Source organism: Spiroplasma tabanidicola, from assembly GCF_009730595.1.
Classification (GTDB): Bacteria; Bacillota_I; Bacilli_A; order Mycoplasmatales; family Mycoplasmataceae; genus Spiroplasma_A; species Spiroplasma_A tabanidicola.
Genome location: NZ_CP046276.1, coordinates 519044 through 749729, shown reverse-complemented (window position 1 = coordinate 749729; position 230686 = coordinate 519044). Strand labels below are relative to the sequence as shown.

The window sequence follows — 230686 nt, the reverse complement described above, 5'->3', positions numbered from 1 at the left end:
ATTAATGCAATTTTAAAATCAATTTATAAAGACTTTAATTTCTTAAGTTTACAAACAGCTGAAATAAAAGTTAATGTTTATCAAAATATGTTTAATAATTTAATAGCAAATTTTAATCAGTTTGTAGCAATTATTAAATCAGTTTTAGATGCGATTAGAGTTAAGAAAAATACTTATTTACAAGATCACAGCAATGTTTTAGAAAAAACTAATATGATTATAAAATTTGTAAAAGAAAATGATATTTTTGAAGAAAATAACTTACAAGAATATAATCAAAAAATTGTTGATAGTATTAATTTTTATTTAGAATTATTAGAAAATCAAGATTTTATTGTTCTTAAAGAAGAAGAATCTGATCAATTAATAGATGAAATTGAAATAGATATTTCATTTGCTAATAAATTATTGGTTATTTTAAAAGATTTTAATAACTTTGCTAACTTAGAATTAGCACCGTTTGAAGAAGAAAATGAACAATTAAATGAAAAGTTAAAAGCTATTAAAAAAATAAATTGAGAAAAAATTAAACGTAAAATTGAAATGATAGTTGAGTTAAATAAAGATAAAGACTTTATTATTAATAAGCGATTAAAATCTACCAGAATAAGAGAAAGTCGTATTAAATATGGAATGCATAAAAAAATTATGTTAAATTCTGAAGAAGAGTCTAGAGAAAAAGGAAAGTTTGGTAAAAAACCAAGTTTTAATAAAAAAGGTTTTAAAAGACCAGAAGGTGATAAAAAAGAATTTAAAAAGTTTGATGGAGAGAGAAAAGAATTCAATCGATTCGATAAAGACAAAAAAGATTATAAAAAATCAGATTACCCAAGAAAAGATTACAAGAAATTTGATGGCGAGAGAAAAGAATTCAATCGATTCGATAAAGACAAAAAAGATTATAAAAAATCAGATCACCCAAGAAAAGATTACAAGAAATTTGATGGCGAGAGAAAAGAATTCAATCGATTCGATAAAGACAAAAAAGATTATAAAAAATCAGATCACCCAAGAAAAGATTACAAGAAATTTGATGGCGAAAGAAAAGAATTCAATAGATTCGACAAAGACAAAAAAGATTATAAAAAATCAGATAGAGATAATAAAGGTGGTTTTGAAAAAAGATCATTTAATAAATCCAACTTTAAATCTAAACCAAATAAATTTGAAAAAAGATAAAAAATTTTTGATTATGAAAATTTTTTTTTTGCTTTTTTATATAATATATATATGTTATAAAAAAGATAATTCTTCTTTTGTAACATAAAACTTTTATGGCGTTAAGCTTGTACAAAAGAAATTAACTTTCATATATTTAAAGCATGTCTTTAAATTTAATTTGATTAGTTAGATATAAATATAAAAAAAAGATACTAAATAATAATAGTTGTATAAAGTAAAATTTAAAACTATATTAAAACCTTATTATTGATATTTTATTAATTTATTGCTGTTTTTATAATAAAATATCAATATTTTTTTGTGAGAAGTAATGAATAAAAAGGAGAGATATTATGAAATTTATATTAGCTTTTTTAACTAGTGTTTCAGTTAGTGCACCAAATGTAGGGCAAGTGATCTATAAAGAAATGAATAAGTTAGAAGAAGGGCAAGTTGATATACCATATAATGAAGTTGATACAAATAATAAAATAGAATATCCAAGTTTGACTAATGCTGATGCATATAAAGATACTATGAATTATTTGACTGATAATGCAGATATTTCAAATGGTTATGGAAATAATGAAGGTCAAAAAAAAATTATGAAAAATTCCTTTTTTTTGAACTCAAATTATGGTGCGAATATTGATAATGATATAAAATCATTAAATTTAAATAATGATGAAAAAAAAGAACAAATAAAAATAGAATCAAATTTCAGTTTAAACACAACTGACATCAACAACAATACAAAATTATTTATTTCTGACAGAAATACTAGAGGTTTATATGAAGTAGATTATTCAACTGGTAAAGAAAAATTTAATTTTATAAAAGGAACAGAAAAAAAATTTTATGCTCCTGATGTTTCTGATAGTTATGAATATTCATCGATTGCATCAAATATGGGATTCACATTAAATGGTAATGCGTATAGAAGACAAATAGTGAGTTTAGCCGTTAGAGATGATGATGAATCTACATTAAATTCTTGAAATAGTACACAAGAACTTACAACAGGTGATATAAATAATAATAAGTTTGTAATTTTTGATTCAGTAAGTTATGCTTCTAATATTTTTGAGGTACCAAATAATATAAGCGGAGTAAATCTAAAAAGTTTAAAAATAAGAGGTATTTACTCACCAATTAGAAGCAAAAATCAAGGAATAATTTATATAGCAGTTTCTTATGGTGAAGAAAGCGATAACATGGCTATTATTTCAGCAGATTTTAATGAATTAATAATCAAGGATACAAATGATTTAAGCAATTATGGGAATATAAATTTTGATAATACAAATAAAATTAAATATAAAATTTTAAGCAATTTTATATCTATAGGTAATCTTTATCAATCTGCATTTTTTTCTATAAATGATGATATTGGATTATTTGTTAGAACATCTTCTGGATATAAGATATTTTCTTCAAAGACTAATTTTTCAAATTATAAAGTTTTTAATGATGATACATATGTTGATAAAATCTTTTCAAGAATAACAACTACTCAACACAATTATAATATTGATAGCGAAAATCAAACGCTTGAAAAAGATTATATTATTTTTGCAATTTATGATGGAACAAGTTCATATCAAAATGGTGGAATTTATTATTTGGAATCTACCGATATTTTTAACAGCAGTAATGAAAAATTAAAACTAAATTTTTTATTTAAACTAAATACTAAGAAAGATAAAATAGAAGGTGCAGCGCTTGGTAGTGCAGGAACACCAACTTTAGAGGTAGAAGTAACAAAAAATTTGATATCTTTTTATGATATCTTTAATGAAGAATTTGTTATAGCGGTTACAACTAACTTAGGAATATATAAATACATTTATAATAATGTTAATGATTTTGCTTCACATAATAGTTTTGTTGACAAAGTAATTAAACTAAATAGTGTAAACACATTATATTTAAATCCAGATCAAAATTTAACTTTTGATATTATTCCTAATTCACTAAATTTTATAAATGGCGAACTTGTTTTTATAACAAGAAAAGCATCACCTGATAAATATGGAACACCAGCTGTAACAGGAACTTATAAATCTGAAGCTATATATTCTTTATCAAAAGTATATAAAAAATTTAATTTAAAAAATGTAAAAAGTTTTCCTGACTTAATAGATATAAATTTATCTTCTGAACAAATAAATCTTTCACAAAATGAAAAGATTAATTTAATAAAAGAAAAAATAATAAATGAATATAAAAATATGACTCCAGTTAATAATATTAAATATAATGAACTATTTAAAAAAGCAATTAGTTATGATGAAGCACAATTAAATGCAAATGATTTAGTTTATGATGATAATGTTTTCTTTAATAAAGATGAATATTTAATTCAAAAAAACATAGAAACAAAAAAATATGATTATATAATAGAAATAAATAATGACAACATAAAAAAATTTTTTCCTGAAAATACATACGGTGACTTAAAAACTTCAGGAGATGTAGATTTTTTAGCAAATGATAATTGATTCTCTAAATTTACAAACGAAAATACTCAAAAAATTTCTTTTAATTATAAAAATTCCTTCGATTTAATTGAAGTTGCTAGATATTTTTTTAATAAATATACAAAAAATAATTTTGTATTAGATACATATGATAAAGTAAATGATATTGTTGGTCATATATATAATGAAATTGAAGATAATTTAAGTAGTTGTTTTAATTTATCTAATGAATATAAAGGTGTTTTCCAAAAGCAACAAACTTTGTGAGAAATTAATGATTGAATTGGGGGAAAAGAAAACTACCCAAACTTACTTGATTGAGGATTCAACAAAGAAAATAATACCAGATTTGATCAATTAACAAATAGATATAAATCTAAATTAGATAACATTTTTATAAAAATTGGAAAAAATAATGATTATTATAATCTTTTAAAACTAGGAGAAGCTACCGAAGAAGAAAAAAATAACACACTGATCGATTATAAAAATAATTTATATATAAAATTACCACCTATTACAGTTTCTTATAAGGAAAAAGTGCTTAAAGATAGAAATGATTATAAAAATAGTGAAAATAAAGAAGGACAATTAGACATAAAGTCTCAATTAAATAAAATAGAAAGTATGCAATTCAATGGAAAAGGTTTTTCTATTGATTCAAGTGCAATGAATATAGAATGAATATTAAATAGTGATAGAAGATTAGCTCTTGGAATAGGTTTTGCAGTTAGTGAAGAACAAATTAAAAATAAATTAAAACCATTAGATACAATAGTAGAAGTTTATGTTTATGATAGATTATTTAATAACCCTGTTCATGATTCTGGTAATAATATATTAGAAAATGGAAACTTTTATAAGGTTAAAGTTAGAATTTTAGGATTATCAGGAAAAATTGAAAATAATAAATGATTAGTTCCTTTAGTATCTTCTTTATCGGTTCTTATGCTATTAACAGTTTCTCTATCAATATGATTTTTTGTAATAAGAAAAAAAAGAAAATAATTTAATTTTAAAAGGAGATGTTTGAAAATGAAAAAGTATTTAACTGTATTAATTGTTGTAATTTGTACAATATTTACTGCGTTTAATTTTCAATCATTTTATGAGAAAAAAAATTTTTTAAAAGAAAATTTTATCCAAAATTATATTCAAAAAGATTATGATATTTCGTATAAATATAATATTAAAAAAAATAAATTAAGTTATTTTTTACCTACAACTTTTTATAATGACACAACAAACCAAAAACAAAATGTTATTTTTTTTGGCGAACAATATACTTTTTCAAGTAAAATTTCTATTATTTTATATAATGAATTTAGTAATATTTGAGAAACTTACAATATTATAGATTTTGAAAAAGAAAATATTAAAGAAGTAATAAAAAATGTTTACCTATATAAAGATGAAATATATGCTTGAACCGACAAATCATTTATCAGACTAAATGTTAAAAAATTACTAAATGAAATTTATAAAGACATTTCAAATGGGAATGAAATAATGACTTTAAATTATTCTAAATTATTGGATTTTAAAGAATTAGATAAAATATTTGCTAACAATGCAAACTATTTATTTGATGCTTATAATAAAGTTTTCTTGCAATATAACGGAAAATATATATATAAGTTTAACGTTCCAGATTTTGAAACTTTTAATAAAAGATTATTAAATCCTGAACCTGTCAATTTGCCTAAAATAATTAATGCTTCAAGCGTTAAAAGTATTTATTGTGTAAAACAAGCGAATACAAAAGATTATGTTTTAGTTTGAGAAGATTTTGATGGTGTTATTCATTACTATTTAAATGAAAGTAGTGCAGATGGGATAATAGTTGGTAATAATAATAAAAAATTATGATTACTACCTAGTAATAACACATTAAATGTTGCATCAAGTGATTTTATTTACAGTTTAGATAAATTAAAAGATCTTTCAAACTATGATGTGGCTAGAAATAAAACGGAAAAAGCAAATTATTTTTTTAATGTCGATAAAAGCTCAAATAACATAAAAAAAATAAGTATTTCTGCTAATAATGAAAAAATTCAATCTATAGGTATATATGAAAAAAATACAGAAGTATCGATTAATTATGTTTTAAAAAATGATGCAAATTCAAATAATTCAAATGATGGATTATACACAGTAACTAAAAATTCAAATGAAGACTTAATTAATTGATTTTTGACAAACAATAACTTTGATAACGGAAATAAAATTTCTAATTATTCTTTTAATACTAATAAAAATAATAATGAATACATATATAAATTAAATGATGATAATTATTTAACTTCTTTTTTTAATATAGATGGTATAGATAATGTTGAAATAAGAAAAAATTTAGATTTCTCATTTTTAAAAAATCTTAAAGTGGATTTAGATAATGAATTAATTAAAAATTATTATCAAACTAGTGAGATAAGTAAAAAAAATAAATTAAGATATCAGACATATCAAAATATTTATAAAAAAATTTCATTAACTAATGGATTTGAAAATATTAAAAGCTCTTTACATGAAGAAGACCTACCAAATTTAATAAATGTTACAAAAATTTTAGATAATTCAAATAGATATTTTATGACAGAGTCTAAAATAAATAATTGATTAAAAGGAAAAGAATATACTTTAGGTCAAGATACTGATGCAAAATTTATCTATACAAATGGAGAACAAATTGGACCTAAATTATATTTTTCAACACATAGCAATTTAAATTGAACAAGTAATTACATTTTTGAATACAAAGAAAGTATAGAAGCGAAAAACTATGTAGGTGATGATTTAAAAAATCTTATAAAAAATATAAATAGTCAAATTTTAAAAGAAGATCAATATTTACAAATTGATGAATCAAAAATCTTTACTTGAGAAATTTCAAATCAAAATCATTTAATTTCAGATGTAGATGTTATTCCTAATTCAAAAGCTAAAAGTTATTTAACCGAAGATCAGATTAATCAATTAGTAGGAAAAATTAAAATTGATTTTAAAAATATTATAAAATCTTCAACAATTGATTTAGAAGAAGTAGAAAAAATCTTAAAAGAAAATAGTGATGTAAATCAAAAATTAAGTTTAGGAGATATAAACGAAGATATAATCAATTGAATAAAAAATATTTTAAAAGATTATCCTGACTTAGATAAATTAGATTTTGAAATTACAAATATTACATGAAATGATCACCAAAAAAGTGCTAATGTAAAAGTTAAAGTATCGCAAAAAAATTCATCTAACTCAAGAGAATTTGAATATACTTTAACAAATTTTGCTAATAGAAAATATGTAATCGATGGTAAATGATTAGATAATTTTGATCCTGATAAAATGATTGAAAATGGTTATTCAGGAATTTATCAAATAAATAACTTTGATGATTTAGAAGATGTTAGTGTTGTATCAAATGATCTAAACATTGCGACTGTGAGTTTAGAAAATAAAAATGTAAAAGTTGTTTCAAAAACAGCTGGAAATACTTCATTTACAATAAGTGCAAGTAATGCAAAACAAAGTTTAACTATCAATTTATCTGTTTATAAAGAGAGTTTAGATTTTGGAGATATAGATATTTCTGATATTAAAATCAAACAAAATAAAAAACAAATTATAGAATTAAAAAATTATGTTGTATTTGAAGAAGTAACAATTATTTCAAGTAATGAGAGTTATTTAAAAGCTAACATTGAAGAAGGAAAAATTATTTTAGAAGCAATAAAATATATCGAAAATGAAAATACATATCAAGTGAATGTCAAAGGAACTAATATTAAAAATGAAGTTAAAACAGATACATTTAGTGTAACTATTTTACCTCCAGCTCCAGCGTTGCCATTTTGAGCAATATTATTACTAGCAATATTTGGGGCATTATTAGCTTTAGGATTAATTATTTGATTAAGTTGATTCTTATTTATAAAATATGGAGTAACAAAATCAAGAAGAAAAGTTTCTTCTTCAACAAGTGTGTATAATATTTTAACTTCTAAAAATGTTAATAAAAATCCAAAAAGTAAAAATCATATGTCTGCTAAATCATATTTTGATGATGGTTTTTCAAGAAGTGGTGTATTTAAAAAAGACTTAAAAAGTAGTGTGAGTAAAATGAATGAAAAAAATTATCAAAAAAAATATGTTTGATCTGGTCAAAAAGATTTAGAAGATGCTTCACCAGCTGTGAATTATTGATCAACACATAAAGAACAAACAAAACGTGAAATAAAAACTAAAACTTATGTAAATAAAACAAATATACAAAGAAGTGCTACAAAAAATAACAAGAAAAAATAAAAAACTCTGTAAATAGAATCTACTATTTACAGAGTTTTTTATTATAGTGTATATATTTCCTATATCTTGCTATAATCAATAAAAGAATAACTATTTTATAGAACTTTAAAGGAGATGAAAATTATGAAAACAGTAATAGTATTAGCAAATCCTAATAAAAAGAGTTTCAATCATGAAATAGCTAATGTTATTATTAAAAATTTAAAAGCAAATAATAAGGATTATGAATTATGGGATTTATATGCTGAAAAATTTGATCCAGTAATAACTCAAGAAGAAATAGAGTCATTTGGTTTTGGAACATTTGAAAAAAGTCCATATAAAGACAAAATCTTAACTCTTAGAGACGAAACGGATAAATTAATTGTAATCTATCCCTTGTATTTTATAGATTTTCCAGCAATTTTAAAGGGTTTTTTTGATAGGGTATTTGTTGGGACTATTATTAATAATGAAGATAAACCATTCGAATGGAAATCTGTTATTGATATTGATAAAACATATATAATACAAACAAGTTTAAGTAGAGAATGATCATTAGGAAAATCAATTGCAAAAGCAGAATATGATAAAATGAAAAAAACCATCTTAGACAGATTTGGATTATTTAATACAGAAGTTATTTTATATGATCATTTATCAAATTCTTCAATTGAAGATAGAATTAAATTTTTAGAAAAAGTATCTACAAAGGTAAGCGGATAAAAAATACAAGGAGATAAATTACTTGTATTTTTTTACCATTAATTCTTATTTATAATGATAAAATCATTTTTAGATAAAAGGTAAAATATGCAAAATCGAGATTATGTTTTAATAATTTTTATATCTATTTGACTTTGTGCTTTATTAGTAAGTGGTCTTTTAGCATTATTTTATTCAATTAGAATAAAAGGTTATAAAACAATTAATAATGAGTATTTAAAAAAATTTCAAGAAAAACAAAAAGATTTTAAACTAGAAAAAGTAAATATAAACTATAAATTACCAGATACTGAAGTTTGTTATTTTAATCAAAATGCAATTAAAATATATTATCGAAAAAGAAAAAAAGAAAAAGCCGATAATAAACTAAGAATAAGTGATTATAAGTATTATTATAATGATAATAAACTAACATCTGAATTTGCAAACTTGTTTTTAACTAATAAACATTTAGTTATTGAGTTTAAACAAAAATATTTAAAAGTTGAATTAAAAAATATAGTTTCATTAATTTGTTATACTTTTTATATTGGAGATTGAATAAAAGGGATTGAATTAGTTCTTGCAAATAAGCGATATTTATTCGATTTAGAAGATGTAAATTTAGTTTTAAGTTTTAATGAATTAATAAAGGAGCAAGAAAATGGCAAATAAAATGCTAATAGGTATCATTTTTATAACATTAGTAAGTTTATTATTTTTTGGATCTGTAGTATGAATAAACTTAAAAATGAAAGCATTAAAAAAACTAGAAAACAAAAGAGTTTATTATAGTAAAAAAATATTATATTGATTTTATGCAATTACATATTGTGTTTTTCCTATAATTTTAGGTCTTATGATTGGTCTAATAGTGTATTTAAATATTTATAAAAAAGATGAAATTACTGGATTAAATTCATATTTATTTACTGGTTCTTATTTAGCTTATATAGTTTTTATATTTGTTTTAATAATAGTTGGAACTAAATTATATAAGGCAATGCTAATTGTAGAAGCAAATGAAAGCTATTATTTTTTAGATAATACAATTATCAAAAAAAAGACAATTATTGCTATTTCGAACACTTTAAAAAGAAATTATTTAGTTATTTCATACAGTAGTGAATCTAATTTAAGAGAAGTTTATCAAGTTAAATATTCATGACAATTGAAAGATTTTTTTGATGAAAAATAGTATATATATTTTCTAATAATCTTATAAAAAATAAGAATATTTATTTTCTCATAAGACCTAGATAAATAGGGGTTATATTAAATAGTTTATTTGGTTTTTTTGTTGTTTTAAACTATAATCATTATGAAAAATAAAGGAGTGAGTTTTTATGTTAGAAAAGTTCTTGAATAAAGAAGAAAAAAAAATTTTTTCTAAAAAAAACCTAAAGAAAATCAAAAAAGATGACTTTTTTTCTTACCTAGAAATGGAGCAATCTCTTTTAGAGTCTTTAATAGAAAAATATCAAAAAGATGACATTAGAAACTCAATTATTGAAGAAGAAATAGAAAAACAACGCGATTTTGTTAATAAATTGAATAGATATTACTATGAAGTAGTGCTTTTAGAACCAGATACTAGTACTGAAGAAGAAAAAATTTTTGAAAAAGAGTATCAAAAATTAATAAAGCCAATTAAAAGGATACAAAAAAAAGTCTCAAAATGATAAAACAAGCTAAGTTTATGAAATCTGGTGCTGCAAAAAAAGATTGAATCGAAGATAATGTACCAGAAATATGTTTTGTTGGAAGAAGTAATGTTGGAAAATCGACCTTTATTAATGCAATATGTAATCAAAATAAATTAGCAAAAACTAGTTCAACACCTGGAAAAACAAGATTGTTGAACTTTTTTGATATTAATAACTCAGCATATCGCATTGTTGATGCGCCAGGTTATGGTTATGCAAGAGTCAGTTTTTCTCAAAAAGAAGCTTTCGGTATAATGATGGAAGAATATCTTTTAAATCGAAGTAATTTAAAAGGAGTATGTCAATTAGTTGATTTAAGACATAAACCAACCAATGATGATATAAGTTTATATCAATTTTTTAAAACAAATAATATTAGAGTTTTAATAATCGCTACAAAAAAAGATAAATGTAAAAAAAATGATATTATAAAAAACGAAAAATTAGTAAAATCAACCTTAGATTTAGATAAAAATGATATATTTTTATCAATCTCATCGGTTGATAAAGCTAATTTAGATAAAGCGATTGATTTAATTGAACAAATTGTTTTAAATTAAAATATGATATATTATATTTAAGTTGAGAGGTATTCATGTCAAGTTTTAAAAAAATAGTTTGTTCAGATTTGGATGGAACTATTATTACAAAAGAAAATGAACTTTTAAAAGAAACAAAAAAAGATATTCAAGCATTTATGATAGAAACTAATAATGCATTTAGTGTCGTAACAGGAAGACAATTTTTTTCATCAAAAAATCATATTAAAGATATTGGTGTAACTTTACCTGTTATTACAATTAATGGATCATCATTAATTGATCCGGTTAGCGAAACATTAATAGATTCATTACATTTTAATAAAGAAGAATATTTTAAAATATTAGATATTATGTTAAAACATAATATTAGATTTAGTGTAGTAAATGACTTTCAAATATTTTGTTTAAAAACTTCAATTTGAAATAAACACTTTAGAAGAGATAAGTTTAAAAATAGTAATATTGATGAAAATATTTATCATTTGTATGATGATTTTAATGAACTATATCAAGGAATCAAAAAAGATTGTAAATATTATAATTCAGTGTTTATTGAGTATGAAACAAAACAAGAGTTTGATGAAATTGAAAAATTATTTGAAAGTTATAACTTTAGTAAATTAACTTTTGCTTATTTTGATCAACCAACAATTGAATACTTTAAACCAAATGTAAATAAATTAAGTGGTTTAAAAATGCTTGCAAATTATTTAAAAGTTGATTTACAAGATATTTATGTATTTGGTGACCAAGTAAATGATATTCCAATGTTTAAGGGTTTAAAAAATAATTTTGCAGTAGGAAATGCTGTTCCTGAAATTATAAGTATTGCAAATGAAATAATAGATAATATTAATAATAATGGAGTAGGAAAAAAATTAATAGAGTTAAAAGAAAAAAACATTTTTTAATAAATGTTTTTTTCTTTTATTGATAAAAATAGGTTTAAAATAATAAAAGATAAAAAAGGAAATATGAATATGAGTAAATTTAAAAAAGTTGCAGCTTCAGATCTTGATGGAACAATCGTAAAAGAAGGAAACATTTTAACAAATTCTAATAAACAATTAATTAAAGAGTTTATGCAAAAAACTAATAATGCATTTACAATTGTAACTGGAAGAAATTATTTTTCAGCACTTCAACATGCAATTGATTTAGATGTATCTTTACCAATTATTACAACAAATGGAACAAGTTTAATTGATCCAAAAACACATCAATATATTGCTCAACATCATTTTACAAATCAAGAAGGTAATGAAATATTAGATGTTTTATATGAAAATGGATTTGATTTTTATTTATTAAATGATATAAAAATATATGCTTTAGAAACAATTCATTTTGCTGATAAAGATCATCAAGAAAAACATAATTTTGTAAATTCTTTAGATGACTTAACTCATTTTTATAAAACAAGAGATGAATTATATCATGCAATCAAAGAAAATGTAAAAGGTTCATTTACTTCGTTAAATGTAAGTTGTTATAGCGAAGAAGAATATAATAGCGCAATGAAAACTTTAAGTAAATTTGAATTAGCAACTTTAAAATTTGATTATAAAGATTTAATTACAATTGAAATTTATAAAAAAGGTGCAGGAAAAGATTGAGGATTAAAAGCTTTAGCAAAATATTTGGAAATAAGTGAAGATAATATTTATGTTTTTGGTGACGAATTTAACGATTATCCAATGTTTAGAAATTTTAAAAATACTTATGCAGTAGGAAATGCGATTCCTGGTATAAAAGAATTGGCAAAAGAAGTTATTTTACCAATTGATCAAGATGGTGTTGGTAAAAAACTTTTAGAATTAGTCGAAGAATTTAAAAAATAAGATAGATTTATACTAATAAAATTTTGTATAATTATACAAGACTTAATTGGAGGTCAAATAATGAAAAAGTTGCTTTTGTTTTTAAGTGTTGGTAGTTTAATTGGTGTGAATGTTCAACCGATTATTGCTTGTAAAAAAGCTTCTAGAAGTTTATCAATTGCAGAAAATACTGTTATAGATGAAATAGAAAAAGAAATAAAATATAAAAAATATATTTCTGGTGATTATGCATTAATTAGAGCCAACAAAGTAATGGATAAATTAAAAGAAGAAAAAAATTTTAAATGATCTAACACTATGAAAAATGAACCAACTTTTGAAAAAGAAGTATATGTTAATTTTACAAATGAAGAAATTAGTTCAACTATTTCTAATTATAATAATTACGAAACAAATGATAAGATACCAGAATTAAACTTAATTGTAAAAACTGCAAATGCTATAAAGCAAAAAGATAAATTAGTTTGATCTGATGTTGTTGAAACAAAAATAGCATATCAAGCAATGTATGGTAATAATACAATCCCGATTGATGATTTGCAAAAAAAACTAGATATATATAGTTTGGATATAACTAGTCAAAATTATAATGCAATTCTTAATGATAAAGATAAATATAATAATTTAATTGCTGATATCATTTCAATTATGACAGCAATTTATAGTGATAAAACTCATAAAATAACAAAATTTTTAGACGAATATAAAATAGATTTTATGGATTTAGTAAATCAAAAATTTAAGTTTGATTCTATTAATGAAGTAAAAAATAATGATGGAATAGATAACCACATTCATTTAAAAGCAACCATGTATGGAGATCCTCCAGAATCATTATTTAGCGGATCTGCAGAAATAGATTTATTTGTTAAAAAAATAAAAAGTTAATACTTTTTATTTTTTTGTTCTAAAATATTTAGTGAATGGAGGAAAAAAATGAGCATTCTAAAAAAAGATATAAAATTCAACAATGGATTGAATATTCCACAAATGGGTCTTGGAACTTATCAGTTAAAAGAAAAAGATGAAATCTTTGAAGCTGTGCAAGCGGCAATTGAAGCAGGGTATCGTCATATTGATACAGCAATGATTTATAAAAACCAAAAAGCAGTAGGGGAAGCTATCAAAAGTACAAGAGTAAAAAGAGAAGACATCTTTATTACTTCAAAAATTTGAAATAGCTCACATGCTTATGAAGATACTAAAAAAGAAATTGATGTAATCTTAAATGAATTAGGTATTGAATATATTGATTTATTATTAATTCATTGACCAACACCAAAAAGACTAGAGTGTTGAAAAGCTTTAGAAGAAGCTGTAATAGAAGGAAAGGTAAAATCAATTGGAGTAAGTAACTTTTTAGTTGAACATTTAGAAGAATTATTGAAAGTTGCAAAAATTAAACCAGTTATTAATCAATTTGAATTGCATCCAGCTTTAACTTGTAAAGAACTTGTAGATTATTGTAAAAAACATGAAATTGTTGTTGAATCATGAGGAACTCTAATTAGAGGAAAATGTTTTGAGGTTGAACAATTAAATCAATTAGCAAAAAAATATAACAAATCAGAAGCACAAATATGTTTAAAGTGAGCTGAATTAAATGATTATGTTATTATTCCAAAATCTTCAAAAAAACAAAGAGTTATAGAAAATGCAAATATTGATGACTTTACTCTTACAAAAGAAGACTTAGATTTGATTGCAACAATCAAAGAACAAAGAGATGGACCAGATCCAAGTAATTTTAACTTTTAGATATTTAAAAAAGCGCAACCATGCGCTTTTTTAAATGTTATTTAAGATAAAATTAAGAATTTTTAAATCACAATTTCCAGATATAAAAAATATATTAAGCATTTTTACAACTTCAGATTCACAAATTTCATCCATTTGTAATCCAACTCCAGCATTATTATAACTTCTTGTAAAATTATTAATTTGATTTTTCATACTACTGCTTTCAATTTCGTTTGCTACTTTTGTTGCTGTAAGTGTTACATTGATATCTTCTTGATCTGGAAAAATTTGAATTGCTTTTCAAAATGCAATTAATGCACGATTTGTTATTATATTAAATTTATTTTCTAAATTTATTCTTGTAGTTTCTATTAATATTTCTTTTGCTTTAACTGTGATTTGATGTTTAAAATAATTAATTGCTTGTTCAATTTGGTTTTTATACATTTTAAACCTCCTTGTATATTTAATAATTTTACAATATTTTTTGTATATTTATTTTCTATTTGATATAATTTTACTAGATTTTTAAGAAATAAAGGGGAATTAAACAAACGTGGATGATTATCTTTCGAAAAGTATAAAAGATATAGCAAATAATTTAAACTCAGATATTAAAAAAGGATTGAATGATATACAAGTTGAAAACAATTTAACTAAATATGGTAAAAATGAACTACCTCAAGGTAAAGTTACACCATGATATTTAGTTTTTTTACATTCCTTATTTGAACCTATTCAAATAATATTAATGGTAGCTGCAATAATTAGTGTTGTTGCTCCTTTAATTGGTACAACTTGAAAAGTGAACTTAGAAGACTTTATCGATTTTATTGTCATTTTTATGATTGTTATTATTGATGCGATTTTAGAAACATTTCAAACATTAAAAGCCAGAAAGTCAATGGATGCTTTAAAAAGTTTGTCAAAACCAAAAGCAATTGTAATAAGAAATGGAAATCAACAAGAAGTTGAAGCATCAAGTTTGGTAGTTGGAGATATTGTTGTTTTAGAAGCGGGAAAATATATTCCTGCAGAAATTAGAATAATTGAAGCGAACGGACTGATGATTGATGAATCAATTTTAACTGGAGAATCAGTTCCTGTTGAAAAAACTTCAAAAGAAATTATAAGTACAAGTATTTTAGCGGAAATGAAAAATATTGGATTTATGTCAACGTTTACAACAGCAGGAAGAGCAATTGGTATTGTTATTAAAGTTGGAGTTGACACTGAAATAGGAAAAATTGCAACTTCAATTAATGAAAATGATGAAGAAGCAACGCCATTAGAAAAAAAATTAGGATTTTTTACAATGATTATTGCATTGTTAAGCTTTTCATTAGGTGTAATCATTTTTATTGCATTATTCTTCTCTGGAGACAGAACTGCATGATCAAACTACTTAATGGTTGCAATTACACTTGCAATTGGAGTTATCCCAGAATGTTTAGCAGCAATTATTTCAGTAACTTTAAGTTTAAGCGCTAGAAGAATGGCTGATGAAAATGTTATTGTCAAAAAACTTAAAGCAGTTGAAACTCTTGGAAGTGTTAATGTAATTTGTACAGATAAAACTGGAACCTTAACTCAAAATAAAATGACAGTAACTAAATTAGTTATGGATAATAAAATATCTGAAGCAAAAGATTATTTAAAACATAAAAAAGATCGTCATTTGGATTTATTTTTAAAAGCCTTAGTTTTATGTAATGACTCAGTTACTGAAGGCGATGAAAGAATTGGGGATCCTACTGAATTAGCATTAGTTGATTTTGCAGAAGTAACCGGTTTAGATGAACAAAAAGCAAGAGAACTTTATTCAAGAGTAAATGAATTACCTTTTGATAGTGAAAGAAAAATGATGACAACTGTCAATAATATTGATGATAAATATAATGTATTTACAAAAGGAGCAATTGATCAATTAATCAAATGTTGTTCAAAAATTATGATTGATAATGTTATTAGAGACATCACAGAAGAAGATAAAGTGGAATTATTAAATATTGCTAAAAAACTTTCAAGAGATGCTTTAAGAGTTTTGGCATTCGCTTATAAAACAATTGATAATCAAAATGAAGATTTAGAATCTGATTTAACTTTATTAGGTGCTGTTGCAATGATTGACCCTGTTAGAGAATCTGCAGTTTCTGCTGTTCGTCAAGCAAAACAAGCTGGTGTTAGAGTTGTTATGATTACAGGAGATCATGCTGTAACTGCTCTTGCAATTGCAAGAGATTTAGAATTAGCACAAGACGAAACTGAAGTTATGAGTTCTGAAAAACTAAATGAAATGGATGATGAACAATTATTTGACATTATTGAACAAATTCGTGTTTTTGCAAGAGTTAATCCAGAACATAAAGTAAGAATAGTTAATGCTTTACAAAAAAGAGGAAACATTACCAGTATGACTGGGGATGGGGTAAATGATGCACCATCACTGGCAAAAGCAGATATTGGTGTTGCAATGGGAATTACAGGAACTGATGTTGCAAAACAAGCAGCTGATGTTATTTTAATTGATGATAACTTTGAAACAATTATTAAAGGTGTAAATGAAGGTAGAAACGTTTATGCAAAAATCAAAAGAGCTATTACTTTTATTCTAGGAGTTAACTTAGCAAACGTTTTATCAATATTTATTCTTTCAACAATAAATACCGTTTCTCCTTTAGAAGCTACAAATATCTTATGAATGAATTTAATAGTTGAATCATGTATTGCTTTAGCGGTTGGTATGGGAAATAATGATCCAAGTTTAATGAAAGTCAAACCAATTAAAGGTAAAAACTCCTTATTTAAAGGAATATGGTTTTCAATGATGAAAATTATCTTCTTTTTAACAATTTGTTCAATAGCTGCATTTTACTTTGGAATGTCGTTTGTTGATGAAAATCATTTAAAAAAAATACTAGATACATTTAAAAATGATCCAGATAATATTGCAAAATATGCAGATTTGGATACTGCGACTTTAGCGAAAGAAGGTTGATTCCAAGTTTATCGAAATCACCCTGAAATACCAATGGGATTAAAAATTGAAATTGGAGATTATGGAAGAACTTCAATTTTTATGACAATCACATGTGCTCCTTGTTTGTTTGCGAATTTTATTAAATTAAGTCAATGACAAACAAGTAAAAAAATCAATTTTGTAACAAATAAACCATTAATTATAGCTTCATTTATTGCAGCAGCATTAAATGCTATTGCTTTATTTGTACCGGGAATTAATAATAATATTTTAAATTTATTAAATACTCAAGAATACTTTGATCATTGATATATGCTTCCAGTTATCTTTGGGTTGGTAATATTACCAACAGTTGGTATCTTGCTTGTTGATGGGGTTGTATTTGTCAGTTATCACTATTTCCCAGATCCTTGAAGAAGAAATCAAAAAATAGTAAAAGAATTTATAGAAGTAGATAAAGCTATTGCTGCAGCTGAAAAAGAAAAAGCAAAATTAAAAAAACAAAAACAACAACAAAAATAATAAAAAATCTGCATAAATAAAATGCAGTTTTTTTATTCTATTAGCAAGTAATTAAAATAAATTTATAATAACACTTCTTTGCACTATACTATATTTAATATTAAATTTATTTATCAAAAATACGAGAGACAAAATTAGTTATATTTATTTCATTTGGATTTATTAGTTTATTGGCAATATTATTATTTGGACGAAACTTAGCTATCATTATTCCTTCTGTAATTGTAGGGTTATTAACGATAACAACTTCAATGTTAAATACTTATTTTATTTAGTAAAGTTTGAAAATCAAAAATGTCCTTAATATTATTGTTTGTTTTACAACTATTGTTATTATTTTGTTTATTGTTTATCCAATAATTGTACCTTTTACAAAAGATACAATTTATATTTATATATCATTTTTGATATTTTCAATATTATATTATGTAACATTATCATTTTCAACTTCTATGAAAGAATAAAAGTAATTCAGTATTAATTGCTTTTATTCTTTATATGGAAATTAGATTTAAAACACTGCTTTTTATATTTATGATATAATAAAAAAAATTTAAAAAAGGATTAATTTATGAATAAAATATACTATAAAAGTAAAATTTGATATTGTTATTTATTTCTAGCATTGTTTTTTTTAAGTTTTCTAATTTGAGGAGTATATGAGTGTTGTTTTCACGAATATTGATACTATGATCAGCCAAAATCTAGAAACTTTGAAGACTTAATGAGCTATATGTCAGTTCATGTTAATATAATGACAATTGTTTGATTATTTTTTCAAATATTTTCATATAATAAAAAACCAGTTGGAGTTACTTCAGAAGGTTTCAAATTTTCTTTAATGAACTGAAATATGATTGTATTTTTAGTTTTTTGAGCAGGTATTATTTATTCTTTAGTTTCTGAAGAAAACATGTTAAGTGCTTATTCAAAAAGTCAAATCGCATGTACAATTGTAACTCACTTTATATGTCCATTAATTTTGTTTATAATATTTCCAATAACATCATGTAAACAAAAATTAAGTTACATAAAATGAATTAAACAAAGAGATATTTATATATCGTGTTTATATCCTGTATGTTATTTATTTTATATTTATATTAGAGGTTTAATTTATTTGCAAGATGATATTCATCTATGGCCTTATGAGTTTTTAGATTTTGAAAAAGAAGATTTATTTTTAACTAATTCTGTACCTTTATATATTTTTATAGTTATAGTGGTTTTTGGAACATGGATTGTTCTACAACATCTTTTATTAATATCTGTTAATAATTTAGGATTTTATCTAAAAAATAAATATCGAGATAGATATGAAGAATTTACAAAAAAAATTTCTACTAAAGTTAAAAATTTAACAAAATCTAAAAGTGCTAAAAAACGACAAGAAATGTAGTATATTTAGAGTTTTTATAGATAAAATTTATTTATAGTATTGATATCATTAATGACAATATTGTATAATATAAAAAAGGAATGATTATAAAGTGGAATTAAAAGTTGACAAATATAAAAAATCCGTTTTAAAAATATTCATAGTTTCAATTTTTCTTTTTATATTATTTTTTATATCAGGAGCAGTCGTGCTTATGTTAAATTGAAAAAACTTTTCTAGTTGGAAGACAGGAATAATAGCGTTATTACTAGTAATTGATATAATGTTATTAATTTCTTCAGTTTGCGGGGCATTGTTTTTAACTAAAAATAAAAACATAAAAGATATAGAGCATTTTAAAGTAAAAAAAGCTCTTGATTTTGGATTGTTTTATTTTAGAGTGTCTTTAAAAATCGATAAAACTATTGAAAATCTATCTAAAATGAATAAATTTGAACAAGAAAATATTAATTAATAAAATATTAATAAACATATATTATTAAAACTATTTAAAAATATGGTCATTATTTTACTAGGGGGATTTATGAAAGTAGCTTTATTGAATAATCAAAAAAAATTTATAAAAAATATTTTAGTATTCAAACCAATAAAATTTGCTTATTTTATTATTGATCAAATATTATTGTTATTAACTGTTTCTTTATTTATTTATGCAATTGCAAAAGGAGTAGCTATAGAAAAAGGAGCAAAATCATGAGAAAGTATAATAATATTAGTTTTAACTTTTTATTTAGTTATAAAGTTTGTTATTATAAATTGATTTGGACTAAATGTATACTTTAAATATATAAAAGTTTTTGAATATTCTTTAAAAGTAGATAAAAATAAAATTAAAGTTGGAAGAGAAGTGGATTACCAACCACTTTGATTCATGACTTGAACAATATGTTCGGTAATCATTACTGCAATCATATGTTTTTATGAAACTCAAAAAATTGGAACGAATACTGATACAGATACATTAATAATGTCAATAATTAATATAGTTTTAAATATTTTATTAGTACCATCATTTATCAACACATTAAGCGCTATTACTACAAGCAAAAAAAATATTCAAAATAACTATTCAAAATTAGTTAAAGATCAATATTATTCAAATGAAAGTTTATTTGAAAATATCGAATGAGGAGATAAACAACTTAATTTAACTTGTAAAAATGTAGAATTAAGCTCAAAAAATGGTATTTTTGTAACTTTAAATAGTGATGATTTAAATTTACAAGAATCAAAAGATATTGGTGAATTAAACAAAAAAATATTAAATTCTTACAAAGATATATGAACAAGTTACTATAATTTATTACAAGAGAGATTAAAAAATAAATTTTCTAAAAGAGCTAGCAAGCAATTGTATTATATTGAAAGAGTATATGATCAAATTTTTTTAGATTTTTATGCAATTTAATAAAAACTAGCATTTAATAGGTATATATAGTAAAATAATTATAATTATGTAGAGAGTGAATATATGAAAGTCTTAAAACAAACGAAATTAAAACTTAAGAATTACTTTAAAAGATATATAAACTTTTTTATATGTTTTTTAATGTTTGTTGTGACACCAGTTTTTGACTTTTTAATAAAAACAAGAACGGACTACTATATCTCTACAGTTTTAAAATTAGTAATTGGTATAACTTTAGCAATATACTTTATTTCTAAATATATTTCTCTTTTAATGCGTTTAGTTGATAAGTTTTTAATTGATCAAAATATTGTAAAATCTTATCTTTGAATTTTTAAAAAAGATAATATGAAAATATTATTTAAAATGGCTTGCTGTTTAGTTCCTTTTTTAGCATTAAGTTCATTTTATATATTTAATATTTCAAGTTATTTCAATAAAAACTTTAATATGAACTTTAGCTACTTTTTCCGCTTTGATAACTGATTAGACTTTAATCAAGGAATAAAAGATAGTTTTATTTCAGATATTTTCCCAGGAATAAAATATTTATTTTCAAATGAGTTTCATTTAACAATTATAGTTATTTCGTTTTTAATATTAATTTCAATATTATTTACATCAATTTTTTGATTTTGTTTAAAAATTTCTATTTTAAGAATTTCTGAAAGAGTTACAAGAAGATTTTTAAAAAATATCAAAATTAAAAAGAATTTATATGAAAATAACGCAAAAGCTTATGCATTATTAATAAATTATAGTCATAATGAAGACTTAATCAAAAATTATCTTGATCAACAAAAAGATGAAGATATAGCTATTGCTAACTATAAAAAATCTATTTTACTAACTACTTTTAAAAAGAGTTCAGAACCACCATATGCACTTGAATTTATCCAAAATACAAGTGTGATTTAATATATTAATTTTTAAGTTTTATTTTTAAATTTAAAAATAATCTTTTAAAATAAAATAAAATTTTAATATACTTAATGTACTTTTATATAATTAAACTCTACAAAGGAGAAAAAAAGAGTGGGAAAACTTAAGATAGGTTTTTTGTTTGTTGGCTTTACTGGCTGTTTAATTGTCGGGATTATTTTAGCTATTTTGTCACATCTAAAATCTATTCATATTTATAAAGGATTTTTATGAGTTCAATTAGGTTTTATAGTCTTTATTTTTCTATTATCTAACTTTGTAATGATCGAACAAATACGTAAAAACAATACTAAAATGGTTACTATCGGGATAATATTTTGTATTGTTCAAGCATTAATAACATATATTATAATTGCGATATGGATTATGTTATTTTACTTTTTTAAAATTAATTCACAAAACTTACTCATTCATACAATATCAAACGTCATTTCATCATTCATATCTATAATAGGGAATGTGTTTGCATTCTTTATAATACCTATATTGTTATGTGATTATTAAAAAGTGTATAATAACATTGCTGTTAAAAATTGTAAGGAGTAAAAATAATTAGTTTTTACAGAGAGTTAGTGGTTGGTGTGAACTAATAAAACTATATTTTGAAGGTTATACAATTCTAAACTTAATACTAATTAAGCGGGTCTATTTAATAGACTAATTAGGATGGTATCGCGGATATTTATTCGTTCCTATTTATTTTTAATAAATAAATAGGAACTTTTTTTATGAAAGGAATCTAGTTTATGAAAAAAGAACTTGATAAAAAATATAATCATTTAATCGTTGAAAAAGATAAGTACAAGTTTTGACTAGAGAATGATTATTTTAAAGCAAATATTCACTCAAAAAAACCACCATATTCAATCGTTATTCCTCCGCCAAATGTAACAGGAAAATTACATCTTGGTCATGCTTGAGACGGAACTTTACAAGATGCTTTGATTAGATATAAAAAATTATCTGGATTTGACACTTTATATCTACCAGGTATGGATCATGCCGGAATAGCAACCCAAGTAAAAGTTGAACAAAGACTAAAAGAACAAAAAATTAGTCGTTTTGAAATTGGAAGAGATGCTTTCGTAAAAAAAGTTTGAGAGTGAAAAGATGAGTATGCTCAAACAATTAGAAATCAATGAGAAAAATTAGGTTTAAGTTTAGATTACAGCTTGGAAAAGTTTACTTATTCTCCTGAGATGAATAAATTAGTAAATAAAGTTTTTGTTGAAATGTATAATAAAGGTTTAATTTATAAAGATAAAAGAATTGTTAATTGAGATCCAGTTCAAAAAACAGCAATCTCAAATATTGAAGTAATTTACAAAGAAACTAAAGGTGGAATGTATCATTTTAAATACTTTTTTGAAAATGATAAACAAAATTATTTAATAATTGCAACCACAAGACCTGAAACTATGTTTGGAGATGCTTGTGTTGTTGTTAATCCAAATGACAAAAGATATCAAAACTATATAGGTAAAAAAGTTATTAACCCAGTAAATAATCAACTTATTCCAATTATAGCTGATGAGTATGTTGATGTTGAGTTTGGAACAGGAGTTATGAAATGTACTCCGGCACATGACCCAAACGATTATATTATTGGAAAAAAGTATAATTTAGACCAAATTATTTGTATGAATATTGATGGAACTATGAATGAAAAATCTTTAGAATTCAAAGGTTTAGATAGATTTGAAGCAAGAAAACAACTTGTTGAAAAAATGCAAAAACTTGATTTATTAATAAAAAAAGAAGAAATAGATCATCAAGTGGGATATTCTGAAAGAAGTAATGCCGTTGTTGAACCATATTTATCAGAGCAATGATTTGTGAAAATGGATACATTAGCAAAACAAGTTTTAGATTTACAAAAAAGTGATAATAAAATCAACTTTTATCCAAAAAGATTTGATGATGTTTTAAATAAATGAATGGAAAATATTAATGATTGAACAATTTCTAGACAATTATGATGAGGACATCAAATTCCTGCATGATATAACAAAAACACTAATGAAATTTATGTGGGAGAACAAGCTCCAAAAGATATTGAAAATTGATTTCAAGATGAAGATGTTTTAGATACATGATTTTCATCAGCGTTATGACCATTTGCAACACTAAATTGAAACGGAAAAAATAATTCAAAATTATTTGAAAGATATTTTCCGACTAATGTTCTGGTAACTGGATATGATATTATTTTCTTTTGAGTTGCAAGAATGGTATTTAGTTCTTTAGAATTTACTAAAAATAAACCCTTTGAAGATTGTTTGTTACATGGTTTAATTAGAGATGAACAAGGAAGAAAAATGTCAAAATCATTAGGAAATGGTGTTGATCCGATGCAAGTTGTACAAGACTTTGGAGCAGATTCTATGCGTTACTTTTTATTGACAAATTCTTCTCCTGGGCAAGATTTAAGATATAGTGAAGAAAAATTAAGAGCCAGTTGAAACTTTGTAAATAAAATTTGAAATGCATCAAGATTTGTTATGCTAAATATTGATAAAGTCCCTGATAAAAAAGAGTTAGATAAAATCATATCAAACTTACAAGAAAGTAACAATATCGCTGATAAATGAATTTTAAATAAACTTTCAATAACTCAAAAAGAATTTTTTATTGCTTTTGATAAATATGAGTTCACACTTGCTGGAAAAATACTTTATAATTTTATTTGAGATGATTTTTGTAATTGATATTTAGAATTATCAAAAGCAGAAATAAACTCAAATGATATAAATGCCAAAAACATTACACTAGCAGTTTTGGGATTTACTTTAAAACAAATATTACTACTTTTACATCCTTTAATGCCGTTTGTTAGTGAAGAAATATATCAATTACTAGATCTAAAAACATCAATTTTAGAAGAATATTATGAAATAAATGAATTTAATTATGAAATTGAAGGTTTTGAAAGTCTAGTTATAGAATCTATTAAAAAAATTAGAGAATTTAGATTAAATCAAGAATTAAAAAATGAATTACATTTAACATTTAACTTAAATTATCATAATTCAAAATATAAAAATATAGCAAAATCAATGATAAATGATTTGAATAAATTTTTAAAAACGCTTGTTAATTCCGCAATAGAATTAAAAGAAATAGGCGAAGAATTTACTAGTGTTCCAATTGGAGATTGTTTTTTAGAAATTGCAAATGCTGATTTTATTGATAATGAAAAACAAATAATTAAATTAGAAGAAACTAAAGTTAAGTTAGAAAAAGAGATTGAAAGATCTGAAAAAATTTTAATTAATAAAAACTTTCTAGAAAAAGCTGATGTTAAAAAAATAGAATTAGAAAAACATAAAGCAAAAGATTATAAAACTCAATATAATTTAATTATAGAAAAACTTAATAAGTTAAAAAACTAAAAAAAGAGGGAATTAAATGCTAAAAAAAATAATCTGGTTATCATCATTTACTTTGATATGTTCAACTTCTTTTTTAACAACTTCATGTCAGTTAGGTATGTTTGTAGGATATGATATTCCTTTACAACCAAAAGATGAAGATGAAGTGAAAGCTAAATTGAACGATATACAAAATGAAAAAGAAAAACTAGAAAATCTAACAGAAGTTCATGATTTTGCAAATTTCGTTCAAGCTATATCAGAACAAGAAAATGAAAATGATAAAGAAGTAGAAAAGAATTTTAGATTGAACGATGATGTTCAAAGTTATATTAAAAATACTTTTTTAAGTTTTGCATATAATATTAAGTTAGTTATTTTTAAAGATTATAACGGAATTCAACCAAAAGATATTAAAGAAGTGAACAGCTCTTATGTAGGAAAATATTTAAATTATTATGAAGCATTAAATAAAAAAAATAAAGAAGACACTGATAAAACTATTGTAAAATGAATTAATTGCATGCATCAATTATCAATAAGTTTTGCAAAAGATCTTTATAATAAATTTGTTATAACACCTATTAAAGAATAAAAAACTATATTTCAATAAAGTAAATATAATTAGAATGACCAAACCTAAGTAGACCATTAATTTTACAATAAATGGTCTACTTAGGTTCTTCTTTTTTAAAAGAAATAAAAAATGATTATTTAAATTTAAAAAATAATAATAAGGACCCTGATAAAAGAAGTTTCTCTTTATTTTATGCATCAATTAATAATGTTTACAACAAATATGACCGAAAATAAAAAAACGTTTAAATATTAGTAAAGAGAAGTTTTTAACAGATTAATATTTCCAAAAGCAAATAAAGAAAAATTTATAAATGAATTTAATAATTACATTGAATTAAACGTCTAGCATATCACACTATGCTTGCAAACTATATAGGTTTGAATAACCAAGGTAAGTAGAACTCATACATTTAGTTAAATTAAATCAATTTGATAAAAAAATTTGAAATATACTATATAAATATTTATAAGCATTTGAAGAAAGTATAAGAGCACTTATCGGAAATACTTTCAATGATTATTTAAATAATTTTAAAAAAGCAAGAACTAATAAAATAAATAAAAAAATTACAAAAAAGTTAAATGAACATAAAGGTAGTTTATCTCGCGGTATAGAAAATTTATTTTTCTCAGAATTAATAGATTTAGTTATTCTATTAGATAATAAATTAAAAAATGATCTATTTGAAAATTTAAAAATATTTATATAAAAACTTAGAAGATATTAAAAGTTTAAGAAATGCTTTAAGTCATCATAGACTATTATTTATTTATGATGATTATTAAAATTTTATATTGGAGATAAAATTTTTAAAGCAACGTTGACTAATAATAAAATAAATTTATCTAAATTAATAAATATCTTTTATAGATAATATCTAATTACGAAATCAATTTAAGCTATAAAGATTTGAAATGTAAATATTGCAATAAAATATTTGTTATAAATATAAATGCACAAGGGAAAAACACTGAGTAAAGAAGACAATTATTAAAATATAGTATTTTTATTATATAAACCAAGGTAAAAATAATAAAAAAATTACAAGTTACCAATTTTTTTTATATCTATGACAATGATGATAAAGATTTAGATGAATACACTATTTTGAATTACATAAAAAAATTAATGAATTATAATAAGACTTATTGAGAATATATTACGCATATAACGCAAACCCTTATAGAACAAAAGTTAAAAGTTAATATTTAAAAATAAAGCAAGAATATGTTTGAAAGTTTCTTGTTATAGTTCTTGTTCATAATTGGAACTCAAAAAATTATTGAGAACAAGTGAATAATTGAATTGACTCTCTACATATTCAATTGAGAAATAATTTAATATTAGCATCACAATTAGAGATAAGTCTAATAATTATAAAATAATAAACTATAATTAGTTTTGTTCTGTTGCACTACTCTATTTAAATCGTTTGGTGGTGAGTTGCTTTATAAAAATGTAGTAGATAAAGCTGTTATAATTTTTATTTGATCATTAAAGATCATCCTTTTTTGATGGCAATAATAGAACAGCATTACTTACATGTATCTCTTTTTTAAAATCTTGAGGTTTTGACCTTTTAAAGATAAATAAGTTTGAAACTATAAAAAGATTTAAAAACGTTATGGTTAATGTAGCATAGTAAAACCAGAAGATAAAAAAAATTTTAAAAACAATTCATAAGTTTATTTATGAAAATATTATAATTAATGTTGAATTTCAAGCCTGGATGTTAGAATAATATAACATTGAGATTTTGAAACTATGTTGACTAATTTAAGAAAATAATATATACACATTTTATAGAGGTAAAAATAAATATAAAAAAAAAAAAAAAATAATGTTTTTATTGAAGATTTGGATAAAAACATCGAAACTTGATGTGATATTACTTAAAAAATAAATTTTAATAAATATTTTTAATAAAGTTTTTTATGTTTCTAAGACTTATTTAGATCAAAAGTCAGTGTTTTAGGGAAACAAATTTTATAAACACCCCATATAAGAGAAATTATTAAAGTTTTATCAAAGCAATAAAACAATTTATGAAAAATTCAGTCCAAGCCTATAAATAAGCTTGGACTGAATTTTTTTAATCATAAATATAGTCCTTTATTTATATAATATTTGTTTTTTGTAAGCAAGTTTATAATAAAAATACAATATGTTAACATATATTTGTTATATTTTCTTATTACGCAAACATCAATTACTATATTTTTAATTATAATTTGTCAAGTATGCAAAAATTTTTTATAAGAATACTTCAAAATTATTTGAATTTTTTCTATATAGAATAAAACGATATGAGCATATTCTTAAAAAACTGCACCAAAATTTGTTATTTTCTTTAGATTGGGTTAGAGAGTTTTAATAATGGAATTTTATTTTAATTATAACTAATGAGTCTAAGTTATTTTTAAACTGTTTTTTTTAGTTTTTTTTGCTCATACTAATTACTAACTTTTAATTTTCTTTCATTATATTTCTTAATGAAGAATAGCTGATTGTATCTTTTTAACGACTTTTTCAATAATCTAACATTCTAAAATTATAATATTTTAATTTATAAATTTTGATTTTTTATAATTTTTAACTTTTGTATACATGTCTTTTTGCACTTGTGTTTATGAATTTTAGATTATTTAATAAACCTTTTATAACTTCTATTTTTTTTTTTTTTTTAATTATATCTATTGCAATTTCTCAAACAGTTTACGTGCCAGTATATTTTATTTTGACATAATGACTTGTTATTCATAATTTTGATAACAGTATTTGTAAAGTGAAAGTACTTTCTTTTAAATTGAAAATATAATAAATGCATATTAAAAATACTAGAAAAGAGGAGATAACAAATGAAAAAAATATTATACTTATTGTCTACTATAACTTTAACAGCATCAATTGTATCTTATGTTGTTGCTTGTTCTAAAAAAAGTTCACAAAAGGAAAACGATCAAGATAGCGAAAAACTTCCAGAATTGCTAAATTATGATATAGCTCTTGTGGATTATTTAAAAGAAGTAAGTGAAATTATTAATTCTGAAATTAAACGTGCAAGTGAAAATTGATTTCAAGAAGTAAATTATGACTCTAGTTATTTATTTATTAAACCTAAAGTAATTAAAATGATAGATGGTATTAATGAAGAGTCAACAACATCATTAAAAACTATTTTTGAAAATCCTAAAAACAATGATAAAAAAGTTGAGTTTTTAAGTGATTTTAAAAGTTTAATTAATTATCAAAGAATAGTTGAAAGTATTATAAAATTAAAAGGAAAAGAAAAATATAGTATATTGTTAAATAATGTTAATGATAACGAATTATTTTCAATTGATGAAGATAAATTATTAACAAATGAAGAGGGCGGAATTAAATTTTTTGAAACAGATCAAGGAAGCTCAAATAATTTTAAAAAAAGAAATGAGTCTAAAGAATCATACATTAGTATAAATGTAAAGTTTAATTTTATAATAAGATATTCTGAAAATAATAAAACACAGTCAATTAAAGAAGATAGAACTTTTAAAGACTTTGATTTTAATTTTATTTCTACTTCAAATAAAGCGCTTACTTATTTAATAAACAATAAAGTAAAGGAATTAAAATATGCATTTTTAGGTGCTGATAAATTTAACACTTTAATTAAGAAAACAAATTTTGTTGATGATGATAAATTTATAACAAATAATAAAGATGAAGTAAAAAGTTTAATAGAAGAAAAGTTTAGTGAGAAAGGATTTAAAAAAGCAATTTCTGATAAAATTAAAGAAACTACAAATTTAAATGAAAATATAAATATTGATTTTAGCAATGATCCAAATCAAAAAATTTTTGAATTAAATGATAAAAATTTAAATGCTGATGGTGAGTATTGAGATTACTCATTAAAAGCTACAACTAATAGTAAATTCAAATGAAAAAACAATGATAATTATTCAATAACTCCAAATTTGATAAAAAATGAAGAGTTGTATAATTATATTTTCAAAAATATTTCTATAGAAAAAACAAAAGATAATTATGATAAATCTTTATATGATTATGTAAAAAATAATTACAAAACTTGATTAGCTGATTACTATGCTAGTGTTTCGAATGATGAAGAATCAAAAGACATAAAGGCTTTAAAAAAATCTACAAACATGGGATTATTTAATATTAAAGGATTAAAACTAAAAATTAATAATTTTTCAGTTGACTTAAATGAATTTTATATTGCAGTAGGATATCAAGTTAGTGATGAAGAAATTACAAGTCCTGATTTGAATGAAAATTCTGTAATTTTTAAATCAATTATTGCAAACTTACAAAAAGGAATAGAATCTTATCATAAAACTTTTGGAATTGAAAATACATCAGATGAATATAAAATAGCTGCTTTTAGTGGTGAAATATATGATAAAAACCTATGAGATAGTTTTGATCAAAATTATATTTCTGGTTTATATAGTGGTGAATATAAAGGCGTTGCTATGATGCATTGACAACTTACTTTAAAAAGATTTAGTAAAGTTTTATCACTTGATGTTTCAAATAGAAGTGATAATGGACTTGAAATTCAAGATACAGCAAGAAAATTTTTATTAAAAGAAGGCAACCAAACAATATATAATTGAGAATTTTTAACAGAAACATTAATAGGTTTTATATTAAAAAATGAGATTAATGGTGATCCTGATACAAATGGATTTTATATGTGCAAAATTTATAAGTTAGGTGATGAAACATCAGATATAAGATTTAAGTTAAACTTTGTCGATGTTACATTTACTACTGATAAAATTTGAAAATTACATGGAAGTGCGTCAGAGATGTATAGAGATAAATCATTTATTGAAAATACAAGAAAAAAATAATTATATTTTTATAAAATATTAGAGCAATTTTTAATTATGTCTTAAATAATAGACTTAAAAAAGATTGTTTTTTATTTTAATTTAATTATATAAATTGCTTAAAAAAATTAATATTACATCTTTGTAATATTAATAATAGCACTAAGCAGTCTAGTTTTATTAAGATCACAAACTAAATATACATTAATAAATTAATTACAAAAAAACATTTGTAATTAATTATTAATATGTTAAATATTATCTCGATTAATTGGTGATCACAACTATACATTTTGTTTTAGAATTATTAATTGTTATTATGGCAATTAAACATAAATTAAAGCTATTATTTGAATGTTTACAAGAAGATCTCACAAACTTTCTGTCTAAAAATTTTTACTTATATGATTTATTTTGCTTGCAATTTATAAGCTAAGGTATCAAAATTTTAACTGTAAGCGATTATGTCAGAAACAATATATTAATAAATACTTTTTATATTTTTTGTTGTTATTTAATATTTATGATTTTAAATATTTTTTTTAATTGTTTCTTCATTACCATAAAGTTTATGATGACTACTTATATTAAATTATAAATATCATTGTCAATTAAACAATAATATATTTTAGCTTAAATTTTTATAGCAATAATATTTGTATTTTTGGTTTAAATATAGATGTTCATAACTTGAACAAAAAAATTTTTTAATTCAAATTCTTTTTAGCAATTTTCTTTGCAGGGTGCAAGAGTTCTATCAACTAAAAAATTTTTAGGGTATAGAGGTAATTTTTATAATATTTTCAACAATTGAAAAATAAATTGCAATTGAGTACGCACCCTTCAAAGTCTATATTTATTTTTTAGATACACATTTTAGAATATCAGTTAAGTGTTTGTGAAATTCAATATGTAAAAGGTTTTTTCTAATTATAATATTGACTCTATTTTGTGTATTGTTTACAAAAATAACTTGCTGATTTTTTTGTGGATTTTATCAATTATAACGTGTGTGATTTTTAATCAACAAATAATATTCTTTTGGATTTATGTTGTTAAGTTTGTTTGATCAATATTTTATAACTTATAATTTTGTGTCAAATCCAATTTTTCTAAAACTTTTACTTCGAAGAATATTTTCTTTACAGCTTAATTACTTGATGTTTAGAAAATAATCTAATAATTCAACCAAACTTTGGTAATTTAATCATAATTTTCAATATAATATAAATAGATAAACAAATTAGTTTTTCATGCTAACTGATTAACTTAAACTAACATATTCTTTTGTTTAGTCTATATTTTATGCATTAAAAATAAATAAAAATAGCAATAAACTCATATGTAAAAGAAGGTAATCACATGAATCTCAGAGAAAAACTTATTTTAGTTTTAAAAGAAACTCATAATCAATTAAAAATAGTTATAATAAATAATTTATTAGAGTGTTTTGATAAAAATATTTTTCTTCCAATTCAAACAATTTCAAATAATTGTTTTGTTAGTAAATCTGCAATATCTAAGTTTTGTAATAAACTTGGTTTTACAGGTTATAGAGAATTAGTAAGTAGACTTAAATTTGAAAGAGAAAATTATTTAAATATTCTAGATAATAAAATGGAAATTAAATCATATGATGATACAAAAAACTATTTTATAAATTGTATCAATTTTTTTGATAATTATAAAGAAAAACTACTCACAATTGCTGAACTTATTAAAAATGATACTTATATTGTTGCTTCTAATCAATTAATTAATCAAGCAAAAATACTTTATTTTTATTTAAATAAAAAAGGTTATAAAGTATTTTTTACAGAAATGCTTGTTGCTAACTACAATTTAGATATAAATTTAAAAAACTCTACAGTTTTATTTTTAGTAGGAGGAATGGAAGTTGGGGGTATATTTAATGTTTATCACAAAATAAAATACAACAATAATATTATTTTCCTTACAAGTACTGCTTTAAGTACCAGAATTGATAAATGTGAAGTCAAAATAATTTTTGATTTGAATAATTCATCAACTAGTTATTATTTAAGAAGTATATTAGTAGGTTATTTAATAGCTCAAATAATAAATATTGTCAACTAGTTTCTTTTTTAGAAACTAGTTTTTGATTTAATTGGTTTTATAGAATAAATTTCTAGATTTTGTAATTATATACTCGTAGGAGGATGAATGAAAAAAGTAGAAATATATGCACCAATTTCAGGTTATTTAAAAAACATCGCAGAGTCTAGTGATAATACATTCAGATCTAAAATGTTGGGTGAAGGTTTTTTAATAATTCCTGATGGGACCGAATTGCATAGCGTATTTAATGAGTCAAGTATAGAGATGATTTTTGATACTAAACATGCATTTTTTGTTAAATCAGTTTATGGTCCAAAAGCTTTAATTCATATCGGAATTGATACGGTTAAATTAAAGGGAAAACCCTTTCATTTTTTAAAAAATGAACACGACTTTATCAATTTAAATGAAGTTATTTTAAAAATAGACTATGATAAAATAAAAAACAATAACTTATCTAATGAAACCATTGTTGTATTTGAAAATATAAAAAAAGTTATTTTACAAAAAAGTGGAGTGGTAAAACAAGGTGAATTAATAGGTTATATAGTTATAGAAGATGATATTGTAAAAACTAAATTTGAACAAAACGAAACAAAGTTTTTAAAAGCAGCAAAAGAAATATTAAATTTAATAGGGGGTAAAAGTAATTTTTTAACCCATTATAATTGCATGACAAGACTTAGATTTTCAATAAATAATAAAAATTTAGTTGAAGAAGATAAAATTAAAAAATTAGTAATTGTTAAAGGGATTAACTGAAGTGGACAAGAATTGCAAATTATCATTGGAGGAGAGGTTTATAAAGTTAAAGAAGAAATCGATAAACTAAACAATGAAGATATCAAAATAGAAATTAAAAATACAAAAAAAAGTTTTAAAGATAAAACATTAGGTTTTATAAGTGGAGTAGTAGTCCCAACTATACCAATTATTTTAGCAGCAGGTATATTAATGGCTATAAAATCATTATTAATACAGTTTAATGTCATTGATGATATTAAAAATTATGAACAAATGAAGAATGCAAAAATATTTTCAGCTTTTATATACATAATATCAGAAGTTGGTATTGGAATGTTAGGTATATTTTTATGCATTAGTACTGTTAAATATCTTAAAGGAAATATTATTGTTGGAGCATTAATTGGAGTTGCAATCGCTAGTCCTTATTTAATGTGAGGGGTTAACTATACTTTATTTGAATGAGGATTTTTAAAAATTAAATTAGGAGGTTATTATAATTCTATAATTCCACAAGTTGTTGCAGGATCATTATATGTATATATTGACAAATGAGTAAAATCATGAATGCCACCTTCTATAGATATATGTTTTAGAACTGCAATATCATTTAGTACAGTAATGCTACTAGTTATGTTTGTATTAGGACCAATTCTTGGAATTATAGAAGGTTTTGTTGGTGTTAGTGTTAATTGACTTGGAAATATCCCTTATGGAATAGGTACTATGTTGTTTGCACTTTTATGACAACCACTTGTACTTACAGGTGTTCATGTACCTGTTATAGTGACTGTGATTCAAAATTTACCAAGTCCATTATATGCAGCAACAGTCTTTGGGGTCTTTGGACAATTAGGTGCTGTTATTTGTATAGGTAATTGAACAACAAATTATAAAACAAAAGAAATTGCATATTCTACAATTCCTTCTGCACTTGTTGGAATTACCGAACCAATTATCTATGGAATTACTTTACCAAGATTAACACCTTTTATTTCAGGTTGTTTAGGTGCTGGTTTTGCAGGTTTAGTTACAGGATTATTAAAAATAAATGCTTCGGTAGCTGGAGGAATGGGGTTTTTAGGTGTAACAAGATTTTTACCGGGAGGAGCTTATCAAATAGGAATATTCTTTTTAGGGTCATTTATTTCTATTGGAGCCTCATATATTTTCACATTTTTGATGTACAAAGAAAGACTTGAAGAAAATCATTCAATTAAAAAAGTTAACAAAATTTTTGTAAAATTTATTAAATTAAATAAAATCATAATTAATGATAAAAATAATCAATTATTAAATGATTTAAACAAAGAGTTTAAGTTTACAAAACAAGATAAAATGTTGATTAAAAGTATAGAAAAAAAATTATCAAAATACTCTAGAATGGATTCTAAGATTAATATTTTAACAGATAAGCAAAACGAAGATATTATTAAATTAGAAAACAAAAAAGATTTTGCAATTAATAACTTAATTAAAGTAAATAATTTACAAATAAAAATTAATAAGATTAAAAATGATGCAAAACTTGAAAGTTATTTAAATATTAAGCAAAAATTTTTAAATAGTTATCAAGAAGCTTTAAAAACATTAAGCAACTTACAAGTTTTAATGATTAGTAAAATAAAAAAAACGTTGAATAAATACTTTATTAAAAATGAAAATCTTGAAAATATTATGAACAATTACTTTAATTCAATTCACTCTCTAGATATACATTTTAATTTAACTGAGTGTAAAAATAATTTATTAACTTTGAATAGAAAGAAGGTTAAAGAACATGTTTCCTAAAAACTTTTTAATTGGAGGTGGTGTTTCTGCGCCACAAGTTGAAGGTGCTTATAATATTAATGGAAAATCTTTAACTGTAGCTGATTTAAAATATTTTGAAGATGTAAAAAATCGAAAAGATATAACAAATCTAAAAATAACTAGTTCAAAAAAAATAGACTATGCTTTAAAAAATGAGTCAGATTTATACTTTCCCAAAAGAGAAGGAATAGATTTTTATCATAGATATAAGGAAGATATTAAGTTAATTGCAGATATGGGAATGAATGCTTTTAGATTTTCAATTTCTTGATCAAGAATAATTCCAAATATTGATGATGGCAAGGTATGTCAAAAGGGAATAAAATTTTATAAGAATATTATAAAAGAATGTAAAAAATTTAATCTAGAACCCATTGTTACAATTTCTCATTTTGATTTACCGTATAAAATTGTTCAAAAATATGGAGGATGAAAAAACAAAAAAGTTATTAATTTATTTACTGGATATGCAAGTGTAGTATTAAATGAGTTTAAAGATTTTGTAAAATATTGAATACCATTTAACGAAATCAATGCTACTATTTTTACTACTTTTGTAAGTGCAGGAATAATTGCAGACAAGGAAGATAATTTATTAGAAAGTTGTTATCAAGCTTTACATAATCAATTTGTTGCAAACGCAAAAACTATTAAAATAGCAAAAAAAATTAACAAAGATTTTCAAATGGGTTGTATGTTAGCTCAAGCAACTTGTTATTCACTAGATTGTAAACCTGAAAATGTTTTATATAATTTAAAAGAGCAAGAAAAAAAAGTTTATTTTTATTATGATTTAATGGTTAAGGGTGAGTACCCAACTTATATGTTAAAATATTTTATTGATAATAATATTAAAATTGCTTTTGATGAGTCCGAACTTGAATTGATTAAAGAAAATAAAATTGATTTTATAGCATTTAGTTATTATATGAGTGGAGTTAATTCTTTAAATAAAAATTTAACATCAGAAGCTAATCTTTTTAAACTTGAAAAAAATCCATATTTAAATGAAAGTGAATGAGGATGACAAATAGATTCAATTGGGTTAAGAATAACATTAAATGATTTGTGAGATAGATACAAACTACCTTTGTTTATAGCAGAAAATGGAATAGGTATAAATGATAAGCTTGAAAAAGATTTAACAATAAAAGATGATAGAAGAATTAACTATTTAGAATTACATTTAAAAGAATTAAAAAATGCAATTAATGATGGAGTTAACGTGTTTGGATACATAACTTGAACACCAATCGATGTTGTTTCATCTGCAAGTAATGAAATGTCAAAAAGATATGGATTGATATATGTTGATCAAGATGATAATGGTAATGGTTCAAAAAAAAGATATAAAAAAAATAGCTATTATTGATTTCAAAAGTATTTAAAAAACCATTTACAATAATCTATCAAACAAAATTGATTTGTAATTAAAAATTTATAGATTTATAAAAATATTAATTTAAAATTTACTTCCAAATATTGATAAGTTAAAAAAATATTATTAAAAAATTGAAGGATAAATTTATGAATATATATGAAAAAATTGATGAAATGTCAAAAGATGAAAAAAATACAATAAAACATATTATAAGTAAAAAATTATTAAATATGTTTTTAATCGGAGAATTTAAAAGCGAAAAAGATTTTTCAAAAGAATGTTTTGTTTCAGAAGCAACAGTTACTCGTTTTGCAAAAGAAACTGGATGTAGTGGTTATCGTGAACTTATTTTTAAATTAAAACTTGAATATGAAAAAACAATATTAAAAGCAAAAGAAGAAATTAAAAAGAACAAAATCAATAAAGAATTAGAAACTATTAAAAGTATGAATAATTGAGTTATTCAAAGTAAAAGTTTTTTAGATTCATTAATAAAAAATATTTTATTACAAAAAAAAATAAAGATTTTATCTTCTTGACAAAATTTAGACTCAGTAAGTTATTTTCAAAAAGTATTACAAGAGCAAAATATCTCCAGTCAAGTAATTAAAATAGAGTTAGATTATTTAGACTTAGAATCCTACTTTGATGATAATAAATGTATAAAATTAATAATTATATCTGAAAGTGATTTTAAAAATTTGGCTTCTTTGTATATTAAAAAAATAATAAATAAAAAAACTAAAAATACTTATTTAATAACAACTTACTTTAAGTTTAATAAAATTTATGATAATGATTATCAAAATAAACATTTATTAAGTTTTAATTATGACGACTCACACCATGTTCTAAGACATTTTGCTCTAATAAATTTATTCTTTTATCTTAATTTAAAAATTAATAAAAAAATATATAAATAATTTTATTAGAAAAAAAACCTAAGTAGACCAGTTAAAAAACTGGTCTTTTATATTAGAAAGGAAAAAAAATACTTTCTCTTTTTTAAATTTTAATAATAAATTTTATTTTTATGTTTTTTATAAAAAATACTTTTGACATATAATTTTATGTCTTTACTATAAATTATTTAATTACTATAAAAATTTTGAAATCAAGCATATTTTGAATGTACGTAATTGCTTGCTATCAATAATTTTCAATATATGGATAGGTTTAATTTTTTTTATTTAACCATAAACTTTGATAAATTTAAAAATGAAAAATTTAAAAGATGACAACAGAAGAAACAAAAAAAGAGATTATTGAATGATTAAAAGCTAATTATCAAGTTTTTATTGAGGATTCTGATTTAAGTGACTTAATTATTTCTATATCAAATGACGGAATGACTATGAAGAACCTTGCCCAGTATTTATTAACTTAAAATCTTAAGAAGAAAAAATAAATGAACACATAGTAGAAGTATATAACAGATTAAATTTAATGAATTATGGGTTATATATTATTTGTAATAATAATTGAGAAAACTATAAAAAAAATATAACTTGAAATAGATCTAGAAATACAAGAATTATCAAATAAATACTCTAAATCTCAAAGTAAAGAAGATTATTATAAATTAGGTTGTTATCATACTTTAAATAAGTCAAATTTATTAAAATTTTTAAACTTGTTAGATTTTTACAAAAAAGCTAATTAAATAAATATATTTAAAAAAAAGAGCAGTACTTATTATAAAAAAAGAATTACAAAATCTTATAAAAAAATCAATTGTAATAAAAGAGCATTTTGTGCTTTTTAATTACTTATTTTTTTCAAAAGATAAATTTCTAACTCTTTTATATAGATTTGATAGCAATTCTTCATCTAAGTCTAAAAGTGGTTCATACATAAAAGAGTTAATGTGAATATGATCATTAATAACTCTTAACGAACTTGTTATAACATCTTTAAATTCAGAAGGTAATTCCTTATTATTCGCTTTATATTTATTTTTTAAATTACTATATATCTCACCTGTTTCGTTGGCAAATATTTTTTTCTTTTCACTTTTCTCATCAGAATTATTACTTGTTAATTTATACATATATTTTTCTAAAAGTAACCTTATTGTTATCGAAAGTGTTAATTTTTTAAGTAAACTATCATAGATATCATCTCTTTCATTTTTAACTAATTCATCAGATACTTCGACAGCAACAGTTTCTATATTTTGATTATAATACGCTTTGTCAATTTCTAACTTGATATCATCGAAAATATCTATTAAATTTTCTCATTTTATTTTTGAAAAACTGGTATCTCCATAATAATGTAGAGCTTTTATTATTGAAGAATTATCATTTTTTATTTTTATACTATTTATATTTCTTAATACTGGCAATAATGCAATTAATATTTCATTATACTCAGTTGATTGTTTATCAACTATATTTCTAGCTTTATCTATTCAACCTTTAAATAACTTTAAACCATCATCCACATTTTTCAAAGTACTATAACCTTTAAAAAAATTCTTTAAAACAATATTTTTATTATCTTTATTTTTAACTGCCATATAAGTGTTACTTTTAGCTTTAAACTGAGATTGACAGTTTCTAATAAAATCAAAGTTGTGAGAAAAAATTATTAATTTTATTTTATTTTTAACATTTGGTACTTCTTTATATATTAACTCATTAAGATAAGATAATATAGCGTATTTATTTTTATAATCAAATGATTCAATTACATCATCTAATATAATAACCATTTCATATTCTTTATTATTTTTTTTAGCAATTTCAATCTTATAGAGTAGTTTTAAAAAATATAAAGCTTTTTTTTCTCCTGAACTAAGAGTTTCTAAAACCTTATCCTCATTATGATTGACTACTTTCTCATCTTCATAAACAAATTCAAATATGGGTACTTCTTTTAAAAGAAGAGCGTTTTTTTTATTTGTAATTTTTATTTTAAAAGGTAAGTCAATTATACTAGAAAATTTATCTAATATTTTTTCTCATACGGTCGAATATTGTTTATCATTTACTATATTTTCATTAAATTCTTCTATATCTTTAACATTTGAACTTATATTATTAAAAATATTTATAATATCTTCAAAAAAAGCTTCACACATACTTCTAAAACAGCTTTTTACTAAATCTTTATTTTGTGTTTTATCTCATAATCAAGGGTTTTGCAAAAATAATTCACTAGATTCTCTATTAGTTTTATTATTAAAAAAAAACTTTTTTACTTCTTTTACTTTCTTTAAAACATCTTCACTTCCATATATTGTAAGAACTTCTTTGTCATAATATTCTTTAAGTTCATCAACTGAAGTTATAGTTATATTCTCATTGGAATTAGTTTTTAAAATAATTTCTCCTAATGAAAAGAAATTTTTTACTTTATTTTTAAAAAATTCCTTTAAATCATTGAAATCCTCCATAGTAAAAATGTCATTTGTAAAAATACCTCTTTTCATAGTTTTTATAGTTTTAAAAAGTTCTATTCCGGGTTTTGAATTATTTAGATTGTCTAAAAAATCTTTTTTTAATGATAATAAATCCTTAGTAGTTAATGATTTAGCTTCTATTAATACATCTACATCAGTATTTACTAATGTTTTAATTAGTTCAATTTCATAGTTATCACTCAAACCATAAACTTGTTGACCTATATTTTTTAATGTAGAATTATTAGAATCAAGTTTGTTTTCAAATAACTTTTTTATTTCCTTAATAACATTTTCATTTTTTGTGAGTAATTCATTATATTTTTTAGTTAATTCATCACTTTGCAATAAGGATACAATTTGATTAATTTCAGTTAACTTTTCTTGATAATTGTTATTTTCCATACAAATTACTCGATCATCTTTGCCAACAATTTTCCCATTAGTGTAGTTTTTATTTAAAATCGTAATATCATATTCTGGATTATTACCATAAATTCTTTCTATTGGAAATTTTCCTGAAACTATATCTTTGATTCCTTTTACAAAAGAAGATTTCATCAATCCGTTTTTAGAATAAATTAATGTTACACTTTTAGTAAAGGTAGTATTCGCATCTTCAAATTTAATTTCTTTAATTCCGTATATATTTTTAAATTTATTTATTATCATTTTATTATCCTTTCAACTTATAAGTTGATTATATAAGATAAAATACACTTAAATTTGTTAAAATAAAGATGGTATATTTATTTAATAACAAATAATTATATATTTTAAATAGTTTTACCAAAATATAAATAGTGATAAAATTAGAAAGGTGACTTAAATAAATAAAAAATCTAAAAGTAATATCAATAATTATTTAATTAATGTAGAAATACAAAATTATTACTTACTAATTTTTAAAAATATTAGTTAAATAAATTATATTAGTAGTTATTAATAATATTTAAATATTTTAAATTAAATATAATTCTCTAAGTATACATTATGTTAAAAAAAACATAAAATTATACAAGGAGAATTTTTTATATGGCAAATTTAAAAGGAAACAAATCAAATATTCTAGATTTTGATACTAAAAAAGAATTAATAAATAAATACTTTAAGCAAAATTTATCTTTTAGAGATTTATCAAAAACTTACAACATATCATATTCAACAGTTAGAAGAATGTGTTTAGATTGAGAAGTTTATGGTGATGAATCACTTATTTCAAAAACTGGAAAACATAACAAACATAATGGAAAAATTAGAACCAATTCAAAAGATCCGAAAGACAAAAAAATTGCTGAACTAAACAAAAAAATAAAATGATTAGAAATGGAGAATGAGGTTTTAAAAAAGTTCAATGAACTAATGGATGATTCAGAAAAAGAATAATTAATTATTACAAAACAATAGATAAATATAAAAATAAATATACAATTATTTTTTTATGTAAATTATCAAATATAACTAGAACTAGTTATTATCGATGATGTAAAAAAATAAGCCAGAATTTAACTTAAAAGTAGATTTGAATTTAGCTTCTAAAATAAAAGAGATTTTTATGAAAAATAATGAAATTTATGGGGCGCCAAGAATAAAAATAGTTTTAAATAATATTGGAATTGTGGCAAGTTAAACTAAGATAGCTAGAATTATGAAAATTTTTAAATTATATTCAGTTATAAGAATTAAAAAAACGAATAGAAAGCCTAAAGAAGTCAAAAAAATTACACACGGCCTAATCATGTTAATAGAAATTGAACTTTATACTCAAAAAATGAGTTATGAGTTACAGATGTTACTTATATATCGTTTAATAAAAAGTTTGCATATTTAAGTGTTATAAAAGATGCAAATACTGAGTTTATAGTCGGTCATGAAGTATCTTTAAAAAACGATATTGATATTTATAAAAATCACTAGAAAAAGCTTCGCTACATAGAAAAGATATATCTAAAAAACTAATTATTAATTTTGATAATGGAATTCAGTACACATCTGTATTTTCAAGACGATATGTTAAAAAAAATAACATGATAATATCATTATCTAGACCTGGTAATTCTATTGATAATGCAATGTGTGAAACTTTTTTTCTTCATTAAAAGAAGAATGAAAAACTAAATTAAAACAAAATAGATTTATTAATTTAAAAAAGGTAATAGATAATTATGTAGAGTTTATAACCATAAAAGAATAATTATTAAACATAATGGACCGCCGGCATATGCTTATATTAGTTTTACTCCAAACAAAAAGAATACTTCAAATAATTTTGAAGTATTCTTATAAATAACTTTTTGTATACTTGACAAAGTATATTTAAAAAACTATTTCTCTCTTTTTTTATTATATTTTTTAACTGAATGAATAAAAGTAGGTGGGGGTTAATAAAAATCTAAATATTGCTAATGAAAATATTAATGCTGATAAAGTAAAATCGTTAAAATAAAATTTATTAAAATTAACATTATTCTGAATAAGTAAGTGGTAATTTTATTTCTTCCTCTGTATATTTAATATAGTCTGAATCTTTTTGGAATAAAACAAAAACACCTGTAATTATTTTATAACCTTCCTCAAAATCTCAATCTTTATCTTCGTACCTATATATAAAATCAATTTTATTTTTAAAAACAAAATCTTTAAAAAATATTTTTTCTAATGAATCTTCTAAACTTTTAAAAAACTCATCACTATTTTTTGGTTCATATTCAAGAGTAAAGTTAAAATTGCTATCGTTTTTTGTTTTAAAAACACTATCAGATCTCAAAGGGTCATACGCTATAACATCTCATTTAAAACTTCCTTGAAGTACTTTTGAACTATCAACTGCATTTACATATATTTTTTGTCCTATTTTTATACTTTTAGAATCGTTTTCTGGATAATTTATCTTATAATCAACATTTAAATCGATTTTTATTTTTTCATTTTCAAGTTCAATTATTTCCTTAATTTTTTTTAAATAAAAATCAATTTTATACCCAGCTTCTGTATTCATATTGTTAAACTTTGAAATATCCATTTTATCAATATTTATAGATTTTTGATTTGTTAAAAATTTACTAGATTCGTTTGCTTTAACAATAATTGTTGTCTGTCCATAAATAACATCCAAATCTGTATACATTATTTCTTTATTTAAATCATCACTATTAAAAAACTGAATACGAAAATCTTTATTGATGTCTACAAAATATTTATTAAATAATCATACAGCATCATTTAAACTTTTTATAATTAGTTCTTCAATTTCTTGTCTTTTCAAACCTTGTTTGATAGTTTGTAAAATTGTTTTATCAATATCTCATTTTTTTTGAGATTCATTTTGATTCTTACTATTTGTAAAACAAGCTGCTAAACTTGACACACTTAAAAGAGATATTCCAATACTATTTATAAAAAGTAATAACTTTTTCATTTACTTAACTTCCTTTTTTAAAAATACTTTAATAATATTTTATATTTAGTTTAAATTCATTTTGCGTTTGCTTAATGTATTTTGATGTTTCTACTATTTTTACAAAAACACCTGTGATAATTTTAAGATCTAGATAATTTTCGCTCGAGCTTTTATATTCAAATCTATATGATAAATCTTCTTTGTCTTTAAAAACAAATCAACTAAAAATTTCTTTTTCAAAAATACTTTTTAAATAATCATAGTGCTCTTTTTCCTTTTTTAAAGAAAATTTTTGAGTGTAGCTAAAATTATATTTTTCTATAAAAACACTATTTTCATCTTCGGAATCATAAGATACTACATTAATTTCAAATTCACCTGATAGTATTTTTGACTTTTTTATAGCTGATACTTTAATTGAACTTCCGCTTTCAAAACTTTCATTATTTGTTCATTGATTAATTATTTTATAATCTACATTTAAAATAGGATTAATATTGCTATTTTCATTATAAAATATTGCTTTTATTTTTTCTTCATAAAAATTCATTTTATAACCAGCATCTAACTGAGTATTTTTTAACTTTTCTAAGTTTAATTTATCTATTTTTATTGTTTTTTGTCCTTTTAAAACTTCAGTTGTATCTGATGCTGTAATAATAATTGTTGTGTCACCATAAATATTATCATTATCAGTATATTTAATTTCATTATATAAATTGTTTTTATTATAAAATTTCACATAAAAATCTTTGTTAATTGATGCCGAATAATTATTTATTTTATTAGAAATTTCTCTTAAATTTGTTTCAATTATAATCTCTATAGAACTTTTTTTAAGACCTTGTTTAATTAATTCGAATTTAGTATCGCTTAATTCTCATTTTACATAGTTAGTCTTAGGATAGTTAGACTTTGGATCACAAGCAGATAAAGTTAAAGCGCCAAGAGAAGATAATAATAGAGTATTTATAGTTATTAATAATTTTTTCATAATTTTTTCTCCGCTTTTTAAATATACATTTATTAGTGCTATTTATAATGTACTAATAAATGTTATAAATTTGAATTTTTTAATAGTATAAAAACTAATATATTTTAAATATTATCTTGCTATAATATAGTTTATATTGAGTTTAAATTTAAACTATTTTATATTTAAAACTTGACCTTTTTACATAAAGTGTATTATTTTATTTTTATATAAATTAAATAACTAGTTACGAATAATTGATAATGCAATAAAAACTGTTTTAAAAACTTACAAATTTTATATTTTTATTTTATTATTTAAATTTATAAAAAATAATTTATTGATTAATAAATTATTCACTCGTTAAAATGATATAATAATTGATAAAAATCTTATTGCGATATTATTTTTTTGAAATATTAATAACAAAACCCTTCAAAATAAGTAAATAATTTTATATAGATTTAAATATTTTAGATATACAAAATTAGGCTCAAAAAACTTTTATTAATAAAAACATATTTTTTAACAAAAGAGTAAAATGAAATTGAATGATAAAAAATAATTTTAACAATTTATTATTGTACTTTTATAAAAAGTAGTTTTATTAATATAATTAATAAAGATTTAAAAAGTTTTTAAATATAATTCTCTAAGTATACATTGTGTTAAAAAAACATAAAATTATACAAGGAGAATTTTTTATATGGCAAATTTAAAAGGAAACAAATCAAATATTCTAGATTTTTATACTAAAAAAGAATTAATAAATAAATACTTTAAGCAAAATTTATCTTTTAGAGATTTATCAAAAACTTACAACATATCATATTCAACAGTTAGAAGAATGTGTTTAGATTGAGAAGTTTATGGTGATGAATCACTTATTTCAAAAACAGGAAAACACAACAAACATAACGAAAAAATTAGAACTAATTCAAAAGATCCGAAAGACAAAAAAATTGCTGAACTTAACAAAAACTAAAATGATTAGAAAATTAGAATAAGGTTTTAAAAAAGTTCAAGGAACTAATGGAGGATTCAGAAAAAGAATAATTAATTATTTTAAAAAATAGATAAATATAAAAATAAATATACAATTTTTTCTTTATGTAAATTATTAAATATAATCAGTGCTAGTTATTATATCTGTTGAAAAAGAATAAGTCATAATTTAACTTAAAAGTAGATATGAATTTAGATTCTAAAATAAAAGATATTTTTATAAAAAATAATGAAATTTATGGGACGCCAAGAATAAAAATAGTTTTAAATAATAATGGAATTGTGGCAAGTTGAACTAAGATAGCTAGAATTATAAAAATTTTTAAATTATATTCAGTTATAAGAATTAAAAAAATGAATAGAAAGCCTAAAGAAGTCAAAAAAATTACACACGGCCCTAATCAAGTTAATAGAAATTGATCTTTATACTCAAAAAATGAGTTATGAGTTAGAGATGTAACTTATATACCGTTTAATAAAAAGTATACGTATTTAAGTGTTATAAAAGATGCAAATACTGGGCTTATAGTCGGTTATGAAGTATCTTTCAAAACGATATAGATATTTATAAAAAATAACTGGAAAAAGCTTCGCTACATAGAAAAGATATATCTAAAAAACTAATTATTCATTCTGATAATGGAATTAAGTAAACATCTGTATTTGTAAGGCGATATGCTAAAAAAAATAACATAATAATATCATTATCTAGACCTGGCAATTCTATTGATAATGCAATGTGTGAAACTTTTTTTTCATTAAAAGAAGAATGAAAAAATAAATTAAAACAAAATAGTTTTATCAATCTAAAAAAGGTAATAGATAATTATGTAGAGTTTTATAACTATACAAGAATAATGTTTAAACATAATGAACCTCCAGCATATGCTTATATTGTTTTTATTACAAATAAAAAGAATACTTCAAATAATTTTGAAGTATTCTTATAAAAAACATTTTGTGTACTTGACAAAGTATATTTATTGGTCTAAATTCTTTATATTTTTTTAACTTTTTCTATGTTTGTCTTTTTCGATTTTCCAAGTGTTTCTAAACTTGTGATTAAATAGGTTGGTTTATTTGATAAATTTTTATATTTTTAATTTTATTTATTTAATTATGCATAATTCAATTACTTCGTAATTTTACTTCCAAGTATATTTTACCTGTTACATAATTGCTTATTATTCATATAAATAAATATGTATATTCATATTAGTTATCTATTCTATATAAATTGCAATATAATATTAAAGAGGATATAAAAATGGAGAAATACGAAATATTCTCTAAATATTTTTCAAAAGACTATTTAGAGAACTCAGAAATGGAAAAAACTTATTTAGATTTGAATGAAAGAATAAGTTCAAGTAAAAATCTTGTGTTTTTATTTGGTAATGGAATATCAATAAATAGTGTTTTAAAAAAATAAATAATAAATTATTTACTAACTGAATAAGTAGTTTGTTTAATTCCTTAGATGAAAATAAGGATTTAAAAAATAAAGATTTTTAAAAGAATCTATTGATCATTTTGCCTTAGAAAACGAAGTAAATATAGAAGAACAACTAAATTATTTTATGAAATTTTTAACTTTTCTTGAAATTAAAGATAATGATGCCTATAAATTTATTTATAATAAATTTTCTGAAGATAATGACTCTTTTATTAAACAGTTTTTAAGAGCGGCTATCGGAAATATTGATTATGACTATACAGTTAATATAGATATAATTATTTTTTTAAATAGTATTTTTAATAAACTTAAAAATAATAAAACTATAACTATTTTTTCCTTAAATTATGATGTTTTGTTAGAAAAGATGGCTGATTTTTTTGATTTTAATATTAATAATGGTTTTTCAGGCGTTTTGACAAGAACTTTTAAAATTTCTCAATATGATACTATAAAGTATACAAATAGTTTTCAAAATCAAAGAATAAAAATGGATCATATTAATCTTGTAAAACTACATGGTTTAATAGGTTGAGAAAAGGAAAATAATAACATAATTGAAAAACAAATCGATTTTTATAGAGATGCTGTTGTTAATAAATTATTGATTAAAAATTTAGAAAATAGTTCTCATTTTATTTTACATACATCTAATAAATTTAATGAATCAAACTTATCTATATATTCTGATTTATTTAGATATTTTAAAAACGTTTTATCTATTCAAAAAACTAATATTGTTGTTTGTAGTTATTCATTAAATGACACCCATGTTAATTCGTTATTATTTGATTCACTTTATAGTAATTCTAGTCTTGAGGCTTATATATTTGTGTATGATTATTACGATAAAAATAACAAAAGACACGAAGATTTTGTAAAATTATTTAATAGAGGTCATAACTTAAATATTTTTTTTTTTTTTTTGGAAAAGAATTTTCTGATTTCAGTTTAATTTCTAAAAAAATAATATCAAACGAAAGGTATGATAATGGTAAAAATATAAATAATTTATTAAAAAACTTGTTGTGAAACAACAAAAGATTAGTAGAATATGAAGATTTAGAAGAAAATGAAGAAATTTGAGAAAATGAATAATTTTGTTGGATATATTAGTTCTATAACACAAGATAAAATAATTATCAAAGTCCCGTTTGATAACATTGATCAAAATTTTTGCATTAATAAAGATTTTTATATTAATAGTTTTTTAGAAACAAATATAACTAATAATTTTTCAATAATTTTGAAAGTAAATTCAATAAATGATAATTATGACAATAATTTTAATGTCATTGAATGAAAGAGAAGTAAAGTAACTGTTTGTTCGACTATTATAGGAACTTATAATAAGATAGAAAATAGCTTTAGTGATAAGTTAGAAAAATATCCAAAAATTAATAATGAAGTTTATCTATTAGAAGAAAAAGTGTTGAAAACTATTTGTAGTGTTGATTCAAAATATTTATCTATTAAAGTTGGAAATCTTATAAATAATAAAAATATTGAAATATCTTCTAATTTTAATAATTTATTCGGAAAACACTTAGGCATATTTGGTAAAACAGGTTCTGGAAAGTCAAGAACCATCGCCCATTTAATTAGAAGTACATTAAATAAGGAGCTTTATAAAAATGATAAAAAAATAGAATTTTCAAGATATTTTAATCCTAAAATAATAATTTTTGATTATAATGGGGAATATACAAATATTGTCAATGAAAATTATATACAAAGATATGACTTGTTAAGTAATGATGAAACATTATGACCACTTATAAATTTTAATATAGGTAGTTATGAAAGTTTAGATTTATATGAATATATTGAAATTTTTGGTTTCACAGAAACAATGAGTAATCATTTAATAGGACGTATCAGTGAAATAGATAATTTAAAAAAACTAATGGATGTAGCAAAAGAAAAAGAAGATTATAAAACAAAATATGATTTACCAAGAATAAATAAGTTTATTAAGAATCCATTTTTTGTTAAAAATTTAAAAGTCTTTGAAAGTGAAAAACCAGAATTAAATTTTTTATATGATTTTATGAATAATAAATTTAAGCACGTAATGATAATAAAAATGAATTATAAAAATCCAATTGACAAGTTAATATTTACATTAATAACAAAATTGATTCACAACTCTTCTATGACTAATAATAGGCATATATTAATTGTTATGGATGAAAGTCACAGGTTATTTAAAGATGATAATCAAATATTCCATAAGTATTTAGAACTTCTTGTCAGAGAAGGAAGAAAATTTAATTTTAGTTTATGATTGTCGACTCAATCACTATCAGATATTCCTGAATTATATATAAGTCAATGCTCTAATTTTATTGTACACACTTTAAATAACTATAAAGATATTATGCAAGTGCAAAATTGTTGCGACTTCAGATTAAAATTATTTGAGTTTTTATCCACAATTGGAGTTCAAAATGCAATAGTTTTTGGAGAAGCATTCTCAACCTTTTTTAGCATTAAAATAAAAAGTACTAAAAAGTTAAGTGTTGTAAATAGTGATGTATTCGATAATTGAAATAAACAACTATAAAAATTTCAAAGATAATTATATTTTATTGAATTATCTTTGAAATTTTTATTAAGATAAAAAAACAAGTAAAAAAATAATATTAATAAAAATAACTGATCAAAAAGTAAGTTTAATTTTATATACATAGACATACTTAATATGAATAATTTTATAAAAACAAAAAATCTAAAATATCGTAACAAGTTTATAAAATTTACAAGTAAAACAGAAATAAAATCTCAAAGCGTACACAATATTATTGTGTTAGTTCGTTTAAAATTCATATTAATATATACTATGAAAAAAATATTTATAAGTAAAAAATAATTATTAATGATATATCTAAGATTTTAAGAAACAAACCTAATTAAATTAGTTAAAACATATTTTTTACACTAAATAGGAAAAATATCTATAAAACACAAAAAAAAAAAAAAAATAGCTTTAGATATATATTAATGGAATGCTATTTACCAAATAGAATTTGATCAAAATATTAAATCAGTTAGCAATTTAACCAGAATATTTGTTAAGAAAGATAAATTTTATTATTCTAATAGTTTAAGTGAATTTCATATTTTTGTTGATAAAATGAGTAAAAAACTAAAAAAAGAACTTATTTTAAATAAACTTAAAAGTAAATGTAAAAAAATTGACCTATAAACATTTTATAATTTGCTAATTTTGTATTTTTATTAAAAATATAAAATTGGTATAAATTAATTAATTAAGTGTTTTCAAAACAACATAATAAGTTTATAAAATATAATTTTTATGCAAAAATAATTAAAAGTTTAAGTTTTAACTGATTTTAGGATTTCTAAATGTGATATAGATATTGGTTAAATTAAAGAATATATTATCAAAAATAATAATTTAGCATGAGATTCTGACTTTAATAGAAATAATTTTTGCAAATAAAAATACTATAGTTTATATAAAATTAATTAAAAAACAATAAGAAAAGAAATTAAAAGTATCTAAAAAAAGTAAATAAAATATTTAAAACTTTTATCAAATGAATATAAGAAGCATAATCGATATCTTAAAAATTATTTAATTAAAAAATGTTATAAAAACAACTATTTTTACAGGTATTCATGAACTAATTTAAGACACTTTCAAATAACTCAAGATATTTAATAAGCTAAACACTTTAATGGTTTATGATTGATTATGATGTAATTATTAATTATAAAATAAATAATACTATAACTACTTTATTTATAATAAAAAATAAACAATTTTAATATGCAAAAAAATTTAAAAATATAATAATTATTTGAAGAAGTTTAAAATATAATTAATAAATTTACAAAATCATTAAATGTATTTTTAGAAAACTTTTATGAGTAATTATTGTAATTTTTATACTAATAAAATAAATTATTTTTTATTAGTATAAAATGTAATTATTTAAATCATATTAATAAAGAAAAATAAATAAGTGAAAAAAACACTAGATATAGTCATATAAAATTTGTATAAATCAATATAGTAAAAATTACGAAAAAAAATTTAAATAATAACGTTCGCTATTGCCAACGTTAGTATTTAAAACTATAAAATTTAATTTTATTAACTAATTTTTTTTAAGTGTATTATTATTTAAATCTTCTAATTCATAAAAAATGTTGTTGTAATTTCCGTTATACAAATCTTTTGAACTTTCTTCTGCTTTTATGTAGAAATATTCATAGTCATATACTTTTTCAGGTTTTAAATCTCATAAATATCATGATTTATATACTCTTATTTCAATATATTTAAATTCTTTATAATTTTGAAAGCTTTTATTATCAAGCATAGCATATACTATAGATTTATCATTTAAAACTGGTTGATCATTTTTATCATAAGAATGGTGTAAAGACATAAACAAATCATCAAAAATTGTTCCAACTTTATAAGGATTTTCACTTAACTTATAATACATATTTTTTGAGAATTGATTGTTGTTTTTATCTATAAAATCTTTATTTATTTCTTCGTTATTTAATAATTGATTTTTAATTCTTTCTCCAAAGTTTCTTACGTAACTAGTGTTTACGTAACGAATAGAATTAAATTGTCCATTTACAGTATTGCTAAAAAATTCATCATATTGTTTTTCTTCTGATATTCCACTGTAATCTTTTCAAAATAAATGGTATCAATTGTCAATTCTTCCGTTTTCATTTTTCATTTGTGCTTTCATAAAATCAATAAAACTACTAAATTTTGATACTTCATGGTTTTCTTCAGGTTTAGTTTCCTCTGTCTTATTTTCATTTCCGTTATAACATGATGTAGCTTGAACTGAAGAACTAGTTATTATGAATATAGAAATTAAATGTATTAATAATTTTTTCATTATTTCCTCCTAATTACTAATTTATAGTAACATTTTATTTAAAAATATACAATTATTTTGTTATAGTAAATAATACAAATATGTCAATAACATATGATATTTTCCTTATATATAACAAATTAAAATTTCCCAAACTATAATTATTTTTTGGGAGGTTTAAAATGAGGAGATATTTAAAAATGAATGAAAAAAAGAGAATGTAAATTATCAAAGACGTTATAGATCAAAAAAACAAAAGAGTCAGCTTCTATAAAGTTATGTCAAACAATTAGAAATGTAAATATATTAATTAATAAATATAAAAAAATGGTTACATAACTTTTATTCATAAGAACACTGGCAGATTGTCTTGCAGAAGAATTAGCAGTGATATTAGTCAAAAAATAATTAAATTATATATAGATGAATTTTTTGACTATAATTACAAACACTTTCAAGAAAAGTTGCTAGAAAATTATAATATAAAAGTTTCGTATACATATTTACTTAGTTTATTAAAGGAAAATAACATGTATTTTCCAAGAATACATAGAGTAACTAAAAAAATAATTAAACAAAAAATAGCTAACAGTTTAAAAAATCAAAATATAAAAAATATAGAAAAAAAAGAGTATTTCAATACTTAATAAAGTATTGAAAATAGTCATCCGATGCAACATAGAAAAACTGAGTTTGGAGAAAGGTTGCGAACAGATGCTTCTGTACATTACTGAATTAAAGAAGAAAAATGATATCTACATGGTTTTATTGATGATGCTACTGGCAAAATATTGGCTTTATATTTTGACACTAAAGAAACTCTTATGGGTTATTACAATATCATAAAGAAAGTTTTGCTTAACTATGGGGTTCCTAAAGAATTATTGACAGACAAAAGAACGGTATTTTGAAGTCCAAAAGAAAAGGAGTCAGATCTACATTCTGACACCTTAACACAATACAAATTTTTGCGTCACAACTTAGGAATAAAATTAACAACATCTAGCGTTCCACAAACTAAAGGCCGTATTGAAAGGTTGTGAAATACACTTCAAGATCGCCTACCAAAGGAACTTAAAGAAAATAATATATCAACTATAAACTAAGCTAATTTGTTTTTAGATGAATATATAGATAAATATAATTCACAGTTTTCCCTTCAATAGGGAATATCACTAATTCTTTTAGATTTTTTGAAGAAACTAAAAATATAGATTTTTATTTATCTAGAAGATTTGAAAGAACAGTAAATAAGGGTTCAACTATAAAATACCAAAATAAGTACTATATTCCACATTCAAATGGAGAACCAGTTTTTTATAAAAATAAAACAAAAATAATGGTTGTTGAGACATTTGACGGAAAACTATATTCAAACTCATATAGTGAATGAATGCCTTTATTAGAAGTATTACAAAATTCTACTTATAAAGAGGTGTATGAAGATAAAAACCCGGCTGAGATAAATAAAATTTATAATCCAATAAAAACAAGCAGTCCTTGAAAGTATACTAATTGAATATTTTATAAAAACTCAAAAAATAAAGTTTTAGGAAATATTAATTAGTTATTGACATTATTTTGTTATAGTAAATAATACAAATATAAATCAATCATTTCAAAAGAATTAAGTAATAACTTTTTATAATATTTATTTTTTTCATTTTCAATATTATTATGTTTTGTATTATAGTTATAATATTCAATTTCTACTTTAATTCTTGTAGCTAATTCTTTAAATCCTTCATATCCATATTTTTTTGAAAAAGCAGTTATAACTGATTCAGAACAAAATGCTTTTTTAGAACACTCATTTATTTTGGGTGTTTTTTTATTTTCGATACATTCTAATAAATAGTTTGCTATTAAAATATGAGTTTGATTTTCCAAATTATTTTTAATTAAAGTTAGCTTTTCTTTTATACTTTTAAACATAAATTTACCTCTTATTTATATTAACAAAAAACTTCTTAATTTATGAAAAATTTCTCTATTATGATATTTTAATTGTAAAAAAAATTCTAATAGTTAGTATCAAATTAGGAGGAATAATATATGATTATATTTAAAAAAGATTTTCAAATTGGAGCTTCTATGAGTTCTATGCAAACAGAAGGAAAGGGTATTACAAAAATTGGGGATTTAACTTTTGATAAATACTTTCAAGAACATCCAGAGTTATTTTATGATCGTGTTGGACCAGAAATAACTTGTGACATTACTAGACATTATAAAAATGATATAAAAATGTTTAAAGAAATTGGATTTGATTCATTAAGAACTGGTTTTTCATGAGCGAGACTATTTCCTGATGGTAAAAACCTTAACCATGAAGCTGTAAATTTTTATCATGATTATATTAACGAGTATAAAAAAAATAACATCAAAATATTTATGACATTATTTCATTTTGATATGCCTTTATGAGCACATCAAAAGGGTGGATGAGAATCACGTGAAGTGATTAATAGTTTTGTAAACTACTGTAACTTTGTTTTTCAAGAATTTAATGACGAAGTTGATTATTATGTTACATTTAACGAACCTTTAGTTCCAGTTTATGAAGGTTATTTAAATGATAAACATTATCCTGCATTAAATGATCCAAAACAAGCTGTTAACCAAGCATTTGGAATATTTTTAGTACATTCAAAAGTTTTATTAGAATACAAAAAACATAATTTAAAAGCAAAAATTGGAGTTGTATTTAATTGAAACTATACTTATGCTTATTCACAAAGTAAAGAAGATATTGATGCAGCAAGAATTTATGATGCATATGTAAATAAAGGACCTTTAAAAATTATGTATAATGGACAAATTGATCCTATTTTAATAGAAACTTTAAAAGAATATGATATGTTACCAGCTCACTCCCAAGAAGAAATTGATATTATTAAACAAACTAAAATAGACTTTTTAGGGATAAATTATTATTTTCCTTGTCGAGTTAAATGTAAAGAAAATAATTTAAATAGATGAGTTATGGATAAATTTGAAATAAAAATACCAGAAAATGCAAAAATTAATCCTCATAGAGGTTGAGAAATATATCCTGAAGCATTATATGAAATTGGAATGGAAATAAAAAATGATTTTAATAACATTCCTTGATATATTGCAGAGAATGGAATGGGAGTTGAAAATGAAGAACGCTATAGAAATCAACAAGGTATGATTGAAGATGACTATCGAATTGAATTTTTAACAGATCATTTACTACAAATTAAAAAAGCAATTAATGATGGATCAAATTGCTTTGGATATCATTTATGAGCAGCACTTGATTGTTGAAGTTTTAGAAATGCTTTTAAAAATCGTTATGGTTTAATTGAAGTTGATTTAAAAGATCAAAGTCGTAAATTTAAAAAATCAGCATATTGATATAAACAAATGATTGAAGCTAAGAAAGGATAGAGTAATGATTAAAAAAGATTATATTAACAGTGCTCAAGAATTATTTAATAGTCTTGGTGGTTATGAAAACATCATTTCATTTATGCACTGTATGACTAGAATGAGATTTCAACTTAAAAATTGAGACATAGTAAATGAAGAAGAGATAAAAAAAGCAAGTTATTCAACTGGTATTAAAAAAAATGTTGGAGGAAATGAATATCAAGTCATAATTGGGATGGATGTTAAAAATTTCTATGAAACATTTTGTAAGATTAATAACTATGATATTGATGGAAAAACTATAATTGATAACAACATAAAAGTCTCAAGTGATGATATAAATTTTGTTACTAAACAAAACGATGAAATATCAAAAATGAAAGGTAAATTTCGAGTAAAAGGAATTACTAATAAGTGTTTATCTTTTATAAGTAAAGTTTTTTCTCCAATAGTTTATCCCTTAATTGGATATGGACTTTTATTAACAATTTGATCGTTATTAACTGTAGAATGAAATGGAACTAATACTTCAGCTGGAGATAGTGTTCATTTTTTAGGACAATTTGCAGATATCTTAAATGTATTAACTAGTACTTTTTCATTATTTATAACAATTGCTGTAGGTTATACTGTTTTTAAAGCAATGAGATGTACTCCAATTTACGGAATATTAATTGCAGTTGTATTAACTGCTCCGGGTTTAATTAATATGGGAGATGTAAAACCTGAAGAAGGTCAAACAATTCTTGGTCAATATCCTGGTTGAACTTTATTTGGAGAAGGAACTACTTATCCTTTTAAAATCAACTTTAATGGTTTAATGGTTCCAATGATTATAGTTGCAATTTTTGGAGCTTATATGGAAAGATGAACTTCTAAAATAAAAAATGTTACTGCTAGAAACATTTTAAGTCTAGTATTAATAATTGCAGTTACATTCTTATTTTCAGTATTTATTATTGCTCCAATTGGAATGTTATTTACAAACTATTTATCAATTTCAGTGAATTGATTAAGTACAAATTACATTGCAAAATATATAGCAGTTCCTTTAATTGGAGCATTATATGGTCCTTTAGTAATTACTGGATTACACCATTCATTAACACCAATTATTTTACAAGGTCAAGCAATGTATGGAGCAACAATCATTCAAGGATTATGTACACTTTCAAATGTTTCGCAAGGAGTAGCAACAATTGCTTTTGTAGTTTTAAATAGAAAAGTTAAACAGTTAAAAGAATTAGGAATATCAAATGGTGTATCTTCAATAATAGGAGGTATAACTGAACCTTCATTATTTACTGTTAATTTAAAACATTTATATCCTTTAATTGCTTGTTCAATTGGTGTATTTTGTGGAAGTCTTGTATTAGTTGCTTCTAACACTTATGCTTTACAAGGAGCAAGTTCTATATTTGGTTATTTGATGTTCCAACATAAAGCACCAGATGCTACTGGAGTATCAACTTGATTTGGTGGAGGATTTTTATGAGGAGCAATATCAATTTTAGTAAGTTGTTGTGTAACGTTTTTAATGACAATAATTTTAGGCAAAGTTAAATATTTTTCTCAAAGAACAAGAAATTTACTTTTAGAAGATTTTAATGAAGATATATTTGAATTAAAAAAAACTTATAAAGAAAATAAAAAAATAAAAACTAATAAAGTAAAACAAACCAAATAAAAAAATGTTTCTTATAAATTATTTAAGAAACATTTTTTTTAGATATTTTTTACAAAAGTATTTGTATAAAAACTATTAATATAGTTGTTAAAATCCAAATAATCAATATTATAACTTATTTTTGGTACAGCACTTATTACAACTTTTCTTTGTTTAAAATAACTTCTAAATAAAGTATAAGAAGAATAGGCAATAACAAAAACACTTAATCATTTGAAAACATCTGTTATTAAAGTTTGATCAATTTTTAATAAAGTAATTAAACCTAAAAATACAATCGTATAAGAAGTTAAAACTCCAATTATGCCTCCTATTGTCATAAAAAAGCTTGTTTTTGGCATATAGTTATTTTTAAAATAGAATTTATAACCATTTATATGCATTGTTAATCCTGCACTACAAGTCATTATTGGAAATACTACTAAGAAGTTAATTCCTAAAAATGAAATAACTGCCATTGCTGGAGCATATAGACCAACTCCAAAACTCATCATTATTCCTAAAAATACAAAAGCAAGACATCCTAAGAATAATTTTCATCAAACATCTGAAACTCCCATAGCACTTCCTGATGGAAATACTTCAATTCCTTTGACTGTTAAAAGCATTAGAATTGAAGTAATTGCAAGAACTACTCCCATTATAATAGCGATTAGTTTTTTATTAATTTTATTAACAATACTACTTCCAATTAAAGAACCAATAATTGCAGATAATACAAATGTAATTAAAGTTGTTAAATCAACACTAACACTTGTCATAAATAATACACCAGAAAATAGGTTCGGAATTGCCATACCAATATTCAATGTTCCTGGTAATTTTTTATCATCTTTTAAACTTTTTGTTGCTTTTAAAAGACCAGTGTTAGTTGCAAATGAACCAATTCCTAATGTATCAAAAAAGCTTGCTGTAAATCCAATGCTTGCACAAATATAAGATTTATTCTTGTAATCTAAAACTGATTTTTTAGTTGAAAATATGATTATAAAAACTAAAAATATTAAACAAACTACTAAAATTAGCATTGATAAACTAAATGCAATTATAGAGTTTTGATTAGTTAGATTAATTTTGTTTACACATAAATAACTTATACACAAAGCTAATAACATCATTAATGGAACTAAACTTATTCCTAATATCTTCATTCCTTTAACAGGTATTTTCTTTTTTAAAGGTTTTTTATCTTTATTGTAAGTATCAACGTATTGATTATATTGTTGATTTAAATCTATAAGGTTATCTTTACTTTTTTTATCAAAAATCTTTAAATATTGTTTATAACTTTCTTTTAAAGTGCTTAAGCACTTAACTTTTTGATTATCATCAATATTTTTATCTTTTCAATCTTGAATTATGCTTTTTTTAATTTCTTTAGTTGTTTTTTTAAAACTAATTAAATTATTTGAAATTTCATAAACTTTTTCAATGTCTTTTTCAATTTCAATCAAATACTCATCAATATTTTTAATCAATTATATTTTCCTCCTATAAATATTTTACAACTTTACAAGAACAACAATTTTTTAACTTTATTTTTGTATAAAAAAATATTATTTTTATGTTTATACATAAATAAGTGTATAATAAAAATTAAAAATATTTAATTTTTAAAAAAATATTTTTTTTATGTCTTTTAGGGGGTATTTATATGTTTTTAACTAAATTACAAAATCAACTTAACCTAATAAGAAATACCAAAAATTCTATTGCTTATTTATCTACTTTGAAAAAAACTTAGATCTTTTTTCTAAAAATTTAAGTTTTTATCCTGTTGACTTATTAAAAGAAATTGTTGATGAAGCCTGAGAAGAAAATAACAAATTATTTATTCTTAACTTTTTAAACTACTTAGATATAAGAGGAGGAAAAGGAGAAAGAAGAGTAGCAAAAAGCATGATTAATTTTTTAAGTAATAAAGTTGATCGTCAAGTTTTATTTGATGTTATTTTAAAATTAGGTAAATATGATTATGCAATTAATCTTGCAATTAATCCAACAGATTTGCGTTTAATCGAGTTAATTTATTCAACTTTAATTAGCGAAGTTAATCAAAGTGATAAAAGTATTTCATAAATTTCAAAATGAATGCCTTCAATCAACGTTTCTAATCATAAACAAATAACTTTAGCTAAAAAATTTGTTAACTTAGTTAAACTAAATTTTGATATAAACTTTTATTACAAAGTATATCATAAAATACTTACAAGTTTAAAAGCTAAATTAAACCTTGTTGAAAATAACTTAAGAATCAAAGATTATCAAAGTATAAATTATAGTAATTTATCAGGTAAATCTTTAAAAAAATATGCAAATGCTTTTAGTAGAAATGATTTTGATAAATATAATGATTTTTTAAATAAATCAATTAGTTATTCAAATAATTTAAATGCTAATAACTTTTTTTGCATATGAAATTATCGAACATGCTTTTTATGATATAAATGAAGCTGCTGCATATTGAAATAATATGAAAAAAATTGCAGTTCCAAAAAACACAAATATTTTACCAGTGTGTGATTTTAGTGGTTCCATAGAAGTGTTGTCTTTATACAATTCAATGGGCTTAGAAATGTTTTTAGAACATCAAAATCAAGGTGTATTTAAAAATGTTTTATTTGAATTTGAAAATTAACCTAAATTTATTAAATTAAAAGGTAATTTTATTAATGATATTAATATTTTAAAAACTCTTAATGCAGTTGGTACAACAAATATTGATCTAGTATTTAAAAAAAATATTATTAGCTATGAAAAATAATATTAATTTTTCTGATAATCCAAAATATATTTTAATTATTAGTTATATGGAGTTTGACCAAGCTACGTCAAATAATCAAGATAGTAACTTTAAACATTGAAAAAATAAATTTAAAAGTTATAATCTTGAGTTACCAAAAATTATTTTTTGAAATGTTGATTTTTATATTGATCAAAGTTTTCAGTGGTTAAAAATGAAAAAAAATGTAATTTTAATTAGTAATTTTCAACATTTATTTTAAAAGATTTATTTAACTTAGAAAGTATAAATGAGTTTACACCAGAAGTATTTATGATTGAAACATTTAAAAAATATAAAAACTATTTGAGTTTATTTGATATATAATGATTATATTAAAGGTTCATACAGAAAAAAAACACAAATAATTGTTGAGACTGAATTTTATTCTGTAAAAGCGAGTTATTGAACCTTGTTATATTATTAATAAATCGTTAAAAAAAAAACAACTCTTAAGAGTTGTTTTTTGTTTTTAACTTGAATATAAGATAAGTTTATAGTTAAATATTTAAGAATAAAAGGAGTAATGGTATGAAAAAAGTAAATGTAGGATTAGATATAGGTATAGCTTCAGTTGGATGATCAATATATGATATAGAAAATAAAAAAATCATAAATGCAGGATCACGTTTATTTAGTGAAGCAAATGCTGGAGGTCAAAAAACTTCTACTACTTCTGATAGAAGAATGCAAAGAACAAGAAGAAGAAATCTAAGAAGAAAAGTTTTAAGAAAAAGAGATTTACTAAATATATTTGTAAAGTTTGATTTTTTAAATAGTTATGAAGATTTTTATAAACTTGATTTTAATATCGACTATTTAGAAGTGAGAAAAAAATCACTTGAAAATAAGATAAGTTTACAAGAATTAATGTTAATACTTTATAATTACACTAAAAAAAGAGGAAGTTTTAATTATAAAGACGATTTAATGGAATTAAAAAAAGAAAAAAAAGAAGATGTTAGTTTAGATGAAATTAATGCAAAACAAGATAAACTTCCTGTTGATATTCAAGCAAACAATTTTAAAACATTTGGTAAGTATCGAGGATTAAAAGCAGAAGATGCATTAATTGCTCATGATTGATATAAAAAAGAAGTTGAAAAAATATTAGATACACAAATAGCTAATGGTTTAATAAATGAAGAATTTAAAGAAAGTTTTATAAAATTATACGAAAGAAAAAGACAATATTTTGATGGTCCTGGATGAACTACTAGTTCAAAAACAACTAAAAGTGAGTATGGCTGAAAAGATGAATCAGAATTTTTTGAACGTCTTTCTGGTTATGATACATATAACAGTAAAGAAAAAAGAGCACCAAAACATTCGATGACTTCATACTTATTTAATATTTTAAATGATTTATGTAATTTAAAGATTAATGATGTTGAAAACGGTTTAACTTATGATCAAAAGTATGAAGTAATTGAATCTGTAATAAATCATGATGGTACTAAAAGTAAAAATATTACTTTAAAAATTATTGCAAAGTTATTAAAAGTAAAAGAAAGTGATATTACTGGTTATCGAATCGATAAAAAGGAAAAACCAAATTTCACAAAATTTGAATCTATTAATAAAATTAGAAGTATTTTAATAAGTTCAAATTTAAAGTATGATTTTATAAGTTTAAAAAATATTGATTTATTAGATAAAATTGTAGAAATACTAACTGTTTTTCAAAGTTCAGATTCTAGAAAAGAACAACTTTTAAAAATAAATAGCAATTTATTAGATGATAAACAAATTGAAGCAATTAGTTTAATAAGTTTAACAGGTACTCATAGTCTAAGTGCAAAAACTATGAATATTGCTATTGAAGAAATGTGATATGAAAATAAAAATCACATGCAAATTTTTTCTGAAAAAAATATAAAACCAGATTACAACATCAAAATTGATAGAAAATTTACAAAAATGCCTGTTTTAAGACAAAAAATTTCAGAGATGTATATATCTCCAGTTGTTAAAAGATCTTTAATTGAAAGTTTAAAAATCATTAAAGAAATTGAAAATATGTCTGATATTGAAATTAAAGATATTGTAATTGAATTAGCAAGAGAATCAAATTCAGAAGATAGAAAAAAATATATTAATGAAATTCAAAAGAAAAATGAAAAAGAAAGAACTGAAATTGAAAAAAAATATAATCAAAACACTAAAAGAATTGATTTTAAAACAAGATTAAAATTAACTTTATTAAATGAACAAGATGGTAAATGTGTGTACTCTGGTAAAACAATAGATATAACTAGACTTTTTAATGATCCAAATTATTGTGAAATTGATCATATTATTCCTTTTTCAGTATCATTAGACGATTCTAGAACCAATAAAGTATTGGTATTACAAAATGAAAATCAACAAAAGGGTAAAAAAACACCATATGAATATTTTAGAGAAATACATCGTGATTGAGAGCAATTTAAATCATTAATGTATATAAATTATGTTGGAAGTAAAAAATTTGGAAAGTATGGTTATAATAAGTATCAAAATTTAATATTTGAACAAGATATAAATGACACAGAAGTTAAAAAAAGTTTTATTAATAGAAACTTAAATGATACTAGATATGCAACTTTAGAAGTAAAAAACTATTTAACTTTTTTTAAAAAAGAATTAAAAAAACCTTATTCAATTAAAACAATTAATGGGGGATTTACAAATTATATAAGAAGTAACTTCTTATATTTACCTAAAAAAGATCGTGATGATTTTAAACATCATGCAGTTGATGCAACAATTTGTGCATTAGCTCCAATTATTGATATTTATGATGGAAGAACTATGAATAAAATAATTGGAGAATTAGATGAAAAAGAAATTATTAAAAGAGAAGAAATAAACTTAATTGTTAATGACATTAATAGTTTTGATTATAAATTTACTAAAAAGATAGAAAAAAGTTCAAACAAAATGATGTTTAATGAAACTATTTATAGTTGCAAAGTAATTGACAATAATCTATATAAAATTGAAAAAATAGATTTATTATCAAAAGATTCAGAAAAAATAAAAAAAATTAATAAGTTATTTACCATAGATTATAAAGATTTATTAGTTTATGAGTCAGATTCAAAAACATTTAATCATTTAAAAAAAATATATGATACTTATATAAATGATGTTGATAAAGATAATAAACCAGTTAAAAACCCATTTCATCATTTTGTTTATGAACTAAATGAAAAAATTATAAAACAATCTAATGAAAAAAATCCACCAAACATAAGATATTTAAAATACAATAATGGAGTTGTTAATCAATATACAAAAATTACTCATAAATTTAAAAATGTTAAAAAAGGTAAAGAAATTGTTATGACAGGATCAAATACTTTAGGTTGAGATTTATTTTATTCACAACAGTATAATTTGTATAAAGTTTTACCAATTACTCATAAAGTAGCATATTTTGTAAGTAATAAAAATAACTCAAATATTAATTTTAAAACAAAAGAATATGAGCAAGAAAAATTATTATATAAAATTGATGAAACATATAAGAAAAAATTCACATTATTTAAAAATAATGAATTGATTTTTGAATATGATGGTGAGATTTTAAATTATATCGTTGTAGGATTTGACAAAAATGCTGAAAGATTTGAATTTAAATATTTAAATAAAAGTGTAGAAAATGAAAAAAGAATTTTCAAATCAATTAAGAAAATGAAAAAAATTAAATTAGTCACATCAAATTCAACAAGAACAAAAATAAAATATCTTGACTAATTTAAATATTATATGATATATTAATTATGTATATGAGTTCTACTACTACATAATTTTACAGGACTATCATATATAAGGCTTTAATGCCGTAACTGAGGAATTTATTCCTCTTTTTTTATTAAAAAATGTCTTGAAAAACAATAATTATTAAAGATGGAGAAAGGATAAATTTATTTTTAAATAATTTAGTTGTTGAAAGTGCAAATGTTAAATATCATATTCCATTAGATGACATTAATGCAATATTATTTGAAAATTATAAAACTGTTGTTACTACAAGAATTATTAATAAACTTGCTCAAAAAAAGATTTTAACTTTAATTTGTGATGTGGAGTTAAAACCAATATCGATTATTCAACCAATTGAAGCAAATCACTTACAATTAAAAATTATTAATAATCAATTAAATTGAAAAAAAGAAGATAAATTATATTTATGAACACAAATTGTAAAACAAAAAATTGAAGCACAAATTGATATATTAAAAGTTAACTTAAAAAAACTAGAAAAAGTTAACTTGTTATATAAATATATTGAAGAAATGAAATTTAGTGATTCAACAAATAAAGAAGGACACGCGGCTAAGGTTTATTTTAAAGAGCTATTTGGAAACACTTTTACAAGAGAAAAAGAAAATCACATAAATGCAGCTTTAAACTTTGGTTATACAATTATAAGAAATGCATTTATTAGATCAATCACTTCAAAAGGACTTCATCCAAGCATAGCCTTATTTCATCATAATATGTACAATGCTTTTGCTCTTGCGGATGATTTAATGGAACCATTTCGCCCAATTGTTGATAATTATGTTTATAAATATGTAACACAAATCGATTATTTTTCTAGATCTACAAAACTAGAATTAATAAACATTTTAAACTCTAAAGTTATTTATGGTAATAATAAAATCTATTTAACAAATGCTATTGATAAATATGTTGATATGGTTTTAAACTTTTTTGAAGATAAAAGTACTAATGATGTAATTTATCCAATAAGTTCATCAGTAGAATATTATGAGCTATAAATTTATGAGATTAATGGTATTTTATGACTTACCTTTCGATTCAAAAGACAATGTAAGATCTTATAATAAATTTAGAAATAACTTATTTAAAGAAGGGTTTCACATGATGCAATATTCAATTTATTCAAAAATTTGTTATAACAAAGAAAGTGTTGATTTTGTTATTAAAAGAATTAATAAATTTTTACCTAAGCTTGGAAATGTAAGATTTCTAATAATTACAGAAAAACAATATCAAAATATTAAAATTGTTGTTGGTAAAAAAAATAATAATGAATTAATAAATGATGATAGGAGACTTATAGAAATATAATGAAAATTTTAAATAAAAATAGTAATAAAAATATTAACTTTAATTTTACAAATAATAATGTATTTATTATAAACAATCTAGATGTTATAAATGATTTGGAGTTAGCTTTAAGTTTAAGTTTTTTAAACAAATTTTCTAGTCCGGATTATGAAATCAAAATGCAAGAAAATGATATTATGATAGATAAATTAACAACTAAATTAATAAAAGTACCCAACTTCATAGATTTTACTAAAAGTATTTGTGGAGGAAGTAAAACTATTTTAAAAGAGTTATTAAATCTTTGTATAACTTATGATGCTTTTTCTTCTCAAAGTTTATCAACTTTATTTGGGTTTATTAATACAATTGATTTAACTGAACTCAACATAATTGAAAATTTAATTACTAATTTAGAATCTAAATTAGGCTTAAAAATAACTATAGAGATTCAAGATCAAATTATTAACTATATTTGTGATCAAACAATTTTAAAGTTACAAAATATCGATGAAAATGAAACCAACACTTATTTAAATCAAAACAAGTTAAGAATAATATATATTGAAATATTAAAAAATTTATTAATAATTGATGATAAAAATTTACATTTTTTATTTGTGAATCCATTTTTTGGGCTAAATTATATAGAAATAAAAGAGTTTTTTGATGATATTAAAGAGTTAAAAAATTTTACAATTGTTAGTGACAAGTTTATTTATGAAAATGATTTAAATCTAGAAAATTTAAAAATATGAATAGATAACAAGTTTTTAGATTTATCATTTATTATTGATAATTTAAAGTTTTATATGAATTTTTCAAATTGTACTTTAGAAAATGACTTTTATAATGAGCTACTTTTAAACACTAAGAACCTAATAAGTAGTTATAATAGTAAAAATTTAGAAATAAATTATCCTGTTTTCCATTACCTTTTAAACTTATAATTATTTTAAAAAAACACTTGATTTGAGGTTATGGTACCCTGTAAAATTATGTAGTAGTAGAACACAGATTTATTTTACAAAAAATAGAAGCAGGTTATGGTACCCTGTAAAATTATGTAGTAGTAGAACTTTGTAAATTACCATGTAATCTTTTATATCGTTATGGTACCCTGTAAAATTATGTAGTAGTAGAACATAAACTGGGTTATTCATTCCATCTAAATCGTTATGGTACCCTGTAAAATTATGTAGTAGTAGAACATCGACAGAATTAGTTTTAAACATATCTAAGTTATGGTACCCTGTAAAATTATGTAGTAGTAGAACATATAGAGTTTAAAATAAACATGTATATATGTTATGGTACCCTGTAAAATTATGTAGTAGTAGAACAAGCAAAACAATTAACAAGCAAACTTGATTGTTATGGTACCCTGTAAAATTATGTAGTAGTAGAACGACATAGTGGCAAGACTACTTGTGTTTCTAGTTATGGTACCCTGTAAAATTATGTAGTAGTAGAACTTAAAAAAGATGATTATAAAAAGTTGTATGGTTATGGTACCCTGTAAAATTATGTAGTAGTAGAACCTAAAAGATTAGAGAAATTAAAAGAGAAGTGTTATGGTACCCTGTAAAATTATGTAGTAGTAGAACTGATAGGGTTTAAAAACAAAAGATTAGTCAGTTATGGTACCCTGTAAAATTATGTAGTAGTAGAACAATTAGAATTAGAGATAGCGATATTTTTAGGTTATGGTACCCTGTAAAATTATGTAGTAGTAGAACCCTCCTTTTATTTACATTGACAATTATTATGTTATGGTACCCTGTAAAATTATGTAGTAGTAGAACATATAGAAATACATTTAAAGAATCATATATGTTATGGTACCCTGTAAAATTATGTAGTAGTAGAACAAAACATGTCTATAACAGAGTTGTGTTTTCGTTATGGTACCCTGTAAAATTATGTAGTAGTAGAACATTTAGATATATATGTTATTTAGTATGATGGTTATGGTACCCTGTAAAATTATGTAGTAGTAGAACGGTATTTCCAATTTGTTGATAAAACCCCCTGTTATGGTACCCTGTAAAATTATGTAGTAGTAGAACCTTAAGGGGAGCGTCCCTATTGATTAGTCAGTTATGGTACCCTGTAAAATTATGTAGTAGTAGAACTGCTAAAGCTATTGAAGATAAACAATACAAGTTATGGTACCCTGTAAAATTATGTAGTAGTAGAACTGAGCGTTAGAAGAGTTAAATAAAATATTAGTTATGGTACCCTGTAAAATTATGTAGTAGTAGAACCTTTTAGTGAGTATGAGATGACTACTTTTAGTTATGGTACCCTGTAAAATTATGTAGTAGTAGAACTATTTAATGTGAGAGAGAATAATAAGCAGAGTTATGGTACCCTGTAAAATTATGTAGTAGTAGAACATATGTTTGATTTATGAAAATGTACATCTTGTTATGGTACCCTGTAAAATTATGTAGTAGTAGAACATACAATTCTTACAAGGCTAATTGCTCCTAGTTATGGTACCCTGTAAAATTATGTAGTAGTAGAACGATATTTAGATAAAATGAAAAGTTTATTTAGTTATGGTACCCTGTAAAATTATGTAGTAGTAGAACAGGCAAGCTACTTTTTTGTCCTGGAAATCAGTTATGGTACCCTGTAAAATTATGTAGTAGTAGAACCAGCAAAGTCTTCTGGGTTAGCAACGCCGTGTTATGGTACCCTGTAAAATTATGTAGTAGTAGAACTTGTAAATAAAGACAACCAACTTGCTAATGGTTATGGTACCCTGTAAAATTATGTAGTAGTAGAACTACTATTACTTTTGAGTTTTCTAAATACAAGTTATGGTACCCTGTAAAATTATGTAGTAGTAGAACTTAACTGATAAGTAATATAATCAGGTTTTTGTTATGGTACCCTGTAAAATTATGTAGTAGTAGAACCATTAGCAAATCAATATTTAGAATATATCAGTTATGGTACCCTGTAAAATTATGTAGTAGTAGAACAAAAAAGAATAGATATAAGGTCGTCAAACCGTTATGGTACCCTGTAAAATTATGTAGTAGTAGAACTTCTAGTAAAGATCAATACATGGTCAGTTAGTTATGGTACCCTGTAAAATTATGTAGTAGTAGAACTAAACTTTGATATGTTGGCTTTATTATATAGTTATGGTACCCTGTAAAATTATGTAGTAGTAGAACTGGCACAACTTACAAAAGCATTTACAGCCCGTTATGGTACCCTGTAAAATTATGTAGTAGTAGAACTAACAACAAAACTTTTAACGCTGCTTCATTGTTATGGTACCCTGTAAAATTATGTAGTAGTAGAACAATAAAGCTTTAAACATAATTTTTCTCCTTGTTATGGTACCCTGTAAAATTATGTAGTAGTAGAACATAAAGATTATGTAGAAAAAAAATATACAAGTTATGGTACCCTGTAAAATTATGTAGTAGTAGAACTCTTCCGCCTATTTATAGAAATAAATGAAAAAAAAATAATAATTTGCATTAACAATATTATTCTTATTACTGAAAAAACTATTAGTAAACTGATTGAGTACTTAATTTAAAAAAATTAAGATAAACTTAATAAAAAACTTGAATATAATTCTCTAAGTATACATTGTGTTGAAAAAAACATAAAATTACATAAGGAGAATTTTTTTATGGCAAATTTAAAAGGAAATGTATCAAGTATTATGAAATTTAATACTAAAAAAAATTAATAAATAAGTACTTTAATCAAAAATTTTTTTTTTAGATAATTATCAAAAATTTACAACATTCATACTCAACAGTTAGAAAAATGTGTTTAGATTGAAAAGTTTATGGTGATGAATCACTTATATAAAAAATAGAAAAGCATAACAAATATAATGGAAAAATTAGAACTAATTCAAAAGATCCAAAAGATAAGAAAATTACTGAACTTAACAAAAAACTAAAAATATCAAAAATGGAGAATGATGTTTTAAAAAAGTATAATAAACTAATGGAGAATTCAGAAAAAGAATAATTAATTTCTACAAAACAATAGATAAATATAAAAATAAATATACAATTTTTTTATTTATGTAAATTATTAAATATAACTAGAGATAGTTATTATAGCTGTTGCAAAAAAAATAAGCCAGAATATGACTTAAAATTAGCTAATAATTTAGCTTATAAAATAAAAGATATTTTCATTAAACACAATGGAATTTATAGGATGCCAAAAATAAAAATAATTGTGAATAATAAAGGTGTTATAGTTAGTCAAACTAAAGTAACTAGAATAATGAAAATATTTAAACTGTATTCAATTATAAGAATAAAAAAAATGCATAGAAAACAAAATGAAGTTAAAAATATAACACATGACTCAATCATCTTAATAGGATTTGATCTATATATTCAAAAAATGAGTTATGAGTTACAAATGTAACTTATATACAGTTTAAAAAAAGTTTGCATATTTAAGTGTTATAAAAGATGCAAATACTGTATTTATATTTGGTCATTAAGTATCTTTAAAAAAAGATATAAATATTTATAAAAAATCACTAGAGAAAGTTTTGTTTCATAGAAAAGATATTTTTAAAAAACTTATTATTAATTCTAATAACGAAATATAGTACACATTTGCATTTGCAATACGATATGCAAAAAAGCTCGATAATATAATTATCTAGGCTGGGTAACTCTATTGATAATGTAATATGTAAAATTTTTTTCTTTACTAAAAGAATAATAAAAAAGAAACTAAAACAAAATAGCTTTATTAATCTAAAAAAAATAATAGATAATTATTTAGATTTTTATAACTATACAAGAATAATGATTAAACATAATGGACCTCAAGCATATGTTAATATCGGTTTTATTTCAAAAAAAGAATATTAAAATAATTTTGAAGTATTCTTATAAAAAAACATTTTGCATACTTGAAAAAGTATATTTATTTTTTTTTTTTTTTATATAAAAAATCTTAAAAAATTAACGATTAAAATAGTGGAGGTGAAATTATTAAAAAATATTTATATCTACTAATTTTAATAGTTTTAGTAATTTTATTATCATCATTTTTAATTTTTAGAAGTAATACAAAACAAAAAGAAAACATAATATATGAAAACTCTTTAATAAGTTTTAAAATAGTCTATGATATAAAATTAGAAAATAAAAAATATTTACCAGAACCTATAAAGTATAATAAAGATTTAACAAATGAAAAAAACTTTTTAAAAGATAATAACTTAAATTATTTACTTAATTTTTTTGAATTAAAAACTAGTAAGTTATTTCAAAAAGATAAAATTATTTGGCTTTTACCTAAAGAAAATATTAAAACTATAAAAACTTTAAGAAAAGATTTAACTGAAATTTTTTTTATAAATAAAGGTGTTACAAAAAGTAATAGTCAAAAAACAATTAAAATATTTAAAAACTTTAAAAAGACTTTCGATATGTGTTACAAGGAATTAAAAGCTGTATTTAATAATGGTGAATTTAACAAATCCTTCTATAAAGAAGCTATACCAAGACTTATTCAATAGAATCAATTGATTTGCTTTTAATGTTTTTAGTATCATATTTGTGGTCATCACTTTAAAAATATCTAGCATTTATATTAAACTTTCTGTTTACGGTTTAATCTTTTGCATTTATCTTCTATTTATAAAAAAAGTATATATTTTTTTTATTTTGTATTTTATCTTTTTTGTTTATTTTTTAACTTTCTATATATTTAAAGTGGATTTTTTTAAAAACAGTGACATATACTATGTGAGTGAAGTAAAAGAAAAATATGTAATCTTAGTAAAAGGTTTTAAACAATATTTAGTATGAAAAGGGGATGCTAATTTTTCGGTAGGGGAGGTTGTAAAAGCGGTAGGGGAAGTTAAGAAACTCAATGTTTATGGTAACTTTTGAAGTTTCAATTTTAATAAATATTTAAACGATAAGAATGTTAATGAATCTATTGAATATATAAAAATATTAAAAGTATTTTTCAAAGATCCTAGATACTATTTTTTTAAACTAAATCATTCAGAAAATAATTTAGCTAACTTGTTACTTTTTCAAAATAAATCTAATGATGAAGTATATAAAAATTTAATAAACCTAAGTTTAAGCTACTTATCAAATATTTCAGGTGTATATCTGTATTTATTTGTGGTGTTTATTAAAAAATTGATTTCAAAAAAGTATAAAAAAAATAGAATGTTAAGTTTTATCTCACTTATTTTTATGTTTTTTTATTGTTATTTAATAGGAATGCCACCAACCTTGTTAAAAGTTTTAATAGGTTTTTTGTTAAATAAATTAAAAAAATATTTTAACTTTAATTTAAATAAAATTACAAAGCTATCAATAACATGATTCATTGTATTATTTATAAATCCAATGTACTTATTCAATATTGGATTTGTATATTGTACAATAGCCATTTTGTTATTAAAAAAATATAAAGATAGAAAAGAAAGTACTAACTTGATAATAAATTTTATAGTAATTAATCTTGTATTTATTCCTTTGAACATTATTTATGATTTTAAAATTTATTGATTAGCTCAAATACAAGAGATAATTTTGTTGCCATTATTTTTTCTTAGTTTTATATTAAGTTTCTTTTTTGTTTTACCATTTTTAAATCCGCTCCTTAATTTTGACTATAATTTATTAAAGTTTACAGTAATCTTTTTTTCAAAATATAATTTAACATCTTTGACAGGATATATAAATTTTGGTTATATTATCATTTATTATTTAAGTCTCTATTTTTTGACTAAGTTTATTATTTTTAATAAAAAAATAAAATTCTTTTTATATTCAATGTTGACATTTAGTTTAATAGGTATGTATTTTACAAATACTATTATCAATATTTTTAGTCAAACTATCGAAATGCTAAATGTTGGTAATGGAAATTCTTTTATGATTAATTATAATTCAAATATTTTTGTTATTGATGCTGGTGCTGGAGTAGGTCAAAATAAATCAACATTACCGGATTATTTAAAATATAAAGGTTTGAATAAAATTCAAAGTGTATTTATATCTCATAACCATAGTGATCATTATAATTCGTTAGAACAACTCAAAAAAGAAACTACTATAAAATATATTTATAGAAATTTAAAAAAAGATATTTTAGTTGAGTTTGATGATATTAAATTTTATATTTTTAATGAGTATGGTAACTCAGATGAAAATGATAATTCGCAAATTATTGTTGTTAAATTAAATAATCAAACTTTTTTATTTACAGGTGATGCAAGTAAAAAAAGAGAAGCTAGAATGTTAAATAATTCTTTATTTTTAGAACTTGTAAAAAATGGTGTTGATTTATATCAAGTAGGTCATCATGGAAGCAAAACTGCTACAAGTGATAAATTTGTCAAAGCTATTAAACCTAAAATTTGTTTTATTTCAGGTATGAAAAAAGATAAGTTACAATTTCCAAGTAAAGAAACAATTAACACTTTAGAAGATAACAGCTGTCAAAACTATATTACAAATGGTGAAAAATCATATAAATATAAAATTAAATCTAAAAAAGTTGTAGAAATAAAAAAAGAGTTTATTTAAACTCTAGAAACTTATTATTTCATTAATCTTGATTTTTCTCTTGCTGCCTTATTTAACTTTCATACAGATTTAGTTACTGATTTATCAATTAAACTTACTGCTGTATTAATTAATTGATCTTTATCTGCAGAATTTTCAGCTTTAGCAACTATAGCCTTTTTAATAGCTGTTTTAACTTGACTTCTAAAAGCTTTATTAACTAATCTTGATTTCTCATTAGTTAAAATTCTCTTCTTTTGAGATTTAATATTTGCCATTTTTCCTCCTATTTCAATATTTAATCATATACATATAAAGTATATAGTAAATAACTAGTAAAAAACAAGAAAAAATAAAAAAAAGCAATTTTTTAATGTTAAAGTATAGATATAGGTGAGAATAGTGTTTTTTATTTATTCAAAAGATCAATATTTAATAAGTAAACAAATAGATAAATTAGTAAAAAAAATTAATGTTGATAATGATTATGAAATTTTTAATTACTCTTTAATAGATGATTCGATTATTGAAATTATCAGTCAAATTAATACATATTCACTTTTTTCTAGAAAAAAAATCATTATTATAAATGACAGTTTTTTTGTCAATGAAAATAAACCGCAATTACATAAAGATTATGATAATAAATATATTGAAAAAATTATAAATAATAAAAATCCTAATGTGGATATAATTTTTACAGTAAAAAGTGAAAAAATCTCTAAAAAATTAAAAATAGCAAAGTTGATTGAAAATAATGCAAAAACATTGAAAGTAGATATACCTAATTTTGATCAAAAATATGATTTGGTAGTTAAAAAACTTGAAAAAGAAGGATTAAATTACAATAAAGAAGCTATTATATACTTTTTAGATAGAGTAATTGATGATGTGTCTATTTTAGTTAATGAAGTTAATAAATTGATTAGTTTAAATAAAGATATTACAAAAGAAGTAATAGAAGATAATGTTTTTAAATACTATCAATACAATATTTTTGAATTAGCAGAATCTTTTATAAAAAACGATATAAAAGCTTTTTTAAAAGGTTGAAATGTATATATCGAACTAAACTCTAACATGTTTAGTTTTTTAGCACTATTAAGTAGTCAATTTTGCTTATTGCGGAACGCTTTGTTATTAAAAAAAATGAATAAAAACATTAGTCAAATATCATCAATTTTGAATCAAAACCCCTATAGAGTTCAAAAATTAATGAGTGAAAATAGACTAGATATAAATAAAATAAATGATACAATAAAGACATTATATAAACTAGAAAAAAATTTGAAAAACGGGGAAATTGATAACAAAATAATACCAGAATTAGAATTTATCAAGTTATTTAAAAGAGAGGTAATATAAAATGGAAGCACAAAGCGTTTATCAAAGCGTTGTTACAAGCTTATTTAATCTGATTAGAGATGAAAAGTTAAGAACTAAAATTTTTATTGATTTTGAACTTAGAGCTAAAATTATAGCAAATATCAATAACTTGTTATCATTAGAAATAGACAGTAGCGCAACTTTCAAAGATGAGAAATGAAGTTCAAATCTTGCAAAAGCTATTGTGAATATTACAAAAGAAAAAATAAAATTTGAAAAACCAGAAAATAAAGTAATAATAGATATTTATGCTGACTATTCAGATTTATTAACTTTTTGCTTAAATAAATATGAAGTTTCAAAAGAAAAATTAACAAGTGAAGCAATTCAAATTTCATCAAAAGAAATAACTCTATCTTCTAAGGTTACTGATGAAATGAAAGAAAAATACGGAGAAACAGATTATACAAAAATAGAAACAAATGGTAAAGAAGTAGAAGTGGTAGGCGTTGGCACAGAAAAACCAAATCTTGATGTCAATAACAAAAATAATAATAATAATAATTTTCATAGTAATTTTGCAAATGGATTTAATCATAATATGTTTAACCAAATGGGCGGAACGTTACCACCGCCACCACTTCAAGATCAAAGATTTTTCCCATTTAAAACAAAATTAAAACATGCATATTGATACAAAATTGCATTATCAGTTTTTTATGGAATTTGTGGTTTGACATATTTAATACTAGTGATATTTTTAACTACAGGATCAATAGATCTTGCAAAATCAGATCAAAGTATTGCTAATTCATCATTTTCAAATCTTTATACTGGAAATGTAGAAGTTTTATCTTTGCAAAGAGCCATTTTATTTGGAAGTAATTTCACTTCTAATATGAATTATATATTTTTAGCACTTAACTTTATTTTATTGATATATATATTTTATGTAATGATAAAACCGCCGCTAACATATAAAGAACAATATTGAATACCATGATTTAACATAATTTTTGCTGGAGTATTTGTTTTTGTAAATATCTTCACATTATATCTTGGAAATGTAATTAGCACAATTTCAGGTAGTTCATCAATATTTGAAAACTTTAGAAATGCAATTAATGCTGCTGCTCAAAAAATGAACACATCAGTTAGCGATGAAGATATTCAAAATGTTTTTTCTTCAATTGTAGAAGGAAATATATCATCATCTATAATAACTTTAATTAAATCATTATTATGAATTAATTTTGTAATTTTAATGATTTGTATAGTTATTATTGTTGTAATAGTATTCTTAAACCCTAAAATGGATAGAGAAAAAGTTATTTATGCAAATCAAGAATATCAAAAACTTATGAGTGAATTAATGCAAGGAAGAAAATATGAAATGGATCAAAGTATTTATGAACCAGAAATATATGTAAAAGAGTTTTTAGATAAACGAGATAACAAAAAAAACAAAGAACAAAAAGATGATAAAAACTAGATAACCTTCTAGTTTTTTTAATTAATTGTATGCTTATATTACTTTTTTTTATATAATATTTTTAGAGGATGTGCTTATATTAATGAGTTATTATTACAGACATGAATTTAAATTTTCAGATCATGGGCTTCAAAGGATAAAACAAAGACTTAATTTAAGCGAATCTAATGAATGAGAAATAAAAGAAAAAGTACTTGATATGATTGAAAACTCAACAAGAAATTTTGAAACAAATGATACAATTTATATCTACACAGGAAAGGGTAACATTTTTTTTGTTATTGCAAAGCGTGAAAAATTAATTATAACAACTACACCGATTTCTCCAGAAAGAGAATTGAAACTTATAAATAGAGATATATATTAAGGAGATAATTATGAAAGGTCCAGAAAAAAAAGTTCAAAAAAAAGTAAAAAGAAATTTATTACTTCCTAGTGATTTTTTAGATAAATGAATCAGCACAAAAGATGATGGATCTAAATGTTTTAGATATATAGACTTTTCATCTGATAGTGTTGTTGAAGTTGAGGTTGAAAATGAACCAATTATTGAAATGCTTTTTAGTTGAGACGATAGCTTTGATATTGAAAAAATTCACAAACAATATAATCAAATAGCAAAAATTGGAAAAGCTATTTTTGAAAGAAGAATCGATAAAAAAGACAAAGAAATTAAAATAACAGGTAAAGAACTTTTATTTGTGAAGTATTTTTATTTTTTAGTGTGTTTATTAAACGGAGAGTATAAATATTCATTTGTAGAGTATGAAAAAAATTATCGAGTTTTTGATGCAATAAATCAAGATGCTCCAATGGAGGTTAGAAAAAGTATTTTATCTATTATTAGCTACACTTTATTTGATATGTATGATTATATTTTTACACCAAGAATTTTTGAAAGTTTATATGAATATGTAGAAAAATCTGATGTTAACTTTGTTAATCAAGAATACAAAAAACAAATTATAGTTCCACCAAATTCTTTTAAAGATTTTAATTATAAGTTTTTAGATGTTTATTTTCATAATATTGTAAATAATACTTTTATAAAGATTTTTAAAGTATCTCCTTTAGATAGAACTTCATTTATTTTAACAAATAAAACTATTGCTGGTTTTATAGATGAAAAAACAAAAATTAATATATTAAGTGTGTTTGTAGTGGACCCAAGATTTGCAATTGGGCTAGTAAATCTTGGTCCTGGTAGAGGTGAATATCGACCTTTATTTAAATATTTAATTGGAGATAATAAAATTGATAATAATTCTATTCCAAGTTGTGTAAAACCAGAACTTGAAATAGAAGAAAACGGAATATATCTTAGTGAAGAACAAAAGTTTATATTTAAAGCATTTGAATTAACAGACAAACAAGTTAAATTGGTTAATGATTGTTTAAGATATAGAGATCTAAAGATAGATTTTGATTTATTTGTAAATTACTAGATTAATTTACACTTTTTAGTTTAATTTCATTTTAAATATAATATATAATAATTAAAATGTATTGATGGGGTATAAATGAAAAAAATTAAGATTTTAAAAAAGAACTCTAAAATTAAATTTATGATTGCAGCAGTAATCATTTTTTCAATTACATACCTTTTATTTGGTTTACTAATTTACTTTTCTCCGATGGTTAATTGAAAAGAAGGTGGACAAAAAGCTTCTTTTAACGCAATTTATGATGCTTATAATAAAGAGAGATATTCAAACGGCGGTTTTGATATTGGAATATACGAATACTTTAATGATGCTTTAAAGTTTATGTTATTCAATTTTGAAACTAAAAATTTTGCTATAGTTCCAGATCAATTTACAATATTCTATCTACCTATATTTATTGGTGGGTCTTCCTTGGTTTTAATATTTTTTAGAATGATTATTCACACAGTTGGATATAACAATCAAACAAAAAAAGGGGTTGCAAGAATAGTAAAACCAATAAGAAGTTTTCAAATAACAATGATTATTAGTTGAATTTGTATAGCTTTATTATTATTGTCATCTCTATTGTCATTTTTAGCTGCATCTCCTTATTTAATGGGATTTTGTTGAGAATTTGGAGCAAGTGGAATTGTATCGATTACTTCTAATGTTCAAATTGCAGATGATATACAAAATATTTTACTAGGAGCAAACGGAGAAGGGTTCCAACCGGTTTATTGATTAAGTTTAGCAATTTTTTTTAATAACTTTAGTCAAGGATATAATTCTAATGAAGCATTATATATTTGAATTTGAATTATGACACCAACTTTACCATTAATTTTATTTGGTTTGTTCGGATTTTTAGGAGTTATTCTTGGAGAAGCTTCATGATGAAATATTAACTTAGTTGTTTTACGAGATATAGATGCATCAACCGGTATGAATATCGCAAAAGAATATGATTATGTAAAACCTGTTAAAATAAAAGCTAATGTTAAAAAACAAAAACCTGATAAAGGAAATGGATCAATTGTTGATATTGGTGGAGTAAAATATGATACAAAAGTATTTGTTAACTTCTATACTTCACTTGCAAAAATGCTTGATAAGTCAAAAAACTCAGGTCTAGATTTGTATCAAGAAGCTAAAATGAAAATATCAAGATTAACAGGTTCACCAAGTGAAGTTGATTGACAAGATGAATTAAATCAAATTGAAAATAAAATGGATATATTAACTGGTATTGAACAAAAATTTATTGATTTATTAGTTAATATTATTGAAAAATCAAAATTTAATGTATTTGGAAGATATAGAGATGATTTAATTGAACTAATTGATGAATATAGATACAACGTTAAAGAATGAAATGTTTATGAATGTGAAGCTATCATAGAACAAATATTTGCGATTGCTCTTAAACGTGAAGAATTATTGGCAAAAGTTGGATTATGTGTTAGAAAACGTCTATCAAATAGTTTTAAACACATTGATGATAAATTAGATATTGTAAACAAATTAGAATATGCTAAAAACGGAGAAGATTATGATGAATATAGAAATGTTTGCCTTGAAGTAATCGAAAAAATGTCACCAATTAAATCAAAATTTAATAGTTATGCTAAAAAAATTATTTATAATTAAATTGATTAATCATTTAATATAAATGTTTTTTTTATTTTTATCTATAAATAAAGGAAAAGAGAAATGAAGATTATTGGTATTGGCGGATATATTGGTAGTGGTAAATCCACTTTGGTAAATTATTTGAAAGATAAATATAATTTTTTTGTAATAAGTGCAGATTTAATTGCAAAAGAAGCATTAAAAACAAAAGTAGTTCTAAATTTTTTAATACAAAACATACCAGAATGCGTGAAAAATAATGTAATAAATACTAAAATGCTAAGAAAAATTATTTTCAATGATGATCAATTAAATGATAAATTCGTCTCATTAGTTTGACCTGTGATAAGTAAAAAAATAAATAATATTTTATATTCAACTAAAGCAATAAACCAAACTTATATAGTGGAAGCTGCTGTTATAAAAGGATTAGACATTAATTTTGATTTAACTATTTTTGTTAATAAAGATTTACAAAAAAGAATAAAGATGGTAAAAAAAAGAGATAAGGCTAATAAATTAGAAATCGAAAATATTTCAAAGTTTCAAGAAAATAAAGCTAAAAAACTTAAATGCGATTATTATATTGATAATAATGACTCTTTACAAAATTTATATAAAAGGGCGGATGAAATAATAAAAAATTTATCAACAACAAAGGACTAGTAAAAGATTTATTTTTTTGAACTATTATTTTTCTTTGTTTTATTTTTATCTAAAAAACCAACTTGCTCTAATGCTTTTTCAACAGCTGATTGAATTAATTCATGAGTTTCTTCATAAGTAAATAATTTGTCTTTTATTGAATCTTTATCTTCTAAATCATTTTCATCAATAACTTCTATTTCATCACTTTTATCATTATTAACTTCAAAAAAATCATCAAATTTTTTTGTATTTTTTGCTTGTTTTGAAGCGCTATCGTCGGTTTTATTCGTTTTCTTTTTATTAGATTCCAAATTTCCATTTTTAGTCTTATTATTACCCTTAGAATTACTGTTAGGGGGGTTGTGAATGCTTAAATCTTTATCAATCGATAATGTGGAAGTAGATAATGTATCACCTGTCATTTTAGCTCTTAAAGCAGCCATTCTATCACCTATCTCAGCTTCTGTTACAACATTACCTTCGTCTTCTTTCTTATTAGATTCTTTTTCAAATTTAGCTTTTTCTGCTGCAACTTTAGCTTTAGCTTTAGCTAAAATATCACCTAAACTACCTGGTGCATTTTTAAATTTTTCTTGTTTTTTAGCTTCTAATTGCAACTCTTCTTCAGTTTGTGTACCATGTAATCTTCTTACCTTAGCTCCTAGATCACCTTCAATTTCAGAGACTTTTTTTGTAATATCTTGGTTTTCACAAACATGAATTTTTAAATGAATTGAACAAAATTTAGGTGAAAATTGAGCCATATTTAATTCTCCATTCTAACAACTTACAAATAAAATTAAGCATTAATAATATATATAATACATTAAAAGGGTATACAAGTAAATATAACGATTTAACATTATAATTCAATAAAGTGTATATTATAATATACACTTTATTGTTCTATTTTAAACGTTACATTACAGTCTTTACATAAAATATTTAATTTTTTACTAATTGTAAACTTAACATTTTTATAGTAATCGCATGCACAATAATAACTGAATCTTTTATTATAACTTTTTGGTTCATAATCAAGTGCGTACTGATGTTTAAATTGCATCACTTCCCTATTGAAATCAAGCTCTTTTTCTAAAATTTTCATTAAATCTTTTGAAATGCTTGTTCTATTAAATCCTTTACCATGATCGTTTATTCCTTCTCCTCTTATTGTTTTAGGAATTGATAGACCCACTTTTATAGCTACATCTCTAAATTTTTTATTATGCCTTCCATTATTTTCTACATCTTTAATATTGTTTTGATAATTTCATTGATGAACCATTTCATGAATTAACACTTCAATTACATAAAAAGGGTCTCCATTTAAAGATAAAGTTCAAATAATAATTTGCATATCTTCATCTTCTCATTTGCTTCGTGGTTCAAAGTGACCCTTAGTTAATTTATTTTTAGATCTAATATTGTCAGCTACGTTTATCTTTAATTCTTTTAATTCATTGTTGAACAATAGATGATTTAATTGTCTATGTAAAGAAGTTAATTCTAATATAATATCATCTATTTTTATTTCATTCATAAATAATAACCTTTCTAAATATACTAATCTTTTTTTTCTTTACTTCATTTTGCAACAACTTGTTTATTTGAAATATGTACATCATCATTTTCTAAATATTTACTTTGACCTCTATTTTTCTTATTATACTTAATTAACTTATCTCCAGTAAATATTTTTTTAGTTCCAAATTTTAGTTCTAAATCATAAATTATTTTTTGTATATCATTTAGATTAGTTCTTTCATATAAATTAACATCACCTAAAGATAATTGCTTTTTATCATTTATATCATCAATTAAATTGCTTAATCTTACACCAATCAACAAAATAGGTTCTCCTGTCCATGTATTATAAAAACAATTTTTTGCTACAGAATAAACTTTTTCTACCTCAGCAGTATATTGTTCTAAACCAGCTTGATGATGTTTATGTTTTTTATGCTCGGTTGCATTAAAATTATAATTTTTTTCATTTTCATACTTTAAGATTATACTTATAGTTTTTCCTTTTAAAAATCTTTTATTAGCTCGATCACAAATTTTTAAACTTAATTCATAAATCATTTCTTCAATTTCTTTTGTATCTGTAGTTGTGTAATTTAAGGTGAATTCATTTCCTATTGATTTAAATTCATTTTCATCTTTTTCTACTATATCACTACCATAACCATTTGCTCAAGATCATAATGTAAGACCTCTTTTGCCTAATAGTTCATAAATTTTATTTACATCTGATTGAGCTAAATCTTTAATAGTAAAAATATTATTTTTTAAAAAAACTTCTTCTGTAGCTTTTCCTACCATAAACATTTCTTTTACTTCTAAAGGTCATAAAACTTTATCTATATCTTTTGGTAATAAAATCGAAACTCCATTAGGTTTATTAAAATCAACACAAGATTTAGCTAAAAATTTATTTGAACTTATACCAATAGAACAAGTTAAACCTGTTTTTTCATAAACCATATTTTTTAAAACAATTGCACATTTTTTTGCAGTACCATATTTTTTTCAGACATGAGTAACATCAATATAACATTCATCAATAGAAGCTACTTCTATTTTTTGAGAAAAATTTTTATATATAACATCAAAAACCATTTGTGAGTATTTTATATATAAAGCAAAGTCGCTATCAACTCTATAAATATTTTTGCATAATTCTTCTGCTTTAAAGATCGGCATACCAGCTTTTATTCCAAACTTTCTTGCATTATAACTTGCAGTTGTAATGATAGCTCTTCTATTAGGAGATGCTACAACTAGATTTTTATCTTTCAAACTTGGATCTCTTGCTACATGACAACTTGCAAAAAAAGCATCCATATCTAATAAAAAAATAACCTTTTCTTTAGTCTTTATTCTTTTTATTTGCAAAATAATCTCAACTTTCTTCTATAATATTATTAACATATTCTTCATTAAAAATAAAATTCTTTTCATTACTTTTTTTAATGTAACAAAGATATTCAATATTTTTTTTCTTATTACCAAGTACTGGTGAAAAATTTATTCCTTTAATCATAAAATTATTTTTATGGCAATAACCAATAACTCTCAATACTGATTTCTTATGTGCTCCTTTTGAATTAATCTTACCATTTTTAATGTCATCTTTATCAGATTCAAATTGAGGTTTTATCAAAATTATTCCTTCAACACCTTCTTCTACTATATCCTTTAATGGAATTAAAATTTTTTCAACTGAAATAAAACTTACATCACAACAAAAAAAATCTATTTTTTTAGCAAAGTAATTTGAGTTTACTATCCTAAAATTAGTTTTCTCTATCGATTTAACTCTTGAATCAGATCTTAATTTTCAATCTAATTGATTTGTACCAACATCAATTGCGTATACATATGAAGCTCCAAAAGATAAACAACAATCTGTAAATCCACCTGTTGAACTTCCTATGTCAAGACAAACTTTATCTTTGAGTACTATATTTCAGTTTATTATAGCTTTTTCTAATTTTTTACCAGCTCTACTTACATAAGTTTTTTCATTATTAATAATTTGTAGTATTATTTTTTCTGGATCAAACATTGTTCCTGGTTTAATAATTTTTTCATTATTAACTATAATTTTACCGTCAACGATAAAACTTCTTGCTTTATTTCTGTTTTCAAATAATTTTTTATTTATTAAAATTTGATCCAATCTTTCTTTCATTTTTTACCTCTTAATTTTTAAATCTAAATCAATCTTTTACTTTTTGTCTTTTCAAAATTGATTTTTGTAATTTAAATTTTTTATTTTTTAATTTTTTTACATCATTATTAGTATCTAAATTCTTATACAATACACCTTCTTGTATAATTAAATTTTTAATTCTGTAAAACATTTCAGAACCGTATGTTTTTTCAAATCCTTTTTTTAAACTATCTAACTTATTCATATACTTTGAACATGTCAAATTCATAGTTTTAGATAATTTTAATTTTCCATATTCTCCTTTTTCTAAGTTGTGTTTTATTTCATCTAATTTTTTATTTTTTTCAAATTCATTTTCTACAACTATTTCTTCTTTATTTTTTAAAATGTCTTTTTGCTTTATTGTTTCATATTTTTTATTTAATAATTCTTTATCATCTATAATATCATCTAAATAATTTTTACTAGCAAGTAAATCTCATTTAGCTTCATCTTTATTTTTAAATAAATTATTTTCTACTTTATTATCTTCTTTAATTAAAATTTCTTCTAGTATTTCAAGCAAATCATATGCTTCTTTAACATTTGTATTTGCTTTTTCAACTTCTCTTTCTATTTCTGATTTATCTATATTTTCAGCAAGTTTAAAAAAATATGTTTCATTTTTTTGATTATCTGATTTTTCATAAATTAAATCTAAATTTTCTTCCTTATTTAAATTATTTACTTCATTATCTAATTCTAAATTATTTAAATCAGGAATAATATCTTCGTTTGTAAAATCTTTACTTAACTCAACATCATCTAAATCTATTTCTACATCATCATTATCATTTTTATTTTCACAGTTATAGTATAAATCTCGCTTAGTTAAAATTTCTTCTATATTATCAGAAAACAAACTATTTTTAGTTACAGAATTTAAAACCATATTATTAAATTGATTTATTTCTTGATTATTTTTCTCATCTTTTGAAATAAAAAAATATTTATTTTTTTCTATAGTTTTTTCTACCAAATTTATAAACTCATTATTATTTTTTATATATTTTTCACTTAAATAAATGTATTCTTTGAATTTTTTAATAATATTTTTATATGTTAAATTTTTTTCAATCATTTCTATAAATTCTTTTTTATTAATTAATTTATTTTCTATTATAATTTTTTTAATTAATTGTTTATATTCTTTTAATGTTTGATGAGTATTTACAATTAAGTCCAAATTTTTCAAAGCAATTTCTATATTTAATTTTAATATATTTATACCTTTATTTTTATTTTCAAATAATTCTTTTTGTTCTAATGTTTCTTCTAAATCTAAACTTGAATCTTGTTTATAAGGGTTTGATAAATTTAAAATATTTTTAGGTAATTCTTTTTCTATATTATATCTTTTAGGTTTTTTTATTACATACGGTTCTTTTCCTTCGGGTGTTGGAATATCTAAAGTATAATGTTCTGGATAGCTTTTATACATAGCTTTATTAAATTGATTTAGTTCTCTTATTAAAGTTTCTTCACTACCAGTTGGAATTACAATTAATTTATTATATTGATCATATATTTTTTTATCATTTTTTTCTTTAATGTGAAGAACCCTTCTAATTTCATCTAAATTACTTAAAAAATCAATTTTCTCTTTTGAAGTTTGATTTTTAAGTAAATCATTAATCTTTCTATCTTTTAACAACTTTTCTAAAAAGTAATTTCTTTCTCCAACTTTTTGCATAAATCACCTCTAATAAATATCATATTTATTATACCAAGTTAATATATAGTAAATAATAACTTAATAGTAAATTTACATATAAAAAAAGCACATTTGCGCTTTATTTTAATCATCATTAATTATTTTTAAAATCTGTTCAAAATTTAAATTTTGTTCTTTTAAAACATCATTTTTACTGCCGTGACCTATTAATGGATCTTTTATATTAAAACTTACAATATCTTTTTTTTCATTTTTATAATATTTATACACATCTAAATATAAGTTATTATTTCCTATTATGTGTTCGTATACGTATAATTTATTATTCTTATGTTTTTCTAGCATTTCTTTATCTATAGGATTTATAAATCTTGCATTAATTAAGTTTATATTTAAGTTTTTTTCATTTACAAGTTTATAAAAATCTTGTAAATTAGTTCCATATGTTATTAAAGTTTTATTATTTTTACTAGCAAAAATTAACTCTTCTCAAATATAATCATAATTTGTTAATTTACTGTTTATATTTGTAAGTTTTGCTTTATCATATCTTATAAATATTTGTTTTTTTGTATTTTCATTATTTTTTATAATAAATTTTATATCTTCTATATCTTTTTTTGTGAATGGATGAAAAATAATATTATTATTAAAAAATTTAGCTAAACCCACATCATAGATTCCATGGTGACTCACTCCCCCGCTGTAACTTAAACCTGCCCTATCAATTAGAAATACTATTGATAGATTATTTCTAACAATATCATGTACTAATTGATCAAATATTCTTTGAAAAAAAGTTGAATAAATAGAAATATATACTTTTTTGCCAGTTTTAGCAAAACCGCTTGCTATCAACGCGCACAATTCTTCATTTATTCCACAATCAATTACATTATCGGGTCATTTTTTTTTCAAATTATCAAACATACTTGTGTTTAGCATCGCAGGACAAAGTAAAACTGAGTTATTATCAAAAATTTCTTCTATTAAATTCGCTATTTCCTTTTGATATGAAAAATCAGTATTTTCTTTTATCGTATGATTTCAATCTAATAATTTTACACCATCGTATCCTTTTGCTTTTGCAGTTTTTATATGTAAAATAACATGTTTTTCAGAATCATTAGCATTTTTTATTGAAGCAAATAGTTTTGTAAAATCATGTCCATCAGAACATTCTATATAATCAAAACCTAAAGAGTTACAATATTGCTTCATATTTTTTATTGAAATATAGTTATTGCCGATTGATTGATCATTATCATTAATAATAGTTATCGTTTTATGCGGAGAGTTTATTAAATTTATTAATCCCTGGTTGGTATAAGAGCCGTAAAATGAAGCATCTCCAATTATTGAGATAATATTTTTTTTGCTATTAGATAGCGAATAAGCATAAGCATATCCTAAAGAAGTTCCACTATGACCATTCGATATTCAATCATACTCGCTTTCTTTCATTTCTTGAAAATTAGATAAACCATTAAATTTTAGTAAAGTATTAAAAGTATCTTTTCTATTTGTAAAAAGTTTGTAAACATGTGACTGGTGTCCTGTATCAAATAAAAAAATAGAATCTTCAACATTAAAAAAACATATCAATGCAATAGTTAGTTCGACAACTCCCAAACTACTACCTATATGCCCTCCTTGACTATTAGCTATGCTATTTAAAGTTTTTCTAACATCAGCACTTAACTCTTCAAGTTCTTTTTTATCAAAGATTTTATAAATATCTTTAAAACATTTTACATCTTTTAATTTCATTTTGTCCTCTTATTTAAATTCTTCTAAAGAATTATCATCTAAAACTTTTTTTACTTCTCCTTCAATTGTTTCTAATTGTTCTTTAGCTTTTTTAATTTTTTCAGTACCTATTTTATAAAGTTCTAAAGCTTCTTCCATTGAAGTACTAGGATCTTCAAGTTTTTTTGAAATTTCTTTTATTTTATCTAAATTTTCTATAAAATTTTTTTGTTCCATTTTTTATTTCTCCTTATCTATTTTAAGTATTTTTAAATCTAAATTTCCATTTTTTAAAATCGCAGTAACATTATTATTTTTGTCTATATCATTGACACTGTAAATTATATTTTTGTTTTGTTTTAAAATCACAAAACCTTTTTCTAATGGTTTTTTTGGATTTAAAATATTAATTTTTTTCTCTTCAAAATCAAAATCATTTTTTAATGCTTTGAACTTTTCGTATAAACTTTTTTTATTTTTATTTTCTAAATTAAATAAATAATCTTTTAAATTAAATAATTTATTTATAATAGTGGTATTTATTTTTTTCGATTCTTGCATTAACACTATTTTTATATTTTCAAATTTTGTTTTTAAATCTTTTTTAATTAACACTTCACTTAAATTTATCTCTTTTTTTAATAAATTTAATTTATTCAATACAATTTTTCCAAAATCTTTTTGTATAGAATCTAATATTTTAATTAAGTTATTCTTATCTGGTGTTGCTAATTCTCCAGCTGCCGTAGGTGTAGATGCTCTTGCATCAGCTACTAAATCAGATATTGTATTATCTGGTTCATGCCCAACTGCAGAGATTATTGGAATGTTTGATTTGTGTATAGCTTCAAGTACCGGCATTTCATTAAAACTTCATAAATCCTCGTAACTTCCTCCACCTCTACCAACTATTAATGTATCTAATTTTAAATGAAAATTATTTGCTAATTTTATTTTTTTAGCAATATCTTCTGCAGCTTGTTCACCTTGAACTAACGCAGGAAATATATATATATTAACAATTGGATATCTTCTTTTTATTGTTGTTATTAAATCATTTACAGCAGCTCCTGTTGCTGCTGTTACTATTCCAATATTTAAAGGTTTTTTGATAATATTTTTTTTATTTTCGTTAGAAAATCACCCCAATTGCTCTAATTCTCTTTTTCTTTTTTCGTATAAAATTGCTAATTCACCAATACCATCAATTTTTATATCTACTACTGTAAATGTGACTTTGCCTGTTGGTTCATAATACGAAATAGATCCAATAGCTATTATTTCATCTCCTTCAATTGGATTTAAATTTTTAAATTTATACGCATTAAATTTTCATATAGCACATTCAATTCTAGCTGTGCTATCTTTTAAGGAAAAATATATATGACCAACTTTATTATAAGTTAAGTTTGCAATTTCACCTTTTACTGAAATGTTTTTAAAATCTATTGGTTTTTCTAAATACATTTTTATTTTTTTATTAAATTCAGAAACATTTATGATTTGTTCGCTCATTACTACACTCTTTCTATTTAAATTTATAAACTAAATCAATATTATTTAATATTATTATAACTTTTATATATAGGTGATAAAGTTTACATAATTTTTCTAAACTTATTGAACTTGCTTCAAAATATTTTTTATATTGAGAGTAATTATCGCTTATGTGATTATATAAATCCATAATGTTTTTCTTATAAATTTTTTCTTTAAAAAAAATTACTTCTTCTTCATCGACATTACCTATTTCAATTTCTACTTTATTTCAAAATTCTATAAACATATTATTAAAATTTAATAACATACTTTTATATTTTTCTAAATTTTCTAGTATAATTTCTTCACCCTCACTAATATAATCGTTAAAAAAAAGACTAAAAAAACTTTTTAAAGTATTATTTTTTTCTTTTTCTTCTATTAAATTATTTGTTTCTTCAAATGCTTCCGTCTTCAATAAATCTTCATTATTTTTTTGATTTATTATTTCTTCTGAAAATAAATCTTCTTCATCTTCTTGCTTAGATGATAAAATATCATCTCAATACATATTTAATGTATTTGTATTTTCTTTTTCTTCAAAAACTTTTTCTTCTTTTGTTCCATAAATATTATTAAAATCTGATAAAAATACATACTCATTATCAAAGTTTTTTTTACTTACAATATTTATTAAATTTAAATCCTTATATGTTCCAATAGTAAATACAGGAACGTCTAATCTAATTATATTTTCAAATAACTTTTGACTATTTAAAAAACTTGTTTTATAAAGATCATCAAATTCTACATTATTTATAAAAATAATCATTGTACTTTGATCTAAATCTTTTAAAACTTTTGTTTCGATTTCAAATGCATGAGAATTTTCTAAACTTATTGGTATAAACATAAACTTCTCTAATGAACTCATGATTTTTTTTATAAAAAAATCTTTTCACAACTCTTCAACTTTAACTTTATCAATACTTTGAACTAATTTATCAGTTAGAGATTCAAAATCTAATTTGAAAAAACTAGTTTTAAACTTTTGTTGTATTGTTTTTAAACTTTCATATTTTAAAATATCTTTATAAAAAAATTCTTCACCATATCAATCGATATTTTTTATTTTCAAGTTGAAATTAAATCTCATTAAAGCATTAGAAAAATCAATTATTATTTTATTATCTCTTTCTATTTTTTTAGCAGTTACAATAATTATTTTTTTTATTAATCTATTTTCTAATTTTTTTTGTGAACTATTAAAATATTCTTCTAACAAACTAAAATTATCTTTGTTAAACTGACTTAAAAAACTATTTACAAAATTGAAACTTAAATAATTAAAAAAATCAATTTTTAAATTTGAAATATTGTTAGGCACCACGTTTTCTTCAAACTTAATTGCTAATTGCTTTTTAAAATTTTGTGTAAAGTTATTTTTATAAGTATTTAAGATTTCTTTTAGTTCATCAAATTTATTTATTTTCATAACTTTACTCCTTTTTTAGTTAATTTAATTTATCTAAAATAGCATTCACGAAGTTTGTGTCTCAGCTAGGTAAAAACTCTCTGACCATGTCTAGTGATTCATTTATAACTATACCTTTTGGATTTATATTATTTATAATTTCAAATGCACTTGATATCAGAATCGCTTTAATCATATTAGGTAATCTCTCTCACGATCAGTTACTTGGAATGTATTTTTTTAGTTCTTGTTTTAAATCATCAAACTGATTTAAAACATTTGTTATATACGCAGATAAATCATCATTTATTTCTTCAAATTGAGTATTATCTAATAGTTCTTGTTTTATTTTGTCTATTTGTTCATTTAAAAGTGAAACTTTGTATAAAATTTGAACTGTATTTCTTCTTTGTTTTTTTAAATAAGATACGCTTTTTTCCATTTTATCCTTTTTGTTATATCTATAATTATAGCAAATTATCTTTAAGATAATTAAATAGTAATAAAATAAAAAAACCTTAATAAATTAAGGTTCTAAGAATTTTTTATTAGGTTGCTTTTTCTTCTCATACAACACTTGTTTTAACTCTAATTTTTTGGTCTAATATTTCAAACATAGCTTCGCCTTTTGAAGCTAAATTATTAAGTTGATTTGCCTCATCAGAACTTGGATCTTTAGGATTTTTTCCCAAAACTCTTGATTCAAAACTTTTATCCGATGAATCAGAACTAGTTTTTTTTCAATAATTTAATTCATAATTCAATATATTTTTAATTGTATAACTTTCTCATTCCTCATCATTAACAACATTTATATCTTTTTGACTGTAAAATTGATAAATATAATTATTGTAATTTGATTCATCAATTTTTCTAAGTAAACTTTTATATATTCAACCAGTTACATAACTCTCATTTTTTATTAAACTATTTTGAATATTATCAACGTTATCATTGTAATATTGGTCATCATCTAAATATAAAATACCATCTGTCAACTCTGTAAAAGCTGTTTTGTTTGGTTCCATTTGATTTTCTTCTAATTTATTAATTTTTTTTAAATCAGATTTTTCTGTTATTGCTTCTTGACTATTTTTATACTTTTTATACTTACTATTTGATGTAAATTTTTTTGTTTCTCTATCATATTCAAATGATGCTTTGCTTGTTAAAAAAAATTTTAAACCTTTATATTTTGAGACTTTGCCAGTTTCTTTTCCTGTTGCGTCATTATCAATCATTAATATGAAACTCATTTTTAATTCAAAATTGCCATTTTCGCCATATTTATCATATAAATTATTAACTATTGTTGTGATATTTTTTGAAGATTCAATATTATCTTCTAATTCAGGATCTCCAATCCCTAATTGATTATCCAAATATCTTATTTCAAATTTTGGTTTTTTACTTTTAAAATCTTCAACCGTTCCTGGACTTAAACGATATTCTACAAGTTCTTTTATTTTTTTAGCTAATTTATTTAATTTTAAAATGACCCCTTTATCACTAACATCACTTACAGAGGTTAATGAAATGGTTTTTACTATTTTTGTATCTCATAACGCTTCTACTGAAGCGACATCTTTAAAATCTCTATTAACAGGAAGTGCTTTACAAGAAATTATACTTGGAGCAGCGCTAGTTAATATCAAACCTAACGATGATAATAAAGTTAAAATTTTTTTCATTTAATTTTCACCTATTCTTAATAGTAATTTTACCTTATAATAAAAAAAAATATTAATTTTTATAAAAATGTTTTTTTAAAAAAATTAATATAAAACTTATAAAATGATAAAAACCTGCGAGTTATTATAAATAAGAGATTTAAGTGACTTGAAGAGTTTATTTCATTTATTAAACAATTAAAATTTTGAAAAATTATTTGATCGAAAAATAAAGGAAATCTTTTTTATAATATTAGTAAATTTCAAAAAATATTTTGTTATAATGATGTATTTATGACATTAGAAAAAATATGTTTAGAAAATTACAAAGCTATTATAGATATTATTTTTAAAGATTATCAAATAGATATTAATGAGATGGAATAGCATAGTGATAAATGTGCTTTGTGAGTTGATTCTTCATTAATCCTATTTTCAATATTAAAACTATTAATTAAAAAAATAATGGTAGACTATAACAAAAAAATAAGAAGTATATTGAAAAATTAAATAACTCAATGATATTGAAAAAAGAACTTATTTATAAAGTTCATTTTTTTAATCTGTAATTATATCCATGCCAAAGTTATTAACAAATTTATTTTCTTTTAACATTTCTATTTCTTTTTTGTACGGACTAGTTACTCCATTAATTCAAGGAGTTTCTAAAATGATTGGTATTTCTTTGAATAAAGGATTATGAACTATATTAGATAAAGATTTAAAACCAATATATCCATAACCTATATTTTCATGTCTATCCTTGTGCCCATTAATTATATTTTTTGAATCATTTAAATGAATAGCTAATAATTTATCTAATCCAATTAATTTATCAAAATCATCAACTACATTATCGAAATTATTCTTTATATCATACCCAGCATCATGCATATGACAAGTATCAAAACAAACCCCTACCATTTCTTTTCTTTTAACTTGATTTAAAACATATTTTATTTCTTCAAATGTAATACAAACTTCTGTACCTTTTCCGCTCATAGTTTCTAAAGCAATTTTTACAGGACAGTTTGGCAATTGATCATAAACTTCATTTAAACCTTTAGCAACACTATCTAAAGCTACTTTTCTTTCTGCTCCAACAGCTGCTCCTGGATGCAATACGACAAGATGCACTCCTATTGCTTCTAATCTTAAAAGTTCTTCTTTTAAAAGTCTAACTCCTAATTCATATGTTTCTTTTTTAACTGTATTTGCTAAATTAATTGTATAAGGGCCATGACAAAGTGTTTTGGTTATATCAATATTGTTATTTTTTAATAATTCTTTGAATTCTTTGATATTTAATTTATTAGTTTCTGTTCTAATTGTATTTTGTGGTGCTCCTGTAAAAAACATTAATGTATTTGCCCCATTATCTATAGCTTCTTGTGCACTACCAATTAAATACTTACCTTTTGCATTCATACCCACATGACTACCTAAATAAAACTTATCATTCATAATATACCTTCTTCTATAATTATCTTCTTCATATTTTTTTTATTTGATCTACATCATTTTTAATTATTTTTTTTAAATCTTCTAATGAAGTTATTTTTATTGGATTTCTTATTTTTTCTAATAATTTTATATCAACCGATCATCCGTATACATCTTTATCAAAATCAAGTATATATACTTCTAAAACTTTTTGATTTAAATCGTTTTTTCAATACATAGCAGCACCTAAAAAAGTTTTATCTAATTGTTCAAAATATGTTTCAACCCCATAAACCCCATAAGTTAAAGGAAGATCATCTTCAATTAGGATGTTTATTGTTGGATACCCTATTGTTCTTCCTATTTTTTTTCCTTCGGATATAATTCCACTTATCTCATAATCAAAACCAGTTAAATTTTTAAAACCATTAAAATCACTTTCTTTTAATTTTTTATATATTCTTTTATAATCGTCTTTAAATTGCTCACTTTTAAATATAATACAATTTTTTTCTCACTTTTTTTCGAAAAATCTTCTATTTAAAATTTCTCAATAAGCGTTTTGATAATCACTAGTTATAAGTATTTTTTTTATAGATAAAGTATTTTTAAAATTATTAAGTATGTCATCTTCAGAAAAACTATTAACAACAAAATTTACATAATAAAAAACAAGTTGATCTATTTTTAAGTTTTTTGCTAATTTTACAATATTTTTATTATTTCAAATTTTATTTTGAGATTCACTATTTATAGGTAATAACAATGTTGTTTTTAAGCCATAAGATTTAGCATATTTTTTTAATTGCTCTATTTGCAAATTTTCATAGTTATATCAATTATTAAAATTCGCAAATAAACAAATAGAATCATCTAAATTCAATAAAATTTTGTTTAAACTATTGTAGTAATATACTTTTGTCATATTCTCACCTCAAATATTATAATTAGTATTAATGAATATATAAAAAAAACTCTTTTATAAGAGTTTAATTAAAGTTTTATTTCTAAGCTCTTTTTCTTTTAATTTTTTAGCATTTTTAGCATTTTTAATTTCCAATTTAAGTCTTTTTATATAATTTTTTTCAGATAAATCAAAATCGAAGTCTTTAACTATGCGATGTTGAAATACATAAAAATCTATTTTAGTTCTAATCCAAAATTTCATTCAACAACCCTCATTGGTACATTTATAATGATTATCTCTTATATCCATAGATATGTATTCATGAGCGCAACTTCTTATTGATTTAGTAAAATAAATCTTATCAGTGTTTAGTTTTAAGTTTTCATCTATACTATATATTTTCTTATTTAACATAAAGCCCTCTTGTGAAAATTATAGCATATTTTTATCTAACTCAATTTTTTACATATGTTTTAAAACATATTATCTTTTTTTATTTCACTTAAATGTTAATGCAGATATTACAAATAATGCTATTACTATTAATAACGAACCTAAAACTGGTTGTCATGTACTTGTAAAATCATGAAATTTAGCATCTTCCAAGGGATTTCACCTTCCAGTATTAAATCCAGCATCATTTCAATTTCCATCTTTATATTGAGAAAATAATAAGATTGCAACTGGATATTTTAAAGCTATAAAATAAGTGAAATATCTTGCGCTTCCTACACTTTCGTATAATCTCGGATCTAACATAACTCCTGAAAAGAAAATGGTTATGAAATAGACAATCATAGAAATACCTTGGTTTGCCCCATCATCACTCAAATTACCCCCAATTAAAGTTGCAATCCCAATAGCCATTAATGTTATCAAACTAATCGCTAAGATAAAATATCCTCAATCTAAATTTTTGTATAATTCGATAACATCATTTCTTCCAATAGCTAGTCCTGCTAAAATTTCTAGAAATACACCAGATCAACTAACTAAAAAATAAAATGATCATATACAAAATATAAAATTCTTTTTACTTATTCCAGTTGTATCAATTCTTTTTAGAAAAACTGAGTTTTTTCATTCCACAATTGAAGCTGATAATGAAGTTAATATTGTTAAACAAGGTAATGCAATATAACCGAGAATTGCACTTCCTTTATTTGTTGTTATTTGTCCGGAAAATAAAAAATAAAAAATAGTTGTAAAAAAAATTGGTATCACATAAGAGAATAATGGACCCCTTACATTTTTAAAAAATGCTTTAGCAATTAGTTTGAATAATTGCTTAAATACTAAAAGCTTTTTTTTATGCTTAAATATAACTTTATAATTTTTTTGATTATCTGTTTTATTTTTCATCAAAATCACCCTTATAAAATTTTTCCATTAAATTTCTTACACTTTTGAATTCTTTTGTAACTTGATCTATTTTTTTATCCATTAAAATTTTTTTATTATCAATAATAATTATCCTATTACATAATCTTTCTACTTCTTCTGGATGATGAGAAACTATTATTAATGTTTTTTTATCTTTTATTTTCTCTTGAAAATAACTTAAGATTTTAAATTGCAATTCCATATCCAAACCTGTTGTAAGTTCGTCTAAAATGATTAATTTAGGATCATTTATAACAGATAATAAAGCATTAAATCTTTGTTTTTGACCACCAGAAAGTTTACTCAAAGGAGTTTTGTAAAATTCCATAATCTCAAATGTATGATTTAGCTTTTCAAAGTTCTCTTTATTAAAATTATCAAATACAGTTAAATAAAAATCTATTATATCTTTCGCGCATAGACCAGAAGGTCAATTACCTTCTTGAAATTGTATTCCTATCTCTTGTTTAAGATTGTTATCTATATTTATAACAGCTTCTCCTTTACTTGGTTTTGCCATTTGAGCAATAATTTCAACAAGCGTTGTTTTTCCAGCGCCATTTTTTCCAAGTATAGCAACAGATTCTCCTTCGTTTACAGAGAATGATATATTTTCAAATATAATTTTATCTTTATATTTTTTTGTTATATCTTTTACTTCTATCAAACTCATAAAATCTCCTATTAGATAATTTTTGTTTCTATTATTCTAACTTCAAGTTCTAACATTGTCATTTCAGTTTTAATTTTTAAAAGTTCTTCTCCAGTTTCACTATTTTGTCTTCTTTTTACATAAAGAGAATTGTAAATAAATAATCCAAAAATAGGAAATAAAAATCATCAAGCTAAATTTCTTTTTAATTTTTTTTCAAGCTTTTTTTCATCTGTTTTTAATAAGTTTATTTTTTCATTTAATTTTTCTTTTGCATATATTAATTCATTTTTTGGCATATCATTATATTTTTCAAACATGTTTTTTTCCTTTTACCCTCTATTAATTAGTTTTATTAAAATCTGATTTATTAATTTATTCATTGATTGATAAACTATTTTTATTTCATTGGAGTGAGCTAAAAATTCTTTTTTTTCGCTTTCCACTCCAACACCTTCTAATGAAGAATAAATGTTTTTTGTATTTTGTAAAAACTTTACCAATTTTTCTGTTGCACTTAACTTTATTTGAAAATCATTTGCATGTTTTATATCACTTGTTAAAGATATAAGTTTTTTATAGAAAGAATTATTTCACTCTTGTACCTTATAAAATGATAAAATTGAAATATAATTTTCATTATATATATTTATTTGATTGTCAAAAAAAAATGCAATATAGTCTATAAAAAAAGAACCTGTGTCTTTAAATACTACTTTATTAATAGTTTTGCAATGTTTTTCTCATTCAATTTCTGTATGATAAAAATAATTATATCTTTGCAAGAATAAAGTTAACATTAAACTTAAATTAAAATTATTTGAAACGAGGTTTTTTTCAAATATATTTGTTAAACCTTCAAATAAAGTCTTTAAATTACTAGTCATAGCTAAAGTAATTAATTCATTTTTAATGATTTCAGATAATTCAAATTTTTTTGACTTTATTAAATCTTCACTATCTTTTTTATAAAGACTAAATATTATATTTTTTAAATTAATTTGTTCATTTAAACCCATAAAAACTCCTTAACTTTTTTATAATAATATTTTACATTAAAAGTTGAATATATATATTCAAATGTAGTAAAATCAAACTATTGAAATCATAGAAGGTGGATTAATTAATCTATGTATGTAATAGGAACTGTTTTAGCATCAATCATAGGATATTTAATAGGTAGTTTTAGTTTTTCTATAATGATAGTTAAACTAAAGACAAAAGAAGACATAAGAAATTTTGGTAGTAAAAATGCTGGCGCTACAAATGCGAGTAGAAAATTAGGAAAAAAATGAGGTATTTTAATAATGTTATTAGATGCTTCAAAGGTTTTTATAACAGCGTTTGTCGCTCTTATTTTTACTTATATACCTAACGAGGCGTTTCAATATACTAGTTTTTATATACCTGGATTCTTCGCTCTTATCGGTCATTGTTTCCCGATATATTATAAATTTAAAGGTGGAAAAGCTGTAAGTTGTTTTTTAGGATTAACAGCTTTAATAAATTGAGCGATATGTTTAATTTTCTTTTTTGTTTGAGTAATTTTAATTTTAACGTTTAGAATTGTTAGTGTTTCATCAATTTTTAGTTCATTATTTGCTTTAGTAGCAATTTGGATACCTGTATTTTCAGGAGTAAATTCAATGGAATTAAATAATGATCAATGATTAAAAGGAATGAGTTTTTTTGAACCATTATGAGGTACCTTTAAAGGGAAACTGGTTTGAATGAATTCATTGCATACACATGGTTCTAGAATTAATTATGCTGAAAGTTTTTTAGAAATTTGCATTATTATAACTTTATCATCATTTATTTTGATTTTTAGACATAAAGATAACATTATTAAATTAATTAACAAAAAAGAAACAACACTATTTAGTTTTAAAAAACAAAAAGCAACTAGTTAATAATACTAGTTGCTTTTTAGTTGCTATAATTTATTAATCTCTTATATTTTTTCTTAATATAGTTATCTTTATCAAGAACATCCCTTATTGTAAAACCATAATCAAAATGACCAGGAAAAAATGAATATCCTTTACTATAGTTTTTAAATATTCATTTTATATTTTCTAAAATTCTTTTTTCTTCTTCTAACGAGTTTGTTGGACCAATTACATCATGGTGTAAAAATAACGTATCTCCATTAAATATACATTTAATTTCAGGAAACTCAATTATCATAGATCCATCTGTATGAGTTTCACTAGCTATTGTTTTAATTAAAAATCCATTTATTTTAAGTTCTAACTCTTTATCTATTACCTTTAAATTTTTTAAAGGTTTTGCACATCATCCTTCTGTGAATAATATGCTTGTATTTTTATTAGCATCAAAAAGCATTATCATATCTTTTCTACCTATGTAAACATTTTCGATATTTAAAATTTCACAAATTTCATTAATTCCATAAAAGTGAGCAAAATGACCGTGAGTTATAAATACATCAGTTAAATTAATATCATTTTTTTTTACAAAACTTATTATATCTTTGTAACGTTCATAAGCAGTATCAATGAGTATGCCTTGTTTTTTTTCATTATATATTAAATAAGCATTTGTATCTTTAAAATCATTATCTGTGAAAACTTGTATCACTTTTGTCACCTTCTTCTTTTATCATATCAATAAATTATACACTAAATAGTTTTTATGAGTATTGAAATTATTTTTTTAAAATTTTTTTTCATACAAAATAAAAAAAGGTATTACTTCCCTCTTTTTACAGCGTTCATAGTTTTTTTGATGTCAGCTTCAGATGGTTTTCTTCCCATACTTCTGTACATTGCTCTAATTTGATTTTCATTAATTGGGGGGTTGTCTTTCAATTGCTTTTGAATCACTTTTCTAGTGATTATAAACCCTATAATTCCTCCAACAACCGCACATACTATACCAATTATTAAAACTACTCATCATTCCATATTATTTACTCCTTTTAAAAATTAACACAATATAAATATATCATATAATTTATTTTAATATATTTAAAATTTTATTTGCTATGTTTTCCGGTTTAAATCCAATTTTTTTTATTACATCACTTGCTGGTGCTGAATATCCAAAATTATCATATCCAAAAGCTTTACCATTATCTCCTAAATATTTATGTCATCCATATGTTGAACCTAATTCGATTGAAAATCTAATTGTGTTTTTATTTATAATTTGATTTTTATAATCTTCATCTTGTTTGTCAAATGCATTTTGATTAACCATTGAAACAATATTTACCTTATGATTTTTTAGCTCTAATATTTTTTTAACATCCAACGCTAAACTAACTTCGCTACCTGTTGCAATTAAAGTTATATTAGCATTTTCTTCTTCAGCGTATAAATAAGCCCCTTTTTTAACAGCTTCAAATAAATCGATATCATTGTGTTCTAACTCTTTTAAATTTTGTCTTGTAGCAACTATTACACTTGGTTGATTTTTTATTTCTAATGCATTGTAATAACTTGCGATTGTTTCTGCCATATCACATGGTCTAAAAACATTTATATTAGGAATACTTCTTATCATTGCTAGTTGCTCAACTGGTTGATGAGTGGGTCCATCTTCTCCAACAGCAACTGAATCATGAGTAAATATTGACAATGTTTGGATATTCATAAGTGCTCCTAAACGAATCGCTGGTTTCATATAGTCTGCAAAAACAAAAAATCCCCCGCAAAATGGCAATAGTCCTTTATGTAAAGCGATACCATTATTTATAGCAGCCATTGCAAATTCCCTAACTCCATACATTATGTTTCTGCCTTCTAAATGATTAAAATCATAATGACCATCAGCACCTTTTGCTTTTGTAGACTCAGTTAAATCTGCACTTCCACCAATGATAGCGTCTATTTTTTCACTTAAATAGTTTAAAACATTTCCAGAACTAACTCGCGTAGCTTGTTCTTGACGATTATTTAATTTTAATAATTCATTTTTATCTAAATCTCAATTTTTGTTAATACTATTTATTAATTTTTTAGCTAGATCAGGAAACTCTTTTTTATAATTATCAAAAAGAGTTTCTCATTCATCATTAATTTTCAAACAACGATTTAATACATTTTCTTTATAAAAATTATAAACTTCATTTGGTATTTCAAAATCTTGATTATTTCAATCAAAATATTTTTTTACAATCTTTATATCTTCGCCTAAAGGAGCACCGTGAACTTTTTGCGTACCTTGATTTGTCGATCCAATTCCTATGATTGTTTTTACTTCTATATAAGTAGGTTTATCAGATTTTTTTGCCTTTTCAATTGCATTTTCAATTGCCTTCAAATCTTCTCCATTTTCAATTTTTATACAATTTCAGTTAGCTGCTTTAAATTTTTCTTGCATATTTTCAGCTTGAGCAACTTCTACTCTTGCATCTAATTGAATATCGTTCGAATCATGAAAGACTATTAATTTATTAAGTTTGTATCTTCCAGCAAAACTAATTGCTTCTTGACAAACACCTTCTTGTAAATCTCCATCACCACAAATTACAAAAGTATTATGATCAATGATTTTATAATTATCTTTATTATATTTTTTTGCTAAATGAGTTTCGGCAAGAGCCATACCAACAGCCATTGCAAAACCTTGTCCTAATGGACCTGTTGTTGCATCAACTCCATCAGTATAACCGTACTCAGGATGCCCTGGTGTATTTGAATCAATTTGTCTAAAATGTTTCAAATCATCAATTGACACATTAAAACCAGATAAATGCAAAGCAGAATATAATAAACCACTTCCGTGCCCTGCACTTAAAACAAATCGATCTCTATTAAATCAATCAGGGTTTTTAGGATTTACATTCATATATTTTGTTAATAATGTATATAAAATTGGTGCTGCTCCTAAAATTATTCCAGGATGACCTGAGTTAGCTTTATTAACTGCTTCTAAACCTAATATTCTCATTGCATTTAAATTATTATTATTTTTATTCATATAACTTCTCCTTATATTTAAATTATATATTTATAATTAAATTGTTATCAAAAAAGAACAAAAATAAATTATTTATTTTATGAATAACAAGCGATTATGTCACAAACAATTAACAAGCGATTATGTCACAAGTACAATATACTTGTAGGCAAAATTATGAAAGGAATTGAATTAGACATAATGAAACAAGTTAAATTAGAGGTTATAAAAGGTTTATCTAATAAACTACATGACATAAACACAAGCGCAGAAACTCTTGGTTGATCAAAAAAACACACATATAGAAAGTTAAAAGAGTATAAAAAAATTGGACCAAAAGCTTTTATTCATAAAAACACTGGGAAAATCCCAAGAAATAAAATAGATCATGATATTAAAGAAAAAATAATTAGTCTTTATAATTTAAAATATTATGATTTTAGTATGTTAGATTATTGAGAAATTGTTGAAAAGATAAAATTAGCTATTCTTCATTAAGAAATATAATGAAAGAAAATAATGAGTTAGTTTTTAGTATGCATAAAAAAACCAAAAAAGAAATTAGATTAAGAACAAAGCGATTAAACAATGATTTAGACCCATTAGTTATAATCAAAAATAAAATTCCATTATTAAAACACCCTCACCCAACCCAAAAAAGAGAAACAAACTTTGGGGCAATTTTTGAAGCAGATGCTTCAAATCACGAGTGGATTAAGGGAGTAAAAAGTCATTTACACATTGTAATTGATAAGTCAACAAAAATAATTTTAGCAGGACATTTTAGCGAGCAAGAAAAAACAGAGAGTTATTATCGTGTTTATAAAGAAACATTTGTAAATTATGGCATTCCTATTAAGAATGTAACTGACAATCGAAATGTATTTAGCTCTAAAATAAATAGAGACTCTGAAGGGTATTCAGAGTCTCGTACTCAATTGCAATTTATTTTTCATTCTTTAAAAGTATCAACAAAAACTACCTCTATACCACAAGAAAAAGCTTTGGTTGAGAGAACTTTTGGCACCCTTCAAAGAAGATGGCCTCAAAGAATTCGAATCAAAAATATTAAAACAATTGAAGAGTTAAATGATTATTTACCTACACTGATTAAAGAATATAATAAAAAATATTCAACTCCTATTGATAATTGTAAATCAGTTGTAAGAAAATTTACAGAAAATCCAAATATTGTTTTTTCATATAGAACCACAAGAATCGTCAATAAAGGTTCAAGTATTGATTATGATAATAAAAATGGTTTGTTTGTTCAGGGTATGAGCCGCTGTATTTAAAACCAAAAACAAAAGTTATGGTTATGAAAACTCAGGATAATAAATATTATTCTTCAATTGGTAATGATGTATATAACTTAATAGAAATAGATGAAATAGGCTTCACGGTAATAAATATACAATTAAAAAAGAAGAACTAGAGTCTATTAAACCACCAAAAATTGAAAGTTCATGAAAATATAGTAATTCATACTTCTTTAATAAGAAAAGAATAAATACAAGAAGCATATATTAATATATTGTTTTTTTGTGACATAATCGCTTACAATCAACAAAAAAGAACAAAAATAAATTATTTATTTTTGTTCTTTTAGAATTTTTAATTTTTCATTTGTTATATCATTTCCATCTTTGTCAACAAATTTTAATCTTTTTAATTGACTAAGTAAATTTTTTTTATGTGCTTCAATATATTTATTTCTTAACTCCTTTTGTTCTTCTACAAGTTCTGGTGTTAATTTATCTTCTTTTTTTAAGGCTGCAAGTTCGTTTATTCTTTTAATTAAATCTTCCATAATGGTCTCCTATTCGATGTTATGTAATTTTTCAATCATTTAAAACATAATATGCTGACCCTATTAAAATTGCATCATTTTCTAATTCTGCAATTTTTATTGGTGTTCCGTCATAAAATTTTAATACAACATATTTTTTTAAATTATTTTGAATAATTTTAATTAATAAATCTTTTAATTCAGTAATTTCTCCTGAAAAAATTATTGCCTCAGGATCTAATGCATTAATCATCAATGAAATATGTCTTATTAACGGATCTAAAATTATTGTTAAAAATTCAATTATTTTTTCAGATCCAATATTTTTTTTGTAAACATTATAAATATCTATAAGCTTAATATCATCTTCATCATGAAAATGTTTTTTTAAACTAGGTTCATCCTTACTTAAAAACTCTTTAAAAAAATTTATAATACTTGTTGATGAACATAGTTTTTCAATACAACCATTCGCACCACAAACACATTTGTGTTGTGAGTTTTTTGCAAATAGTCCGCTTCCATGACCAAATTCTCCAGCAAAACCCCGCGATCCAGCAATAAGTTTTCCATCTAAAATCAATGCTCCTCCAACACCATCGTTAATTGTATAAAATATAATAGAGTCGAATCTTTTTGCAGAACCAATTCAAAACTCTCCTAAAGCAGCTGCATTAGCATCATTTAATACCAAAACTTCTTTTTTAAATAATTCTTCCGCTTTTTCTTTTAGAGGAAAATTATTTAAATTTAAAATACCAGCATATTTTACCACTCCTTTTGAATGATCTACAAAACCAGGAATGGCAATACCAATTTTCTCATATATATCATTTATGTCATAACCAACTTTTTTAATATCTTTAATAATTTTATTATGTAAATTTTCAATTAAACCAATTTTTAAATCGTGTTCCACAATAAAATTTAGTTGTAATTCTCCGTATTGATTAATAAGTGCAACTTTTGATAATTTATTTCCTACTTCGATTGATAAAATTAGTTTCATAAAAAACACCTCTTTTATTTATATTTATATCATAGCTGGTAATAATTTTACTTTTATATTAGACTGAGTAATTGGAATAGTTATTGATAATTTTAATCCTTTAAATGCTTTGAAATTAATTCATCCTAATCCCGAGATATGTAAATCATACTTTTTTTCATCTTTGAATTCAAAATATTTTTTTTCAAATTTTGTATCTTTATCTTTTAATCTTGGTGATAAAGTGTGTCTATTTTTTCTAAAATACATTTCTGTATTTTCAGACTTTGTTCTATGTAAAGGCATTTGTTTATTCACATAAAAGTGGTAGCTTGTTTTTATTATTTTATTTTTTATTTCATTTATTTCTTGTCCATCTTCAAATGTAAATCAAGCAAGTCCGCCATAAAATATAGTTTGACCTTTTAACAATTGATATGTAACTTGTTTAATTTCTTTTTTAAAAAAGAAAAAATCTCAATATGTTGGCGCAGTTGCAATTGCAATATGATTTTGTTTTACAAGTCCAGGTGTATCATATATATAATTATTTTTTGTGAAATTAATTTTAATTTTATTTAATGTAGTATTTACATATTTACTTGTAACAATTGATGGAACTTGTTGATTTGCTTTTAAACATGCATTTATTAAACTTGATTTTCCTGTATTTGAAATACCTACAATATATTGATCATAAATAATTGATTTTAATTCATTAACTAAAGAATATACATATTCCAGTTTAATTGAACTAGTTAAAATAAATTTTGCATCTTTTACAGGCGAATCTTCAAAAAACTTTTTAATATATTTCATAATTTTAGCTTTGTTAACAATCTTAGGAAGTAAATCGATTTTGTTTACCAAAACAACAACTTCTTTTTGTGAAATCATTTTTTCCAATCATTCTAATCTGCTGCCTGGTAAATCAAATATGTCAACTACATAGTAATATCTAATTTTAGTTTTATTTTTATTTATTTCATCTAAAATTTCTACAAAATCTTCATCAAATATATCTTGTTCAACTAAACTATTGTAATGTTTTATTTTGAAACATCTTAAACAATAATCTTGTTTTTCAGCATCTATAACATAACCAGGTTTCCTTTGATCTGTATTATGCATTTCAATTCCACAACCTACACATTTTTTTGGCCCCTTATTATCAATATTTGTTGTATTACCTAATCCAACACTCATTTCAGTAAGGGTAACTTTATTTTTTTGTTTAATATTGATTTTCTTTTCACCATTAATATGAGCTAAGAGTGCTTTGTCTTCTAATTCATCTAATTGTTTTTCAATGTCTTTTAAATCACTATTATCATTAGAGAATTTCATAGTTACCTCCTAATTCACCTTCATTATAAAAACCTTCATGTAAAATATTTTTTTGAGCTAATCTATTTAAAATAAAGTTTTCTAAAAACTGAACTATTTTTTTCTCTCCACTAACTCTTCCTAATGGCGAAACTAATATACTTTTTATATGACCACGATTAGCAACTAAAACATCTGTTATTAATTGATCTCCAATTAGAACAATTTCATTTTCTTTATATGGCATTAATTTTCTAACTAATTTAAATTTCCCTAAAAGTGGCTTTTTACAATCTCAAAAATAGTTTTTAATACCTGCTTTTTTTGCAAAATTTTCTACCCTACTTCTTATATTGTTAGAAAATAATACAAATTCCATATTATGTTCATATACACTTTTTATAAAATTTATAATATCAGTATTTGGTATTCTTTCATTTCAACTTATTAAAGTATTATCCATATCGCACATAATTAATTTAATTCCACTATTTTTTAAAGAATCTAAGTTAATCTTTTTATAACTTTCTAGATAAATAGATGGTTTAAAATAGTTCAATAGTAAAAAACTTTTCTTTCTAGACATAATATTTACTCCAATTTTTATTAATATTCTTATTATACAATAATATAAGTATATAAAGTCATTATCTAAACACTATTTTTAAAATAAAAAATACCTTACATAATTTGTAAAGTATCTTATTATTATTCATTAACTAGTTTTTCTTTTGAGTTTTTTGCATTTTAATTTCTTTATTTTCTAATTTTTTAGAATTTTTAGCATCAATTATAGATGATCTTTCAATAATGCTTCCATCTTCTTGTATACCTTTTCTTGTAACTTGTAAGTATCAAACCAATAAACCAATACCCATAAAGAATATAAATCCACCAAAAACTAATATAAATGTTATCATTGCATCAACTCAATCTTTTTTTCATAAGACTGGACTTGGAATTACCCCAAAGAAGAACGCGACAATTACTAAAAATAGTGCAAATGACGTTATTATTATAGCTGGAATTTTATTTTTAAAGAATTTCGTGTCTCTAGGTTCATCATCATTTTTTCATCTAAATTTAATATAACCTCAAAAATAAAATAACATTTGTACAGTTGCTAATGAAGTTGTTGCCTGGGTAATTCTTGTTAAAAAATCACTTGAACTAGTAACTGTTTTTATCCCATTTTCTTCTGTTACAACTCCAGAAGTAGTTGCTCCTACTAAAATTAATATAAAACTAACAACTATTGCTTGAATTCATAAAGCATTAATTGGAATTCCATTTTTATCTGTCTTTGATAAATATTTTCCCATTGTGTTGTGTGGAACTTCAGATAAGAAAACTTTTGCTGGCGCAGCAGTTCAGAAAAATAATGATCCCATTCCATTTAAGGCTGTAATAAATCCAACAATATGAATAATAATTTTATGTCAAGTTGTTCCTTCAGCAATACCTAAAATTTTAGGATAAACCATAAAGTATGAATTTGATATTCCTCATTTATTAATATCCGCTTGAGAAATTGTCATACTTAGCATCAATGTTCCTACAACCATTAAAATCATAACAACAATCATTCCAATTGTAGATCCTATTTTGAAGGCTTTTGCCCCTCCTTTTGTGTCTTTTATAAAAACACTAATTGTTTCGATACCATTATAAGCAAAAATTAATCACGGAAACATTGATATAAAACTTCATCAATCTCCATTGAATTGATCTTTATCATTTAAAGAATTAAATGAACCTAAACCAAATGTTTTTTCTACTCCATTTACTGGTAATGCATAAAACATTGCAATTAATATGAATAATACTCCTAAACATAAACTTGCAGTACCCCCAACATTTGTTATTTTACCAATTCATTTTGGTCCTTTTGAAGAAACATATGTTCCTGCTCAAAATAATAAAATTGCAAATAAAGCTAAAGTACAAGTACTTAATCTTGTTGCAGTTGCATCACTTAATTTAGCTGATAACACAACTGCTAATTCATCAAATCCATTTTTCCCATAAAAGAAAAAACTTAATGCAATTACTGTAAATGGTGCCATTGTTGCAAAAAAGAATAAGTTTCCAAAATAACTTGCTCAACTTGCTAAAAAACCTCCTTTTTTGCCAAGTGCAAACGCACAAAATGAACCCAAACCAGCTTCTTGGTCTTTTAATCTATGCACACTTCCAAATTCAGAAGTTAATAAAACCATAGGAATAGCATATATTGCTCCTCCTACTAAAAATAAAACACAAGCTAACAATCCAAATTGAACTTGATTGTTAATAATATTTCTAAATCCAAATATTATTGCAAAACTCATAAAAATAATTGACAATTTCGTTAACGTTTTTGCCCTCTCTGACATATTTTTCACTCCTTTTAAATCAAAGATTTTATCTGTTTCAAACAAAAAAACATTAGCATTAATCTAAGTTCATTTAGCAAAATACGCACTCAAACATTTTGAAAACAGCACCAAAACGTTTAGTGCATAAGTTTTCGATTATTTATTATGTTGATAAAAATTATATTAAACATTTTCCCCACCTATTAGTTATTTATGTAATTTATTTTATATTAAAAATAAATATTTGCAAATTATTTTTTAATATATGAGTTTTTTTCATAAGGAAGATAAACAAATTCGTATATGAAACCTAAAAAAATTAATATTTTTAATACATCATTATAACAATGTACAACAACTTTTCTAATAACACTTATCATATTTCTATATACTTCAAAATTCATTCTTGCTTCAAAAGGTGTTGAATAAAATGTATATGCAGCAATACATAAATTTCTTATTTCCTCATCTTCATTTTTAATAGCTTTAATATTTATACTTTCAAATCAATCATAAAATTTTTTACAGCTTGTCAAAGCAATCATATTATCTGCTTGTTTTCCTGACGGCAAGTTATTAGCATTATAAAACTCTTCACCAGTTGAAGTAGTATTTGAAAAACTAAATGCATTTTCTAAAATATCATATATATCAAAAAAGTTTGCATTCAACTCTTTTTTTTCTTTATTATAAAAAGCCATATTTAAAGACTTTCTTGCAAATAAATGTTTATAGTCATTAATTCACTTATTAATGATTTTTATATCATTGCTTGCTCCAGCACAAATTATTGTTTTTATTTCTTTATTTCTACACATGCTTAAAAAACTAGTTACCATTTTTGAGTATTGTTCTTGAAAGTTATATGTTTTATCGTTATGACCTCTTTTTATATAAATTGATTTGATTGATTTTGTATTATCTCTATACGCTATCTCTTTTAAAGATTTTGCAAAACTATATTGAATTACATAAACAACATCTTTTTGATCTTCGCTATATAATTTATCTTCATATTCTCCTTCATCATGAGAATGATTAAAAAATTCAGTGTCCAATATTATTATTGGAAATTGAATTTTTTCAAGCATTGTTCTAGCTATGTGTTTATCAAATCTAAAATTTTGATACTCATTAACTAAAAAATATCCATCTTCAATTATATTTATACTTCATTTTTTCATTGTTTTTTCACACTTATCTAACTAATTATATCAATTTTTTTGTATTTTGTTATTTATTGTTATATTATTTAGAATATAAGTAAAGGGGATAAAAATATGAATAACTATGCTGTACTACAAGATTTTGTAAATAGTGTTTCTCAAGAATGATTTAAGAAATTTTTTACAGAAAGGTTGGATTTATTAAAAAATGGGCTATTAGATTCAAACCAAGAGTTTATTGGTGATTTTACTCCTGATGTTACAGTTATGAACAATATTCTTACAAATATTAGAAAACAAGTTGGAGAATTAAAAACACATGAACAAATTAATAATTTTATAAGAAAAAATAGTTTAGAATTAAAAGTTAATGGTTATTTTAATAGCGATGTTCAAAATGATTTAATAACTACAATAAAAGATAATCCGACAAATATTCAAGAAAAAATTACAGAGTTAATTATAAAAATGCAAATTGGAAATATTGTAAAAAGTGGAGCAATTGCACTTGAAATTAATAATGTACTGTTACAAAAATTAGGAAATGATACAAAATTTAATGACATTGATGAAGACGATATTACTTATATTTTAAATATGGAGATATTAAAAAGTGTGGATAAATTAAAAAAATGATCAGATCAAAATCCTGCACAAGCTGAAAATTACCAAGAAGAACTAAAAGTTTTGATTAATGATGCTGATTTAAATAATAAATTAGAAGCTTGTGAAATAATAGAACATTATTTTGAAACTATTATTGGAAACGACATTAAAGAAGAAGATATAAAAAATTTAGATCCAAAAGATATTAAAGAAACTTCAAAAATTGTAGTATTTAATAATGGCGTAACAATTGCAGAAGAAGTTGCTGCAAAAATTAATTTAAGTACAATATTTAGAAATATTTTAAACAATAAAAAAACTTCATAATATTGAAGTTTTTTTATTGTTTAAATGTATATCTTTGCCCTTTTAATTCAAAACCATTATAAGTGACTTCTTTTATTTGACCGTTTTTATCTTCTTCATTTAATTTTTCAGATCATAAACTTATTTCATTGTTTTTAATTTCAAAATTTTTCAATCTATTAGCTTTACTAATTATATCTTTTTTAAAAGTTTCTACATTATCTTCATTTATTTCATAATTACTATATGTATATCAGCCGTGTTTATCTTTTTTATTGACTGATATTAAACTATATGATGACTCAAGTCATTTATTTATAAATTGAAAAGAAGTATCTCTTAAAAAATAATCTTTTTCATCCATTTTAACTTGTAATAAAAGTCTTCCAACAGTTTTTCAACCTTTTAAAACTGTTATTGCCATTGTTGTGTTTACATAAGATTTTAAATCTTGATCACTAACATTTTCTTCTCTTGTTTCTTTTTTTGTATCGTTTTTAACAAATCCAAATTCATCAATAAAAATATTTTCTACAATAAAAGTCATACCACTAAAATCTAAAATATTTTCATTTTGTACTGGTTGGTAAATATTTTTTAATGAGTTGTAATACTTCAGTTCAGTTTCATTTAATTTATCCGTATCTATAAGACTTGTAGTTATTTTATTTGTTGATAACGCATCCTCAAAGCCACTATGCTCAAAAAAACCATTTATATATTTTAAATAATTAATGTAAACAGGTTCTATTTCTTGACCGATAAATAATTGATTAAGTGTTTCTATATTTGATTGTGCACTTACTGACGGAAAAGTTTTTATAGGTTCACAAGAAGTAATTGATGATGATGCAAAAGTTAAAATATTAAATGCAAGTAAAAACTTAATTAAGTTTTTAAACATTTTTCTCACCTTCTTCTTTACTATCATCAACTTTAACTTTATCAATAATTTTTATTTTAGTTACTAAGTTTTTATTTATAGTTATTGTTTTTGGTAGCACACTTTCAAAAACAACTTCTTCTTTTATTTTTTCATTACTATCAAGTTTTTTGAAATTTAATTTATCTTCTTCTTTTACAAATAACTTTTTAAAAATCTTATTTAATTTTCCTGTTATATTGTTATTTGGTGTTGTTATACTTTCGGTTGAAATTTTTTGTAATGTTGAAGAATTAGGTTGTTCAGGTTCTGATTCCCCTTTTAAATTAAAAGTTACTTCAACTTCTCCATTATATTTAGCCGAATCTTTTTTGGCAATTACTCTTGCTTTTGAATTATTATTATCAATTGCAATATCTACATCTTTTTCAAAATCAATATTAGAGTTTGGATTCTTTTCTTTTATTTTATTTATAATTGTTTCTTGATTCTTGTTTTCAATTTCTCCTAAACTAGTGTTAATTATTTTATAATTTAACTCAAAAGTATTAATTACTAATGAATAAAAAATTTCATTATCATTTTCTGCTTTTTCTTCTTTTGCATATGCTAGATTTGAATTTAATAAGTATGTTAAATTTTCAAAATTTAATTCTGCTGTAATGTCATATAAAGTTATATCATTTGTATAAGTTTTTTGATTATAAGTAAAGTTTAATTTTTGATCAGAACTTAGTAATAAAGATCCATTATCATACACTTGATTAAAATAATATTTATTATCTTTTATATCGTTATCTAATTTAAGTTCTGAATAATCATAAATTATGTCTGGTTCATCTTTATTTGCAAAAATATTAATATTATATTCACTAGCTAAAAAATCATATGCAAATTGAACTTTTGAAACTTCTTTAGAATCTTCTGAAAACTTTTCATTATAAACTTTTTTTTCTAATTTACTACCATTATAAGAAAACTTTTGATTATTTTCGAACAATTTATCATCAATTATTAAATCATTTGAGCTATTATCTAAAATTAATTGTTTAATTTTATCATCTATTATTATTTTTTTATCATTACTTTTTCGTTTTAATTGCGGCAAAATATTAAAATTTTGTTCATTATTAAGAAAAACTTTAGAGTATGCGTAATTATTATTCATTTCATAATGTCCTATTGCATTTTTTGTTTTTGAGCAACTTAATGTAAAAAAGCTAGGAACTATAATTATGGCACTTAAATTAATTTTTAATATTTTTTTGAAATTCATATTTACCACCTTTAATAATAATTATAGCAACAAAAAAACAAGAATATATATTCTTGTTTTCTAAATTATTTAATATTATCTTCTCAAAAGTTTATTGCAAGTACATTTTTTACAAATCTACAACAAAACTCTAATTCTCTTATTCTTGATGGTAGTTTTAAATATCCATTAGTATATCTACCTGCAATATGAGACAAAGTTAGAGCAACCATTTCTGGCTCAGATTTTATTCATTCAATTGGGTTCATTTCTGCAAATTCAGGAAAACCATATTGTTCTGCAATGTATTTTTGACAAGTCACTATTCCTGGATCTAATCAATTTTCAATTAATCAATCAACTATATCATTATGAAACTTAAGTTTATCTTGAACATGTTTAAAAGTTAATTCTGTAACAAATGATGGAAATTTTCTTACAGCTTCATCTAATGATGATAAGATAATAACTTCTGTAATTTTTTCTCCACTATCTGCTAAAAAAGATATTGACATAAATACAGTTCCATCTAAAAATGTCACTTTACCCAAACTTGATTCTTTCAAATTATAAACTTTTTTATCCATAGTAAACCTCACTTTAAAAACTAATAATATTATACACTAAAATAAGCATATTAAAACATAAAATACTAAGGTTTATTTATATAATAGATTCTATTAAGTCTCTCCCCTTTTCAGTTATTATTCTCCCCTTCGATGTCTTTTTTATCAAATTATAAAATAATAGGTTTGGTTCAATATTGTTTGTTATTATAGTTAGTTGTGTGTTCATAATTTGTTTAATAGATTCTAATCCAATAACCTTATGCTCATTTAAAATTTTTAAATAACTTAAATCTTGATTGTTAATACCATACTTATAAATGTTTAAAGTTTTTAAAATTTTTGAAATATATGAAATATCTAGAACTAAAGGTTTTTCTATAACAATATAATCATAAATTCTTTTAAAAATATTTATAGCAATTCTTGGATTATTTTTACAATGATCTGCTATAAATAATAAAATGTCATTATCTAATTCTATATTGTATTTATTAGAATTTAATTGTAAAATTTTTGCTATTTCATCTTTATTATAAGTTTCAAAATAAAAATTAATAGGAAACCTATTTATAAATGGTTCTGAAAGTTTATTAATTTCAGTAGTAGCAGCTATTAAAGTAAAATTAGGTAAATTGATGTTAACTATTTTAGAGTTATAATCTTTTCCAATAATTATGCTTAACTGATTATCTTCTAACACTGGATACAATACTTCAAAAACTTCTTTAGAAATTACATGAACTTCATCAATAAATAAAATTTCACCTTCTTTTAAACTTGTTAAAGGAGCAATAATATCACTAGGTTTTTGTAGTGATGTACCATTTAAAACATAAATTTTTTTGTTAACTTCATAAGAAATTAAATAAGCTAAACTAGTTTTTCCAAGTCCACTACCACCATAAAATAGCATATGATCTAGTACAGAATTTCTTTTTATAGAAGAACTTATATATACTTTTAAATTATTTACAATATTTTTTTGACCGATATAATTTGAAAAGCTATCTGGTCTGTTTGTATTAATTTTTAATTTCATTTAATTCAAATAAGGCTTTTTGTAAAATAAGTTCTTCGTCTAGACTAGAATCAATTATAGATATAACTTTATAAATATTGTTAATTCCATAACCCAGTTTGTGTAAAGAGTTTATAATTTCCATTTGTTTTTTATTATATTTTTTATTTAATATTTTATCAGAAACAATAGAAAACACCTCTTTTAAAATATTTAATTTAATATTAGTTAATTTCATAACTTTATCTATTTCTTGATTATTAACATAGTTAATTAAGTCGTTGAAACTAATGTTATTAAATAAATTATTTAAAGTTTTTATGCCGAAATATTTAATTTGTAATAATTGTTTTGATAAATTTAAGACATTTTCATCTATAAAAAACAAACTTTCATCGATAAATTCATTTCTATAATTTAAATAAAATAATTTTACTTCATTATCAATTTTTAAATCCCTATTGAGTGTATCTATTAAATAACCTTTATAACCAATGTTATTGTTTTCGACAATAATTAAGTTATTTTCAATATTTATTATTTTTGATTTTATGTAGTGCATATAAACCTCCAATAATTAAATCGAAAAAAAAATACAAATTTTTTACAAATTTGTATTTTATTATTTAGATTTTTTTGTAGCTGTTTTTTTAACAGCAGGTTTTGGCGCTACATTTGTAGTAGCTGCTTTAATACTTTTTTTTCTATTTTTTTCAAAAAATTCTTTTCTTTCTTCAATGATTCCTTGTGCTCTTTTTCTTGTTAAAGGTTTACCATCGATATCATATTTTTGTTTAATTGCTTCAACATTATTTGATCAATCAAGATTTAATTCTTTATTAATTCTTTCTTTATTTTTAATTGAAGCTATTACACCTGGAGGAAGAGTTGAAATATCTCCTTTATTTTTGCCTTTTTTTGCAGAAAGCATTGTTCTTGACTGCATTACAAGAGATAATTTGGTACTTTTATCTTCCAAAATTGGTGGTTTTTTCACAAATTTTCCTGATGCTGCTTTTTCAGGTCTTGGTTGAAGATCTTTAGTATTTTTATTAATACTTATACTTTTAATTTCTTTATTTATCATTAGCTTCTCCTCTTACTAATAATATTATATATATTATTTATATATTTTACTAAAAAACAAAATAAAAATTTGGTATTAACCAAATTTTCTGTTTTGTTTTTGTTTATAGATACGTTTTTCTTTTTTGCTTAGGTGATATTCACGTTTTCTTGCTTCAGCTTTTGAAGAAGCAGCTACTTTTTGAAAGCGTTTTAAAGCTTTCTCAATAGGTTCACCTTCACGTACTACGACACTTGCCATATTTAAAATTTCAACTCCTAATGTAAAAACATTTAAAAAATATAAATGCTTTTCTCTATATTTATATCAAAAAAAATGTAAAAAATCTAGAACTTTTATTAAAAATTTACTTATTTTTTACTTTTTTCTTTTTTTCATCTTTTTTTAAATTTTTATATTCTTTTTTTATTGCTTTATACTCATTTTTATTAGTTTTTTTGTATTCTTTAATATTTTGTCTTTCTTTTAACGAGTCTAAAAGAGTATCATAAGTTTTTACATAATCATTTTTAATAGAAAAACTATATTTATTATTACCCTCAAAAGAAACCGATTCATATCAATTATCCATAGAATCTTTATTTATTGGTTTTTTTGTTTCTAATATAACCTGATTTTTAGATTTATTTATAGTTAAAATATTTTTAAATCCATAAAAAGAACTTCTAATTTCAGAAATATTTACTTTTATTTGATCTTTTTCAGATAAATATTTTTCAAATGGATCAAATTTTGTTCATTTGAAATAAAAATATGCTAATAAAAACTCAATAACTCCAAATACAACCCCCAAAACAGGAACCATTCAAATTCTAGTATTTTGACCAGCAACTGTTGGTAAAACTCCATTAAAAATAAAGTCAAATAACCCTGTTGAAAAAGTAGTTCCTAACTTTAATTGTGTAATAGATCCAATTGCACCCATTAAACCAAGCATTGGAGCATATATTGCGAAGTAAAAAATAGGACACGTATAACAAAACATATATTCTAATGGTTCAGTTATTCCTAATAAAGCAGATGAAGCAAAAGCTATTAAGAATGATGCGTAATATTTTGATCTATCTTTTTTTTCAATTTGTAAAAAAATTGCTAATCCAATTGCTGGTAATGCAAATATTGAATTTGCAAAACCTGGAGCAATAAATCTAGAAACTCTAAGACCTACATTCCAACAATCTTGAATTGTTATAAAGTTACTATTTATAACATTTGCAGCTATAACTTGATCACCTCTTAAATCAAGCATATTAAGTGTTGAACCTTGAAAATTTCCTATATTACTATATCAATAATTCAGATCATTAAAAATTTGTGTTTTTTCTTCTTGAGAATATCCTAATGAATTTATAAAATCAGTTACACTTCTATCAACTCATGTTCCTGGTTTTTCATTCATTAATTTTTCAACTAAATCAGGTAATCAACTTGGATTATCAGAATGTGTTCTTTCTAAATATTGAGCAAATAATTGTCCTTCATAATTTCTTAAACTACCACCAAGTTCTGTATATCATAATGGTGAGTGAATCAACATTCCTGCACCAAAAGGTGTTAAAAATCTAGAAACAGTTGCAAAAACAAATGAGTCTAATCCAGTGGGAGTTTTTGCAAGTCCCATTCCTAAAAATCTTAATGAATATCCCATAGCTGGTCAAAATATTAATCACAATATTGCAGAAATAACAGCAGTAAAAGGAATTAAAATTAGAACAAACTTTTCTTTTGAAAAAAACTCAAGTCCTGAAACCAATTTTGTTTCTTTAAAGCTTTTATAAATAATAATTGAAATTGTACCAGACAAAAACCCTCCAATAACACCTGTATTAAATGTTACAAATCCAAAGATTGATGTTAAATATATCTTTTGTTCTAAATTTTTTCAAAATAGTAAGTCAAATGTTTTTCCATCAGTACCATTTATTTTGATAAAGGCAGCCATTGTTAATGTAAATGTGAAATAAAAAATAATGCTACTATATACAGCAACACCTTTATTATTTGTAAACCCAATTGTTAAAGCAATCGCAAATCACAATCCTATATTTGTAAACAACAATGTACCAACATTTGTGAATAAATTACTTATTACTTTTGGCGCATTATATGTATTTAATAAATTACCTATTGATAAAATTACTCCAAATACAGGCATTAATATAATTACAAAACCAAATGTTGATCCTAATTTTCTTAAAAAAGTTTTTGAGCTATTTTTTGTATATCAAGAAATATCAAAACTTCTAAACATATTTTGTTTAACTTTTTCATCTATTGTAATTTCATTCTTTTCTAAATTGTTATTCATATACTCACCTAAAATATTTCTTTTTTAATTAATTTATATTTTTTCAAATTTATTTTGTTGCTTGAGTTTTTATTGTTAATTTTGCTTTCTAAACATTGTAACTCATTTACTTCTATACTATTTATAATGTTTAAAGATTTTTTTCTTTGTAAAAATTCTAATCTTTTTTCCTCATTATATAAATTATTTTTAACAGATTCTTTATTATTATAATTTAAACTTTTTAATTTAGTTAAAACTTTTTTATTTTTTTCAACTAAGCTTTTAGTTGATTCACTTTTATCTTTTTTATTTTTTTCAATTATTTGTTTTTTATCTTCTGCTAATACTTTTTCTTTATTTTTATATATTCAATCTTTTATTTTTATCAGTTTCATTGCTTTAATTGCTTTTTCTTTAACAAACAAAGTACTTTTTATATTAAAAGCAACTCATTTTTTTTCCATGATTGTATGCAGGTTATGTCCTTTATACTTATACTTTTTCAAAATGCTTTCGGTTGATTCAATAGCTTTTCTTTTTGCAATCTCAATATTTCTAAGTTCATCAATTTTTTGTTTTTCTTTTAATGTTTTTAATTCTTTTTCTAATTTTTCTTTTTCTTTTTTTAGTTGATCATATTTTTTATCTCTTGCTTTATAATTTTTTTTAATTTTTTTAATAATTCTTTCTTTATTTTTTGTTTCTAAAGCATGAAGTCCTGCTATTTTTTGATCTCTTTCAAAACGCTTTCTTTCATCTTCCCTTTCTTTAATTAATCTTTCTTCTTCGATTTTTCTTGCAACTTCTTTTGCTTTTTTTAGTCTATTTTCAAGCTCAACAACTTCATTAATTATCGAAGTGAACTCATTATAATTTTTTTCAACACTAATTTTTTTTACTTTATTTGTATCTTTTATTTCTTTTATATTTTTATCTTTTTTTATAGAATCTATATTTTTTGCTTTTTTTATAGAATCTATATTTTTTGCTTTTTTTGTTTTTGTTTCTTTCTTATTTTTTTCAATTTTATCTACTTTTTTTATTTCTACATTGGTTTCTTTTTTATCTAAAATGATTTTAATTTCATTAATTAAATTTAAATCATTTGTGTTATCAATAACTTCTGTTTTTGAAAAACTTTCTTTACTTTTTTTTTGCTTTTCATTTATTGCTTTTTTACTTTCTTTGTTTTTTTTTATACTGACGTCTTCAAAGTCATCAACTTCAAAAAAGTCACCTTGTTCAATTTCTTTGGTAACATCAATTTCTTTTGTAACATTATTATTTATAATAGATTCACTTTTTTTCGGATTTGGATTAAAAGGTTTTTTATTTAAATGTTCTCTTATTCTAAGTTCTTGAATATCCAAATCATCTTGTAATTCATTTTCATCCATAAAAACTTCTCATGGTATATTTTCAACTGATTTATATTTTTTTATAGCTTCATCTATTTTTAATAATTTTTCGTTTACTTCTTTTATTATTAAAATTTTACTTTTTTGAGCATTTGAGTCATTTCTCATTCTTGCTTCTTCGTATTGTTTTTTTGCAATATTTATTTGTTGTTGTTTTTCACTTACAACAAGTTCCAATTTTCTTTTTTTCTCAGACAGTAATTTAAGTTTTTGCTTTTGCTTTTCATCGTCTGTGACTGTATTTGAATTATTTGTTACCATAAATTTTGTAAAATCAATTTTTTCAGAGCTAACTTCATCTTTTGGAGCAAAACTTTTAGTTTCTATATTATTAACTCTTTCTAAAAGTTTATCTTTATGAGAAAAAATTTGTTGTATTCTCAACAAATTACTTTGTCTTTGTTTCATGATTAATTCTTGTTTAGAATTACCAAAACTATTTTCTTGTTTTATTTTTTCAAAATGTTTTGCTAATAATGCATTTTCTATTTCTAAAAGATTTGCTATATAACGACCTATGTTTTCTTTAGTTTCTTCTTCAAATAATGAAAATTCACTTGTTAAAAGATTTATAGTTGAAGGATTTAAACTTAAACCAACTAAGTCATCAATTCTTTTTCTAATACTTGATGGTAAACCATACTCGCCTAATTCAAAACCATATCTTTTTGCCATAGTTTAAACTCCTAATTTAATTAATTATACCATTAATTCATTGTTTTTTAATGCCTTAGCTACTAAGAATTAAAAATCTTAAACTTTATGCTTATTTCTACATATATCAGAACAATAGATGAAAATTATAGAATCTCAATTTTTATTTTTACCGTGTTTAGTTATTAATTTTGAAGTAAGTTTTGAACAAATAAAGCAATTTTTAATTTCTTCAGACATAAATAATCACTTCTTTCTATTCGTATTTATATTATAAAAAAACTAATAACTTGTGTTATTAGTTTCTCCCTTTATAATGTTTATTCCGCCACTTGTTCCAAGTCTAGAAGCTCCATTTTCAATCATCTTAATTGCATCATCAAATGATCTGATTCCCCCTGCTGCTTTTACAAGTGCCCTACTACTAACTATATCTTTCATTAATTTAACATTTTCAAATGTTGCTCCCGCTTTTGAAAAACCTGTTGAAGTTTTTACATAGTCAATTTTTGCTTCACAAGCTAATTCACAACATTTAATTATTTCTTCTTTTGTTAACAAACAAGTTTCAAGTATTACTTTAACGATATTAGAATTTGCATTATTTTTTATTTCTTTAAACTCATTTAAAACATAGATTCAATCTTTATCTTTTACTGCACTAATATTTATGACAAAATCTATTTCACTAGCACCATTATTTAAAGCTTCCTTTAGTTCTAAAACTTTAGTATTAATAGTATTTGATCCTAACGGGAACCCTACAACTGTTGTAATACCAATATTTGTTTTTTTTAAAATACTTGATGCTAAACTTACAAAACAAGGATTAATACAGACTGTTGCAAAATCATATTCTATTGCTTCTTTGCATAATATTTCAATTTCTTTTTTTGTTGCATCTGGTTTTAACAAAGTGTGATCTATATATTTATTAAGTTTCATGTTGTATTTCTCCTAATTTATCACGATTTTTTTCTACTTGATTTAAAACTTTAATTGCTTCACAACTAACATCAAGTAAGTAATTTCTTAATGAAATGTCATTTTCTAATATCATTTTTACAAAAACTTTGATTTCATACTCAAAGTAATCCATTGGTTCTTTTTGTTCATATAACATTTCTCTTGTATCATTAACTCTTTTTTTGATGCTTATCTCTTTTAAATGAGAATTATCTAAAAAACTTATAGTTATATGATCTGATAAAATTTCATTATAGTTTAAACCCTCAGAAGCTTTAGAACAAGTTATATTCACTAAAACGTTATTAGTATGTTTCATAAGAACTATATCATTTAAGCCGCTACCATTGGGTAATTTTAATCCCATTGATTTTACTTCTTTTACAGGACCAAACAAAGCAATTGCTAATTCAACAGGATATATTAACATATCATAAGTTGATCCTTTTCCTAAATTTTCATCAAATACAGAATCATAAATTCCATGTTTTACTTTTTCCATTCTTGAAGAATATTGAGTCATACTAAAATTTGCTAAAAATGGTTGATAATTTTGACAACTATCTAACAGCTTTTTAAATTGAGGCAAATGAGCAGTTCGATATGCTTCCATTAAAAAAACATTATTCATTTCTGCAATTTGTGCTAATTCACAAGCTTGATCATAATTAAGTGTCAAAGGTTTTTCTAAAAGTACATGCTTTTGTTGAGTTAAAAAATACTTTGCATGTTCATAATGCAAACCATTAGGACTTGCAATATAAATTGCATCAACTTCATCAACTAAAACTTCAAAAGAATCTACTGCTTTTGCAGCTAAATCATTTTCAATAATAAAATTTTTTGCTTTTTCTTTATTTCTTGAATAACAACACAAAACTTTAAGATTACTATTTTTTTTAGCACTATTAACAAATTTTTTTACTATTTCACTTGTTCCTATGGTTCCTAGTTTAATCATTTTTTTCCTCCATAAAAGGATTGTCGTTTTTTTCTAGTAATTCTTGTGCTTTTTTTTCTTCTTTAATTTCGTGTTGAGTTTTTTTACCTTTATTATTTTCAAATCAAACTTTATTAACTAAGGCTTGTTCTTTTAATCTTGAAATAGTTTCTAAAACTGAAATAGTTATTCCTAATATGAATACAAAAATAATAAAAATAAAAGTTAAAACAAAATAAGAAACTATTGCATATTTCATAACCAATAATAATAAAAAACAAAATACAATTAATAAAATAAAACTACATAGATAAGTTATTACAAAATAAGATTCTTTTTTATTGTATTTATACTCAGATCTTTTGTGTAGTCGATATCTAATTAAAAAATAAATAATCCCAAAAAGCATTCCCATTACTTGTAAAATAAATCCTACTTTTAAATAATTATTTGTTCATCATTCTCCTAAATTAGCTTGTTTTGTTTTGATTGAAACAACTACCATTAAAAAACAAAGTAAATAAAAAGATAACATTGAAATTGTAAGTAAATATTTTGTTAATGTATATGATTTTGGATTTATATTATTTTTCATAAACTAATTCTCCATTTACAAATGTTTTTTCAACTTGATATTCATTATTTAAAACTGTTAAATCTGCAAATTTTCCAACTTCAATATTTCCAGTTTTATCAAAAATATTTAATTGTTTAGCTATATTTATTGAAGTCATATAAATTAAATTGTTTAAAGATAAATTAGGAATTTCTTTTAACATTACTCTTACATTATGATCATATGTAGCACCAGCTCCTGCAAGTGCTTTATTTTCTTTTAAAAAAACTTTCATACCTTCTTTTATAACCGGAAGGTTTCCTAGTTTATATTCTCCATCCGGTAAACCTTTAGCGTTCATTGCATCAGTTATAATACACATTCCTTTTGGTCCTTTGATTTTATAAATTAATCTCAAAGTATCTGGTTGTATATGTATTGAATCTGTTATAACTTCACACAAAATATCATCAAAATATAAACCAGCGGTAGTTAGTCCAGGTTCTTGTTGACTTACTCCACTCATACCATTAAACAAATGAGTTAGATGTCTTACTCCAAGCTTATAATCTTTTAAAAAATCTTGTACACTTGTATTTGTATGACCTGCAGAAGGTAAAATATTATGTTCTATTAAATATCTTGTAAATCCACCATCTTGTAGATCTGGAGCGTATGTAATAATTCTAATATTATCATCACTTAATTCAATTAATTCTTTTAAAGTCTTTATATTTGGTGGCTCTAATAAAGCTAATTCATGTGCTCCTTTTTTTGCAGGCGAAATAAAAGGACCTTCTAAATGAATTCCTAAACATTTTGCACTTTTTAAATCTTGATTTTTCATAAACTTTTTAAAAGCACTCATATATTTAATATTATTTTCCTTTGAATTTGTAACACTTCCTTGAACATAAGTTGTTATACCTTCTTTTGTTACAAGATTTGCAAACTTATGATATGCTTCAATTGTTCCTGATTCAAAATCAACTCCATAACCACCATGAACATGACAATCTATAAATCCAGGTAGTAAAAAACTGCCTTTTAAATCTATTCCTTCTAAGTTAGTTTCTCCTTCGTTTATGGATAAAATTTTTTTATTTTCAATTTCTAATCATCCTTTTTTGATAGTTTTATCTTCTAAAATAATCGATGCATTTTTTATTATCATTTTTATACCCCTTTTATTTAATTTTATTCTAATTAATCTAAATAAATAAAATAATTATTAAAATTTGTGTTTAAATTTTAATAATTATTTTTAAAACTTACTTTATATTTTTTTACTTAATAAATGAAATTTTATTTTAATGTTTTTGATGTACAAAACCAAATAGACAAACAATTGATAAAATTATAGCTACAAATGGTCATGTAATACCTATTCAAACAGGCATTCCCATTTCTTCTCTAAATAAAACTCAAATTAAAATTTGATTTAGCATAACTAGGATACAAAATATTAAAATTTGATTAAACATCATTTTATTATAATTAAATCTTTTAATTTTAATTATTTTAAATCATGCATAAATTATAGGTATAAAACAAATCGGCAACAAAATAGCATTTATAACAGTTAATAAAGTTTGGGCTAATGTTTTATATGGGTGTATAAATCCTGGAAAAATAATTGTTATTGTAAAAGTTATTAAAGATATTCAAAATCAAACATTAGTTAACAAACTTCTTCTAAATTCTTTTTTAGAATCAATTCTAACGTTTTTTAATCAATATGAAAATTTGGAATTTTGATTGTTTCTATTTGAAATAAATGTTGCGATTCAAATTGATGCAAAAAATATTGTAAATATTCCAAACAAAGGCATCATTATAGTACCTATACTAATTGCTGCTTTAAATTCAATATTATTAATAGGTAAATCTCCAAAATATAATCCAGTTTGACTTAAACCATTATTTATAAGAGTTTGTAATTTACCATTTGTAAAATATTTATATGCAGTAATAAAAGCAAAAGCGTTATGAGAATCGTTATTATTAATTTTATTTAAATAATTTGATACTTCACCGTTATTTTTATTTAAAAAGGTTTCAATATCTGAAAACAAAACTATTCCACATATTCCCATAATTAAAAATAATATAGAACTTACTAATAAACCAATTTTCCCTACCAATCTAATTGTATTGAATTTATATTCTCTTTTTATTCTTGAAATTACAAACAAAAAAATAAAAACTAAAAAACTCATTCCTAACATTGTACCAACTAAAGGTAAAAAGAAAGCAACCAAAATAGTAAAAGTAACAGCACCAAATGAATGAATTTTTAACATTGTCGCCAATCCTTCTAAACCCATAATCATATATGCTAAATCAAGTTTATTTTTTATTTGTGGTCTTACACCATTCAAATAATCTTTTAATCCTTGATCACTTGAATCAACCGCTGATATTCTATTTAATTCATTATTAACATTAAAACTAGGAAGTATAACCAAAGAAACTATCAACAAAATTAGAAAAAAAGCAGCCGTACTTATAAATAAACTTGTAAATATTTTGTTCTTCATAAATTTCTCCTATGCTTATATATTATAACTTTTTTTAATCAATTAATTGAACAATTCTATCTTTTAAAGTTGTTAATCTTTCTTTCATTTCTTTTTTACATGAATTAATAAATAATTTTTTATCTCCAATTATAAATAAATGTTTTTTTGCTCTAGTTATTGCAGTGTATATCATTTTTTTGTTAATTAAAAAAGATGAGTATTGGTTTGTATTATCTAAAACTAAAATAACTTTATCATATTCACTTCCTTGTGTCTTATGAATACTACAAGCATAATTAAGTTTTACTTTTCCAAATTGTGAACTATTTAATTCTTTTAACTCTTTATTGAAATAAGTTTTTGCAATTTTAAATTTTTTATTTTCTAAAATTATTTCTTGAATATATCCTACATCACCATTAAAAACTTTTAAATAAGAATCATTTTCTGTATACATAATTTTATCATTAGCTTTATATTCAACTTCTCCTCTTTTATAAATATTTTTTTTATTCACATTAACAATGCTTTGGATAAAATTATTAATTCTATCTATTCCTAAATTATTTTTATACATTGGTGCAACTATTTGTAAATTTAAAATTTCTTCTTCAAAATCAATTGGTCTATTATTAAGATAAGTATCTTTAATTTTTTCCAATGCATAATTAGCATCATTTTCAAAAATGAAATCTATATTATTTGTATTATCAAAATCAAAAAGCTCTATATTATTATTTTTTATACAATTTGCTAAATCAATTATTGAATTTCTTTCCCCCGTTATAATTTGTCTATTGTTTGTAATTAATTTTGTTAAAGAAAAACAATTACTTTTTATAATATCTTCAAAAGCATTCCCATAACTTACACTTGGTAATTGATCTATATCACCAACTAAAACAATTTTATTTAAATTTTCTAATCCTAAAAAAATTGATGCAAATAGATGATTATCAATCATTGATGATTCATCTATTATTAACATACCTCTATCAAGTTTGTTTAAATCATTATATTCAAAAGTATTGTTACCTGTATATTTTAATAACCTATGAATAGTAGTTGCTTCATAATTTGAAACTTCATTTATTCTACTTGCAGCTCTACCGGTTGGAGCAACAATTGCAAAATCATTTTTTTTGTAAACTAACTCATATAATTTAACAAGTCCAATTATTACAGTTGTTTTTCCAGTACCTGGTCCCCCTGTAACTATACTTACATTATTATTTAAAAAGTTTTCAAGTGCCAATTTTTGCTCTTGATTATATTTAAAGTTTTTTATGTTTAAAGAAGTTTCAACAAACGATTCTACTTCTTTTAAATAATCTTCTAAATTAGTTTTTTTAGTAATTTTTATTTTGTTTTCAATTTCTAGTAAAGATTTAGAAATTACAACTTCATCATTATAACTTTCTTTTGTATAAACTTTTTTATTTTCAAAAATTAATAGTTTATTTTTTTTGGCATAAATTAATTTTTCATCAAAAATTTCGTAATTTATATTAAAAAAAACTTTTTGTAATTCTTTTTTTATTATAGATAACTCTAAATAAGTATTTCCTGTTTTCATTAAAAGTTCATTTGCAAGATGTTTTGCTCATCATGAAATTCTTTCTGATGAATTTTCTTCTAATCCAAATGCTAAAGCAACTCTGTCAACTTCTTTAAAAGGAATTAAAAAATTATTTTCTGCAAACTCAAAAAAATTATTTTCAAAAGTGTTTTTTATTTCTTCTTTACTCTTGCAAAACTTTTCAACACGTGTATAAAATTCTAACTTTAAATTATGCTCTTCAAAAATTTCTAAGACTTTATTTTCTTCAAAATTTTCTTTTAATGTTTCTAAAATTATTAACACTTGAGAATCTTTTATATCTTTAACATTTTTTATTTCTTCTGGATTAGATAAAATTTTATTAAAAGTATCATCTCCAAAATGTTCATAAATATTAGAAGCTAGTTTTTTTCCTACTGTTGGAAAAAGTGGTGAGCAAAGATATTTTATTACAAGTTCTTTTGAAGTAATTTTAATTTGTTTTAAACTTTTAACTTCAAAAACTGTTTTATTAGTTTTTCTATCAATAACAGTTTCCCCGTTTAAACAATAAAAAACATTTAGTCTCATAGAAGTTATTTCACCTTTGATAACAATAGATCTTGTATCGTTATCCATTAATGTAAAAACAGCTATACCAAAACTTTCATTATTAAATATAAAACTTTTTATTTTTCCTTTTATTTCTGTCATTTTTTTTACTCTCTTAAAATTATTATAGTTTTTTTTATTAAATTTTTATATTAAATAAAAAAAATACAAAAGTATTTATAATAAATCATCTATATCGACTTTTAATTCTTCTGTATTTTCTTCTTCTATATTTTTTTCTGCTTCATCATTAATAATTTTACTTTGATTATCTTCATTGTCATCAGAAGTTTTAGGTGATGGAGGTATATCTCCATTTTTTATAATAAATGATTTTTCTAAAGTAGTTGTTAAAATTTCATTCATATCTAGATCTGTTGGTATACTTTCTAAATCTAAATATTTAAAACTACTTACACTCATTTGTTTTAATTCATCGTTTACATCTAAGATATTTAATATATCTTTATTGCTTACATTGTATAAGAAAGTTGCGAATTCATCACGTTTCTTATTCATTGGATATAATCTTACACCACGTTTTGGTCTTGTCATTATTGGTACAAGATCTTGTTTAATTTTTTTAATATTACCTTTATTAGTTAATATTAAAATATCTCCAGAATCAAATGCTTTTCCAGCAATAATATTTTCACCTTTTACAACAGTTGATTTAACTCCTTTTGCATTAGGACCTGCACTTGGAATTTCTGCAATATCATATCTAACTGCAAATCCTGATTGAGTTAACATTGTAACAGTTTTTGTTTTTGAAGTAACAAGTGATGCAGAAACTAATTCATCTCCTGGTCCTAATTTCATAATTCTAAATGATTTTGAAAACATTTTAGTTTCTAAATCTTCAATTGGAGTTCTTTTTATTAATCCCAATTTAGTTGCAAGTAATATTTCTTGTTTTGCGTTTTTAAATGTTCTAACTACAAATGCAGCTAGTAATCTTTCATTTTGAGCTGTCATTTGCGCAACAGTATTTAAATGCATCCCATTTTCTTTTCACTTGCTTGGTTTAATTTTATAAACAGGAATTGAATAATAAGTTCCAGAACTTGAAACTAATAATAAGAAATCTAAACTTGAAGCTGGTACACATGAGATTCATATATCATTTGGTTTACGTTTGAATGTGTCCATTGGATTTTTTCCCATTTGACTATCTTCAATTGCTTTTATATATCCATCTTGAGAAATTCAAATTGTATAATCTTTTTCCACAATGGTTTCTTTTATTTCAAAGTCAATGTTTTCAATTTCTTTAACTATTTCAGTTCTTCTTGGCACATTAAATTCTTTTTTTGTTTCTGTTAATTCATTAATAATTTCATTATTTAAAACATCACTATTTCCAATTATTGATTTATATTTTTCAATCAATCCTAATAACTCTTTTTTCTCTTCTTCTAATTTTAAAATATCAGTAGAAGTTAAACGATATAATCTCAAATCTACAATTGCAATTGCTTGATTTTCACTAAAATCATATGCTTTGATTAAATTTTCAATTGCATCAGTTCTATTTTTTGAATTTCTAATAATTGCTATAACTTCATCTAAAATTGAAATAGCTTTTATTAAACCTTCAATAATTTCTTGTCTTTTAATTGCTTTATCTAAATCAAATTGAGTTTTTTTAATGAAAACTTCTTTGTAATGACTTACATAAGCTTTTATTATAGGAACTATCCCTAATTGTTTTGGTTGTTTATCAACAATAACAACATTATTGTAGTTATATGAAATTTGTAGAGGAGTATTTTTTAATAAAAATTTTCTAGTAATATCATAGTCAGTTTTTTCTGCAAGTTCGATTACTATTCTTAAACCAGTTCTATCAGTTTCATCTCTTACTTCTTTAACATCAATTGCAGTATTTGCATCAACTGTTTCGCCAATTTTTCTTACTAAATCTTGTTTAACTATCTCATAAGGAATTTCATCAATAATAATATTATTTTCTTCTCTATGCATTTTTGATTGAACAATTATTCTTCCTTTTCCAGTTTGAAATGCAGAATCAATTCCTTCTTGACTCATAACAATTGCTCCGGTTGGAAAATCTGGACCTTTTACAATTTTTGATATATCTTTTAATTTTATTTCAGGATTTTTAATTGTAGCAATAACTGCATCAATAATCTCTCCTAAATTATGTGGAGGCATATTTGTAGCATAACCTGCAGCAATTCCAGTTGATCCATTTACTAAAATATTTGGAAAATATCCAGGTAAAACTGTTGGTTCTTTTTCAGAATCATCAAAATTTGGTGCAAATAAAACAGTATTTTTTTGCAAATCTTTTAATAATAAACTACTTATTTTAGAAAGTCTAGCCTCAGTATAACGCATAGCAGCAGCACTATCCCCATCAATAGAACCGTTATTACCATGCATGTCAACTAATGGAATATTTAGTTTTCAAATTTGACTCATTCTAACTAAAGCATCATAAACAGAAGTATCTCCATGAGGGTGATACTTACCAATTACATCTCCAACAATACGTGCAGATTTTTTATATGGTTTATCGTAAGTTAAATTAATATCATTCATTGCATATAAAACTCTTCTTTGAACTGGTTTTAATCCATCTCTAACATCAGGAAGAGCTCTTTCTTGAATGATATATTTGGCATATCTACCAAATCTATCTCCCATTAATTCTTCTAATGAATAATTTAATATACCTTTTTCTTTATTTTCTTGAGCCATTATTTTTACCTTTCTATTGATTTATATCAAAATTAATTTCTGAAATATCTTCATTTAAAAAGTCCATTATTTTTAAATTTTTCATAGTTTTTTTGCCTTCTGAAGTTAAAATTCATAACTTTGATAAAGTATCTTGTTTATATAACTTTGGATCATTTTTAGAAACTAATGTTCTTGCTAAACCCATCATTAATTTAGAAAACTCTTGTGCAGTTCTTAGCATTGAATAAACAACTTCAAAACCAACTTGAGTATCTATATTAATTCTTTGTACTAAATCATTTTGTTTTGTTATGTATAATTGATTATCTCCAAAATCATCTGTTAAATATCCTTCAAACTCATAATTTTTACTATCAATTTCATTTATATCACAAATAAATCTAGGAATACCTTCAATTTTTTTTAATTTTATTTCAAACTGTTTTAATTCTTGAATTATACTCAAAATTTTTTTTAGCATCATTTCTCCATCAAGCCCAACAAGTTCCATAGATCTATCTCTACCAATAACTGTTGTTCTTAAATGAATAAATATTGCAAATATATCTAATCTAGTTGAAGCTATTTCTCTGGCAATTTCTTTAGACTTTAATAACAAAGGTCCTGTTGAAGGATTTAAATAATACGAATCGGTAAACTCATCATAAATCAGAATTCCTGCTTGAGGTTTTGATAACTCTCTTGCTTTTTTCATTGTATCTTTTGCATTTTCAATAAAACGATTAACAGTTTTTATAATTCATAAAAAATCTATATCTTTTTTTAGATTTACATGTAAGGATTGTTCACTTCCAGCTGATGTCATTAATTCCATATTTTCATCGTCTATATTTCTCATATTAAAGTATAAATAAGCTCCATCAAGTTCGTAATCAATAATAAAACTATTAAATATACTAAAACGTTTAATATCTTTATTAATTTTATTATATTCTTCAATTTTTGAAATAATCAAATTGATTTTACTTTGGAAGCTTAAATTTTCCATATTTAGTGAACTCCTATTAAATTTTTAAAAATGATTAAATAAATTCAGCATTATCTTCTAAAGTGAATTTAACATTTTCTTCTATTCACTCTTTTCGTTTTTCAGCATTATCACCCATTAGAGTTCTAAAAGTGTTTTCTGCACTTAAAGCATCTTCAATTGAGACTTGAATTAATTTTCTTTGTTCTGGGTCCATTGTAGTTTCTCACAACTGAACCGCATTCATTTCTCCAAGTCCTTTATATCTTTGTATCTCAACTTTTTGCTTAGCTTTTTTCATATATGCAGCAAGTTCGTCTTCTGTTCATAAATATAAAAAGTCCTTTTTATTACCTTGTGTAACTTTAAAAAGTGGAGGCATTGCAATATATACATTTTTATTTATTATCAATTCTTTCATATATCGATAAAAGAAAGTCAATAATAAAGTTTGAATATGAGCACCATCTGTATCTGCATCTGTCATTATAATGATTTTTCCATAATTAATATCATTGATATCAAAATCACTTCCCATACCTGCACCAATTGCGTTAATGATTGTTGTAATTTCTTCGTTTTTTAATAAATCTAGTATTTTTGTTTTTTCAGCGTTTATAACCTTACCTCTAAGTGGTAATATCGCTTGAAACTTTCTATCTCTTCCAGATTTTGCACTTCCACCAGCTGAATCTCCTTCGACTAAAAATAATTCATTTAGAGATTTATCTTTTCCTTGTGCTGGTGTTAATTTACCAAGCATAGTTTTTCCTCTGGTTTTTGTTTTTTGATCTCTTATTGCTTGCCTTGCTTTTCTTGCTTCGTCTCTAGCTTTTTTAGCAATCAAGGCTTTTTCTATTATAGATATAGCAATTGCTTTATTTTCTTGTAATCAAAAACCAAATATTTCTTCAGTGATTTTTTCACAAGCCCCTCTTGCTTCACTAGTTCCTAATTTTCCTTTTGTTTGACCTTCATATTGGATTAGATTTTCAGGGATTTTTACAGTAACAACAGCTATTAATCCTTCTTTAACATCATTTGCTTCTAATTTTTTATCTTTTAAAATCGCTTGATCTCTTCCGTATTCATTTAAAGATTTTAAAAGTCCAGTTTTAAAACCAGATATATGAGTTCCTCCATCACTAGTTTTAACATTATTTGCAAACCCCATAACGTTTTCAGAAAAGTCATCAGTATAAGTTAGAGCTATTTCAACATCAATTTGTGAATCTTGTCCTTTAATAAGAATTGGATTACATATTGCTTTTTCATTTCCTTTAAGTTCATTTACAAATTCAATTAAACCATTATCATATTTATACTCAACATATTTATCACTTCTTTCGTCTTTTAAAGTGATTTTTAATCCTGAATTTAATAATGCAGATTCTTTTAATCTTTCGCTAATTGTAGAAAATGAAAACTTTGTTGTGCTAAACATAGTTTCATCTGGTAAAAAATTAACAACTGTTCCTGTAACTTTACTATTTCCTATTGTTTTTAAAGGAGTAACTAGATGTCCACCTTTTGAAAAAGATATTTTCGATATTAATCCATCACGATAAATAGTTACTTTAAATTTAGAAGATAAAGCATTTACAACAGAAGAACCAACACCGTGTAATCCCCCGCTTGTTTTATAACCATCTCCACCAAACTTTCCTCCAGCATGTAAAACTGAAAAAATTATTTCAGGAGTTGATTGGTTTGTACCTTTATACATACCAATAGGTACACCTCTACCATTATCTTTAACAGTTATCGATCCATCTTTTTCAATTATTACATTTATTTCATTACAAAAACCTGCTAAAGCTTCATCGATTGAATTGTCAACTATCTCTCAAACTAAGTGATGTAATCCTCTAACATCTGTTGAACCAATATACATTCCCGGTCTTTTTCTAACTGCTTCTAGTCCTTCTAAAACTTGAATACTCTCTTCGTTATAATTAAGATCATTTTTAGAATCTGCTGCCATTTTTAATCACCTTTCAAACTTATTCGTTAAACCCTATCTAAAATTTATTTATGATTAATTATAAATATACAAATTTATAATATATTGTTTTCAAATAAAGTCAAATAGTTGCGAAGGTCTCTGCAAAAACAAAAAAACTAATTATATTAGTTTTTTTGTAATTTATTATCAATGAATTCATCTAATTCATAATATTTTAAATTTTTTTTAACTGTTACAAATTCTTCATATTCTAAAACTTCAAAAGTTAAAAATAATGTGTTATTTATAACTTCATAATGTCTCGTTTTATCAACTAAGAAGCTAATTCCATAAAAATTTTTAAAATCTAATCGACTATTTTCATACTCACTATTTGCAAATTGCTTTAATTTGATTAAGTTTTGTATAATTCTTTGATTTTTAAAAATAACTTTTAGAACTTTATTATGATAGTTTTTTCTAACTTTTTTTAATTTAATATCTTTAGAAGTATCTGCCCTTTCTAATTCAAAAACATCAATATTATCAATAGTTATAATCATATTTCCGTTTTCATCAAAACTATCATAGTTTGTTTTTGTAAAATCACATAAAGTTAATTTAATTGGCGCATTTCTAAATTTCTCAGTTTTTAAATTTATATCAATATAATTTTTATGATCATTATATACTTCAAAATGATTATTTTTAAAATCATCTTCAAATGAAGTTAATCCATTTTTTGAAATATCTTTTTTAACTATTTCAAAAAAGTAGTTAATTGCTGAATTTAAAGTTACTTTTTTTATATTGTTTTTAGATAGTACTTTTTGTAATTCTATAATATTGCAATTTGTATAATCAAATATTTCAAGTTTTGCAGCATTTTTTTCTAAAACGCATAATTGTACGATATTCTCTTTATAAAAATTATTAATTAATTCACTAGATATAATTTCTTTATAAAAATTATTATTTAATTCTTCTTTTACACCATTGAAACACCATTCTTTGTGAAGCGACCCTTCAGTAGATGTTAAATAATATTGAGCTCTTAAATCATGTTTATACTTTAAGATTAGATGAGCACCGCAATACTGATTATTAATAGTTCTTGCACAAAATATACTAATATTATTAGATTCATTATTAACTTGCTCGAATAATCTTCTTTTTTTCAAAATAGAGTTAAAATCTCTTGCGAAATTGTATATATTATTATTGATACTAATTAATCAATCCATATAATCACCACTTTATCTTAGTTTCATTGTATAACAAATATGGGAATAGAAAATAAAAAGAAAAAAACAAGTTTATAAGAAATATGTCATAAACTCGCCTTAGAACAATCGTTTAATTTAATCACTATAAATATAAACTATTTTTGTTATAAAAAAGATTAATGTTTTCTTATAACTTTCATATTATAGCATATATAGAAAATTATTTTATTTTTTATCTTATAATTGGAATATATTTCTTAAAATAAAAAAAACAAATGCCATTTTGAAAGGAAAGCATTTGTTTTTTTAAACTCAATATAAATATCAATATATTTTGTATGCTATTTGTATAAAAAGTTTAAGTAAATTGTTATTAATGTATGCTTTTGTTATAAAATTTTGATTTTATAACAATATTATTTTAGCAAAATTTAAAAAAAATAAAAATTATTACTATTTGAAATTATTTTAATCTTGATTATCATTAAGATTATATTTAATATTAACTGCAATTTCGCAAATCGCTTGCATTTGACTTATTTTATTGACTATTTTTCAAAAATAATCGTTATAATCATCATTTAAATACAAATAATCTAAATGATTATCTTCATAATCGCCTATTATTAAGTCCAAACTTTTTTGCCATTCTTCTAAATTAGAGCATGCTTTCATTTTTTCTATTACTTCTAAGTTTTGCTTACTTAAGTTTTTTTTGGTATTTTTATTAAAAAACTCAATGGTTTTAACATATGCTAAAAGCCTATTTATAAAAAAAACATTTAAATCATCAAGATTAGGAGTATTTTTGTTTTTTTTCACAAAATCATAACAATATTTTACAATTGCATCCGTCAACAAAAAACACTCTTTCAAAACTCTCATTTTAGGTTGAATTATATCTCTTTGATAATTAATTTTTTCAATATCTAACTTAATTAAATAATATAAAATTTTTTCATAAGTTACTAAAAATTCATCTTTTAGATCTTGAAACTCATCTAAAAACTCTAATTTATTTAATTTATTAATTGTTTCATCTAATTTATCGAATTTCAAATTATTAATTTTAAAAATATCATTTATATACTCAATTCATATATAAATACTTGCAACTGAAGGTTCGAAAAACTTAATTACTAATTCAGCCTCTTTTTTTGTAAAATTGTATTTACCTAACATATAATCACCTAAAAATCTACTTATAATATATAATTATAATTGTATTTAGAAAGATGGTTAACAATGATTTCATATTTTAAATGTTTCAAAATTAACGAAGATAATGTTACAGATTTAAAAGATTTAAATCCATTTTGAAAAAGTAAAGTTAATAAAATTATAAAAAGATTGAAAGTCTGACTAATAAAATTTAATAAGTCAGATGTTGGTTTTGAAATTAACACGAGCAAATTGATTGATGATTATCCAGAATTATTTCAAAACATAAATAATTTTAAAAACTTTTTTAATCAAAAATATAAAATTATTAAAGTGGATATAAAGCTATTAAAAAAATTTGAAAAGATGATTGTTCAGTATTGTCAACTTTTAGGAATAATAAATTCAATAGAAACAATGTGTATATATTTTTCAAATTTAAAAATATTAGAAGTAAAAAACAGAAAAGAATATGCTTTAAAATTAGCAAATGATAATATTTTAAGATTTTATAATATATTTCAAAATGAATTAAAAAATATTTATAAAGATGATAAATACCTCGAGCTAATTTGATCTGATTTTATAATTCCAAAATCATCAATTATAAATTTAAATAAAGTTCTAATTTTAACATTTCAGTATACTAAAAAATTATCTAAAAAGAAAAAACTTAACAAAGAAAACTATACAATAGTTTCAAAAAATACAACAGAATTTTATTCTTTTATAAATGGTTATAGTGAAATAATTACAAGATTTATTCAAAATTTAATTTAATTCTTTTAATTCTTGTTTTAAATTATTTATTAAATTTTCAATGTGTTTTATTAAAGGATCATATGATTCTTTTTTTGTACAATCAAATCCATATTTTTTAAATAATTCTATAGGATCTAGTGATCCACCTTCTTTTAAAAAGTTTAAATAATTTGTAGAATCATTAGTTTTTTTAAAGTCTAAGAAAAAGTGATAAGAAATAGCAACTGTTACAGCATACTTAAATAGATAAAAAGGTTCTTCATATAAATGGCTTATATTAAATCATTCATAATATTTCATGTCTTTATCATATTCATTAAATATTTTAATTTTAGATTCCATATTATCAATTATTTTTTTTATTTTTGTATAATTTAAAACTTCTTTATTTTCAATAAGTTTATACACTTCAAGTTCAAACTTAGTTCAAAGAGTAGAAGATAAAAAATTCAAAGAAACAAAATCTATATTATTTTGTAAAATATTTATTTTTAAGTTTTTATTATTAGTATTTAAAAGCTCATCACTTAATAAATGCTCATTAAAAGTTGAAGCTATTTCTGCGATCAAATTATCAAAATTATTTAAAGGTTTAGGTTGATATTTTTTTGCAAACTCAAAATGCACTGCATGACCAAGTTCATGGATTAAAGTATAAACCGATTCTCAATTTTCAGTTCAATTCATAGAAATTAGATTATCGTATTTATCTGAAGGTATTGTAAAAGCATCAGTTGACTTATTTTCACTTTCGTAATAATCAATTTTGTAATTTTCTAATGATTTATTTAAAAATAACAAATACTCATTTCCTAATTTGCTACATACTTTTTTTATTATATCTTTTCCTTTTTCAACATCTATTATATCTTTATTTGATTTTACAAATTTTAAAGAAGTATCAGTGTTATAAAATTTATCTGTAAAACCAAAAAAGTCTTTATATATTTTTAAATATTCTCTATACACTTCTTTTGCAGATTTTGATGCTTCTAACAAAGTGAATAAATGACTTTTATAAAAGTCATCTTTATCAAAGAATAAATCAAAAAAATTTTTTTTACCTATTAAATTTGCATATTCAATATTTTCTCTTGTTAAAGCATCATAAAGTTTTATAAAAGTATGTTTTTTATTATTTAATTCTTGTTTAAACTCATAAGAATATTTGGCTCTTAGAATTTGGTCTTCAATTGGTTTTGTATCTGCAAGAATTTTTGCATAAGTTGTTTCATCTAAATCATATTTTTTATCTTTAAAAATAAATTTTTTTCTTTTTTTATCCTTATAAATTAATGCGGAATACATTTCATATATTATTGAAGATGAATTAGAAACTCTTGATAAAAGATTTCTTTCTTTATAGGGTAATATGTAATTTAAATTTTTATAAAAATCAACAAAAAACTTTTTATAAGAATTTAAATCTTTATCGTTTTCTACTTTTTTTAAAAACTCTTTTTGATTAAAACTTTTAACCTCTTCTGTTACTCATGTAAACATGCCATCAAGTTCGACTACTTTTTGATTATAAATTGCATCAAGTTCTTGTGCAAAACTATTGTTTTGCTCAACATCTAATATATTCAAAAAGTATCTCAGTTTATCATTAATCTCATTTATTTTTTCATTTTCTAAAAAGAATTTTTTATAAGTTAAAAAATCACTTAGTTTGTTTTTATATTTTAATAACTTCTTATTACCTTTAATATATTTATTTAAATCTTTTAAAAAATCTTTTTTTGTTTTATAAATATTATTTAAATTTCATTTATATTCTTTTGCGACTAATTCTCTTTTCATATTTACCTTATTTCTTAAAATATTATAGCAAAATAAAAAAATAAAAAACCATTGTAAAATGGTTTTTTATTTACCTAATGTAAATATAATTTTTGCGCCTTTTTCATAGTAATCAACTACTTCTCTTGAATTCAAAAATAAAGGAGCTGATAAAGGACCTTGATGCTTTGCTAATATTTTGATATTTGGATCGTTTTCAAAAAATTCATTAAATTTAGCATATTTATCAATCATAAATTTATAAATGTCTTTTAAGATAAACATTTGTGGTGTTGAAAGTGATTGAACTCTAGATTGTAAAAAACCTAATTTTTCAAGTTCTATTAATTCCACAAAACTATCTTTTACTTCTACAATTATTGGTTCTTTTCCTTTTGCATCAATTGCCAAAGATACATCAGCTATCATATTTTCAAAAAAGTAATAATTAAATGTTGTTGCTAAATATACTACTCTATTTAGATTTTTTAGACCTAATCATGGTATATTATCTTCTTCTGTTTTTTTTGATCCAATATAACCAGGAGCAAAAAAGTCTAAGTTTAAATCCATTCTAAACAAGTTTCCTACTAAATTTTTTACACTTTCACTTAAATGCATCTTTAAAAACCTCTTTATCTATTTCTAATATATTATCAAAAATATAAGATATTAGCAATTAATAATAGATATACTGTAAAATCAATAAATAATAATTTTTTTTAAGCTTTAAAGATTATTATTTTTATTAAAACATGATTTATTAAAATAGAAAGTATTATTGATGAAAATATTATATATAAAAAGTTATTTATATATAGATTATCAATTATCGCATCATTATTTCAATAACTATACACAGAAATATAAAATAAAAATCCGAAAATAGAAAATATAAGTGATATTAGGTTACTAATTAAAATAGAAAAAAATATCATGAGAATAAGTCTGTTTTTGGTATAAACTATAATATTTAATAACTTCACATTGCTTTTTTGATCAAGAATATATAAAAATATTGAGTTTAAGTATATTAAAAAAGTATAAAAATAGATAATTATTAAAATAAATAAGCTTATAGCTTTTTGATTTATATTATTAAAATCATTGAAATTAAAAGCTATTGTATAAAAGCTAAAAATTAAAGAAATAGTAAGTAAAATAATTGAGTAGTAAATTTTATCTAAACTTTTATTTAAATTTGCAAATAAAAGTTTTATGAAATATTTCTTCGACTTTAAATAAATAATTTTTAGTAAATTTTTTATTAAAAGTTTACTTATTATACCTAATCCGACAATATAACTTATTAAACAATCAATTAAAAGACCCTTACCTGTTTCTGATTGCATTATATTTTTATTTAAAACAAGTGCTAAGGGAATCAATAAAAATACCAATCCCACTATAAAACTTATATAGGAATAAACATTTTTAAATTTTTTATTATGAATTTTTTTATTTGATAAGTTATTTAAATTTTTAGTTGCTATAAAAGTTATAAAAATAATAAATAATAAAATACCTAATACATAAATATACTGATACTCATATTTTTTATATATGTAAAATTTTTTGTCTAAAACATTAACAGATTTTAAATAGTTGACTATTAATTCACTTAATGGATTAGCAACTAAAAGTGATAAAACAATGATTACTATACTAATTAAAATTATTTCTAAAAATACATATAATTTTATTTTGTTATTGCTAAAACCTAATATATATAATAAATGAAATTGCTTTTTTTTAAGGTTTAAATTTAAATTTAAGGCACTAAAAATAGAAAATAAACTTATAAAAATTATTATACCTATAAAACCACTAAAAAAATTTAAAATAAATATTGAATTATCTAACTTATATTTATCATTATTTAGAAAAAAATAAACACTATTTTCTAAAAGCAAACATGATACTGATAGAAAAATAGAAGTTATCATCAAAATAAATGTTGTAGGTAAAAAAATGAGAAAGTTGTTTTTAAAGTTTTTTAAAAGTATTTTATTCATTTTTGCCATCATTAGATAAATAATATTCAATTTCGCTAATTTCAAATTTATTTTTTAACATTTTTACTTCATTATTTTTTACAACAAAAGTTTTTTCCCCTTCTTTTGCTACATTAGGATCATGGGTAACAACAATTAAAGTTTTATCAAACTCATTAACTGCTTCTTTTAAAAGTTTAATTACTTTTTTTGCAGTTATGAAATCCAATGATCCAGTTGGTTCATCTGCTATAATAATTTTATTTTCTCCAACTAAAGTTCTTGCAATAGCTACTCTTTGTTTTTCACCACCTGAAAGTTCATTTGCAACTACAAATTCTATTTTTTCAAGATCTAAAAATTTTAAAATATTTAAATATTTAATTTTATCAACTTTTTGTTTATTGACCATCAAAGTAATTAAAATGTTTTCCTTTACATTTAAGTAATCTATTAAATTATAATCTTGAAAAATATAACCTATATTTAAACTTCTAAATTTTGTTAACTGTACTTTTTTTAAGTTATTGATATTAGTTTTTTTTACAAAAACTTCTCCATGTGTTGGATATTCTAAACCGCATAAAATATTCAAAAGAGTTGTTTTTCCAGAACCAGACATTCCGATAATAGTTGTAAAAGAGTTACATTCAAAACTTATATTAACTTTATCTAAAATAAGTTTATTATTTATAACTTTTTGTATGTTTTTTAATTCTATTATCTTTTCTTTCACATTATTCCTCCTCGATTTTTAAAAATAAGTACTTTTTTATAGTTGTATAACTTTATCAAAATTATTATTATTCTCCAAAGCTGTATGCGAAATCAACAAGATAGTTTTATTTAAATTAGTTATTAAGTTTTCTATTATATTTCTATTTTCTTTATCTAAACTTGAAGTAATTTCATCTAATATCATTACATCTTTATTGAAAACCAAAACTCTTGCAATTGCAATTTTTTGCATTTCTCCTCCAGACATATTTTTAAATTCACTATTTATAATAGTATCTAAGTTATTTTTTTCAAATCAATCAGATAAATTAACAGCATGAATAGCTTTTATTATTTCTGCATCTGATACTTCATCATTAAATAAACTTATATTATTTCTAATTGTGTCGTTAAATATTATAGTATCTTGAGGAACATAAGAGATAATATTTTTTATATTACTTTTATTTAAGTTTTTATAACTTAGTTTTTCATTTAATTTTATCTCACCTTCATAGTTATCGATTAAACCAAATACAATTTTAAATAAAGTTGTTTTTCCTTTACCAGATTCTCCTAATACTAAATATTTTTTATTTTTTTCAATTGTTAAATTTAAATTATTAAAAATATTTTTATTCTCAATTTTATAATTAATATCTTTTAACTCAAGTTTGTTAAACTGAATATTTTGTGTAATAATATCTTGATCTATTTTTTTATGTTTGAATTTTTTAAATATCACAATACCTGCTCTTATTGTAAACATTGATCCAAATAAAGCGTTAACTCCTTGGAAAAAAGTACCTGAAATATTTGCAACAGATAGCATTGCTCCTTTGTCTGTTTTACCATTAAGTGCTAAAAATATTGCTACAAACATCATTATAAGTTGACTTGATATCATAAGCGCAAACAAGACTGATTGTTGTGATGAGCTTGCAGTACCATATGAAGCAATTGATTTTTCAACTTTTATATTAGCAACTTTAATCAATTTATTAAAAATTCTTCTTTCATTACTGTAAGAAAATAGTCTATAACCATTTAATAAATTTTCTATTCGATGAGAAAATTCTTCTTTTTGTTTAGACATGTTTTGTGCTTTTTTAGACACTAAACCTTGAAATATTCCTGGTAATATTATCATTAAAATTGTTACACCAAATAATGATAAACCTATAATTCAATGAAAGTAAAATATCGCATAAGTAGAAAGTATTACGCTTGACAATCCACTTGCTATATTAAATATACTTGAAAATACCATTCTCCCTATTGAGTCTACATCATTTGTAAATCAAGATATAAAATCTCCTTTTTTATATTCATTAAATTCATCATCTGATAATGAATTTATTTTTGCAGTTATAAACATTTTTAAGCTTATATTTAGTTTTTTTGTAATATATACGCTTGTGATTTCTGCAAAAAAATAAAATACAATAGCTATTATAAAACTAGTTAAAACTATTATTGTATCTTTTATTGCTTGTTTTATATCTTCGTTAAAAACATCATTTATTACACTAGATAGACGATATCCACCATAAACAAGACCAGCATTAGATACACAAGCAATTATTGAATAAATTAAAATTAAATATCAATATTTATTTGTTATTTTTGTCATTTTGTTTTCTCCTTTTTATTAAGAAATTTACAAAATAACTTCGTATTAAGTTGTTTTTTAATTATTAATTTGATTAACACGAATTTATATTTTGTAAATCAAATTATTTTATTTAAACATACTAAAAAGTATATTTAAAAAATATTATTTAATATTAAAAAACAAAACTTTTAACTTTATCACCATAAATATAACTTATAAATTTAATTCTTTTTGTTTTATTTAAATTAGCTATTAAAATCCTTCGATCTTTATATTTAGCTTTTACAAATAAAATAGTATTATTCATAGCAACAATAAATCTAAATAAAAAATTATAAAGCATTAAAAATATTTTCTTAAAAAATGCTTTTCATAATTTAAAAAATCGCTCAAAAATTTTAATATTTTCTGTTTGAATTAAAACAAATGTTAGAGTTGTATAAAAAATACATGTAAAAGTTATAATATCCATTATTAATATTCTATTTGGCAAATTTTCAAAGAAAAAATATGAAGCAAAAAAACTCATTCCTAAAGCATATAATTGGTTTGTATTTCATCTGATCATTGTATTTTGATCAATTTGACTAACTTCTTTAGAATACAAGCTTTTACTTTGAAATAAAAATACCATTAAACAAACTATTAAAGCATTCACTCTTATCAATTCAGTCAAAATAACTGTTAATCAACTTAGTCAATCTAAATTTTTAATTAAATAATTTTTATCTTCTATAATTAAAAAATAACAAACAAAAGTAACAAAAAAAGGAAACATTAAAGTTGAAATCATTTTACTCAATATTTTTATAAAATTACCTTTTTTCATTTCTCAATATACCTTTTTAATAATATAACATAGTTTTAATCAAAATAAAAACATTCTATTTAGGAATGTTTTTATTAACTATTATTGAGTTTTTATATGTAATTCATTTAATTGCTTATCTGTTACATTATCTGGCGCATTTGTCATCGGATCAATACCTGATGAGTTTTTTGGAAATGCTATTACTTCTCTAATGTTTTCAGCTTGTGTTAATAACATTATAATTCTATCTAAACCTAATGCACAACCTGAATGATAAGGCGCTCCATATTTATATGCATTAACAAATCAACCAAAGTTTTGTTCTACTTGTTGAGAAGTTAGTCCGACAGCATCAAACATTCTTTGTTGAATATTTGGATCTGTTATTCTTTGGCTTCCTCCACCAATTTCAAAACCATTTAAAACTATATCATAAGCTTTTGCTTTAGCATTCTCTTTATCTTTATCAAAATTTTCTAAAGTATCATCACTTGGCATTGTAAATGGATGATGCGCTGCAACATATCTTTCTTCTTCATCTGATCATTCGAATAATGGAAAATCAGTTATTCAAAGTAATTTATATTCATTTGGATCGCATAGGTTTTGTAATTTTCCAACATGACTTCTAACTGCCCCTATTGCTTTTAAAGCTTTTTCATATTCTTCAACAACAAATAGAACTGTTACTTCATTTTCAATATTAAAATGTTTAATAATTTCATTTTTTTCGTTATCACTAAATTTAGAACCTATTGATCCACTTCATTCTTTTGAATCATATTTTGCAAATGCTAAAATATTTACACTATTTTGTTTTGAAGTTTCGTTTAATGTTTCTAATTCTTTTTTATTTAATAAGCCATTTACACAAATTGCTCTAATAGTTTTATTTTCTAAATTTGAAAATAATGGTATTTCAGTATTTTTAAAAATTTTATCTAAACAATTAATTTCATAACCAAATCTTAAATCTGGTTTGTCATTTCCATATTTTTCAAATGATTCTTTATAACTCATTGTAGGAATTGGTTCTTTAATTTCTATTCCTTTTAATTTTGAAAATATTTCTTTTATAACATTTTCAATTGTGTTCATAACATCATTTGAAGTCGCAAATCCCATTTCCATATCAAGTTGTGTAAACTCTGGTTGACGATCGATTCTTAAATCTTCATCCCTAAAACATTTTACAATTTGAAAGTATTTATCAAAACCTGATATCATAAATAATTGTTTATATAATTGTGGAGATTGAGGTAATGCGTAAAACTTTTGAGGATTTAATCTCGAAGGAACTAAAAAGTCTCTAGCTCCTTCTGGAGTTGATTTTCCGAATACAGGAGTTTCTATTTCGATAAAGTCTTGTTGATTAAAAAAGTTTCTAATAATAAAATTCATTTTACTTCTCATTATTAATTTATTTTGAACTTCATATCTTCTTAAATCTAAATAACGATAAGTTAATCTTGTTTCTTCATTTGCTTCTATATTATTTTTGATTTCAAATGGAGTTAGTTCAGATTTGTTTATTAAAATTAAATCCTTAACTTCTATTTCTATTTCTCCAGTTTTTATTTCTAGGTTTTTACTTTTTCTTTCAATAACTTTTCCATGAACTTGAATTACATATTCATTTTTTAAAAAATCTTTTTTGTCATTCAATTCTTCTCCAACATTTAATTGAGTAATACCATAACGATCTCTTAAGTCAACAAAAGTCAGTCCTCCCATTTTTCTAACTTTTGCAACTCATCCTTGTAAAATTACTTCTTGTCCTATATTTTTTATTGTTAAATCTCCACACGTATTTGTTCTTATCATAAATTAATTTCCTTTCATTAAGTAATCAACTATATCTTGGAATAAAACTTTTTTTTCATCTTTTGTTTGTTGATTTTTTATAACAACATTATTTTCTTTTAACTCATTGTCCCCAATTATAATTATATTTTTTGAATTATTTTTTTCAGCTTGCTTAAAAGCAGACTTCATACTACGATTCATAAAATCTCCATCAACTTTTAATCCAGCACTTCTTAACATTAGCATTAAAATATTTGCAAACTGTTTTGATTTTGAAGATAGTGTGACAATGTAAGCATCTAAATAATTTTCTTCACTTAAAAAAATATTTTGTTTTTCTAAACTTAAAATTATTCTTTCAACACCCATTCCTCAACCGGCAGCTGGCAGATCAACATTTCCTAGTTCATTAACAAGTTTGTCATATCTTCCACCGCCAATTAAAGTTAAATCATTATTATCTTTTATTTCAAAAACAAAGCCAGTATAGTAATCTAAACCTCTAACTAAATTTTTATTTTCAATAATTTTTATATCAATGTTTTTTAAATTAATTTTTAAATCATTATAATATTTTTTATCTTCATCAGATAGATATTCTTTCATATCTTTTATATTTTTAAATTTGTCTTGATCAACTTTACAATCTAAAACTCTTAAAGGATTTTTTTCTAATCTTTCTTTGCAATCATCACATAGTTCAAATGAACTTAATTGATCTTTTAAATCTTTTATATAAATTTTTCTTTGTTCTTCTCCAACTAAATAATTTAAATGCACATTAAAATTTTCAATACCAATTGTTTTTAAAACATGAACAGCTAAACAAATTGTTTCACTGTCTGCTTCTGGAGACTTTGGTCCAAACATTTCAACTCCAAAAGTATTAAATTGTCTTTGTCTACCATTTTGTGGTCTTTCATAACGAAACATACTTCCAAAATAAAATAATTTTAAAGGTAAATTTTCATTAATATACATTTTATTTTCTAAAATAGATCTAACAGTTGGTGCTGTTCCTTCAGGTCTTAATGCTAATTGACGATTTTTTTTGTCATTAAAAATATACATTTCTTTACTAACAATATCTGTATCTTGTCCTACACTTCTTAAAAATAAATCAGCAGATTCAAAATAAGGTGTTCTAATTTCACGATAATTATATAAATCAGCAATATTTCTAAGAATCAATTCCAAAGCAAAAAACTCTTTTACTTTTTTATCAACTAAATCTTCTGTTCCTCTTGGTTTTTGAATCATTTTCATTCTCCTGATTTCTAACTTAAATATTTTACACTAAATTAAGCATAAAAAAAGTACCTACTAATAGGTACTTTAAATTTAGATATTATTTTTTCATTTTAGCACTTGATTTTTGAGCTACTTTATTTGCATAAATTGCTTGTTTTTCTTTTAAAGTTTCTTCAAATTGGTGATATTTATCTAATTGTTTATTTAAACCTTCTAATCTTTTTGTGTTATTTGATTGATTTGCTTTTGCAATTCTTTCTTGTAATGATTCTTTAACACCATTTGTTGATGATAATACAAGTTTTCCAGTTTTAATATCAGCCATTCTTCAAAATCCTAAAGCAACTCCCATTGCAATTGAACCTAATACAAATGCGACGATATAGAATACTACTCCCATACCTTTTTGAATTCCATCACCATCAAATATCATAGAATTAGTTAATGGTGCTACAAATATTCCACCATGTGGTGCAGCTATTGTTACTTTAAATATTCCAACAATTGCTCCTGCAATCGCTCCCCCTAACATAGCTGTAACTGAAATTCTTTTTGGATCTTCAATCATAAATGGTATAGCTCCTTCTGAAACAAAGCATAATCCCATTAATCAGTTAGTTTTTGCAGCATCTTTTGATTTTGCAGTTCATTGTCTTGGGAATAAAACTGTACTTACAGCAATTCCTAATGGAGGAACCATTCCCCCAACCATCGCAGCTGTCATAATCATTGTTTGTTCTTGATATGCAACTGATGATGTATCTTTTACTAATTGGAATCCAACTGATAAAGTACCAATTGTATATGCAATTTTGTTAATTGGACCCCCCATATCAACACACATCATTAATCCAGCAAGCACACATACTAATGCCATTAAATTATTATTTGCTAATAATGTAATTAATTTTTGTAATCCAAACATTACATATCCTAGCGGAATATTTATTACTAACATAATAATTGCTATACATAATAATGAAAGTACTGGTATAAATACGATATCTCTAACTCCTTGTAACCCTTTTCCAAAGTTTTTCATAAGTTTAGTTAATCCAAACACCATTAAAGCACCAAGATAAGCTCCTACTAATGCTCCAATAAATCCTGATGATAACCCTGCTAAATCAGAAGGCAAGAATCTACTTCATGCTCCAGATCAAGGTGCAGATCCACCATAAATAAATCCATCACCATTAGCCATTAACCCTGCTACAGCTCCAACCATTAATCCTTGTGGACCTACTATTGAATAACAAACATATCCTCCAAGAATTGGAATCATTAATTCCATACCTATTTTCCCAATAGCCGAGAAGTAATGAGATACTACCCAAACTGTACCAAATGATCCAGATGAATAACATCAAGTTCCGCTAAGTTCTTGTGCAAAATCTCCATTTAATCCTTTTGTACTTAGACTAGCAAAAAATGATTTTGCGCTATCATCTGAAATATTAAAGAAGTCTCTTACTTGTTCTCATGATGAGAATGCTTGCATTTTGTTTATTGTTGTATAAATATAGTCAAATAAAAATCCTAATCCTAAAATAATTCCACCAGCAACAACAAATGGTAACATTCTTGAAACCCCTGCTAGTAAGTTTTGTTTTACTTTTTTAAATTGTGCTAAGTTTAATTCTCCTACATTTCCTGCTTCTTCATCAGCAGCATTCTCAACTTTCATTAATTTTGGATGAGAATCATAGTTTTGAATTATTTCTTTTCCTTTATAAATTGCTTCTTTGGTTGAAGTATCAACTACTTTGTAACCATTGAATCTTGACATTCCTACAATAGCTTTTTCATGAGCTAATATTATATATTTTGCATTTTTGATATCTTCTGAAGTTAATTTATCTTCAACACCTCTACGACCTTGTGTTTCCACTTTTGCTTTCATACCTAATTCTTCAGCATACTCTTGAATTTTTTCTGCTGCTAAATAAGTATGAGCAATCCCAGTTGGACATGCTGTTATACCAACAACTTCATATCCCCCAACCGGAGTCGCTTCTGCTTTTTTAGCTTTTGGAGTACCTAGTAATCTTTTGATATCATCAATTGATTTAGCTTTTCTCAAACCATCTTGAACTTCTTTTTTTACTAGATATCCACTTAAACTGGCTAAAGCTTCTAAGTGTTCGTTTCCATCTTTTCCATTTGTCATAATCATAAAGATTAAGTCTGCTGGTTGATCATCTAATGATTGTCAATCAACTTTGTTTTTTAATTTACAAAATGCAATTGCTGATTTTTCAACAGTTGGATTTAATACATGAGGAATAGCAATTCCATCACCCATCCCTGTTGAACCTTCACTTTCACGTTTATAAACAGCATCAACAAAAGTTTTTTCATCTTTAATGAATTTTTCTTTAACTAAAGCTTTTGCTAGAAACTCAATGGTTTCTTCTTTAGATTTTAAATCTTCATTAAAGAAGGACACTTGTTTATGAAATAAATCTTTAAGTTCCATATAATACCTCCTATTTTACAACTACTTCAATTTGATCAATTAAAGCTAAAATTTCTTCTTTAGATGCTAGTCATTCGTTAAATGCAGTAGCACCACCACTAGCAGCAGCATATTGTAATGTTTTTTCCACTGATAAATTGTTATCAATTCCATATACAAATCCTGCTAACATACTATCACCAGCTCCAACTGAGTTAACAAGTTTTCCTTTTGCAATTCCAACTTGATAAATTTTTTTATCACTTGTAAAGTACAAACTCCCTTTTGAACCTTTACTTAATAAAACATTTTGGGCTCCTAAGTTTTGAAGTTTTTCAATTAACTCTTTTTCTTTTTCAAAACTTATATTTTCTTCAAATTCTAAACCTAATGTAGAATAAATTTCTTCAAGGTTTGGTTTTATTAAGTAAGGTTTTGCTTCTAATGCATTTTTTAATAATTCATTATTTGCATCACATACTAATAATGCTTCTTTTTTGTTAACAATTTGGCCAATTGTTTTATATATATCTTTTGAAATTCCTCTAGCAACACTTCCTGTTACTATGACAATATCTTTTTTTTCTAAATTTAGTTCTAAATATTTTAGCAATTCATCGATTATTTTTGATTCAGTTTCAAATCCCATCCCATTTAATTCAGTTTCTTGATGAGATTCTAAATGCTTAATTTTATAATTAACTCTGGTATTTCCAGGATTTAATAAAAAATGATTATTTAATCTTACTTCTTGAAATTTATTTAAGAAAATATCTTTATTTTCTTTTCCCATAATTCCTATTGCTTTAACTTTTGATTCTAAATTATTTAGTATAACTCCAGCATTGATTCCTTTCCCACCGATTACTTTATATTCGTCAGAATAAATATTTGTAATTCCTAATTCTACTGGTTTATTAGATAGAATTATGTGGTCAATAGCTGGGTTTAATGTTATAGTGTATATCATAGATTTAAACCTCTTCATTAATTAATGCTATTTTTCTTTTATCACTAAATTTTATAAAAGATTTTGATTTCATTTTGCTTTTGTCAGCAAGCCCAAAACTAAACTGTGAATTTTCAATAACTAATTTTTTAACTTCTGCTTCATCATCATCAGTTGTATAAAAATTGTACTCATTGTCAATTGCATTTATCCCTATAAAAGAAACATCAAAATAATATTTTTTTATAGCAGCAATTGTTTCTACTCCACAAATCGCATTAGTTGTAGGTTTAAACTTACCTGGTAATATATATACTTCATTTATGCCATTATTCGCTAATGTTTGTGCGTTAATAATTGAGTTTGTATATACTCTTATTCTTAGTTCTGGTTTTATTAGTTTTGCCAAATGATATGTACTAGATCCTGCATCTAGAAAAATAGTTTCTCCAGGTTTTATGCAATTCAAAGCTTTTTTTGCAATAATTATTTTTGCTTCAACATTGCTTTCTAACTTGGAAGTTATGCTTTCTTCAAGAATCGATTTCTCTACAATTGATTGTGCTCCACCGTGAACTCTTTTTAACTTATATTCACTTTGTAAGTCATTCAAATCTCTTCTCAAGGTGCTAAACGGAATGCCTAGAGCTTTTGAAATGTCTTCATTAGAACAAAAACCGTTTGAATTTACATAATCTAGTATAATCTTTAGTCTTTCTTCTCTTAACAAACATTTATCACCTCAAAATTATGATATACCCTAATTTGATTAATTTCAACCAAAAACAACCAAAATAAATAAAAATTGTTAAAAATAATTAAAAAATAACCATAATTGGTTATTTTAAGTATTTTTCTAAAGCGTATGCAATACCATCTTCTTGATTTGATTTTGTAACAAATTGTGCAACTGCTTTTAATTCATCGATTGCATTTTCCATAGCAACCCCTATTCCTGCATATTCAATCATAGTTTTATCATTTTGACCATCCCCAAAAGCAATAATTTCTTCTTTTGCAATATTTAATTTGGGCATTACTTGATTTAAAGCATGGGCTTTATCAACTCCTAAATCAGTAAATTCATAGTAAAATTCAGCAGTAAACATTGAGTTTAATTTATTTATAAAGGGTTTTTTCATTTTTTCAAAACTATTATGCAAATAATCAGGATCTCCAGCAACTAAAATTTTACAAATATCTCAATCTAAATTTGTTGCTAAGTCTTTTTTTTCACATAATAAATAATCTGTATTTCTTGCTTCATATTCAATTATGTTTATTTTTCCAAAAACTTTACTATTAACTGTATTTTTATAAACATCATTTACAATAATGTGATCATCTTTATAAATCATTGGAATAACATCAAAATTTTTCATATGATTTAATACTTCTACTGCTTTTGAATGTTCAATTACTTGTTCAAATAATTTTTCATTTGTTTCATAATTTGTAATAACAGCTCCATTAAATGAAATTAATAAACCATTATATTTATCCATTTCTAATTCTTTTGCGTATTTATATAAACCTTTTGTTGGTCTTCCGGAAGCTAAAACTAATATTATTCCTTTTTTTTGAGCATTCATCAAAGCTTCTTTAGTTTTTTTAGTTATCTTTTTTTCATCATTTGTTAAAGTTCCATCAATATCAAGTAAAATTGCTTTTATCATTTTTTTTATTCCTCACTTACAAAATTAGTATATATTTTAAAATAAAAAAAATACAAACTTATTAAAGTTTGTATTATATTTTATCTTCTTTTCTTTTTCTTTGAATCAATACCGCGAACTTTTTGCATAGCAAAGTTTAAATCTTTGTATTTTTGTTCTTGTTCAATAGCTTCATCTCAAATCGGATTAATAATTTGTTTGCTATCACTTTCTCTTTTAGCTTCTTGAGCAACCAATTCAGGATTTGCACCTTGTTCAATTTTTAATGCTTGTTCAATTGTTAAATAAGGATCTTCTGGTCTAATTCCTGTATTTACAAGTGAAGCAATTTGCATTCTAATTTGAGAACTTGATAATTTTTTATCTTTAAAGTCAACTTGTCATTGAATTGGAGCTTGTTTTTCAAATTTATAAGGTTCTTTTATAATTGAATACAGCATGTTTACAAATTTTTCAAAACCTTCTTCACCTTTTCAAAAACTTGTTTGATCTTTAATATTTAAAATACCGTTAGTTAATACATATTTTGAAAAATGCATTTCAAATATTTTTGAAGACCATTCTTCTTCAGGGATTAAATAGAAGTTAGTTACTAATGTACAGTTAAATACATGTGTATCAAATTCATAGATTGAAAAGTTGAATCTATCAACTGTTGTAGTATCAATTGATACATTGAAGTTTTTAACATCAACAACTTTACTTAGTCATTGCAAAACTGATTGTGCATATTTTAAAACGAACTTCAATTTTTGACTTGAAAATATTAAAGTTTTTCATCTTGTAAAGTTAAAATCGTATTCTGAGTCTTTTCTATTCGAAGCAATATTAAAATCTAAATTAGCTTGCACAAATTCAAGAATAGGTAGGTATATCATTTCTTTTTTCATATATGTAAAACCTTTCTCTAGTATTATATTAAGTATATCACATTTCAAACTCACAAACAATACCTATTTTATTAGGGGGAAAGAACTTTATAAAAAAATATTAATTATTATATTCATAGCAAAAATTATTAAATAATGCTAACTTGTACTCATTTAAAGATGCAGGCAAGTCATTTATACTAATATCTAAATTATCTAAACCCTTTTTTAAAGCTAAATTTAAAAATCAAGCTTTTTCACCTATAAAGTGTTTTAACATATAAATTTTTTTTGTATAACTACTATTAGTTATTTTTTTTATTTTTTTAGCAAATAACTTATCTAAATAATTTAATGCATCTTTAATTGTAAATTTATTTTTATCTGTACACATATATATTGTTGTTTTGAATACATTAAAATCTAAATATAATAAATTAGTTGCTTGATATTTCTTTAAAAAAAATTCAAAATCTTCTTTTGCTTCACTTTCTGAGTATACTCCATGTTTTTTATAAACGAACAATAATACAATAGAAGTTATTATAAACATAATTGTATGTGCAGAAAAAAAAGCAATAATTATATATAAAAAACTATTATCTAATGAACCAACTAATAAAGCTTTAGTTAATGCACATGAAAAAAATATAAAATCACATAAATAAAAAATTGAAGTAACTAAGAAATATTTCAAAATACCTGTCAAAGTAATTTTTGTTAGAATTCTTTTATCTAAAAATTCTGAGAAATGTTTATTAATTTTTTTAATATTATTTAGAAAATATCTTTGATAAAAAATATATATAAAATAAGGTAAAATAAACACTAAAATTCCTGCAAATATTAAATAAACAAAATCAAATTCTTTAAAAACACTTATTGTTCTTTCAAAACTTCTCACTACACAAATACCCCTTTTTTATAATTTTTAATTGAAATCTTTATATACTTCTATTTCTCTTTTTTGCTTTTTATTATTATATATCTTTTTAAAATCTTTATAAGAAACAATAAATAAGCTTAAAACAACTGTTGCACTATATTGAATTGAATCTGTTATTGCTTCAACAATTGTTGTACTTTGATCATATAATATATAAACATATAAAACATATAAAAAAACATAACTGTATGAAACTATAATAGAAAAATATATTTTTAGTTTTTTATTTAAAAAATACATTGTAACTCCAATTAAAATTTTTATAAAAATTGTAAAAGGAATATAAATTAATCCACCAAACATCAAATCTGTTAAACTACCAGAAACCATTGCGCTAAATATTAAAACAATAGGATTAATATTTGTAACAAACATAGATAAATAAACTATATCACTAATTTGAAAAACTGATTTACCAATTAAATCACCTAAAAAATATGAAAATGATGCCAAAACTAACATCACTCCAGCTAAAACTCCACAAACAGAGATATTGTATGTTGTAAATAATTTTTTCATATCTTTATGTTATCAAATTTATAATATAAAAAATATTAATTATCAAAATCTGAGTCGTTTGAATTAACAACTCTTAAAACTGTTGTAATTCCTGGAACTTCATTTAAGTTATTTATGATTGTAGTTAATTCTTCACTATTTTTAACTTGAATTACAAAACTTCCTCTCGCTACATAATCTGTTTCAAAAGAAATTAATTTAACTTGAATTATATTGATTCTTCTAATAGTAAGAATATTTACAATATCAAACAAAACTCCTGGACGGTCTTGAAATTGCATTCTTATTTTTACATCATAAACTTTATTGATAATTTTTGCAGGAATTCATTCAGCTTTTAATAAGTTTTTTGTTTTTCTGCTATTTAAGATATTTGCACAATCACTTTTATGAACTTGAATACCTTTTGTTTTTGACATGAAACTAGAAATACTTTCAAATGGTAATGGATAACAACATTGCGCTAATGTACAATTAACCCTTTCCATACTATTAATTTTTATATCTTCTCTTCCAGTAACAGATTTATATTTTCTTGTTTTCATATCATTAATTTTTTCAATGTCTTTTAATTCGACATTTGATACATAAACAATATTTACAGCTTCCGAAATAGAAAAGTCACCTTTTCCAACCGAAAGTAAAAAATCATCAATACTTTTATAATCTAAAACTTTTAATTTTTTTTGAATTTCTTCTAAAGAGTTTACTTGTCATTTTAAATTATTTGCAATTATATATCTATCAATTTCTCTTTTAGTATTTCTGATTAATTTTTGATTAGTTATTTCTTCTTCTTTTTTTTCTATTTCTGCTTTTTTTGCAAGTCATTGTTCAATTGCTTTTCTAGCTGTTGCTGTTCTTACAAACTTTAATCATTTTTCTTGAGGCTCGGTTTCATTAGAAGTTTGAATTTCAATAATTTCTCCTGAGTTTAAAGTTGTATTATATGCAGAAAATACCCCATTAATTTTTGCACCAACAGTTTTATTTCCAATATCTGTATGAATTTTATAAGCAAAGTCTAAAACTGAAGATCCAAACGGAAGAGTTACAACATGACCATCTGGAGTTAAAACATAAATCATTGCAGTTAAATAATCAGTTTTAAAAGTTTCTTCTAATTCATCTTCATCATAAACTTTTAATGATTTATCATACTCAATTACTTCTCCATCAGAAGCTAATTTTTCAAGATTCATCAACCTTGTAAACATATCAACTTTTTCGTCAATTTCTCTTTGTTTTGCAGAAATATCAATATTTATTTCATCTTCTTTATATTTTCAATGAGCAGCAGCACCATGCTCTGCGATATCATCCATTTCTCTCGTTCTTATTTGAACTTCAAAAATAATACCATCTTTATTCGCTAAAGTTGTATGTAGTGATTGATATAAGTTATTTTTTGGAGTTGCAATATAATCTTTAAATCTACCACTTAATGGTGTATACATTTGGTGAATTCATCCTAAAATACGATAACAATCATCAACATTTTTTGTAACAATTCTAACTGCTAATATATCATTTATATCTTGAAATGACTTTCCAAAAAAATGCATTTTTCGATAAATTGAATAAATTGTTTTTGATCTTCCGAAAACATCCACATCACTTATAGAAGCATCTCTTGCAATTTTTCTATCAATATCCGCAATAATCTCGTTTATTATTTCTAATCTCGCTTCTTTATCTTCTTCTAATAAATTAGCAATTTTAGTATATTCATCATGATTTAAATATTCAAAAGAGTAATCTTCTAATAAGTTTTTAGCAGATTTCATTCCAATTCTATGAGCGATTGTTGAATAAATCTCTAAAGTTTCTTTAGCAATTAATTTTTGTTTGTCTGGTGCCATATATTTTAAAGTTAAAATATTATGCATTCTATCAGCTATTTTTACAATAATTACCCTTATATCTCTAATCATTGATAAAAACAGTTTTCTTAAATATTGCGCTTTCATTTGCACACGATTTTCTTCTGTAAAATAACTCACCTTTGTAACAGCTTCTACAATATCTGCAACATCAGTTCCATATATTTCTTCAACTTCTTCAAAAGTAACTGGTGTATCTTCGATAATGTCATGTAAAAGACCTGCAATGATGGTTTTAGGACCCATTCTTCATTGAGATAGATAATAAGCAGTAGAGAGTGGATGAATTATAAAAGGGTCTCCATTTTTTCTTTTTTGGTTATGATGTTTTTCTTCTGCAAAATCATACGCTCTTTTTACTTCATCAATCGCATCTTCTTTTTTAATATATTTTCTCATTTCAGCAATTAAAGTGTCGACATCTCTACATTCTACATAATTAAAATTACCTATATCTTTTAGCATTTTTTACCTCTTTTAAAAAAATTATTATATTAATAATATTTTATAATAAAAAACAAACACATTCTATCTTATATATAAAAACCTTTACCAGTCAAATAGTAAAGGTTTTTATAATAAGTTGTTTTCTTTAAGATATTTGTTAGTCTCTATTAACCTTTGATTACTACTTCCTCTGTATAAAATACTTGGGTCATAAAGTTCTAAAACAAATCTTCCATCGACTAATGTGTCAATTTCTTTTAATATTTCAAATCGAGCCATTGATTCTTTATCTTTATCTTTTTGCTCAATTAATTCTTCGATTGTAAATCCTGTATACAATCATATATTTAAGTTAGTTTCTTTTTTAATTCTTTTTATAAAAGCTAAAACTTCTATTGAACTAAACATTGGATCTCCACCACTAAATGTAACTCCATTTAAAAGTGAATTTGATTTTAAATCATTTATGATTTGTTCTTCATATTCTTTTGTAAAATCTTTTCCAAGTTTGAAATTTCAACTTAACATATTATGACAACCCTTACATGCATGTAAACATCCTGCAATATAAATTGAATATCTAATTCCTGGTCCGTCACTAATTGTTTCTTTGAAAATTTTTAATATTTTCATAGTTTTTAAATTTTGTGTTTTACTCTTTCTGATTCTTCAGCTTGTTTACCTTGATTTCATCCATCCAAGTCACCAACTAAGTATCCTGTAATTCTTCTTGTTCTTGAAATATCTGAATTTCCACACATTTGACAATTTAATGGTATAAGTGATGTATAGTGACAATTTTTGCATCTATCAACTGGATGATTTAAACTACCATAGTTTGTGCCACTAATTCTCATTGCATTTATAATCGAAAGAATTGCATGTAGATTTTTTTTAGCTTCGCCATCAAGTTCAACATAACTTATGCTTCCTCCCAATGTAATTGGGTGATATGCAGCTTCTATTTTGATTTTATCAATTGCAGCTATGTTGTAATATACTGGAACGTGATTTGAATTTGTAAAATAATCTCTTTCTGTGACTTCTGGAATTGAACCATATGTTTTTCTTGTAAATTTAGCCATTCTTCCAGCAACTGATTCAGCAGGAGTTGCAATAACGCCATAATTTAAATGAGTTTTATTTTTTCAATCATCTGTAACTTTATTCATTTCTTTAATTATTTTGATTCCAAATTCTTGTGCATCATCACTTTCACCGTGATGAACATTTAATAAAGCTTTTAATGCTTCTGCTAGACCAATAAATCCAACAGTTAATGAACCTTGTTTAAATACAGACTCTACAAATTCATCTGGTTCTAACTCATTTCCACCTGTTAAAACATTGTTTCTCATTAAGAATGGAAACTCTTTTGCAACAGCACTAATTTGATATTTATATCTATCGTATAGTTGATCACAAACATCTCCTGAATACTCATTTACTTTTTTAATAAACTTTTGTTTTAAATCACTAAATTTTGCTTTTTCATAATTAATTTTTCCATCTTTTAATAAACCTTCATCTTGTAATAACTCTAATGCTATGTAAGGTAAGTTAATTGATGTAAAACTTAAATTCCCTCTTCCAACACTTGTTTTTGGTCCGTTAACATTCTCAAATACTCTTGTTCTACATCCCATAGTTGCTGGTTCATAGTATCAACTTTTTTTATCGTTTGCTTTTCACAATTCATGTTGATTGTATTGTTGATCTAAAAACATAAAATTAGGAAATAATCTTGCACTAGTTGTTCTAATTGAATCTAAGAATAAATCGAAATTAGCAGTTTTTCAAACTCTTTCTTCTTTGAATCATTCTTCTTGACTCATATTCATAGCTTCTTGATAACTTTTTTCATCAAAATTAACTCCTGATTTTACTTTAAAAATAACTATTGGGAAAATTGATGTTTCTCCATTTCCAAGACCATTTCTTAATGCTTTTAATAACGATCTTGTAACTTGTCTTCCTTCTTTAGAAGTATCTGTACCCAAATTGATTGATGAAAATACTACTTGATTTCCACCTCTTGAATGTTGAGTGTTTAAATTGTAGATAAATCCTTCCATTGCTTGGTCAGTTTCATGTTCTACATTTTTTATACTCATTGTTCTAATTGTGTCATATACTTCTGGAGTAAATTTGTCACTTAAAACATGTCTTTTAACATGTTCAAATTCAAGTTCTTTAAAAGTTATTTCTTCATCTTTTAAAATTTCTTCTAATTTTTTAACATTAATTTCTTCATTTAAAAATTGAAAATATTGTTCTATATTTCTTTTTAATGCTTTTCTAAAACTTTTATTTACTCCTGGAGCTAAGAAATAATCAAATGCGGGAATCGCTTGTCCTCCATGCATTTCATTTTGACAAGTTTGGAAAATGATTGCTGCTAATTCAGCATAAACACCAATTGATTGAGGTTCTCTAATTAAACCATTTCTAGTTTTAAAACCATTTTCAAAAATCTCTTCAATGTTATATTGAACACAAGTTGCAGATTTTGTTGGATAATAATCTAAATCATGAATATGAATTAATGCTTTTTTATGTAAATCACTATAAACAGGATTTACTAAGTTTTCTAATGCAAAGTCTTTTGCTCCAATTGAAGCAAACTTCATCATTTTACCACTAGCTGTATCTCCACTCATATTAGCATTTTCATTTTTTAAATCATTGCTTTGTGTAGAAATAACTTGGCTAAATTCATTCATTATATTATTATAATTTAATTCTTTTGCACTCATTTTTTTACCGCCCTGTCTATTATATTTATATTTGAGTGAAATAAAAACACAAAACATCTTTGCCCAAATGTTTTGATATTTAATAGATTGATTAAGTTGTATTTTGTTCATTCAACCCATCTTTTTATTTCAAATTTATAAAACCATATTATTTATAAAAATGCAAATATATGAAAAAAATTTTCATAAAAAAAACACTTATAAAAAGTGCTTTTTTTATGAATTTAATATTTTATTAAACAATTTATATCAAACTCACTAAATAAGTCTTTATCGTGTAAAAATGAAATGTCTGCTAAAAATACAATTCCATTAATTTTTGCTTTACATTGCTCAATTAACTTGATAATAGCATGTATAGTCCCACCGGTTGCTAAAACATCATCAATGATTACAACATTATCAGATTCTTTTAAATCTTCTTTGTGGATTTGAATATGGTTCTTACCATATTCTAATTCATACTCTACATCAATAACTTCTCTAGGTAGTTTTCCAGGTTTTCTAATTAAAGCAAATCTAACTCCAGCAACATACGCCACAGCTGATGCAAATAAAAATCCCCTTGCTTCTGGAGCAACAACCACATTAGCTTTTTTTTGCTTTACATATTCAGCCATTTGATCAACTGCATACTTAAAAGCATTAACATTATTTAATAAAGGAGTAATATCTTTAAATGTAACTCCTTTAATAGGAAAATCTTGAACATCTAAAATATAATCTTTTAAATCCATAAACCTATACCTTAATTAGTCATTAATCCCTTCAATAATTTGTTCTTCGCCAGAAACTTTTAATCCATTGATAAAACGTTTTCTTGTTAAGTGATTTCTAATACGTTTCTGTTCTAATCACAACCAAATTGGTAAACAAATAAATAACATAACAAATCCCGCAGAAAGAATTCCAATAATTACACTTATTCCAAATGATGCAAGTGTTGTAATTGTAATTGATAATAATAGAGATACTAAAATGTAAAATACACCGATTAATAATGAACGTTTAATTCCATATTTGAAAGTTTGAACCATAACTTCTTTTAAATAGTTGTTATGTTTTGAAACTTTATTTATTTCAATTTTATTTTCTTTTTTTAATTTTTTATATTCTATGATTTTTTCTTGTTTAAATTTTTTAAAAGCTAATTTTAGTTTTTTAATCTCTTTAGAAGATAATTTTTTTTCTTTTAGTTTTAATTTATCATTTGCTTTTTTCAAGAAAATTTCATCTTTGATTTTTTTTCTGAAATTTTTTGTAGAAATACTATATGCTATTTCTTGTTTAAAGAAATTGTACATACTTTTTTCATCGCGATTAGCAATTAATCCTCTTGCTTTTCCAAAGATTGTGAACATTGTTAAACAAGTAAACAAAATCGAAACTGCAACTGCAATAATTGTTGTTATTCCAAATGGAATGTAAAAAGCAATTATTGTACCAACTGTTAACGCAGGAACTAAAATAATTCCTACAACCATTGCAATATAATAGGTTCATTTAAATCTTATTAGAATATAAATAGCCAGCGCCAAGACAATTGCTATAATTCCATATCCCATTTTTTTAGACATATCAACAATTGTATATGGTCTAATACGTTTTGAAATAAACCCTCCATTACTGTCGATTTCTTGAGTTTTATTAAAGCCCCCAACTTCTGCAAATAAGTTTTTTATTGTATATGAATCAGAGTTTGAAACTGAAACTATCGATAAAGTAACTCATTGTATATTGTCTCTAGTATTTGAAGAAATATAATTAAAATTAGTACCAGAATTTAGATTAAACTTATGTAATGAATAACGTTCTGAGTTTCCAATATTACTTGTTATTGAATTTAAATATTCAGAATTTGAAAATACAATATTTAAGAAATTATAAACAACTGTATTAAATGGTGGACTTTCATCATCGTTTGATGGAGTAAAATCAGACTCTACTAACATTGCGTTTACTTTTTCTTTTAATTCATCACTACCTGTTGATTTTTGAGAAAAGGATCTAATACCGTTATACATTGACTCAAGTTTAGTTCCTCATAAAATGTATTCAACTCTATTACCAAATGAAGAATCTAAGTTTGGCTTAATTATTCCACCAATCAATCCAGCTACTAACAAAACAAAACCCAAGAAAACAAATACAAATTTTGAACCGTGTTTAACAGCTTTTTCGTAAGATTTTATTTTTACTTTATCATGAGTATTTAAAACTAACTCGTTCTCTTCATCCATTTCGACTTCAATTTGATCTTCTAAAATATATTTAAACTCATTAATTTTATATTCAAGTCTTAAAAGTTTTGCTGATCTGTTTTTTTCTGCTAATTTAGTTTTTCTAAGTTCTAGTTGATCTATTCTTTTATTAATTTTTACTTTATATTTTTCTAATAATTTTGATTGTTTTTCATTATAAGAATTTTGTTTTTCAATTAATTTTTGTTCTAACTTAGCAAGCTTAACTTCATAATCTGTAATATTCTTATTTTTTTGTTTATATTTTTTAATCTTTATTTTTAAATTTCTAATTTTATAATTTAAAAAGACTTTACCTTGATTTGCAAAATCAGTATTTAAAGCAAATAAACCTGGTCTATTACTAAAAATATTTGTATTAATCAATAACTTATTTAAGAAAGTTGCAAGTATAATTGTTAACGCTAATGAAAATAATACTCCCATTAATATAATAATCGAAAACGATTGTATTGCATTAGAAGTTATTCAAAATAATGATATGGCTGGTATAACCAAAGAAACTAAAACATCAACTGCTAATGTAATATTTTCTTTTATAGAGATATTATAACTTGTCTTAATATTTCTTTGTTTTATATATAAATTAAATTTCATATTTTCGAATATCATCGAGAATATTTCTAAATTAATTGAAACAATAATTGCAACGGCAATAATAGCTTCAATTCCCAAAGTTAATCCAAATCATGTTGTAGACATTAATGTGAGCGCTGAAATTGCCAAAATCACAACAAACATAAATAGTCCTAACAATCTGTATAAGAATAAAGCATAAATTAATAAACTGATCGCTACAATTCCTAATAATATAATAGCTAATTGTAGCATCAACGAAGTTGCAGAAGGGTTTGTTTTTAAAATATTATTAACTGTAAAAATATATCCTTTTGTTGAAGCGTTAAAGATTGCCGCTCCAGTACGAGCTGCAGACTCTGGTTGATTGTAAAAAATAATTTTTAAATTAGTACCATCAACATAAGCTAATGAATTTTGAGATTGTTGTTTAGTAATTGCTCCAGAATATAGAATATAACTTCCGATTTTTTCTGCCATAACTTTTTCATTATTTGTCATAGCTGATTTTCTATCATCTCAGTATTTTCCCATTATAGTATTAATCGCTTTAAAAACATCAGCAATTTTTCCTAATGGACGTTGATTCATAGAAGTTAATGAATAACCTTCGATCGGATTGGCGTATTTCGCTTCGTCACCATTAAAATCTTCTGATTTTGAGTTTGGATCATAAACATATTTTGAAGTTTCGCTTAAAAAATTAAAATCATTATTAATAAATTCAATAAAATTAGTTTCTGTTATTTCACTATTCATTAAGTTAACAAAAACTCTTCTTTCATTTCCACCTGTATCAAGTCGCTTATATGTTCCAGCAAATAAATCTTCTAACATACTTTTTTGTAAATCAGAAATATTTTCTTTGTTAGAATCTCTATATTTATCTCTCAAAGGATTAATTACTTGTTCAAAATAACTTGCCACTTTTTCTGTTAAAGTATCTTTCTTAACTGTATTATAGTAGTTTCTTATTTCATTGTAAAAACCATCTGCGTCAATCATCAACTTCATATCTTTTGATGTTTCGCTTTCTGAATAAATACTTGTAAATTTTGATCCGTTTAATTTAAATTGAATTGCTGGACTTTTTGAGTTCCCAGAAGTAATAGCTGTTGTTTTTGCATCAGAAAAGTAATCGTTGATTCCAGATCGTGTAATTTTTCCATCTTCATCTGATGATAACTGGAAATCTTCATATTTTTGGTTAAGTAAGATTGCTCCACCATTTCTTTGAATTTGATTTTTAAATTGAATTTCTGAATCATACGCTGCAATTGGTGATAACACTTTTAAGTAATTTAAACCTGCAGTTTCAATGGTTATTTGGTTTGTCCCCATCGGGTTTAAACGTTGTTCTAAAACCGGTGCAGCTTCTTTTGCAACCCCGTTTGGTTGCCCAGCAACTCCTGCTTCTTTGTTTGCATTATTTACAGCAACCAAAGCAGAGTAATAACCTTTAAAATCACTTCCTAAACGAAAGTTCTTATTAAATGCTTGTGATGAGAAAAATATTCCCACCAATAAAGAAGCTAATATTACAAAAATTGTTAAAAAACGAAAAAAATTAAACTTAGTCTTTCTTGTGTTTTTAATTTTATTTTTTGGCGATTCTTTTTTCACCTTGATCACTTATCCCTCTAAAATAGATTTTAAATCACTAGCTATTGTATTAGAATCATCTTTAATCGATTCATAATTAATATATTCAAAAAGTTTATTAACTTTTATATTCATAATATAAAATGCTGCATCATTCACATTTCGAATTTTATCTTTTTTTAAAATTATATTATTAATGTAATTGTATAGATCTATAATGCTAATATTATTGATTTCTTTTCTAATTTCCACCAATTTTAATTCTAGCATTTTAAATATAACATATTTCAATTCTTGTTTTTTCATTTACAAATCACCATACTTACTTATTATACAAAAAAAAGAAAATAAAACCACAATAATTATATTTTTTTAGTTTTTTTAGTACAACTTTTTTTTGTGATTTTAGTTGTTTTTTTCTTTTTGCCTTTTTTTTGTTCTTTGTTGTATTTAACTAATGCAATTTGACGAATTTTTTCTAACTCTTGTTCGTCTGAAGTTATTTTTTTTAAAATAAAATCTCTTTCATCATTCTTTTTAATATCATAATCAAAAATACCTTTAATTGCCTTAGTTTGTAAAATGTTGATTTTCACATTTGGGTCTGCTAAAAATATTTGTTTTTCTATTTCGTCTCAGTTTAAAACAGTCATAGCAACCATCACAACTGCTCGATGTAAATAATTTCGATTAATTCTATTTGTAACATCTCAATTTATAATATCATTTTGATATCCATTATCTAATAAAGTCTTATTAATCTCTTTTGGATTATTAGTTTTAATCATATAAGTTCTAACCTTAAATTTAGGATATAGTGCATTTGTTGTAAATGCAGCAGATAAAACTAATCCAATTGAAGCGAATAATGAAGGTCCTAAAATAAATCCTAACTTAATTTTTGAAACAAGTGAAAATGGTAAAACATTCCCATAACCATTTTTTGCAGCATATTCAATTAAATACTGTCACGCATAATCTCTGTCAAAATTTGTAATATCACCTTGTCCTTTTAAATTATTGATAATCTCTTCAATAATACTTAAATAGTTATTAGCACTTGCTTGTGTGTCAACAACTCCATTTTTAATACCCATCTTTTGAGCGAAATCAGGATTTATAATTCCATTTACATCAATTAACCCTTCTTTATTAAATAAATAACTTAAAATTGAATTAACAATATCAACATCATTTTTATCCTTAGTTTTAAAAGCATTATCTAATCCAAGATTCTTTAAAATATTGACGATGTTATCTGAATTAATCATATTAACTGGTAAAATAATTGAATTCAAAGTTATTACAACTCCTAAAATAACAAGATTTACATTTCTATTAATAGCTCCGATTGGTTTATTTTTCTTTTTAGAAACATAAATAGATATAAAATCAGCTCCACCAGTTGATGAACCCATTTTATAAACAATCGAGTAACTCAATCCAAGCATCGATCCTCCAATTACGCCAAATACAAATAATCAAATTCCTGCATTTCATGAGTTTCCAATTTGTTGTAATAATTTATAGTTTACAATAAAGTGGAAATCAGTTGGATTTATAAAAGGTATTTTTTGTAAAATTTGGTCAAATGTAATTTGAAATAAAATAAATAATATAGTTGTAAAACAAAACTTTTTACCAAGTTTAATATATCCGAATACAAATAAAGGAATATTTATAACAAAATAATATATGAAATAAAATGAACTTTGTTTAGAAACATCATTTCCGAAAGTTAAGATGGATAAAAATCTAGCAAATGCACCAATACCCGCTGGAAATAATCCCGCTCTTCCGGTGATTGAAATAAAATAATCGAATGCAATTGTACTGATTAATGATGAAAGCATTAATTTTAATAAATCTTTTCAAAATTTATTTCTGAAATAGTTTTGAACTAATAAAATTTGTTCTCTTTTTGATAAAATTTTACTTTCAAAATGACTAACATCAATATCTTTTGTATTATCTGTTTTATTATCCAAATTTTGGATTTGACTGGCATCAGTTGTAATTTGTTTATCTAGAAATTCTTCTTCTAGTTGTGTTTGTTTCATTTTATTCCCCTCAATCAATTATTTATCATAATTGTTTTTCTTTTTCTTAACATTATCTATAAAATTATTTAATCCTTTATCTTTTCTTTTATCTCGTTGTCTTTTTAAAATCAATTCTCTCAAAACATCTGAATCGTATTTTGATTTACCACTCATTTCAGCTTTTTTAATAATTTCATTTTCTTCATTTTCTTCCGAATTTACTCATCTTTGATTATTTAAAATACTTTTTTGTTTTTGTGCTCTTTTTATGATTTTGAATAAATCATTTTCATCAACATCAATAGTTTCATTAATATCAATATAATTTGTATTTTCATCATCATCTAACGTTATTGTGTTTAAGTTTATATCTGATAATTTTGTAGTAGATAATTCTAATAATTCTTCAAATGCTAAACTAGCAGAAACATCAGCATCGCTGTTTTTAAGAACTTCTTTTTCTTTCTTGATTTTTTTCAATTGATTCACCTACTATAATAAAAAAATCATACCAAACAAAAATAAAAAAAACCACAATTAGTGGTTTCTTTTATTAATTTTAACCCTCAGTTTTTAAACGAACTGTAACTTTGAATGAACCAACTTTTAGTGGGTCATAATCATTTCTTGTGATGTCAACAACTGTAAATACATTTTGGTCTTTTTCGCTGTATCCACCAAATACTATAGGAGTATTAACTTTATTTTTTGTTGTCAAGAAGATTGGTAATCTTGCACTTCCAACAGCTGGAATTTTAATGTAAACAATAATTTTTTCAAATGGCGATTCAACTTCAGCTAACATTTGATTTAAGTGTTTCATAAATTCATTTGCTACTAATTGTGAACCTTTTTTCTTACCTTCCACAAACTCATGAGTATGATTGTGAGTAATGTAGAATGAGATTTGTGCATCACATGCTACAAATAAATGTTTTTTGTTTACTGTAGTTCCATCATATGTATAAGATGATTTGTCTTGAGAACGATCAGCAATTAACTTAGCAATGTTTTTTGCAACATCTTCAATTGTAAATATTTTTCCTGTTTTTAGATCATATTTAGCTGATTTATTTCATAATAATTCATCGTCATTTACACTTAAATTTTGTAAGAACATCAATTTACGTAATCATTTTTTTGGAGCATTTTTTCACTCGTCTTCTCCTAAAATAACTTTTGATGGTCCTTCATCTTCAATTTTTGGTTTCATAACTTCAACAACATCAACTGCTTCAGGTTTCATAGCTTTTTTATCAAGCAACATCAATGATGGTCCCATTCCTGAAATCAATGATACTGTATCTTTTTTAAATCTTCTAATTCATGCATCATGTTCTAATTCAAATAATTCATTAATTACTTCTAATTCATCGTTTGTATTTTTTGAAAAGTCGATGATGTATCTTGATGATAATAAGTTGAATAATCTTGCTAATAAGTATTTTAAAGTATTTGATGTTTCATAAATTTTAAATTTATGTAATGGATCATTATCTCATGGTGATAAAGCATTGTTGTACATAATTTTTAAAGCAACAAAGTTAACGCTTGATTTTTTAGCCACTTGAGCTAATGCTCCTGCTTCAGTATCAATAACATCAATTGTTTGTCCATATTTATCTACCATTTCTTTAAATTGTTTTGAATTGTAAATTAACATATCAGCAGTTCCAACAATACCATCAGAAACTCCTAATTTAAAATTTTTAACTTGAGTTACTAATTCAGTATTGAATGCAAATGCTTCTGGTTCATGTACAATTTGCCCATATTTGATGTCTTTAAATACTGTTAAGTCAGCATCTCTATAAATAAATTTTGTTGACATAACTGTGTCAGTTGTGTCAAATTTGTCATTTGTTGATAAAGCTAAATCTACGTTTAGCACTGTTTCTAAAGATGGATACTCTTCCATTAAGTATGTAATAGCCATAGCGGCATTTGCTTTACCGTATCCGATAGTTGCAACTATGAAAAATTTCCCTCTATACTTAATGTGTTGAATAACCATATTTCTTCATCAATATTTTTTAACAGTTTTAACACCTTCACGGTCTCTCACTGTAAAGTAAGCTGTCGAAATAATTCCGATCATTCTTCTGTCACCTCATATTTTCCGTTTCTACCTTTATACAAAGTGCTCACACAAATGTATAAAGATTAGTTATATTATACTAAAAAAAAATACTATTAACTACTATTTTAGCATTTTGGTATAAATATTTTTTATAAGAAAATTTTTAGAAATTTTTTTTAATCATAAAAAAAATCTAAAATCAGATTTTAGATTTTTTAAATTAAATTATTATTTATTAATATCAGTTATTCTAATTCTTTTGATTGTAAATCTATCAGCACTTCTTTTTAAATCAATAGTGATATTTTTATCTCTAACTCGATATTGATATTGATATAAGTTTATAATACTTTCATCAACTTGGTTTTCAGTTATGTTTGAATAATCCACAAACATTTGTTTTGCAACTAATTTTTGTTTTATATCAAATCTATATAAGAAACTTTGAATAACAGAAAGAAGATATTGAACACCATTAATATCTGAAAATAATGTTATTGCATTATCTGCTAGTGAGTTTTTAATAATTTGTTGATTATCATCAATTCCAATTGCGTTTAAAATGCTATCTGGATTTTTAATAATAGAATTTAAAGCAGCCCCAATATTTACAGTTAGGTTGCTTAAATTTTTAAAGTCTAATTTAAACTTAGTATTATTACCTTCACTTTTTTTCTTTTCTAAAATTGTAACGGGTATTTCTTTTGAGCCAGCTCCATTATCTGGAGTTGTTCCATTAGTTTCGGGATTACCAGATTTAGTTGATAAAAAGTATTTAGCTAAATTTTGTAAACTATTAACTACATTAGGATCAAAACTAAATCCAAATATATCATATAGACCTAGTTTTTTAATTATGTCAAAATTCTCAACAACATCAGCAATTGATTTTGCGTATGTATTAGGTTCGTTTAAAGGTATTTTTAAATCAAATATCGGGGCTGCATATGCAAGTAAGTTATTATTTCAAATTGTTCCTCATACATTTTTTCACAAAGTTTTTATTTTTAAAATTCTATACATAGCTCTTCTACCATCTTCTGTTAATGGAATAAAATCATTTATAGCATCAACAACAATGTCTTGAACAAAACCTCAACTTAAAACTGTCTCTGTATAATCTCCAAGCCCTAAAATTTCAACTTTAAGCATTGGATCATCTTTTGTTTCTGAAGATAATCACCCTAATGCACAAGTTAATGTATTTCCAAGATTTTTATTTGTACCCTCAGTAATTATACTATTTAAAATTGCTCTTATAAAAGCTGATATACCTCCGGTATTTGTATACTTATTATCAAAATCATCTGTAATAAAACTTTTAATTTCATTAGCCATATTTTTAACATCATTTTGCACTCCGGCTGTACTAGTTAAATTAGCAACAATATGAGTATATTTAGTATGAACTTTACCAGTTGATTCTGCTCTTGCATTTAGAGTTCATGTTAATCCGCCATCTCCAGCTGATTGATTTGCAAAATCTTCATAAAACAATAATCTTATTAAATTTTTAGCAGCCATTCCATCATTTATATATAACATTTTTAGCAAGAAATTAAATCCTGCTTCTAAATTTAGATTACTGTTAATTGTCTCTTTAAAGTTTGAATTACGATAAGCGATCATATCAGTTATTGAAATTTCATCATATGCAACATTAGGCTTACTTTTTTCAATAGGATCTTCACTAAAAGGATCTGGTGAAAATCTTTCTATAAACCCTGTCATATACATAAATAACATTTTTACAAAGTTAACAATGTCTGCAATTGTATCAATATTGTTAAATAGATCTAAAGTAAATTTAGCAGTACCATCCATTATATCTTGAATGGTTTGTGTTAATTGAATTAAGGCTGGAGTAAAGTTTTGCAAAACTTCTTTTTCAGTATTTGCACCTAAATTTTTTGGTCTTTTACCAGTACTTGCTGGGTAACAAAATTTATTTAAAGCATTTACAAATCCAATCATAGATGCATTTAATGCATTTTGTACACTCATATTTTCATACTCTTTTCGATAAAAAGCTTTTGAAATATTTGAAAATGCATTTGAAGGTAAAACTTTACTAATGATTGTTAAGATTGGATTTCTTGCAAAAGTATCAAAATCAACAAGACCTGATTCTTTTAATATAGTTGCACCAATTCCTAAAAAGTCTCGATTACCAACAGCTTCAAAAATTGCTGGTAGATTTTTTAAAATTGGAGTTAAAAATGATCCATCTTCAGGTTTAATTACATTATTTTTTAAATCAACTCCATCAAGATCAACATTATTTTCATCATATAATTTTGATTCAAAATATTTATTGTAAATATCTGAGTATTTTGAAGATGAAGCAAATTCATCTTTTACATCAAGATTAGGATTTCCATTAAATTTTTGAATTTGTTGGTTTTTTACAATGTTATCAAAAACATAATTAAAATCATATTTTTCAACATTATTTAGATATGCAGTTTTTGCAACTTCTTTTAATAATATATTCATAGATTTTGATGAAATGCTATTTACCACTTCATCTTTACCACACGAGACAGTTAAAGACGCTGAACTTGTTATTACAACAATCGATGCTGCAATTGAAAGTATTTTTTTCATTATTTACTGTCTCCTATTCCTTCGTTTTTATTTTTATCAAACAATTCTTTAATTTCTTTTTCTAACATTTGTTCAACATCACTATGAACAATTTTAGTTGGATGAATATTATCATCAAAAAAGTAACTATTAACATCAGCTGGATAACCAGGTCGAGGGTCTCCTCAAAAGTTTAATTGCACATTTATTTGTCTATTTGTTGAACTACTAGAATTAACATCTTTTGCTGCTTCTGCAATTTTGCTTACAATTTTTTTTAAAGTATCTGAATTCAAACTAAAACTACCAATTGGATCATAATCTGGTTTTGGATTACCTTCTGCTCATACCGCTAATCCAACATTGTTAATATAATTTTCATATTTAATTGTAAATTTTGATTGTTCATTAATACTATCAAACTTATTAAATAAATCAAAAGTTCTCAATCCATTAGGATAATAACTATGAACTTCTTTTACAATATTTTCAATTCTTCTATTAAACTCTTTTGTTGTTGCTTCAATAAAAATTGTTTCATTTGTTTTTTTTCTAATTGGAATTCCTGCAGTTATCGGGTTATCTTCATCTTCAGATTCTTCGCTATCTCCATTACTATAACAAATACTTCCTTCATAATTTGGATCATCATAAAGTTTTCCATAAGCATCATAGCACTTGCTTTTATTTTCATCCTCAGAATTTGGATCATAAGTTTTGTAAAACCTTGAAGCATTTTTTGGTACTTTATCCATTGATGGGGAGGTAATTAATAAGATGTTTTTTATTCCGTTATTTAACAATGAAAAAACTGTATATCTAATTTTTTCAATTGCCTCATCCATAATTTGAGTAGTTTTTTCACTAGCTCCATATGGATTATAGGTGCTAATCATATTAAATACATCATTTCCTCCAATTGACATAGCAACAACTGCTTTTGATCCAAACTTATGTTGAGATATTAATGCTTTTGCTTGATTGTCAATCGCTGCATCTTCTAACAATGTTGACATACTTGAACCAGTATGACTAGCAGTTGCTCCTCCAACTGCATAAGTTGTACCGTACTCACCTTTGTAAGTTGGTTTTTTCATCATTATGTTACTTGGTTTCATATCTTTAACATTAAACATTCTTCTACCCAACAAGAATGAAGCTGTTGGTCCATTTGAAAATGAACTTCTCAAATCAGTAGAAGTACCTTCATTGTTGGGAGTATCATTATTATCTTCGTTATCAGATTCTTCTTCACCTGCTTTTTTAATAATTTTATTTTGAAAAGTTGTTGGTTTTAATTTTGAAAATTCATCGACATTATCAAAGTTTCAACTAAAGTCTCCATCAAATTTAAAATTAATTTTTAAGTTTGATATTGATAATTTGGTTCCCATATAAGTTGTTAATCCATCAACATCACTTAAACTATCTCCAAGAATATAATAATTTGTAACACCATAAGAGTTTTGATCGATATCTTTATCTTTAATTGCATTTTTTCGGTCAATTTCTAAACCTATTTTTAATGGATTGTCATCCCCAAAAACTGCTGATGGTCTTTTATTGCATGATGCTATTTGGGTAACAAAAACAGAACTAGCACATATAGTTAAAAATAAACTTAATAGTTTTTTCATATTATCGCTCCCCTTATTTAGAAATTAATTATTATCTTCAAAATTTGATGTTTGATTAACATTTGAATTATTTAAATTTTGAGTTTGCATTGGTCTTTGATTGTTAAACTGATTTTGTTGTTGGTTGTTATAAGGCATCTGATTCATTGGACGTTGCATATTATTTTGCATTTGGTTATTTAACGGTCTTTGAAAATTGTTCATTTGTCCAACTGGGTGATTCGTTGGTCTTTGATTGTTAAACTGATTTTGTTGTTGGTTGTTATAAGGCATCTGATTCATTGGACGTTGCATATTATTTTGCATTTGGTTATTTAACGGTCTTTGATTATTGTTCATTTGTCCAACTGGGTGATTCGTTGGTCTTTGATTGTTAAACTGATTTAGTTGTTGGTTGTTATAAGGCATCTGATTCATTGGACGTTGCATATTATTTTGCATTTGGTTATTTAACGGTCTTTGATTATTGTTCATTTGTCCAGTATTTTGATTCAATGATTTTGTAGTTATATTTTTTGAATTATTAATAACTGGTTTTTGCATAACTTGTGTTTTATTAAGAGTTTGTGTTGATAGAACTTGAGTAGAGTTCGTTGTAAGATTTGGTTGCAATAGTGTAACTGGTTTATTAATTTTATCAGTAACATTATTAACAACTGGCCCACCAACAGATTCTTTAAACTTAACTTTTTTAGCTCTTGCTCTTTGTTTTTTCTCTTTTTTAGTATAACCTCTCTCTCTTTTGAATAAAAAACCAGAAGCAGTTAAACCCAAAGGAAGAATAAGTATACAAGTAAAAATTAAAGAAGTTCCTCATTTTAATCAAGTTAATCCTTGAGTGAACCAAGGTGAATATAAATCATCAATTGTTAATTTTTTTGGTAAATCTTTATCTGTTAATGAACCTTTAAAAATTCTTCCCATAACTGGACCTATTATTTGATTATGTAATCATTTATTATTAATTGCTAATTTGATTGATTCGATTTGTTGATTGATAAATCATATTTTATTATTTATTAAATTTGTTCCTGGAGATTTAATTACAGATAACGCTCCTGTCAATGAATCTCTTTTTGTTTGCATTTTGCTTTCATATAAACTTTGATTTACAACAGTTTGTTGTTTTGTAACTTCTCTATAAACATCTTTAGAATAAAGTTCTTTTATACCATTTTTCTTAACCATTCATTTGATACCAACATTTGTATAACCATATAAGAAAAACTTTGCCGCTGCTGCTTTATCAAATTTAATTAAATCAACAGCAACATCATGAAGATCAATATCTTCTTTATTATCAATTTTACTACTTCAATATTCTTTATATCAATCATTTGCAAATTGCTCATACATATCTTTATTTTTAAGCATTGCACCATCATTAAAATCAATTGCAGAAACAATATCGTTTACAAAACTCATTCTTACAGAAGAATCTGCTGCAATTTCATATAAACCAGTTTCATTTTCTGGTTTTCGATCTTTTTCATCATCAGTTTTATAAGCTGTTATCACATATTTTCCTTGTGGAAATAAATTTAAAGTTTTTTGTTCAATATCTTTAATAAACTTTTGTGATTCTAATCCCATTCCAGGAACTGTTAATACAAAAGATCCAAATGTATATAAGATTGTTGTAAATAACAAAAAAAAGGCTAAAAAACGTCTAATTCAACCACGAAAAATTACTCGTCTTCTTCTCTTAATTTTAACCCTCACAGGTTTTTGTGGTGGCATTTGTTGTTGCGGGTATTGTGGTGGGTATTGATACTGTTGTTGAATCATTTAATCGCCTCTTTATATAAGTACTATTTATATATTAACTTATTTAAATTTATTAATCTCGCTTATAAAACTATTTTTTGGAATTAAAAATAATTTTAAAATGAAAATTACTCTGTTCTTAAAACTTCTAAGGTTAAAATTAAATCAATTTCTGTATTTGTCGAAAAGACTTTTCCGCTATGAATAACATTATCACTATCAATTGCATTAACCATTAATGATAATTCTCTTTCTAAAATTCTGCCATGAAAATTTGTAACTGTTAATAATTTATCAACTAAATATTTGGAGAAAAAAATTGGATCTGATTGAGTTAAAACCCCATATTCTAATCTATTTAAATAACCACTACCTGTTACTTTTGCTTCAATTATCATATATTCACGAACTACTTTTTCAAGTTCTACAATAATATCTTCATTTTTGTCAAAATATAAAATGATAAAATCAGCTCTTTCTCTAACTTCCATTTGTTAATTTCCTTCACTATTACTTTCCATTATTTTGTTTCTTTTTTCAATTAATTCTTTTTCTTTTTGTTTTTTCTTTTCAAGTTTTTTAGCTTTTGGAGAATCTAAATGTTTATCTCTAAAACGTTTTTTATCTCTAACTTTATTAAGTTCAGCAATTTGTTCATCACGATAAGCTGCTTCTTCATCTTTTAATTCTCTTAAATCTCTTAAAGTTTCATTTAAAGATTTAACTATTTGAGTTGTTGCAAATGGATCATTTGGGTCATAATACATAACATTATCAAAGATATCTTGAGTTTCAACATTCGGCATTGTTCCAATAACAAGTGAATGAAAACGATTATAATTATCTTTTAAATCTGCTATTTGAACTCTTGTATCATCTGGAATAGCATCCATCATAAAATCAGAAATCATCAATAAATCTGCTCTTTTAAATTCTTCTGTTGTCATTTTTTGAACAACTTTTTGAAAAGCGGGTTTAGCATTAGTTCTACCATAAAATGATTTGGATAAAAACTCTAACATTTTTTGAATGTTTAACTGCCTTGCGTTAATTTCAAATTCATCAACATGTTGACTGGCAAAGTTTACAAAAACCAAATCTCTTTGTTCTTTTAAAGCAACTTTTGCAACAGCTATCGCTAATGCTTTTGCAATATATTCTCCTGAACCTTCCATTGATCCAGAAGTGTCGATACAAATTATAAATTTTCCTTGTTCTAAAGGAATTGGAGCTTCATATTCAACTTCTTCAACTTCATGTTCTATAATAGTTTCATTTGATTCAAATAAAAAAGCTTGTAATTGAGATTCTACAAATTTTTTATAAAATACTATTTCAAGTTCTGGATCAAATAAATTGGCTAATTCCATTGGTAAAAGTCTTTCGATATCTTTTGAAATAGTTACTCCAACCAATTCTTCAGGGTTATAAGGTAATTTTACTTTTGTAGGATAAGTAACAATTTGTTCAGTAATGTTAATTTCCATCAAATCATCTTCACCATTAAGTCTACCCAATAGCTCAGCAATTCTTAAAATACTTGGATCTTTATATAAAAACTCTGCAAAACGAGAAATTGATTCAATATTTTGATTTCTTAATTCATCATCGACTTCTGCTATTTTTCCAAAGACATCATACATAGTTTTATAGATTTTTGCATATTTTCCATAGTTTTTAATAATACTATAAATTTCAACTAAATAGTTATATCTTAAATCTTCAACAGTTTTCATACGATAGTCTAAAACTCTTTTAGTTAACATAAATGTTCAAGTTCTAAAAAATTCAGTTAATCAATCTCTTCCTTTTAATTCAAATCAACCATTGTCAATTTTTCATTGCATTGTATCAATATAAGTTTCAAATGGTGAATCAAATTCAATTAATTTTTGTCTTATTAAGTTTAATTTTTTTGCAAAATCAACCTCGTCAAATTTTTCAGAAACATAGTTATAATAAATAATTTCTTTTCTTATTGGTTCAGGAAGTTTAATTTGTTTAATTGTCGATAAATGTGAAGCGCTATAAAAATTGTTGATTTTGTCATCCAACTGTTCTGCTGCATATTCATGCTCTTTTTTAAATAAAGCAAAATCACTATTGTGTAGATCTCTTTGTCTTAATTTTTCAAGTTCTCTTTTAATCTCATTTACTGGTTCAAAATCATCAAATTCCATATTTTCACCTACTATTTTCTAACAATATTAAAAAGTGCGCTTAATACGCAACTTCTAATTCGCTATATGGAACTTCATTGATTTCATTCATTCCATCATTTATATCAACATTTTCGTCTTGTTGTGGAGCACTTGATTTTTTAACTGTATCAAATGCTTCTGCAATTTTTTCTTTATAAACCTCTTCAAAGAATAAACAATTCATACTTGTGTATTTTTTGTATTCTTTAAACATTTTTTTACTTACTTCTTTTACTTGTTCTTCAAGTTGACTAACTTGTTGAGCAATAGTCATCATTTGGTTATTAAATTCCATTGGATTATCATTTTGAATTTGATATTTTTTATTTTCATTTACAAATAGAATTTGATCTGATTTGTATGCTCTTACAAGCATTTTTTGAGTACCTTTGTATTTATTAACATTTGGTCCAAAATGTAAATCAATTTCAAATGGTTCACTTGGTAAATTACTTATTTTATTTCAATCAGCTGCTGAAATAAAACAAGTACGGTATTCTTCTGGTCCATCAGTAAAATTAATTAAATAATAAGTTCCTTTAATTTGCATTTTGAATGGCGAATCATAAGGTGTTAATCTTAAAAATTGAGCTTCAATTTGTCCAATTTGAGCATTCATTGTATCTAATTGGTTTAATAAGTTTCTTTTTTCATTTCTTCACTCTAAACCAAATTGCTCTAAAAATGCTTTATAAAAGATATTTGTATATTCTTTTTCTTGCTCTTCATTATCTCAAATGCAAAATGGGATAACAAATAAATCAGGAATATCCGTTTCACCTCTACCATTATAAAAAGCACTAGTTTTCATTAACCCAGAGATTTTTTTTCAACGTCTATCCGAAATATAAGCTTCTCCATTTGTATCTAAAATTATTTTTTTTCTAAAATAATGGATGAAATCTAAGCACTTACGACTCACTCTAACTTGTTTTGATTGTTTTTTTCAAATTTCAAGTTCTTCAAGAGAGATTTGTAAATTAGGATCAACTTCAACATCAAGTGATGATTCTCCATCTAAAAGTTGTTCAAAGTTATTTTCATTTTTTAAACCTTCAGCAATAAATCTAATAATGAAACGGTCAAATAAAGCTTCTAAACCTTCACCTTCAGCTGGTAATTCGTTAGAAGCTGATATAAGTAATTTCAATGGAACTTTAATATCTTTTCCACCATTTCTAAAGATTTTTTCATTAATGATTGTTAGCAACGTATTTTGAATACTTGGACCAGCTTTTCAAATCTCATCTAAAAATCCAATGTTAGAAGATGGCAAATACCCATCAACCACTCTAACATATTTACCTTCTTTTAAAAGTCTTAGATCAATTGGTCCATAAATTTCTTCAGGAGTTGAGAATTTACTCATCAAATACTCAAAATTTGTTCCTCCTCTAATTGCAAATTTCATCCTACGTGAAATCAATGATTTTGCAATTCCTGGTTTTCCTAACAAGAAGATTGATTCTTCTCCTAATAAAGCAAGCATAGCAAGTCTAAAAATGACTTCTTTTTCATAAACTTGATAACTTATTGCTTCAATAAGTTTTTTTATTCTTTCTGTAATATCCATAAAAATATTTCTCCCTTTTTTATCAGCTAGACTTATTATAAACAAAACATTGATAAATAACAAAAGCAATATTAATATATTGCTTTTTATTTTCTAGCTTTTTTAATACGATTTGATCCATATAAGAAACATAATGTAGCAAATAATGCAATTGCTGCAATTGCATATGTTGAGTAAAGTTCTAAATCAGATACTTTAACGCTATCATATCCTCCAACATATTTTCCTTCATAATAATCTGGATAATATGATGAATTTGCTTCACTTGTTCTTCGGTAATAATCGTCTTTACCACCATATCCGTCAAGTGCATGTCCGAATTCATGAACCAAAACATGCATTTCATCTGGAGCAGATCAAAATCCAGATAAATATTCACTATTATAGTCTTTAATTGTTAAAGCATTTGCCAAAATTACAATATAAGAACTTTTAACAGAATATTTATTATTGCTCATTCTAACAAAACTTGTTGAAGTATATCCTGCAACTAATCCGTCACTTTTATCTCCAACTAATTTTTCATCTCCAGCTACAACAAATGCAGATATTAAGTTTGATAAACCTTCATCATTAGAGATGATTGAATATAAATAATTAAATAACTGAGTCACAATACTTTCAAAACTTGCTTTTTTTTGATCTGTTCAATCAAAATAATCATCTCCTAATTTTGAATTATGTGCATAATCTTTTTTTAAGAAGCTCAAGATATTTGAAAACCAAACGGTACTATAACCAGCTTCATCAATAGTTCTATTTTGTAAATATGAATCTAAGCTTTTAAAATCTCCAAAGTGTTGAGAATTAAAGCTCTCAAATAAAGCGATTGAAATATCTGGTGCTGGAGTGAATGAATCGTTCATTCAATCATTTAATAAATATCTTAATTTTGATTTTGAATCTTCTTTAAGTTCAAATATTTTACATTGTTGAATAATTTTTGAAATACTTTGGTCAAAATAGTTAACTCCATTAACACTTGACTTTCACCCAATGTTACTGTTTTGATAATGTAAATCAATCGTATTACTTAAAGGACTTTTTAATGAAATATCATATTCATTTGATTTATTTTGACCATTAATTCAATTTATGATAGTTTTTGTTTTATTTTGTAAAGTATCACCATTTTTCATTAACATTGGTAAAACATTACAAAAGAAGTTATTTGTTATATATCAACTTTTGTTCATTAGTTCTCTTGGTGTTTGCAATCATTTAGAAAAAGCTTCTGCAAAAAACTCATTATCCGATGAAGCCCCATATATACTAATATTCAAAGTACTTCCAATTAGATTTTGAATAAATAAACTTCTATAAAATTCTATTTTTTCTAATTTACTTGTTTTATCTTCTTGAGTATCTGATTCAGTTGGACTTTCTTCTTTTTTAACAGTTAATATTTCTTGAATTTCTCCAACTATATTTTGAGTTAAACCAGTTATATAGTTTGCATAGTAATATTTTAAAATTCTTCCTGAATACATCAATCAGTTTTCTGTAATATTAGTGCTTTTTATTTTGTCATCAGTTAAAAAACTATTATATTTATATTCAACTTTTTGATTATCACCATCTTTAACATTTGTTTCTTCGGAAGTTGCAAATTGTTTAACCAAAAAATTTGTTGTTGGTACAACATTTGTATATAAGCACGATCAAGATAAAAATATTTTAACCAAAATTCCCATTACTTTATAATCCAATCTATTTTTTAATCAAATAACTCTTCTCTTCTTTTTTTATACTTAGCTTTTTTAATTTTTGCTATTGACTCTTTAATGTGTTTTCTCCTTATATCTTTTTTAACTTTTTCAATCTCTAATTTTCTTTTTTTCTTATAACCAGGTTTTATAGGTTGTTTTTTAAAACGATTTATTATTTTTTGTTCTTCTAAAACCCCTGGATTATTAGGATTTATAACTTTATTTTTTTTTCTTTCAATGATATCAACTAATTGATTATTTGCTAATTTCATATTTTTAAACTCTATTTTTTTAGATTTTAAAGTATCAATTAGATGTTGATTTGTTGAGTTAAAAAGAACATAACTTTTTCCTAAATATTGATTTCTACCTGTTCTTCCACTTCTATGAATATAATATTCTAAATCTTTTGGCAAATCAATTGAAACTACATGGCTTACTCCATCAATATCAATTCCTCTAGCAGCAATATCGCTAGCAACAATTCATCTAAATTCCATATTTTGAATTCTTTTTTGCATTATTGATCTTTGTCTTGGATCTAAATCACCATGAAGCTCTCCAATATTTTTTATACCAAAATCTTTTAATCAACCAATCACTTCTTTTACTTGATCTTTTTTATTAACAAAAACTATAACAATATAAGGATTTATTGATTCTACAATTAATTTTAAAACTTCTTTATTTTCTTTGTTTTTAGTTCAAATTAAAATGTGTTCAATATTTTCATTTGTTGGTTTTTTATCAATATTTTCAATGAAAATAGATTTTGACAAATACTTAGTTAAAAATGGTTTTAATCCATTTGCAATTGTTGCTGAAAATAAACTAATATTTGTATCATTATTCATTTTTGCAAGCATATAATCAAGATCATCAATAAAACCAAGATCAAAAATCATATCACATTCATCGATTACAACATAGTTTGTTGTTGTTAATTGTAATAGATTGCTTTCATATAGGCTTTTTAATTTGGTTGGTGTTCCAATTACAATCATTGGTTGCTTATTTTTTAATGAAGATGCTTGTTTTTCAAAAGCTTCTCCACCAACAAAAAAAGCAACAGTTGCTTTATTATTATGTTTTAACATTTCTTTTGTATTTGCAAATATTTGTCTTGCAAGTTCTCTTGTTGGGGTTATTATTAAAGCTTGTACTTTATTTACTTCATAATCTAAGTTATTTAAAATTGGTAATAAAAATGCATGTGTTTTTCCAGTACCAGTGTGAGATTGAGCAATAACGCTTTTATGCTTTTTTAATAAAGGTATTACCTTTTTTTGTATACTTGTTGGCTCTTTAAATCCCTTTTCATCTAAAGCATCATTTATAAACTTTTTAAACCCAAAATCACTAAATTTCATTTTTATTTCCCACCTTGTTATTTATTATATAGAAATAAAAAAAGAAAACTATTTTTCCAAGTAATCTTCTCCTTTTTCTACTTCAACTTTACTTAAATCTAAATAATCTCATTGTCTTAGTACTTCATAAGTGGCTATACCTACAGAATTTGCAATATTTAAACTTCTTCCTGTTTCTACCATAGGAATTCTAAAACATCTTGAAAGATTATTTTTTAATATTTCTTTATCAATTCCAGTTGATTCTTTTCCAAACATTATAAATACTTCATCGTTTATTTCTTTGAAATTAAAATCACTTATCGGTTTTTTACCATATCTTGTCATAAAAAAAATGTTTACATTTGGATTTTTATCAACAAAATCTTGTCAATCTTCATATTTTACATATTCACAACCTTCAAAATTATTAGCGCTTGTTCTTGCAAAATTTCTTCTATCAAATATAAAACCAAATGGTTCAATTAAATGAAGTTTTGCATTTGTTAACGCACAAGTTCTCATAATAGCACCAACATTATTGGCAATTTCTGGTTCAAATAAAATTATATTTATTTTTCTCATATGTTATCCTTTCAAATAAAAAAAGAAATTAAAATTTCTTTTTGTAATCAAAATCATTGATATCAATATAATTTATTTCATCTGCTCTTTCTAACATTCCAATATTGTTAAATTGAGTAAAAATTTTATAAGTTGTATCTTGATCAATAAAATCTCTTTTAATTAAATTTCCAGTATCATGATTAACTATATTTGCATCATAAAAAAACTTTTTATGTTTTTCACTACAAGTATTAAAAATTATTTTTAAATAATCATAATGAGCTTTATGAGTAATTTGACCATTAGATGCAATTTCTAAATATAGTCTTGATTTATTATAAATAGATCTTTTTTTAGCCATAAATATTCACCTCTAAATATTTATGATTATACCATAAAATGTTTTAAAGTAGTTTCTATAATTTAAGAGATATACTATTGTTTATTTTCATTAAAATGATTTTCATCTACATTTTTAATTACTTTCATTAAAAATTTTGCTGATGATAAGATTTCATTAGGATTTCTTTGATATTTATGAGAATAAATATTGCAAACATTTAATAATACCTCAAGGTTTTTTTTATCATTTGGGTTATCAGACTTAAAGAGCAAAATTTTTTTTATTTTATTAAAATTTTTTGAATTTGCTGGTACTTCTTCAGAATATTTAAAACTTAAAAAATGTTCTATAATTCTTCTCATTACATTTGGATAATAAAAATAATTATTTTTTGATAAGTTTGATATATCATTTTCTTTTGAAAAATCATATATCTCTTTAAAATCATATTTATAAGGTAATTTTATTTTTTTATTTTTTATGATTTGAACGTAACTTTTATTATTACTTTTTTTCACTTCAAATAGAGAAACTTTTTCATCTCTCATGAATGTGTAAGAAAGATTACAAAAATCATCTCAAACATGAGTTAAGATAAATAATTGATAATTTGGATATGATAAAATTTCTTTTAAAATACTTAGAATATACATTTTATTTAAATCATCCACACTAGATATTGGATCATCTATAACAACAAGTTCAATATTTTTTTTAACCTCAGTTTGATTAATGTCTTCAAATAATTCAATATAAAAATATAAGATTGCTAGTAAGTTTTTTTCCCCATCGCTTATATCATTTATCTCTAACTCTTTATCCATTTTTGTGTTTTTTAAAGTATAGTTATTATTTGTTAGTTCTAAATTTATCCCAACATCTAAATTGTTTAAAATTTCATTAATAATAACCGCAAAATCAATTTTATTAGATTGATTATTTTCTAACTCTTTAATTTTTTTGTTTAAAATATTATTTTTTTCTTTAATTTCTTCAATATTTTTTATTTTTTCTATCAATAAATCTTTTTTTTCTTTTATTAGTGGATTAACAATTAATTCTAAACCTATTGAACCTTTTAATAAAATATTAAATTTATTTATTTTTTTTTCCAAATTATTTATGTCATTATTCTTTAAGTTGTTTAAATCTTCTATATTAGAGTTAATATTATTTAAATCTTTTTTTAATTCTTCTGTATCTACATTTATGATATTGGTTATTTCTTTTAACTTATTATTTATTAGATCAATAAAACTTAAAAGGTTATTAACTATTTTATTAAAATTTTCAAAGTATTTAGACAAATCAAAATTAAATAATTTTTCATATGATTTATAATTATTCAAAAAGAAATTATTTATATGTTCAATATAATTTTCTAAATTATTACGAAAAGAAATTAAAAATTGGTTAGCTTTTTGTTTTTCATCTTTATTATATTTTTGAATTTTAACTTTAATATTTTCTAAATTAATGTTATTCCCACAAAACTCACATATTTTATGGTTTTTGTGAATTTTTAACCCTTCATTCAATCAATCAACAACTTCAGAAGAAGGGATATGAGAATTATCATAATTATTTAATAAAATTTTCTTCATTTTTTCAATATCTTCGTCTTTTGTAAGTAAAATTTTATTAAATAGAACTTCTTTTTTTTCAATTAACAAATCTTCTAAACTATTATCACCGGTAATCTTCGATAATTCTTCCAAATTATTCTCTATTTTTTTTGCATCATCTACAAGCTTTTCGTATTTAGAAAATAATTCTTGGACATTTAAATAATGAGGATTTAATATTTTTGTATTTCCTTTTTTTCTATTAAATATTTGTTCATATTCATCAATAATTTTTTTTTCTATTTCATTGATTTCTAACTCATAATTTTTTATGTCCACTATGTCATTTTTTAACTTATAAATTTCTTTTCTATTTTCAACAGACTTTTTTCCAAAATTAGCAACTACACTTTTAATTTGTGTTTTATGCTCTTCTTCTATTAACAAGTTTTCTTCAACATATTTATTATTAAAAAATCTTATGTTTTCATTTTTTTTATTATTATCTTTAAAAAATTCTTCAACAATACCATAACTTAATGAAGTCTTCCCTTTCCCGTTATATCCAAAAATTATATTTTTTAAGTCAAAATTTTCTTCAGGACCGTTGTAATCATAAAATGATTTAAGAGTAAAATTATTTATTTTTTTTAACATAATAAATTTCCTTTTTTAGTCAGTTTCCCTATTTAAATATTTTTTTAATATCCATTGTTGTTATTGCTATTATTATCATTTGGATTTTGAATGTAATATCCGTTTTGATAATCATAAGTATATTGATCATCTTTTGTATTTTGATATTGATTTGGATATTGGTTTCCGTTTTGATAATAATAAGTATTTTGATAATCATATCCGTTTTGATAATTATTTGTATTTTGATAATCATATCCGTTTTGATAATTATTATATCCATATCCATTTACTGTAGCTGGTGTTGTTTCATAACCTTGTTGATAATTCAGATTATGATTAATATTTACACTTTGATATCCAATGAAATTCGAACTGTCTCTATAGTTATTTAAATATCGATTTTCATCATCTTTACCACACAAAGTTAAAATACCCCCTATTAAAAGTAATATAACCGGAAAGAATAAGGCTAATCAAGATATAAATATTAATAATAATGAGATAACTCCCAAACTTATTCTAAGTCCATTAGTATTCATCCCAGCTGTTAAAGCTGATAATATTATTAAAACTAATGATACAACAAACAATAAGCCTCCAACGATTTTATATATTTTAGACTCTATAATATTTTGTTGCATAATTAATGCTGTTAATTTCTCTGATAACATATAAAAAAAACTAAATACAAAACATATAATTCCTGCTGCTAAATTTATTAATGCGCCACTTTTTCCTAAACCTGCCATATAAATCTCCATTCAACACTTATTTAGTGAATTATAGTTATTTTATCTAAAAAAATAGTTAATACAACTATTTATAAGATAAAAAAACTTTTTGATATTTATTTTATAAAATCAAAAAGTTTTTACTATTTATTAATTAATGTGAAATTTCATATAACATTTTAAATATTCCTTCTTGTTTAATTAATGTTTCATAATTTCCTGATTGAACAACACCTTTATTAGGTTCAATAACAAAGATCTTGTCGAAGTTTTTAATCGTACTTAATCGGTGAGCAATAGAAAATGTAGTTCTACCAACCATTAATTTTTCAAGTTCACTTTGAATTTCTTTTTCAACTTTATTATCTAAAGCACTAGTTGCTTCATCTAAAATTAATATTTCTGGGTTTTTTAAAATTAATCTTGCTATTACTAATCTTTGTTTTTGTCCACCTGATAATTGACTTTCTCTTTCATACAAAATAGTTTCATAACCGTTTTCAAAAGACATAATCAAATCATGTAGTTTTGCTTTTTTTGCAGCTTCAATAATTTGATCATTTGTAACGTTATTTAATCCATATTTAATATTATCATAAATTGTTCCGCTTAAAATTTGAGGTTCTTGATCAACATATCCAATTTTATCTAATCAAAACTTTAAGTTTAAATCTTTAATATTAAACTTATCATTAACTATTACATCTCCAGTTGTTGTGTCATAAAATCTTAATAAAAATTTTGCAATTGTTGATTTTCCACTTCCAGTTGGTCCAACAAACGCATAACTTTTTCCTTTTTCAAACTCTAAATTAAAATCTTTTAAAATGACTTTTTGATCATCTGGATATCCAAAGTTTAAATTTTTAAATTTTATATTTTGAATTTCTTCATTTAAAATCATTTCTTTATGTTTATCAATTGTTATTTCTTGATTTAATAATTTATAAATATTTTCTGAACTAGATTTTGCACTTGGTATTTGTGATAAAACCATTCTCAAATCCAATAATGGCATAGTCATAACAATAACTCCAGAGCTAAATGTTGTAATTATACTTATTAAAGTTTGAGACTCATCAAAGTATAATAATACTCCAAAGATAACACTTGCCATTGAAAAACTACCAACACCCCCAATAATTAATCCTGAAGGAATTTCAGATAGTAATAATTTAAGTTTATTTTTTTTATCAACTTGTTTTGCTTTATTTTCAAAATAAGTTTTTTCTTGATTAAATGTTCCACTAGCTTTTATTAATCTTATACTATAAATTTTTTCGCTCATTTCATTTTCGTAATTTTTTGTAAGAGAATTAATATTTTTAGTTGCTTTAATTGACAATAATGAAAATAAAAATACTCCAATCATACATACTACTAATAAACCAAATACACATAAAGCAAGTTTTCAATCAACTGCAAACATAATTATTGAAGAAATTGTAACAATAAATGCAGTTCTTATATAACTAACTGTTGAATCTTTTATATATTGACCAATTAAACTTGTGTCTTTAACTAATGAAGTAATTATTTCTCCTGTTTTATTTTGACTAAAATAATGTAAATCTTGATCTATTAATTTATTTAAAAATATTGTTTTTAATTTAGTTTCATAACTTCTTGCAATCAAACCACTTAATAAATAAATAAAGTATGACAAAACAACTACTACAACAATGTTTAAAACCATTCATAAACAAAAATTATAAATATCTAATTTTAATCCTAATAATTCAACATAAAGTTTAGCACCATCATATTGAACATAATCATAAAATAACTCATGAATGATACTTTCAATAAACTTACTATCTTGTTTATAGTTTGCTAAAATAAATGCTATTTCTTCAGGTGATTTTCCTATTTTTTCTAATAAATCGTATAAAACACTTTGATTAGTTGAAGAACTAACTAATGTTTTTGATACTAAAAGTGATGTTATATATTGCACTATTTTAATATTGATAGTTGCTAATAAGGCTGCTGCAAAAATAAGTAGTATTAGAAGAATAGTTGCAAATTTTTTATCTAATAAAGCTCTTCTAACATGTGCTTTAATATTTGCATCTTTTTTTGTTTTAAATGACAATTCTTTCATATTATCGCCTCTAATCTATAAGTTTCAATTACACCTTCTTGTTTTATATGAAACAAGTTAATTATAGTTTTAGATTGCAATAATTTCAATGATTTTATTAAAATTTATAATTATTTTTTAAATGATTTGCTAATTTTTTTATAGCTATACTTCTGTGACTTAATTGTTGTTTAATTTCAAATCCTAATTGAGCAAAAGTTTTATCATATCCATTTGGAATAAATACCTTGTCATAAGCAAAACCTTCACTTCCAGCTTGATCAAAACCAATATATCCATCAACTTTACCTTCAAAAATCTCACTTATATTTGAATCAGTATCAATCATAGCTAATGTGCAGTTAAAATAAGCACTTCTCTTTTCAATAGTATTTAAATCATTTGCTTTTAAAATATCTAATAATTTATTATTTATAATGTTTCAATCGCTTATATTTTCTCCAGCTCATCTTTTTGAATGAACTCCTGGAAATCCATTTAAATTATTAATACATAACCCTGAATCATCTGCAATAATTATCCCTTTAACTAAATTAGATAAATATTTTGCTTTAATCATCGCATTGTCAACAAATGTAATTCCATCTTCAACAATATCTATATTTTTATCAATATCTTTTAAAGTTTTAATTTCAAAATAATCTAATAAAAAATTAAACTCTTTTATTTTATCTTCACTATTAGTTGCTAATCATATTGTTTTTTTCATATTATCTATCCTTTTTTATAATTTGTTTGTAAAAATATTTAAGTTCTTATTTATAATATAATATTTTTAGTTATGGAGATACAAATATGAATTTTAATTTTAAAGGTCTAACAAATGACATTAAAATCGATAATTTAAAAGTAATAAAAGTATCTAAAGATATTAGTGAAAAATATTTAGATAAACAAAATGAAATAAATGTATTAATTGCATTTATGAGTGCAAAACAAGAAATTATGATAAAACCAAGAACTATTGATTTTGAAAATAATCATTTAGTAAGTAGTTTTAAAATATTAATTAATTATAAAAGTCTAGAAGAAATTGAAATTAATCATCAAATCATTGATTTAGTAGTTAATGGAATTAATCAATTTCATGATATTAAATTTGATTTTAGTTTTATTAAAAGATTTAACTATGCTGACTTTTTAAAATTTTTTAAAGAAAATATTAAAAAACCATTATATGACTTAAGTCAAAATATCAACAAAGTTTTAGAATATGCAAATGATTTACAACAATTGCCAGCTATAATTAGTCATAATGATTTAGTACCGGGAAATATTTTGATACATAAAAATAATGATTTGAAATTTATTGATTATGATTATGTTCAATTAAATGATAAGTTCTTTGATTTAGCAAGTTTTATAACAGAGACTTTAAATGATAAAAAAGATTTAATAGATTATTTTGTAAAAAAAGCAATAAAAAATAATTTAATAGAAAAAAATGAATTGCATATCTTAAATAAATGTATTGCTTATCAAGATGTATTATGAACTTTATGAGCAAATTATATGTATGAAAATACAAATGAGTACATCTATTTACAAATTGCACAAGAAAAATATCAAAGATCAAATGATAGATATGAAATAGTTATATAAAAAATTGAGTTTATTATTTAAACTCAATTTTATTTTTTTTATTTTCTTTTTTTTGTTGTTTTGCTCTTTGTAATTCTTCTTTTTTATCTAGTTTTTTAATAATACGATTTTTCTTTTCTTCTTCTCTTTGTTTTTGTAATTGATATTCTTGTTCAATTTTTAAATCAAGCTTTGCTTTAAGTTCATCAAATTTCTTTTGCTTTTCTTCTCGTTTTTTAATCATTAAATTATAAGATTCAATTCTTTTAATCATTTTTTCACTTAATGATTTACCTTCTCGTTGATCTTTTAAATAACCTTCAACTAACTCTTTTCTTTTAAACTCATTATTTCTTGCAATATAAGTTAAAAATACTCCTGCAGTTACAGCAACTACTGCTGATAATAAAATAATAACTAATTTAATAATTATAAATATAGTATTATTTTGTTTAAATGCATACCCTAATAAAATTAATACAAAAAATACAATTGCTATTGTTACTACATAAGTGAAGTTATCTGCTTTATGACCATTTAAGTGATAGATAAAACAAGTACATAAAACACTATAAATTAAATAAATTATACATACTAAAAATACATAACCAATGATTGGATGAGGTAGATTTTTATTGAAAGAAAATGAGAAGTCATTTCCTATCAAAACTCAAATCAAAATACCTGGGATAATACACTCAATTAACAAATACCCTACACTTACAAAGAAATCCGTTCTTTGATCATTAAAGCTTTGTCACATATTTTTATTATTTTCATCTTTTTTCATAACTTTACCTTTTATTCTTCTATTTTATCAAATATAAAATTAAAAAAATAACACAACAATAATTTAAAATAAATATTATTTTTTATAAAAAAACTCCACGTTTATCAACATGGAGTTATACTCTAACGTCAATTGCATTGACCAATTTATATTTTCGCTCTCTTAAATGGAGCGGGTGAAGGGAATCGAACCCTCACAGTCAGCTTGGAAGGCTGAAGTTCTACCATTAAACTACACCCGCAAATTGAGTACATTAGAATAATATACTAATAGACTATATATTTCAACTAAAATGCACTATTTTTTTAATATTTTTTTTAAATTATTTTTTTTGATCAATGAAACCAAATAATTGTATTATCTACTACCCTACTAATCTTATATTTGACATAGTAGTTCCATCAATTTTTTCTGCAATTAATAAAAATAAAGTCATTAATGCTTGTGCTCTATATTTATAATCACCACTTAAAGCGTAGTTTATAAGGATTTTTTTTCAACCATTTACATCAGGTATTTCTTCAGTGTGATTATTTGTTGTAATAACATAAACATTTTTTGTGATTTTTTCAAGATATTCTAAAATTCTTGAAAGTGTGATTGTATCTCTTCCGGTCATAATAACTAAAATTAATTCATCTTTAAAATCAACATGTCTTACAAGTTCTAAGTTTATAGCACTATCCATAACATGAACATCAATTCCTTGATTTCTTAAGATATTTTCAAAATGTCTAGCTGCAGGACTTGTTTGAAATGATGGTGCAATTCATATTTTTTTCTTAGTATTAATTTGTTTTGCTAATTCTAAAATAAAATCAGCAGAAGACATTGCTCAATCATTAATTACCTCTAAAGATTTTGTATCTAATTCTTTATAATTTATTTCTTCTTTAACAGGAGCAGCAACCATTGCATTTTCATATTCAATCTTTAATCTAATTGCAAGTTCTTTATATCCTTCGCATTGAGCAGCTTTAGAAAATTGCGTGATTGTAGACATAGAAACATAACATGCAACTGCTAACTCATTTTGACTTTTAAAAATACCATTATTAAAATCTTCTAAAATTTGCTTTGCAATTAATTTAAAAGTGGTATTTTTATTGTCTTTTACAAGATTTTCGATTCTTTCATATATAGATATCATCCAAATCTCTCCTTATAAACATTCCTTGTTAATTATATTCTTTTTTTTACAAAATTTACAATATCTAGACACATTAATTCAAAGTTTTTATAGTTATGTGTAAATCAATTAGTCTCTTTTAATTGATTTTTAAACCATGTGATCTGCCTTCTTGCATATCTTCGATTATTTCTTTGCATTAAACTAATTGCTGTTTGATAATCATATTCTTTATTTAAATAACCAATAATTTCTGGACCACCAATACATTTAAGGGCTTGTGCATTTTTATTTTTATCGTTATCTATCCATGCTTTTTCTATCTCTTCAAATAATCCCATATCAACTAATTTTAAAACTCTTGAGTTAATTTTTGAGTGTAATAAGCTTCTGTCAGGATTTATTCCTATAAATAATATTTTATCATAATAAAATTCTTTATTATCAACTATTAAATCACTTTTTTTTATTCCATTAAGCTCATATATTTCTAAAGCTCTTATAATACGATAACGATTATTAGGATGAATTTGACTAGCACTAATAGAATCTTTTTGATTTAATATTTCTCAAAGTTGATTGTTATCTAAATTATCAAATTTTTTGTTAAATCCAGGGATATGATCATCACTTTTAAAGTTATATTTTCTTAATAAAGCATTTATATATAAACCAGTTCCTCCAATAATAATTGGAGTTTTATTGTTTTTTAAAATTTTTTCAATTGCTTTTCTACCATCTTTTTGAAAATCAGCAACTGAATAAGTTTCATTAACTTTTTTAGTTGATAATAAGTGATGTTTTATACCTTGCATTTCTTCTGTGGTTATTTTATTTGTTGCTATATCTGTTCCACAAAAAATTTGAGTTGCATCAGCATTAATGCACTCTCCATTAAACTCTTTTGCTAACTTGATAGATAAATCTGTTTTTCCACTAGCTGTTGGACCAACTATTACAATAATAGTAGAACTCATTTGAAATCCCCTTTTTTATTTAATTTTTTAAAAATACTATTTATTAATAATACACTTAAAAAATAAAATAAAAAAAAATATTTCCACCCGCTATAAAATGCATGAGATAGGAAATACTAATTTATAGAGCGGTTTTGAACACTCACGCAAACTTAAAGAATAACAAATATTCTTGGTGTCCCGAAGGACAATATAATTATACAATATCAAATAATAAAATGAAAATAAAAAATACCTTCATAGCGAAGATATCTTTTATTATTTTTTAGGTTGTTGTGTACGGATTTCAATGTTAATTTTTTTAGGTTCAACAACTGAAGGTTTGAATAAAACAGTTTTTTTAGATTTTGCTAATGCATCACCAGGAACTTTAACTTCTTTCATAAAGTTGTAAATTTCTCTTGTGTCTCTAATTCCTGTAACAACAGCTGTTCATTGTTCATCAGCTTTACGTTTAACTTTAGCATTCATTCAGTGTAATGCTACAATGTTGTTAACATCATCATATTCACCTTCTGGATCAATCAAAGCGTTAACTCATCCAAATTCTGATTCCAATCCATATTGATTAAATTTAATAATTGCTCCTGCAACATCTTTTCTATAAATAGCTGCATTTGTTGCTGATACTGGATCTGCTTTTTCTCAAATAAATTTTGATTGACCTTCTGTTAACTTAATTTCTTTTTGTTGAATTTTATTAGGTTTTGGGTCACTCGCTTTTTTTCTTGTTTGAATGTGTTCAGATCTTTTTGCGTTAGATGCAGCACGTTTAACCGCTGCTTTATCAGGTCCTTTTTTTGTAGTAGCCATCTTTTCGCACCATCTTTCTAATGTAAAACATATATTGATTTTAATTTGATTTGGAGTTAATCTATTAAATTAATTCCAAAACATAAGTTAATTATACACTAAATTATTGCTTTTTACTAATGTAATGTAATTATTTGTTTACATTGCTAAATTCTACATATAATTTTATCATTTATAAAGTTATATAAATCTTCTAAATCTTTTCCAAAATCATCAATCACTGAGAAAAAATCTTGATATCCACATTTTTTACATTGTTTTATAATATCTATGCATTTAACTTTTTCTTTCTTTTTATTATTAAACTTTATATATAAAGTTTCATCTTCTTCAAATAACGAAGCAAGTTTACTAATTATGCAACTATAAAATATTTTTTTTGCTTGTTCATACTTTAAAAATATATTTTCTTTTACAAGCTCAAAAAATATATTATTAGGATTAAATATATTTTCAAAAGATAAGGCCTCTATTTTTTTAATTAAATAGATATTTTGGTTGTAGTTACTTTTAACTATTAGATCAAAAGAACATAATACATCAATATATTGTCTTATTGATGATTTTGAAATAGGATAGTTTCTTGTAGTTGATGGAGTAATATTTTGATCACCGCACATTAAAAAATATTTTCCATTTGAATCTTTTACTTCTAGTTCCATAAACTTTTTATTTTTCGGTATAGATGAGTAATATTCAAAAAAGTTATATAAAATAGTATAAATTCTTGTTCCCATTTTTCAAAAAACAAATCCATTGTCATTGTCGAATAAATCTATTATTTTTTGAGCTTGACTATGTAAGTTCATATATTTTTTCTATAACTATGTTTGCTAATTTAATAGTTCTTTGTTCAATAATTTCAAAAGTGAAATTATTGATTGTTAACAAAGTATCAGAATCAACATTGAATGGGATATTTGAGATTGGAATATCTAATTTTTTATATATTTCTTTTTTCTTTTTAAATGGATAATTTTTTAACTTTGAATTATCTTGTGAATTTATCAATAGCAGATTACCTAACATATTTAAATGAGTTTTATATATATCTTCTGCTTTTTCATCGTATTTTTTACCGCTATTAGCCATAAATTTTCATTCATCAGTCATTTCTTTAGGCATTATATGCTCAATAGAAGGCTTTTTATACACTTTTCATTGTTCTCCATTTGAATTTAAATTTAATCAATACTTTTCAATTCTACGTAAAAAAACTTTAATTATATTATCATCTTTTAATTCACTCTTTTCAATTGAATCTAAAGCTTGTTGTTTTGGCGGTAATGTGTGTTCCATAGATATAAGTAATTTTTCATTTTCTTTATTAGGAGCAATTTTTGCACTAAATCAATCTTTTATAAGGTTTGGTAAATTTGTTTTGAAAGTACTATAATTTTCGTATGTTTTTAAAAACTTTATAAGTTTTCCATAAACCGAGTTTTTAAAAGATTGTCCTGTACCTTTAACTTGTAAAAGCATTACAACTCATTTTTCGATTTCAAATAAGCATGCTTTTAAATATTCTTCATATTGAAAATATAATCTTCTTTCATAAGAATTTCATGAATATGAACTATATACATCAAATAAATAAAATAATAATATAGTGAAATCTTTATGAGTTATATTTGTCAGTTCTTCAAAAAAGTTATAATATTCACTATTTTTTTCAATATAAGAGCTTGTTATATATATATTTTTATAAATATAAAAATATCTTCCTAAATCATTGCAAATAGATTTGTAATCATTTAAATCAATATTATGTCTATAATGGAGCTCTTTAAAAACTTTCAAAATACTTTTTTTATTTTGTTGAATTTTACCTTTAAAAAATGGACTAATAGTATTTTTATAATTTAAATAATTAAAAAGAAATGTTTCATATCTTTTAGATTGTTCTTCTTTATTACCCTTGTATTTTGTAACATTATCTAAATTGAAATATTTATTTAATTCCTTTGTAACATCACTTGTATGTAGATTAAATATTTTGTCATCAAGCATATTGAAAATATAATTTTTAATCATATCAAATGTATCTAGTTCTTTACCTTTTGAATTTAAATTTTCAAATATTTCCATTTCGTTAGTATTATCATCATCAAAGACAATGCAAGATAATATGAAATTATTATAGTAATAGTTGTAAATCAATAATAAAGTTTCTATATCATAAGAATTCAGTTCTCTATAAAAAAATTCATAATTACTTATAACACCGGCTTTTTGATATAAATTTAATTCATCTTTAAAAGCATTTTGATTTTTGAATCCCTTTAAAACTACATAAATACCATTTTGACCACTATCGTTATTAGCAGTTAAATTTACAAACTTTTTTCTTATTCTACGATCACTATATTCATTATTTTCTTTATATTCAAATAAATCTTGCAACTCTTTAGGAATTTTAAATAAAGGATTCAAGAAATCTTCATATTTTTTTTGTTTAAATAAGTCAAAAAAAGCTTTGAATAATATCAAAGAGGTAGTAACTCTTTGTTGACCATCTATTAACCTAATATTTTTTTCTTCGTTTATCAAATTAATATTTTCAATTTCAACATCTTCATTTATATCGCTATTTAGAATTCTACAAGCTAAAGCACCAAAATATATTTGTTCTTGAGTTCTAAATTTAGAAATCAATTGATTTATTAATTCTTGGCATTCTTCTTCCCCTCACCTATAATCTCTTTGGTATGAAGGAATAAAGAAATTATTTTTATCACTTAAAATTAATTCACCTATTGAGATTTTTTCTAATCTAATTTGGTTATTTTCATATTTAAATTCTTTTGCATCTTCTAAATATTTGGTCTTATTAAGTTTCTTATAGTATATATCATCAACAAAAGAATCAATTTTTATTTCTTTATCTTCTAATGTATATAAACAAAAATGCAAAATTTTTCTTAAGCACATTAAGTAATTTAATTTAGTCGAAAAAGTTTGTGAGGATTCACCATAATCAATTTCATTACTATCATGAAAATTACTATTTCTATCTCTAATAATAAAATTTATAGATGCTTGAACATTATTTGGTATTTCAATTTGATATTCTTCTTGAAGTAACATTGCAAAGTCTCTTCTTAAAACGTACAAAGATCTTTTTGAATTTTCATCTTTAGTAATTTGCTTAAATAATCTTTCTAATAATTTTGATGACTCTGCTAGAACACCATAAGATCCAGCTTCTACTATATTATCTTCAATGTTAGAAATAGATTCATAAACCCATAAAAATTTATTATAATTTTTTATAAACTCAAAGTTTTTACTTACCATAGTCTACCCTTCTTTCATTTTTGCTAACATATAAAAAATTACCACAAGAACATTTACAACTATTGAATTTCCAGCTTGTCTATATAAAATTGCCTTGCTTAAAAGATTTAGATTTTTCACTTTTTCAAAATCTTCTTCAAAAAACCCCATTAAAGAAAAAACTTCTCTTGTTGTTAAAAGTCTATAATTAGCTTTACTCTTATCAATATTTTCCAAAGCGGTTTTTTTTAAATCAATTACTCCGGCATTAGGATTTCTATCTTGCTTTGTTGTAATTGTTCTACAAATATTTAAAAAAATACCGTTTTTTTCAAAATACTCATTGTAATTATAACATTTATTATTTTTAGGTATTTTATTTAAAGTATTTAAATTTTCACTATATAATTTTTTGTTATCATAAAACATTTTTTTTCTACTTATAGTTTTATTAGGAATGGAATTTAATGCTTCATCATAATATTTTTTTATTTTATAATCAATTTTCAATACCTCAGACATTTTAAAATTTAAATTGTATTCTTTCGTTATATCCTTAGGTATATTCTTTTCGATAATTTTTTTTGTAGTTGTATATGTATCCAAAAATAAATTATTTTTTGGACTCAAAACACTTAGAGCATAAACTCTTTCGCGATTTTGTGGAACTCCATAATCTCTAGCGTTTAGAACATATGTTTGTGTATTGTATCCAATTTTTTTTAAAAATTTTAATCAGTCTAAATAATCATCTTTATGCTTTTGAGATATCATATTTTTAACATTTTCTAAAAGTAAATATTTCGGCAATCTATTATGTTTTTTTAGTTTTGAAAGTATTCTTTCAATCTCTCACAACAAACCACTTCTAGTTCCAGAGCCTTTTTTCATGCCTTTATTAAATCCATGTATACTGCCAGCCGCAGATAAATCTTGACAAGGAAATGAGTAAGTTAATAGATCGAATTTTTTAATTTTTTCTAACAATTTTTTTTCATCAATACTTAATATACTACCTTGATTATTAGAATTCTTATATGAGCTATATAATAGTTCTCTTACTAATCTCGGTTTTTTAAACAAAGTTTCTATATTCATAGGCTTTTTTGAATCATTAGAATGTGTAAAGTTAGATAAAAAACTATTAATTTCTTCGTCGGATAAATTTTTGGCTATATTCTTATTATTATGATGTATAGAATTATAACTTATGTTAGCTCAAATGTCTCATTCACTAGTTGCAACTATTTCGTAATCCAATATATTATTTTGTTTTAAAATATCTAAAGCTTTTCTTTGAGCTCCTATTCCTGCAAAGGTTTCAAAAACTTTTATTTTTTTCATGGATTTCCTCTTATAACTATTTTATTTCTAATTATTTTATAAACGAATTACTTTATAACGTTATTGTATAAAAAAAATAACCTAAAATTGAGCTATTATTTGAATATATTTTACAACTTATTTAAATTTATTTATATCATACAATCAGAAATAAAGAAATTCTTTTTTCTTAGAAAATTAAAATATGATTCCAAAAATTTCAAATAATAATAAATATTATTATATCAATTACTTATCTTGAAACTTTATTTTATATAGTGTAGTTGTATTATTTATTAATATATTTTTTTATTAAATAATTTAATACTAAAAATACAATAACCAATTTTATTTTTTTAATTTTTTTATTAACAATGGATTTTAAACATTTAAATATAAAAACTTATTATATGTGAATGTTTAAAATTTTGTGTTATTACCAATAACTTTTTTTCATAAATTCTTTTATGAGAAATAAGATTAATATTAAATGCTTTTTTGTTAAATAAATTTAAAGTTAACTAGTATAAAAAATTATAAAATTGAAGAAATATTAGTATATTGAATTAAATTATATATAATAGATAAAATTTAGATTTAGGTATTTTTATTTACTTATAAAAAAATTATTTTTTATTATATTTAGTACTTCTAAAACTTTTAAAAATCAACTCTCTAATTTACTTTGCTTATAAATATTATTATAAAAATTATCATCTATTTGTAAATTATGTACGGCTTTATTCCTATAATTCGACAATTCATTTTTATAAAAATCTTCTATACTTGTAACTTCAATATTTACAACTTGACTTCAATCATCTTCTACACCTAATTCAATCTTTAATTTTTTAATTTTTTTTGCATTTTCTATAAGTTTACTTATTTTATTTTGTGTTAGCAAATGAACAAAGTCATCTTTTAAGTATTTTTTTACATATGAGAAGTCTTTATCAAAAAACTTGGAACATAATTTTATCATTTCATTAAACTTTTGAAAGTCTTCTTTGTCAGAATAATAATCCTCTATTTTAATAATGATACTTTCTTTTTCTTGAAAAAAAATTAATCTTTGAAGTATAAAGTTTTTGAAATCCTCATCCGCACACTCTAAATTATCAAAATTATCAACAATGTGTTTTTTTAAATCATGTTCAAAATAAGAAAAGACTAATATTATTAATTCAATCAAGAAAACATTTACTTTCTCATTGTCATTTTCATTTTCAATTATTTTTATTTTTTGCTTAATATAATCTGTAAATGTAAGTTCACTTTCAAAAACAATAGACATTTTAATCACTTTCCATTATTCCTTTAATAAGTTTTTCAAAAGTTTCAAATCTTTTTATTAAACTATTTTTATTATTTGTATGTATTTTTAGAGAATTGCTAAAATCATTGTCATTTAACATAATATCTGCAAGTTTTTCAATAATAACTTTTTCTTTTTTTAAAAGTTTTAAACTATCATATTTTCTTAAAACTGACATTTCTATTTCAAAAACACCTCTATTAATTTTTGATCCTCAGTTTTTTTGATTTGAATTAATATTTTTTTCGTATACTTTGAATACTTTTTCTTTAAACAATTCTGCTACTTTTTTTATTGAATCTATGAAAATACTTTTTAATTCATCTATTTTATCATAACTAAGTTTATTTGCCTCATTCATAAATTCATTCATACCAATTGAAATATTTTTATAATTATTAAAATTATTGTTTTTATTATATAAATCATCAATATAAAAGAACCTTAATATTAATTCTTCATCCAACATTCTATTTCTCATATTCTCACTTAAAAGTGATCTATAGTTTATTTGCAAATATGTTGATAGCTCTTTCAAAAGATCTTTAAAAGCACCTTTATATAAACAATTTCTTAATTCTTGTGCATTCAACATTGTAGAACCTTTATTTAATCTTGAAAATATATCAAATTTTAAAAACTCTGAAGTTTCTTTTCCCAATATTGTAAATTGCAAAATTACATTATTAAATTTTCTTTTTATTACATCAGAAAAATCTTCATAAGTTTTGCCATTTAGTTCACTTATAGCGTTTAAGTTTTTTAGATTAAATTCATTGTTAAAAAACTTATAAATCGTTGTTAATCTCTGTTGACCGTCTATAACTTCTCAATTTTCCAAATTATTTTCATAAACAAAAATATTAGGTATAGGTATATTCAATAATAAAGACTCAATAAATTTTGAAGCATTAGTTTCATTTCATACATACTTTCTTTGAAAATCAGGTTGTAATATAATTTCTTCTCTTTCAATCATAGATATAATATCCTTTAAAGATTTATCTTGTCTTTCTCTATAAATCTTTCTTTTATCATGGTCAAAAATTAAATCTGCTTCTAATTCTTCATCTATAAATTCAACATCATTTTCATCAAAAATGTTTTCATTTTCTAAATTATTAGCTTTTTTTTATATTAACGTATTTTTTAATACACTTTTATTTCCCATAAATTCTCCTATATTTTTATATATCATTATTATAACAAAAAAATGATAAGTACTTTTAGGCTTAAATAAAGTTCATAAGTTTTCGCTATCCAAATAAGCTTATAATACATTTTAATAAAACATATATCATAATCTTATTATTAATTAACTTTCTATATTAAAAAAATAACTATTTTTAAAAAACTAAATAATTTTCAATTGTTTTATATTTTAAAATAAATCAATAATACTTTTTGCTAATCTTTCTATTATTTCAATAACTAATGCATTACCCATACAAAAATATCTTTTCTTTTCAGATGCTATTGTTTCTGTTCAATTGTCGGGAAATCCATTAATTCTTTCAGCTTCAATTGGTGTAATAAATCTATATTTATTTTTTACTTTTATAATATGCGTAGATCTATTCATAGATGTTTCGCTAGTTATAATAGTTCTTGCTTGCTTATTTATATCATCATAAAAACTCATAGATCCCTCAGTATAAAAATACTTTTCTCCATTAGGTCTTATTCTTTCGATTGATTTTTTTCCTTTTAGATATTTCATTTTTTCAATTTGTTCATTTGATAAAAAATATTTTTTATCAAAATTTTCTAATAAAACATCATTTAATATCTTTTTTTTACCATTAAAAACAGGATTATAATCGTACATCCTAACAATACCATTTATAAAAGTACCTTTATTTAAAAACTTTCCTTTTTTATAATTATTTGAAGCATCAATTTCATTTGGATATTCATCTATTAAATCAAACTCAACAGGTTCAATTTTAGGTGTACTTTTAAAATGCTTTTCAAATATTGACTTTTTATATTTAGATTCACTTTGTTTTCAAATAAAAATAAAAATTCTTCTACGTCTTTGAACCATCCCATAGTCTGCAGCGTTAATAACTTGTCATTCAGCGTTATAACCTAATTTATGAAGTCTTATTAACATAATAGCAAAGTCTCTACCTCTAAGAGATGATGGAGACTTTAATAATCTATCCACATTCTCTAATAATAAAAATCTAGGATTTTTATTTTCTATTATTCAACTTATTTCTCATCACAATACACCTTTTTTACCTTCTATTCCTTTAGCATTTGTAGCTGCAACTGAATAATCTTGGCAAGGAAAACCCCCTACTATCAAATCAGGATTATTAGGTATTTTGTTTTTAGCATCAACTATGTTTTCATTTATTGCATTTTCATTACCAAAATTATTAACATAACAATTAAAAGCATGTTGCATTTTTTCATTAGGTTCTCATTGATTTACAAACACAAAATCAAATGCATTTTTATTAGCTCTTTCTAAACCTAATCTAAAACCACCAACTCCAGCAAATAATTCAACAACAGTAATTTTTTTCATGCAAACCTCATTCTAAAACAAATATAATATTAACATAGGCAGGTAAAAAAATGAATAATGATCAGAGTAATAAACTATTAAAAATACAAGAAATTCTTGATAAAGCTAGAAAAATTATTGGAATAAAATTTAAAGACTTATGAGATATAGATTTTAATCAAAAAGATAAAGGAAGTATAGGTAATTTAATTCAAGAAAAGCTTTTTAATATATCAAGAAACAGTAAAAAAGAACCTGATTTTTTAGATTTAAATATAGAACTAAAAGTAATACCTGTAAAACAAACTGATTTAGCAAATGAGACTAAAACTCATATCTATAAAATAAATAACAAAAAATATAAAGTTGCTCCTAAAGAAAGAATGGTTTTAAATTTAATTAATTATGAAATCTTAGATAAAGAAACAAAATTTGAAGAAAGTAGTTTATTTTTAAAGAATAAAATAACCTTAGTTATTGTATATTTACATGATTTTAACTTACCCAAAGAAGAATGATTTGTAATAGATGCATTTATTTATAATATAAAACAAAATGAACAATATGAAATAATCAAAAAAGATTGAGAAATTATTAAAAACAAAGTAAATGATGGTTTAGCACACGAGTTATCAGAAAAAGATACAGATCTTTTAGCAGCTTGTACAAAAGGTAGTTCTGCTAATAGCGTTAGAAATCAACCACATAATAAAATATTAGCTAAGCAAAGAGCATTTTCGTTTAAGATACCATTTATAAATAGTTTAATAACTCAATACAGAGATCAAAAAGAAATTTTTGAGTTATTTAGTGAATACAAAAAAGAATATAAAGTTGCCTACGATTATAATGAAGTAATTTCAGAACTAAAAAAATTAATTGGCACAGATTTAAGTAATTATGGAAACTGGAATGCTTTTGGTAAAAGTCCTCATAGAAATGCTTTTAAAGAGTATTTAAAATTAAATAACAACTTGCTTTTTGACTATTTAATTAGCACTGATTATAAAATAGTTTGTAAAGTTTTAAAAAACAATAAAATACAAGAAGAAATAGGTGCACAACATGATTTAAATATTTATGATACTATAAATAATAACTTTTATGATAGTGAATTCTATAGTAAAGTAGTTTTGTTTAAATATATTGTTATTGGGATAAATAAAGAAAATAAAACTATTGAAAGCATTTATGAATATAGTTTTTCAAATGATGATATTGAAACTTTAGAAAAAGTTTATGAATTAACTAAAGATGAAATATTAAGAATAATGAACTTAGATCAATCTGATAGAATAAAACCAAATTTTATTCAAAAAGGAGATGATTTATTAGTACATTTAAGACCACATGCTAGTAAAGGAATAAATGTATACAATAAAAGTAGCCTTAATATAACAAGACAAACATGGTGAATAAATAAAAACTTATTTAAAAAAATAAAATAATGTAAAAATTTCAATATATTTTTACATTATTTTATATATAGCACAATGCAGATTCTTTATAAGATTAATCATAAAGTATGAATGATTTAAAATAAATTAAGATTTTTATATCAAATAAATTTATTTATATTATTTTTTAGATATATCAACCTGATGAAAATATACTATCTTTTTCTTTTTCTTTTTATCTCAAAAATAGAACTTCTAATTACAATTGTCACTAATATAAAACCAATAACAAGTGATGTTGGCAAAACCCAATTATTATTAGATTTACTTTCAACATTTTCTTTTGTATCTTGTTCAGTTTCGTATAAAGTATTTTCTTTTGTATTTGGTTCAATATTATTAGAATTTTGATTATCACTTGGTTGAGATTGTCTCCTGATTGACTAGAATCATTTGATTCTGAAGGATTTATTGGATCTGGTTCTTTTACTATAACTTCACTAAATATTTGTCCATTATATAGATTATTTTTAAAGTTACTATTTACTATTTATTTAAAGTTATCTTTACTATGACTTCCCTCACTTAATAATTGAATTATATGTCCATCCATAGCGTGACCAAATTCATGATTTAAAATAGCATAAATATTTGCACTACTTCATCATTTTTTTTAAGCATTGATCATTATCAGTTTCTTTTTTAAAATTATTTAAAGAATATTCTGTATATACTATATAAGTTGTTTGTCATTTTGCAAATGTTTCTTCAAAAAATTCTTCATAATTTGTTAATCCATACATAGAAATATTTATTGCATTAGATACTAAATACATATTAAATAAATAAGAATTATCTTTAAATTCTTGTTCTTTATCTTTATCTCCTATTCTGACTCTAAAATTTATATATCTATTTTTAAGTTATTTATATATTTGTTTTGATTAATATTTGAATGCTTATATAAAAAGTATTGTAATGATTGTCCCGACCACATTAAATCATTTTTATAAATGCTAATGTTTGATGCTTTTGCATAGTTTACAACATTATTGAAATTACTAGTGTTTTTATAAATAATATAGCTTGTTGAACTAAAAACTGATGCAAATATAATAAAAATAAAACTTGTAAATAAATCGCTTTAAAATGAAAAACTTTTTTTAAAGATAAAATAAAAACTTACTATAAATAGTAAGTTTTTAAATCTATTTTCTAATCCCTAATTTTTCAATAACTGCTTTATATCTATTAACATCTTTTTTAAGTAAGTAATTTAATAAGTGTCTTCTTTGAGCAACTTTTTTAACTAAACTTCTAATTGATGAATAGTCTTTTTTATGTTTTTGTGAATGTTCTTGCAAGTTTTTAATATCACTTGTAAGTAATGCGATTTGCACTTCTGCTTTTCCAGTATCTTTATCGTTACTTCCAAATTGCTTAACAATATCGGTTTTTTCCTTATTTGAAACCATGTATTTCTCCCTTTATTTAAGTCTCTATTTTGATTGAATGGGTTTAAACAAAGCATAAATACCTAAAGGGTTAAGATCTATGCAACGTATAAACATCAATACAAGAAATAGTATATATATTAAAGTAGGTTATGTCAAATTTTTGCATAAACTTATGATTTATATTAGTGCTGAAAAACTCAAAATTAGTTCTAATGTAAATTAATTATATTTTTTTAAATACATAAATTTTGTCAATTCTTGTCGATTTTCCAGCTCTTTGGCCCATTGAATTTGTAGCTTTTTTGTTTTGATCGATTGGATCTGTATATTTTTCTATAAGTTTTAGATTTTTAATAATTTTACTTATTTTTTCTTTTCACATATCATCAAAAGAATATATTGTATTTATTCTTAAAACTTCACCAATAACTATAACAAGAGTAGAGTTTTTATCCATTATTTTGCTTATAGAAGTCATATAATTTATCATAAAATTAACATAATTTGTTAGATTATGTTTATCATCCAATCCTATATTATTATTATCAATTTTATCCTCAAAACCCAAAAGTCACATTTTAATTCAGTTTTGTTGAGTGTAGTTAATTATATTAAGATATGGGGGAGATGTAAAAATAAGTTTTGGTTTTGCATCTATATAATTTGTTATATTCAAACTATTACCATATACGATTTTTGCCTCTTCATTAGAATATTGAGAACTTCCAATAATGTATTTCGCTCTTTTTTTTATTTTTTCAAAAATATCATCAACAGGCTTAATTAAATCATGTTTTTTAGCATATTTTATAACATAATTTTTTGACATCGAAATACAATTACTCATACTTAACGAGAAATATATACTTTCTCCGTTTTTCTTGGCTGGACCATGCATTAATCCCAAAACTATTGCTAATATATAATTATCAACATCATTTATGTTGTTTCAATTTCTTCCATATTTATATTTAATAAATGTTAGTTGCCTCAAATTTTCATCACTATAAAATACTTTTAAATTTTCATCCAATATAATCGCTTCATTAAAACTATCATAATTTCTCTTTCAAATATTTATTTCATTTTCGATAATTTCTCACGAGTAACTTTTGGACTTCGCCCTTGACAATACATATGCAAAAGGATTTAAATCAATTCCAAAAGCTTTTCTTTTTAACAATCTTGATTCAAGTATAGTTGTTCCTCTACCCGAAAAAGTATCAAATACATAATCGTTTTCTTTTGAAAATTTTTTTATAAAGTAGTTCGCTAGCCTCGGTGGGAACATTGCCACATATGAGCAAATTCTATGTGTTTTATCTCCTCACATCCTTGAATAATTTTTTCAAGTTATATCTTTTTTTAAAACTTTTTTCTTATTTTTAAATATTTTTCTTATTTTTTCATATATAACTTCATTGTTATCATTTGGCATTTTTTTCTCCTTACATCGTAAAAATATTAATTTAATTAACAAAATTAAGAACTTTTTTTAATATAGTTTTTAAAAAATCAGTTATTGAGTCCAAATAAATAATCCCACTAAGTTCATATACTCTTTGCGCAAACATTGATTTATGAATTAGCCTATTTACAATTAATGAGTTTTTTTTATATTCGTCATCAAATCATAAAATTTTATTATCATAATAAAATTTAATCAATTCAAAACATTCGATAACCTTTCTATCTTCTATTCCTAAAATTTTTTCAGTTATAATAAAGTTTATGAAATCATCTCACTCTTGTTTTGTGGTAATTTTTTTATATACTTCATTTAAAATATTACTCCCATTATAACTGGTACCAAAAAAATACTTATTTAAAAACTCTTTATTAGACATAATATCCTCTTTTGTTAGAATTTTTGATTCTGGATGAAATGTATTTTCTACATAACAACCCATAAAACAGTCAAATATTTTTCTTACGTCTTCTATGAAAATATTTTTATCATTTTCGTTTAATTTTTTAAAATTATTGAACCAATCTTTACCATTTGTAATCTGATTTTCTTCTGTTTCGAAAGGTATTTTACTTAAAATTTCATTTAATTTTGTATCTATTATATTTTCACTCACTATATTACAAATTTTTTCATCAAATTCTTTTTTTTCAAACTTTTCAATATTTTCTAAGTAAAAAATGCATAGTTTAGAAAATATATAACAATTTATAACTTCTATAGTAGTTCTAAGTAATGAGCTAAAAATAATTACAGATATATCAGAAACTAACAATTGATTTTTAAATTTTTTAATTAATTCAAATTCTTTTAGTCAAATATATTTTATATTTGATATTAAATTATTTTCAGAGTTATCATATTTATATTTAAGCGAATTATTTTCTAAAGTACTATCTATATCTTGAAAATCTGTAACTATTACTTTTATTTTAACATCTTCTATTAATTCAGGATTTATGCTTCCAATTTGTTCCAAAGATATGTTATAAATATTATTTTTAAGTTCCTCGGAATCATATCCCAAAGGAAAAATTAGTTGACGAATTTTTTTACCGGATTCCGTTATATCACTATTTTTAGATGATCTAGTTGTGATTTCTTTGTTATAAACGGCATTTGTAATCTCTTTTAAAATTTTTTGTACTACGTCATGATTATCTATAAAAGTATTTTCCGTTTTTCTTTTTATTTTGATAATACTTGAGTTATCACTTATTTTTTCTTTGTCTTCATAAACAAACTTTATAACTTTTGATAATGATTTTTTAGTTAAATCTTTATCTAGTATTATTAAGTTTGTTTTTGCCAACTCAAGAGCAGAAACAGAAAAACCACTTATATCTTCTGTGTCTATTTGTAAAAGTTCTTGATTTTCATCATTATATAAAATTATTTCAGAAGTATCAATATCCCCATTTTCTGTATCACCAAATTTTATTTTTTCATTATCTTTTTTATCCGCATTTCATGCATTTATACACTCAACAAAAAAAATAGCATTATTTAAATCAGAACTTGTTATTGTTTTACCAATAGTATTTTCAATTTTTTTGTTTATTACTTTTCAATCAATATTTTCACTTCTATTTTTCGCTTCTATAACAAACTTTACTATTAATGAATAAATTTTTTTTAATATAAGACCTCTTGGTCAATTCATTTTTCCCTTTTTCTTGCCAAAGTGTCTAGAATTCAAAACTTTATTTAATTGCTCCATACCTGTTTTTGAAATGAAAAAATTATAATCTAATACTTTGCAAGATATACTTAATCCAATTTTGGGATTCTTATCATATTCTTCACACTTTGCTAAAATTTTTTTAAAATTATTTATTTTAATTTTTAGGATAGTCTCTTTTTTTTGATCATTATTAAAATTAGTTTTATTTAAATCTTTTTCTAGCTTTTCAGTAAATTCTTTCAAATACTTTCTAGAACTATTTCTGTCACTTAATAAATCAATTACTAGAAGTCTTCTATTTCCTTCAACAACATAATAAATATCTTTTGATTTACTATAATTATAATTATCCAACCATACCGGTCTTACAACAAACATATCATCAATAGATGAATCGAAACCTTCCATCATTGATTCAATTAAGTCATAAGTGAGTTTTGGAGAATCGGCTGGTGCTAAAAGTTTTTTCATATTTTCCCTATAATTTTCTTTATACATATCACTTTCTACACCCATTAAATTTTCATTAATTATAAAGTCTTCTGATCCGATTTTTTCAATATTTATAAAAACAAGATCGGTATATCTTGGGTTTTTTCCTCATAATCTAAGAGTTTTTATAGAAATAGTTTTTTTTAAAATTTTATCATCCATAGTTATCGCCTCTTTTCTCTTAATTTTATAATATTAATAAAAAAAATAAATACAATTATTTATAAAAGTTTTTTATTTTCTTACCAAAAAACAAGTTCCAATAATAAATGGACTTAAAATTGGTATTCAAGCACATATCAATCATTTTCTATCAACTTTTTTCTTCATTTAAATAGATTTTTGAATTGCTTAAAAATGTAGCGCCAAGCCCGGCAGTTGTAACAAGATTTAAAAATACAAAAAACCCAGTAACACAATATTTTATAGCCATTAACTTTGTATCATTTGTTGAGTTATTAAAGCAAAAAAATCATACAACAAGACCTATTGTCATAATCATAAACACAATTACAGAACAAGTTCGACCTCCAATAAATGAATTTTTGTTTAATTTATTATTTATATAATATTCATATCTATCATTATCATCAAAACCTTCTTTTTTAAGAGCATCTGCATATTTGATAAATAATAACATACTAAATGTTGGTAAAATAGTTATTACCATTAAAAAAGCATTTGCTATTACAAAGATTTTTAATCGATATAGTGAGTGATGTGTTTTTTTTATAATAAATTTTGTAAAAAATAAATATGTAAAATGAGTAACTATAAAATATATTCCAGTATAAAAAAGAATATATTAATATCATTAAACATGATTTATGTTTTGACCAGCTTTAGCAGATATTACTAAAAAATTGCTACAAACTATGACCGCTGCAAAAATAGATATTCCAGCAATCATTAGTAATGTAGAATAAATTGATAAAAAAATGTAATATTTTTTTACTTTCTAAGCTATTTTTGGTTTTTAAATTATCATTACTTTTCATTTCTTTTTCACTCATTTTTCTTTCTTCTCTGTTATTTAATACTGATATTTTTATTTTTTTTATGATAATTAATTATTATAATTGCACCAATTACTGGTATAGCACTAATAATTATTCACTTTTTATCAATTTTATTATCTTTATTTAAAAAAACACTAGTACCAGTTAAATAATATCCACAAATTGAATTTAGTAAAAAAATTAACAATCAGAATGTGAAATTCAATATTGGAATTACTATTCTATTACTTTTAATATCATTTTCAATTTTAAAATATATACATAAACTTAAAAGAACTAAGAACATGATAAATATACCAAACCCAAAAACTAATAATTTTGATATGTTTAATATTTTATTTTTATCAAAACTTATGTATTTTTCATATCTATCTTTGTCATCATACCCTTCTTTTTTAAGAGCATTAACATATTTTAAAAATAATAAAATTGTAAATAAACAAAATATAGTTAAGATAGTTATTAATAAAAGACATAACATAAAAATTTTAATTTGGTAAAGTGAGTACGTAGTATTTTTTGCAATACTTTCCGGTTTTGCAAAAAAAGGTAAATTAATAGCAAAGTAAATGATACCTAATCAAACAATAAATGATAATACCATTTTGGATGAGATTCATTATCACTTCTAAAAATACGTCAAATATATACCTTTCCATATACTATTGAAAAAAACTATTAAACTGATACCTAATATAATTAAAAATAAACTATAAAATTTTAAATATGATTTACATTTTCCACTTTGTTTGTTATTAAATTTGATTTCTATATTGATATTATTATTATTATTATTATTATTATTATTATTTTTTCCATATTTTATTATACATTAGTTAATATACTTATTATTTAATAATGAATTTAATTATTAACTATTATGAAGTTTTTTATCTTTTTTATTGTAAAAATAAATCAGTAAAATGAATGATCCAATTATAGGAATCATACCAATAATTAATCATTTCTTTTTAATTTGTTTGTTTTCATTTAAATAAATATTTGTATCACATAATAATTTAGGACTTATCAATAAAATGATGCAAAAAAAGATAAATACAATAAAATTTAAAGCTAATATCAAACGCTTTTCTTCGACTTTAGATTCTTTATAATCAGAATTTAAAAACATAATTAATAAAAAATTGACTAAAATTATTAAAAAAATAAATAAATATAACATTATTTTTTTATTTTTATTTTTTGGAATAGCATTTGAATTTATATATTTATCAAATTTTTCTTCATCTTCAAGACTTTCTTTTTTTAAAAGGTCAATATATTTTAAATATATTGATACTATAAAAATTGGAAAAACTGCAATAATAAATATCAATAGATTAGCAAGCAAATATATTTTTTGCTGATATAAACTATATTTACTATTGTTTAAACCATTTCTTATATATAAAATAAAAATTAAATTAAAAATAATATTAAAAAAACCTATATCAAATATTAAATAATAATATCAATTCGGAATAGTAGCATTACCATTGCGATTAAAAATTTTTGTAAAAATCTTTCCAGAAATAATTGAAACTAAAATTAATGCAATCCCACATAATAAAAATAAAATACTAAATATCATTAATAAAGTTACTAATGATTTATTTTTATTATTGCTATTTAATTCTTTATATTGACTCATTTATATATACCTTTAATTTTAATTATAACAATCATACTTAATTTATCAAATAATAATATTCATAAAAAAAACAGACTTTAAAAGTCTGAAAAAAACTAAATTACTTTATCTCTTTTATTAACTATTTTCTTCTTACTATAATAAATCAATAAAGTTATTGGTCCAATTATTGGAATAGAACTTATAACAAATCATTTTGTATCAATTTTGTTATCACTATTTAAAAATGCATTTGTGTCACATAAAAATCTTGCACAAATTGTACTACTTCCAAAAACAATCATAAATGAATATGACCCAATTATTACAGTAGTAAAATTTCAACTAATAAAATCAATATTCTTCAAATATGCATAAATTAAAAATCCAACGAATAATGAAAAAAATATAGTTATACCAAAAGTTGTTGTAACTAAGATTTTCATATTAAATCTAGGATTAATTTTTGTATTAACATAATAATCAAATTGTTCTTTATCATCATAACCTTCTTTTTCAAGAGCTTTATTATATTTTAAAAATAAATATAATGTAGATGATGTTAAAACTGTTAAAACCATTACTAATAAATTACATAATATAAAAACTTTTCGTTGATATAAAGAATAATTTATTCTTTTTAAAATTTTTTCAATTCCAATCGCTAAAGAAATTTGAGATGCAAAATAATATACTCCAAAGAAAAAAATTACATAATAATATCATTGTGGATCTAAAACATTTTCTTCACGTTTGTAATTTCCTATCAATACTCTTCCGTATATAATTGCAAATATAAATAATCCTAAACCAATAAGACTTATAATAAAGCAATTGACTTTTAATAAAGTTAAAAACTTTTTACTTTCTTTACCTTCACTTGTTGGATTTTCAATTTTTATCTCATTCATAAAATTATCTCCTTTTATAGAAATATTATAGCAATTTGTATTTTTTATATTTGTTAAAAAAATAACTTTTAAATAAAAAAAAGAGTTTATTAATTAACTCTTTGAACTAATTCAATACTTATTTCACTTGGACTTACAAAGTTATCTGGAAAATAAGCTATATTACTTTCAAATTGAACTTTACAAACTACATCATTATAAATTACTCTATAAAAACCATCTTTTATAGTTGCTTTACTTTTTGAAATTTTAAAAGCATTTGCTTTTTCTGGGATTTTTTTTAAATCAAGTTTATAAATATATCCCATTTTTTCATTTAATAATTCAATTTTTCCTTCAGCTAATAATTGTTTTAAATTACTTGAAGAATATTTTTCAATTCTTGAAAACACAAAAACATTTTCTTTTCCAAATGCTTCATACAAGTCTTCTACTCTTCCTTCTTTATAGTGCCCAAAGGTAAAATCACTTCCGACAACTAAATGCTTTACATTTAATTTATTTTTTAAATAATCAATAAAATCTTGTTTTGAAACAGCTATAGTATTTTCGTTTACTTGAATTTCAAATAAAAATTCTGGATCAAATAAATCAACTAACATACGATATTTTATTTTTCTTGATTGTAAATTATGAAATTGCCCCGCTAAAAACTCACTTACTTTTTGATTAAAAGTCATTACTGAAAATATTTCATTATTTTCTTGTGCAATTTGTTGAGTTTTTTGCATTATTTTTTGGTGAGCTCGATGAATACCGTCAAAAAATCCAATGCAAATAGTGTTATTTTTTTGGATATCAAAATTTTCTTCTTTTTTCAAATATACATCAATTTTTTTCATTTTAAAAATCTCTTTCTGCTTCTGTTAAACTAGCTTCAAAGTCTTCATCTCATAAACCACGTTGACATGTATATAAATCTTTTGCAACTCATTTATAGATTGCAATAACATTTTTTTTATCATCAATTATAAAAATGACTTTATCACTTCTACCAGTTAATGTGATTGCTCTTCCTTGAATTATATCTCTACTTTTGTGATACTCAATCAAAGTATGATTATTTTGAATTAATCCATCATACATTGTTATTAAATCACTTTCTTCAATTTTTTCAATTGTTTTTGCTTGATCTAAATTAAAATTACCAGAAGCAACTCTTTCTAAAGAACTAACAGTTGAAATACAATCTAATTCTTTTGCAAAATCTTGAACAAAACTACGAATATAAGTACCTTTACTACAATTTACTTTTAATTTAATAGTGGCATTTTTTTGGTTAAAATCAATAACTTCACATTCATTAATCGTTACTTTTCTTGGTTCAATTTTTACTTCTTGATCATTTCTTGCATATTCATATAATTTTTTTCCATTTACTTTAATTGCAGAATAAATTGGAGGATATTGATCATAAATATAACCATTATATTTTTGTGCTAATGTTTCTACATCTTTTTTTGCTATTTTTTTAAATTCTTGTGTTTCAATTACTTTTCCAGTTATATCACCACTATCTGTTTTTTGAAATAATTTCATTTCAACAACATACACTTTATCTGCTTTTAAAAGATAATTAGAAATTTTAGTAGCTTGATTTGTTAAAACAACCATTAAACCAGTAGCAATTGGATCTAACGTCCCTGCATGACCAATTTTTTTTATATTAAATTTCTTTTTTATCTTTTGAATTAAATCATTTGAAGTTATGTTTAGAGGTTTATTAACTAAAAAAATACCCGATTCATTATTCATAGTTTTATGCTCCATTCTTATATATTTTATAATATATAAGAATATTTAAAAATATATATTTAAATTAAAATCAACATTGCTTTGTATACTAAATATATTTTGTACACTAATTTTTTTTACTATTATTCTAATATTAAAATTGAGCTTCAAGGTTTTAAAATTATTTCACTTTCTTTTATATCTATATTTTGTTCATTAAAAAATATTTTTGAATATTTATTAATGATATGTTTATTTTGATTTTTACCAAAGTTACCAATAAATCTTAAACTTGGTTTTTCATCAAGTTCTATACTAAAATCAATTATTTCATTATCGCTTTGATTCAACTTCATATTTCCATTAACAAAATAATCTAAGTATTCTCCTTTTCTTAATTGATTTAATTTTTTATAAAAATTTAAAATTGAGTTAGGATCTTTTAATTGATTTTCTACAGTTATGTCATTTTGGTTGTTATTCATAGTAATTCAAGGTGTACCATTTGTAAATCCAAAGTTTTTTTCACTATTTCATTGAATTGGTCTTCTTGCATTATCTCTTCCTTTTCAATTCATTAAATCAAAAAACTCTTTATCACTCATTTTTTTACTATCAACTAAATTAACTTTCATTCTAAATAATTCAATATCATTAAAATCTTCATATCTATTTCCAACAAAGTTTTTAGTTCCTATTTCTTGACCTTGATAAACAAATGGAGTTCCTACAACACTATAAAGTAATAAAGCTAAAGTTTTTGCAGAATCTTGTCAATAATCTGAATCTCCAAATACACTTATACTTCTTGGTAAATCATGATTTTCTAAAACAGTTGATAATCATCCTTGTGATTGAACAACTTGATTTGCAAAATCTACAATTGCATTTTTTAATTTTTCAACATTTAATTTACCAATTTTATTTCTAGAGTCTTCTTCATTTTTAATTGCTTTTATTGTTTTAAAATTAAAAACCATTGAAAGTTCTTCATTTTTTTTATCAGTATATAATAAAGTTTCTTCTAACCCTGCTCCTCAACATTCTCCAATTTTGACTGTTTCATAAGTTAAGTTACCTTTTTTCATTAACTCATTAATACGACTATGTAATTTCGGACCATTTGCAAGAATATGATTTTCAATATCTTTTCCTAATAGTTCTAAGACATCAAATCTAAACCCTGCAATCCCCTTTTTATTATGTCAATAATCTAAAACTTTAGCACATTCTTCTAAAACTTTTGGATTATCTCAATTTAAGTCTGGTTGGGTTTTATCAAATAAATGTAAATAATATTGGTTTCTTGCTTCACAATAAGTTCATGCTGGTCCTGTGAACATTGAAGTAATTGAATCATCTGGTTTATCTCTTCAAATATAATAATCTGAATAAATACTATCTTTTGATTTGCATGCATCAATAAATCATTCATGTTGATCACTTGTATGGTTAAAAACCATATCAATAATAAGTTTTATATCTCTTTTTTTAGCTTCTTTGATTAACTCATCAAAATCTTCATCTGTTCCAAAGATTGGATTGACATGATAATAATCTGCTACATCATATCCATTATCTGCCATTGGTGATTTAAAAAATGGAGATAGTCAAATTGCATCAAAACCTAAATCTTTAATATAATCTAACTTTTGAGTCACTCCTTTTAAATCTCCTATCCCATCATTATTTGTATCTTTAAATGATTTAGGTCAAATTTGATACATGTTACTTGTTTTTCATCATACATAATTTTTCATTCATATCCTCTTTTCATTTACACTAGAATATTAATACAAAAATACTTAAATAATTAGTTTTAAAACACTTTTTATCGGAATAGTTTTATTTTTAAAGTTAATTTATTAAAAATTTTTTCATACATATAGTGATATTATATTAATTAGTAAATCTAGCATCAATAATAAAATATAAAAAGTTAATAATAAGTCTTGTATTATCTATTTAATTGTGTATAATTTTATGCTATAATATATGAGATTAATGGTAAATAAAGAGGTGGAAACATATGCGTATTAAATCAGATTTCTATAAAGAAATTGAAGCAGAATTTAAAATAATTACTGAAAGAGAGCATCTTGGAAGTGGTGGAAACCCTGTAAGTAATTTAAATACAAAAATGTTTTATCTTTCTAAACACCAATTTAACTCTTATGATGAATTTGATCAAGCAATTGTTACTGAAATTGCAAATACATTACAATCACTAGAAGACATAATAGTTAAAAAAGCTTTAAGTTATAAAGATCTTGCAAAAGAAGCTTATAATCAAAATGTTGATGCTCAAAAATGAGTCGATTTAGCTCAACGAGAAGCTCAAGAATTAAGTTATGAAATGTATGATGAAAGAGAAATAAAATACTTACGTCACTTCCATATAGTATGATTAACTTGAGTATATTGTGACGAAGAATTAAAAAAATTAAGAATTAAAGCAAGTCGTGATTTATATCATGATATAGGAAAAATTGAAAAAGATTATGTTAAAAAACGTACTGAAATTTTAAAAAATAAAGTCGTTGATGAAGAAAAATGATAAAAGTCCATTATTAAATGGACTTTTATTATTAATTTTGTGCTTTTACTTTTTTAGGTTTTTCAGCTTTTACTTTTTTTTCTAAAACTTTTATATCATTTTTAATATTCATAGAGTCTAAATATGCTTTTAATGATCTTAAACCTCATCTAGTTTTCATTAAGAAGAATGCAGATGTAAATGAGACTCCCATTGACAATACCATTGCGATTACAACATTTGCTCCTGGTGGCCATGATGTAAATGCAGCATGTATTTTATTTGCTTCAAAATAATTTTGCGCATATTGTGCAGATCAATCAAATTGAACTAGTCCAACTCATGAAGCGCTTCCTAAGGAGTTTGCTACTGTATGAGTCATACCTAATCAATATCCTCCGACAGCAGAACCAATCATGGCACCCACTAGTAATGGTTTAATCTGTAAGTTTATCCCAAACATAGCAGGTTCAGTAATTCCTAGGTTAGCTCCAAATGCTCCTGAAATTGCTTTAGATTTTTCTTTTTTATCTTTTATTAATATTGCTGCAACTAATACAGCAGATCCTTGCGCAATATTTGATACACAAGCAACTGGTGTAATAAATGAAAATGAGTGACCATATGTTAAGTTTGTATCCATTAATAATTGTGTTTCAATTGGTAAAAATCCTTGGTGTAAACCAGTAATAACAATTAATGGATATAATCCTGCAAATAGCATTCCACCAAATCCTATACCTGTATAGTTAGTGTATTTGAAAATAGCGGTCAATGCAATAGCTATTCCTTTTCCAATAATTTGCCCTAATGGACCGATTGCTCAAAATGCTAATCATGATGAAATTATTACAACCCCAAGTGGAACAATAATAATTCCAACAATGTCTGGAATATATTTTCTCATTAATTTTTCTAAGTTAACTGATAATGCTAATACTAATAAAATTGGTACAATTTGTGCTTGATAACCAATTAATTTAATTTTAAAAAATCCTGAAAATATAGTTTGATAAACTCCAACTACTTCATTTGCAGATAGTTGTGATAAGCTTTCAGCAGAAATTCCTGCAGCTAACTGTTCAGTTTTTCATTTTTCAAATGCTTCATTAACTGATGCTTCAATTCATTCACTACTTGCATTAATATCTGCACCAATCATAACAGGTTTGTTATTTGCATATGAGTTCATTAAAGCTGGTGCTATCAAAACAAGTCCCATAGCCATTCCCAAATAAGGATTTCCTCCTCATTTTTTCGCAGCTGTATATCCAACAAATGCTGGTAAACTACCTAAAATACCTCCCCCAATTATGTCTAATATTTTTGCAAAACCGGTGTTTTTTGAGATCTGATTAACTAATGATACAAGCGCTAAACTCATCCCTCCTGCAATAAAGACAGGAACTAACGGTACAAATATTGCAGCAAATGAGTTCATTCCCCTTTTTGTAATCTGTAATGTGTTTTGTTTGAAAGATAATTTTTTATTTCATAGTTTAACTTTTGGTTTAGATTCAAAATTACCACTTTCACCATTTTTATTTAGTTGATTATTAATTGCTCTTACAAGTTTATCAACCACTCCAGCTCCAATTATTAATTGATGCTCTGTTTCTGCTAAATTATATCCTTTAACAATTTCAATTTGTTTAAGGTTTGCTACATTTATCTTAGAATCATCGTTTAAATAAAATCTACATCTTGTAGCACAGTTAAATATTTCTTTAATATTTTCTTTTCCACCAACATTTTTTATAACTTCAGTGGCATATTCGTCTCAATTAATTTTTTTCATACTTCATCCCTTTCTAAAAAAAATTATATAAGAGTAAAATAAAAAAAATAACTCATAGTTATAAGTTATTTTTAAAAATATTATTATTTTGAATAAAGATCGATAACTTTTAACATGTATGAAGAGACATTTTCTTTCATATTATCAAAATTTTTTGTTTCATTTTCTATTTCTAATTCCCTATCTTGAATTCAATTTTGAATAACTTCTACAGTTTTTAAACCCTTCTCTGTTAAATATAATTCATTTTCATTAGCTCTTGATGATGTTTTTTTAATAACATAATCTTTTGAAATTAAATCTGCTAAATTTCTCACTAAAGTTGATTTGTTAGTACCAGTTAATAAACTTAATTCCATTTGACTTATTCCTTCAACGTGTTTTATAAACATTAAATGAATATAAGCATTTTTATATAATTCTTTAAATTCTTTTTCCATAAATACTTCTAAATTCCTCGAAAGAATTGTCACAACAATAAATCCTTTAATTAAATTTGAAAACTCATTAAACTTATAATCTCTTTTCATTGACTTTACTCCCTTCTGGTGCTAAACTTGTTTTAAATGAAACAATTATATTTATATGAAATGTAATTCTTTTTAATATTAGCATAAATAAATAAAAAGGAGAAAATATGAAACTAACATTTTTTAAACTAAAGTTTGATGATGGAATTAATATTCACATTTGAAGAGCATTAAAAAATAGAATGTTTTTAACATTTTTTATGATAGTTTTGATTGCATTAACAGCAATATTAGCAGCAATTAATATTAAAATTGTTCAGTATATAACTGCATTGTTAGTTTCTAAATCAATAATTGGTGCTGCAAATAACCGAGAATCACTTTATGATCTATTAAGCAGTTTTAATATTGATCCAAAACAAATAGATATGATTTTAGATCAATACGGTAGTCCTGATTTTATTCAAAAAATTATAAACAAACTATTTTATGATTTTGTAAATTATGATGGAAAAACCTTATTTATCACATTATTTGGTTTTAAATTAAATGTTTATGATTTTTTAGTTATTATGGTAACAAATATTTTAATTATTGTTTTTATATCTTATATTATTTATTTAATTAGTGGAGTTATATCAAGAAGTTATGAAACTAAACTAAAAAATGAGTTAATAAATTATTATATAGATCAAGATTTACAATATTTCAATGAAAATAAAACCGGCGAACTTATTTCTACATTAGTAAAAGACACAAGTATTTTAGGCCAATACATAAAAGAAGCGCCAGTTAGTTTGGTAAGAACAGGATTAGTTATTTTAATATCTTCTATTATCATGTTTATAGTTGATTGAAAACTTACTTTATGTGTTTTTGGATTACTTACTGTTTGTATGTTTGGTGTATTTTTATTTTCAATCTTATCTGTATCTGCTACAAAAAAAATAAGTAAACTTACAAAAGATTATGAGAATGATATGAGTGAAAAAATTTATAGTATAAGATTAATTAAATCAAGTGGTACTTTTGATCAAGAAAAAAATGATTTTGAAAAAGTTGCAAAACAAGTTGATAAAAAAAATAAATTGAAATTATTACTTTCTGAAATTCCAGCAGGACTTATCATTGGAGGAGTTGGTAGTTTTTCAATGGCAAGTGTTATGTTTGGAGTTATTTTGTATTATGAAAACTCTCAAACATTAATTAGTATAATAACAACTTTTACAACAGGAGTTATTGTTATGACTATGCCTCTTTTAGATTTAAGATTTGTTTTATCACAAGTTCCAGCTGCAAAATATGGAGCAAAGAATTTATATAATTTATTCAACTACAAAATAAAAATAGATAAACATAAAAAAACAATATTTGATCAAAAAGTTAAAACAATTAAATTTGATAATGTTGACTTTAGTTATAATAATGATGATAAAATGGTTTTTAAAAATATAAATATAACTTTTGAAAAAGGAAAAAGTTATGCATTTGTTGGGCCTACTGGAAGTGGAAAATCAACAATAGCAAAATTATTTTTAAGATTTTATGACACAACTAATGGAAATATAATTATAAATGATGCATTTAATTTAAAAGATATAAATTTAAAATCATGATTAGACAAAATTGGATATGTAGATCAAGAACCACAAATTTTAAGTGGAACAATATTTGATAACATTAAATATGGAATAGAAAATGTAGAACCAGAACAAGTATATGAAGCTGCAAAAAAAGCCTTATTACATGATTTAATAATGAGTTGAGAAGATCAATATGATACTGTTTTATTTGAAAGAGGTGCTCAACTTTCTGGAGGACAAAAACAAAGATTAGTAATAGCAAGATTAATTTTAAAAAATCCAGAAATATTAATTTTAGATGAAGCAACAAGTGCATTAGATACAAAAGTCGAAAAAGAAATTCAATCTGAATTAGAAAAACTAATGGTTGGTAGAACAACAATTTCTATTGCTCATAGATTAAGTACAATAAAAAACTTTGATAAAATATTTGTTATGGAGGCAAATAAAGGAATAGTTCAAATCGGAAATTATGAAAAGTTAATTAAAGAAGATGGTATCTTTAAAGTTTTATACGAATTATCAACATAAAAAAATTAATCACATTAATGTGATTAATTTTTTTTAATTATCATTTTCCATAATTCAATCTTTTTCTTTTGTTTTATCAACCATTGTAACAATTAATCTCATCAAAGTTTTTATATCACTTTCGTATGCTAAAGGATATTTTTTATCAAAGTAAGGTACTAAATATTTTAATTTTTTATAATAACTAGATAATCAATTATGTGCAATAATATTTAGTTCTTCCATAGCTTCTCTTTGTTTCATTGATTTTATTTCTTCTTTTAATTCTTGAGATAATTTTGCATATAATTTTGAGCTTAACAATGTAAATCATTTTTGAAACATAGCAAAATTAGATAAACCAGATACTATAAATGGAGAGACAAAATATCTTTTTTCTTCATTTCTTGCTTTATCATAAGCAATTTTAGAAATTCCATAGTCTAATCCTAAATTATTTTGTATAAATACAAGATCTTTATGATTTTTTAAATCAAATATTTTTATTTCAGAAAAAAATGACATTGGATTATTAAAAGTAGAGTTTGTATTTAATGAATATCTAGAAATATCTGTAAAAATTTCAATATTTTCAAATTCTAATTCATTATAAAAATAACTATTAATGTTTTCTATTTTTGTAAAAATATAATAATACAAATTATTTACATCAATATGTTCTTTAAATCAAATTTTTAATGATTTGATTTTTTTAAAATTTTCAATATCCATTTCTTTATTTCTTTTATTAAATTTTTTATTAATAAAACTATTTAAACTTCTTGCAATATATTCGTTAAATCATGTCAATAATAAGTAATCTAAATTATAAGTATATTCAAATTGATTTTTTAAAATGTAATTAACAAGTTTTTTAATATTAAATAGTGTTCCATTACTAATTTTATTAGCTATACAAAAAGCATTTGTAACTTTTATAGCCAAATCTTCTTGCACTAAACCATTCCTATTTACATAATCTATTTTTTTATCTTCTCGTTTTTTTCTTATTAAGGTTATAAGTCTATAGGTTATATTATAACCTTTAAATTTTTCTTCAATAGCTATATAGTTTTGATTTTTTTTAATTACATATTTTATTGGTAACTTTTCTAATGTTTTTAAAATAGTTTCATTGAGTTGAGTAAATTTTAAATCATTTTTAGGAAAATATTTTATTATTGCAAGATCTAAATTTATGCTTCTTGAGTTGCTAAAAAAACTTTTATATTTAAAATCTCCTAATTTTTTTATATCTAAAAATATATTGTTAAATATTTTTTTAAACTCAAAAAAAGAAACTTTAATAACAGCATTTAAATCTTTATCCAAAATAATGTTTTGATTAATAGCTGTATTAAACTGCTTTATTAAATTAGGTTTAGCCATTAGTTTTCCTCTTCTCTGATTGGTAAAATTTCAAACTCATAAAACTTTAATCATACTAAAAAAATTCCTATATTCTTATCACTTGGATAAACTTCTTTTGAATAAAACTTTAATTCTAAATTATCATAAATTTTTTTATCTTTTTTCATTGTGAAACTAGATGAGTAATTTGAATTTTGAATATAAGGATTTGAATCATATCAAAAGTGTAGTGGTTTTTTAATATAAGTTTTATCATTTATTCAGTCTTCCACTTCATACAAATACTTATCTAAAAAATCTTTTGTACTTAAATAAGTATTATGAAATACTCATTTTAAGTTCTTTAGTTTAAAAGAAGAATATAACTGAACAAATTTTTTATGTTTTCTATAATATATTTTATTAGTTTCAAAAAGATTATCCACTACTTTTGCATTTGTAAATAAAAAATAAAAAACTGTTGTTATTCACTTTTTAAAAAAAACATTTCTAAACAGCTGTGTTTGTAAATCACTCATAACTAAAATTCTCATCATTAATCTTTGTTGAGCATCAAACTTATTTCTAAAATTTAATCTTATATAAAAAAATAATATTTCTAATTTTCTAATTGTTAATTTATTTAAAGTTTTAAACGTTTTTACATACTCTATTGCATTTGATTTAAAATACATGTTTTTCATACATAATATTACAGGATATTCATTATGAATAATCCCAGTTCTTATCATAATCGTAAATATTATTTTTTCTTTTTCATAGTAGTCCATTTTAATAGAGTCATTATGTATAAAAAAATCTTTTCTTATGTCAGGTCCATAAAAATATTTTTTTGTATTTCATTCTATTTGAATGTTTTTTTCTATTTTAAATTTTTTTCTTAAACTAACTAAAATATCTTCATTTAATTCACAAACTCAACAATCATCAAAATGATCTTTTGTTTCAGTTTCTTTAAAGTAAGTGTTGTACATTTCTTTATTTACATATTTTAATGCTAATAAATCTATAATTGGGGGTTCATCAAAATTATAAATATTTTCAATTGCATAGCTTCCTATTTTTTTTATATCTACAAGTTTTTTTAAAAATGTTTTTATAAAAAAAATGTTTTTATCTATTGTTATTTTTAAATTTTTATCTAATTCAACTGCTTTTAATTGTTCGTTAATTAATTTAACATCGCTAGTCAGTATTTTAGAATCATTTTTTTGAAACATATTTAGCCCCCTTTTTATGTATTAATTATATCATTTAACAAAACTAGTTTGTTTCATAAAAAATAGCACTAAGTAAGTACAAACATGCAGTTTCTGTTCTTAAAATATTGCTTCCTAAACTAACTTCACTATATCCATTTTGGATAAAAAAATCTACTTCTTTTTTTTCAAATCCACCCTCTGGTCCTACAACTATATTTATCGTATTAAAATTATTCTGTAAATAATTTTTTAAACTATTTATTTTGTTATCTTCATAAGCTATTAAATTTAAATCTGCTTTAATATTTTTTAAATCATTTATATCTTTTATAACTGATTGAACATTTGGAACTGTTGTTCTTTTTGATTGTTTTGCAGCACTAATACAAATTTCTTGTCATCTTTTAATTTTTGTTTCAACTTTTTTATCATCTATTAATACAACATTTCTTTTAAATTGAACAGGAATAATATTTGTAACCCCAAGTTCTGTTGCTTTTTGTAAAACATAATCTCATTTTTGCTCTCTAATTATTCCAACTATTAGATTTACTTGAACATTATTTTGATCTAATAATACTTCTTTTTTAATAGTTGCTATTAAGTAATCTTTTTGTATTTCCTTGATTTCGCACAAATACTTAATTTGATTATTGATACAAAATATTTCTTCTCCTATTTTTAACTTCACTACATTTACTATGTGGTGAAAATCTTTATCTTCAATTACAAAGTTGTTATTTGATTTTTTTTCTACAAAAAAACTAAACATTTAAAGTCCCTCATTTATAAAATTATTATATAATATTAAAGTCAATTATAAATACTAATTAATTGGATTCCAACTTGTTAAAAGATTGGAGTAAAAATTTGAAAAAAACTGATGAATTATCAAATCAAGAATCAATAGTTGAAAATAAACCAAATAAATTGACAATTAGAGATGAAGATATTGATTACGAAATCAGCAAACTATCCAAAACAAACAGACATGCAAAAATTAAAAGCGAAACGCTTAACATAACCCTTGTCAGTTTGTTACTAAGTATGTCTACAGCTGTTAGTTTAATAAATGTTGTTATTCCATTAGGAATAACAGGAGTAAATGTTGGATTTACTCTAAAATACTTTGTTATTGCTATAAGCTTTCAAGTAGTCGGTTTATACTGGGGTATGATTATTGGTTTGTTGGATGGACTATTACAATTTATATTATATGGAATGAGCCCTTTATTTAGATTTACATCTAGTTTAGGACTTGCATTATGAGTATTTTTATTTTGACTGCTTTTTTATAAAGTATTTAATATTTATGATAAAGAAAGCAAAAGATGAAGAGTTTTTTATTCTTTTGTTAGTGGAACTATTATAATGATTGTGCAACCATTTGCTGGTGCTTCAATGACTTATTTTAGATCACTAATTGAAGTTGGAGATGAATCATTTGGTTTTGCTTCCTTTATGAATTCATGAATTGGTCTTATGATTTTTGACTTATTCGCTATTATATTATTTGTATTATTAACATACAGAATCCAATTAATTGTATCCAAAATAAGACGACAAGAAAAATAGCAATAGCTATTTTTTTTATATTTAATATACTTTGTTATAATTTTAATAAATGAGGTTTTAAAATGAATGTTATTTTAGCAGCTGTTGGTTTTAGTTTATATTTTATATTTACAATTTCAATGTGAGTTGTTGCTTTTATATTAGCAAAACAAGGAAAGAAAAAAGCAGCAATTTTAGTAGGAATATTTTTAGGTTCAATTTTAGGACTTATTTTTGCAGCAGCTGGAGATGACTTTTATTTAATAAAAATTAGAAGAAATAAACAAATTGCAGAAAATAATTTAAATAAATAATTAATATTATTTATTATAATTTGATAAAAAATGCTATGATATTACCAAAATTGAAAGGAAAAATAAAATATGAAAAAATTATTAATTATTCTAGGAGGTTTTAGTTTTATTTGTTCAACTTCTATTGAAGCGATTGCATGTAAACCAACTGTGGAATTTCATAAAAAGGATTTGAAATATATGGATAGTAAATATTCAACTATTACTCCAGACTCTAATGATATTGAAGCAGTTAAAAAAGCTGCATTCACAAGTATGTATGATAAATATTTTAAAAAGTTTGAAGAAACAACAGATATTGTGTTTAGCGACTTTGTAGAAGCTACTAGTGAAAAAAATGGATCAATTGTAGCAACTGCTGCAGATACAAGTGAAATTGTTACCGGAACTGTAACATTTGTAGTAAAATATAAAGCTCCAAGTAGCAAATAAAAAAATACTTCTAGTTTTATTAGAAGTATTTTTTTATTTGCTTTTAGTCATTCCATAAATATTGTTAACACTAATTACTAATGTATTTTTAGCATTACTTGCAGATAAAATAAATTTTGTTATTTTAGATTGATTATCTACTATCTTTTTCATAAATACATGAACAATTGCGTAATCTTTTTTATCTTCAACACCAAATATATCAAATTGATCTTTATTTTCTATTGGTGTTAAATAAATATCTTCTATTAAATTATAATTAGTTATTTTTAAGTCAGCAATTGAATTATCTATAGTATTTTCTATACTATCTTTTTCAACAAAAATGTTATCAATATATTGAAGTTTTTTTAAAATTTGAAAACTAAAACTATAATAATAAGTATCATCAAAAATAAACTTGCCATTAGACTTATAGCTTTTATAATAGCTTATTAAAATTTTAAATTCTTTATTAGATACTGTATCAATTTTAATTTTGGCTAATATATCATCTTGTTTTATATCTTCCTTGTTATCAAAATGCAAATAATCTAAACTACTTGTGATTTCTTTTATTTTATTAATTATTTCTTCTATATTATTGAATCTTAATTTTTTTTCAAATATTTCTTGTTTTAACAAATTATTAACAAATTCTACTTTTTGCTTTGAAATATCTTCTTTATTATCTGTTTTACATCCCAAAATATACGCTTGTTGTATAACAAGTGATGATGATAAACATAATGTAGTTAAAAATTTTTTCATATTACCTCCATACTATGATAATTTTATTCATTATAGAAAAAATTTATTCTAAAGTTTTTCTAATTACTTTTAGTTTTATTATACATTAAAAAACATTGTTAAGTTTTTAAAATAACTTTCTGAAATTTTTGAATCAATTAACAAATTATTTTCTATATTTCATGTATTTAAATTATTTAATTTTTTCACAAAATTGTTTTTATATTTACTTTATCTGTAAAACTATAATGCTATTATTTTTTTTATTAAAATTATATTTTAATATTTTTTCTTAATTATAATCAAAAAAAATATTTTATCTTTAAAAGAACATATAAAGAAATTTTTTTTCTCAAACATTTACTAAAAGTAATATCTATTATTTTCAATTGATTCAATATATTTTATCGCATTTATTTCAAAAGAATAACTTATGTCATCTATAAGTTTATTCTAACTATCATCTCATCATTAAGCATTTAATATAATTTTGATTAAAGCTAGAACTGTTAAAAGTTTTAAAAATCAGTTTATTTATATTTTTATTTATATTTAAAACTGTATTTTTTCAATAAACTTATATAATTGCTAAAAACATTATTAAAAATACTTATTTTTTTTTAACTATTTTTGTCATTTTTTCATTCCTAATTTATATGAGCTTAATATAATATAACAATCTTCATAAATTAGAATATTGTTATCGGATTCTTTATATGCATAACCACTTATAATATCTGTATTATAATTATAATTTCAAGTTATTAATTTAGTTGTGATATTTACCTCTAAATCTTTAATTGATTGATATTTAAAAATGAGTTCATTTTTTTAGTTCATAAAACATATAATTCTGATACATTGGTATTAATATCATTATCTGCACCATAAATGTTTTTTACACTTATAATTTATGCATTTTTTAAATTACTTTAACTTAACTCAAAATTACTGATATCTATTTTATTATTTATTATCTTTTTAATTTTTTATATAACAATTAGCAGTTTTACCATAGTCTTCAAGTCTGTAACTTTTAATTTGATCTGATTTTCAAAAAGGATAAGTTTGATATCTTCTATTTATTTAGAATTAAAATAGCATTAGGTTTTTCAAATCGAACTAGTATGTATCAAGAATAATTGATTAATTTAAAAAGAAAAACTTATAATAGAAAATGGAGTTTTTTTATAATGATATAGTTTTTTACTTTCATATGTATTATAGTAATAAATTTATGTTTCAAAAGTTTTATAAATTTTTTGTTTTATTTCAACTTTTAATAATAAATCATCATTTTTAATATTATCATTTTTTTCAAAAAGAACATAATCTAGATCACTTGATGCATTTTAAAAACTTTTTATTGATTCATCTTCATTTAATGATCTTATATTTTTATTTATCAAAATTTCTTTTATCAATTTTTCAACTTTTAAAATATCACATGCCAATTTATAGTTTTGTCCTAAACCTTTACATGATACAACAGAAATTGGTGATAAAATTGTAATATCAAATAAATTCAATATATATAACAATTTCTTCATAAACACATTCTAAATTTAACAATAAAATTATAAAATATAAATAATGTAAAAAATAATATTTATAAAATAAAACGTTTTATTTTTTTTAAAAAAAGGAAAAAGGAACCTTATAATATAATTTAATAAAAAATTACTGTCTATATTACATTTATTTAAATACAAATCAAATAATCAAATTTTATTAATTATTAAGTTAAATTAATTTTGATAGTTAATTTATATTGATTATAACCAAAAATTAAATATGTATTTAATTTTTCTTCTGGATCAGTAGAATAACTTATTTTTATATCACAATATTCTTTATTATATTGATTTATATCAAATGTATATTTTAAGTCTATATCAGTAGAATCAAAAAGTTCTTTTATTATTGAGTTAAATTTTCTAAATTCTTCTGTTTTTATTTTTAAATAAAAGTTGTCAGCTTTTGTAAAAACATTAACTATCGAATTATTAATTTCATATTTTAAACTACTATCTTCATCTGACTGTATTTTAATGGTTTGATCATTTATTTTTATATCATTATCACTATATTTCTCTATTGTAAAAGTAAAATTATAAACTAAATTTTTAGTGACAAAATAATTATTTACTAAACTAAAATCTTTATCAAAACTATATTTACATGATATATAGTCTTCAGATTCATTATAAATTCATCCTTCAACAATCATTTTATCTAAGTTACTATAATCTACACTATCAGATTCAACATTACCATTTTTAAATAATAAGTATTTTTTAGCTAAAGCATTATTAAAATATAATTTTTTATTTTTAATTTTTTTATCAAAAACTATTTCTTTTTCCTTACCAACTTCTAAATTAATATCTTTCATATCATTATTGTTAATAAATGGGGAAATTGGATTGATAATTACTTTTATTTTAGTAGGAGCTGGGATATCATCAGCAATAATATTTAATCAAAAATAAGAATTTTGAAAAAATGTATTATATTTATCATCTTTATACAACATTGTTGTCATAACTTTTCCATTATTTATTACAAAATCTTCAATTAGACTATCTGAATAACTTGTAGAAGATACTTTTAAATTTTTATATTTAGAATAATTTAAAATATTAAATTCTATTCGGTTTCCCCATTTTGTGCTAAGTTCACTATTTTCAAGGTCTGTTTTAATTACAGGATCATAATCTTTTATAACATTTTTGATTTCGACAATAGTAAAAGGTTTAACATTTTTCGCTTTAAAAATAATTATAACAGTTTGATTATTTATATTTGAATTTATATTGGGAATCATAGTTATATTAAAGATACTTTTATTATTAGGATCAAAACCACAATTTTCAACCTGATCTTTACCATCTTTAATTTCATAACTTATTCCATCTAGATCTTGTAAATTTAAAATTTTTATAGATACATTTTTATTATAAAAATCAGTCTCAAATTTATCATTATCAACATTTATTTTATTGACTCATTTAAAAGCTTTATAATTTTCATTATAAAAATTACTATCACTAACGATGAATTCTGATTCAACTTTTTCTATTTTTTGTGCAGTGATAGAAAAATTAATTTTTGAAGTTGTTTCTTCTATTTTGTTGGCTTTTATTAAGTAACCTTCTTGATGAAGATTTCCAATACTATTTATTTTCACATAATTGTTATATTGCATAAAAAGTTGAACTAGTGTACTTGTTACTTCTTCCATTGAATGAAAATAACTATCACTTTTACTAAATTCATTATTAATAATATTTGCAATATCAGTTTCAGAAAGTTTTATTTTATTTCTTGAACATGAAATAACTGTGGTGCTAAAAGCAGCGGTTAAAGAAATACCGAACATTAACTTAATTAATTTTTTCATTTTTCCCCTTCATTTTAACTTTCTTTATATATAATTTGAATTTTAAAACTGTTTAAATTACTTTTGCCAATATTGTAAATTAAATTGGTTTTTTCTGCTTTATTAAATTCTTCAATATTTTGAATACTTATAACATTTATTTTAATATATTCAATATTTTTAGCAGGAAAATCTTTAAATGTGGGATTTAATGAAACTAGATTAGTATCTTCTATATACAAATCATTTAAGTTATTTATTTTTCTATAAAATGTATTTTTTAGATAAAAATTTATTGAGTTTGAGTTTGTAAATACTTTTATTTCTTTACTTAAATCATCAAAATTATATTTTAAATACTTATTTTTAGCTCTTGATTCAAATTTAACATCATTTTTAAAAGAAAATATATCTAGTTTTTTATCTCATTGTGTAACTGAAAAATGTAATCGATAATTTTTAAATTTTTGTGTATATGTTTCACCATCAATTACTTTAGAATAGCTAGAATCAACCAATACATAAGATTCTTTTTTTTCATTTGCTCATCAAGCGCTTAATATAACTTCATCAGTTTTTCTATATTTTACTTGTAAATTATCATTTGTATAATTTCCATTCTCAAATACTACATTTTCATAATCAAAACTTTTATGACTTAATGCAGAAAAAGTAAGTTCATCTATATTTTGATTTACTTTTAAATATGTTTTACTTGTTGTGGATAAATTTATATTTTCATCATTTAAATTTTCAAAAATTTCTATAGGTTTAATTGAAAAACTTAAAACCTTAGTGTTATATAAATCAGATATCAAATAAACTGAGAATTGTTCCTCTCTCAAAAAATTGTTATCCTTATTTTTTATTGCATAACCAGATATAATCCCGCTTTTGTTATCATATTTTATTTCTTTTAAATCAAAATCACATTTTATTTTTAAATCAGAAACTAAAGAATAATTTAAAACTTTAATTTCAAACTTATCACCTCATATTAAATTGACTTTATCAATATTTGTTTGAATATTTCGTTCACTATCAAATATATTTGTTATAGATATTACTTTTTTATTATTTACATTTGTTGCACTTAATTCAAATTTAGTAACATTATTTTTATAATTTATTATTTTTTTAAATTCAACAGCAATATAGACATTATCAAATTCATCATTAGTAATTCATCATTTCTCAAATTGTTCTTCGTTTTCAATTGGTTTAAAAGAAATTGTTTCAATTTTTGAATAATTTTTTATATAAATTCTTGCATATCCACTTTCTCTATCATTTTTTATGTCATTAGATTCTATTTCGATGTCTTCAATTTCTTCCAATTTTCTAAGAAAAGAATATTCAGATGATTGTGAATAATCACTTTTGTATTCATAACCGCCATTAATCTTATAAGACTCAAAAAATTCTATTGTTGTTTCAAATGATTTATCGTTTATTTTATTTATATTTATATTTATAAGAACATCATTTTCTTTTATATTACTATTTTTTTCAAAGTATACATCATCAATATCTTTTATATTGTTTACTATATTATTTATTATGTCTTGTTTATCTTTTAATCTAATATTATTATCAATTATATTATCTTGAATTCTTTTAATAATTTTGAATATTTTACCAAGTTGATCTGGAGTATATGCATAAGTACTACAAGCTAAAATAGTTGTTCCAGTGAACAACATTAGAGAAAATATACTCAATATGTTTAAAATTTTTTTCATTACTTATCCTTTTAATATTTTATTTTATTATAGCATTTATAATATATTCCAAAATACTTATTTTATAAAAAATTTTTATCTCATTTATATAAAAATATTTTTCTTAAAACCAATTAATTATTTACAATAGAAAAAAGATAGAATATTAATCATTAAAAGCATAAAAATATAAGTCATGAAAAAATTATGCGTATAAATTAACTTAAAAGACTTATAATATACGTTAACTTTTATTTAAATTTGAATAAGTTTTTCTTTTAAGATAAATGAACTTTAAAATTTAGATCATACTGGTTATAACCAAATTTTAACTTTGTAGATATTAATTTCTCATCTAAATAACTAAAATAACTTATTTTTATATCACAATACTCTTTATAGTACTGATAAATATCAAATGTATATTCTAATTTTATATCCGTGTCATCATCACTAAATTCTTCAATAATAGAATTGAACTTTCTAAATTCTTCAGTTTTTATTTTTAAATAAAAATTATCAGCTTTTGTATAAACATCAACAATATTATTATTAATTTCATAATTTAAATCATTATCATCGTTTGATTGAATTATAGTATTTTGGTCGTTAATTTTTATATCGTTAATTTTATACTCTTTTAATATAAAAAAGAAATTATAAACTAAATTTTTAGTAACAATAGAGTTGTTTAATAAAATAAATTCTTTATCGAAACTAAGATTGCATCATATATAGTTTTTTGATTTATCAAAAACTCAACCTTCAATTATCATTTTATCTAAACCACTATAATCTACACCATTAGATTCAACATTACCATTTTTAAATAACAAATATTTTTTAGCGTCATCTTCTTTAAAATGTAATTTTTTATTTTTAATTTTTTTATCAAAAAGTATTTCATTTTCCTTGCTTACATTTAAATTAATATTACTCTCATTATTGTTGTTAACAAATGGAGTATCAATAGGATTAGCTATTATTTTTATTTTTGTAGGTGATGGTATATCATCAGCCATAATATTTAATCAAAAATAAGAACTTTGAAAAAATGTATTATATTCATCATTTCTATACAACATTGTTGTCGTAACTTTTCCATTATTTATTACAAAATCTTCAATTAGACTATTTGAATAACTTGTAGGAGCTACTTTTAAATTTTTATATTTAGCATAATCTAAGATATTAAATTCTATTTTATTACCCCATTTTGTAGTAATTTCATTATTTTTAATATCTGTTTCAATTATAGGATCATAAGTTTTTATAACATTTTCAATTTCAATATTAGTATATTCTTTAGCATTTTTTGCCTTAAACAAAAATCTAATAATTCTATTACTTTGATATGATTCTAGATTTGGAATAATAGTTATATTGAAAATGTTTTTATTGATACTATCAAAATCACTTTTTTCCACTCATTCTTTACCATCAACTATTTTATAACTTATTCCATCTAGATCTTCAAAATTTAAAATTTTTATAGATACAGTTTTATTATAAAAATCTGTTTGAAATTTGTCATTATCAACACTTAATTTATCGATTCATTTGAAAGTTTTATAAGTCTGATTATAAAAAAAATCATCATTAACAATAAACTCTGATCCAACTTTTTCTATTTTTTGCGCAGTAATAGAAAAACTAATTTTTGCTGTTGTTTCTTCTATTTTATTTGCTTTTATCAAATAACCTTCTTGGTTAGGATTTCCAACACTGTTTAATTGTATATAATTATTATATTTCATAAAAATATTGCTCAAAACATTATTTACATCTTCCATAGATCGATAATACATATCACTTTTACTATATTCTTCATTTATCATATTTTTAATATCATTTTCAGAAAGTTTTATTTTATGAGAACATGATACAACCGTAGAACTAATAACTGTAGTTAAAGAAATACCAAATATTAATTTAATTAATTTTTTCATGCTTATATACCTTTTTTTAACTTTCTTTATAGATAATTTGCAATTTATAATCGTTTAAATTGCTTTCTCCTTCTTTGTAAAGAATATTAGTTTCTACTGCTTTTTTAAATTCTTCAATATTTTTAATAGTTATGATATTTACTTTACTATACTCTATTTTTTTATTAGGAAAACCCTTATATGTAGAATTTAGCGATACAAGATAATTATTTTCTATATAAAAATCATTTAAGTTGTTTATTTTTCTATAAAAATTATTTTTAATATAAAACCTTATTGAGTTTGAGTTTGTAAATACTTTTATTTCTTTTTTTGAATCATCAAAAGTATAATCTAAATATTTGTTATTAATAACTGATTCAAATTTAATACAATCCTTATTTGAAAAAATGTCTAATTTTTTATCTCATTCTGTAACTATAAAATGTACTCGATAGTCTTTAATTTTTTGTGTATATGTTACTCCATTTATTACTTTGGTATAAATTGAATCAACTAGCACATAAGTATCTTTTTCTTTATTTGCTCAATAACCACTCAATATAATTTCATTAATTTTATTATATTTTACTTGTCAATTACCATTTGTATAATTACCATTTTCAAATACAACATTTTCATTATCAAAACTATTATTTCTTAAAGAAGAAAAAGTTATTTCATCTATATTTTTATTTACTTTTAAATAAGTTTTATTTATTGTTGATAAATTTATATCTTCTTTATTAAAATTTTCAAATATATTAATGGATTTAATCGAAACTTCAATAAGTTTTCTATAATATACATCAGAAATTAAATAAAAATAAAATTCTTCATTTATCAAAAAATTGTTATTACTGTTTTTTATTGCATAACCTGAAATTAATCCAGTATTATTATCATAATTAATTTTTTGTAAATCATAATCTGACTCTATTTTTAAATCTGATATTAATGAATAATTTAAAACTTTTATTTCAAACTTTTCACCTCATACCACATCAACTTTAGAAATATCTGTTTTAATTTCTAAACCACCACTATAGATGCTTGTAGCTTTTATTATAATTTTATTTTTGACATTTGATGCGCTTATTTCAAGTTTAGTAGTTTTTGGTTTATTGTCTGTTACTTCTTTTAAATCAATAGAAATATATGTTTCATTATTTTTATTAAAAATATAAAAAGAAATAAATAGATCTTCATTGTCAATTGGTTTTATATATATAGTTTCTATTTTTGAATAATTTGTTATATGAAGGTTTGCAGCTCCATAAGTAGCACTATTAGTTATTTCATTAGACTCAACTTCAATATTTTCAATTTCATCTAATTTTCTAAGAAAAGAATATTCAGCTGTAGTTGAAAAAATACTTTTATATAGATACTTATCATTGCTTTTATAAGTATCAAAAAATTTTAAAGTAGTTTCGTATGTTTTATCATTTACTTTATCTATATTAACATCGATTAAAATATCTTTTTCTTTTATATTATTATTTATTTCAAAATAAACATCTTCGATATCACCAATATTATCTTTTATATTTTTTATTATTCCTTGTTTATCTTTTGATCTGATATTTTTTTCAATTATATTATCTTGAACTCTTTTTGTTATTTTATATATTTTATTATCTCATGAATTGTCTATTTTAATAGTTTTACATGATAAAATTGATGTTCCTGATAAAAACATTAGTAAAAACAAACTTAATATACTCATTACTTTTTTCATTACTTAATCCTTTAATTATTATTACTATTCTTTTTTATTATAACATTTACAGCCTTGATTTTTTTTTATTTGTAATTTTAAAGTTAAAGTTAAAAAATATTAACTTTTATATAAACTTTAAACAAGTATATAATATTTTCTTCGTACATCATAAATAAATGAATAAATAAAATATATTCAATAAAAAAATAGCATTAAAAGAATTAATAAAACTTTTTATAATTATAATAAAAATTGTACAAAAGTCATAATCTATATATTGATTAAATAAAATATTTTATATAAATACAAAAAATATTTAACATTACTAATAAATAAAATCTAATCCAAGCACTTGAATAACTGAGTTGTTTTTTTAAAAAATATTTGAAATAATTAACATTAAAAATTACACTAAATTGGTATTTTTTTGAATTATTAATTTTATAAAATTTAATTCTAATAAAGAGTAAGAGATACACACTGTAAAATAATAATATAACTATAAAAATACTAATAAAAATATCTTAGTTCAAACTATTTTTAAAAAAACTTTTATTTATAAAGTAATGAAAAAAATTTTTTTAATAAAAAAACTAAAATGATATTAAAACATAATATCCTTTTAGTTTCTTTCATTTATTTTTATTCAAATAAAAATAATTTATAAAATATTAGTTAATAAAATTATTCAGTTATGACAAAATTAATAAAATTAATCAAATCATATTTTAAATAATTTTACTTCTGC

General features: G+C 22.9%; 186 protein-coding genes, 1 tRNA gene, 2 pseudogenes, 1 CRISPR repeat array and 1 other annotated feature (2 of these 191 cut by a window edge). Of the genes and pseudogenes, 62 read left to right on the top strand and 127 right to left on the bottom strand.

The window, feature by feature from the left end; all coding sequences use genetic code 4:
• The 12 genes from STABA_RS03370 to STABA_RS03315 all read left to right on the top strand — a co-directional run.
• Positions 1–1179, top strand: partial view of a hypothetical protein gene (locus STABA_RS03370; protein WP_156006542.1) — the 3' portion only. Its footprint begins 693 nt before the window's first position; only the last 1179 of its 1872 coding nucleotides appear in the window; the start codon falls outside the window, past its left edge; its stop codon occupies positions 1177–1179.
• Positions 1180–1514: 335 nt separating this feature from the next.
• A complete protein-coding gene (locus STABA_RS03365; RefSeq protein WP_156006539.1) occupies positions 1515–4649 on the top strand; it encodes a hypothetical protein in 3135 nt (1044 codons plus the stop codon).
• A gap of 27 nt (positions 4650–4676) precedes the next feature.
• A complete protein-coding gene (locus STABA_RS03360; protein WP_156006538.1) occupies positions 4677–7946 on the top strand; it encodes a hypothetical protein in 3270 nt (1089 codons plus the stop codon).
• A 123-nt stretch (positions 7947–8069) separates the two neighbouring features.
• Positions 8070–8651 (top strand): NAD(P)H-dependent oxidoreductase, encoded by a 582-nt coding sequence (locus STABA_RS03355; RefSeq protein WP_170264695.1) that lies wholly within the window; start codon positions 8070–8072, stop codon positions 8649–8651.
• Between the two features lie 87 nt (positions 8652–8738).
• Entirely contained in the window at positions 8739–9305 is a 567-nt protein-coding gene (locus STABA_RS03350) for a hypothetical protein (protein ID WP_156006534.1), read from the top strand.
• Positions 9295–9828, top strand: coding sequence for a hypothetical protein (locus STABA_RS03345; protein WP_156006532.1), 534 nt, complete (start codon positions 9295–9297; stop codon positions 9826–9828). The genes STABA_RS03350 and STABA_RS03345 overlap by 11 nt, the downstream gene beginning before the upstream one ends.
• Positions 9829–9976: 148 nt before the next feature.
• On the top strand, positions 9977–10315 hold the full coding sequence (locus STABA_RS03340) for a hypothetical protein (RefSeq protein WP_156006530.1): 339 nt from the start codon (positions 9977–9979) through the stop codon (positions 10313–10315).
• Complete coding sequence (gene yihA, locus STABA_RS03335; protein ID WP_156006528.1) at positions 10309–10896, top strand: ribosome biogenesis GTP-binding protein YihA/YsxC; 588 nt, start codon at positions 10309–10311, stop codon at positions 10894–10896. The genes STABA_RS03340 and yihA overlap by 7 nt, the downstream gene beginning before the upstream one ends.
• Positions 10897–10931: 35 nt before the next feature.
• Positions 10932–11789, top strand: coding sequence for an HAD-IIB family hydrolase (locus STABA_RS03330; protein ID WP_156006526.1), 858 nt, complete (start codon positions 10932–10934; stop codon positions 11787–11789).
• Positions 11790–11858: 69 nt separating this feature from the next.
• Positions 11859–12719, top strand: a complete 861-nt coding sequence (locus tag STABA_RS03325; RefSeq protein WP_170264694.1) for an HAD-IIB family hydrolase — start codon at positions 11859–11861, stop codon at positions 12717–12719.
• 60 nt (positions 12720–12779) lie between these two features.
• Complete coding sequence (locus tag STABA_RS03320; protein WP_156006522.1) at positions 12780–13607, top strand: hypothetical protein; 828 nt, start codon at positions 12780–12782, stop codon at positions 13605–13607.
• 48 nt (positions 13608–13655) lie between these two features.
• Positions 13656–14477 carry an aldo/keto reductase gene (locus tag STABA_RS03315; protein ID WP_156006519.1) on the top strand — a complete coding sequence of 274 codons (822 nt, stop codon included), beginning with the start codon at positions 13656–13658 and terminating at the stop codon, positions 14475–14477.
• A gap of 30 nt (positions 14478–14507) precedes the next feature.
• On the opposite strand, the gene STABA_RS03310 is transcribed toward STABA_RS03315, so the two are convergent.
• Entirely contained in the window at positions 14508–14906 is a 399-nt protein-coding gene (locus tag STABA_RS03310; RefSeq protein WP_156006517.1) for a hypothetical protein, read from the bottom strand.
• Between the two features lie 109 nt (positions 14907–15015).
• Between STABA_RS03310 and STABA_RS03305 the strand changes: the two genes are divergently transcribed.
• The 13 genes from STABA_RS03305 (at position 15016) to STABA_RS03245 (ending at position 37908) form a co-directional block, all read left to right on the top strand.
• Complete coding sequence (locus STABA_RS03305) at positions 15016–17961, top strand: cation-translocating P-type ATPase (protein WP_156006515.1); 2946 nt, start codon at positions 15016–15018, stop codon at positions 17959–17961.
• A gap of 571 nt (positions 17962–18532) precedes the next feature.
• Positions 18533–19360 (top strand): hypothetical protein, encoded by an 828-nt coding sequence (locus STABA_RS03300; protein ID WP_156006513.1) that lies wholly within the window; start codon positions 18533–18535, stop codon positions 19358–19360.
• Between the two features lie 193 nt (positions 19361–19553).
• Positions 19554–19814 carry a hypothetical protein gene (locus STABA_RS03295; RefSeq protein WP_156006511.1) on the top strand — a complete coding sequence of 87 codons (261 nt, stop codon included), beginning with the start codon at positions 19554–19556 and terminating at the stop codon, positions 19812–19814.
• 69 nt (positions 19815–19883) lie between these two features.
• Positions 19884–20768, top strand: coding sequence for a hypothetical protein (locus STABA_RS03290; protein ID WP_156006509.1), 885 nt, complete (start codon positions 19884–19886; stop codon positions 20766–20768).
• A 141-nt stretch (positions 20769–20909) separates the two neighbouring features.
• Positions 20910–21686, top strand: a complete 777-nt coding sequence (locus STABA_RS03285) for a hypothetical protein (protein WP_170264693.1) — start codon at positions 20910–20912, stop codon at positions 21684–21686.
• A gap of 550 nt (positions 21687–22236) precedes the next feature.
• Positions 22237–22407 (top strand) — a binding site (T-box leader).
• A gap of 49 nt (positions 22408–22456) precedes the next feature.
• Entirely contained in the window at positions 22457–25102 is a 2646-nt protein-coding gene (locus STABA_RS03280; protein ID WP_156006505.1) for a valine--tRNA ligase, read from the top strand.
• Positions 25103–25118: 16 nt separating this feature from the next.
• A complete protein-coding gene (locus STABA_RS03275) occupies positions 25119–25676 on the top strand; it encodes a hypothetical protein (RefSeq protein WP_156006503.1) in 558 nt (185 codons plus the stop codon).
• A 2843-nt stretch (positions 25677–28519) separates the two neighbouring features.
• Complete coding sequence (locus STABA_RS03270) at positions 28520–30526, top strand: lipoprotein (protein ID WP_156006501.1); 2007 nt, start codon at positions 28520–28522, stop codon at positions 30524–30526.
• 1341 nt (positions 30527–31867) lie between these two features.
• The gene (locus STABA_RS03265; protein WP_156006499.1) at positions 31868–32602 is read left to right on the top strand and encodes a MurR/RpiR family transcriptional regulator; all 735 of its coding nucleotides are present in this window, start codon (positions 31868–31870) and stop codon (positions 32600–32602) included.
• A gap of 87 nt (positions 32603–32689) precedes the next feature.
• The gene (locus STABA_RS03260; protein WP_156006497.1) at positions 32690–35119 is read left to right on the top strand and encodes a glucose PTS transporter subunit IIA; all 2430 of its coding nucleotides are present in this window, start codon (positions 32690–32692) and stop codon (positions 35117–35119) included.
• A complete protein-coding gene (locus STABA_RS03255) occupies positions 35109–36545 on the top strand; it encodes a glycoside hydrolase family 1 protein (protein ID WP_156006495.1) in 1437 nt (478 codons plus the stop codon). The genes STABA_RS03260 and STABA_RS03255 overlap by 11 nt, the downstream gene beginning before the upstream one ends.
• Positions 36546–36667: 122 nt before the next feature.
• Positions 36668–37444: a MurR/RpiR family transcriptional regulator gene (locus STABA_RS03250; RefSeq protein WP_156006493.1), complete on the top strand. Its 777-nt coding sequence runs from the start codon at positions 36668–36670 to the stop codon at positions 37442–37444.
• A 311-nt stretch (positions 37445–37755) separates the two neighbouring features.
• Positions 37756–37908 carry a hypothetical protein gene (locus STABA_RS03245; protein ID WP_156006491.1) on the top strand — a complete coding sequence of 51 codons (153 nt, stop codon included), beginning with the start codon at positions 37756–37758 and terminating at the stop codon, positions 37906–37908.
• 378 nt (positions 37909–38286) lie between these two features.
• Here the strand turns inward: STABA_RS03245 and STABA_RS03240 are convergent, their stop codons facing one another.
• Positions 38287–40599, bottom strand: a complete 2313-nt coding sequence (locus STABA_RS03240; RefSeq protein ID WP_156006489.1) for an ATP-binding protein — start codon at positions 40597–40599, stop codon at positions 38287–38289.
• A 363-nt stretch (positions 40600–40962) separates the two neighbouring features.
• Here STABA_RS03240 and STABA_RS03235 point away from each other — a divergent pair, with 363 nt between their 5' ends.
• Positions 40963–41313 carry a hypothetical protein gene (locus STABA_RS03235; protein WP_156006487.1) on the top strand — a complete coding sequence of 117 codons (351 nt, stop codon included), beginning with the start codon at positions 40963–40965 and terminating at the stop codon, positions 41311–41313.
• Between the two features lie 1078 nt (positions 41314–42391).
• Here the strand turns inward: STABA_RS03235 and STABA_RS03230 are convergent.
• The gene (locus STABA_RS03230) at positions 42392–43345 is read right to left on the bottom strand and encodes a hypothetical protein (protein WP_156006486.1); all 954 of its coding nucleotides are present in this window, start codon (positions 43343–43345) and stop codon (positions 42392–42394) included.
• A gap of 28 nt (positions 43346–43373) precedes the next feature.
• On the bottom strand, positions 43374–44321 hold the full coding sequence (locus STABA_RS03225; protein WP_156006484.1) for a hypothetical protein: 948 nt from the start codon (positions 44319–44321) through the stop codon (positions 43374–43376).
• Positions 44322–45006: 685 nt separating this feature from the next.
• On the opposite strand from STABA_RS03225, the gene STABA_RS03220 reads away from it, so the two are divergent.
• From STABA_RS03220 to STABA_RS03195, 6 genes are all read left to right on the top strand, one after another.
• Positions 45007–45285, top strand: coding sequence for a helix-turn-helix domain-containing protein (locus STABA_RS03220; RefSeq protein WP_156006482.1), 279 nt, complete (start codon positions 45007–45009; stop codon positions 45283–45285).
• 206 nt (positions 45286–45491) lie between these two features.
• A complete protein-coding gene (locus STABA_RS03215; RefSeq protein WP_156006480.1) occupies positions 45492–45866 on the top strand; it encodes an IS3 family transposase in 375 nt (124 codons plus the stop codon).
• Positions 45867–46042: 176 nt separating this feature from the next.
• Positions 46043–46255: an IS3 family transposase gene (locus tag STABA_RS03210; RefSeq protein WP_156006478.1), complete on the top strand. Its 213-nt coding sequence runs from the start codon at positions 46043–46045 to the stop codon at positions 46253–46255.
• A gap of 317 nt (positions 46256–46572) precedes the next feature.
• Positions 46573–46737, top strand: coding sequence for a hypothetical protein (locus STABA_RS03205; RefSeq protein ID WP_156006476.1), 165 nt, complete (start codon positions 46573–46575; stop codon positions 46735–46737).
• A gap of 148 nt (positions 46738–46885) precedes the next feature.
• The gene (locus tag STABA_RS03200; RefSeq protein ID WP_156006475.1) at positions 46886–47716 is read left to right on the top strand and encodes an SIR2 family protein; all 831 of its coding nucleotides are present in this window, start codon (positions 46886–46888) and stop codon (positions 47714–47716) included.
• A 117-nt stretch (positions 47717–47833) separates the two neighbouring features.
• Positions 47834–49327: an ATP-binding protein gene (locus tag STABA_RS03195; protein WP_156006473.1), complete on the top strand. Its 1494-nt coding sequence runs from the start codon at positions 47834–47836 to the stop codon at positions 49325–49327.
• A gap of 1561 nt (positions 49328–50888) precedes the next feature.
• Here the strand turns inward: STABA_RS03195 and STABA_RS03190 are convergent.
• Positions 50889–51659: a hypothetical protein gene (locus tag STABA_RS03190; protein WP_156006471.1), complete on the bottom strand. Its 771-nt coding sequence runs from the start codon at positions 51657–51659 to the stop codon at positions 50889–50891.
• A 203-nt stretch (positions 51660–51862) separates the two neighbouring features.
• Here STABA_RS03190 and STABA_RS06085 point away from each other — a divergent pair.
• A pseudogene (locus tag STABA_RS06085) lies at positions 51863–53205 on the top strand (ISNCY family transposase).
• Between the two features lie 17 nt (positions 53206–53222).
• Here the strand turns inward: STABA_RS06085 and STABA_RS03175 are convergent.
• A complete protein-coding gene (locus STABA_RS03175; protein WP_156006465.1) occupies positions 53223–53573 on the bottom strand; it encodes a MurR/RpiR family transcriptional regulator in 351 nt (116 codons plus the stop codon).
• Positions 53574–53693: 120 nt separating this feature from the next.
• Between STABA_RS03175 and STABA_RS03170 the strand changes: the two genes are divergently transcribed.
• Both STABA_RS03170 and STABA_RS03165 read left to right on the top strand, forming a co-directional pair.
• Positions 53694–55055: a glycoside hydrolase family 1 protein gene (locus tag STABA_RS03170; RefSeq protein WP_156006463.1), complete on the top strand. Its 1362-nt coding sequence runs from the start codon at positions 53694–53696 to the stop codon at positions 55053–55055.
• 4 nt (positions 55056–55059) lie between these two features.
• Positions 55060–56724, top strand: coding sequence for a PTS transporter subunit EIIC (locus STABA_RS03165; protein ID WP_156006461.1), 1665 nt, complete (start codon positions 55060–55062; stop codon positions 56722–56724).
• 38 nt (positions 56725–56762) lie between these two features.
• Here STABA_RS03165 and STABA_RS03160 read toward each other — a convergent pair whose 3' ends face one another.
• Entirely contained in the window at positions 56763–58202 is a 1440-nt protein-coding gene (locus STABA_RS03160) for a sulfite exporter TauE/SafE family protein (RefSeq protein WP_156006459.1), read from the bottom strand.
• A gap of 421 nt (positions 58203–58623) precedes the next feature.
• Here STABA_RS03160 and STABA_RS03155 point away from each other — a divergent pair, with 421 nt between their 5' ends.
• The 10 genes from STABA_RS03155 (at position 58624) to STABA_RS03115 (ending at position 72138) form a co-directional block, all read left to right on the top strand.
• Positions 58624–58803 (top strand): hypothetical protein, encoded by a 180-nt coding sequence (locus STABA_RS03155; protein ID WP_156006457.1) that lies wholly within the window; start codon positions 58624–58626, stop codon positions 58801–58803.
• 12 nt (positions 58804–58815) lie between these two features.
• On the top strand, positions 58816–59196 hold the full coding sequence (locus tag STABA_RS03150) for a DUF2828 family protein (protein WP_156006455.1): 381 nt from the start codon (positions 58816–58818) through the stop codon (positions 59194–59196).
• A gap of 1 nt (position 59197) precedes the next feature.
• Positions 59198–59362 carry a hypothetical protein gene (locus tag STABA_RS03145; RefSeq protein ID WP_156006453.1) on the top strand — a complete coding sequence of 55 codons (165 nt, stop codon included), beginning with the start codon at positions 59198–59200 and terminating at the stop codon, positions 59360–59362.
• Positions 59363–59477: 115 nt separating this feature from the next.
• Positions 59478–59729, top strand: a complete 252-nt coding sequence (locus STABA_RS05840) for a DUF7788 domain-containing protein (RefSeq protein ID WP_170264691.1) — start codon at positions 59478–59480, stop codon at positions 59727–59729.
• Positions 59730–60037: 308 nt separating this feature from the next.
• Positions 60038–63247 carry a type II CRISPR RNA-guided endonuclease Cas9 gene (gene cas9 / locus STABA_RS03140; protein WP_156006451.1) on the top strand — a complete coding sequence of 1070 codons (3210 nt, stop codon included), beginning with the start codon at positions 60038–60040 and terminating at the stop codon, positions 63245–63247.
• 125 nt (positions 63248–63372) lie between these two features.
• Positions 63373–64278, top strand: a complete 906-nt coding sequence (gene cas1 / locus STABA_RS03135) for a type II CRISPR-associated endonuclease Cas1 (protein WP_156006449.1) — start codon at positions 63373–63375, stop codon at positions 64276–64278.
• Complete coding sequence (gene cas2, locus STABA_RS03130) at positions 64268–64591, top strand: CRISPR-associated endonuclease Cas2 (protein ID WP_246157303.1); 324 nt, start codon at positions 64268–64270, stop codon at positions 64589–64591. The genes cas1 and cas2 overlap by 11 nt, the downstream gene beginning before the upstream one ends.
• The gene (locus STABA_RS03125) at positions 64591–65520 is read left to right on the top strand and encodes a hypothetical protein (RefSeq protein ID WP_156006447.1); all 930 of its coding nucleotides are present in this window, start codon (positions 64591–64593) and stop codon (positions 65518–65520) included. Before cas2 ends, STABA_RS03125 begins: the two co-directional genes overlap by 1 nt.
• 27 nt (positions 65521–65547) lie before the next feature.
• Positions 65548–68025: direct repeats of the CRISPR family, unit length 36 nt; unit sequence GTTATGGTACCCTGTAAAATTATGTAGTAGTAGAAC.
• 577 nt (positions 68026–68602) lie between these two features.
• On the top strand, positions 68603–68992 hold the full coding sequence (locus tag STABA_RS05945; protein WP_156006445.1) for an IS3 family transposase: 390 nt from the start codon (positions 68603–68605) through the stop codon (positions 68990–68992).
• Positions 68993–70332: 1340 nt separating this feature from the next.
• Complete coding sequence (locus STABA_RS03115; RefSeq protein WP_170264690.1) at positions 70333–72138, top strand: ComEC/Rec2 family competence protein; 1806 nt, start codon at positions 70333–70335, stop codon at positions 72136–72138.
• A gap of 14 nt (positions 72139–72152) precedes the next feature.
• On the opposite strand, the gene rpsT is transcribed toward STABA_RS03115, so the two are convergent.
• Entirely contained in the window at positions 72153–72395 is a 243-nt protein-coding gene (rpsT, locus tag STABA_RS03110; protein ID WP_156006441.1) for a 30S ribosomal protein S20, read from the bottom strand.
• A 124-nt stretch (positions 72396–72519) separates the two neighbouring features.
• Between rpsT and holA the strand changes: the two genes are divergently transcribed.
• The 6 genes from holA to coaE all read left to right on the top strand — a co-directional run bounded on the left by holA (position 72520) and on the right by coaE (position 78657).
• Positions 72520–73482, top strand: a complete 963-nt coding sequence (gene holA, locus STABA_RS03105; RefSeq protein ID WP_170264689.1) for a DNA polymerase III subunit delta — start codon at positions 72520–72522, stop codon at positions 73480–73482.
• Between the two features lies 1 nt (position 73483).
• Complete coding sequence (locus tag STABA_RS03100) at positions 73484–74935, top strand: hypothetical protein (RefSeq protein ID WP_156006437.1); 1452 nt, start codon at positions 73484–73486, stop codon at positions 74933–74935.
• Positions 74936–75017: 82 nt separating this feature from the next.
• A complete protein-coding gene (locus STABA_RS03095) occupies positions 75018–75302 on the top strand; it encodes a hypothetical protein (RefSeq protein ID WP_156006435.1) in 285 nt (94 codons plus the stop codon).
• A gap of 10 nt (positions 75303–75312) precedes the next feature.
• Positions 75313–76380, top strand: coding sequence for a hypothetical protein (locus tag STABA_RS03090; protein ID WP_156006433.1), 1068 nt, complete (start codon positions 75313–75315; stop codon positions 76378–76380).
• Between the two features lie 75 nt (positions 76381–76455).
• Positions 76456–78009: a hypothetical protein gene (locus STABA_RS03085; protein WP_156006431.1), complete on the top strand. Its 1554-nt coding sequence runs from the start codon at positions 76456–76458 to the stop codon at positions 78007–78009.
• Positions 78010–78072: 63 nt separating this feature from the next.
• A complete protein-coding gene (gene coaE, locus STABA_RS03080) occupies positions 78073–78657 on the top strand; it encodes a dephospho-CoA kinase (RefSeq protein WP_156006429.1) in 585 nt (194 codons plus the stop codon).
• A gap of 8 nt (positions 78658–78665) precedes the next feature.
• Here the strand turns inward: coaE and STABA_RS03075 are convergent, their stop codons facing one another.
• The 18 genes from STABA_RS03075 to STABA_RS02990 all read right to left on the bottom strand — a co-directional run bounded on the left by STABA_RS03075 (position 78666) and on the right by STABA_RS02990 (position 95811).
• Complete coding sequence (locus STABA_RS03075) at positions 78666–79403, bottom strand: hypothetical protein (protein WP_156006427.1); 738 nt, start codon at positions 79401–79403, stop codon at positions 78666–78668.
• Between the two features lie 134 nt (positions 79404–79537).
• Positions 79538–80182 carry a SprT-like domain-containing protein gene (locus STABA_RS03070; protein WP_156006425.1) on the bottom strand — a complete coding sequence of 215 codons (645 nt, stop codon included), beginning with the start codon at positions 80180–80182 and terminating at the stop codon, positions 79538–79540.
• A 23-nt stretch (positions 80183–80205) separates the two neighbouring features.
• Entirely contained in the window at positions 80206–81540 is a 1335-nt protein-coding gene (locus tag STABA_RS03065) for a Y-family DNA polymerase (protein WP_156006423.1), read from the bottom strand.
• Positions 81515–82339 carry a TlyA family RNA methyltransferase gene (locus tag STABA_RS03060; protein ID WP_156006420.1) on the bottom strand — a complete coding sequence of 275 codons (825 nt, stop codon included), beginning with the start codon at positions 82337–82339 and terminating at the stop codon, positions 81515–81517. The genes STABA_RS03065 and STABA_RS03060 overlap by 26 nt, the downstream gene beginning before the upstream one ends.
• Positions 82340–82349: 10 nt before the next feature.
• The gene (locus STABA_RS03055; protein ID WP_156006418.1) at positions 82350–84053 is read right to left on the bottom strand and encodes a hypothetical protein; all 1704 of its coding nucleotides are present in this window, start codon (positions 84051–84053) and stop codon (positions 82350–82352) included.
• Positions 84054–84158: 105 nt separating this feature from the next.
• The gene (locus STABA_RS03050; RefSeq protein WP_156006416.1) at positions 84159–85805 is read right to left on the bottom strand and encodes a 1-deoxy-D-xylulose-5-phosphate synthase N-terminal domain-containing protein; all 1647 of its coding nucleotides are present in this window, start codon (positions 85803–85805) and stop codon (positions 84159–84161) included.
• 9 nt (positions 85806–85814) lie between these two features.
• Complete coding sequence (xseB, locus tag STABA_RS03045) at positions 85815–86021, bottom strand: exodeoxyribonuclease VII small subunit (RefSeq protein ID WP_156006414.1); 207 nt, start codon at positions 86019–86021, stop codon at positions 85815–85817.
• Between the two features lie 3 nt (positions 86022–86024).
• Entirely contained in the window at positions 86025–87299 is a 1275-nt protein-coding gene (gene xseA, locus STABA_RS03040; RefSeq protein ID WP_156006412.1) for an exodeoxyribonuclease VII large subunit, read from the bottom strand.
• A gap of 13 nt (positions 87300–87312) precedes the next feature.
• Complete coding sequence (locus tag STABA_RS03035; RefSeq protein WP_156006410.1) at positions 87313–88758, bottom strand: hypothetical protein; 1446 nt, start codon at positions 88756–88758, stop codon at positions 87313–87315.
• A 19-nt stretch (positions 88759–88777) separates the two neighbouring features.
• The gene (locus STABA_RS03030) at positions 88778–89179 is read right to left on the bottom strand and encodes a transcription antitermination factor NusB (protein WP_156006408.1); all 402 of its coding nucleotides are present in this window, start codon (positions 89177–89179) and stop codon (positions 88778–88780) included.
• 106 nt (positions 89180–89285) lie between these two features.
• Positions 89286–90428 carry a hypothetical protein gene (locus STABA_RS03025; RefSeq protein WP_156006406.1) on the bottom strand — a complete coding sequence of 381 codons (1143 nt, stop codon included), beginning with the start codon at positions 90426–90428 and terminating at the stop codon, positions 89286–89288.
• A gap of 537 nt (positions 90429–90965) precedes the next feature.
• On the bottom strand, positions 90966–91871 hold the full coding sequence (locus STABA_RS03020; RefSeq protein ID WP_156006404.1) for a deoxyribonuclease IV: 906 nt from the start codon (positions 91869–91871) through the stop codon (positions 90966–90968).
• A gap of 19 nt (positions 91872–91890) precedes the next feature.
• Positions 91891–92775 (bottom strand): riboflavin kinase, encoded by an 885-nt coding sequence (locus STABA_RS03015; RefSeq protein ID WP_156006402.1) that lies wholly within the window; start codon positions 92773–92775, stop codon positions 91891–91893.
• A 54-nt stretch (positions 92776–92829) separates the two neighbouring features.
• Positions 92830–93171, bottom strand: coding sequence for a hypothetical protein (locus STABA_RS03010; RefSeq protein ID WP_156006400.1), 342 nt, complete (start codon positions 93169–93171; stop codon positions 92830–92832).
• Positions 93172–93240: 69 nt separating this feature from the next.
• Complete coding sequence (locus tag STABA_RS03005) at positions 93241–94119, bottom strand: ABC transporter permease (RefSeq protein WP_156006398.1); 879 nt, start codon at positions 94117–94119, stop codon at positions 93241–93243.
• The gene (locus tag STABA_RS03000) at positions 94109–94813 is read right to left on the bottom strand and encodes an ABC transporter ATP-binding protein (RefSeq protein WP_156006396.1); all 705 of its coding nucleotides are present in this window, start codon (positions 94811–94813) and stop codon (positions 94109–94111) included. Before STABA_RS03000 ends, STABA_RS03005 begins: the two co-directional genes overlap by 11 nt.
• Positions 94814–94824: 11 nt before the next feature.
• The gene (locus STABA_RS02995; RefSeq protein ID WP_170264688.1) at positions 94825–95091 is read right to left on the bottom strand and encodes a hypothetical protein; all 267 of its coding nucleotides are present in this window, start codon (positions 95089–95091) and stop codon (positions 94825–94827) included.
• Between the two features lie 33 nt (positions 95092–95124).
• Positions 95125–95811 (bottom strand): hypothetical protein, encoded by a 687-nt coding sequence (locus STABA_RS02990; protein WP_156006392.1) that lies wholly within the window; start codon positions 95809–95811, stop codon positions 95125–95127.
• Positions 95812–95922: 111 nt separating this feature from the next.
• Between STABA_RS02990 and plsY the strand changes: the two genes are divergently transcribed.
• Positions 95923–96705, top strand: a complete 783-nt coding sequence (gene plsY / locus STABA_RS02985) for a glycerol-3-phosphate 1-O-acyltransferase PlsY (RefSeq protein ID WP_156006390.1) — start codon at positions 95923–95925, stop codon at positions 96703–96705.
• Positions 96706–96721: 16 nt separating this feature from the next.
• Here the strand turns inward: plsY and STABA_RS02980 are convergent, their stop codons facing one another.
• The 3 genes from STABA_RS02980 to tkt form a co-directional block, all read right to left on the bottom strand.
• Positions 96722–97396 carry an MBL fold metallo-hydrolase gene (locus tag STABA_RS02980; protein WP_170264687.1) on the bottom strand — a complete coding sequence of 225 codons (675 nt, stop codon included), beginning with the start codon at positions 97394–97396 and terminating at the stop codon, positions 96722–96724.
• Positions 97397–97506: 110 nt separating this feature from the next.
• On the bottom strand, positions 97507–97722 hold the full coding sequence (locus STABA_RS02975; protein WP_156006386.1) for a YneF family protein: 216 nt from the start codon (positions 97720–97722) through the stop codon (positions 97507–97509).
• A 49-nt stretch (positions 97723–97771) separates the two neighbouring features.
• Complete coding sequence (gene tkt / locus STABA_RS02970) at positions 97772–99742, bottom strand: transketolase (protein ID WP_156006384.1); 1971 nt, start codon at positions 99740–99742, stop codon at positions 97772–97774.
• 156 nt (positions 99743–99898) lie between these two features.
• Between tkt and STABA_RS06080 the strand changes: the two are divergent.
• A pseudogene (locus tag STABA_RS06080) lies at positions 99899–101251 on the top strand (transposase family protein).
• Between the two features lie 61 nt (positions 101252–101312).
• Here STABA_RS06080 and STABA_RS02955 read toward each other — a convergent pair.
• The 6 genes from STABA_RS02955 to STABA_RS02930 form a co-directional block, all read right to left on the bottom strand.
• Entirely contained in the window at positions 101313–101531 is a 219-nt protein-coding gene (locus STABA_RS02955; RefSeq protein ID WP_156006378.1) for a DUF896 domain-containing protein, read from the bottom strand.
• A 19-nt stretch (positions 101532–101550) separates the two neighbouring features.
• Positions 101551–102519 carry an ROK family protein gene (locus tag STABA_RS02950; protein WP_156006376.1) on the bottom strand — a complete coding sequence of 323 codons (969 nt, stop codon included), beginning with the start codon at positions 102517–102519 and terminating at the stop codon, positions 101551–101553.
• 24 nt (positions 102520–102543) lie between these two features.
• The gene (gene yqeH, locus STABA_RS02945; protein ID WP_156006374.1) at positions 102544–103845 is read right to left on the bottom strand and encodes a ribosome biogenesis GTPase YqeH; all 1302 of its coding nucleotides are present in this window, start codon (positions 103843–103845) and stop codon (positions 102544–102546) included.
• Entirely contained in the window at positions 103832–104410 is a 579-nt protein-coding gene (locus tag STABA_RS02940) for a YqeG family HAD IIIA-type phosphatase (protein WP_246157299.1), read from the bottom strand. Before STABA_RS02940 ends, yqeH begins: the two co-directional genes overlap by 14 nt.
• Before the next feature lie 133 nt (positions 104411–104543).
• Complete coding sequence (locus tag STABA_RS02935) at positions 104544–106199, bottom strand: amino acid permease (protein WP_156006370.1); 1656 nt, start codon at positions 106197–106199, stop codon at positions 104544–104546.
• A 233-nt stretch (positions 106200–106432) separates the two neighbouring features.
• Positions 106433–107365, bottom strand: coding sequence for a hypothetical protein (locus STABA_RS02930; RefSeq protein WP_156006368.1), 933 nt, complete (start codon positions 107363–107365; stop codon positions 106433–106435).
• 96 nt (positions 107366–107461) lie between these two features.
• Here STABA_RS02930 and STABA_RS02925 point away from each other — a divergent pair, with 96 nt between their 5' ends.
• Positions 107462–108280, top strand: coding sequence for a hypothetical protein (locus STABA_RS02925; RefSeq protein WP_156006366.1), 819 nt, complete (start codon positions 107462–107464; stop codon positions 108278–108280).
• Positions 108281–108293: 13 nt separating this feature from the next.
• Here STABA_RS02925 and STABA_RS02920 read toward each other — a convergent pair whose 3' ends face one another.
• From STABA_RS02920 to STABA_RS02825, 20 genes are all read right to left on the bottom strand, one after another.
• Positions 108294–109163, bottom strand: a complete 870-nt coding sequence (locus STABA_RS02920; RefSeq protein WP_156006364.1) for a hypothetical protein — start codon at positions 109161–109163, stop codon at positions 108294–108296.
• Positions 109156–110418, bottom strand: a complete 1263-nt coding sequence (locus STABA_RS02915) for a hypothetical protein (protein ID WP_156006362.1) — start codon at positions 110416–110418, stop codon at positions 109156–109158. The genes STABA_RS02920 and STABA_RS02915 overlap by 8 nt, the downstream gene beginning before the upstream one ends.
• Positions 110419–110483: 65 nt before the next feature.
• Positions 110484–110984 (bottom strand): hypothetical protein, encoded by a 501-nt coding sequence (locus STABA_RS02910; protein ID WP_156006360.1) that lies wholly within the window; start codon positions 110982–110984, stop codon positions 110484–110486.
• Between the two features lie 76 nt (positions 110985–111060).
• A complete protein-coding gene (ruvB, locus tag STABA_RS02905) occupies positions 111061–112005 on the bottom strand; it encodes a Holliday junction branch migration DNA helicase RuvB (protein WP_156006358.1) in 945 nt (314 codons plus the stop codon).
• A complete protein-coding gene (locus STABA_RS02900; protein WP_156006356.1) occupies positions 111989–112546 on the bottom strand; it encodes a hypothetical protein in 558 nt (185 codons plus the stop codon). The genes ruvB and STABA_RS02900 overlap by 17 nt, the downstream gene beginning before the upstream one ends.
• Before the next feature lie 60 nt (positions 112547–112606).
• Positions 112607–113071, bottom strand: coding sequence for a hypothetical protein (locus STABA_RS02895; protein ID WP_156006354.1), 465 nt, complete (start codon positions 113069–113071; stop codon positions 112607–112609).
• Positions 113072–113146: 75 nt separating this feature from the next.
• Positions 113147–113311 carry a 30S ribosomal protein S21 gene (rpsU, locus tag STABA_RS02890; protein ID WP_023789442.1) on the bottom strand — a complete coding sequence of 55 codons (165 nt, stop codon included), beginning with the start codon at positions 113309–113311 and terminating at the stop codon, positions 113147–113149.
• A gap of 106 nt (positions 113312–113417) precedes the next feature.
• On the bottom strand, positions 113418–115379 hold the full coding sequence (locus tag STABA_RS02885) for a PTS transporter subunit EIIC (protein WP_156006352.1): 1962 nt from the start codon (positions 115377–115379) through the stop codon (positions 113418–113420).
• Between the two features lie 8 nt (positions 115380–115387).
• Positions 115388–117454 (bottom strand): hypothetical protein, encoded by a 2067-nt coding sequence (locus tag STABA_RS02880; protein ID WP_156006350.1) that lies wholly within the window; start codon positions 117452–117454, stop codon positions 115388–115390.
• A gap of 261 nt (positions 117455–117715) precedes the next feature.
• Complete coding sequence (gene deoC, locus STABA_RS02875) at positions 117716–118378, bottom strand: deoxyribose-phosphate aldolase (protein WP_156006348.1); 663 nt, start codon at positions 118376–118378, stop codon at positions 117716–117718.
• A complete protein-coding gene (locus STABA_RS02870; RefSeq protein ID WP_156006346.1) occupies positions 118368–119360 on the bottom strand; it encodes a Gfo/Idh/MocA family protein in 993 nt (330 codons plus the stop codon). Before STABA_RS02870 ends, deoC begins: the two co-directional genes overlap by 11 nt.
• Positions 119353–119934 (bottom strand): hypothetical protein, encoded by a 582-nt coding sequence (locus STABA_RS02865; protein ID WP_156006344.1) that lies wholly within the window; start codon positions 119932–119934, stop codon positions 119353–119355. The genes STABA_RS02870 and STABA_RS02865 overlap by 8 nt, the downstream gene beginning before the upstream one ends.
• Positions 119924–121069 (bottom strand): N-acetylglucosamine-6-phosphate deacetylase, encoded by a 1146-nt coding sequence (gene nagA, locus STABA_RS02860; protein WP_156006342.1) that lies wholly within the window; start codon positions 121067–121069, stop codon positions 119924–119926. The genes STABA_RS02865 and nagA overlap by 11 nt, the downstream gene beginning before the upstream one ends.
• A 136-nt stretch (positions 121070–121205) precedes the next feature.
• Positions 121206–122435 (bottom strand): motility-associated protein Scm1, encoded by a 1230-nt coding sequence (gene scm1, locus STABA_RS02855; RefSeq protein ID WP_156006340.1) that lies wholly within the window; start codon positions 122433–122435, stop codon positions 121206–121208.
• A gap of 34 nt (positions 122436–122469) precedes the next feature.
• The gene (gene recD2 / locus STABA_RS02850) at positions 122470–124671 is read right to left on the bottom strand and encodes an SF1B family DNA helicase RecD2 (RefSeq protein WP_156006338.1); all 2202 of its coding nucleotides are present in this window, start codon (positions 124669–124671) and stop codon (positions 122470–122472) included.
• A gap of 75 nt (positions 124672–124746) precedes the next feature.
• Positions 124747–127296 (bottom strand): DNA topoisomerase IV subunit A, encoded by a 2550-nt coding sequence (gene parC, locus STABA_RS02845; RefSeq protein WP_156006336.1) that lies wholly within the window; start codon positions 127294–127296, stop codon positions 124747–124749.
• A 13-nt stretch (positions 127297–127309) separates the two neighbouring features.
• Positions 127310–128287, bottom strand: coding sequence for a hypothetical protein (locus tag STABA_RS02840; RefSeq protein ID WP_156006334.1), 978 nt, complete (start codon positions 128285–128287; stop codon positions 127310–127312).
• 34 nt (positions 128288–128321) lie between these two features.
• Entirely contained in the window at positions 128322–130250 is a 1929-nt protein-coding gene (gene parE, locus STABA_RS02835; RefSeq protein ID WP_156006332.1) for a DNA topoisomerase IV subunit B, read from the bottom strand.
• A 146-nt stretch (positions 130251–130396) separates the two neighbouring features.
• Positions 130397–131455 carry a hypothetical protein gene (locus STABA_RS02830; RefSeq protein WP_156006330.1) on the bottom strand — a complete coding sequence of 353 codons (1059 nt, stop codon included), beginning with the start codon at positions 131453–131455 and terminating at the stop codon, positions 130397–130399.
• 450 nt (positions 131456–131905) lie between these two features.
• A complete protein-coding gene (locus STABA_RS02825; RefSeq protein ID WP_156006328.1) occupies positions 131906–132619 on the bottom strand; it encodes a hypothetical protein in 714 nt (237 codons plus the stop codon).
• A 63-nt stretch (positions 132620–132682) separates the two neighbouring features.
• On the opposite strand from STABA_RS02825, the gene STABA_RS02820 reads away from it, so the two are divergent.
• Complete coding sequence (locus tag STABA_RS02820) at positions 132683–133378, top strand: hypothetical protein (RefSeq protein ID WP_156006326.1); 696 nt, start codon at positions 132683–132685, stop codon at positions 133376–133378.
• Here the strand turns inward: STABA_RS02820 and STABA_RS02815 are convergent.
• The 38 genes from STABA_RS02815 to rdgB all read right to left on the bottom strand — a co-directional run bounded on the left by STABA_RS02815 (position 133370) and on the right by rdgB (position 183880).
• On the bottom strand, positions 133370–135163 hold the full coding sequence (locus tag STABA_RS02815; protein WP_156006324.1) for a M3 family metallopeptidase: 1794 nt from the start codon (positions 135161–135163) through the stop codon (positions 133370–133372). The genes STABA_RS02820 and STABA_RS02815 overlap by 9 nt on opposite strands.
• Before the next feature lie 66 nt (positions 135164–135229).
• Positions 135230–135763 carry a hypothetical protein gene (locus tag STABA_RS02810; RefSeq protein WP_156006322.1) on the bottom strand — a complete coding sequence of 178 codons (534 nt, stop codon included), beginning with the start codon at positions 135761–135763 and terminating at the stop codon, positions 135230–135232.
• Between the two features lie 101 nt (positions 135764–135864).
• Positions 135865–137088: an FtsX-like permease family protein gene (locus tag STABA_RS06075; RefSeq protein WP_425505172.1), complete on the bottom strand. Its 1224-nt coding sequence runs from the start codon at positions 137086–137088 to the stop codon at positions 135865–135867.
• Between the two features lie 61 nt (positions 137089–137149).
• Positions 137150–137872, bottom strand: a complete 723-nt coding sequence (locus tag STABA_RS02800) for an ABC transporter ATP-binding protein (protein WP_156006318.1) — start codon at positions 137870–137872, stop codon at positions 137150–137152.
• Between the two features lie 36 nt (positions 137873–137908).
• Positions 137909–139486 (bottom strand): ATP-binding cassette domain-containing protein, encoded by a 1578-nt coding sequence (locus STABA_RS02795; protein ID WP_156006316.1) that lies wholly within the window; start codon positions 139484–139486, stop codon positions 137909–137911.
• Between the two features lie 154 nt (positions 139487–139640).
• Complete coding sequence (locus STABA_RS02790) at positions 139641–140297, bottom strand: hypothetical protein (RefSeq protein WP_156006314.1); 657 nt, start codon at positions 140295–140297, stop codon at positions 139641–139643.
• 81 nt (positions 140298–140378) lie between these two features.
• Positions 140379–142103, bottom strand: a complete 1725-nt coding sequence (gene aspS / locus STABA_RS02785; protein WP_156006312.1) for an aspartate--tRNA ligase — start codon at positions 142101–142103, stop codon at positions 140379–140381.
• Positions 142104–142106: 3 nt separating this feature from the next.
• Positions 142107–143345 (bottom strand): histidine--tRNA ligase, encoded by a 1239-nt coding sequence (gene hisS, locus STABA_RS02780; protein WP_246157346.1) that lies wholly within the window; start codon positions 143343–143345, stop codon positions 142107–142109.
• Between the two features lie 88 nt (positions 143346–143433).
• Positions 143434–145815, bottom strand: a complete 2382-nt coding sequence (locus tag STABA_RS02775; protein ID WP_156006308.1) for a PTS fructose transporter subunit IIABC — start codon at positions 145813–145815, stop codon at positions 143434–143436.
• Positions 145816–145825: 10 nt separating this feature from the next.
• Positions 145826–146764, bottom strand: coding sequence for a 1-phosphofructokinase (locus STABA_RS02770; RefSeq protein ID WP_156006306.1), 939 nt, complete (start codon positions 146762–146764; stop codon positions 145826–145828).
• A 4-nt stretch (positions 146765–146768) separates the two neighbouring features.
• Positions 146769–147473 (bottom strand): DeoR/GlpR family DNA-binding transcription regulator, encoded by a 705-nt coding sequence (locus STABA_RS02765; protein WP_156006304.1) that lies wholly within the window; start codon positions 147471–147473, stop codon positions 146769–146771.
• Positions 147474–147582: 109 nt separating this feature from the next.
• Positions 147583–148419, bottom strand: a complete 837-nt coding sequence (locus tag STABA_RS02760; protein ID WP_156006302.1) for a Cof-type HAD-IIB family hydrolase — start codon at positions 148417–148419, stop codon at positions 147583–147585.
• Positions 148420–148499: 80 nt separating this feature from the next.
• Complete coding sequence (locus STABA_RS02755) at positions 148500–149309, bottom strand: hypothetical protein (protein WP_156006300.1); 810 nt, start codon at positions 149307–149309, stop codon at positions 148500–148502.
• Positions 149310–149409: 100 nt separating this feature from the next.
• On the bottom strand, positions 149410–150192 hold the full coding sequence (locus STABA_RS02750) for a hypothetical protein (protein WP_156006298.1): 783 nt from the start codon (positions 150190–150192) through the stop codon (positions 149410–149412).
• Positions 150193–150219: 27 nt separating this feature from the next.
• The gene (locus tag STABA_RS02745; protein WP_156006296.1) at positions 150220–150753 is read right to left on the bottom strand and encodes an ECF transporter S component family protein; all 534 of its coding nucleotides are present in this window, start codon (positions 150751–150753) and stop codon (positions 150220–150222) included.
• A gap of 35 nt (positions 150754–150788) precedes the next feature.
• A complete protein-coding gene (locus STABA_RS02740; RefSeq protein ID WP_156006294.1) occupies positions 150789–153101 on the bottom strand; it encodes a RelA/SpoT family protein in 2313 nt (770 codons plus the stop codon).
• A gap of 108 nt (positions 153102–153209) precedes the next feature.
• A complete protein-coding gene (gene nrdG / locus STABA_RS02735; RefSeq protein WP_156006292.1) occupies positions 153210–153716 on the bottom strand; it encodes an anaerobic ribonucleoside-triphosphate reductase activating protein in 507 nt (168 codons plus the stop codon).
• Between the two features lie 5 nt (positions 153717–153721).
• Entirely contained in the window at positions 153722–155839 is a 2118-nt protein-coding gene (locus STABA_RS02730) for an anaerobic ribonucleoside triphosphate reductase (RefSeq protein ID WP_211360468.1), read from the bottom strand.
• A 224-nt stretch (positions 155840–156063) separates the two neighbouring features.
• A complete protein-coding gene (locus STABA_RS02725) occupies positions 156064–156576 on the bottom strand; it encodes an adenine phosphoribosyltransferase (RefSeq protein ID WP_156006290.1) in 513 nt (170 codons plus the stop codon).
• Between the two features lie 15 nt (positions 156577–156591).
• Complete coding sequence (locus STABA_RS02720) at positions 156592–160299, bottom strand: protein translocase SecDF, variant type (RefSeq protein ID WP_156006288.1); 3708 nt, start codon at positions 160297–160299, stop codon at positions 156592–156594.
• A 9-nt stretch (positions 160300–160308) separates the two neighbouring features.
• The gene (locus tag STABA_RS02715; RefSeq protein WP_156006286.1) at positions 160309–160584 is read right to left on the bottom strand and encodes a hypothetical protein; all 276 of its coding nucleotides are present in this window, start codon (positions 160582–160584) and stop codon (positions 160309–160311) included.
• A 56-nt stretch (positions 160585–160640) separates the two neighbouring features.
• Positions 160641–162338, bottom strand: a complete 1698-nt coding sequence (locus tag STABA_RS02710) for a YitT family ABC transporter (RefSeq protein ID WP_156006284.1) — start codon at positions 162336–162338, stop codon at positions 160641–160643.
• 18 nt (positions 162339–162356) lie between these two features.
• A complete protein-coding gene (locus STABA_RS02705) occupies positions 162357–162800 on the bottom strand; it encodes a hypothetical protein (protein ID WP_156006282.1) in 444 nt (147 codons plus the stop codon).
• A 79-nt stretch (positions 162801–162879) separates the two neighbouring features.
• A complete protein-coding gene (gene fib / locus STABA_RS02700) occupies positions 162880–164418 on the bottom strand; it encodes a cytoskeletal motor fibril protein Fib (RefSeq protein ID WP_156006280.1) in 1539 nt (512 codons plus the stop codon).
• 210 nt (positions 164419–164628) lie between these two features.
• Positions 164629–167007 carry a hypothetical protein gene (locus tag STABA_RS02695; protein ID WP_156006278.1) on the bottom strand — a complete coding sequence of 793 codons (2379 nt, stop codon included), beginning with the start codon at positions 167005–167007 and terminating at the stop codon, positions 164629–164631.
• The gene (locus tag STABA_RS02690; RefSeq protein ID WP_156006276.1) at positions 167007–168623 is read right to left on the bottom strand and encodes an SGNH/GDSL hydrolase family protein; all 1617 of its coding nucleotides are present in this window, start codon (positions 168621–168623) and stop codon (positions 167007–167009) included. Before STABA_RS02690 ends, STABA_RS02695 begins: the two co-directional genes overlap by 1 nt.
• A 24-nt stretch (positions 168624–168647) precedes the next feature.
• Positions 168648–170411: a hypothetical protein gene (locus STABA_RS02685; protein WP_156006274.1), complete on the bottom strand. Its 1764-nt coding sequence runs from the start codon at positions 170409–170411 to the stop codon at positions 168648–168650.
• 107 nt (positions 170412–170518) lie between these two features.
• Complete coding sequence (locus tag STABA_RS02680) at positions 170519–170881, bottom strand: PCC domain-containing protein (protein ID WP_156006272.1); 363 nt, start codon at positions 170879–170881, stop codon at positions 170519–170521.
• Between the two features lie 3 nt (positions 170882–170884).
• Positions 170885–172570: a vWA domain-containing protein gene (locus STABA_RS02675; protein ID WP_156006270.1), complete on the bottom strand. Its 1686-nt coding sequence runs from the start codon at positions 172568–172570 to the stop codon at positions 170885–170887.
• 40 nt (positions 172571–172610) lie between these two features.
• Positions 172611–174164, bottom strand: a complete 1554-nt coding sequence (locus STABA_RS02670; protein ID WP_156006268.1) for an AAA family ATPase — start codon at positions 174162–174164, stop codon at positions 172611–172613.
• Between the two features lie 86 nt (positions 174165–174250).
• Entirely contained in the window at positions 174251–175873 is a 1623-nt protein-coding gene (locus STABA_RS02665; protein ID WP_170264685.1) for a hypothetical protein, read from the bottom strand.
• An 8-nt stretch (positions 175874–175881) separates the two neighbouring features.
• Positions 175882–177243, bottom strand: a complete 1362-nt coding sequence (locus STABA_RS02660; protein WP_156006264.1) for a DEAD/DEAH box helicase — start codon at positions 177241–177243, stop codon at positions 175882–175884.
• 48 nt (positions 177244–177291) lie between these two features.
• Entirely contained in the window at positions 177292–177807 is a 516-nt protein-coding gene (locus tag STABA_RS02655; protein ID WP_156006262.1) for a tRNA (cytidine(34)-2'-O)-methyltransferase, read from the bottom strand.
• Between the two features lie 28 nt (positions 177808–177835).
• Positions 177836–178150 carry a hypothetical protein gene (locus tag STABA_RS02650; RefSeq protein ID WP_156006260.1) on the bottom strand — a complete coding sequence of 105 codons (315 nt, stop codon included), beginning with the start codon at positions 178148–178150 and terminating at the stop codon, positions 177836–177838.
• A 74-nt stretch (positions 178151–178224) separates the two neighbouring features.
• A complete protein-coding gene (locus tag STABA_RS02645) occupies positions 178225–180354 on the bottom strand; it encodes an AAA family ATPase (protein ID WP_156006258.1) in 2130 nt (709 codons plus the stop codon).
• Positions 180355–180398: 44 nt separating this feature from the next.
• Complete coding sequence (locus tag STABA_RS02640) at positions 180399–181085, bottom strand: hypothetical protein (protein ID WP_156006256.1); 687 nt, start codon at positions 181083–181085, stop codon at positions 180399–180401.
• A 136-nt stretch (positions 181086–181221) separates the two neighbouring features.
• A complete protein-coding gene (locus STABA_RS02635) occupies positions 181222–183171 on the bottom strand; it encodes an ABC transporter ATP-binding protein (protein ID WP_156006254.1) in 1950 nt (649 codons plus the stop codon).
• A 97-nt stretch (positions 183172–183268) separates the two neighbouring features.
• Positions 183269–183880 (bottom strand): RdgB/HAM1 family non-canonical purine NTP pyrophosphatase, encoded by a 612-nt coding sequence (rdgB, locus tag STABA_RS02630; protein WP_156006252.1) that lies wholly within the window; start codon positions 183878–183880, stop codon positions 183269–183271.
• Positions 183881–183966: 86 nt separating this feature from the next.
• On the opposite strand from rdgB, the gene STABA_RS02625 reads away from it, so the two are divergent.
• Positions 183967–184773 (top strand): phosphotransferase family protein, encoded by an 807-nt coding sequence (locus STABA_RS02625; protein ID WP_156006250.1) that lies wholly within the window; start codon positions 183967–183969, stop codon positions 184771–184773.
• Between the two features lie 13 nt (positions 184774–184786).
• Here the strand turns inward: STABA_RS02625 and STABA_RS02620 are convergent, their stop codons facing one another.
• From STABA_RS02620 to dcm (STABA_RS02570), 11 genes are all read right to left on the bottom strand, one after another.
• Complete coding sequence (locus STABA_RS02620) at positions 184787–185542, bottom strand: DxFTY motif-containing membrane protein (protein ID WP_156006248.1); 756 nt, start codon at positions 185540–185542, stop codon at positions 184787–184789.
• 167 nt (positions 185543–185709) lie between these two features.
• Positions 185710–185783, bottom strand: a tRNA-Gly gene (locus STABA_RS02615).
• A 123-nt stretch (positions 185784–185906) separates the two neighbouring features.
• Positions 185907–186692 (bottom strand): MurR/RpiR family transcriptional regulator, encoded by a 786-nt coding sequence (locus STABA_RS02610; protein ID WP_156006246.1) that lies wholly within the window; start codon positions 186690–186692, stop codon positions 185907–185909.
• Between the two features lie 32 nt (positions 186693–186724).
• Positions 186725–187648, bottom strand: a complete 924-nt coding sequence (miaA, locus tag STABA_RS02605) for a tRNA (adenosine(37)-N6)-dimethylallyltransferase MiaA (RefSeq protein WP_156006244.1) — start codon at positions 187646–187648, stop codon at positions 186725–186727.
• A gap of 258 nt (positions 187649–187906) precedes the next feature.
• The gene (locus tag STABA_RS02600) at positions 187907–188461 is read right to left on the bottom strand and encodes a hypothetical protein (protein ID WP_156006242.1); all 555 of its coding nucleotides are present in this window, start codon (positions 188459–188461) and stop codon (positions 187907–187909) included.
• A 146-nt stretch (positions 188462–188607) separates the two neighbouring features.
• Positions 188608–189270 carry a hypothetical protein gene (locus STABA_RS02595; RefSeq protein ID WP_156006240.1) on the bottom strand — a complete coding sequence of 221 codons (663 nt, stop codon included), beginning with the start codon at positions 189268–189270 and terminating at the stop codon, positions 188608–188610.
• A complete protein-coding gene (locus STABA_RS02590) occupies positions 189257–191758 on the bottom strand; it encodes a GmrSD restriction endonuclease domain-containing protein (RefSeq protein ID WP_156006238.1) in 2502 nt (833 codons plus the stop codon). The genes STABA_RS02595 and STABA_RS02590 overlap by 14 nt, the downstream gene beginning before the upstream one ends.
• Before the next feature lie 3 nt (positions 191759–191761).
• Positions 191762–193081, bottom strand: coding sequence for a DNA (cytosine-5-)-methyltransferase (dcm, locus tag STABA_RS02585; RefSeq protein WP_156006236.1), 1320 nt, complete (start codon positions 193079–193081; stop codon positions 191762–191764).
• A 586-nt stretch (positions 193082–193667) separates the two neighbouring features.
• Positions 193668–194363: a hypothetical protein gene (locus STABA_RS02580; protein WP_156006234.1), complete on the bottom strand. Its 696-nt coding sequence runs from the start codon at positions 194361–194363 to the stop codon at positions 193668–193670.
• Positions 194356–195360, bottom strand: coding sequence for a DUF262 domain-containing protein (locus tag STABA_RS02575; protein ID WP_281349616.1), 1005 nt, complete (start codon positions 195358–195360; stop codon positions 194356–194358). The genes STABA_RS02580 and STABA_RS02575 overlap by 8 nt, the downstream gene beginning before the upstream one ends.
• Before the next feature lie 396 nt (positions 195361–195756).
• A complete protein-coding gene (dcm, locus tag STABA_RS02570; protein WP_156006230.1) occupies positions 195757–196914 on the bottom strand; it encodes a DNA (cytosine-5-)-methyltransferase in 1158 nt (385 codons plus the stop codon).
• Positions 196915–196964: 50 nt separating this feature from the next.
• Between dcm (STABA_RS02570) and STABA_RS02565 the strand changes: the two genes are divergently transcribed.
• Positions 196965–198341, top strand: coding sequence for a MutH/Sau3AI family endonuclease (locus tag STABA_RS02565; protein ID WP_156006228.1), 1377 nt, complete (start codon positions 196965–196967; stop codon positions 198339–198341).
• Between the two features lie 605 nt (positions 198342–198946).
• Here the strand turns inward: STABA_RS02565 and STABA_RS02560 are convergent.
• From STABA_RS02560 to STABA_RS02510, 11 genes are all read right to left on the bottom strand, one after another.
• The gene (locus STABA_RS02560; protein ID WP_156006226.1) at positions 198947–199126 is read right to left on the bottom strand and encodes a hypothetical protein; all 180 of its coding nucleotides are present in this window, start codon (positions 199124–199126) and stop codon (positions 198947–198949) included.
• A gap of 372 nt (positions 199127–199498) precedes the next feature.
• The gene (rpsO, locus tag STABA_RS02555) at positions 199499–199765 is read right to left on the bottom strand and encodes a 30S ribosomal protein S15 (RefSeq protein WP_156006224.1); all 267 of its coding nucleotides are present in this window, start codon (positions 199763–199765) and stop codon (positions 199499–199501) included.
• A gap of 205 nt (positions 199766–199970) precedes the next feature.
• Positions 199971–201185, bottom strand: coding sequence for a DNA methyltransferase (locus STABA_RS02550; RefSeq protein ID WP_156006222.1), 1215 nt, complete (start codon positions 201183–201185; stop codon positions 199971–199973).
• 31 nt (positions 201186–201216) lie between these two features.
• Positions 201217–203553, bottom strand: a complete 2337-nt coding sequence (locus tag STABA_RS02545) for a hypothetical protein (RefSeq protein WP_156006220.1) — start codon at positions 203551–203553, stop codon at positions 201217–201219.
• Positions 203554–203701: 148 nt separating this feature from the next.
• Positions 203702–204061, bottom strand: coding sequence for a hypothetical protein (locus tag STABA_RS02540; protein WP_156006218.1), 360 nt, complete (start codon positions 204059–204061; stop codon positions 203702–203704).
• 359 nt (positions 204062–204420) lie between these two features.
• Complete coding sequence (locus STABA_RS02535; RefSeq protein WP_156006216.1) at positions 204421–205014, bottom strand: hypothetical protein; 594 nt, start codon at positions 205012–205014, stop codon at positions 204421–204423.
• A 267-nt stretch (positions 205015–205281) separates the two neighbouring features.
• Complete coding sequence (locus tag STABA_RS02530; RefSeq protein ID WP_156006214.1) at positions 205282–206061, bottom strand: hypothetical protein; 780 nt, start codon at positions 206059–206061, stop codon at positions 205282–205284.
• A gap of 95 nt (positions 206062–206156) precedes the next feature.
• Positions 206157–206951, bottom strand: coding sequence for a hypothetical protein (locus STABA_RS02525; protein WP_156006212.1), 795 nt, complete (start codon positions 206949–206951; stop codon positions 206157–206159).
• An 89-nt stretch (positions 206952–207040) separates the two neighbouring features.
• Positions 207041–207793, bottom strand: a complete 753-nt coding sequence (locus tag STABA_RS02520) for a nucleotidyl transferase family protein (RefSeq protein WP_156006210.1) — start codon at positions 207791–207793, stop codon at positions 207041–207043.
• A 1-nt stretch (position 207794) separates the two neighbouring features.
• Positions 207795–208706: a tRNA pseudouridine(55) synthase TruB gene (gene truB, locus STABA_RS02515; RefSeq protein WP_156006208.1), complete on the bottom strand. Its 912-nt coding sequence runs from the start codon at positions 208704–208706 to the stop codon at positions 207795–207797.
• Between the two features lie 122 nt (positions 208707–208828).
• The gene (locus tag STABA_RS02510) at positions 208829–210445 is read right to left on the bottom strand and encodes an alpha-glucosidase (protein WP_156006206.1); all 1617 of its coding nucleotides are present in this window, start codon (positions 210443–210445) and stop codon (positions 208829–208831) included.
• 269 nt (positions 210446–210714) lie between these two features.
• Between STABA_RS02510 and STABA_RS02505 the strand changes: the two genes are divergently transcribed.
• A complete protein-coding gene (locus STABA_RS02505; protein ID WP_156006204.1) occupies positions 210715–211245 on the top strand; it encodes a hypothetical protein in 531 nt (176 codons plus the stop codon).
• Between the two features lie 28 nt (positions 211246–211273).
• Here the strand turns inward: STABA_RS02505 and STABA_RS02500 are convergent, their stop codons facing one another.
• Complete coding sequence (locus STABA_RS02500) at positions 211274–213019, bottom strand: PTS transporter subunit EIIC (protein ID WP_156006202.1); 1746 nt, start codon at positions 213017–213019, stop codon at positions 211274–211276.
• 83 nt (positions 213020–213102) lie between these two features.
• Positions 213103–213549: a MarR family transcriptional regulator gene (locus STABA_RS02495; RefSeq protein ID WP_156006200.1), complete on the bottom strand. Its 447-nt coding sequence runs from the start codon at positions 213547–213549 to the stop codon at positions 213103–213105.
• 107 nt (positions 213550–213656) lie between these two features.
• Here STABA_RS02495 and STABA_RS05940 point away from each other — a divergent pair, with 107 nt between their 5' ends.
• Positions 213657–215603, top strand: coding sequence for an ABC transporter ATP-binding protein (locus tag STABA_RS05940; RefSeq protein WP_156006198.1), 1947 nt, complete (start codon positions 213657–213659; stop codon positions 215601–215603).
• Positions 215604–215636: 33 nt separating this feature from the next.
• Here STABA_RS05940 and STABA_RS02485 read toward each other — a convergent pair whose 3' ends face one another.
• Genes STABA_RS02485 through STABA_RS02475 form a run of 3 tightly spaced genes read right to left on the bottom strand, consistent with a single transcriptional unit; the run spans position 215637 to position 218927 of the window.
• A complete protein-coding gene (locus STABA_RS02485; RefSeq protein WP_156006196.1) occupies positions 215637–216971 on the bottom strand; it encodes a hypothetical protein in 1335 nt (444 codons plus the stop codon).
• Entirely contained in the window at positions 216971–218173 is a 1203-nt protein-coding gene (locus tag STABA_RS02480) for a hypothetical protein (protein ID WP_156006194.1), read from the bottom strand. Before STABA_RS02480 ends, STABA_RS02485 begins: the two co-directional genes overlap by 1 nt.
• Before the next feature lie 43 nt (positions 218174–218216).
• Positions 218217–218927 (bottom strand): RsmE family RNA methyltransferase, encoded by a 711-nt coding sequence (locus tag STABA_RS02475; protein WP_156006192.1) that lies wholly within the window; start codon positions 218925–218927, stop codon positions 218217–218219.
• A gap of 98 nt (positions 218928–219025) precedes the next feature.
• Between STABA_RS02475 and STABA_RS02470 the strand changes: the two genes are divergently transcribed.
• From STABA_RS02470 to STABA_RS02460, 3 genes are all read left to right on the top strand, one after another.
• Positions 219026–219730 (top strand): hypothetical protein, encoded by a 705-nt coding sequence (locus STABA_RS02470; RefSeq protein WP_156006190.1) that lies wholly within the window; start codon positions 219026–219028, stop codon positions 219728–219730.
• Positions 219731–219792: 62 nt separating this feature from the next.
• Positions 219793–220023, top strand: a complete 231-nt coding sequence (locus STABA_RS02465) for a hypothetical protein (protein WP_156006188.1) — start codon at positions 219793–219795, stop codon at positions 220021–220023.
• Between the two features lie 69 nt (positions 220024–220092).
• Positions 220093–220455 carry a lipoprotein gene (locus STABA_RS02460; RefSeq protein ID WP_156006186.1) on the top strand — a complete coding sequence of 121 codons (363 nt, stop codon included), beginning with the start codon at positions 220093–220095 and terminating at the stop codon, positions 220453–220455.
• Positions 220456–220488: 33 nt separating this feature from the next.
• Here STABA_RS02460 and STABA_RS02455 read toward each other — a convergent pair whose 3' ends face one another.
• The 7 genes from STABA_RS02455 to STABA_RS02425 all read right to left on the bottom strand — a co-directional run.
• Positions 220489–221205 carry a hypothetical protein gene (locus tag STABA_RS02455; protein ID WP_156006184.1) on the bottom strand — a complete coding sequence of 239 codons (717 nt, stop codon included), beginning with the start codon at positions 221203–221205 and terminating at the stop codon, positions 220489–220491.
• A 1331-nt stretch (positions 221206–222536) separates the two neighbouring features.
• Positions 222537–222734: a hypothetical protein gene (locus tag STABA_RS02450; RefSeq protein WP_156006182.1), complete on the bottom strand. Its 198-nt coding sequence runs from the start codon at positions 222732–222734 to the stop codon at positions 222537–222539.
• 188 nt (positions 222735–222922) lie between these two features.
• Positions 222923–224587 carry a hypothetical protein gene (locus tag STABA_RS02445; protein ID WP_156006180.1) on the bottom strand — a complete coding sequence of 555 codons (1665 nt, stop codon included), beginning with the start codon at positions 224585–224587 and terminating at the stop codon, positions 222923–222925.
• Positions 224588–224601: 14 nt separating this feature from the next.
• Positions 224602–226308 (bottom strand): hypothetical protein, encoded by a 1707-nt coding sequence (locus STABA_RS02440; protein WP_156006178.1) that lies wholly within the window; start codon positions 226306–226308, stop codon positions 224602–224604.
• A gap of 257 nt (positions 226309–226565) precedes the next feature.
• Positions 226566–228236, bottom strand: coding sequence for a hypothetical protein (locus STABA_RS02435; protein ID WP_156006176.1), 1671 nt, complete (start codon positions 228234–228236; stop codon positions 226566–226568).
• A gap of 16 nt (positions 228237–228252) precedes the next feature.
• The gene (locus STABA_RS02430) at positions 228253–229956 is read right to left on the bottom strand and encodes a hypothetical protein (RefSeq protein ID WP_156006174.1); all 1704 of its coding nucleotides are present in this window, start codon (positions 229954–229956) and stop codon (positions 228253–228255) included.
• 694 nt (positions 229957–230650) lie between these two features.
• On the bottom strand, positions 230651–230686 hold the end of the coding sequence (locus STABA_RS02425) for a hypothetical protein (RefSeq protein WP_156006172.1). It continues 1542 nt past the right edge of the window; only the last 36 of its 1578 coding nucleotides appear in the window; the start codon falls outside the window, past its right edge; it ends in the stop codon at positions 230651–230653.